Origin of the sequence: Bordetella parapertussis (assembly GCF_020735925.1) — a bacterium.
Taxonomy (GTDB): Bacteria; Pseudomonadota; Gammaproteobacteria; order Burkholderiales; family Burkholderiaceae_B; genus Bordetella; species Bordetella pertussis.
The window spans coordinates 3,804,541-4,029,508 of sequence record NZ_CP085971.1 but is presented as its reverse complement, the minus strand read 5'-3'; the positions used below and the strand labels follow the sequence as shown (position 1 = coordinate 4,029,508).

General features: G+C 68.5%; 199 protein-coding genes, 1 tRNA gene, 11 pseudogenes and 2 riboswitches (2 of these 213 running past the window's edge). Of the genes and pseudogenes, 105 read left to right on the top strand and 106 right to left on the bottom strand.

Going from position 1 to position 224,968, the window contains the following annotated elements:
- From trpE to rpe, 3 genes are all read right to left on the bottom strand, one after another.
- Positions 1-1,320, bottom strand: the 5' portion of a protein-coding gene (gene trpE / locus LK409_RS18985) for an anthranilate synthase component I (protein ID WP_041937314.1). The gene continues 201 nt to the left of window position 1, outside the view; only the first 1,320 of its 1,521 coding nucleotides appear in the window; it begins with the start codon at positions 1,318-1,320; its stop codon lies beyond the left edge, outside the window.
- Positions 1,321-1,583: 263 nt separating this feature from the next.
- The gene (locus LK409_RS18980; protein ID WP_003815386.1) at positions 1,584-2,288 is read right to left on the bottom strand and encodes a phosphoglycolate phosphatase; all 705 of its coding nucleotides are present in this window, start codon (positions 2,286-2,288) and stop codon (positions 1,584-1,586) included.
- 7 nt (positions 2,289-2,295) lie between these two features.
- Positions 2,296-3,024, bottom strand: a complete 729-nt coding sequence (rpe, locus tag LK409_RS18975) for a ribulose-phosphate 3-epimerase (RefSeq protein WP_023852620.1) — start codon at positions 3,022-3,024, stop codon at positions 2,296-2,298.
- Between the two features lie 114 nt (positions 3,025-3,138).
- Between rpe and apaG the strand changes: the two genes are divergently transcribed.
- The 5 genes from apaG to LK409_RS18950 are packed head-to-tail and all read left to right on the top strand — an operon-like array spanning position 3,139 to position 7,843.
- Positions 3,139-3,513, top strand: coding sequence for a Co2+/Mg2+ efflux protein ApaG (gene apaG, locus LK409_RS18970; RefSeq protein ID WP_003815381.1), 375 nt, complete (start codon positions 3,139-3,141; stop codon positions 3,511-3,513).
- A gap of 42 nt (positions 3,514-3,555) precedes the next feature.
- Positions 3,556-4,845 (top strand): murein transglycosylase A, encoded by a 1,290-nt coding sequence (gene mltA, locus LK409_RS18965; RefSeq protein WP_003815379.1) that lies wholly within the window; start codon positions 3,556-3,558, stop codon positions 4,843-4,845.
- A complete protein-coding gene (locus LK409_RS18960) occupies positions 4,842-6,011 on the top strand; it encodes a UbiH/UbiF family hydroxylase (RefSeq protein WP_003815378.1) in 1,170 nt (389 codons plus the stop codon). The genes mltA and LK409_RS18960 overlap by 4 nt, the downstream gene beginning before the upstream one ends.
- Positions 6,008-6,847: a thiol:disulfide interchange protein DsbC gene (dsbC, locus tag LK409_RS18955; RefSeq protein WP_003815375.1), complete on the top strand. Its 840-nt coding sequence runs from the start codon at positions 6,008-6,010 to the stop codon at positions 6,845-6,847. The genes LK409_RS18960 and dsbC overlap by 4 nt, the downstream gene beginning before the upstream one ends.
- A gap of 27 nt (positions 6,848-6,874) precedes the next feature.
- Positions 6,875-7,843 (top strand): D-2-hydroxyacid dehydrogenase family protein, encoded by a 969-nt coding sequence (locus LK409_RS18950; protein WP_003815373.1) that lies wholly within the window; start codon positions 6,875-6,877, stop codon positions 7,841-7,843.
- A gap of 12 nt (positions 7,844-7,855) precedes the next feature.
- Here the strand turns inward: LK409_RS18950 and ttcA are convergent, their stop codons facing one another.
- Complete coding sequence (gene ttcA / locus LK409_RS18945; protein WP_010929410.1) at positions 7,856-8,818, bottom strand: tRNA 2-thiocytidine(32) synthetase TtcA; 963 nt, start codon at positions 8,816-8,818, stop codon at positions 7,856-7,858.
- A gap of 31 nt (positions 8,819-8,849) precedes the next feature.
- Positions 8,850-9,209 (bottom strand): dihydroneopterin aldolase, encoded by a 360-nt coding sequence (gene folB, locus LK409_RS18940; protein WP_003815370.1) that lies wholly within the window; start codon positions 9,207-9,209, stop codon positions 8,850-8,852.
- Between the two features lie 124 nt (positions 9,210-9,333).
- Between folB and LK409_RS18935 the strand changes: the two genes are divergently transcribed.
- Positions 9,334-10,236 (top strand): NAD(P)/FAD-dependent oxidoreductase, encoded by a 903-nt coding sequence (locus LK409_RS18935; RefSeq protein WP_010929409.1) that lies wholly within the window; start codon positions 9,334-9,336, stop codon positions 10,234-10,236.
- A 1-nt stretch (position 10,237) separates the two neighbouring features.
- Here LK409_RS18935 and LK409_RS18930 read toward each other — a convergent pair whose 3' ends face one another.
- Positions 10,238-12,010, bottom strand: a complete 1,773-nt coding sequence (locus LK409_RS18930) for a M61 family metallopeptidase (RefSeq protein ID WP_003815368.1) — start codon at positions 12,008-12,010, stop codon at positions 10,238-10,240.
- Positions 12,011-12,044: 34 nt separating this feature from the next.
- On the opposite strand from LK409_RS18930, the gene LK409_RS18925 reads away from it, so the two are divergent.
- From LK409_RS18925 to LK409_RS18855, 15 genes are all read left to right on the top strand, one after another.
- Entirely contained in the window at positions 12,045-12,821 is a 777-nt protein-coding gene (locus LK409_RS18925) for an enoyl-CoA hydratase (RefSeq protein WP_003815367.1), read from the top strand.
- 296 nt (positions 12,822-13,117) lie between these two features.
- Positions 13,118-14,626 (top strand): DUF1254 domain-containing protein, encoded by a 1,509-nt coding sequence (locus LK409_RS18920; protein ID WP_010929408.1) that lies wholly within the window; start codon positions 13,118-13,120, stop codon positions 14,624-14,626.
- A 359-nt stretch (positions 14,627-14,985) separates the two neighbouring features.
- Positions 14,986-15,282 (top strand): hypothetical protein, encoded by a 297-nt coding sequence (locus tag LK409_RS22895; protein WP_456062024.1) that lies wholly within the window; start codon positions 14,986-14,988, stop codon positions 15,280-15,282.
- Positions 15,283-15,290: 8 nt separating this feature from the next.
- The gene (gene atpB, locus LK409_RS18910) at positions 15,291-16,172 is read left to right on the top strand and encodes a F0F1 ATP synthase subunit A (protein WP_003815364.1); all 882 of its coding nucleotides are present in this window, start codon (positions 15,291-15,293) and stop codon (positions 16,170-16,172) included.
- A gap of 116 nt (positions 16,173-16,288) precedes the next feature.
- Entirely contained in the window at positions 16,289-16,531 is a 243-nt protein-coding gene (gene atpE, locus LK409_RS18905; protein ID WP_003815363.1) for a F0F1 ATP synthase subunit C, read from the top strand.
- A 137-nt stretch (positions 16,532-16,668) separates the two neighbouring features.
- Positions 16,669-17,139 (top strand): F0F1 ATP synthase subunit B, encoded by a 471-nt coding sequence (locus LK409_RS18900; RefSeq protein WP_003815350.1) that lies wholly within the window; start codon positions 16,669-16,671, stop codon positions 17,137-17,139.
- Positions 17,140-17,151: 12 nt separating this feature from the next.
- Positions 17,152-17,691, top strand: coding sequence for a F0F1 ATP synthase subunit delta (locus tag LK409_RS18895; protein ID WP_003815348.1), 540 nt, complete (start codon positions 17,152-17,154; stop codon positions 17,689-17,691).
- Positions 17,692-17,725: 34 nt separating this feature from the next.
- Positions 17,726-19,267 (top strand): F0F1 ATP synthase subunit alpha, encoded by a 1,542-nt coding sequence (gene atpA / locus LK409_RS18890; protein WP_003815346.1) that lies wholly within the window; start codon positions 17,726-17,728, stop codon positions 19,265-19,267.
- Positions 19,268-19,365: 98 nt separating this feature from the next.
- Positions 19,366-20,271, top strand: a complete 906-nt coding sequence (gene atpG, locus LK409_RS18885; RefSeq protein ID WP_010929407.1) for a F0F1 ATP synthase subunit gamma — start codon at positions 19,366-19,368, stop codon at positions 20,269-20,271.
- 42 nt (positions 20,272-20,313) lie between these two features.
- Positions 20,314-21,714 (top strand): F0F1 ATP synthase subunit beta, encoded by a 1,401-nt coding sequence (gene atpD / locus LK409_RS18880; RefSeq protein WP_003815343.1) that lies wholly within the window; start codon positions 20,314-20,316, stop codon positions 21,712-21,714.
- A gap of 9 nt (positions 21,715-21,723) precedes the next feature.
- Positions 21,724-22,146 (top strand): F0F1 ATP synthase subunit epsilon, encoded by a 423-nt coding sequence (locus LK409_RS18875; RefSeq protein ID WP_003815341.1) that lies wholly within the window; start codon positions 21,724-21,726, stop codon positions 22,144-22,146.
- A 182-nt stretch (positions 22,147-22,328) separates the two neighbouring features.
- Positions 22,329-23,210, top strand: coding sequence for a hypothetical protein (locus tag LK409_RS18870; protein WP_041937462.1), 882 nt, complete (start codon positions 22,329-22,331; stop codon positions 23,208-23,210).
- Between the two features lie 75 nt (positions 23,211-23,285).
- The gene (gene hemE, locus LK409_RS18865; protein WP_010929405.1) at positions 23,286-24,362 is read left to right on the top strand and encodes a uroporphyrinogen decarboxylase; all 1,077 of its coding nucleotides are present in this window, start codon (positions 23,286-23,288) and stop codon (positions 24,360-24,362) included.
- Positions 24,363-24,668: 306 nt separating this feature from the next.
- Complete coding sequence (locus LK409_RS18860; RefSeq protein ID WP_010929404.1) at positions 24,669-26,771, top strand: primosomal protein N'; 2,103 nt, start codon at positions 24,669-24,671, stop codon at positions 26,769-26,771.
- Positions 26,772-26,813: 42 nt separating this feature from the next.
- Positions 26,814-28,883 (top strand): UvrD-helicase domain-containing protein, encoded by a 2,070-nt coding sequence (locus tag LK409_RS18855; protein ID WP_041937313.1) that lies wholly within the window; start codon positions 26,814-26,816, stop codon positions 28,881-28,883.
- Between the two features lie 79 nt (positions 28,884-28,962).
- Here LK409_RS18855 and LK409_RS18850 read toward each other — a convergent pair whose 3' ends face one another.
- The 10 genes from LK409_RS18850 to LK409_RS18805 form a co-directional block, all read right to left on the bottom strand.
- Positions 28,963-30,096, bottom strand: coding sequence for a M20 family metallopeptidase (locus LK409_RS18850; protein WP_010929402.1), 1,134 nt, complete (start codon positions 30,094-30,096; stop codon positions 28,963-28,965).
- Positions 30,097-30,139: 43 nt separating this feature from the next.
- Entirely contained in the window at positions 30,140-31,045 is a 906-nt protein-coding gene (locus tag LK409_RS18845; RefSeq protein WP_003815329.1) for a hydrolase, read from the bottom strand.
- A 2-nt stretch (positions 31,046-31,047) separates the two neighbouring features.
- On the bottom strand, positions 31,048-32,058 hold the full coding sequence (locus LK409_RS18840) for an ABC transporter ATP-binding protein (protein ID WP_010929401.1): 1,011 nt from the start codon (positions 32,056-32,058) through the stop codon (positions 31,048-31,050).
- Positions 32,055-33,038: an ABC transporter ATP-binding protein gene (locus tag LK409_RS18835; RefSeq protein ID WP_010929400.1), complete on the bottom strand. Its 984-nt coding sequence runs from the start codon at positions 33,036-33,038 to the stop codon at positions 32,055-32,057. The genes LK409_RS18840 and LK409_RS18835 overlap by 4 nt, the downstream gene beginning before the upstream one ends.
- Complete coding sequence (locus LK409_RS18830; RefSeq protein ID WP_010929399.1) at positions 33,035-33,955, bottom strand: ABC transporter permease; 921 nt, start codon at positions 33,953-33,955, stop codon at positions 33,035-33,037. The genes LK409_RS18835 and LK409_RS18830 overlap by 4 nt, the downstream gene beginning before the upstream one ends.
- A 7-nt stretch (positions 33,956-33,962) precedes the next feature.
- Complete coding sequence (locus LK409_RS18825; protein ID WP_003815321.1) at positions 33,963-34,940, bottom strand: ABC transporter permease; 978 nt, start codon at positions 34,938-34,940, stop codon at positions 33,963-33,965.
- A 58-nt stretch (positions 34,941-34,998) separates the two neighbouring features.
- Positions 34,999-36,042, bottom strand: coding sequence for a M14 family metallopeptidase (locus LK409_RS18820; RefSeq protein ID WP_010929398.1), 1,044 nt, complete (start codon positions 36,040-36,042; stop codon positions 34,999-35,001).
- A gap of 48 nt (positions 36,043-36,090) precedes the next feature.
- The gene (locus tag LK409_RS18815; protein ID WP_003815318.1) at positions 36,091-37,719 is read right to left on the bottom strand and encodes an ABC transporter substrate-binding protein; all 1,629 of its coding nucleotides are present in this window, start codon (positions 37,717-37,719) and stop codon (positions 36,091-36,093) included.
- Positions 37,720-38,015: 296 nt separating this feature from the next.
- Complete coding sequence (locus LK409_RS18810; protein ID WP_003815317.1) at positions 38,016-38,252, bottom strand: hypothetical protein; 237 nt, start codon at positions 38,250-38,252, stop codon at positions 38,016-38,018.
- 127 nt (positions 38,253-38,379) lie between these two features.
- Positions 38,380-39,234: an NAD(P)H-hydrate dehydratase gene (locus tag LK409_RS18805; RefSeq protein WP_010929397.1), complete on the bottom strand. Its 855-nt coding sequence runs from the start codon at positions 39,232-39,234 to the stop codon at positions 38,380-38,382.
- An 88-nt stretch (positions 39,235-39,322) separates the two neighbouring features.
- On the opposite strand from LK409_RS18805, the gene LK409_RS18800 reads away from it, so the two are divergent.
- The gene (locus LK409_RS18800) at positions 39,323-40,144 is read left to right on the top strand and encodes an enoyl-CoA hydratase/isomerase family protein (protein WP_010929396.1); all 822 of its coding nucleotides are present in this window, start codon (positions 39,323-39,325) and stop codon (positions 40,142-40,144) included.
- 79 nt (positions 40,145-40,223) lie between these two features.
- On the opposite strand, the gene LK409_RS18795 is transcribed toward LK409_RS18800, so the two are convergent.
- Together LK409_RS18795 and LK409_RS18790 are read right to left on the bottom strand one after the other, a co-directional pair.
- Positions 40,224-40,961, bottom strand: a complete 738-nt coding sequence (locus tag LK409_RS18795) for an enoyl-CoA hydratase-related protein (protein ID WP_003815313.1) — start codon at positions 40,959-40,961, stop codon at positions 40,224-40,226.
- Complete coding sequence (locus LK409_RS18790) at positions 40,958-41,950, bottom strand: NAD(P)H-dependent flavin oxidoreductase (RefSeq protein ID WP_010929395.1); 993 nt, start codon at positions 41,948-41,950, stop codon at positions 40,958-40,960. Before LK409_RS18790 ends, LK409_RS18795 begins: the two co-directional genes overlap by 4 nt.
- A gap of 113 nt (positions 41,951-42,063) precedes the next feature.
- On the opposite strand from LK409_RS18790, the gene LK409_RS18785 reads away from it, so the two are divergent.
- From LK409_RS18785 to LK409_RS18770, 4 genes and pseudogenes are all read left to right on the top strand, one after another.
- Positions 42,064-42,726 (top strand): TetR/AcrR family transcriptional regulator, encoded by a 663-nt coding sequence (locus LK409_RS18785; RefSeq protein WP_003815309.1) that lies wholly within the window; start codon positions 42,064-42,066, stop codon positions 42,724-42,726.
- 44 nt (positions 42,727-42,770) lie between these two features.
- The gene (locus tag LK409_RS18780) at positions 42,771-43,919 is read left to right on the top strand and encodes an acyl-CoA dehydrogenase family protein (protein WP_010929394.1); all 1,149 of its coding nucleotides are present in this window, start codon (positions 42,771-42,773) and stop codon (positions 43,917-43,919) included.
- Positions 43,920-44,031: 112 nt separating this feature from the next.
- Positions 44,032-45,261, top strand: coding sequence for a CaiB/BaiF CoA transferase family protein (locus LK409_RS18775; RefSeq protein WP_010929393.1), 1,230 nt, complete (start codon positions 44,032-44,034; stop codon positions 45,259-45,261).
- 83 nt (positions 45,262-45,344) lie between these two features.
- Positions 45,345-46,846: pseudogene (locus tag LK409_RS18770) on the top strand (3-hydroxyacyl-CoA dehydrogenase).
- Between the two features lie 188 nt (positions 46,847-47,034).
- On the opposite strand, the gene LK409_RS18765 reads toward LK409_RS18770, so the two are convergent.
- Complete coding sequence (locus LK409_RS18765; protein WP_041937311.1) at positions 47,035-47,937, bottom strand: c-type cytochrome; 903 nt, start codon at positions 47,935-47,937, stop codon at positions 47,035-47,037.
- Positions 47,938-48,138: 201 nt separating this feature from the next.
- Between LK409_RS18765 and LK409_RS18760 the strand changes: the two genes are divergently transcribed.
- The 4 genes from LK409_RS18760 (at position 48,139) to LK409_RS18745 (ending at position 51,744) form a co-directional block, all read left to right on the top strand.
- Positions 48,139-48,213, top strand: a tRNA-Arg gene (locus tag LK409_RS18760).
- A gap of 313 nt (positions 48,214-48,526) precedes the next feature.
- Complete coding sequence (locus LK409_RS18755) at positions 48,527-49,021, top strand: cupredoxin domain-containing protein (RefSeq protein WP_010927148.1); 495 nt, start codon at positions 48,527-48,529, stop codon at positions 49,019-49,021.
- Between the two features lie 43 nt (positions 49,022-49,064).
- Entirely contained in the window at positions 49,065-50,822 is a 1,758-nt protein-coding gene (locus tag LK409_RS18750; protein ID WP_003815301.1) for a copper resistance system multicopper oxidase, read from the top strand.
- A 7-nt stretch (positions 50,823-50,829) separates the two neighbouring features.
- Positions 50,830-51,744 (top strand): copper resistance protein B, encoded by a 915-nt coding sequence (locus tag LK409_RS18745; protein WP_033448268.1) that lies wholly within the window; start codon positions 50,830-50,832, stop codon positions 51,742-51,744.
- Here the strand turns inward: LK409_RS18745 and LK409_RS18740 are convergent.
- The 3 genes from LK409_RS18740 to LK409_RS18730 are packed head-to-tail and all read right to left on the bottom strand — an operon-like array spanning position 51,741 to position 54,452.
- Entirely contained in the window at positions 51,741-52,484 is a 744-nt protein-coding gene (locus LK409_RS18740) for an enoyl-CoA hydratase/isomerase family protein (RefSeq protein ID WP_010929391.1), read from the bottom strand. The two genes, LK409_RS18745 and LK409_RS18740, sit on opposite strands and share 4 nt — an antisense overlap.
- The gene (locus LK409_RS18735; protein ID WP_010929390.1) at positions 52,481-53,641 is read right to left on the bottom strand and encodes a CaiB/BaiF CoA transferase family protein; all 1,161 of its coding nucleotides are present in this window, start codon (positions 53,639-53,641) and stop codon (positions 52,481-52,483) included. Before LK409_RS18735 ends, LK409_RS18740 begins: the two co-directional genes overlap by 4 nt.
- Positions 53,642-53,657: 16 nt before the next feature.
- Positions 53,658-54,452, bottom strand: coding sequence for an IclR family transcriptional regulator (locus tag LK409_RS18730; protein WP_003815297.1), 795 nt, complete (start codon positions 54,450-54,452; stop codon positions 53,658-53,660).
- A gap of 290 nt (positions 54,453-54,742) precedes the next feature.
- Between LK409_RS18730 and LK409_RS18725 the strand changes: the two are divergent.
- Positions 54,743-55,333, top strand: a pseudogene (locus LK409_RS18725) (cysteine dioxygenase).
- Positions 55,334-55,368: 35 nt separating this feature from the next.
- Here the strand turns inward: LK409_RS18725 and LK409_RS18720 are convergent.
- The 6 genes from LK409_RS18720 to LK409_RS18695 form a co-directional block, all read right to left on the bottom strand.
- On the bottom strand, positions 55,369-56,697 hold the full coding sequence (locus LK409_RS18720; RefSeq protein WP_010929389.1) for an amidase: 1,329 nt from the start codon (positions 56,695-56,697) through the stop codon (positions 55,369-55,371).
- Positions 56,698-56,771: 74 nt separating this feature from the next.
- Positions 56,772-57,917, bottom strand: a complete 1,146-nt coding sequence (locus LK409_RS18715) for an ABC transporter substrate-binding protein (protein ID WP_003815289.1) — start codon at positions 57,915-57,917, stop codon at positions 56,772-56,774.
- Positions 57,918-57,977: 60 nt separating this feature from the next.
- A complete protein-coding gene (locus LK409_RS18710) occupies positions 57,978-58,691 on the bottom strand; it encodes an ABC transporter ATP-binding protein (protein ID WP_003815288.1) in 714 nt (237 codons plus the stop codon).
- Positions 58,684-59,448, bottom strand: a complete 765-nt coding sequence (locus LK409_RS18705) for an ABC transporter ATP-binding protein (protein ID WP_010929388.1) — start codon at positions 59,446-59,448, stop codon at positions 58,684-58,686. Before LK409_RS18705 ends, LK409_RS18710 begins: the two co-directional genes overlap by 8 nt.
- A 2-nt stretch (positions 59,449-59,450) precedes the next feature.
- Complete coding sequence (locus LK409_RS18700; protein WP_010929387.1) at positions 59,451-60,359, bottom strand: branched-chain amino acid ABC transporter permease; 909 nt, start codon at positions 60,357-60,359, stop codon at positions 59,451-59,453.
- Positions 60,360-60,387: 28 nt separating this feature from the next.
- The gene (locus tag LK409_RS18695) at positions 60,388-61,260 is read right to left on the bottom strand and encodes a branched-chain amino acid ABC transporter permease (protein ID WP_010929386.1); all 873 of its coding nucleotides are present in this window, start codon (positions 61,258-61,260) and stop codon (positions 60,388-60,390) included.
- Positions 61,261-61,387: 127 nt separating this feature from the next.
- Here LK409_RS18695 and LK409_RS18690 point away from each other — a divergent pair, with 127 nt between their 5' ends.
- The gene (locus tag LK409_RS18690; protein ID WP_003815283.1) at positions 61,388-62,434 is read left to right on the top strand and encodes a LacI family DNA-binding transcriptional regulator; all 1,047 of its coding nucleotides are present in this window, start codon (positions 61,388-61,390) and stop codon (positions 62,432-62,434) included.
- Between the two features lie 132 nt (positions 62,435-62,566).
- Here LK409_RS18690 and LK409_RS18685 read toward each other — a convergent pair whose 3' ends face one another.
- The gene (locus LK409_RS18685; protein WP_033461101.1) at positions 62,567-63,676 is read right to left on the bottom strand and encodes a porin; all 1,110 of its coding nucleotides are present in this window, start codon (positions 63,674-63,676) and stop codon (positions 62,567-62,569) included.
- Between the two features lie 513 nt (positions 63,677-64,189).
- Positions 64,190-65,026 carry a 3-methyl-2-oxobutanoate hydroxymethyltransferase gene (panB, locus tag LK409_RS18680; protein WP_003815281.1) on the bottom strand — a complete coding sequence of 279 codons (837 nt, stop codon included), beginning with the start codon at positions 65,024-65,026 and terminating at the stop codon, positions 64,190-64,192.
- A gap of 126 nt (positions 65,027-65,152) precedes the next feature.
- Between panB and LK409_RS18675 the strand changes: the two genes are divergently transcribed.
- The 3 genes from LK409_RS18675 (at position 65,153) to LK409_RS18665 (ending at position 68,183) form a co-directional block, all read left to right on the top strand.
- Positions 65,153-66,064 (top strand): LysR family transcriptional regulator, encoded by a 912-nt coding sequence (locus LK409_RS18675; protein ID WP_041937461.1) that lies wholly within the window; start codon positions 65,153-65,155, stop codon positions 66,062-66,064.
- A 134-nt stretch (positions 66,065-66,198) separates the two neighbouring features.
- On the top strand, positions 66,199-67,185 hold the full coding sequence (locus LK409_RS18670; RefSeq protein WP_010929384.1) for a Bug family tripartite tricarboxylate transporter substrate binding protein: 987 nt from the start codon (positions 66,199-66,201) through the stop codon (positions 67,183-67,185).
- Positions 67,186-67,214: 29 nt separating this feature from the next.
- A complete protein-coding gene (locus LK409_RS18665) occupies positions 67,215-68,183 on the top strand; it encodes a M14 family metallopeptidase (protein ID WP_003815276.1) in 969 nt (322 codons plus the stop codon).
- Here LK409_RS18665 and LK409_RS18660 read toward each other — a convergent pair.
- The 3 genes from LK409_RS18660 to LK409_RS18650 all read right to left on the bottom strand — a co-directional run bounded on the left by LK409_RS18660 (position 68,180) and on the right by LK409_RS18650 (position 71,214).
- Complete coding sequence (locus tag LK409_RS18660) at positions 68,180-68,698, bottom strand: lipocalin family protein (protein WP_003815273.1); 519 nt, start codon at positions 68,696-68,698, stop codon at positions 68,180-68,182. The genes LK409_RS18665 and LK409_RS18660 overlap by 4 nt on opposite strands.
- 65 nt (positions 68,699-68,763) lie before the next feature.
- A complete protein-coding gene (gene gshA, locus LK409_RS18655; protein ID WP_010929383.1) occupies positions 68,764-70,347 on the bottom strand; it encodes a glutamate--cysteine ligase in 1,584 nt (527 codons plus the stop codon).
- Between the two features lie 33 nt (positions 70,348-70,380).
- Positions 70,381-71,214 (bottom strand): alpha/beta hydrolase, encoded by an 834-nt coding sequence (locus tag LK409_RS18650; RefSeq protein ID WP_003815269.1) that lies wholly within the window; start codon positions 71,212-71,214, stop codon positions 70,381-70,383.
- A 112-nt stretch (positions 71,215-71,326) separates the two neighbouring features.
- Here LK409_RS18650 and LK409_RS18645 point away from each other — a divergent pair, with 112 nt between their 5' ends.
- Positions 71,327-71,875: a hypothetical protein gene (locus LK409_RS18645; RefSeq protein WP_010929589.1), complete on the top strand. Its 549-nt coding sequence runs from the start codon at positions 71,327-71,329 to the stop codon at positions 71,873-71,875.
- Here LK409_RS18645 and LK409_RS18640 read toward each other — a convergent pair.
- A complete protein-coding gene (locus LK409_RS18640; protein WP_003815265.1) occupies positions 71,847-72,083 on the bottom strand; it encodes a helix-turn-helix domain-containing protein in 237 nt (78 codons plus the stop codon). The genes LK409_RS18645 and LK409_RS18640 overlap by 29 nt on opposite strands.
- A 127-nt stretch (positions 72,084-72,210) precedes the next feature.
- Here LK409_RS18640 and LK409_RS18635 point away from each other — a divergent pair, with 127 nt between their 5' ends.
- Positions 72,211-73,101 carry an AEC family transporter gene (locus LK409_RS18635; protein ID WP_010929382.1) on the top strand — a complete coding sequence of 297 codons (891 nt, stop codon included), beginning with the start codon at positions 72,211-72,213 and terminating at the stop codon, positions 73,099-73,101.
- Positions 73,102-73,104: 3 nt separating this feature from the next.
- Here the strand turns inward: LK409_RS18635 and LK409_RS18630 are convergent, their stop codons facing one another.
- The gene (locus LK409_RS18630) at positions 73,105-74,112 is read right to left on the bottom strand and encodes an Ldh family oxidoreductase (RefSeq protein ID WP_010929381.1); all 1,008 of its coding nucleotides are present in this window, start codon (positions 74,110-74,112) and stop codon (positions 73,105-73,107) included.
- A 93-nt stretch (positions 74,113-74,205) separates the two neighbouring features.
- A riboswitch (SAM riboswitch) is annotated at positions 74,206-74,286 on the top strand.
- On the opposite strand from LK409_RS18630, the gene metX reads away from it, so the two are divergent.
- From metX to LK409_RS18610, 4 genes are all read left to right on the top strand, one after another.
- Positions 74,276-75,523 (top strand): homoserine O-succinyltransferase MetX, encoded by a 1,248-nt coding sequence (gene metX, locus LK409_RS18625; RefSeq protein ID WP_010929380.1) that lies wholly within the window; start codon positions 74,276-74,278, stop codon positions 75,521-75,523. It overlaps the preceding riboswitch by 11 nt.
- Positions 75,520-76,134, top strand: a complete 615-nt coding sequence (gene metW / locus LK409_RS18620) for a methionine biosynthesis protein MetW (protein WP_003815252.1) — start codon at positions 75,520-75,522, stop codon at positions 76,132-76,134. Before metX ends, metW begins: the two co-directional genes overlap by 4 nt.
- Positions 76,135-76,213: 79 nt before the next feature.
- Entirely contained in the window at positions 76,214-77,470 is a 1,257-nt protein-coding gene (locus LK409_RS18615) for a muropeptide transporter (RefSeq protein ID WP_041937309.1), read from the top strand.
- 111 nt (positions 77,471-77,581) lie between these two features.
- Positions 77,582-78,646: a porin gene (locus tag LK409_RS18610; protein WP_010929378.1), complete on the top strand. Its 1,065-nt coding sequence runs from the start codon at positions 77,582-77,584 to the stop codon at positions 78,644-78,646.
- A 19-nt stretch (positions 78,647-78,665) separates the two neighbouring features.
- Here the strand turns inward: LK409_RS18610 and cuyB are convergent, their stop codons facing one another.
- The 6 genes from cuyB to cuyA all read right to left on the bottom strand — a co-directional run bounded on the left by cuyB (position 78,666) and on the right by cuyA (position 83,770).
- Positions 78,666-79,400, bottom strand: a complete 735-nt coding sequence (gene cuyB, locus LK409_RS18605; RefSeq protein WP_010929377.1) for a cysteate racemase — start codon at positions 79,398-79,400, stop codon at positions 78,666-78,668.
- A gap of 5 nt (positions 79,401-79,405) precedes the next feature.
- Positions 79,406-80,140 carry an amino acid ABC transporter ATP-binding protein gene (locus LK409_RS18600; protein WP_003815245.1) on the bottom strand — a complete coding sequence of 245 codons (735 nt, stop codon included), beginning with the start codon at positions 80,138-80,140 and terminating at the stop codon, positions 79,406-79,408.
- Between the two features lie 24 nt (positions 80,141-80,164).
- Positions 80,165-80,851, bottom strand: a complete 687-nt coding sequence (locus tag LK409_RS18595; RefSeq protein ID WP_010929376.1) for an amino acid ABC transporter permease — start codon at positions 80,849-80,851, stop codon at positions 80,165-80,167.
- Positions 80,848-81,609 carry an amino acid ABC transporter permease gene (locus LK409_RS18590; protein ID WP_010929375.1) on the bottom strand — a complete coding sequence of 254 codons (762 nt, stop codon included), beginning with the start codon at positions 81,607-81,609 and terminating at the stop codon, positions 80,848-80,850. The genes LK409_RS18595 and LK409_RS18590 overlap by 4 nt, the downstream gene beginning before the upstream one ends.
- Before the next feature lie 142 nt (positions 81,610-81,751).
- Positions 81,752-82,651 carry an amino acid ABC transporter substrate-binding protein gene (locus LK409_RS18585; protein ID WP_003815233.1) on the bottom strand — a complete coding sequence of 300 codons (900 nt, stop codon included), beginning with the start codon at positions 82,649-82,651 and terminating at the stop codon, positions 81,752-81,754.
- A 93-nt stretch (positions 82,652-82,744) separates the two neighbouring features.
- Positions 82,745-83,770, bottom strand: a complete 1,026-nt coding sequence (cuyA, locus tag LK409_RS18580; RefSeq protein WP_003815232.1) for a D-cysteate sulfo-lyase — start codon at positions 83,768-83,770, stop codon at positions 82,745-82,747.
- 139 nt (positions 83,771-83,909) lie between these two features.
- Between cuyA and LK409_RS18575 the strand changes: the two genes are divergently transcribed.
- Entirely contained in the window at positions 83,910-84,866 is a 957-nt protein-coding gene (locus LK409_RS18575; protein ID WP_003815231.1) for a LysR family transcriptional regulator, read from the top strand.
- Here the strand turns inward: LK409_RS18575 and LK409_RS18570 are convergent.
- Positions 84,831-86,246 (bottom strand): annotated as a pseudogene (locus LK409_RS18570) (heavy metal sensor histidine kinase). The gene LK409_RS18575 and the pseudogene LK409_RS18570 overlap by 36 nt on opposite strands.
- A pseudogene (locus tag LK409_RS18565) lies at positions 86,243-86,914 on the bottom strand (heavy metal response regulator transcription factor). Before LK409_RS18565 ends, LK409_RS18570 begins: the two co-directional pseudogenes overlap by 4 nt.
- Positions 86,915-87,089: 175 nt before the next feature.
- Between LK409_RS18565 and LK409_RS18560 the strand changes: the two are divergent.
- Positions 87,090-87,536, top strand: coding sequence for a DUF305 domain-containing protein (locus LK409_RS18560; RefSeq protein ID WP_041937308.1), 447 nt, complete (start codon positions 87,090-87,092; stop codon positions 87,534-87,536).
- Positions 87,537-87,608: 72 nt separating this feature from the next.
- Positions 87,609-88,998 (top strand): annotated as a pseudogene (locus LK409_RS18555) (YncE family protein).
- Positions 88,999-89,040: 42 nt separating this feature from the next.
- On the opposite strand, the gene LK409_RS18550 reads toward LK409_RS18555, so the two are convergent.
- Positions 89,041-90,132 (bottom strand): tartrate dehydrogenase, encoded by a 1,092-nt coding sequence (locus LK409_RS18550; RefSeq protein WP_010929372.1) that lies wholly within the window; start codon positions 90,130-90,132, stop codon positions 89,041-89,043.
- Between the two features lie 96 nt (positions 90,133-90,228).
- Between LK409_RS18550 and LK409_RS18545 the strand changes: the two genes are divergently transcribed.
- Entirely contained in the window at positions 90,229-91,143 is a 915-nt protein-coding gene (locus LK409_RS18545; protein ID WP_003815222.1) for a LysR family transcriptional regulator, read from the top strand.
- Between the two features lie 99 nt (positions 91,144-91,242).
- Here the strand turns inward: LK409_RS18545 and LK409_RS18540 are convergent, their stop codons facing one another.
- Positions 91,243-92,109, bottom strand: coding sequence for a universal stress protein (locus LK409_RS18540; protein WP_010929371.1), 867 nt, complete (start codon positions 92,107-92,109; stop codon positions 91,243-91,245).
- A gap of 190 nt (positions 92,110-92,299) precedes the next feature.
- Here LK409_RS18540 and LK409_RS18535 point away from each other — a divergent pair, with 190 nt between their 5' ends.
- Positions 92,300-92,938, top strand: coding sequence for a trimeric intracellular cation channel family protein (locus tag LK409_RS18535; RefSeq protein ID WP_010929370.1), 639 nt, complete (start codon positions 92,300-92,302; stop codon positions 92,936-92,938).
- 36 nt (positions 92,939-92,974) lie between these two features.
- Here LK409_RS18535 and gdhA read toward each other — a convergent pair.
- A pseudogene (gene gdhA, locus LK409_RS18530) lies at positions 92,975-94,316 on the bottom strand (NADP-specific glutamate dehydrogenase).
- Positions 94,317-94,739: 423 nt separating this feature from the next.
- A complete protein-coding gene (locus tag LK409_RS18525; protein WP_003815212.1) occupies positions 94,740-95,528 on the bottom strand; it encodes an exodeoxyribonuclease III in 789 nt (262 codons plus the stop codon).
- A 137-nt stretch (positions 95,529-95,665) separates the two neighbouring features.
- Between LK409_RS18525 and pyrE the strand changes: the two genes are divergently transcribed.
- Complete coding sequence (gene pyrE, locus LK409_RS18520; protein WP_041937307.1) at positions 95,666-96,340, top strand: orotate phosphoribosyltransferase; 675 nt, start codon at positions 95,666-95,668, stop codon at positions 96,338-96,340.
- Positions 96,341-96,423: 83 nt separating this feature from the next.
- On the opposite strand, the gene gatB is transcribed toward pyrE, so the two are convergent.
- The 3 genes from gatB to gatC are packed head-to-tail and all read right to left on the bottom strand — an operon-like array spanning position 96,424 to position 99,730.
- Positions 96,424-97,878 (bottom strand): Asp-tRNA(Asn)/Glu-tRNA(Gln) amidotransferase subunit GatB, encoded by a 1,455-nt coding sequence (gene gatB / locus LK409_RS18515; RefSeq protein WP_010929368.1) that lies wholly within the window; start codon positions 97,876-97,878, stop codon positions 96,424-96,426.
- Between the two features lie 2 nt (positions 97,879-97,880).
- Positions 97,881-99,419 (bottom strand): Asp-tRNA(Asn)/Glu-tRNA(Gln) amidotransferase subunit GatA, encoded by a 1,539-nt coding sequence (gene gatA / locus LK409_RS18510; protein ID WP_010929367.1) that lies wholly within the window; start codon positions 99,417-99,419, stop codon positions 97,881-97,883.
- Positions 99,420-99,421: 2 nt separating this feature from the next.
- Positions 99,422-99,730: an Asp-tRNA(Asn)/Glu-tRNA(Gln) amidotransferase subunit GatC gene (gene gatC, locus LK409_RS18505; protein WP_010929366.1), complete on the bottom strand. Its 309-nt coding sequence runs from the start codon at positions 99,728-99,730 to the stop codon at positions 99,422-99,424.
- Positions 99,731-99,960: 230 nt separating this feature from the next.
- Here gatC and LK409_RS18500 point away from each other — a divergent pair, with 230 nt between their 5' ends.
- The 5 genes from LK409_RS18500 (at position 99,961) to rodA (ending at position 105,626) form a co-directional block, all read left to right on the top strand.
- Positions 99,961-101,004, top strand: coding sequence for a rod shape-determining protein (locus tag LK409_RS18500; protein ID WP_003815204.1), 1,044 nt, complete (start codon positions 99,961-99,963; stop codon positions 101,002-101,004).
- Positions 101,005-101,092: 88 nt separating this feature from the next.
- Positions 101,093-101,977 (top strand): rod shape-determining protein MreC, encoded by an 885-nt coding sequence (gene mreC, locus LK409_RS18495; protein WP_003815203.1) that lies wholly within the window; start codon positions 101,093-101,095, stop codon positions 101,975-101,977.
- The gene (gene mreD / locus LK409_RS18490) at positions 101,964-102,527 is read left to right on the top strand and encodes a rod shape-determining protein MreD (RefSeq protein ID WP_010929365.1); all 564 of its coding nucleotides are present in this window, start codon (positions 101,964-101,966) and stop codon (positions 102,525-102,527) included. Before mreC ends, mreD begins: the two co-directional genes overlap by 14 nt.
- 13 nt (positions 102,528-102,540) lie before the next feature.
- Entirely contained in the window at positions 102,541-104,493 is a 1,953-nt protein-coding gene (mrdA, locus tag LK409_RS18485; RefSeq protein WP_010929364.1) for a penicillin-binding protein 2, read from the top strand.
- Positions 104,490-105,626 (top strand): rod shape-determining protein RodA, encoded by a 1,137-nt coding sequence (gene rodA / locus LK409_RS18480; RefSeq protein WP_003815198.1) that lies wholly within the window; start codon positions 104,490-104,492, stop codon positions 105,624-105,626. Before mrdA ends, rodA begins: the two co-directional genes overlap by 4 nt.
- A gap of 25 nt (positions 105,627-105,651) precedes the next feature.
- Here the strand turns inward: rodA and LK409_RS18475 are convergent, their stop codons facing one another.
- From LK409_RS18475 to argB, 5 genes and pseudogenes are all read right to left on the bottom strand, one after another.
- Positions 105,652-106,707, bottom strand: coding sequence for an Ldh family oxidoreductase (locus tag LK409_RS18475; protein WP_003815197.1), 1,056 nt, complete (start codon positions 106,705-106,707; stop codon positions 105,652-105,654).
- Positions 106,708-106,717: 10 nt separating this feature from the next.
- Positions 106,718-108,211: a DASS family sodium-coupled anion symporter gene (locus LK409_RS18470; RefSeq protein WP_010929363.1), complete on the bottom strand. Its 1,494-nt coding sequence runs from the start codon at positions 108,209-108,211 to the stop codon at positions 106,718-106,720.
- 212 nt (positions 108,212-108,423) lie between these two features.
- Positions 108,424-108,998 (bottom strand): annotated as a pseudogene (gene slmA / locus LK409_RS18465) (nucleoid occlusion factor SlmA).
- A gap of 49 nt (positions 108,999-109,047) precedes the next feature.
- Complete coding sequence (locus tag LK409_RS18460) at positions 109,048-109,794, bottom strand: pyrimidine 5'-nucleotidase (RefSeq protein WP_003815194.1); 747 nt, start codon at positions 109,792-109,794, stop codon at positions 109,048-109,050.
- On the bottom strand, positions 109,794-110,696 hold the full coding sequence (gene argB / locus LK409_RS18455) for an acetylglutamate kinase (RefSeq protein ID WP_010929361.1): 903 nt from the start codon (positions 110,694-110,696) through the stop codon (positions 109,794-109,796). The genes LK409_RS18460 and argB overlap by 1 nt, the downstream gene beginning before the upstream one ends.
- 261 nt (positions 110,697-110,957) lie before the next feature.
- Here argB and LK409_RS18450 point away from each other — a divergent pair, with 261 nt between their 5' ends.
- Positions 110,958-111,746 carry a MetQ/NlpA family ABC transporter substrate-binding protein gene (locus LK409_RS18450; protein ID WP_010929360.1) on the top strand — a complete coding sequence of 263 codons (789 nt, stop codon included), beginning with the start codon at positions 110,958-110,960 and terminating at the stop codon, positions 111,744-111,746.
- A gap of 95 nt (positions 111,747-111,841) precedes the next feature.
- On the opposite strand, the gene LK409_RS18445 is transcribed toward LK409_RS18450, so the two are convergent.
- Genes LK409_RS18445 through LK409_RS18430 form a run of 4 tightly spaced genes read right to left on the bottom strand, consistent with a single transcriptional unit; the run spans position 111,842 to position 114,205 of the window.
- Positions 111,842-112,333, bottom strand: a complete 492-nt coding sequence (locus tag LK409_RS18445) for a peroxiredoxin family protein (protein ID WP_003815191.1) — start codon at positions 112,331-112,333, stop codon at positions 111,842-111,844.
- Complete coding sequence (locus LK409_RS18440; RefSeq protein ID WP_010929359.1) at positions 112,330-113,073, bottom strand: BON domain-containing protein; 744 nt, start codon at positions 113,071-113,073, stop codon at positions 112,330-112,332. The genes LK409_RS18445 and LK409_RS18440 overlap by 4 nt, the downstream gene beginning before the upstream one ends.
- The gene (locus LK409_RS18435) at positions 113,070-113,663 is read right to left on the bottom strand and encodes a phosphoheptose isomerase (protein ID WP_033446211.1); all 594 of its coding nucleotides are present in this window, start codon (positions 113,661-113,663) and stop codon (positions 113,070-113,072) included. Before LK409_RS18435 ends, LK409_RS18440 begins: the two co-directional genes overlap by 4 nt.
- A gap of 8 nt (positions 113,664-113,671) precedes the next feature.
- Complete coding sequence (locus LK409_RS18430; RefSeq protein WP_010929358.1) at positions 113,672-114,205, bottom strand: YraN family protein; 534 nt, start codon at positions 114,203-114,205, stop codon at positions 113,672-113,674.
- A gap of 66 nt (positions 114,206-114,271) precedes the next feature.
- Between LK409_RS18430 and rsmI the strand changes: the two genes are divergently transcribed.
- On the top strand, positions 114,272-115,210 hold the full coding sequence (rsmI, locus tag LK409_RS18425; protein ID WP_010929357.1) for a 16S rRNA (cytidine(1402)-2'-O)-methyltransferase: 939 nt from the start codon (positions 114,272-114,274) through the stop codon (positions 115,208-115,210).
- Positions 115,207-115,779, top strand: coding sequence for a methylated-DNA--[protein]-cysteine S-methyltransferase (locus LK409_RS18420; RefSeq protein ID WP_010929356.1), 573 nt, complete (start codon positions 115,207-115,209; stop codon positions 115,777-115,779). The genes rsmI and LK409_RS18420 overlap by 4 nt, the downstream gene beginning before the upstream one ends.
- Here LK409_RS18420 and LK409_RS18415 read toward each other — a convergent pair.
- On the bottom strand, positions 115,776-116,726 hold the full coding sequence (locus LK409_RS18415; RefSeq protein WP_003815184.1) for a septal ring lytic transglycosylase RlpA family protein: 951 nt from the start codon (positions 116,724-116,726) through the stop codon (positions 115,776-115,778). The genes LK409_RS18420 and LK409_RS18415 overlap by 4 nt on opposite strands.
- Entirely contained in the window at positions 116,723-117,595 is an 873-nt protein-coding gene (gene rapZ / locus LK409_RS18410) for an RNase adapter RapZ (protein WP_003815183.1), read from the bottom strand. Before rapZ ends, LK409_RS18415 begins: the two co-directional genes overlap by 4 nt.
- Before the next feature lie 171 nt (positions 117,596-117,766).
- Between rapZ and LK409_RS18405 the strand changes: the two genes are divergently transcribed.
- Complete coding sequence (locus LK409_RS18405; RefSeq protein WP_010929355.1) at positions 117,767-118,519, top strand: c-type cytochrome; 753 nt, start codon at positions 117,767-117,769, stop codon at positions 118,517-118,519.
- A gap of 10 nt (positions 118,520-118,529) precedes the next feature.
- Positions 118,530-119,813, top strand: a complete 1,284-nt coding sequence (locus LK409_RS18400; RefSeq protein WP_010929354.1) for a cytochrome c — start codon at positions 118,530-118,532, stop codon at positions 119,811-119,813.
- Positions 119,814-119,916: 103 nt separating this feature from the next.
- Here the strand turns inward: LK409_RS18400 and hprK are convergent, their stop codons facing one another.
- From hprK to LK409_RS18360, 8 genes are all read right to left on the bottom strand, one after another.
- Entirely contained in the window at positions 119,917-120,843 is a 927-nt protein-coding gene (gene hprK, locus LK409_RS18395) for an HPr(Ser) kinase/phosphatase (protein ID WP_003815180.1), read from the bottom strand.
- 18 nt (positions 120,844-120,861) lie between these two features.
- A complete protein-coding gene (locus tag LK409_RS18390; protein WP_010929966.1) occupies positions 120,862-121,317 on the bottom strand; it encodes a PTS sugar transporter subunit IIA in 456 nt (151 codons plus the stop codon).
- A gap of 276 nt (positions 121,318-121,593) precedes the next feature.
- Complete coding sequence (gene hpf, locus LK409_RS18385) at positions 121,594-121,932, bottom strand: ribosome hibernation-promoting factor, HPF/YfiA family (RefSeq protein ID WP_003815178.1); 339 nt, start codon at positions 121,930-121,932, stop codon at positions 121,594-121,596.
- 235 nt (positions 121,933-122,167) lie between these two features.
- Entirely contained in the window at positions 122,168-122,959 is a 792-nt protein-coding gene (gene lptB / locus LK409_RS18380) for an LPS export ABC transporter ATP-binding protein (protein WP_010929353.1), read from the bottom strand.
- Positions 122,960-122,990: 31 nt separating this feature from the next.
- A complete protein-coding gene (gene lptA / locus LK409_RS18375; protein WP_010929352.1) occupies positions 122,991-123,611 on the bottom strand; it encodes a lipopolysaccharide transport periplasmic protein LptA in 621 nt (206 codons plus the stop codon).
- The gene (lptC, locus tag LK409_RS18370; protein WP_003815173.1) at positions 123,608-124,237 is read right to left on the bottom strand and encodes an LPS export ABC transporter periplasmic protein LptC; all 630 of its coding nucleotides are present in this window, start codon (positions 124,235-124,237) and stop codon (positions 123,608-123,610) included. Before lptC ends, lptA begins: the two co-directional genes overlap by 4 nt.
- 12 nt (positions 124,238-124,249) lie before the next feature.
- A complete protein-coding gene (locus LK409_RS18365; RefSeq protein WP_003815172.1) occupies positions 124,250-124,858 on the bottom strand; it encodes a KdsC family phosphatase in 609 nt (202 codons plus the stop codon).
- On the bottom strand, positions 124,855-125,844 hold the full coding sequence (locus LK409_RS18360) for a KpsF/GutQ family sugar-phosphate isomerase (RefSeq protein ID WP_003815171.1): 990 nt from the start codon (positions 125,842-125,844) through the stop codon (positions 124,855-124,857). Before LK409_RS18360 ends, LK409_RS18365 begins: the two co-directional genes overlap by 4 nt.
- 105 nt (positions 125,845-125,949) lie before the next feature.
- Between LK409_RS18360 and purT the strand changes: the two genes are divergently transcribed.
- The 8 genes from purT (at position 125,950) to LK409_RS18320 (ending at position 134,905) form a co-directional block, all read left to right on the top strand.
- Positions 125,950-127,170: a formate-dependent phosphoribosylglycinamide formyltransferase gene (gene purT, locus LK409_RS18355; protein WP_010929351.1), complete on the top strand. Its 1,221-nt coding sequence runs from the start codon at positions 125,950-125,952 to the stop codon at positions 127,168-127,170.
- A 142-nt stretch (positions 127,171-127,312) separates the two neighbouring features.
- A complete protein-coding gene (locus tag LK409_RS18350) occupies positions 127,313-127,858 on the top strand; it encodes a GbsR/MarR family transcriptional regulator (RefSeq protein ID WP_003815169.1) in 546 nt (181 codons plus the stop codon).
- A gap of 83 nt (positions 127,859-127,941) precedes the next feature.
- Entirely contained in the window at positions 127,942-129,561 is a 1,620-nt protein-coding gene (locus tag LK409_RS18345; RefSeq protein WP_010929350.1) for a cytochrome ubiquinol oxidase subunit I, read from the top strand.
- 15 nt (positions 129,562-129,576) lie between these two features.
- Positions 129,577-130,731: a cytochrome d ubiquinol oxidase subunit II gene (cydB, locus tag LK409_RS18340; RefSeq protein WP_003815166.1), complete on the top strand. Its 1,155-nt coding sequence runs from the start codon at positions 129,577-129,579 to the stop codon at positions 130,729-130,731.
- Positions 130,732-130,744: 13 nt separating this feature from the next.
- Positions 130,745-130,870 (top strand): cytochrome bd-I oxidase subunit CydX, encoded by a 126-nt coding sequence (gene cydX, locus LK409_RS18335; protein ID WP_003817696.1) that lies wholly within the window; start codon positions 130,745-130,747, stop codon positions 130,868-130,870.
- Positions 130,867-132,618, top strand: a complete 1,752-nt coding sequence (gene cydD / locus LK409_RS18330) for a thiol reductant ABC exporter subunit CydD (RefSeq protein ID WP_003815161.1) — start codon at positions 130,867-130,869, stop codon at positions 132,616-132,618. Before cydX ends, cydD begins: the two co-directional genes overlap by 4 nt.
- Positions 132,615-134,294, top strand: a complete 1,680-nt coding sequence (cydC, locus tag LK409_RS18325) for a thiol reductant ABC exporter subunit CydC (protein WP_010929349.1) — start codon at positions 132,615-132,617, stop codon at positions 134,292-134,294. The genes cydD and cydC overlap by 4 nt, the downstream gene beginning before the upstream one ends.
- Before the next feature lie 62 nt (positions 134,295-134,356).
- The gene (locus LK409_RS18320) at positions 134,357-134,905 is read left to right on the top strand and encodes an adenine phosphoribosyltransferase (protein ID WP_033446416.1); all 549 of its coding nucleotides are present in this window, start codon (positions 134,357-134,359) and stop codon (positions 134,903-134,905) included.
- Positions 134,906-134,917: 12 nt separating this feature from the next.
- Here the strand turns inward: LK409_RS18320 and LK409_RS18315 are convergent, their stop codons facing one another.
- The gene (locus LK409_RS18315; protein WP_003815158.1) at positions 134,918-135,808 is read right to left on the bottom strand and encodes a LysR family transcriptional regulator; all 891 of its coding nucleotides are present in this window, start codon (positions 135,806-135,808) and stop codon (positions 134,918-134,920) included.
- Between the two features lie 243 nt (positions 135,809-136,051).
- On the opposite strand from LK409_RS18315, the gene LK409_RS18310 reads away from it, so the two are divergent.
- Entirely contained in the window at positions 136,052-136,435 is a 384-nt protein-coding gene (locus LK409_RS18310) for a DUF4148 domain-containing protein (protein WP_010929348.1), read from the top strand.
- Between the two features lie 209 nt (positions 136,436-136,644).
- Complete coding sequence (locus tag LK409_RS18305; protein ID WP_003815156.1) at positions 136,645-137,751, top strand: porin; 1,107 nt, start codon at positions 136,645-136,647, stop codon at positions 137,749-137,751.
- Positions 137,752-137,840: 89 nt separating this feature from the next.
- Here LK409_RS18305 and ilvA read toward each other — a convergent pair whose 3' ends face one another.
- A complete protein-coding gene (gene ilvA / locus LK409_RS18300; RefSeq protein WP_010929347.1) occupies positions 137,841-139,349 on the bottom strand; it encodes a threonine ammonia-lyase, biosynthetic in 1,509 nt (502 codons plus the stop codon).
- Positions 139,350-139,435: 86 nt separating this feature from the next.
- Between ilvA and LK409_RS18295 the strand changes: the two genes are divergently transcribed.
- The 3 genes from LK409_RS18295 (at position 139,436) to LK409_RS18285 (ending at position 144,896) form a co-directional block, all read left to right on the top strand.
- Entirely contained in the window at positions 139,436-139,972 is a 537-nt protein-coding gene (locus LK409_RS18295; protein WP_010929346.1) for a YqaA family protein, read from the top strand.
- A gap of 123 nt (positions 139,973-140,095) precedes the next feature.
- Positions 140,096-144,058 (top strand): DUF3683 domain-containing protein, encoded by a 3,963-nt coding sequence (locus LK409_RS18290; RefSeq protein WP_010929345.1) that lies wholly within the window; start codon positions 140,096-140,098, stop codon positions 144,056-144,058.
- 52 nt (positions 144,059-144,110) lie between these two features.
- Positions 144,111-144,896 carry a GntR family transcriptional regulator gene (locus LK409_RS18285; RefSeq protein ID WP_003815149.1) on the top strand — a complete coding sequence of 262 codons (786 nt, stop codon included), beginning with the start codon at positions 144,111-144,113 and terminating at the stop codon, positions 144,894-144,896.
- A gap of 96 nt (positions 144,897-144,992) precedes the next feature.
- Here the strand turns inward: LK409_RS18285 and LK409_RS18280 are convergent.
- The 5 genes and pseudogenes from LK409_RS18280 to LK409_RS18260 form a co-directional block, all read right to left on the bottom strand.
- Positions 144,993-146,217 (bottom strand): annotated as a pseudogene (locus LK409_RS18280) (CaiB/BaiF CoA transferase family protein).
- On the bottom strand, positions 146,201-147,136 hold the full coding sequence (locus tag LK409_RS18275; protein WP_010929344.1) for an alpha/beta hydrolase fold domain-containing protein: 936 nt from the start codon (positions 147,134-147,136) through the stop codon (positions 146,201-146,203). Before LK409_RS18275 ends, LK409_RS18280 begins: the two are co-directional and overlap by 17 nt.
- 5 nt (positions 147,137-147,141) lie before the next feature.
- The gene (locus LK409_RS18270) at positions 147,142-147,954 is read right to left on the bottom strand and encodes an enoyl-CoA hydratase (RefSeq protein ID WP_010929343.1); all 813 of its coding nucleotides are present in this window, start codon (positions 147,952-147,954) and stop codon (positions 147,142-147,144) included.
- 20 nt (positions 147,955-147,974) lie between these two features.
- Complete coding sequence (locus LK409_RS18265; RefSeq protein WP_010929342.1) at positions 147,975-149,195, bottom strand: FAD-dependent monooxygenase; 1,221 nt, start codon at positions 149,193-149,195, stop codon at positions 147,975-147,977.
- 62 nt (positions 149,196-149,257) lie between these two features.
- Positions 149,258-150,229 carry a tripartite tricarboxylate transporter substrate binding protein gene (locus tag LK409_RS18260; protein WP_049788735.1) on the bottom strand — a complete coding sequence of 324 codons (972 nt, stop codon included), beginning with the start codon at positions 150,227-150,229 and terminating at the stop codon, positions 149,258-149,260.
- A gap of 118 nt (positions 150,230-150,347) precedes the next feature.
- On the opposite strand from LK409_RS18260, the gene LK409_RS18255 reads away from it, so the two are divergent.
- Positions 150,348-151,130: an IclR family transcriptional regulator gene (locus LK409_RS18255; RefSeq protein WP_003815135.1), complete on the top strand. Its 783-nt coding sequence runs from the start codon at positions 150,348-150,350 to the stop codon at positions 151,128-151,130.
- 10 nt (positions 151,131-151,140) lie between these two features.
- Here LK409_RS18255 and LK409_RS18250 read toward each other — a convergent pair whose 3' ends face one another.
- The 4 genes from LK409_RS18250 to LK409_RS18235 are packed head-to-tail and all read right to left on the bottom strand — an operon-like array spanning position 151,141 to position 154,090.
- Positions 151,141-151,899 carry a LamB/YcsF family protein gene (locus LK409_RS18250; RefSeq protein ID WP_003815133.1) on the bottom strand — a complete coding sequence of 253 codons (759 nt, stop codon included), beginning with the start codon at positions 151,897-151,899 and terminating at the stop codon, positions 151,141-151,143.
- On the bottom strand, positions 151,896-152,909 hold the full coding sequence (locus LK409_RS18245) for a 5-oxoprolinase subunit C family protein (protein ID WP_003815130.1): 1,014 nt from the start codon (positions 152,907-152,909) through the stop codon (positions 151,896-151,898). The genes LK409_RS18250 and LK409_RS18245 overlap by 4 nt, the downstream gene beginning before the upstream one ends.
- Positions 152,906-153,640, bottom strand: coding sequence for a 5-oxoprolinase subunit PxpB (pxpB, locus tag LK409_RS18240; protein WP_010929341.1), 735 nt, complete (start codon positions 153,638-153,640; stop codon positions 152,906-152,908). Before pxpB ends, LK409_RS18245 begins: the two co-directional genes overlap by 4 nt.
- An 18-nt stretch (positions 153,641-153,658) precedes the next feature.
- Positions 153,659-154,090, bottom strand: coding sequence for a VOC family protein (locus tag LK409_RS18235; RefSeq protein ID WP_003815126.1), 432 nt, complete (start codon positions 154,088-154,090; stop codon positions 153,659-153,661).
- Positions 154,091-154,191: 101 nt separating this feature from the next.
- Here LK409_RS18235 and LK409_RS18230 point away from each other — a divergent pair, with 101 nt between their 5' ends.
- Positions 154,192-155,067 (top strand): LysR family transcriptional regulator, encoded by an 876-nt coding sequence (locus tag LK409_RS18230; RefSeq protein ID WP_003815123.1) that lies wholly within the window; start codon positions 154,192-154,194, stop codon positions 155,065-155,067.
- Positions 155,068-155,112: 45 nt separating this feature from the next.
- Here LK409_RS18230 and serA read toward each other — a convergent pair whose 3' ends face one another.
- From serA to phoB, 6 genes are all read right to left on the bottom strand, one after another.
- Positions 155,113-156,312 carry a phosphoglycerate dehydrogenase gene (serA, locus tag LK409_RS18225; protein WP_033446413.1) on the bottom strand — a complete coding sequence of 400 codons (1,200 nt, stop codon included), beginning with the start codon at positions 156,310-156,312 and terminating at the stop codon, positions 155,113-155,115.
- A gap of 101 nt (positions 156,313-156,413) precedes the next feature.
- Complete coding sequence (locus LK409_RS18220; RefSeq protein ID WP_003815120.1) at positions 156,414-156,875, bottom strand: DUF411 domain-containing protein; 462 nt, start codon at positions 156,873-156,875, stop codon at positions 156,414-156,416.
- 105 nt (positions 156,876-156,980) lie between these two features.
- A complete protein-coding gene (locus LK409_RS18215) occupies positions 156,981-158,378 on the bottom strand; it encodes a heavy metal sensor histidine kinase (RefSeq protein WP_010929340.1) in 1,398 nt (465 codons plus the stop codon).
- Positions 158,375-159,052 (bottom strand): heavy metal response regulator transcription factor, encoded by a 678-nt coding sequence (locus tag LK409_RS18210; protein WP_003815117.1) that lies wholly within the window; start codon positions 159,050-159,052, stop codon positions 158,375-158,377. Before LK409_RS18210 ends, LK409_RS18215 begins: the two co-directional genes overlap by 4 nt.
- Positions 159,053-159,107: 55 nt before the next feature.
- Positions 159,108-160,418 (bottom strand): phosphate regulon sensor histidine kinase PhoR, encoded by a 1,311-nt coding sequence (phoR, locus tag LK409_RS18205; protein ID WP_003815115.1) that lies wholly within the window; start codon positions 160,416-160,418, stop codon positions 159,108-159,110.
- A gap of 11 nt (positions 160,419-160,429) precedes the next feature.
- The gene (gene phoB / locus LK409_RS18200) at positions 160,430-161,128 is read right to left on the bottom strand and encodes a phosphate regulon transcriptional regulator PhoB (RefSeq protein ID WP_041937304.1); all 699 of its coding nucleotides are present in this window, start codon (positions 161,126-161,128) and stop codon (positions 160,430-160,432) included.
- Positions 161,129-161,294: 166 nt separating this feature from the next.
- On the opposite strand from phoB, the gene ubiE reads away from it, so the two are divergent.
- The 6 genes from ubiE to rfaE2 all read left to right on the top strand — a co-directional run bounded on the left by ubiE (position 161,295) and on the right by rfaE2 (position 167,377).
- A complete protein-coding gene (gene ubiE / locus LK409_RS18195; RefSeq protein WP_003815111.1) occupies positions 161,295-162,071 on the top strand; it encodes a bifunctional demethylmenaquinone methyltransferase/2-methoxy-6-polyprenyl-1,4-benzoquinol methylase UbiE in 777 nt (258 codons plus the stop codon).
- A gap of 165 nt (positions 162,072-162,236) precedes the next feature.
- Entirely contained in the window at positions 162,237-163,259 is a 1,023-nt protein-coding gene (locus LK409_RS18190) for a Tim44 domain-containing protein (RefSeq protein WP_003815109.1), read from the top strand.
- A 228-nt stretch (positions 163,260-163,487) separates the two neighbouring features.
- Positions 163,488-164,123: a ubiquinone biosynthesis accessory factor UbiJ gene (locus LK409_RS18185; RefSeq protein WP_003815107.1), complete on the top strand. Its 636-nt coding sequence runs from the start codon at positions 163,488-163,490 to the stop codon at positions 164,121-164,123.
- On the top strand, positions 164,120-165,682 hold the full coding sequence (ubiB, locus tag LK409_RS18180; RefSeq protein ID WP_003815105.1) for a ubiquinone biosynthesis regulatory protein kinase UbiB: 1,563 nt from the start codon (positions 164,120-164,122) through the stop codon (positions 165,680-165,682). The genes LK409_RS18185 and ubiB overlap by 4 nt, the downstream gene beginning before the upstream one ends.
- 174 nt (positions 165,683-165,856) lie before the next feature.
- Positions 165,857-166,735 carry a ferritin family protein gene (locus LK409_RS18175; protein WP_010929338.1) on the top strand — a complete coding sequence of 293 codons (879 nt, stop codon included), beginning with the start codon at positions 165,857-165,859 and terminating at the stop codon, positions 166,733-166,735.
- Between the two features lie 153 nt (positions 166,736-166,888).
- The gene (gene rfaE2, locus LK409_RS18170) at positions 166,889-167,377 is read left to right on the top strand and encodes a D-glycero-beta-D-manno-heptose 1-phosphate adenylyltransferase (RefSeq protein WP_003815102.1); all 489 of its coding nucleotides are present in this window, start codon (positions 166,889-166,891) and stop codon (positions 167,375-167,377) included.
- Between the two features lie 20 nt (positions 167,378-167,397).
- Here rfaE2 and LK409_RS18165 read toward each other — a convergent pair whose 3' ends face one another.
- The 6 genes from LK409_RS18165 to LK409_RS18140 form a co-directional block, all read right to left on the bottom strand.
- Entirely contained in the window at positions 167,398-168,717 is a 1,320-nt protein-coding gene (locus tag LK409_RS18165) for a TolC family outer membrane protein (RefSeq protein WP_010929337.1), read from the bottom strand.
- Between the two features lie 3 nt (positions 168,718-168,720).
- Complete coding sequence (locus LK409_RS18160; RefSeq protein WP_010929336.1) at positions 168,721-169,401, bottom strand: protein-L-isoaspartate O-methyltransferase family protein; 681 nt, start codon at positions 169,399-169,401, stop codon at positions 168,721-168,723.
- Positions 169,402-169,462: 61 nt separating this feature from the next.
- Positions 169,463-170,314 carry a bifunctional hydroxymethylpyrimidine kinase/phosphomethylpyrimidine kinase gene (thiD, locus tag LK409_RS18155; RefSeq protein WP_010929335.1) on the bottom strand — a complete coding sequence of 284 codons (852 nt, stop codon included), beginning with the start codon at positions 170,312-170,314 and terminating at the stop codon, positions 169,463-169,465.
- The gene (locus LK409_RS18150) at positions 170,311-171,108 is read right to left on the bottom strand and encodes a thiazole synthase (RefSeq protein ID WP_041937303.1); all 798 of its coding nucleotides are present in this window, start codon (positions 171,106-171,108) and stop codon (positions 170,311-170,313) included. Before LK409_RS18150 ends, thiD begins: the two co-directional genes overlap by 4 nt.
- Positions 171,109-171,211: 103 nt before the next feature.
- Positions 171,212-172,036, bottom strand: a complete 825-nt coding sequence (locus LK409_RS18145; protein ID WP_010929333.1) for a cobalamin-binding protein — start codon at positions 172,034-172,036, stop codon at positions 171,212-171,214.
- 11 nt (positions 172,037-172,047) lie between these two features.
- Entirely contained in the window at positions 172,048-173,937 is a 1,890-nt protein-coding gene (locus LK409_RS18140) for a TonB-dependent receptor domain-containing protein (RefSeq protein WP_059565514.1), read from the bottom strand.
- A gap of 72 nt (positions 173,938-174,009) precedes the next feature.
- Positions 174,010-174,168, bottom strand: a riboswitch (cobalamin riboswitch).
- Positions 174,169-174,273: 105 nt separating this feature from the next.
- Here LK409_RS18140 and metH point away from each other — a divergent pair.
- The gene (metH, locus tag LK409_RS18135; RefSeq protein ID WP_010929331.1) at positions 174,274-178,047 is read left to right on the top strand and encodes a methionine synthase; all 3,774 of its coding nucleotides are present in this window, start codon (positions 174,274-174,276) and stop codon (positions 178,045-178,047) included.
- 120 nt (positions 178,048-178,167) lie between these two features.
- Here the strand turns inward: metH and LK409_RS18130 are convergent.
- A pseudogene (locus LK409_RS18130) lies at positions 178,168-178,939 on the bottom strand (class I SAM-dependent methyltransferase).
- An 89-nt stretch (positions 178,940-179,028) separates the two neighbouring features.
- Between LK409_RS18130 and LK409_RS18125 the strand changes: the two are divergent.
- The gene (locus LK409_RS18125; RefSeq protein WP_003815084.1) at positions 179,029-179,838 is read left to right on the top strand and encodes a helix-turn-helix transcriptional regulator; all 810 of its coding nucleotides are present in this window, start codon (positions 179,029-179,031) and stop codon (positions 179,836-179,838) included.
- Positions 179,839-179,848: 10 nt separating this feature from the next.
- On the opposite strand, the gene mutY is transcribed toward LK409_RS18125, so the two are convergent.
- Positions 179,849-180,925, bottom strand: coding sequence for an A/G-specific adenine glycosylase (gene mutY, locus LK409_RS18120; protein ID WP_010929330.1), 1,077 nt, complete (start codon positions 180,923-180,925; stop codon positions 179,849-179,851).
- A 148-nt stretch (positions 180,926-181,073) separates the two neighbouring features.
- Here mutY and LK409_RS18115 point away from each other — a divergent pair, with 148 nt between their 5' ends.
- The gene (locus LK409_RS18115; RefSeq protein WP_003815079.1) at positions 181,074-184,682 is read left to right on the top strand and encodes an indolepyruvate ferredoxin oxidoreductase family protein; all 3,609 of its coding nucleotides are present in this window, start codon (positions 181,074-181,076) and stop codon (positions 184,680-184,682) included.
- A gap of 90 nt (positions 184,683-184,772) precedes the next feature.
- On the opposite strand, the gene cheD is transcribed toward LK409_RS18115, so the two are convergent.
- From cheD to LK409_RS18100, 3 genes are all read right to left on the bottom strand, one after another.
- Positions 184,773-185,453 (bottom strand): chemoreceptor glutamine deamidase CheD, encoded by a 681-nt coding sequence (gene cheD, locus LK409_RS18110; protein ID WP_059565516.1) that lies wholly within the window; start codon positions 185,451-185,453, stop codon positions 184,773-184,775.
- Positions 185,454-185,664: 211 nt separating this feature from the next.
- Positions 185,665-186,573 (bottom strand): cell division protein FtsX, encoded by a 909-nt coding sequence (locus tag LK409_RS18105; protein WP_010927126.1) that lies wholly within the window; start codon positions 186,571-186,573, stop codon positions 185,665-185,667.
- Positions 186,570-187,241, bottom strand: a complete 672-nt coding sequence (locus tag LK409_RS18100) for a cell division ATP-binding protein FtsE (RefSeq protein ID WP_003815073.1) — start codon at positions 187,239-187,241, stop codon at positions 186,570-186,572. Before LK409_RS18100 ends, LK409_RS18105 begins: the two co-directional genes overlap by 4 nt.
- Before the next feature lie 318 nt (positions 187,242-187,559).
- Here LK409_RS18100 and LK409_RS18095 point away from each other — a divergent pair, with 318 nt between their 5' ends.
- From LK409_RS18095 to LK409_RS18070, 6 genes are all read left to right on the top strand, one after another.
- The gene (locus LK409_RS18095; protein WP_003815070.1) at positions 187,560-188,576 is read left to right on the top strand and encodes an amino acid ABC transporter substrate-binding protein; all 1,017 of its coding nucleotides are present in this window, start codon (positions 187,560-187,562) and stop codon (positions 188,574-188,576) included.
- A gap of 119 nt (positions 188,577-188,695) precedes the next feature.
- Positions 188,696-189,886, top strand: a complete 1,191-nt coding sequence (locus tag LK409_RS18090; protein WP_010929327.1) for an amino acid ABC transporter permease — start codon at positions 188,696-188,698, stop codon at positions 189,884-189,886.
- 1 nt (position 189,887) lies between these two features.
- The gene (locus tag LK409_RS18085; protein ID WP_003815066.1) at positions 189,888-190,988 is read left to right on the top strand and encodes an amino acid ABC transporter permease; all 1,101 of its coding nucleotides are present in this window, start codon (positions 189,888-189,890) and stop codon (positions 190,986-190,988) included.
- A 54-nt stretch (positions 190,989-191,042) separates the two neighbouring features.
- A complete protein-coding gene (locus tag LK409_RS18080) occupies positions 191,043-191,783 on the top strand; it encodes an amino acid ABC transporter ATP-binding protein (RefSeq protein ID WP_003815064.1) in 741 nt (246 codons plus the stop codon).
- Positions 191,784-191,903: 120 nt separating this feature from the next.
- Positions 191,904-192,926, top strand: coding sequence for a Bug family tripartite tricarboxylate transporter substrate binding protein (locus LK409_RS18075; protein WP_003815063.1), 1,023 nt, complete (start codon positions 191,904-191,906; stop codon positions 192,924-192,926).
- Positions 192,926-193,393, top strand: coding sequence for a CopD family protein (locus tag LK409_RS18070; protein ID WP_010929326.1), 468 nt, complete (start codon positions 192,926-192,928; stop codon positions 193,391-193,393). Before LK409_RS18075 ends, LK409_RS18070 begins: the two co-directional genes overlap by 1 nt.
- A gap of 18 nt (positions 193,394-193,411) precedes the next feature.
- Here LK409_RS18070 and glpK read toward each other — a convergent pair whose 3' ends face one another.
- Together glpK and LK409_RS18060 are read right to left on the bottom strand one after the other, a co-directional pair.
- The gene (gene glpK / locus LK409_RS18065; protein ID WP_003815059.1) at positions 193,412-194,938 is read right to left on the bottom strand and encodes a glycerol kinase GlpK; all 1,527 of its coding nucleotides are present in this window, start codon (positions 194,936-194,938) and stop codon (positions 193,412-193,414) included.
- A pseudogene (locus LK409_RS18060) lies at positions 194,925-196,383 on the bottom strand (DHA2 family efflux MFS transporter permease subunit). The gene glpK and the pseudogene LK409_RS18060 overlap by 14 nt, the downstream one beginning before the upstream one ends.
- Positions 196,384-196,480: 97 nt before the next feature.
- On the opposite strand from LK409_RS18060, the gene LK409_RS18055 reads away from it, so the two are divergent.
- From LK409_RS18055 to LK409_RS18040, 4 genes are all read left to right on the top strand, one after another.
- Positions 196,481-196,669 carry a DUF3460 family protein gene (locus LK409_RS18055; protein WP_003815055.1) on the top strand — a complete coding sequence of 63 codons (189 nt, stop codon included), beginning with the start codon at positions 196,481-196,483 and terminating at the stop codon, positions 196,667-196,669.
- Between the two features lie 26 nt (positions 196,670-196,695).
- Positions 196,696-197,583 carry a segregation and condensation protein A gene (locus LK409_RS18050; protein ID WP_010929325.1) on the top strand — a complete coding sequence of 296 codons (888 nt, stop codon included), beginning with the start codon at positions 196,696-196,698 and terminating at the stop codon, positions 197,581-197,583.
- A gap of 44 nt (positions 197,584-197,627) precedes the next feature.
- Positions 197,628-198,470: a pantoate--beta-alanine ligase gene (panC, locus tag LK409_RS18045; RefSeq protein WP_003815051.1), complete on the top strand. Its 843-nt coding sequence runs from the start codon at positions 197,628-197,630 to the stop codon at positions 198,468-198,470.
- A 97-nt stretch (positions 198,471-198,567) separates the two neighbouring features.
- A complete protein-coding gene (locus LK409_RS18040) occupies positions 198,568-198,915 on the top strand; it encodes a LuxR C-terminal-related transcriptional regulator (protein WP_003815049.1) in 348 nt (115 codons plus the stop codon).
- An 82-nt stretch (positions 198,916-198,997) separates the two neighbouring features.
- Here the strand turns inward: LK409_RS18040 and LK409_RS18035 are convergent, their stop codons facing one another.
- Entirely contained in the window at positions 198,998-199,741 is a 744-nt protein-coding gene (locus LK409_RS18035; protein WP_010929324.1) for a copper resistance protein NlpE N-terminal domain-containing protein, read from the bottom strand.
- A 240-nt stretch (positions 199,742-199,981) separates the two neighbouring features.
- Here LK409_RS18035 and LK409_RS18030 point away from each other — a divergent pair, with 240 nt between their 5' ends.
- The 7 genes from LK409_RS18030 (at position 199,982) to LK409_RS18000 (ending at position 211,412) form a co-directional block, all read left to right on the top strand.
- Positions 199,982-200,833 (top strand): prepilin peptidase, encoded by an 852-nt coding sequence (locus LK409_RS18030; RefSeq protein WP_041937301.1) that lies wholly within the window; start codon positions 199,982-199,984, stop codon positions 200,831-200,833.
- A gap of 2 nt (positions 200,834-200,835) precedes the next feature.
- On the top strand, positions 200,836-201,486 hold the full coding sequence (coaE, locus tag LK409_RS18025) for a dephospho-CoA kinase (protein ID WP_010927124.1): 651 nt from the start codon (positions 200,836-200,838) through the stop codon (positions 201,484-201,486).
- A 41-nt stretch (positions 201,487-201,527) separates the two neighbouring features.
- Complete coding sequence (gene zapD / locus LK409_RS18020) at positions 201,528-202,280, top strand: cell division protein ZapD (RefSeq protein WP_023853184.1); 753 nt, start codon at positions 201,528-201,530, stop codon at positions 202,278-202,280.
- A gap of 180 nt (positions 202,281-202,460) precedes the next feature.
- Positions 202,461-203,711: an MdtA/MuxA family multidrug efflux RND transporter periplasmic adaptor subunit gene (locus LK409_RS18015; RefSeq protein WP_010929321.1), complete on the top strand. Its 1,251-nt coding sequence runs from the start codon at positions 202,461-202,463 to the stop codon at positions 203,709-203,711.
- On the top strand, positions 203,708-206,809 hold the full coding sequence (locus LK409_RS18010) for an MdtB/MuxB family multidrug efflux RND transporter permease subunit (RefSeq protein ID WP_003815034.1): 3,102 nt from the start codon (positions 203,708-203,710) through the stop codon (positions 206,807-206,809). The genes LK409_RS18015 and LK409_RS18010 overlap by 4 nt, the downstream gene beginning before the upstream one ends.
- Positions 206,806-209,913: a multidrug efflux RND transporter permease subunit gene (locus LK409_RS18005; RefSeq protein WP_003815032.1), complete on the top strand. Its 3,108-nt coding sequence runs from the start codon at positions 206,806-206,808 to the stop codon at positions 209,911-209,913. The genes LK409_RS18010 and LK409_RS18005 overlap by 4 nt, the downstream gene beginning before the upstream one ends.
- Positions 209,910-211,412 carry an efflux transporter outer membrane subunit gene (locus LK409_RS18000; protein ID WP_010929320.1) on the top strand — a complete coding sequence of 501 codons (1,503 nt, stop codon included), beginning with the start codon at positions 209,910-209,912 and terminating at the stop codon, positions 211,410-211,412. Before LK409_RS18005 ends, LK409_RS18000 begins: the two co-directional genes overlap by 4 nt.
- 10 nt (positions 211,413-211,422) lie before the next feature.
- On the opposite strand, the gene LK409_RS17995 is transcribed toward LK409_RS18000, so the two are convergent.
- From LK409_RS17995 to LK409_RS17970, 6 genes are all read right to left on the bottom strand, one after another.
- Complete coding sequence (locus tag LK409_RS17995) at positions 211,423-212,385, bottom strand: Nudix family hydrolase (protein WP_003815027.1); 963 nt, start codon at positions 212,383-212,385, stop codon at positions 211,423-211,425.
- Positions 212,378-213,244 (bottom strand): ATP-binding protein, encoded by an 867-nt coding sequence (locus LK409_RS17990; protein WP_010929319.1) that lies wholly within the window; start codon positions 213,242-213,244, stop codon positions 212,378-212,380. The genes LK409_RS17995 and LK409_RS17990 overlap by 8 nt, the downstream gene beginning before the upstream one ends.
- Positions 213,245-213,443: 199 nt before the next feature.
- Positions 213,444-214,670, bottom strand: a complete 1,227-nt coding sequence (gene argJ, locus LK409_RS17985) for a bifunctional glutamate N-acetyltransferase/amino-acid acetyltransferase ArgJ (RefSeq protein WP_003815023.1) — start codon at positions 214,668-214,670, stop codon at positions 213,444-213,446.
- A 67-nt stretch (positions 214,671-214,737) separates the two neighbouring features.
- Entirely contained in the window at positions 214,738-215,736 is a 999-nt protein-coding gene (locus LK409_RS17980; RefSeq protein WP_003815022.1) for a hypothetical protein, read from the bottom strand.
- Between the two features lie 42 nt (positions 215,737-215,778).
- The gene (locus LK409_RS17975; RefSeq protein WP_003815019.1) at positions 215,779-216,282 is read right to left on the bottom strand and encodes a MarR family winged helix-turn-helix transcriptional regulator; all 504 of its coding nucleotides are present in this window, start codon (positions 216,280-216,282) and stop codon (positions 215,779-215,781) included.
- A 3-nt stretch (positions 216,283-216,285) separates the two neighbouring features.
- Positions 216,286-217,176 carry an alpha/beta hydrolase gene (locus LK409_RS17970; RefSeq protein WP_003815017.1) on the bottom strand — a complete coding sequence of 297 codons (891 nt, stop codon included), beginning with the start codon at positions 217,174-217,176 and terminating at the stop codon, positions 216,286-216,288.
- Between the two features lie 222 nt (positions 217,177-217,398).
- Between LK409_RS17970 and LK409_RS17965 the strand changes: the two genes are divergently transcribed.
- The 7 genes and pseudogenes from LK409_RS17965 to LK409_RS17935 all read left to right on the top strand — a co-directional run.
- The gene (locus LK409_RS17965) at positions 217,399-218,562 is read left to right on the top strand and encodes an ABC transporter substrate-binding protein (RefSeq protein WP_003815015.1); all 1,164 of its coding nucleotides are present in this window, start codon (positions 217,399-217,401) and stop codon (positions 218,560-218,562) included.
- Between the two features lie 96 nt (positions 218,563-218,658).
- A complete protein-coding gene (locus LK409_RS17960; protein ID WP_101613829.1) occupies positions 218,659-219,693 on the top strand; it encodes a branched-chain amino acid ABC transporter permease in 1,035 nt (344 codons plus the stop codon).
- Positions 219,579-220,544: a branched-chain amino acid ABC transporter permease gene (locus LK409_RS17955; RefSeq protein ID WP_010929318.1), complete on the top strand. Its 966-nt coding sequence runs from the start codon at positions 219,579-219,581 to the stop codon at positions 220,542-220,544. The genes LK409_RS17960 and LK409_RS17955 overlap by 115 nt, the downstream gene beginning before the upstream one ends.
- The gene (locus LK409_RS17950) at positions 220,541-221,335 is read left to right on the top strand and encodes an ABC transporter ATP-binding protein (RefSeq protein WP_003815010.1); all 795 of its coding nucleotides are present in this window, start codon (positions 220,541-220,543) and stop codon (positions 221,333-221,335) included. The genes LK409_RS17955 and LK409_RS17950 overlap by 4 nt, the downstream gene beginning before the upstream one ends.
- A pseudogene (locus LK409_RS17945) lies at positions 221,329-222,031 on the top strand (ABC transporter ATP-binding protein). Before LK409_RS17950 ends, LK409_RS17945 begins: the two are co-directional and overlap by 7 nt.
- A 205-nt stretch (positions 222,032-222,236) precedes the next feature.
- Positions 222,237-224,588 carry a bifunctional salicylyl-CoA 5-hydroxylase/oxidoreductase gene (locus LK409_RS17940; RefSeq protein WP_010927122.1) on the top strand — a complete coding sequence of 784 codons (2,352 nt, stop codon included), beginning with the start codon at positions 222,237-222,239 and terminating at the stop codon, positions 224,586-224,588.
- Positions 224,585-224,968: the 5' end (the start) of an SDR family NAD(P)-dependent oxidoreductase gene (locus tag LK409_RS17935; protein WP_003815002.1), read on the top strand. The gene runs 408 nt beyond the window's last position; the window shows 384 of its 792 coding nt (coding positions 1-384); it begins with the start codon at positions 224,585-224,587; its stop codon lies beyond the right edge, outside the window. The genes LK409_RS17940 and LK409_RS17935 overlap by 4 nt, the downstream gene beginning before the upstream one ends.

The following is a 224,968-nucleotide window of genomic DNA, read 5'->3' as shown; positions in this document are numbered from 1 at the left end:
GTAGCCGGCGGCGCCGCCGTAGATGCCGCGGCGCACCGGTTCGAGTTCGTCGATGATTTCCATGGCCCGTACCTTGGGGGCGCCGGTCAGCGTGCCGGCCGGGAAGGCGGCGCGCAGCACATCCATGCTGCTCATGCCGGGCAGCAGCTTGCCTGCCACGTTGGAGACCAGGTGCATGACATGCGAGTAGCGCTCGATGACCATGGTGTCGCTGACGCGCACCGAGCCGATTTCCGCCACCCGGCCTACGTCGTTGCGCGCCAGGTCGATCAGCATCACGTGTTCGGCGCGCTCCTTGGGGTCGGCCTGCAGTTCGGCGGCCAGCGCCAGGTCTTCTTCCGGCGTGCCGCCGCGCTTGCGGGTGCCGGCCAGCGGCCGGATGGTGATCTGCGAGCGGGTTTCGCCCTGGTCGTCGATCTGCTCCTGGCGCACCAGGATTTCCGGCGAGGCGCCGACCACCTGGAAATCGCCGAAGTTCCAGAAATACATATAGGGCGAGGGGTTCAGCGAACGCAGCGCGCGGTACAGCGACAGCGGCGCGTCGCGAAACGGCTTGGCGATGACCTGGCCGACCTGCACCTGCATGACGTCGCCGGCGGCGATGTATTCCTTGGCGCGCGCCACCGCGGCCAGGTAGTCGGCCTTCTGGAAGTCGCGCCGCTCTTCGGTCTGCATGCTGGCGTGGCTGTACGGGATCTCGACCGGGCGGCGCAGCCGCGCGCGCAACTCCAGCAGGCGCTGCTGGGCGCGGCTGTAGGCTTCGGGCTGGGCCGGGTCGGCATACACCATCAGGTAGGTGCGGCCGGCCAGGTTGTCGACGATGACCAGTTCGTCGACGTGCAGCAGCATGATGTCGGGCGTGCCTTCTTCCATGCCGTCGGGAAACGGCTTGACCGCCGGGCCCAGGCGCTGTTCGATGTGGCGCACGGTGTCGTAACCGAAGTACCCGGCCAGGCCGCCGCAAAAGCGCGGCATGCCGGGGCGCAGCGCCACCTTGAAGCGGGCCTGGTACGACTCGATGAACGCCAGCGGGTCGCCTTCGTGGGTTTCGGCGACGTGGCCGTCCTGCAGCACTTCGGTGGTCGAGCCGCTGGCGCGGATGACGGTGCGCGCCGGCAGGCCGATGAACGAGTAGCGGCCAAAGCGCTCGCCGCCCACCACCGACTCCATCAGGCAGCTCATGCGGCCGCCTTGCGGGCCGCTGTGGGCCAGCTTGAGGTAGATCGCCAGCGGCGTGTCGAGGTCGGCGTAGGTTTCCGCGACCAGGGGAATGCGGTTGTAGCCTTGGGCGGCCAGCGCTTTGAATTCAAGTTCAGTCATGTCGGGTCTCGTACGGCGTTTTTCTGGTACGGACCGGGCATGCAGCAAAAAGCCCGGTCCAGTTACGGGTTCCGGGCTTGGCGCTGCACTTCACAGCTTCGGCTCTAGGCGACAGATACGTCCAGGGCCGGGAAGGGAATCATCGCCACCCGGAAGACAAACGCCACCAACGCCACGAGGCGTTGCGCATTTGGTTCGAGGGACGAGCGTTCATGTAGCTGGCAGTGTCTGGTTGGGTGACGACGGGCGTACCGGGCGGGCTTTCAGGCCGCGGTGGTGCGCTGCGGCTTGGCGTTGCGCTGGGAAATCCAGTGGGCCGCATCGACAAGCGTGTCAACTATACCATCGACATCCAGGGAACGCACGTCCATTCCTTCGTTGTAGCCGTAGGGCACCGCCAGCACCGCGGTGCCGGCCCTGCGGCCGGCCAGGGCGTCGTTGACCGAATCGCCGATGGTGACCGCCTGGGCCGGCGCGACGCCGAGCCGGTCGCAGGCATGCAGCACCTGGTCGGGGTCGGGCTTGCGCCGCGCGCAGGTGTCGCCGCACACCACCAGGCGGAAAAACCCCGCCAGGCCGGTGCGCTCGAGCAGCGGCAGGGTGAACTCGGTCGGCTTGTTGGTGACCACCGCCAGCGGCAGGCCCTGTTCGCGCATCGCCGCCAGGCCGGCCTTCACCCCGTCGAACACGGTGGCGTGCGCGCCATTGACCGCGTGGTAGTGCTTGAAGAACGACAGGCGTCCGCGTGCGAACAGCGCTTCGTCGGGCGCTGCGCCGTCCAGGCTGCCGGCCAGGGCGCGGCGCACCAGATTGTCCACGCCCTTGCCGACGAAAGTCGCGACCAGCGCTTCGGGCAACTGGGCCATGCCCAGGTCGCGGCGCATGGCATTGGCGGCGATGGCCAGGTCGGGCACCGAATCGAGCAGGGTGCCGTCGAGGTCGAGCAGTACGGCGTTGATGGTCTGCATGGCGGCCTCACACAGCGATGGTTTCGCCGCGCGCGATCTCGGCGCGCAGCTGGCCGATGACCTGGGCGTAGTCGGGCTTGCCGAAAATGGCCGAGCCCGCCACGAAGGTGTCCGCGCCGGCGGCGCGGATCTCGGCGATATTGTCGACCTTGACCCCGCCGTCCACCTCCAGCAGGATGGGCTGGCCGCCGGCCGCGCGCCAGCGGTCGATGCGGGCGCGCGCATCGCGCAGCTTGGCCAGCGTGGCCGGAATGAACGCCTGCCCGCCGAAGCCGGGGTTCACCGACATCAGCAGCACCACGTCCAGCTTGTCCATCACATAGTCCATGTAGTGCAGCGGCGTGGCCGGGTTGAACACCAGGCCGGCCTTGCAGCCGTGGTCGCGGATCAGCGCCAGCGTGCGGTCGACGTGGCGCGAGGCTTCCGGATGGAAAGTGATGACGTTCGCGCCGGCCTTGGCGAATTGCGGCACGATTTCGTCGACCGGCTCGACCATCAGGTGCACGTCGATCGGCACCTGTACATGGGGACGGATCGCGGCACAGACCATCGGTCCGATGGTCAGGTTGGGCACGTAATGGTTGTCCATCACGTCGAAGTGAATCCAGTCGGCGCCCGCGGCGACGACGTTGCGCACCTCTTCGCCCAGGCGGGCGAAGTCGGCGGATAGAATGCTGGGGGCGATGCGGGTGGAGGCCGGCTGGGTGGACATGGTGTTCGCGATTTCCGGGGGCATAATGTGCAATTATTGCAGCTTGGCGCGGCGAACCGGTTTTTTCGGCGCCGGCCAGCCGCGTCAACCTCGTGCGCGCCTGCGGGCGCCTTCCATGTGTCGAACCGGGAAAGGCCTGTGAAACCCTATGATCTGACCGTATCCGTGACCCCGCGTTATGTGCCGGAGCAGTCCGATCCCAGTCAGCAGCAATACGTGTTTGCCTACACGGTGCGCATCACCAATACCGGTTCGCACCCGGCTCAGGTCATCAGCCGCCACTGGATCATCACCGACGGCGAGGAGCGCGTGCAGGAAGTGCGCGGCCTTGGCGTGGTGGGCCAGCAACCGCTGCTGGCGCCGGGCGAGACCTTCGAATACACCAGCGGCTGTCCGCTTCCGACCCCCATCGGCACGATGCGGGGTACCTACCATTGCGTCGGCGAAAACGGCATTCCGTTCGAGGTGCCGATCGCGGAGTTCCTGCTGGCCATGCCGCGTACACTGCACTGAGCCGGGCTCCTCCCGGCACGGTGATTTTCCGATCCGCATTCCATGAAGCGACTTCTCTGTCTGTCCCTGCTGTCCGTATTGCTGGCGGCGTGCACGACCCCATCGCAGATTCCGCCCGAGACGGCGCCCGGCGGCGTGCCGCCGGCGGCCGAAGGCCCGCTGGTCGTGCCGCCGCTGTCGGCGCTGTCCGACACCCCGCCGCGCGCGCTGGCCGGGCGCTACCAGCGCGTTGCCTGGACCGAGCTGCCCAACTGGGAGAGCGACGACCTGTCGCGCTGGTGGCCGCTGTTCCTGCGCAATTGCAAAGGCCTGATGCGGCCGACCAGCGGTAACCTGGCGGCGCCGGCACGCGCCACGCCGCGCGCCTGGCAGCCCGTGTGCGCGGCGGCGGTCGACCCGTCCAAGGCGCCGGCCGCCGGCGACAGCGCGGCGGTGCGGCGCTTCCTGCAAACCTGGCTGCAGCCCTGGCGCATCGCCGGCGCCGACGGCCGTCCCGCCACCAATACCGTCACCGGCTACTACGAGCCGCTGGTGCGCGGCTCGCGCCGCCAGGGCGGCCGCTACCAGTGGCCGCTGTATGCCGTGCCGGCCGACCTGCTCGTCGTCGACCTGGGCTCGGTCTATCCCGACCTGACCGGCAAGCGCGTGCGCGGCCGGCTCGACGGCCGCCGGGTCGTGCCCTACGACACGCGCGCCGCGATCGAGGCGGGCGACCGCAAGCCGCCGGCCATCGTCTGGGTGGACGATCCGGTCGACAATTTCTTCCTGCAGGTCCAGGGTTCGGGCCGGGTGCAGCTGACCGATGGCCCCGACCGCGGCACCACGATCCGCGTCGCGTACGCCGACCATAACGGCCAGCCCTATGCCTCCATCGGCCGCTGGCTCATCGACAAGGGCGAGCTGCGCGCCGACCAGGCATCGATGCAGAACATCCGCGCCTGGGCGCAACGCAATCCCTCGCGCGTGCAGGAAATGCTCAACGCCAACCCGGCGGTGGTTTTCTTCCGCGAAGAGGCGGTGGTCGATCCCGAGCAAGGGCCCAAGGGGGCCTATGGCATCCCGTTGGCGCCGCAGCGCTCGATCGCGGTCGACGCCGGTTTCGTGCCGTTGGGCACGCCGGTCTACCTGTCGACCACGCTGCCGGCCTCCGACCGGCCCCTGCAGCGCACCGTGTTCGCGCAGGACACCGGCACGGCCATTCGCGGCGCGGCGCGCGCCGACTTCTATTGGGGCTACGGCGAGGAAGCCGGCCAGCAGGCCGGGCGCATGAAGCAGCGCGGCCAGATGTGGCTGCTGTGGCCCAAGCAGGCCGGGGAGCCGTCGGCGCGATGAAACCCCAGATCGTGATTTGCGGCGCCGGCATCGTCGGCCTGGCCAGCGCCTTGGCGCTGGCGCGCCGCGGGCAACGGGTGGCGGTGCTGGCGCCGCGCGCGCCGGTGCCGGCGGCCGAGCCCGATCGCTATCATCCGCGCGTCTATGCGATTTCGCCCGCCAGCCAGCAATTCCTGGCCGGGCTGGGCGTGTGGGACGCCATGCCGGCGGCCCGCCTGACGCCGGTGCAGGCCATGGAAATCCATGGCGACGGCGACGGCCTGGTACGCCTGAACGCCTGGCAGGCGGCGCAGCCGCAATTGGCCTGGATCGTCGAATCCGGCGAGATCGAACGGGTGCTGATGCAGGCGGTGCAGATGTTCGGCATCCCCTGGATCGCCGAGCGCTGCGTCGGCTGGCGTGCCGGCGAGGTCGAGACCGATGGCGGCCAGCGCCTGCGCGCCGAGCTGTTCGTCGGCGCCGACGGCGCCGCCTCGCCGCTGCGCAAGGCCGCCGGCCTGCGCCACGACGCCACCCCGTATGACGACACCGGCCTGGTGACGCACCTGGACGCCGAGCGCGCCCACCACGGCACGGCGTTCCAATGGTTTCGCGACGACGGCGTGCTGGCCTTGCTGCCCATGCCGGATACCGCCGACGGGCCGCAGGTTTCCATGGTGTGGTCGATGCGCACCCCGCAGGCGCAGGCCTTGCAGGCCATGGAGCCGGCCGTCCGCGCGGCCGAGCTGGAGCGCCTGCTGGCTTGCGCCTCGCAGGGGCGGCTGGGGCGGCTGCGCGTACGCAGCCCGGTGCTGGGTTTCCCGCTCACGCTGGAGCGCGCCCAGATGGTGGCGCCGGGCATCGCGCTGGCCGGCGACGCCGCGCACCGGCTGCACCCGCTGGCTGGCCAGGGACTGAACCTGGGCCTGGGCGACGTCGAGGCGCTGGCCCGCGCGGTCGGCGACCGGGAACCCTTTCGCGGTCCCGGCGATCTACGGGTATTGCGGCGCTACCAGCGCGCCCGCGCCGAGCCCGTGCTGGCCATGCGCATGGCCACCGACGGCCTGCATCGCCTGTTCGGGGCGCGCGGCGCGCCGCTGGCCTGGCTGCGCAACGCGGGCATGCAATGGGTGGATGCCGTGCCGTTCATCAAGCGGCAACTCATCGAAGGGGCCTCGCGCAATTGAGCGGGCCGCCGTTTTCAGGAGCAGGTATGAATTTCCGGATCACAGTCTGGTGCGCCGCCGCCGCGGTGTGGAGCTCGGGCGCCCTGGCGCAGGATGGTGCCGGCCAGGCCGCCCCGGGCACGCCGGACAAGGTCTACTCGACCACCGGGACCGCGCCCGCCAAGCCGGGCGACAAGGTGTATTCCACCCGTTCGGCGCAGGCGCCCGATCCGCAGGCCGACGCGGTCAAGGAGCGGTTCGCGCAGCGCTTCGAGGGGTTCGACGTGACGGCGGTGCGACGCACCCCGTACGGACTGTTCGAAGTGCAGATCGGAACGGATCTGCTGTACACCGATGAAAAGGTCACCTGGGTCATGGAAGGGCCGCTCATCGACGCCCTGACCCGGCGCGATGTCACGCGCGAGCGCCAGGAAAAACTGTCCAGCGTCCCGTTCGACGAGTTGCCGCTGGACCTGGCGGTCAAGCAGGTCAAGGGCGATGGTTCGCGCGTGATGGCCGTATTCGAGGATCCGAACTGCGGCTATTGCAAGCAACTGCACCGCACGCTGGAGGACATGGACAACATCACGGTCTACACCTTCCTGTATCCGATCCTCTCGCCGGACTCGACGACTAAGGTGCGCGACATCTGGTGCGCCTCGGATCCCGCCAAGGTCTGGAAAGACTGGATGGTGCGCGGCCAGCGTCCGCCCACCGCCGAGTGCGATGCGCCGGTCGAGCAATGGCTGGCGCTGGGCCGCCAGTTGATGGTGCGCGGCACGCCCGCGATTTTCTTCAAGAGCGGCGGCCGCGTCAGCGGCGCGCTGCCGCGCGACGAACTCGAAGCGCGTCTGTAGCCCGCCGGCGGCCCCAAGGAGGCCGGGATGCATATTGCGATACTGGATGACTATCACGGCGTGGCCGAGCGCTATGCCGACTGGACCACGCTGGGCGCGCAGGCGCGCGTGCAGGTGTTTCGCGACGCGCTGCCTTCGGGGGCCGCGCGCGCCGTGGCCTTGCAGCCTTTCGATGTCATCGTGGCGATGCGCGAGCGCACGCCGTTTCCGGCCGAACTGATCCAGGCGCTGCCCGCGCTGCGGCTGCTGGTGACGACCGGCATGCGCAACAACGCCATCGACATGCAGGCCTGCGCCGCGGGCGGCATCCTGGTGTGCGGCGCGCCCGGCAGCGCCGAGGCCGGCGCCGCCACGGCCGAGCTGGCCTGGGCCCACATCCTGGCGCTGTTCAAGCGCCTGCCGCAGGAAGATGCCGCCATGCGCCGCGGCCTGTGGCAGACCGGCATGCCGCAGCCGTTGGCAGGCAGGCGGCTGGGCGTGCTGGGCCTGGGCAAGCTGGGCAGCGCGGTGGCGCAGGTGGGGCGCGCGTTCGGCATGGAGGTGGTGGCCTGGAGTCCCAACCTCACCGACGAGCGCGCCGCCCAGGCCGGCGTGACGCGGGTGGACAAGCACACCCTGTTTTCCACCGCCGACGTGGTCAGCCTGCATCTGATCCTCGGCGAGAGCACCCGCCACATCGTCGACGCGGCCGCGCTGTCGGCCATGAAGCCCAGCGCCTACCTGGTCAACACCTCGCGCGCCGGCCTGGTCGACCAGGACGCGCTGCTGGACGCGCTGCGCAAGGGCCGGCTGGCCGGCGCCGGGCTGGACGTCTACGAGAGCGAGCCGCTGCCCCCCACCGATGTCTGGCGCACGCTGGACAACGTGCTGCTGACGCCGCACCTGGGTTATGTGAACGCGGAGAACTTCCAGGCGTTCTATGCCAATGCGCTCGAGGCCGTGCGCGCCTGGGCCGCGGGCGCGCCGGTACACGTGCTGGGCGGCGCCCGGGGCTGAGCCCCTGGCGCCCTAGCGGAAGACCACGCGCTGCTCGGCCATGCCGTCGGCCTGGCCGGCCGGCGCGTCGCTGGCGCAGCCCGGGCCCGCCGTATCGGGCTCGGGATCGATCTGGTCGAAAGCGGTATCGCCGCCGGCGTCGGCCACCCCGGTGGGCTTGAGGCCGACAAAGTCGAACAGATCGCGGTCCATCAGGTGCGAGGGCACCACGCGCGAGAGCGCGTTGAAGACATTCCACGAGCGGCCGGGATGCTTGCGGTCCCATTCCTGGATCATCCGCCCGACTTCCTTGCGCTTGAGGTTTTCCTGCGAGCCGCACAGGTTGCAGGGGATGATGGGAAATTGCTTGAATTGCGCATAGGCGATCAGGTCGCTTTCGGGCACGTAGGCCAGCGGCCGGATCACCGTGTGGCGTCCGTCGTCGGAGACCAGCTTGGGCGGCATGCCCTTGGCCTTGCCGCCGTAGAACAGGTTCAGGAAGAAGGTGCCCAGGATGTCGTCGCGGTGATGGCCCAGCGCAATCTTGGTCGCGCCCAGTTCGCTGGCTACCCGGTACAGGATGCCGCGGCGCAGGCGCGAGCACAGCGAGCACATGGTCTTGCCTTCCGGGATGACCCGTGTGACGATCGAATACGTGTCCTGCGTCTCGATATGGAACGGCACGCCCAGCGCGCGCAGGTAACCGGGCAGGATCTCGGGCGGAAAGCCCGGTTGTTTCTGGTCCAGGTTGACCGCGATGATCTCGAAGGCGAAGGGCGCGCGCTTCTGCAGGCTGAGCAGGATGTCGAGCAGCGCGTAAGAGTCCTTGCCGCCGGACAGACAGACCATGACCTTGTCGCCGGCCTCGATCATGTTGTAGTCGGCGATGGCGCGAGTGGTCTCGCGGGCCAGGCGCTTGGCCAGCTTGTTGCCTTCGAAGCGCGCCTTTTCCTCGGCGGGCGTGCGCGCGGCGGTGGGGGATACGGTGAGAGTCATAGCGTAGCGATGTCCGGTGGCCTGCCTGGCCTTAGCGGCTGATCTGTATCTCCACGCCGACCGCCGCGCAATCCGAGAAGGCCATGGGCTTGCTGACGCGCAGGCGCAGCGAGCGGATCTCGTCGAAATCGGCCAGCAGGCGCGCGGCGACCTGTTCGGTCAGCGTCTCGATCAGGTTGACATGGGCCTGCGTGCATTCTTCGACGATGGCCTCGCGCAGCCGCCGGTAGTCGAGCACGCTGTGGATGTCGTGGTCGTCCACGTTGCGCATGATGTCGATGTCGAACTCGGCGTCGATATGCAGCGGCTGGGTGGCGCGGCGTTCGTGTTCAAGAATGCCGATGCGGGCGTCCAGGGCCAGCCCGGAGATGAATATGCGGCGTGTAGGCATGATGGCAGTGGGGAAGACGGATGCGGGATTGTAAGGCGGCGCGCGGGCGGGCGGCCGGGCCTGACTACAATCCGGCCATGGCGACAGGCGCCCGCCAGGCGGGGCGCCGGAGGAAAAACACGGAATGCGGCAGTTCTACGATGCGGTAATTGTAGGCGGTGGGCCGGCCGGCGCGTCCTGCGCGATCTGGCTGGCCCGTCTCGGATTGGCGCCCTTGCTGGTCGAGGCCGGCGAGCGGCTGGGCGGCCTGGGCAACGACAATCCGTTCACCGACGACTGGATCGCCGTGCTGCCCGATGTGACCGGGCAGCAGGTGGCGGCCAATATCGCCGCCAGCGTCGCGGCCGCCGGCGTGCCGGTGCGGCTGCGCGCGCCGGCAACCGCCGTGCGCCCCTGCAAGGGCGGGGTGGAAGTGCGGCTGGGCGGCGCCGGACAGGACGCCGTCTACGGCAAATCGCTGGTGATCGCTTCCGGCGTGCGCGCGCGCGGGCTGCCCGGCCATCCGCAGCAGGCCCGCTGGCCGGGCGTGCTGATCGGGCCGGGCTCGTCCATCGTCGCCCAGGACTATGCCGGCCTGACGGTCGCCGTGCTGGGCGGGGGCGACAATGCCTTCGAGAATTTCGTCTACGTGCGCAACCGCGGGGCGCGCCAGGTCGACCTGTACGCGCGCACCGTGCGCGCCCAGCAGCAGTGGGTGGCGCGGGCCGGCACCGAAGGCGTGCGAGTGGGTCCGTACCGCGTCGATCCGGCCGCGCGCACCGTCGACGGGCGGGCCTATGACCTCATCCTGGTGTTCTATGGCTGGGAGCCGCAGGCCGATTTTGCCGACAGCCTGGGCCTGGAACGCGATTCGCGGGGTTACCTGCGTACCGATTTCGCCACGGCCCAGACCAGCCTGCCCGACGTCTACGCGATTGGCGAGGTGGCCGACCGCATGCATCCCTGCGTGGTCACCTCGCTGGCCGACGGCGTGACGGCGGCCAAGGCGATCCAGCGCCGCTGGGAGCGTCCGGCGCCGCCGCGCTGAGTCAGGCCGCCGCCAGCACGCAGTCCAGCGGCGCCGGCGCGGCCAGGCGCACCTGAAAGCTGCGCAGTTCATCGCGCCGGAACACGTGCACCGTCACCCGGTCGCCGGGGCGGTACTGCGATAGCAGCACGTCCAGGCCGGCCGGCGCATCGACGCGCAGGCCGTCGATGGCCACCAGCACGTCGCCCGCCGACAGGCCACCCTTGTGGGCCGCGCCGCCCTCGTACACGGTGGCCAGCGCCAGGGCCTCGCCCTGTTTGCGCGTGCGCACGTCCATTGTCGGGATATTGGCGCCGGCCTGCCAGGTCAGGCTGATGCCGTGCGGCGCCAGCAGCTCGGCCAGCGGCACGTCGGCCGTGCCATGGGCATGGCGCGCGATGAAGCGCCGCGCGTCCACGCCGGTGGCCTCGCGGATCAGCGCCGGCAGGGCATCCTCGGCCAGGCCCTGCGGGCGGCCGCGGTAGAAATCGCGTCCGTAGCGCCGCCACAGCAGGCGCATCACATCATCGAGCGAATGGACGCCGCCGCTGTCGCGGCGGATCAGCAGGTCCAGGCCCAGCGCGACCAGCGAGCCCTTGGTGTAGTAGCTGACCAGCGCATTGGGGGAGTTCTCGTCCTGCTTGTAATAGCGGGTCCAGGCGTCGAATGAACTTTCCGCGACCGATTGCTTGTGGCGGCCCGGCGCGCGCGCCACGCCCGAAATGGTCTTGCCCAGCAGGCGCAGGTAGTCGTTGCGGGTGATGGTCTGCGAGCGCAGCAGCAGCAGATCGTCGTAGTACGAGGTGAAGCCCTCGAACACCCATAGCAGCCGCGTCAGGTCGGGCCGCTCCAGGTTGTAGGGCGCGAAGGCGGCCGGCTTGATGCGCTTGACGTTCCAGGTATGGAAGTACTCGTGGCTGACCAGGCCGAGAAAGCCGCGATAGCCTTCGCCCTGGCCCTGCTGGCCCAGTACCGGCAGGTCCTTGCGCGAGGCCATCAGGGCGGTGCTCGCGCGATGTTCCAGGCCGCCGTAGCCGTCGCCCGTGACCATGGTCATGAACACGTAGCGGCTGGCGCTGTCCAGGAAGGGCGCCTGCTTGCTGCGCGGCTCGAAGAAGGCGATCTGCGTCTCGCAGATGCGCTGCACGTCGGCGGCGATGCGCGCCAGGTCCAGCCGCGGCGCCACGCCGGTGAACACCAGTTCGTGTTCGGCGCCATGCGCCTGGAAACCGATGACCTGCGGCGTGCCCATCTCGACCGGGTGGTCGATCAGCGCGTCGTAGTCGGGCGCGCGGTAGCGGCCGAAGCCGTGGCGGCGGGCCGCGCCCGGCAGCCCCTGCGCCTCGGGCAGGCTGGTGTAGACCTTCCAGCCTTCGATGCCGCGCGGCGGCGCCAGGTCGAGAATGCAGGGCGCGTTTTCCTGCCCGTCTACGCGCAGGAAAACGCTGGTGCCGTTGAAAAAGCCGTGGCTTTCGTCCAGGTGCGCGCCGCGCACCGAGAGATCCCACGCATACACCGTATAGTCGACCTGCAGCGGGCCGCTGCACGGCGCCACCTGCCAGGTGTGGTTGTCGATCTTGTTTACCGCCACCGGCTTGCCGCCGGCGCGCGCGGCCAGCGTCTCGATCTGGCGGGAGAAATCGCGTATCAGGTAGCTGCCGGGAATCCACGCGGGCAAGGCCAGGCGCTGTCCCTCGGGCGCAGGCTCGGCCACGGTCAGGGTTATCCGGTAGCGGTGGCCGGCCGGGTCGTGGGGTTCCAGGCGGTAAATTACGGGTGTGTCGTTCATGCGCATATCTTACATTTCATACTCTGACAGGAGGCAATCAATGAGCGAGTCGTTTGTGCTGGTCGAAACCCGGGGCCGCGTGGGATGGTTGACGCTGAACCGGCCCAAGGCATTGAATGCGCTGAACGACCAGTTGATGGAGGAGCTGGGCGCGGCGTTGCTGGCGCTCGACGCCGACGACGGCATCGGCGCGATCGTGATCACCGGCAGCGAGAAAGCCTTCGCCGCGGGCGCGGATATCGGCGCCATGAAAGACTGGTCCTACATGGACGTCTACCGCAGCGACTACATCACCCGCAATTGGGAAACCATAAAGCGCGTACGCAAGCCCGTGATCGCCGCGGTGGCCGGCTATGCGCTGGGCGGCGGCTGCGAACTGGCCATGATGTGCGACATCGTCATCGCCGCCGACTCGGCCCGCTTCGGCCAGCCCGAGATCAAGCTGGGCGTGATTCCCGGCGCCGGCGGCACGCAGCGCCTGCCGCGCGCGGTGGGCAAGGCCAAGGCCATGGACCTGGCGCTGACGGCGCGCATGATGGATGCCGCGGAGGCCGAGCGGGCCGGCCTGGTATCGCGCGTGGTGCCGGCCGACAGGCTGGCGGATGAGGCGCTCGAGGCCGCCACCGTCATTGCCTCGATGTCGCTGCCGTCGGTCATGATGGCCAAGGAGTGCATCAACCGCGCGTACGAAGTGCCGCTCAACGATGGGTTGCTGTTCGAGCGCCGCGTGTTCCACTCGCTGTTCGCCACCGAAGACCAGAAAGAGGGCATGGCGGCGTTCACCGAGAAGCGCAAGCCTGACTTCAAGCACAGGTAGGCCCGCGCCGGGCCAGTCGCATCCGGTTACCTCGCGTCACCCGCCCGATTGCCGACGCCGCGCGCATGCGCGGCGTTTCCATTGGCGCGCGCGGCGGGCCTGCGCGCACCGCCGGCGTTACGCGGGTTGCCCGTTGAAACGCTTGCATTGCACTTTGTTGCATTGTGCGGGCCTATCCTGGAGTGACGGCAGGTCCGGAGTGTCGTGTCCGGCAACGTCAGGCGCCTCGCGTCATGCGCGACGTGCCACGGCCGGGGACGGCGGCTCATTGTCCAACAACAAGCAAGGAGCCCTTCATGCGTACATGTGCAAGATTTCCACGGCGGCGTTGGCAACTCGCGCTGGCGGCCGGCGTAGTCGGCGTCGGGCTGGCGGGCGCCGCCCAGGCTCAGGCCCAGTCGCCGGCCCGCGCGCCCACGTCCACGCTCAGGCTGGTTTCCGAAACGCCGTATGCGGCCCAGGGCGCCGCGGTCCAGGCGCCGGCGATGACCGCCGAGCAATTGCGCGACACCGCCATCGACGCCTATGTCTATGCCTATCCGATGGTGCTGATGGAAATGACGCGGCGCGCCTCGACCAACGTGCAGACGCCTATCGCCGGACGCGCGCCGATGAACCAGTTCGGCCACCGCACCGCCTTTCCCGACCCGCGCGCCACGGATGTGGCCTGGCCCAGCACCGACACCCTGTCGTCCAGTCTCTGGTACGACGTGTCGCGCGAGCCGTTGATCGTGCAGGTGCCGGCTGCAGGGGCACGCTATTACCTGCTGTCGCTGCTGGACATGTGGACCGATGCCTACGCCTCGCGCGGAACCCGCACGACCGGCGGCGGCGCGCAGACCTTCGCGATCGTCGGACCGTACTGGCAGGGCACGCTGCCGCTCGGCGTGGACATGGTGCGCAGCCCGACCGGTTCGGGCTGGATGATCGCGCGCGTGCAGACGGGCGGGCCGGATGACTATCAGAACGTCAACCAATTCCAGGCCGCCCTGACGGTCACGCCGCTGGCCCAATGGGGCAAGCCGTTTCGCATGACGGGCAGCGCCGCGGTCAACCCGGCCTGGAGCGCCGGGCAATCGCCGGCCGAACAGGTGGCGGCGATGGACGCGGCCAGCTACTTCAACCTGTTCGCCGATCTGTTGCGCAGCAACCCGCCGCACGCCAACGACTATCCCATGCTCGACCGCCTGCGCAGGCTTGGACTGGGCGACCAGCCCAATGCGTACGCGCGGCTCAGCCCCACGGTGCAGCAGGCGCTGATCGAGGCGCAGCCGCTGGCGGGGCGCCGCATCGCCGACGCGGCCGGCCGCCTGGGCACCCCGGCCAATGGCTGGAACACGGCGCTGCACGGCATCGGCACCTATGGCACGGACTACCTGCGCCGCGCCGCGGTGGCCTATGTGGGGCTGGGCGCCAACCCGCCCGAGGACGTGCTCTACCCGGTGACGGCCGTCGATGCGCGCGGCAAGGCGTTGCGCAGCGACGAAGACTACGTGCTGCACTTCGACAAGGACCAGCTGCCGCCGGCCAATGCCTTCTGGTCGCTGATCCTGTACGACGCACGCCAGGGGCTGGCGGACAACCCGATCGACCGCTATGCACTGCGCAGCACCGACCCGCTGGTCTACAACGCCGACGGCTCGCTGGACATCTACATCCAGCGCGACCCGCCGCGCAAGGCGCGGCAGGCGAACTGGCTGCCGGCGCCGCGGCAGGGCGATTTCATGCTGAACCTGCGCCTGTACTGGCCGCGCGACATCGCGCTCGATGGCAACTGGGCGCCGCCGGCCGTGCGCGAAGACTGAGTTTGTGGCGCCGGCGCCGCGGCGCCGATCGGCCCCCGTTTCCGACTTGGCGGCGGGGGCCGTTTTCATTTGGCGACCCCCAAAAAATCACGCTATACTCTACGGGTTTGACGCTTGCGGGCTAAAAGAGCGTGGCAAAAGCTGCGTCGTAAATTGCTGGCAAGGGCAGGGAAGTTCATGCAAAAGAGTCTGGTTCTTACCGCCGCTGATCGTGCGGCACTCGATGCGCGGGCTTGCCGGGAGCTCTGCCTGGCCATTGCGGCGCAGGGTGTCATGGGGCTCGTGGCAGCGGCAATCGCGGGGGTTGTTGCGGGAACGGCGGCAGGTTTGTCGGCGTTGGCGGGAGCGGGGCGTATTTCTTGCCCAATGCATTGTTTGCATTGCGCTTGCTGGTCAACGTCGTCAGGGCGGCCCGGCCAAACCCATTTGCTTTTCTCTACGGTGAGTTGCTCAAGCTGCTCATGACGGCGCTACTGCTGTGGCTGCTGTCGTGGCTGGCGCAGGGCTGGCTGGTGTGGCCGGCTGTCCTGCTGGGCCTGGTCTTCACACTGAAGGGATATCTCCTGCTATTGATCTGCGCAAGCGCTCGTAGCGATATTAACCATCGTGAAAAAGTCCGGCTCCACAGGGGCACGGGCACACAGCAAACAGGGTAGGGTTCCACATGGCTGCTCCCAGCGGCGCGTCGCCTCAGTCCGAGTACATTCAGCACCACCTGGTGCATTTGAACAATATTGGCGAAAAGCAAAGCGTCATCGCCCAGTTCAACGTCATCAACTATGACTCGCTGTTCTGGTCGATCCTGATGGGCCTGCTGGTCGTATTCTGCCTGTGGCTGGCCGCGCGCCGCGCCACGGCGGGAGTTCCGGGCCGCTTCCAGGGTTTCATCGAAATGATCGTCGACATGGTCGACGACCAGGCCAAGTCCATCGTCACCAACGCCAAGAGCCGCCTGTTCGTGGCGCCGCTGGCCCTGACCGTGTTCCTGTGGATCATCCTCATGAACGCGCTGGACCTGCTGCCGGTCGACCTGCTGCCCTCGATCTGGCGCATGACCGGCCTGGGCGCCGAGCACGGCGACCCGCTGTACTACCACCGCATTCTCCCCACCGCCGACCTGAACGTGCCCATGGGCATGTCGCTGGGCGTGCTGCTGCTGATGTTCTATTACGGCATCAAGATCAAGCACCCGGGTGGCTTCGTCAAGGAGTTGTTCACCGCGCCGTTCCACGCGCACGGCCTGGCCTCGCTCGTGCTGGCCCCGTTCAACCTGCTGCTCAACCTGATCGAATATGCCGCCAAGTCGGTGTCGCTGGGCATGCGGTTGTTCGGCAACATGTTCGCCGGTGAACTGATCTTCATGCTGATCGCGCTGCTGGGCGGCGCCTGGACGGGCTTTAACGGCGCCAGCATCGGTTTGGGCATTGGGCATGTGTTGGCCGGTTCGGTGTGGGCAATTTTCCACATCCTGATCGTGCTGCTGCAGGCTTTCATCTTCATGATGCTGACGCTGGTTTACATCGGCCAGGCGCACGAAGGGCATTGATCCCAAATTTTCGGCGTCCGCCATGGTGGCGGGCGTCCGTTAGCAAGATCTTCTTGCATTGAGCAGTACCTGTTTTTCAATAATTCTGACTTCAGATTTCTAACCAAGGAGTTGTCATGACCAACGTCGCTTTCGTTGCTCTCGCTTGCGGTCTCATCATCGGCCTGGGCGCCATCGGCGCTTGCATCGGTATCGCACTGATGGGCGGCAAGTACCTGGAAGCTTCGGCTCGTCAGCCCGAACTGATGAACGCCCTGCAAACCAAGATGTTCCTGCTGGCGGGCCTGATCGATGCGGCGTTCCTGATCGGTGTGGGTATCGCCATGCTGTTCGCCTTCGCCAATCCGTTCGTCGGCTAATGGCATTGCCCGCCGGCGAAACAGGCGGGCCTGACGCTGGCGGCGGCGCGCAAGCGCGTGTTGCCGACTGGCAAAGTATCGAGTGCCCTGGGTTGTCATTCTGATGGCCGGGGCTGCAAGGTGTTAAAGGAACGACCGTGAATCTGAACGCGACGATCTTCTTCCAGATGCTCGTGTTCTTCGTTCTGGGCTGGTTCACGATGAAATTCGTGTGGCCGCCTCTGACGAAGGCGATCGATGAGCGCCGCCAAAAAATCGCCGACGGCCTGGCCGCCGCCGAGAAGGGGAAAGCCGATCTGGCTCAAGCCCAAGCGCGCGTCAGTCTGATCGAGGCTTCTGCCAAATCCGAAACTCACGCCCGCATCATCGAAGCCGAGAAACAGGCTGCTTCGGTGATTGAGCAGGCCCGCCGTGAAGCGGAAGCCGAACGCGCCCGTATCGTGGCCCAGGCTGCCCAGGACGCCGCGCAGGAAGTTCAACGCGCCCGTGAAGCATTGCGCGACGACGTCGCCGCGCTGGCCGTCAAGGGTGCCGAACAGATCCTCAAGCGCGAGGTTGACGCCCGCGCCCATGCCGAGCTGCTCAACCAGCTCAAGGCGCAGCTTTAATCCGGGAACGTCATGGCTGAACTTTCCACTGTTGCCCGTCCCTACGCCGAAGCCCTCTTCGGCGCAGCGCGCGACGACAAGGCCGGTCTGGCGGTGTGGGCCGACCTGGTCAGCGAGATGGCGCAGGTCGCCGCCAATCCCGACGTGCGCGAGGCGATGGCCGATCCGCGTCTGGACGACAAGCAGCGCAGCGAGGTCTTCACCGGCCTCATCAAGTCGCAGCTGCCTCAGGCCGCCCGCAATTTCATCGAGCTGCTGGTCAAGAACGACCGCTTGCTGCTGCTGCCCGTCATCGCCACGCAGTTCGTCGCGCTGAAGAATCGTCACGAAGGCACGGCGCAGGCGGAAATCACCAGCGCATTCGAACTCAGCGACGCTCAGGTAAAAGAGCTGATTGCCGCGCTCGAACTCAAATTCGGTCTCAAGCTCAAGCCGCACGTGTCGGTCGATCAGGAACTGATCGGCGGTGTGCGCGTGGCTGTCGGGGACCAGGTGCTCGATACTTCCGTAAAAGCCCAACTGGCCCGCTTGCGCGATACGCTGGCCGCATAAGGCAGGCGAGACTAACAGGATTCCAGGAGTCAATATGCAACTCAATCCCTCCGAGATCAGCGAACTGCTCAAAAGCCGCATCGAGGGCCTGGGCGCTTCGACTGATGTTCGTACTCAGGGTACCGTCGTCTCCGTGACCGACGGTATCACCCGCATCCACGGCCTGTCCGACGTGATGCAGGGCGAAATGCTCGAATTCCCGAACAACGTGTTCGGCGTGGCGCTCAACCTCGAGCGCGATTCCGTTGGCGCCGTTGTTCTGGGCGACTACACCGGCGTGTCCGAAGGCGACCAGGTCAAGACGACCGGCCGCATTCTCGAAGTGCCGGTCGGCCCCGAACTGAAGGGCCGCGTGGTCAATACCCTGGGCGACGCGATCGACGGCAAAGGCCCGATCAACACCACCCAGACCGACATCATCGAGAAAGTGGCGCCTGGCGTTATCGCCCGCCGCTCGGTGTCGCAACCGCTGCAGACCGGTATCAAGGCCATCGACTCGATGGTGCCGATCGGCCGTGGCCAGCGCGAACTGATCATTGGCGACCGCCAGACCGGCAAGACCGCCGTGGCCGTCGACACCATCATCAGCCAGAAGGGCAAGGGCGTCACCTGCGTGTACGTCGCCATCGGCCAGAAGGCTTCGACGATCAACAACGTGGTGCGCAAGCTGGAAGAGCACGGCGCGATGGAATACACCATCGTGGTCGCCGCCGCCGCTTCGGACTCGGCCGCCATGCAGTACCTGGCCGCCTACGCCGGCTGCACCATGGGCGAGTACTTCCGCGATCGCGGCGAAGATGCCCTGATCGTCTATGACGACCTGACCAAGCAGGCCTGGGCCTACCGCCAGGTGTCGCTGCTGCTGCGCCGCCCGCCGGGCCGCGAAGCCTATCCGGGCGACGTGTTCTACCTGCACTCGCGCCTGCTCGAACGCGCCGCGCGCGTCAACGAGGAATACGTCGAGAAGTTCACCAACGGCGCCGTCAAGGGCAAGACCGGCTCGCTGACCGCGCTGCCGATCATCGAAACCCAGGCGGGCGACGTGTCGGCCTTCGTTCCGACCAACGTGATCTCGATCACCGACGGCCAGATCTTCCTGGAAACCGACCTGTTCAACGCGGGCGTGCGTCCCGCCATCAACGCCGGTATTTCCGTGTCGCGCGTCGGTGGCGCCGCCCAGACCAAGGTCATCAAGAAGCTGTCCGGCGGTATCCGTACCGACCTGGCCCAGTACCGTGAACTGGCCGCCTTCGCGCAGTTCGCCTCCGACCTGGACGACGCCACCCGTCGCCAGCTCGAGCGCGGCAAGCGCGTGGTGGAACTGCTCAAGCAGCCGCAATACCAGCCGCTGCAAGTGTGGGAGCTGGCCGTCTCGCTGTACGCGGTCAACAACGGTTACCTGGACGACGTCGACGTGGCGCAGATCCTGGCCTTCGAAAAGTCGCTGAAGGATCACCTCAAGGCCAAGCACGCCGCCTTGATCCAGCGCATCGAAGACACCAAGGAACTGTCCAAGGACGACGAAGCCGAACTGGCTGCCGCGGTCCAGGATTTCAAGAAGCACGGTGCTTTTTAAGGCAACTGTCTGGCGTAGCGATGGGCGTGCCGCCCATCCTACGGTAGGGCGGGGACAGCCCGGCTGAACCCGCCAAGCCGTTTCAACAGGAAAGCGCAATGCCCGGAATCAAGGAAATCCGAACCAAGATCAAGAGCGTGCAAAACACGCGCAAGATCACCAAGGCGATGGAAATGGTCGCCGCATCCAAGATGCGCAAGGCGCAGGAGCGGATGCGCGCGGGTCGTCCGTACGCCACCAAGGTGCGCGAGATTGCTGCGCACCTGATGCAGGCCAATCCCGAGTACGGCCACCCGTACCTGGTCGAACGCGAAGTCAAGGCGGTCGGCGTGGTGCTGGTGACGACCGACAAGGGCTTGTGCGGCGGCCTGAACACCAACATCAGCCGCGTGACGCTGTCCAAGCTGAAGGAATTCGAGCAGCGCAGCATCAAGGTGCAGGCGACGGCCTTCGGCAACAAGGGTCTGGGCCTGCTGACGCGTATTGGCGCCAAGCTGGTGTCCCAGGAAGTGCAGCTGGGCGACAAGCCCGACCTCGACCGCCTGCTGGGCGCCATCAAGGTGCAGCTGGACGACTACCTGGAAGGCCGTATCGACGCGCTGTACGTGGCGACCACGCGCTTCGTCAACACGATGAGGCAAGAGCCGGTGTTCCTGCGCTTGCTGCCGTTGTCCAATGGTTTGGACGATCCGTTCCAATCGGGCGTTGAGACCCTGGCCAAGACCGCCGAGATCAAGTCGGACTACAGCTGGGACTACATCTACGAGCCGGATGCCAAGAGCGTGATCGACGATCTGCTGCAGCGTTACGTCGAAGGGCTGTTGTACCAGGCCGTGGCTGAGAACATGGCGTCGGAGCAGTCGGCCCGGATGGTGGCGATGAAGTCCGCGTCGGACAACGCGAAGAAGGTCATCGGTGACTTGCAACTGGTCTACAACAAGACCCGTCAAGCCGCGATCACCAAAGAAATTTCGGAAATCGTAGGGGGCGCTGCCGCGGTGTAACCCGGCAGTACTCCGACAAAAGCTATCAAGCAAGGAATCGACATGAGCAACGGAACCATCGTTCAGTGCATCGGCGCCGTGGTGGATATTCAGTTCCCCCGCGATAACATGCCCAAGATCTACGAAGCGCTCACCCTGGTCGACGAGGGTTCCTCGTTCGCCGAGAAGGGCTTGACGCTGGAAGTGCAACAACAGCTGGGCGACGGCGTGGTGCGTACCATCGCGCTGGGTTCCAGCGACGGGCTGCGCCGCGGCATGCAAGTGGCCGGCACCGGCGCACCGATCTCGGTGCCCGTGGGCCACGGCACCCTGGGCCGCATCATGGACGTGCTGGGCCGTCCCATCGACGAAGCCGGTCCCATCGCGTCCGACGAGAAGCGCGCCATCCACCAGCCCGCGCCCCGTTTCGACGAGCTGTCGCCGTCGGTCGAGCTGCTGGAAACCGGCATCAAGGTTATCGACCTGGTGTGCCCGTTCGCCAAGGGCGGCAAGGTCGGCCTGTTCGGCGGCGCCGGCGTGGGCAAGACCGTCAACATGATGGAACTGATCAACAACATCGCCAAGCAGCACAGCGGCTTGTCGGTGTTCGCCGGCGTGGGTGAGCGTACCCGCGAAGGCAACGACTTCTACCATGAAATGGAAGAGTCGAACGTTCTGGACAAGGTGGCCATGGTGTTCGGCCAGATGAACGAGCCCCCGGGCAACCGCCTGCGCGTGGCGCTGACCGGCCTGACCATGGCCGAGAAGTTCCGCGACGAAGGCCGTGACATCCTGTTCTTCGTCGACAACATCTACCGCTACACCCTGGCCGGTACCGAAGTGTCGGCGCTGCTGGGCCGTATGCCGTCGGCGGTGGGCTACCAGCCTACGCTGGCCGAGGAAATGGGCGTGCTGCAAGAGCGCATCACCTCGACCAAGACCGGTTCGATCACCTCGATCCAGGCCGTGTACGTGCCTGCCGACGACTTGACCGACCCGTCGCCCGCCACGACCTTCCAGCACTTGGACTCGACCGTCGTGCTGTCGCGTGACATCGCTGCGCTGGGTATCTACCCCGCCGTGGACCCGCTGGACTCCTCCAGCCGCCAGCTCGACCCGCAAGTCGTGGGCGAAGAGCACTACCAGGTGGCTCGTGGCGTGCAGCAGACGCTGCAGCGCTACAAGGAACTGCGCGACATCATCGCGATTCTGGGCATGGACGAACTGTCGCCGGAAGACAAGCAGGCCGTGGCCCGCGCGCGCAAGATCCAGCGCTTCCTGTCGCAGCCCTTCCACGTGGCCGAAGTGTTCACCGGCTCGCCGGGCAAGTACGTGTCGCTGGCCGAAACGATCCGTGGCTTCAAGATGATCGTCGACGGCGAGTGCGACGCGCTGCCCGAGCAGGCGTTCTACATGGTCGGCACGATCGACGAGGCCTTCGAGAAGGCCAAGAAACTCCAATAAGGATCCGATATGGCTACCCTGCATGTGGATGTCGTCAGCGCAGAGGAAGCGATCTTCACCGGCGAGGCGAAGTTCGTGGTGCTGCCTGGCGAGGCGGGTGAGCTGGGCATTCTGCCCGGCCACACCCCGCTGATTTCGCGCATACGCCCCGGGACGGTCAAGATCGTCCGTGCCGACGAAGGCGAGGAAAACATCTTCGTCGCCGGGGGCATCCTCGAGGTGCAGCCGGGCAGCGTGACCGTGTTGGCCGATACGGCCATCCGGGCCGCCGACCTGGATGAAGCCCGTGCCGTGGCGGCGCGCGAGAAGGCCGAAGAGGCCTTGCGCAACGCCAAGGACAAGGCCGACATCGCCGTGGTCGAAGCCGAGCTGGCCATGCTGGCCGCCCAGGCCGTGGCCGCGCGCAAGCTGCGCCAAGGCCGTACGCACTGATTGCCGGCGGGCATTGCCCGCCGCGTCAGGCAGACAGAGGCGACTTCGGTCGCCTTTGTCGTTTCTGGCGCATCCCCGGACCCATGCCTGCGCAATCTCCACAGTGTGGCGATTGCGAATGGCCGGGCCGCATCGCGACGCGTTAGGCTATGGCTTCGCTCATCGTGAATGAGGCCCATGCCATGCGTGCACTTCTGGAATGCGCCGTACTTGTCATGCCCGACCAGCCGTCGTGGGTAGGCGCGTGGCTGGCCGCCGTGCGTGGCCCCGAGGCCCGCCTGGCCGACCGCCTGCGCCTGCACGAATACCCGCTGTCGGGCGGGCGCGATGGGCTCGCCCTGGGGCAAGCCGCCATGAGCCTGCGCCGCTTCGACGCCTTGCTGCTGCCCGTGCAGGCCTCCACGCTGGGGTGGGCGCGTCTCGTGCTGGCGCAAGCCAGCCCGGCGCTAAGTACCCCGGTGCTGGTACTGGTGCGCGACCTGACCGCGCCGGCCATCGCCGACCTGCTGCGCCTGGGCGCGCGGGATTTCCTGCGTGTGCCGGCCTGCCTGGAGGAGCTGCGCGTCAGGGCGTCGCGCGCCTGGCGCGCCATCCCGCCGCCGGCGGCAGGCATTCGGGCCGCCGTGCCGGTGCCGGGCGCCGAGCCTGGCGGCGGCCGCGGGCCCGGCGCGCCCACAGATCCGGGCGAAGGCGACGGCTATCGCCTGCCCGGCATGCCGGAAACCGCCGATGCGTCGGCAGCGGCGCCGTGCATGCTTGCACAGACACGCGCGCCCTATGCCGCGAAGCTGGGCGACGCCCGGATGGCGGTACAGCGAGAGCTGCCTTTCCGCCAGGCCAAGGCGCAGGTGGTGGGGCGGTTCGAGCGTGCCTATGTGCGCGGGGCCCTGGCGCGCCACGGCGGCAACGTGGCCCAGGCGGCGCGTGCCGCCTGCAAGCACCGGCGCGCGTTCTGGGCCTTGATGCGCAAGCATGGCATCGATGCCCGGCCCTATCGCGAGGGTGTGGCCGGCGCGTGGCCCTACGAAACGGCTCCGCCCCGGGACCCCGCCGACGAGGCTTGAACGAGCCTTTCCCGTCCCGCGGGCAGGAAATTGCCAGGGCAGTAAAATCACGGCTTCCGATCACCAAGGATAGTCGTGTCTGTTGCCCCTTTGAAGAACGATGTGTTCCTGCGCGCCCTGCTGCGCGAGCCCGTACCATACACGCCGATCTGGCTGATGCGTCAGGCCGGCCGTTACCTGCCGGAATACAACGCCACACGGGCCCGTGCGGGCTCGTTCATGGGGCTCGCGCAAAATCCCGACTACGCCTGCGAAGTCACGCTGCAGCCGCTGGCGCGCTACCCCCTGGATGCCGCCATCCTGTTCTCCGATATCCTGACCGTGCCGCACGCCATGGGCCTGGGCCTGGATTTCGCACCTGGCGAAGGGCCGCGTTTCGCGCATCCGGTGCGCGATGAGTCCGATGTGGCGAAGCTGGCGGTGCCCGACATGGACAGCTTGCGCTATGTGTTCGACGCAGTGCGCACGATACGCCGCGAACTCGACGGCCGCGTGCCGCTGATCGGCTTTGCGGGCAGCCCCTGGACGATCGCCTGTTACATGGTCGAAGGGCGCGGCAGCGACGACTATCGCCTGATCAAATCGATGCTGTATGGCCGGCCCGATTTGCTGCACCGCATCCTGGAGATCAACGCCGAGGCCACGCGCCACTATCTCAATGCGCAGATCGATGCCGGCGCGCAGGCCGTGATGCTGTTCGACAGCTGGGGCGGCGTACTGGCCGACGGCCTGTTCCAGCAGTTTTCGCTGGCCTATACGCGGCGCGTGGTGGAAGGCCTGACGCGCGAGCGCGAAGGCCGCCGCGTGCCGGTCATCGTGTTTAGCAAGGGCGGTGGGCAGTGGCTCGAGGAAATCGCCGCATGCGGTTGCGATGCCGTGGGCCTGGACTGGACGGTCAACCTGGGCACGGCGCGCCGCCGGGTGGCCGACGCGGTGGCGCTGCAGGGCAACCTCGATCCCATGACCTTGTTCGGCGGCGCCCAGGCGGTGCGCGCCGAGGCGCGGCGCACGCTGGACGCGTTCGGTCCGGTCGGCAAGGGCGGCCACGTGTTCAACCTGGGGCACGGCATCTCGCAATACTCTCCGCCCGAGGTGGTCAGCGAGCTGGTCGACGAGGTGCACACCTACAGCCGCGCGCTGCATGCGGGGTAAGTGGGCGCTTCGCTTTCAAACGGCCTGGGAAGGCGCTGCCGTGCCGAGTTGTGCACAGCAGCGCAAAGTTTCGGGAAAACCCCCAATACCTGCCTCGTAGTCTGGAAAATATATATAAGCTCATGAATACAAAAGAAAAATATGAGCTTATTGCAGAAGCGAAACCAAGCCAGGCAGGCACGGCCCTGAAAGCTCGCACCCTTGCCAGCGTTTTTCCCCCAAAGTTATCCACAGCCTGGAAACTTGTGTGGATATCACTATGAGGCGCCGCAGGGTTAGCGCCAGAATCCAGAATTCACTTTAAGTATGAGCGACGCGTCTTCCGCCGATCCCGCCTTGCCCGCCGCCGACGCGGCGGGCGTCTGGGTGCGCGTTGCGCTGGACGTCCCGTTGCCGGGGCCGTTCGATTACCGCAGCGCAGCGCCATTGCCGCTGGGCGCGCGCGTGATCGTGCCGTTCGGGCGGCGCAAGCTGGTCGGGGTGGTGGTCGAACATCCGGCCCAGCCGTCCATCGACCCGGCGCAGGTGCGCGAGGTCGAGCAGCCGCTCGAAGACCTGCCGCCGATGCCGGCCGACTGGATGCGGCTGGCGCGCTTTGCGGCCGATTACTACCAGCGGCCGCTGGGCGAGGTCATGCTGCCGGTGCTGCCGCCGCCGCTGCGCAAACCGTCGGCTTACCAGGGCAAGCGCTCCGGCCTGGGACCCGTGGCGCGCCTGGACGCGCGCAAGCCGCGCGCCGAGGCAGCGGTGGCGGCCGAGCCGGACCAGGCGCCCGAACTGAATGAAGCGCAACGCGAGGCGGTCGACACCATCGGCGCGCTGTCGGCGTTTCAGCCGGTCCTGCTGCACGGCGTGACCGGCAGCGGCAAGACCGAGGTGTACCTGCATGCGGCGGCGCGCGTCTTGCAGGCCGGGCGGCAGGTCCTGCTGATGGTGCCCGAGATCAACCTGACGCCGCAGCTCGAAGGCGCCTTGCGTGCGCGCCTGGAGGCGCTGGTCGGGCCGCAGGGCGTGGCCATCCTGCACAGCGGGCTGGCCGATGGCGAGCGCGTGCAGGCGTGGGCGCGCGCGCAGCGCGGCCAGGCCCGCCTGCTGCTGGGCACCCGCATGGCGATTTTTGCGCCCCTGCCGGAGCTGGGCCTGATCGTGGTCGACGAAGAGCACGATCCTTCCTATAAGCAGCAGGAAGGCCTGCGCTATTCCGCGCGCGACCTGGCCATCTGGCGCGCCCGCGACCTGGATATCCCGGTGGTGTTGGGTTCGGCCACGCCGTCGCTGGAAAGCTGGCAGCATGCCGAGCGCGGCCGCTACCTGCGCCTGACGCTGCCCGGCCGGGCGCGCGCCAGCAGCCTGCCGGAGATCCGCCTGATCGACACGCGCCGGCTGCAACTCAAGCAAGGTCTGGCGCCGCAGTTCATCGAGGCGATCGGCCAGCGGCTCGAACGCGGCGAGCAGTCGCTGGTGTTCCTCAACCGGCGCGGCTACGCGCCCGTGCTGCATTGCGCGTCGTGCGCATGGGTCAGCCACTGCCCGCGCTGCTCGACGTTCACGGTGCTGCACCGCGGCCCGGGCGCGGGCGGCTATCGCCTGCAGTGCCACCACTGCGGCTACCAGGCGCCGGTGCCACGCGCCTGCCCGGAGTGCGGCGACCAGGACCTGGAGCCCATGGGACGCGGCACGCAGCGCATCGAGGAGCAATTGGCCGAGTGGTTTCCGCAGGCGCGCATCGCGCGCATCGACGCCGACAGCACGCGCCGCAAGGGCAGTGCGCAGGCGCTGTTCGCGGCCGTGCATGCCGGCGAAGTGGACATCATGGTTGGCACGCAGATGGTGGCCAAGGGACACGACTTCGCGCGGCTCGGCCTGGTGGGCGTGCTCAACGCCGACTCCATGCTGTTCGCGCACGACTTCCGCGCGCCCGAGCGCCTGTTCGCCCAATTGATGCAGGTGGCCGGGCGGGCGGGCCGCCATGCCGCCGGCGCGCAGGTCCTGATCCAGACCGGCTATCCGGAGCAACCGGTCTATCAGGCCCTGTTGCGCCACGACTACGCCGGCTTTGCGCGCCACGCCCTGCAGGAGCGCGAAGACACAGGGCTGCCCCCGTTTGCCTATCAGGCCTTGTTGACCGCCGAGGCGCGCGAACTGACGGTGGCGCAGGGCTTTCTGCAGCGCGCGCGCGACCTGGCCACGGGCGAGCCATGGCCCGGCGTGGACGCGATTACACTCTACGATCCCGTGCCGCTGCGCGTTGTGCGCGTGGCCCACGTCGAGCGTGCCCAGCTGCTGATAGAAAGCACCAGCCGCCCCGCCCTGCAGGGTTTCCTGACGGCCTGGGCGGCCTGCCTGCCGCAACTGGCCGCCGAGGCGCGCGTACGCTGGCAACTGGAAGTCGATCCGCTGGAGATCTGAGCGGGGCCGGCGCCGGCGCTCGAACCCGTACTCTGACCGAACATGTCCGCAAGCGATACCTCGATAGGCAGTGGCCTGAATCCCTCCCAGAAAGAAGCCGTGCTGTACCTGGACGGGCCGTGCCTGGTGCTGGCCGGCGCGGGCAGCGGCAAGACGCGCGTCATCACGCAGAAGATGGCCTATCTGTTGCGCGAGTGCGGCTACATGGGCCGCAACATCGTGGCGCTGACCTTCACCAACAAGGCCGCGCGCGAAATGGCCGAGCGCGTCAAGACCCTGGTCGATCCGAAGCTGGCCAAGGGGCTGACCATCAGCACCTTCCATGCGCTGGGCGTGCGGCTGCTGCGCGAAGAGGCCGCGCATGCCGGCCTCAAGCCCCAGTTCTCCATCCTGGACGCCGATGACGCCATGAGCATCATCCAGGAGTTGCTGGCGACCACCGACCGCGGCCGGCTGCGCGAGGTGCAGTCCATCATCTCGCTGTGGAAGAACGCCCTGCTCACGCCGGACCAGGCGGCGGCCGCCGCCATCACGCCCACCGAAGTCGAGGCCGTGACCGTCTACCGCGGCTACGCGGCGACGCTGGCGGCATACCAGGCGGTGGATTTCGACGACCTGATCCGCATTCCCGCCGAACTGCTCGAACGCAACGAAGAGGTGCGCACGCGCTGGCAGAACCGGGTGCGCTATCTGCTCGTGGACGAATACCAGGACACCAACGTTTGCCAGTACCGCCTGGTGCAGCTGCTTACCGGTGTACGGGCCATGTTCACGGCAGTGGGCGACGACGACCAGGCCATCTACGCGTGGCGCGGCGCCACCATCGAGAACCTGGCCAAGCTGACCACCGACTATCCCAATCTCAAGCTGATCAAGCTGGAGCAGAACTACCGCTCGGTGCAGCGCATCCTGGCCGCCGCCAACAACGTGATCGAACGCAACCCCAAGCTGTTCGAGAAGAAGCTGTGGTCGGACCTGGGTCATGGCGAGCCCATCATCGTCTCGCCGATGAATGGCGACGAGCACGAGGCCGAGTCCATCGCGATGAAAGTGTCGGCGGCGCGCTTCGAGCGCCAGGCGCAATGGAAAGATTTCGCCATTCTTTATCGCAGCAATCATCAATCGCGCGTGCTGGAGCAGGCGCTGCGCAACCTCAAGATTCCGTACACCATCTCGGGCGGCCAGAGCTTTTTCGACAAGGCCGAGGTGCGCGACATCCTGGCCTACCTGCGCCTGGTCGCCAACGACGAGGACGACCCTGCCTTCATCCGTGCCGCGACCACGCCCAAGCGCGGCATCGGCCAGGGCACCCTGCAGACGCTGGGCCAATACGCCGCGCAACGCCAATGCTCGCTGCTGGCCGCGGTGGACGAGGCCGGGCCCGAGAGCCTGCTGGCGCCGCGCCAGCTGGAGCCGCTGCGCACCTTCGCCGAGTTCGTGCGGCGCATTCAGTGGCGCGCCGGACGGGGCGTCGAAGGCCAGCCCGCGCGCGCGCCGGAGCCGGCCGGCCAGATCCTCGATGACCTGCTCTCGGCCATCCAGTACGAACGCTACCTGTACGACATGCTGGAAGAGCGGCCGGCGCAGACGCGCTGGCAGAACGTGCTGGAGCTGACGGGCTGGCTCAAGCGCAAGGCCGAGGAGGACGGCATGACGTTGTTCGACCTGGTGCAGCACGTCGCGCTGGTGACCATGCTCGAGCGCGGCGAGGAAGAAGAGCCGGACGCGGTCAAGCTGTCCACCCTGCACGCGTCCAAGGGGCTGGAGTACCCGCACGTCTACCTGGCTGGCGTCGAGGAAGGCCTGCTGCCGCACCTGGGCAAGGACGACGAGGACAGCGGCGACCCCGCGCGCGCCGCCGAGACCCTGGCCACGCGCATCCAGGAAGAACGCCGGCTGATGTACGTGGGCATCACGCGAGCGCAGCGCAGCCTGAACCTGAGCTGGTGCAAGAAGCGCCGCCGCGCGCGCGAAGACGTGGTGCGCGAGCCTTCGCGCTTCATCGAGGAGATGGGCCTGGGCGACGCCAAAGTGCAGGAAGACGAAGCCACGCGCGCCATGAGTCCCAAGGAGCGCCTGGGCATGCTGAAGGCGCTGCTGAAGAAGGACTAGCGCCGCGGGGGGGGCTGGCGAGGTGCCTGTCCCCGCGGGGACAGGCACTCACGCCCTTGGTGCTGGGACCGGCGCGCCGTCAGTGGAGTGCTTTCAACAGCAATTCCCAGAACCGCATGCGCGCGGCCAGGGTGGACACCAGGATGTATTCGTTGAGGGTGTGCGCGCCGTCGCCGTCGGCGCCCAGGCCGTCCAGGGTCGGCACGCCCATGGCCGAGGTGAAGTTGGCGTCGCTGCCGCCGCCGGTCATGGGGGCGTCTTCGAGCGCGAAGCCGGCCTGGGCGGCGAAATCCTGCGCCAGTTGCAGCAGCGCGGTAGCGGCTTCTGTCTTGACCATGGGCGGGCGGTTGAGCTCGACGTCGATGTCCAGTTCCATGTCGGGGCCGACGGCGCACAGGTTGCGCATGCGGCGCAGCACGTCTTCGGCCGCGCCCATGTCGGGCACGCGGAAGTCGACCACGCAGCGGCATAGGGCCGGCACGGTATTGGTGACCGTGCCGCCGGCGATCGTCCCCACGCTGACGGTGATGCCGCGCTCGTAGTCGGTCATGCTTTCCAGTTCCAGCACCTGGTGCGCCATTTCGCGGATGGCGCTGCGGCCTTTCTCGTGCTGCATGCCGGCATGCGCCGGACGGCCCTTGACGTTGAGCCGCAGCATCCCGGTGCCCTTGCGCGCGGTCACGCACTTGCCGCCATTGGGGCGCGCCGGCTCGCACACCAGCGCGTACTTGGCGCGCGCGGCGTAGTGCTCGATATGCTCGCGCGAGGCGTGGCTGCCGGTTTCCTCGTCGGGTACCAGCAGGAAATCGATGGGCAGGGCGGTGGCGTGCGGGCTGGGCAGGCCGCGCAGGGCCGACAGCGCCAGGTAGATGCCGGCTTTCATGTCATAGCTGCCCGGTCCGTACAGGCGGTCGCCGTCGATGCGGCAAGGATTGTCCTGCAGCGTGCCGATCGGGTGCACGGTATCGAGGTGGCCGAGGACCAGCACGCCGGGACGCGTATCGCCGGCAGCGCGATTGGTGGCGTAGACCAGCGGGCCGACTTCCGCGTTCAGCGGACGGATCTCCACTGCCAGCCCGACCGCGCGCGCGTATTCGGCGGCCAGGTGCGCCATGGCGGTGACGCCGGCCGGCGAGTTCGAAGGGGATTCGCATTGAATCCAGGACTGGATGCCAGCTACGAGCTGGTCGGTGTCGGGAAGCGTGGTCGTCATGGCGTGGGCGTGTAGTCAGCAGGGAGGATGGAGGGGACGGCGGTCAGGCCGATTGCGAGCCGGCCAGGCGGGCCAGTTCGGCTGCGTCGGGCATGCGGCCGTCGAACCAGAGGCTGGCGCACACCTGCGACATGGCCTGGCCGTCGTGGCCGATGCCCGGCACGACCTGCAACTGCCAGCCGAACGGCAAGCCGCGTTGCGCGGCGGCGCGCTGGCCGGCTTCGTAGTAGTGCCGGGCGCGCGCATAGCGGTGCGGCCCCTGGCGCAGCGCCGCCGGTTCGGACGGCAGGTTGGGGTCGTCGGTGGCGATGTCCTGGTCGCCGGCCAGGATGGTCATGGGGTAGGCCAGCAGCCGGGCCAGGTGGTCCTCGGTCAGGCCCACGCCGTCCAGCCCTTCGGGGAAACGGTGCTCGAAGGTGGGCAGGGTGTACCAGCCCGGGTTGGCGGCCGTCACGGCATGAAACGGCGCATGCGGCTGGCTGCTCATCAGGCGGTGCACGAACTGGCCGCCGGCCGAATGGCCGAACAGGTAGACCTGCTCGCAGTCCGCGATCTCGGCGGCGCGGATGTTGGCCAGCACGCGCGCCACCAGGGCGTAGGTCCAGCCATCGACGTGGCGCGGATTGCCGGCCGCGGTGAAGGCGCGGCCATTGTTGTAGCTTTCGACGCCCGGCCAGATTTCGTCCGAGAAGGTCGGCGCGACGATCAGCAGCTTGTGGCGGTCGGCCGCGGGAATCCAGAAATCGCGGTAGTCGGCGCCGTTGCGCAGCACGCCGTGCTGCACCACCACGACCGGCCGGTCCGGGGTGTAGCCATACGGGCGGTACGTATTCAGCGTGAAGGGACGGTCGGCATTGCGGTCGTCGTCGAGGTAAGGAATGGCGTTGCGGCCCGCATGCCCCAGTTCCAGGGCAATGCGGTCGGCGTTGGTCAGGTCGGCGGGTTTCATGTTCAGCTTGCGGTGTCGTTCAGGTGGCAGGCCGAAACATGGCCTGACGCGATTTCACGCAGCACCGGCGCCTGTTCGCGGCAGCGCGGCATGGCATGCGGGCAGCGCGGATGGAACGTACAGCCCGGCGGCGGGTCCAGCGGCGACGGGATCTCCCCGCGGATCGGCGTGAAGACCCGGCCGCGCCGGCCTACGTCGGGCACTTCGGCCATCAGCGCCTGCGTATAGGGGTGGTTCGGATGGGCGAAGATCTCGGCCGAGCTGGCCTGTTCGACGATCTTGCCCAGGTACATGATAGCGACCCGGTCCGAAATATGGCGCACCACGCCCAGGTCGTGGCTGATGAACAGGTACGTCAGGCCGCGTTGTTCGCGCAGGTCCATGAACAGATTGATGACCTGAGCCTGGATGGAGACATCCAGCGCCGCCACCGGTTCGTCGCATACGAGGAACCGGGGTTCGACCATCAGGGCGCGGGCGATGCCGATGCGCTGGCGCTGGCCGCCCGAGATCTGGTGCGAGTAGCGCTCGCGGTATTCGCGGTCCAGGCCCACCTCCGCCAGCGCGCGGTCCACCCGCGCCGGGATCTCGGCCGGCGGCGCCAGCTTGTGCACCTTGAGCGCTTCGGCCAGGATCTGGCGCAGGCACTGGCGCGGGTTGAGCGAGGCCTGCGGATCCTGGAAGATCATCTGCACGCCCAGGACATAGGCAAGCCGGTCGGCGCCGCGCAGTTGCGCCGCCGGGCGGCCCTGGTACAGCAGCTCGCCGGCGCTCTCGCGGTGCAGGCCGGCGACCACCCGTCCCAGGGTCGATTTGCCGCAGCCGGATTCGCCCACCAGGCCCAGCACTTCGCCGCGGCGCACCGACAGCGATACGCCGTTGACGGCATGTACGGTATGGCGGTCCAGCGGCTTGCCGGTCAGCGCAAGCAGACGCTGGGCCATGTCGGGACGGTGTTCGAAGCGCTTGTGGACATCGCGCAGTTCGATAACGGGCAGGTCGGAGGTCGTCATGCGGTTGCGGTCTCGCTGGCGATGGGCACGTAGCAGCGGTAGCTGCGCGGACCTTCTTGAGTCACGGAGGGCGCCTGTTCGGTGCAGCGCGTCACGGCATTGGGGCAGCGCGGACGGAAGGCGCAGCCCCATGGGCGCGCCGACAGTGTCGGCGCCATGCCGTCGATCTGGCGCAGGCGCGCGCCAGGCTGCGTCTGCGCCGGCATCGATTCGAGCAGGCCGCGCGTATAGGGGTGGCGCGGCGCGTCCAGCACGGCGTCCACCGGCCCCGATTCGACGATGCGGCCCGCATACATGACCGCGACGCGGTCGGCCAGCTCGGCCACCACGCCCAGGTCGTGCGTGATCCAGATCAGCGCCGTGTCGTGCTGGCGGCAGATTTCCTGCATGCGGTAGAGAATCTGCCCCTGGATGGTGACATCCAGGGCCGTGGTGGGTTCGTCGCAGATGATCAGGTCGGGCTTGTTGAGCATGGCGATGGCGATCGCCACGCGCTGGCGCATGCCGCCGGAGAATTCGTGCGGGAAGCTGCGCAGGCGCTTTTCGGGCGACGGAATGCCCACCATCTCCAGCGCCTCGCGGCAACGCTCCATGGCCTGGGCGCGCGGGACGTTCTCATGCGTGAGAATGGCTTCGGCCATCTGTTCGCCGATGCGCAGCACCGGGTTCAGCGTCATCAGCGGATCCTGGAAGATCATGGCGATGCGGTTGCCGCGCAGCTGCCGCATCTGCTCTTCGCCCAGCTTGCGCAGGTCCTTGTCCTTGAAGCGGATCTCGCCTTCGACTACTTCGCCGGGCGGGTCGATCAGCCCCAGCAGCGAAAACCCGGTGACCGATTTGCCCGAGCCGGATTCGCCGACCAGCCCCACGATTTCGCCGCGGCGCACGACCAGGTCGACGCCGTCGACGGCGGGCCAGGCGCCGGCTTCGGTATGGAATGCGGTGCGCAGGCCGCGCACGTCCAGGAGGATGTCTTTCATGCTCGTCGCGGGTCCAGGCTTTCTCGGAGGCGATCGCCCACGATGTTGATGGAGAGGATAAGCAGCAGCAGCGCCAGGCCGGGGAACAGGCTGATCCAGTAGTCGCCCGACAGCAGGTACTGGAAGCCATTGGCGATGAGCAGGCCCAGCGAAGGCTCGGTGACCGGTACGCCCACGCCCAGGAACGACAGCGTGGCTTCCAGCACGATGGCGTTGGCGATCTGGATGGTGGCAAACACCATGACCGGCGCCATGCAATTGGGCAGCAAGTGGAACAGCATGATGCGCCAGGCGGGAAAGCCCAGGTTGGCGGCCGCCTCGACATATTCCTTGCGGCGCTCCTGCAAGGCGCGGCCGCGCATGATGCGCGCATAGTGCGCCCATTGCACCACCACCAGCGCCAGGATCACCTTGTCCACGCCGCGGCCCATCATGGCCAGCAGCACCAGCGCCACCAGGATGGTGGGAAAACCGAGGATGAAATCGACGATGCGCATCAGGACGGCGTCGATCACGCCGCCGGCATAGGCGGCCAGCAGGCCCACCAGGCTGCCGATGGCCGTGGCCAGCACCACCGCGGTCAGGCCCACCAGCAGGCTGATGCGCAGCCCGTACAGAATGGCGCTGAACATATCGCGCCCCTGGTCGTCGGTGCCCAGCCAGTAGAAGCCGCCGTCCATGGTGGGCGAGCGCGGCGGCAGGCGGCCGTCGAGCAGGTTCAGGCTGGCGAGGTCGTAGGGATTCTGCGGCGCGAAGTACGGCGCCAGCAGGATCAGCGCCACCAGCGCCAGCAGCGCGATGACCGAACCGCGCACGGTGGGGCGGCTGTGCAGCTGCTTCAGGATCTGGGCGCGGCGCGGCGTCTCCGACAGGGGGTGGACGGTGCGCGTGCGGCCGTTGCTCGGGGGATTTGCCATGTCTGACCTACTGTGCGGGGGCGACCAGTTGCACGCGCGGATCGAGCGCGGCGTAGAGTATGTCGACCACCAGGTTGATGACGACGAAGATCAGCGTGACCAGCATGACATAGGCCACCACCACGGGGCGGTCGAGCTGGTAGACGCTGTCGATCAGCAGCTTGCCCATGCCGGGCCAGGCGAAGACGGTTTCGGTGATCGTCGAATACGCGATCAGGTGGCCGAATTCCATGCCGATGACGGTAACGACCGGGATGAGGATGTTGCGCAGAATGTGGCGGCGCACGATGCGGCCGGGCTTGATGCCCTTGGCGCGGGCGAACTTCACGTACTCCTGCGATTGCGCCTCGACCACGCCCGAGGCGGTCAGGCGCAGCACCAGCGCCACGTTGGCGACCGCCAGGTTGATGGCCGGCATGATGACGTGCGACCAGCCGTCCAGCGTCAGGATGGACAGCGGCACGCCGAACAGGTTGGCGGTGTCGCCGCGCCCCGAGGCGGGCAGCCAGCCCAGCCAGACCGAGAACAGCAGGATCAGCATCATGCCCTGCCAGAAATTGGGCAGCGAGAATCCCAGCACCGAGGTGGCCATGATGCCGCGGCCCAGCGGCCGGTCGCGATGCAGGCCGGCCACCAGGCCGAGCGGAATGCCGATGGTACAGGTCAGGACGATGGCGACCAGCACCAGCTCGAACGTGGCCGGGATGCGCTGCAGGATCAGCGAGATGGCGGGGATGCCGTGGACGAACGAGTTGCCCAGGTCGCCATGCAGGGCGCGCCAGAGGAAGTTGCCGTACTGCTGCCATACCGGCAGGTCCAGGCCCAGGCGCGCGATCATGGCCTGGCGCGCATCCGCGCTGGCCTCGGGGCTGACCAGCAATTCGATCGGGTCGCCCACGGCGTACACCGCGAAGAACACCACGACCGAGACGGCCAGCAGGACGAACAGGCTTTGTATGAGCCTGCGCAGGATGAACAAGGCCACGTTATGGATTCCTTGGTGGTCTTCGAAAGACCGGTCCGGCCGTCGCCGGTCCGGCCGGTCAGATAGGTTGGGCCAGGCGCACCACGGTCACGCCCGGGCGCAGGTTCGCCAGCGAGGGCATGATCAGTACGCAATCATCGTAAGGCGTGGCGACCGGCTCGCCATCGGACCAGCCGATCACCGTGCCGGCGCGCGCAATCCGTTCCAGTCCCTGCCACGGCTGGGCAAAGCGGAAATCCGCGCTGCGCGCGGCCACCGCATGCGTGACGCGCAGCGCGCGCTGGCGCGGCGCCGCGTCGGCCAGCCAGCCGGGGGGGATATCGTCGGCTGCCAGGGTGCCGGCCTCCAGCAGGAAACGCGCCAGGATGTCCCGCGCAACCGTGCGGCTGGCCGGCGCGCCGTGAAAGCCGCATTCGATCAGCAGCGAGCGCGTGCCGTTCTCGCCTTCGGCGCCGAAGCGGCCGTAGTCGCGCAGGCGCACGCCGGCCGCGTGTCCCGCATCGGCGACCAGATGGGCCGGGTTGCCCAGCTTGAGCGCCAGCTCGATATTGCGCGGTTGGGTGCCGGTCAGCTGCAGCGGCTCGTCGGCATTGCTCATCGAGTGGAAATCCAGCAGCCAGTCGGCCTGTTCCACCCACGGCAGCAGCGCACGCGCGCGGCGGCGCTCCTGCGTGTCGGGCGCCGCCGGCTTGTCGGCGCTCCAGACCCGGTTCATGTCTTCGTCGACGAAGCGCGCCGGCGCGTAGTTCAGCGGATCGAAGCGGTCGAACGCCGCCAGGTTGCAGAATGCCAGCGTCAGCTTGCCGCGGCGCGGCCGCAGGCCGGCTGCCAGCGCGTCCTTCAGCGCCCAGGCGCCGCACAGCTCATTGCCGTGGATCAGCGCTGTCAGCAGCACGTGGCGGCCCGGCAGGCCCGCATCGAAGTGCCAGACCCCGGGCGTGGCGCCGTTGCCCACGCGCTCGGCGTCCAGCCTGGGACAGGCGAGTTCGAACGGGCGGACGGCGGCGACGGCGGGGGGCGGGGACATGGCAACTCCGGAAAACGGCTCAAATTGTATAGGGGTTACAACTACGGCCCGCTGAAATGCGTAGGGGCGCCGCATGGCGGCGCCCCTGTCGCGCGGACGGTACGAACCCGTCCGGCTTCATGCCTACTTCTGGTCGGCAGGCTGGACCGACATGGCCAGCGTGAACTGGTCGCGGCGGCCTTCGTACGTCAGGCCCTTGCGGAAAGCCCAGATGCTGCTTTCGAAGTGCAGCGGGATCAGCGGCACGTTGTCCAGCGCGATCTGGGTCGATTGCTGCAGCAGCTTCTCGCGCTTGGCCACGTCCACCGTCACCAGGGCCTCGGTGAATACCTTGTCGAACTCGGCGTTGGAGAAGCCGCCATAGTTGCTGGTGCCCAGGCTCCTGGGAGAGTCCAGCGACGCGACCCACAGCTGGAACAGCGCCGAGGCTTCGCCGACTTCGGCCGGCCAGCCGCCCATCGAGAAGCTGAATTCGCGCTTGGCGCGCTTGGGGAAGTACAGCGAGGCCGTCATGGCGTCGACATTGGCCTTGATGCCCACGCGCGACAGGTACTGCGCCACGGCCTGGGCGATCTGCCCGTCGTTGACGTAGCGGTCGTTGGGCGTGGAAATCGTCAGCTCGAAACCGTTTGCGTAGCCGGCCTCGGCCAGCAGCTTCTTGGCGCCTTCCGGGTCGTACTTGATCTCGGGAGCGTTGGGCACGCCGCCGAACATGCCGTCGGGCATGTACTGGTAGGCCGGCGTGGCGATGCCGTCCATCAGGCGTGTGACGATGGTCTTGCGGTCGATGGCCATGGAGATGGCCTGGCGCACGCGCAGATCCTGCAGCGGGTTCTTGCCGTCGGCGCTCTTGACCAGCGGGCTGGGGTTGCGGCCCACGTCGGGCTGGAAGAAGATCAGGCGGGTCGAGGGCGTGGCCACGAAGCCGAACTGCGGGTTGCTCTTGATGCGCGGCAGGTCGCGCGCGGCCGGGTTTTCGATGACATCGAAGTCGCCCGACAGCAGGCCGGTCAGGCGCGGGCCCGCGTTGGGCACCGGCACCATTTTCACGTCTTTCCAGTACGGCTTCGGTCCCCAATAGTTGTCATTGCGCTCCAGCTCGATGCCGGTGCCCTTGACGTACGACTTCAGCTTGTACGGGCCGGTGCCGATGGCGTCCTTGCCGTTGTTGAAGTCGGCGACGGTCGGCCACGGGCCGGTCACGCCGCAGCCTTCCTTGGGGTTGAACGTCAGCTTGCCGTGCTCGACGATGCCGTTCCAGACGATGGGCAGCGAGCGCGCCAGCTCGGCCGGCAGCAGCGGCAGCGGCGCGGCCGTCTTGATGATGACGGTATGCGCATCGGGCGTCTGCACGTCCGCGATGCGCTTGGTGGTATCCATGTAGGACTGCGAAACGTTGGTTTCGTTGTTCAGCGTGCGGCAGATCGTGAACAGCACGTCCTCGGACGTGAACGGCTTGCCGTTGGAGAACTTGACGTCGTCGCGCAGCTTGAATTCCCAGGTCAGGTCGTCCAGGTTCTTCCACGAGGTCGCCAGCGCCGGAACCAGCTTCATGTCGGCGTCGCGGCCGATCAGCGAGCTGTAGACGTGCGCCGAGAACGCGTCATTCTGCGTCTGCTTGTGATAGTGGGGGTCGGCGGACGTGGGTTCGGACGACAGGGCGATTTTCAGCGACTGTGCCGATGCGCTGCCGGGCGCGGCTGCGAGGCCGGCGCTGGTGGCCAGCAGGGCCAAAGTGGTGCGCAACTTCATGGTGACAACTCCGGGTGGATACCGGCGCGATTATCGGTAGCCGGATCGCGCATTGTCAACGCGATGCGACAGCCAGTGGGCGCCTTGGCCTGGGATATTGTCAGCGGGGAGGGGGGAAGCGAGGAAAGGGGGCGGAAGAAACGCCGCGTCTGCCAGGCAGGCCAGACGCAGCGCAGCGGCGCCGCGAGGGAGGCAACGGCGTCGCATGCCATCCGCCGGCCGAGGCAGGCCCGGCGGGTGGCAAGACCGGCTCGGGCCGCGTGACTGCGTGCGGGCCCGAACCGGCGGTCAGCCGATTACCACTGCGAGCCGGTGTAGTGGGCGCTTTGGGCGCGGGCGCGGTTCATCGATTCGTTGACTTCGTCGATGAAGGCGAACACGGCGCGCACACCGCGGCCGACGCCGACGGCGGCAGCCTTCACGGCGGCCAGCGGGCGGATGGTGTTCGATTGGTCTTCCATAGCGCCGCGCAGCAGTTCACGCTCCAGCGAGTCGGTCAGGCGGGCGTTGTGGCTAAGGGTCAGGTCGCTCATGGCTTACTCCAGTACGTTTCGTCTAGGTGTAATCCACTATAGGGAAAACCCTAGTCACTTGGCAAGTGAAATTCAGGGTTTACCCTAGGGTGTTGCAAAAAGGCCTTTTTCGAGCGGCTTCAACCACTTAGGCGCGGCTGTTGCGCAGGCGCCGGGCGCTGTCGGCCAGTTCGCCGGCGGTCAGGCCGATGGGGCCGATCCCATGTGTCACCAGGGCGTCGGCCGCGGCGCCGTGCAGCCATACCGCGCCTGGCACAGCCTGTTCGGGCGCGATGCGCTGGGCGAGCAGGGCCCCCAGGATGCCTGCCAGCACGTCGCCGGTGCCCGCGGTGGCCAGGCCCGGGTTGCCGGTGCGGTTGATCCGGCAGGCGCCGGCGGGGTCGCAGACGATGCTGCCCGCTCCCTTGAGCACGACCCAGGCGCCGTAGCGCGCGGCCAGCGTCCGGGCGGCGGCGGGCCGGTCCGCCTGCACGGCCTCGGTGGACAGGCCGAGCAGCCGGCCCGCCTCGGCCGGGTGGGGCGTGAGGACGACCGGGGCATCGCCCCAGCGCGGCTGCACGGCGCCGGCCGCCAGCAGGTTCAGGCCGTCCGCGTCGAGCACCAGCGCGGCGTCGCCACGCAGCTGGAACAGTTCGGACAGGGCGTTGGCGGCCAGCGCGTCCATGCCGCAGCCGCAGCCGGCCGTCCAGGCGTCGATGCCCAGGCCTGCTTCCAGCAGGCCGCGGAAATCGCGCAGCATCAGTTCGGGCTGCATGGGATCGCAGGGCAGCGGCGGGGTTTCGGCGACCAGGCCGACCAGCACCTTGCCGGCCCCCACTTTCAGCCCGGCGCGGGCGGCCAGCAGCGCGGCGCCCACCATGCCGGGCCCGCCGCCGATCACGCCCAGGGTGCCGCAACTGCCTTTGTGGGCGTCGGTGGGCCGGGCGGCGAACAAGGCGGGCAGGTGCTGGCGCTCGATGGCCGGCAGGGAAGAGGTGTCCATGCGATGAAACTCCAGCGGGCGGCGGTGCCGCTTTCCACTATAGTGCCCGAAAGCCGGGCCGGCCGGCCACGCCCGATGGAGACAAAACATGAGCGAAACAGACACCAATCCCGAGCACTATGCCCGCTACCGGGCCTTGCGCATCCGCCGCCATCCGGAGGGCATCCTGGAGCTGGTCATGGGCGCCAAGGACGCCAGCGGCAAGTTGTCCACCGCCGACGAGCGCCTGCACCGCGAGCTGGCCGATGTGTGGCGCGATATCGATACCGACGACCAGACCCGGGTGGTGGTGATCCGTGGCGAAGGCAATGGGTTCTCGGGCGGCGGCGATCTGGGGCTGGTGCAGCAGATGGCCGAGGATTTCGAGGTGCGCACCCGGGTCTGGCGCGAGGCGCGCGACCTGGTCTACAACATCATCAACTGCAACAAGCCCATCGTCTCGGCCATGCATGGCGCGGCGGTCGGCGCGGGGTTGGTGGCGGGGCTGCTGGCCGATATCTCGATCGCGGCCCGCGATGCGCGCATCATCGATGGCCATACCCGGCTGGGGGTGGCCGCCGGCGACCATGCCGCCATCGTCTGGCCGCTGCTGTGCGGCATGGCCAAGGCCAAGTACTACTTGTTGCGGTGCGACGCGGTCAGCGGCGAAGAGGCCGAGCGCATCGGCCTGGTGTCGCTGTGCGTGGATCGCGCCGAACTGCTGTCCAAGGCCTTCGAAGTGGCCGGCCGCCTGGCGGCCGGTTCGCAAACCGCCATTCGCTGGACCAAGTACGCCTTGAACAACTGGCTGCGCATGGCGGGCCCGTCGTTCGATACGTCGCTGGCCCTGGAGTTCATGGGTTTTGCCGGGCCCGACGTGCACGAAGGCATCAAGTCGCTGCGCGAGAAGCGCGCGCCGGACTTCCGGTAAGGAGGCGCCTGTCCCGGTGGGGACAGGCGCCTTCCCGCCGCGCATCGGGACGGGCGCCGGCGCATGGCGTGCGGCCGGGCTACTTGTTGAAAAAGCGGGCGAAAGCCTGCTGGGCTTCGGGGCTGCGCAGGCGCTCGCGAAACTGTTCGGCCTCGTGGTCGAGCGTGGCGTGGATCGCGGCGCGGTCGGCCTGGCGCAGCATGCGCTTGCTTACGCGCAGCGCCTGGCGCGGCTGCGCGGCCAGGTCGGCGGCGACGGCCCGCGCGGCTGCCAGGGCCTGGCCCGGCTCGGTGACGCCGGTGAGCAGCCCGGCGGCATGCGCCTCGGCGGCGTCGAAGGCGCGCCCTTGCAACAGCCATTCGGCGGCCTTGCGCATGCCGGCCAGCCGGGGCAGCAGCAGGCTGGAAGCTCCTTCCGGGCACAGCCCCAGCGCCACGAACGGCATGCGCAGCCGGGCGGTGCCGGCCGCGAAGGCGAAATCGCAGTGCTGCAGCAGCGTGACGCCCACGCCGACCGCATGTCCTTCCACGGCGGCCAGCACCGGCACGTCGGTGTCGACCAGCGCGCGCAGGAAGCGCAGGGCCGGGCTGTCGCCGGCCGCACGCTCGGCCTGGAAGTCGCGCAGGTCGTTGCCGGCGGTGAAATGGTCGCCGGCGCCGGTCAGGATGACCGCGGCCAGGCCGGTGTCGGCGTCGGCGGCGCGCAGCTGCGCCGCCAGCGCGTCGTAGGTGGCGGTATCCAGCGCATTGCGCCGTTCGGGGCGGTTGATGGTCAGGGTGAGCACGGCTGCGTCGCGCTCGGTCAGCAGGCTGTTCATCCCAGGTTGCGCGCGCCCAGCCGCGCCTGTGCCTGGGCATACTCGGCGCGCAGCGACGCGACCAGTTCGCGCGCCGGCAGCACGCTGGCAATGCCGCCTACGCCCTGGCCGGCGCCCCAGATGTCCTTCCAGGGCTTGGCCCGCGTCGTGCCGAAGTTGGACGAGGCCGCCTCGGCCGCCGGCAGGTCGGCCGGGTCCAGGCCGGCGGCCACGATGCTGGCTTTCAGGTAGTTGCCGGGAATGCCGGTGAAAAAAGGCGTGTACAGCACGTCGGACGCGCTCGCGTCGACGATGGCCTGCTTGTAGGCCTCGGAGGCATTGGCCTCGGCGGTCGCGATGAAGCGCGTACCCATATAGGCGAAGTCGGCCCCCATGGCGAGCGCCGCCAGGATGCCCTGGCCCGAGGTGATCGCGCCGGACAGCACCAGCGGCCCGTCGTAGAAGCGCCGTACCTCGGAGACCAGCGCGAACGGGCTGAGCGTGCCGGCGTGGCCGCCCGCGCCGGCGCACACCAGGATCAGGCCGTCGACGCCGGCCTCCAGGGCCTTCTCGGCGTGGCGCACGGTCGTGACGTCGTGGAAGACCTTGCCGCCCCAGGCATGCACGCCGGCAACCAGGTCGCCGGGCGCGCGCAGGCTGGTGATGATGTAGGGCGCCCGGTGGCGGGCGCACACGTCCAGGTCATGTTCGAGCCGGTCGTTCGACTGGTGGATGATCTGGTTGACCGCGTACGGCGCCACGATGCCGTCCGGATGCACGCGGCGGTGTTCGGCCAGGCCGGCCTCGACTTCGTCGAGCCAGTCGCCCAGCAGCGATTGGGGGCGCGCATTGAGCGCGGGAAACGACCCCATGACGCCGCTGACGCATTGCGCGATCGCCAGCTTGGGGTTGGAGACGATAAACATGGGCGAGCAGACCACGGGCAGGGTCATGCTGGCGTACAGCTCGGCAACCACGGGATGGGGCATGGCGGTGTCTCGTGCGTTCATGAGGGACGATTCCGGTTGTTGAGCGCGGGGGAAATCTGTGCCTATAATTACTTACCGGTCGTCCGGTAATTAATTGATGAACCCATTTAACGGCAAGCGGCCAGCCCCTGTCAATGCAGGCAGGGGCGCGCCTTGCCCGCCAGGATAACGCCATGGCCGATGCTCCTGCCCCTGCTCCGAAGCGCGCGCGCGCCGGCCGCCCGCCCACGCTGGCCGCGCCGCGCGAGCGCATTCTCGAGGAGGCCGCGCGCCTGTTCGCCCGCAGCGGCTACGAAAACAGCTCGGTCGCCGATCTGGCCGCGGCCATCGGGGTGTCCAAGGCCGCCCTCTATCACTATTTCCCGACCAAGCAGGACATCTACGACGCCATCATCCTGGAGACGCTGGCCGGCCTGTTGCAGGCCGTGACCCGCGAGGTGGAGCGCCAGCGCGAGGCCTGCGAACGGCTGCGCGCCTTCATGGTGGGGCATGCCCGCTATTTCGCGCGCCATCACGAGCAATTCGTGACCATGCTGATCGGCTATTCCGGCATGGCGCTGCCCGAGCGCGCCGACGCCGCGCAATTGCGCGACCGCTACGAACAACTGCTGCGCGACCTGCTGGAGCAGGGCATGGCCACGGGAACGCTGCGCCGGCTGGACGTGGCAGCCACCGGCCGCGCGGTGCTGTCGATGCTGAACTGGATGGTGCGCTGGTACAAGCCTGGCCAGGGCGACAGCGCCGAGCAGATCGCCGACGGCTACTACGACTTGCTTTTCAACGGCCTGCGCATCTGACGCCGCGCGGGCCCATCCCACTTTATATTCCCTCGAGGTGCATCATGGCGCTGGACAATGAAACCCTGAACCTGTTGCTGGACGCGGTACGCCGCTTCGTCAACGACCGGCTGGTCCCGGCCGAGAACGAGCTGGCCGAAACCGGCAGCATTCCCGACGAGATCGTCCAGGAAATGCGCGACCTGGGCTTGTTCGGCCTGTCGATCGCCGCGGATTATGGCGGGCTGGGCCTGACCATGGAAGAGGAAGTGCGCGTGGTGTTCGAGCTGGGGCAGACCTCGCCGGCTTTCCGGTCGCTGGCCGGCGCCAATATCGGCATCGGTTCGCAATCCATCGTGCTGGCCGGCACCGACGACCAGCGCCAGCGCTATCTGCCCAAGCTGGCCAGCGGCGAGCTGATCGGCTCGTTCGCTCTGACCGAGCCGGACGCCGGCTCGGATGCCATGGCGCTGCGCACCAGCGCGGTCCGCGACGGCGACCACTATGTCCTGAACGGCACCAAGCGCTTCATCACCAATGCGCCCGTCGCCGGGCTGTTCTCGGTCATGGCGCGCACCGCGCCCGAGCGCCGCGCCGATTCGATCTCGTGTTTCCTGGTCGAGGCCGGCACGCCGGGCGTGACGCTGGGCAAGCCGGACAAGAAAATGGGCCAGGCCGGCGCCTTGACCTGCGACGTGGTGTTCGACAATTGCCGGGTGCCGGCCGAGGCGCTGCTGGGCGGCAAGGAGGGCACGGGCTTTCGCACCTCGATGCGCGTGCTGGACAAGGGTCGGCTGCATATCGCGGCGCTGTGCGTGGGCATCGCCGAGCGGCTGGTGCGCGATGCGGTGCGCTACGCGCTGGAGCGCAAGCAGTTCGGCCAGCCGATCGCGGAGTTCCAGCTGGTGCAGGCGATGATCGCCGACAGCCAGACCGAGCTGTACGCGGCGCGTTCGATGGTGCTGGACGCCGCGCGCAAGCGCGACCTGGGCCAGAACGTGACGATGGAGGCGGTCTGCAGCAAGCTGTACGCCACCGAGATGGTCGGGCGCGTGGCCGACCGGGCGGTGCAGATCCACGGCGGCGCGGGCTATATCTCCGAGTACGCGGTCGAGCGTTTCTACCGCGATGTCCGCCTGTTCCGCATTTTCGAGGGCACCAGCCAGATCCAGCAATTGGTCATCGCGCGCGAAACCCTCAAGGCGTACGCGTAGCGCAGCCGCGTCGTTGTGCGCGCCGCGCACAACAACGTGCCGAAAACAAAACTTACCGCCTGGCGCCAGGGGCTAATATGCCTGCTTCCCCTGGCTCTTTCTTTCTACCGACATGTCGCAACGTCCTGCTCCCCTGACCGGCATTCGCGTGCTGGATCTCACCCGCGTGCTGGCGGGCCCCTGGTGTACCCAGAACCTGGCCGACCTGGGTGCGGAAGTCATCAAGATCGAACGGCCCGGCGCGGGCGACGACACGCGCGCCTGGGGGCCGCCCTATCTGAAGGATGCGGCCGGCAACGACACCACCGAGGCGGCCTACTACCTCTCGGCCAACCGCAACAAGCTGTCGGTGGCGCTGGACATCGCCACGCCGCGCGGGGCGGAGCTGGTGCGCGAACTGGCGCAGCAATGCGACATCCTGGTCGAGAACTTCAAGGTCGGCGGCCTGCGCAAGTACGGGCTGGACTACGAAAGCGTCAAGGCCATCAACCCGCGCCTGATCTATTGCTCGATCACGGGCTTCGGCCAGACCGGCCCGTATGCCAGCCGCCCCGGCTACGATTTCATGATCCAGGGCATGGGCGGCCTGATGAGCATCACCGGCGAGCGCGATGACCTGCCCGGCGGCGGCCCGCAGAAGGCGGGCGTGGCGGTGACCGACCTGATGACCGGCATGTATTCCACGGTTGGCATCCTGGCCGCGCTGCACGAGCGCAACCGCAGCGGGCTGGGCCAGCATATCGACATGGCCCTGCTCGATTGCCAGGTGGCCATGCTGGCCAACCAGAATCTCAATTACATGACTTCCGGCAAGGCGCCGCGCCGCGCCGGCAACGCACACCAGAACCTGATGCCCTACCAGGTGTTCGCGGTCAGCGACGGCCACCTGATCGTGGCGGTGGGCAACGACAGCCAGTTCCGCAACTATTGCCGCGTGATCGACCTGCCCGAACTGGCCGACGATCCGCGCTTTGCCACCAATCCGCAGCGGGTGCAGAACCGCGATGAGCTGGTGCCGCTGCTGGCCGAGCGCATGGCCACCGGCGAGCGCGATGCCTGGCTGGCCGCGCTGGAGAGCGCCGGCGTGCCGGCCGGGCCCATCAATACGCTGGACCAGGTCTTCGAAGACCCGCAGGTGGTGGCCCGCCAGATCAGGCGCGAGCTGCCGCACCCGAGCGCCGGCACCGTGCCGACCGCCAGCAGTCCGCTGCGTTTCTCCGACAGCCCCGTCGAGTACCGCCGCGCCCCGCCGCTGCTGGGCGAGCACACCCGCCAGGTGCTCAGCGAGCGTCTCGGGCTGTCCGAGACCGAAATCCAGGCCCTGGCCGCGGGACAGGGCTGACCGATACCTGGGCGCCGTCCGCCGCCGCGCGCAGGCGTGGCGGGCGCGGCGTCCACCATACTTGAACCAGGCAGGAGCAAAGAATGAGCGAGATCCAGACTATCGGCATCGTGGGCGCCGGCGCCATGGGGCGCGGCATTGCCCAGATCGCCGCGCAGGCCGGCGTGCTGGTGCGGCTGTACGACACCAACGCCGCCGCGGTGCAAGCGGCGCGCGACGCGTTGCGTCAAACCTGGGACAAGCTGGCCCAGAAGGGCAAGCTGAGCGAGGCCGACGCCCAGGCTGCGCTGGCGCGCATCGCGCCGGCGGCGGCGCTGGCCGATCTGGCCGATTGCCAGCTGGTCATCGAGGCGGTGATCGAGCGGCTGGACGTCAAGCGCGACCTGTTCGCGGCGCTGGAAGAAATCGTGGCGGCCGACTGCGTGCTGGCCTCGAACACGTCGTCGTTGTCGATCACCGCCATTGCGGCCGCGTGCAAGCGCCCGCAGCGCGTGGTCGGCTATCACTTCTTCAACCCGGTGCCGCTGATGAAGGTGGTCGAGGTGATCGACGGCCTGCGCAGCGATCCCGCCGTGGGCGATGCGCTGGCCGAGCTGGCGCGGCGCATGGGCCATACGCCGGTGCGGGCCAAGGACATGCCCGGCTTCATCGTCAACCACGCCGGCCGGGGCATGAACACCGAAGGCCTGCGGGTGGCGCAGGAGGCCGTGGCGCCGTTCGACCAGATCGACGCCATCATGCGCGAACAGGCCGGTTTCCGCATGGGCCCGTTCGAACTGCTGGACCTGACCGCGCTGGATGTCTCGCATCCGGTGATGGAATCGATCTACCGGCAGTTCTTCGACGAGCCGCGCTTCCGGCCGTCGCCCATCACGACCGTGCGGCTGGCCGGCGGCCTGATCGGCCGCAAGGCCGGCGAAGGTTTCTATGCCTATCCCGACGGACAGAAGCAGGTGCCGGCCGAGCCGGCCGCGCCTGTCCTGCGGCCTGGGTAAGCCCCGCGCATCCGGACGGCCACGCGCGCGCCAGCGCCTTGCTGCGCGGCATGGCGGTCGAGCTGGCCGAGGGGGCAACGCCGCCGCAGGATGCGCTGATCATCGTCACGCCCTACGGCGAGGATGTCTCCACTTGCGTGCAAGGCCAGGGCCTGGACGGCGCGCGCACCGTGGGCCTGGACACGCTGTATGCGTTCGAGGCCGGCCGGCGCCGCACGCTCATGGTCTCGCCGGCCACGGCGTCGAACTGGCGCGACGACGCCCATGCGCTGGTGGCCAGCGACGGTGCGCCGGTCAGCGTCATCGAGGATTCGCCCGGTTTCGTGGCGCAGCGCATCGTCGCCTGCATCGTCAACATTGCCAGCGATATCGCGCAGCAGCGCATCGCCACGCCGCAGGATATCGATCGCGCCGTGACGCTGGGCCTGGGTTACCCGGTCGGGCCGCTGGCGCTGGGCGACAAGCTGGGCGGCGCCCGCCTGCTGGAGATCCTGCACAACATGCAGCGCGTCACCGGTGACCCGCGCTATCGTCCCAGCCTGTGGCTGCAGCGCCGCGTCCAGCTGGGGCTGTCGCTGCTGCACGGCTGAGGCTGCGGTTCGCGGGGAAGAGGTGCCAGTCCCTGCAGAAGATGGCGCATGACGGGGTGCCTGTCCCGGCGGGGACAGGCACCTGAGAAGTTTGCGGGTGCCAGTCCCCGTGCGGGGACAGGCACCCGGGAATGGAAAAAGCCCTTCGGCATTACGCCGAAGGGCTTTTTCCATGGCGCTGCCGCGGCTTACTTGGCGGCGTTGACCATGTATTCGATGGCCGCGCGGATGTCGTCCTCGGACGCGGTGGCCGCGCCGCCCTTGGGCGGCATTGCGCCCTTGCCCTGCATGGCGACCTTGAGCATGGCGTCCATGCCGGTCTGGATGTAGGGCGCCCAGGCGGCCTTGTCGCCGAACTTGGGGGCGTTGGCCACGCCCGTGGCGTGACAGGCGAAACAGGTGGCCTTGTACAGTTTCTCGCCGGCCGGGTTGACGGCGGCCTGCTGTTCGGCCGGGGCTGCCGGCGCAGCGGCAGCGGCAGCCGCGGGGGCGGGCGCGGCGGCCGCCGGGGCGGCAGGGGCCGGAGCCGGCGCGGCGGCAGCAGCGGGGGCCGCGGCTTCCGCGGGCTTGGCGCCTTCTTCGGCGGGGGCCGCGGGTTCGGGCAGCGAGCCGCCCGATTGGTTGGCCATGTAGACCACCGCGCGGGCCACTTCATAGTCGCTCAGGGCCGGGTTGCCGCCCTTGGCGGGCATGCCGCCCTTGCCGTGCAGCGCGACATTGAGCATCGCGTCGTAGCCGGCCTTGATGAACGGCGCCCAGGCCGCGTTGTCGCCCATCTTGGGCGCGCCGGCGACGCCGGCGGTGTGGCAGGCGGTACAGACCGCCGTGAAGACTTGTTCGCCGGTCTTGTGGACCTTCGGGGCGTTGGCGTCGACCAGCTCGAAACCGGCGACGGGAGCGATGCGCTTGGCGACCGCTTCCTCACCCAGCGTATCCGAACCGGCACCGACCTTGGTGCCGGAGGTGACCACATTCACCAGCATGATGATGATGATGGGGACGACGAAAGCCAGCACGACCGTGGTGATCAGTTGCTTGGGCGTTTTGATGGGCGAGACGTGTTCTTCGATGTGTTCCTGCTCGTTGCTCATGACCAAATCCTGCGAATCGGGGTACCGGGGGACGCCTAGAAGGCGGCAAGAGACAATCCAATCACTACAGAGCAAGGCGCACCGAAGCCGGGCTCCCCGCATGCAAACGCTGGATTATATAACGCTCATGCGATGAGAGAATTGTCGCTGCCCGTACGGGGCGTGCGCGAATCGCAAAGTTCGGTACAATGTCGCCTCTTCGCGCCCGTAGTTCAATGGATAGAATGAGAGTTTCCGAAGCTCTTGATACAGGTTCGATTCCTGTCGGGCGCGCCAGTTTCCCAAGGCCCTAGCGGCCATCGCGGCGCCACGGTCCGCAGCAGGCGGACGGCGTGGCGCAACGCGCAAGCGTCGCGCCACCGCGTCGCGTCCGCACCGCAATCCCAGAAGCGTCACTTCCGGCCATTCGTCCGGACCGCACTGGCCATGCGCCGTGGCGGCGTCGGCCGGCGTGCGCCTTGCTCCCCGGTTGCCGCGATGGATGCGCGCGGCGCCTGCATGACAGAAAAGTAATGTTCCCGACAGCTTGCGGACGGTCGCGGCTCACTACAGTGGCCGCTTGACCCAGTCTGACCAGCGAGGATCGAACATGAAAGCAAGGGTGTACGCAGTGCGCATGGCCGCGGCCGCGGCCGCGTGCGGGATTTCGTTCGGCGCGGCCGCCTCCGGCGCGCACGGCGGCGGCCATGGCGGCGGGCACGGGGCCGCCGCCACCGCGATCGGCAAGCCCGGCGTGGCGTCCAAGGCCAGCCGGACGGTCAATGTCGACATGACCGACGCCATGCGTTTCACGCCCGACCAGATCGAGGTCAAGGCTGGCGAAACCGTGCGCTTCAAGGTGACCAATTCCGGCAAGATCCGCCACGAGATGGTGCTGGGTACCGATGCCGACCTGGGCGCGCATTACCAGATGATGCTCAAGGATCCTGGCATGCGCCACAAGGAGCCCAATTCGGTGTCGCTCGATGCCGGCAAGCGCGGCGAGATCGTCTGGCAGTTCGACAAGGCGGGGCGCGTGGCTTTCGGCTGCCTCGAACCCGGGCACTATCCGGCCGGCATGAAGGGCGCGGTTTCCGTCAAGTAACCACGAGCCGGGGCGCCGCGGCGTTTCCGGGGAGAAAGCACGAATGAGCAGAGCAGTTTCGAATCAGCGCCGCCGCTTCGTCCAGGGCCTGGCGGGCGGAGGCGTGCTGGCGGGCCTGGGGCTGTGGCGCCAGGCCGCCTGGGCCCGGCCCGGCGCGGCGCAGCCCGAAGTGTTGTCGGGCACCGAGTTCAACCTGGAGATCGGCCGCACGCCGGCCAACTTCACCGGCGCGGCGCGCATGGCCACGACGGTCAACGGCAGCATCCCGGCGCCCATCCTGCGCTGGCGCGAGGGCGATACGGTGACGCTGCGCGTGACCAATCGGCTGGACGAAGACACGTCGATCCACTGGCATGGCATCCTGCTGCCGACCGGGATGGACGGCGTGCCCGGCCTGAGCTTTCCGGGCATCCGCCCGGGCGAGACCTTCACCTACCGCTTCCAGGTACGGCAAAGCGGCACGTACTGGTATCACAGCCACTCGGGGTTCCAGGAACAGACGGGCCTGTACGGCGCCATCGTCATCGAGCCCAGGCGCGCCGATCCGGTGCGAGCCGAGCGCGACCACGTGGTGCTGCTGTCCGACTGGACCGATGAAGACCCCATGAGCGTATTCCGCAAGCTCAAGGTCATGCCCGATTACTACAACTACATCCAGCCCACCGTTGACAACCTGGTCGACGATGCGCGCAAGCAGGGCTGGGCAAGCGCGTTGGGCGAGCGCCTGATGTGGCAGCAGATGCGCATGAACCAGACCGACCTGGCGGACGTCTCGGGCGCGACCTATACCTATCTGGCCAACGGCAAGTCGCCGGCCGGCAACTGGACCGGGCTGTTCAAGCCGGGCGAGCGGGTGCGGCTGCGCTTCATCAACGGTTCGGCCATGACGTACTTCGATGTGCGCATTCCCGGCCTGAAGATGACGGTCGTGGCGGCGGACGGGCTGCCGGTGAGGCCGGTGGAGGTCGACGAGTTCCGCATCGCCGTGGCCGAGACCTACGACGTGATCGTCGAGCCGGCCGAGGATCGCGCCTATACGATCTTCTCGCAGTCGATGGACCGCTCGGGCTACGCGCGCGCCACGCTGGCGCCGCGCGAGGGCATGCACGCCGAAGTGCCGGCGCTGGATCCGGTGCAGATGCTCACGATGATGGACATGGGCATGGCGCACGACATGCCCGGCATGGACCACGGCGCGGCCATGGACCACGGCGCCATGGGCGGGATGGACCATGCCGCCATGGGGCATGGCTCGGGCGAGGCGAGCGGGGGCATGGTGGAAGTCAGGCACCCCTATCCCGCCGAGCACGGCCCGGCCAATTCCATGCTGCCCGATATCGTGACCACGCGGCTGGACGATCCGGGCGTCGGCCTGCGTGACAACGGACGCAAGGTCCTGACTTACGCCGACCTGCGCTCCATGGTCGAACCCGAGGACAACCGCGCGCCGACACGCGAGATCGAGTTGCACCTGACGGGCAATATGGATCGCTACATGTGGTCGTTCAATGGCCTGAAGTTTTCGCAGGCCAAGCCCATCGTGCTGAAGTACGGCGAGCGCGTGCGCTTCGTGCTGGTCAACGACACCATGATGACCCACCCCATCCACTTGCATGGGTTATGGAGCGATCTCGAGTCGCCCGACGGCAACTTCCAGGTGCGCAAGCACACGATCAGCCTGAATCCGGCCCAGCGGATCAGCTACCGCGTGAGCGCGGACGCCAGGGGGAACTGGGCCTACCACTGCCATCTGCTGTATCACATGGAAGCGGGCATGTTCCGCGCCGTCGTCGTGGAGTGAACGGAACATGGCGAATTTCAGTATCGACAGGAAGCGATTGGCCGGCATGGCGGCCAGCCTGGGCCTGGCCGCCGCGGCCGCGAGCGCCTGGGCGCAGGCGCCGGCGATGGACCACGGCTCCATGCCGGGGATGGACCATGGCGCGGCGCCTGCGTCGGCGATGGACCATGGCTCCATGCCGGGCATGGATCACGGCGCGGCGCCTGCGCCGGCGATCGGCGCCTTGCCGAGCAGCGATGGCGCGGGTGATCAGTCGTACGCGGCCTACGGCATCCATTCGCACATGATGGACGACATGGCGACCAGCCAGCTGCTGTTCGACAAGCTGGGCATGACCTATGACCGCGACCGTCGCACGGGCCTGCAATGGGATGGCCAGTTCTGGGTCGGGCGCGACCTGGACAAGCTGTGGATCAAGAGCGAGGGCGAGCGCGTCGGCGGCCGCTCCGACGGCAAGGTGGAAGCCTTCTGGAATCGCACGATCTCGCCGTTCTGGGATCTGCAGGTGGGCGCGCGGCGCGATTTCGGCACCGGACCCAAGCGCAACTGGGGCGCCATCGGCCTGCAGGGCGTGGCGCCGTACAACATCGAGACCGAGGTGACGGCCTACGTGGGCGGCTCGGGGCGGACCGCGCTGGCGCTGAAAGCCGAGTACGACCTGCTGCTGACCCAGCGGCTCGTCCTGACGCCGGAGATCGAGGCCAGCGTGTACGGCAAGGACGACAAGGCGCGCGGCATCGGCGCCGGCCTGTCCGACGCGTCGTTCTCGCTGCGTCTGCGCTACGAGATCACGCGCGAAGTGGCGCCCTATGTCGGCGTTTCGTTCGGCCGCAAGTTCGGCAGGACCGCCAGCTACGCCAGCGAGGAGGGCGAGAGCCGCTCGGAACGGGCCATCATGGCGGGCGTGCGGATCTGGTTCTAGGCGGCCGGCTGGGCCAGATAGTCGCGGATGCGCGCCTTGAACCCAGGCTGCGCGGCCGAGCGCGCCAGCGCGGCCAGGTCGGCGTCGTCGTGGTCGTCCCGCAGTACCCGGTGCAGCGTGGCGCGGGTGGCCGGATCGAGCGCGGTGGCCGCTTCGGCGGCCGCGTCGATCAGCGCGGGCCACTGCGCCTGGGCGGCGCAGTCGCGCACGAAGCCGATGCGCCGCGCTTCGTCGGCGTCGAATGCACGGGCGCTGCCCAGGATGGAGAGGGCCTGGTCGGCGCCGACGATATCGCGAAAGCGGCGTGTGCCCAGCACCAGGCCGAACTTCAGCCCGGGCATGCGAAAGCCGGCCTCCGGGGTGCAATAACGCCACTTGCAGGCCGCGAACAGATCCACGCCCGCGCCGAAGTTGCGGCCGTGCGCCAGCGCCAGCGTCAGGCTGGGAGAGCCGGCCACGCGCTGCAGCAGCATTTCGATGCGCACCATGCGCAGCAACAGATCGCCTTCGCTTTGCGTCTCGTAGTCGGTGAAGTCGAATCCGGCGCTGAAGTTCCTGCCAGCGCCGGCGAACACCAGCAGCGGCACCTGTTCGCGGTGGGCGGCATCCACGCCGTCGATGAGCGCCTCGACCAGTTCGGCCGACAGCGCGTTGCGTTTTTCGGGGCGAGACAGCGTGAAGGTCCAGGCTGCCGGGCGCCGCTCGATGGCCAGGGGAAGGGAGGCGGACATGGCGCTCAACCCGCCGGCCGGGCCGCCAGGGCCGACAGGATCTCATCATTGTGCTCGTCCAGGGCGGGCGGGCGGCGCATGACGCCGGCCGTGCGCGCGTCAAAACGCACCGGCGAGACGAACGTCCGGGTGCGCACGCCGTTGGGCAATTCGAGGTCCTGCACCCAATCCATGTGTTCGACCTGCGGGTCGGCCAGCACTTCGGAGTAGTCGTTGATGGGGGCGCACGGCACGCCGGCCTGGCGGAAGCGCTCCAGCCAGGCATGGGAGTCGTGTTCGGCGAAGATGGCCTCCAGGATGTCGCGCAGGGCGACCTGGTGTTCGGCGCGGTCGGTGGGATTGGCAAAGCGCGGGTCGGCGTGGAGGTCGTCGCGCTCGACGACCTTGCAGACCGCTTTCCATAGCGAGTTGTTGCCGGCGGCCATGCCGAAGTAGCCGTTCTTGCAGCGGAATACCTGGTACGGCGCGTTGCGGGGGTGCGCCGAGCCCAGCTTGACCGGGTCCGCGCCGGTCCCGAAGTACTGGGAGGTCTGCAGGGCGGCGATGCCCAGCGTGGCCCCGAGCATGGAGACGTCGATGTGCGTGCCCTGGCCGTCGGCCTGCACGCGGCGCAGGGCGGCGGCGATGGCGAAGGCGGCATACAGGCCGGCGGTGAAGTCGCAGACGGGCACGCCGCATTTCACGGGGGCGCCGCCTTCTTCGCCGGTGACGCTCATCAGCCCGCTCATGGCCTGCAGCGTCAGGTCGAAGCCGCCTTCCTGGCTGCGCGGGCCGCTTTGGCCGTACGCCGATACCGAACAATAGACCAGGCGCGGGTTGCGCGCGCGCATGGCCTGCTGCCCCAGCCCCAGGCGGTCCATGACGCCGGGGCGGTTGTTTTCGATCAGTACGTCGGCGCCGGCGATCAGCTCGATGGCTGCGTCGCGCTCGGCCTCGTTCTTCAGGTTTAGGGTGACCGAGCGCTTGTTGCGGTTCAGGGAGGCGAAGTTCTCGCTGTAGCCATCGGTGATGGGCGCCCAGCTGCGCAAGGTGTCGCCCGTGCCGGGCGGCTCGATCTTGATGACGTCGGCGCCCATGTCGGCCAGCAGCATGCCGCAGAACGGGCCGGCGGCCACGTTGCAGATTTCGATGACGCGTACGCCTGCGAGGGTGGATTCCTGGTTCATTTTTTCTCCTGGTGCTTCAGGCGGCGCCGCCGAAATAGCCGCCGCGATAACCCATGTGCGCCGACAACTGCCGCGCCGCCTGTTGCACCAGCGGCGCGTATTCACGCATTTTCTGGTTTGTCAGCCGTTCGAGCGGGCCGGAGATGCCCAGCGCCGCCACGGCCTTGTCCAGCCCGTTGAAAATCGGCGCGGCAATGCCTCCGATGCCCTGGCGCCACTCGCCGCGGTTGATGGCGTAGCCGATGCGGTTGACGTCGGCCAGCTCCTGCTTGAGGGCGAGCAACGACACGTGCGTGTCTTCGGTGTGCCGCTTGATGGCGGCGCCATAGTGGTCGAGGTAGTCGGCCGTCTGGCAAGCCAGCAGGGCCTTGCCGGTGGCCACCGCGTAGGCCGGCGCCCGGCCGCCCACGGTCGAATAGGCCAGCAGGGGCTGCGGGCTGTCCAGCTTGTCGACATAGACCACGTCCAGCCCGTCGAGCACGGACAGGTGCACGGTTTCGTTGGTCAGCCTGGCCAGTTCGCCCATGAACGGCGGGGCCAGTTTGCGGGCGTCCAGGCTGGCCAGCTGGCGCGCGCCCAGCTCGAACAGCTTCAGCGTGCATTGGTACGAGCCCGTGGCGGGGTCGCGCCGGACATAGCCGGCGTGGGCCAGCGTCTGCAGGGTGCGATGCGTATTGCTGCGGGTGAGGCCGATTTCCTCGGCGATCTGGTCCAGCGTGGGCGTGGCGCCGTCGAGCCGGCTGATGGCTTCGAGGACCGTGAGGCCCTTGAGCAGGGTTTTGTCCATATGTCGTATGCCTTTGCAGCGCAAGCGCCGGCCTGGCGCTCATGCGTATGCCAGGGTGGTCGCGCACAGAATACAGATAGCGCGTTTATAAATCAAATAATGAAATATTAATCCTAAATATTGGGAAGTTATCGAACCCATCCTCTACCCGGTAAATACGCTTGATATTGGCTATATTGATTGACGTCCATCCAGGGTGTTCTTTATTATTTTCCACATATATAGAATTCGTATCCTATATTTTGGTATTTCTCCGGGCATGATGACGCCGCATGGGCGATGTGCTCGAATGAAGGGACCGACAGGAGGGGGTCATGTCCGAGAGATTGCTCAATACCGTGGTGGCGCTGGGCCAGCTGGTCGAACGCACCGGCCTGCAGGAGGCCGCCATCCTGGCGCAGGCGCGGCAGCTGATCGCCGGCCTGGTGGCCCATGACGACTGGCTGCCCGACGAAATGGCGCAGCCGCATCCCGAGTACTACCGGCAGTATCTGCTGTACGGCGACCCGCGTGACCGCTACTCGCTGGTCAGTTTCGTGTGGGGGCCGGGCCAGAAGACGCCGGTGCATGACCACACGGTATAGGGCGTCATCGGCATGCTGCGAGGCGCCGAGACCGACCAGCCGTTTCGGCGCGCCGCCGACGGCCGGCTGGCGCCGGAGGGCCCGGGCAAGGTGCTGCGCTCCGGCGACGTGGCCTGTGTGTCGCCGTCGATCGGCGATATCCACCAGGTCAGCAATGCCTACGACGACCGGGTGTCGATCAGCATCCACTTGTACGGCGGCAATATCGGCCGCATACGGCGCAGCGTCTACGACCCGCAAACCGGGGCGAGCAAGGCGTTCGTGTCGGGCTATTCGAACGCCATGACGCCCAATCTCTGGGCCGCGCCCAACGCCGGCTGAGCAGCACGGCGTTGCGGGCTGGCGGCCGCCGCGCTTCAGGCGGCGTCTTCGAGCGCCTGGCCGAACTGGTACAGCACGGCCTCGTCCAGATGCCGGCCGATCAACTGCATGCTGATGGGCAGCCCCTGGCTGTCGGCGCCGAACGGCACCGACAGGCTGGGGTGGCCGGACAGATTGGTCGGCGCGGTCAGGCGGGTCAACAGCCAGGTGGTGGAGTACTCCTGGCCATCGAGCGCGGTGGTGCGCTGGTCGCGCAGCGGGGCGGTGAGGCCGCAGGTGGGGCATAGCAGCACATCGACCTGTGCCAGCGTCTCGTCGAAGGCCCGGCGCGCCACGGCGCGCATCGCCATGGCCTGCAGGTAATCGACCGCCAGCACGTCGGCGCCGGTCAGCAGGCGCGCGCGCACTTCGTCCTGGTACGGCGCATTGGTCGTCAGCGCCCGCAGGTGGCGCGCATAGGCTTCGGTCTTGAGCACCAGTTGCTGGGCTTCGTAGATGGCCTGCACCTGGGCGATTTCGATGGGCACCACCTGCGCGCCCGCCTGGCGGAAGGCTTCCTGCGCCTGTTCCAGCGCCTGGCGCACCGGCGCATCCAGATAGTCGAGGTAGAAACCGGTGGCCAGGCCCACGGTGCGGCCACGCACGGATTGGCCGGCCAGGCGCGCGTAGCTGTGCGCCGGCTGGCCGGCGAGCGCGTCCAGCAGCACGGCGTTGTCGCGCACGGTGGCGCTCATCGGGCCGATGTGATCGAGCGTCTGGCTCAGGTCGAAGGCGCCGGCGCGCGGCAGCAGGTCATAGGTGGGCTTGAGGCCCACCACGCCGCACAGCGCGGCGGGCAGGCGGATGGAGGCGCTGGTGTCGGTGCCCAGGGCGGCGGCGCACAGCCCGGCCCCCAGCGCCGCGGCCGAGCCGCTGCTGGAGCCGCCCGTCATGCGGGCCGGGTCGCGCGGGTTGCATGCCGCGCCGAAGTACGAGCGATCGCCGGTGGGGCCGTAGGCGAACTCGTGGGTGTTGGTCTTGCCCACGATGATGGCGCCCTCGGCGCGCAGCCGGGCGACGACCTGCGCGTCGCGTTCGGCGCTCGCCTGGTTCGCGTACTGCTGCGAGCCCATGGTGGTGCGCATGCCGGCGACGTCGATCAAGTCTTTGACGGCCACGGGGATGCCATGCAGCGCGCCCACCGGGGCGCCGCCGGCGAAGGCGGCGTCGGCGTTCGCGGCCTGCCGCATGACGGTTTCAGGGTCGACGCTGATGAAACTGTTCAGCGGCGAGGCGGCTATCCGGTCCAGCAGGTCGCGCAGGGTGGCGGAAGGGGTGGTCTGGCGCGTGCGGTAGGCAGACGCGAGGGCAGCAATGGTCAGCATTTTGATGAAAGACGGGTAAGGCGCAAGGCAAGGCGTGGACAGCGTCCGCCGGCGAAGCCGGCGGACGCCGCGGTTTACTGCAGCGGTTCGATCTTGCCGTTGTTGAAGCGGGCCAGGCGGATCGAGCCGTCGTTCTGGTTCTTCTTATCGAAGCGCACCGGCCCCAGCAGGGTCTCGAAGCCTTGCAGCTGGGCCAGCCCGGCCTGGATCTGCTCGGGCTTGGTGCCGCCGCCCTTGCGCGCGGCTTCCACCACGGTGTAGACGGCTTCGTATGAACCGGCGTCGAACGCGCCGGGCAGGCTGTTGTAGCGTGCCTGGTAGGCGGTCTCGAACTGCTTGGAGCGCGCGTCGCTCAGGCCCGGCAGCCAGGTGGTGGGGAACACGGCGCCCTCGGCCGCGGCGCCAGCCAGCTCCTGGAACTTGGGCACGCCCTGGCCCTCGTTGACGATGAGCTGCGTCTTCAGCCCCAGTTCGCGGATCTGGCGCGCGATGATCGAGCCTTCCGTGTAGTAGCCGTGCACGAACAGCACGTCGGGCGCGCGGTCGCGGATGTTGGTCAGCTGGGCCTTGAAGTCGGTCTCGCCGCGGTTGTATTCCTCGTAGGCCACGACTTCGGCGCCCAGTTCCCGGGCGCGGTCGGCGGCCGCCTTGGTGGGCGGCTTGCCGTAGTCGGAGTTCTCGGCCAGGAAGGCCACCTTGCGCGCGTTCTTGTTCTGCACATAGTGCTCGATCGCCTTGGTATCGAGCTGGTTGTCGGTAATCTTGATGCGCCAGGTGTACTGGAAGCCCTGCTCGGTGATGGTGGGCGAGCCGGCCATGCCATTGACCAGCGGCACCTTGTATTTCTCGTTTTCCTTCGAGAAGGCGATGGTGACCAGGCTGGCAGCCGAGCCGACGATGGCGTCGACCTTGCGCTGGGTGATCAGCTTCTTGGCGGCGTTGATGCCGGTGGCCGGGTCGCTCTTGTCGTCTTCGCCGTGCACTTCGAGCGGTACGCCGTTGAAGCCGCCGGCCTTGTTGATTTCCTCGACGGCCAGGCGGGTGCCCTTGTTGTGGGCGTCGCCGTACGAGGCGGCCGGGCCGGTCACGGATTCGATGATGCCGATGCGCAGCGGCGTGGCGCCGGCCGCGGCCTGTTCTTCCTTCTGGCCGCAACCGGCCAGGGCGACGGTCGCCGCGATCGACGCGACGGCCAGGGTGCGGGGAGCGAATGCAATCATGATGTCTCTCTAGTCGGGAGGGGGGGATGCCGTGCATCGGCGAAAGTGGCGTGGCGCGTATCAGCCGTCCATGCCGAGATAGGTCTTGCGCACGAGGTCGCTGTGCAGCAGGGCTTGGGTATCGTCCGAGCCGACGATCTGGCCGGTCTCCAGCAGGTAGCCGCGCTGGGCCGTCTGCAGCGCCAGCGTGACGTTCTGCTCGACCAGCAGGATGGTGGCGCCGGCGGCGTGGATCTCGCGCAGCTTGTCCATCAGTTCGGCCACCACCAGCGGCGCCAGGCCCAGCGACGGTTCGTCCAGCAGCAGCAGCTTGGGGCGGCCCATCAGCGCCCGGCCGATCGCCACCATCTGCTGCTCGCCGCCGCTCATGGTGCCGGCCTTCTGCCGGTAGCGCTCCTTCAGGCGGGGGAACTGCGCCAGGATGCGTTCGATGTCCTGCTGGATTTCGTGGTGGGTGGAGCGGCGCGCCCGCGCGCCGATGACCAGGTTCTCGGCCACCGTGAATTCGGGGAACACGCGCCGTCCCTCCGGGACGATGCTGATGCCCTTGCGGATGATGGCGTCGGGCGCCTGGCGGTCGATGCGCTCGCCCATGAATTCGATGGCGCCGCCGCGTATCGGCTGCAGGCCGAGGATGGACTTGAGCAGGGTGCTCTTGCCCGCGCCGTTGGCGCCCAGCAGGGTGACGAACTCGCCGGCGGCGACGTCCAGGCTGCACTGCTTGAGCGCCTGCACGCGGCCGTAATAGGTGTCGATGCGGTCGATCTTAAGCATGCTGCGCTCCCGCGCCCAGATAGGCGGCTATCACTTTTTCGTCGCGCTGCACCTCCTGCGGCGTGCCGTCGGCGATCTTGTGTCCGTATTCCAGCACCACGATGTGCTCGCACAGGCCCATGACCAGCTTGATGTCGTGTTCGATGAGCACGATGGTGTAGCCCAGCTCGTGCAGCTTGAGGATCAGCTTGCGCAGGGCGATGCGCTCCTGCAGGTTCAGGCCCGCGGCCGGTTCGTCCAGCAGCAGGATCCTGGGGTCGGTGGCCAGCGCGCGCGCGATGTCCAGCTGGCGCTGTTCGCTGTAGGGCAGGTTGGAGGCCAGTTCGTCGGCCTTGCCTGCCAGCCCGACGTACGACAGCAGCTCGATCGCCCGTTCGCGGGTGGCGCGGCGTTCGGCGCGCTCGCCCGGGGTGCGCAGGATGGAGGCCAGCACCCCGGCGCGGGTGCGGTCCTGGCGGCCGATCATCACGTTCTCGGCCAGTGTCAGGTCGGGGAACACCATGATGTTCTGGAACGTGCGCGCCACGCCCAGGCGGTTGATCTGATGCAGCTTCAGGCGGCTGATTTCCTTGCCGTCGAAGCGGATCGAGCCCGCGGTCGGCGTGTAGATGCCGCTGACCACGTTGAACAGCGAGGTCTTGCCCGCGCCGTTGGGGCCGATCAGGCCATGGATGACATTGGCCTGCATGGTGAACGATACGTCGGAGAGCGCCTGGACGCCGCCGAACGAAAGGGTCACGTTGTTGACGGAAAGCATGCTTACCTCGCGCGCAGGGATTTGAGCTTGTTGGGCAGATCCACCAGTCCTTTGGGCAGGAACAGGATCACCAGCGCCAGCAGCAGGCCGTAGACCAGGATGTTGTATTGGCCGAATTCCTGGGCGTACTCCTCGATGATGGTCAGCGCGAAGGCGCCGATCACCGAGCCGTAGATGTTGCCGATGCCGCCCACGAAGGTCATGATCAGGAACAGCACGGAGACGTGGATGCCCAGCCTGTCCGGGTCGATGAAGCCGTCGTAGTGCACGAACAGGGTGCCGGCGAACGCCGCGAACAGGGTGCTGATGGTGAATGACAGCACCTTGTAGCGGAACACCGGGATGCCCAGCGACTGGGCGGCCAGTTCGTTGTTGGCGATGGCTTGCAGGGCGTCGCCGGTGCGCGAGTCGATGACCCGGCGCAGGATGACGAAGCCGGCGAACATGCACAGCAGCACGTAGTAGTAGTAGCCCAGGTCGCTGGTGAGCGACCAGCCGAAGAAATCCGGCGCGGGCACGGCCGTCAACCCGGAAGGGCCGCCGGTGATCGTGCTGTTCTTGATGATGACCTGCACGATGACCGCGACGGCGATGCTGGCCAGCGCCAGGTAGTGGCCGCTGGTGCGCAGCACCAGCACGCCGACTGCGGCCGTGGCGACCGGCACCGATACCAGGTAGGGCACGCCGGCCTTGGCCATCATGCCCGACAGATAGGCGGCCAGCCCGAAGAAGGCGGCGTGCCCCAGCGAGATCTGGCCGGTGTAGCCGGCGAACAGCGTCAGGCCCATGACTACGATGGCGTAGGTGGCCGCCCGCACGCCCAGGTGGGTGATGAACGGGTCGTTGAGCAGGGCCGGCAATGCGATGAGGACCAGCGCGCAAAGCGCGGTTCCATATTTGCGACGAAACATGATGCGGTGTCCTTCTGGCTTGGTCTGCTTAGACTTTCTTGATCTGCTTCTTGCCCAGGATGCCGTTGGGCTTGACCAGGATGATGAGCAGCAGGATCGAGAACGAGACCAGATCCTTGTAGGCGGAGTTGATCAACAGCGTGCCGAACTGCTCGATGACGCCCAGCATGATTCCGCCCAGCACCGCGCCCGAGAGCAGGCCCAGCCCGCCCAGCAGCGCGGCGGTGAAGCCCTTGAGCATGATCAGGTTGCCCATGTCGAACGACAGCACCGCTATCGGCGCGTAGACGATGCCGGCTGCAGCGCCCAGCGCCGAGCACAGCGCCACGGTGAAGTTGTTGATGCGTGAAACGTTGATGCCCATCATGCGCGCGGTGGTCTTGTCCTGCGCGACCGCCCGCACCGACAGGCCCAGCGGCGTGCGGGTGAACAGCAGGTACAGCAGCAGCATGATGAGCAGCGTCATGCCGATGACGATCAGGTACTGGTCGCTGATGCGCACCGAGCCGATCGAGGCCGCATGTTCGCTCAGCGGCGGAAAGCGGTACGCGGACGAGCCGAAGACCAGTTGCGCGGCGCTGCGCAGCAGGATGAACAGCGCCACGGTCATCATGAACAGCGAGAGCTGGTTGCTGTTTTCCAGCCGCCGCATGAACACCCGTTCGAGGAACGAGCCGAACACCAGCGCCGAGGCGATGGCCAGCGGAAAGGCCAGCCACATCGACAGCCCCAGGTCCACGTGGAAGACGTAGCCCAGGAATGCCCCCACCATGAAGATTTCGCCTTGCGCGAAGTTGATGATGTCCATGCCCCGGAACACCAGCGTGATCGCCAGGGCGATCATGGCATAGGTGCTGCCCACGGACAGGCCGTAGATCAGTTGCTGCAGAAAATGGTTCATACGGATCTCTACCCAAACGTTTGGGTAGCAACTGTAGGGGCGCGCGCGGCCGCTGGCAATTTAGTATTTACCCGAACGTTTGGGTAAAACGGGAATGTTGCTATGATGCGCGCAAAAGGAAGGCCACATGAAAGGTAAGCAGTCTCCGGTCACTTTGCGTTCGCTGGCGCAGCAGCTGAAGGTGCATGTGTCGACCGTCTCGCGCGTGCTCAATGGCACCGACGACGACGCGCGCAACGCCGCCGCGCCCGAGACGGTCGAGCGCATCCGCGAACTGGCGCAGCAGCTCAATTACCGACCCAATCCGCACGCCATCGGCCTGCGTACCCAGAAAACGCGCACGGTCAGCGTACTGGTGCCGCAGCTGTCCGACCTGGTCGTGGCCACGATCTACGAGGGTATCGACGCGGCGGCCGCCGACTCGCGCTACCTGACGTTCGTGGCCAATACCGGCGACGCGCCGCCGCGCCAGCGGCAATTGGGCGAGATGGCGCTGGATCGCCGGGTCGAGGGGCTGATCTTCGCCGATGCGCGCCGCGACGATACCCGGTTCCTGGACGAAATCGCCCGGCGCGGCGTGCCCATGGTGCTGGTCAGCCGCCATCTCGGCACGCATTGCGCCGTGACCTGCGACGACGTGGCCGGCGGCCGCATGGCGGCCGAACATCTGCTGGCGCTGGGCCATCGCGACATCGCCGTGCTGGCCGGCGAGCAGTACGCCAGCACCGGCTGCGACCGCAGCGCGGGGTTCATCGCCTATTGCCGCGAGCAAGGGGTGGATATCCCGGCCAAATGGATACTGCATGGGCCGTTCGATACCCGCGCCGGCCGGCTGGCCGGCGAGAAACTGTTTCGCAGCGCCCGCAAGCCCTCGGCGGTGTTCGCGGTCAACGACTTCCTGGCCATCGGCCTGATGGGCGCGGTGCGCGATCGCGGCCTGCGCGCGGGGCACGATGTGGCCATCGTGGGCTTCAACGACACGCCGCTGGCCGCGGAACTGCCGATCAGCCTGACCACGATCCGCTCGCCCATGCACGCCATGGGCTACCGCAGCATGGAGCTGCTGCTCGAGCGTATCAAGGGGGGGCGCCCGGCGTCCGAGCGGCTGGCGCCGCAGCTGATGGTGCGGGCCAGCACCTGTCCGCGCCCTGGCGAGCCCAGCGGGCTCGCCTAGCGGGGCAGGGCGGGCGGCAGCGGGTCCAGGCCGTCGCGGATGGATAACGGAGAGGAAAAACCACCCGCTAGGACGCTGGACTCGCATGCCTCGCAGGGCCGGCCCCGGGGGGGCGGCCCATCATGCAACGGCTCAGAAGCGGTGGCGCAGGCCCACGGCCACGGCGGTGTTGCGCACTTCGTCATGGAACGCGTAGTTGTCGCCGTAGGCGGCATAGGCGTACAGGTTGGTGCGCTTGCTCAGGTCGTAGGTGGCGCCCAGGGCGAAGATGTTGTAGGTCTTGTCGCCGCCGGTCAGCTTGTCGTTCTTCGGATCGGCGCGCTGCCACGAGCCGAATACCTTGGTTTTGCCCAGCGGCACGGTCGCGCCCAGCATCAGGGAATCGACCTTGGCTCCGTCCTTGTAGGCCAGCGAAGGCAGCTTGCTGTAGCCGGCGAAGCTGGGGTTGGTGCCCATCGAGTAGCCGGAGAACCAGCCGTCGAACGTCTGGCCCCAGGCCGCGTGCAGCTTGACGACCTCGAAATCGTACATGCCGCCCAGGGCGTATTCCTGCACGCTTTGCGATTCGCCGTTGGCGGCGGCGTGGTTGGGGCTGAGGCGGTCGTAGGTGGCGACCAGGGTCAGCGGGCCGGAAGCGTACTTCGCGCCGGCGGTCACGACGCGCGGATTGTCGCTGGTGCTGAAGTTGTCGCCCTTGGTGGTGTCGGCGTTGAACGAATAGCCCAGCCCGAACCGGAAGCCGCTGAAGTCGGGCGACTGGTACATCACCATGTTGTCCAGGCGCAGCGACTTGGCCGAGCCGAACGTGCTGCCGATGCCGGCCATGCCGTAGTCGGTGCCGAACGGGCTGATGTCGCCCAGGTACTTGGACGCCATATTGGTCTGGCGGCCGAACTCCAGCTTGCCCCAGGCACTGCTGGACAGGCCGACGGTGGCCTGGCGGCCGAACAGGCGGCCGCTTTGTTCGGAGTTGCCGGTCTGGTTGTTGAAGCCGGCCTCGAGGGTGAACACGGCCTGCAGGCCGTCACCCAGGTCTTCGGCGCCTTTCAGGCCCCAACGCGAGCCGCTGCTGACGCCGCTGGTCGCGCCGACATGGCTTTGCTTGAAGCCGTTGGGTCCCTTGACCTGTTCATAGCCGATGCCCGAGTCGATCAGGCCATACAGCGTGACGCTGGTGGCGGCGGCTTGCGCCGTGCCCGCGAATCCGCTGGCCAGGGCGACGGCAAGCAAGGTTTTCTTCATTGTGATGCTCCCAAATTTCTGCAGAAGGTCCGACATACGTCCTGCACGGTTCGTGCTGGAACGTGGACCCGGCGAAGTCTAGGGGCGCCATATGTGCCGGAGTGTTACACGGCGCGCGAATTGACATTTCCATGCACTGAGGCAATGCGTGCGTGGTGCTGTCATATTGCCTTGCTATCGCGGGCGCGCCGCGCCTGCGCGTAGCACGCGGGATGGCGCCATGGGCGCGGCGCGGGGCAGCCCCGTGGCCGGGTTTGCCCGTGGCGAAAACCCTACGGCGCGCGGGAGCGGGTTTGCAGGATCCGCGCACATCATTGGCAATTGTTGACAATCATGGCACGGCATAGCGGCTATGCTCGGCCCATCTATAGCAAGGGATTGAGCAATGACCGATCAACCTCCCGCCACGCCTCCCGTCAGGCCGCAGCGCTGGCCGTTTGGCCGTGCGCAGGAGTCCGAGCGGCCCGAGGAGCCGGCCAGCCGCGTGGCGGCGGCCGCTTCCTGTGCCCGGTTTCAGGCCGGGCGGCCGTCGGGCGCCGGCATGCCGGTGCAGTGTTCCGGCGCCGGGAACGTGCGCGCGCGGACCTCGCTGGCGTAGGCCGCGGCGGCCTGTTCGATGATGGGGCCCAGCTGCGCGTAGCGCTTGACAAAGCGCGGCGTGAAATCCGAGAACAGGCCCAGCACGTCGTCCGACACCAGGATCTGTCCGCCGCAGGCGGGCGAGGCGCCGATGCCGATGGTGGGAACGGGCAAGGCCTCGGTGATGGCGCGCGCCACGGGTTCCAGCGTGCCTTCGATGACCACCGTAAAGGCGCCCGCCGCGGCGATGGCCTGTGCGTCGGCCATGACCTGCTCGGCCTCGGCGCCGCGGCCGACGGTACGGAAGCCGCCATGGCCGTGCACCGATTGGGGCTTGAGCCCGACGTGGCCCATCACGGGAATGCCGCGCTCGACCAGGAACGCCACGGTCGAGGCCATTTCCGCGCCGCCCTCCAGCTTGACGCAGCTTGCGCCGGTCTCGGCCATGATGCGGGCGGCGTTGCGATAGGCCTGGCGCTCGTCTTCCTGGTAGCTGCCGAACGGCATGTCCACCGCCACGCAGGCACGCTGCGAACCGCGCATCACGGCGCGGCCGTGCTGGATCATCATGTCCACGGTAACCGGCAGGGTGGTTTCCATGCCGTAGATGACCATGCCCAGCGAGTCGCCCACCAGCAGCAGGTCGCAGTGCGCATCCAGCAGGCCGGCGATGGGAGCCGTGTAGGCGGTCAGCGCCACGATGGGCTCGTCCGGCGTGCGCATGCGCAATTGGCGGGTGGTGATGCGTTTGGCGGCGGTGGGCACGCTCATGATGTCTCCGTAAGGGGTTGACGCGCGCGTCGCATGCTACAAGAGCACTCTGCTGCGCGATGGCCCGGCATGGTGCCGGATCAGAAGCCGATTGTATCGGCGCAGCGACTTGTGCGGCGGTTTTCCATGTCCGACCTGAAACTCTTCGAAGACCTGATCGCGTTGGCGCAGACCGGCAGCTTCGTGCGCGCGGCCGAGTTGCGCCACGTCACGCATCCGGCCTTCGGGCGGCGCATCCGCGCGCTGGAGACCTGGGCCGGCGCGCCGCTGGTCGAGCGCGGCCGCACGCCGGTCGTGCTGACGGCGCAGGGCGAAGCCTTGCTGCAGGCGGCCGGCCAGGTCGTCGAGCAGGTCGATCGGGTGCGCGAACAGCTGCGCAGCGCTGGCCGCCAGGAAGAGCGCATCTTGCGCATCGGCACCGGCCGCAGCCTGGCGCGTACCCTGGTGGCCGACTGGATAGCGCGGCTGCGCCAGCGCCCCGCGCGCCTGCTGGGCGACGGCGCGCAGGTGGAACTGTCCACCGGCGTGATGCAGGAGATGGCGGCGTTGCTGGAGCAGGGCCGTGTCGACCTGGTGTGCTGCTATGAGCATCTGGCGCTGTCGGTGCAATTGACGCCGGGACGGTTTCGCTACATGACCCTGGGCATCGACAAACTGGTGCCGGTATGCCAGGCCGACGCGCGCGGCCGCCCGCGCCATGCCCTGAGCGAAGGCGGGCCGGCAGCGCCGCTGATCACGTATTCGGGCGGACTGGCCATGGCGCGCATCGCCGGCGACCGGCTCGAAACCTTTCCCTATGCGCTGGCGCCGTTCGTGCGCTGCGACTCCCTCGATGCCGCGCACGGCATGGCGCAGAAGGGGCTGGGCATCGCCTGGCTGCCGTGGTCGATGGTGGCCGGGGATTGCCGGCGCGGCGCGCTGGCCGCGCTGGGCGGACGGGCCGAGGAAATCGCTTTCGAGGTGCGCCTGTACCGGCCGCGTACCCGCCTGTCGGCGCTGGCCGAGGCGGTCTGGGAGTGCACCCAGCGCGGCCGCTAGCCCGGCAAACCGTATTGGCACGGCGATGTGCCGGTTCGGCACATCGGCCGATATGCCGGCCCCGCAGAATGATGGCGCGCAGTCATTCATAACAAGCGGCGGGCCACGGTCTGTCGATACCTCGAGGGAAAAACATGAAATCGCATGCATTGCGCGGCGCGCTGGCCGCCCTGTGTATCGGCGCGGCCCTGGCCGCGCCCCTGCCGGCGGCTGCCGCCGGCTATCCGGACCGTCCCATCTCGCTGATCGTCGGCTATCCGGCCGGAGGCAGCGTCGACCTGACCGCCCGCCTGTTCGGCGAGGCGCTGGCGCGCCAGACCGGCCAGAGCGTGGTGGTCGAGAATGTCGGCGGCGCCGGCGGCACCATCGGCGCGCAACGCGTGGCGCGCGCCCAGGCCGACGGCTACACCCTCCTGCTGGGCTCGACCAACGAGATGGTGATCGCCGGCATGATCAACAAGGCGGTCAAGTACGACGGCGCCGAGGATTTCACCGCGTTGGGCGTGATTGCCTCGCAGCCCATGCTGCTGGCCGCCTCGAAGAGCGCCGGCGTGAAAAATGCCGCCGAGTACCTGCACAAGCTGCGCGGCGTGGCGCCCGGTTCGTTCAACTATGGTTCGTCCGGCGTGGGTACCGCGCTGCACCTGGCCGGCGAAATGGTCAACCAGTCGACGCAGACCCGCGCCGAGCACGTGCCGTACCGCGGCGTGGCGCCGCTGGTCACCGACCTGATGAGCGGCCAGCTCGATTACGGCGTGCTGGTGCTGTCCTCCGGGCTGCCGCAGGTGCGTTCGGACAAGGTCGTGGCGTTGGGCGTGACCGAGAAGAAGCGTTCGCCGGCCGCGCCCGATATCCCCGCGCTGGCCGAGACCCCGGGTTTCGAGGGCGTGGACATCAGCGTCTGGTTCGCCCTCTACGGGCCGGCCGATTTGCCGGCGCCGGTGGCCGAAGCATTGCGCGCGTCCCTGGCCGACGTGCTGAAGTCGGAGGAATTCCGCCGCAAGGTGCAGGAAGCCGGCGGCGAACTCGCCCAGCCCGGCCTGGATCCGGTGCAGTTCCAGCAGGCCGAGACCCGCAAGTACGGCGCCCTGGTGCAGGCCGCCAGGATCGAAGCCCAATAATCCAACCGTTTATTTCGCAGCCGCCGTCCATGCATTTCCAGCTTCCCGTTCCCGATCTTTCCGCCGAGCGCCTCGGCAACACCGGTACGCCCGGCGTCTGGCACTTCGATTCCGGCCGGACGGGCCGCGCCGTCATGGTGTCGGCCCTGGTCCATGGCAATGAGTTGTGCGGCGCCTGGGCGCTGAAGGACGCGCTGGCGGCGGGGCTGCGGCCGCGCCGCGGCAGCCTGACGCTGGCGTTGTGCAACCTGGACGCCTTCGATACCTTCGATGCGTCTCGCCATGACGCGGCGCGCTTCGTCGACGAAGACATGAACCGCGTCTGGAGCGAGGCGCGCCTGGCGCAGCCGCGCACGCGCGAGCGCCAGCGCGCGCTGGCACTGCGGCCCTGGGTGGAGCGGGCCGACTGGCTGCTGGACCTGCACTCGATGCACGAGCCGGGCGAGCCCTTGCTGCTGACCGGCGTTCTGCCGCGCAATATCGCGCTGGCGCGCCGGTTGGGCGCGCCGCGCCATGTCGTGGTCGACGCCGGCCACAAGGACGGCGTGCGCATGCGCGATTTCGGCCGCTTCGGCGATCCCGGCGCCGACGCCTGCGCGCTGTTGATCGAATGCGGCTTTCACGGCGAACCGGCGGCACGCGAGGTGGCGCGCGACATGATGGGCCGCCTGCTGCTGGCGGCGGACGTGGTCGACGCCGGCGACCTGCCGGCCGGGTGGCTGTTGCCGCCCGCGCCGGGCCAGCGCGTGCTCGAGGTGACCGACGCCGTGGTCGCGCCGTCGATGGACCTGCGCTTCGCGCAAGCCTGGCAGGGCCTCGAAACGCTGGAGCGAGCGGGAACGCCGATAGGCTGGGCCGATGGCCAGCCCATCGTCACGCCCTATGACCGCTGTACGTTGATCATGCCGTCGCTGCGCCAGCTCCAGCCAGGCGTGACGGTGGTGCGGCTGGCCCGCGACTACGCGGCGGACCCGCGCGAGGACGGCCGGCTGGCCTAGCGCTGTTGCGGGGTGTAGCGCAGCTCGTCGAGCGCGTAGCCCTGCGCCTTGGCTACCGCCAGGGCATTCTGCAGGTCGGCCGGCGCGAGCTGCGTCCTGCGCGACAGGATCCACAGGTTGTCGCGATCGGGCGAGCCGACCACCGCCCAGCGGTAGTCCGGATCCAGCCCGATGATCCAGTATGCGCCCTTGAAGGGCTTGAAGAACGAGACTTCCAGCTTGGCGTTGCCGCTGCCTTCGACCACGGTGGCGGTGCCCGAGGCGGCGTCGATACTGCCGTCCTTGGTGCGGCAGCGGTTGTTCACCGCCAGCGAGCCATCGGTGTTCTGCGTGTATTCGGCGGTGGTGTCGCCCACGCACTGGCGCTGGAAGAACATGGGCAGATGGGCGATCTCGTACCACTTGCCGGCATAGCGGGCCAGGTCGACCGACTCGACCGTGCGGACCGCCGGTCCGGCCGCGACGGCGCCGGTCGCCAGCGCGGCGGCCGCGAACAGGAATGCAAGGCGAAACATAGTGCCTCCGGTAGGAAGGTGCCGGACCGGCGCGCGGCGCCGGCCCAGCCATAACGATACGCCTGTCAGGACGCCGTCGAAGGCAGCGGGTTTTTCAGGGCCGCGTGGTAGTGCGCCACGTAGGTGTCGAAATCGACCGCGTCGGACTGCTCCAGGCGCAATTGCTCGGCGACGGACTGGCGCGCCGCCTCGGCGTAGGCCTGCGTCCGTTCGGCCGGCAGCGGCTGGGCGCGCAGCGCGTCGGCGTGGCGGCGGCTGAGGTCCAGCGAATAATCGTGAAACGATACGTTGCCCTCGCGCAGGGCGGCCAGCACCCGCGCCGACGGGGTCAGGTCGGGCTGGTCCAGCTTGGCGCGCTGGGCGGCCAGCGCCGCGGCGTAGGCATCGCCGCCCAGCGCCTGGTCGTACAGGGCGGCGTAGGGCGCGATCTGGTCGAGCAGCTCGTGGCCCCACTGCGGCACGCTGACGGCCTGGCCTTCGCGGTCCAGCATCAGGCCCGGCTTGCGGCCTTCCTTGACGACGACGGCGAAGTTGTCGGCGCTGCGCTGGCAGTAGCCGTTGTCCGGGAAGAACGGGCTGTCCGAGGTGGCGCAGAACAGCAGGAAGGCATCGACGAAGCGCGCGGTTTCGGCGGAAATGCCTTCGGGCGTCAGCGGGTCGATGTCCAGGCAGCGTACTTCGACATACTGCACGCCGCGTTCGGCCAGGGCCGTGATGGGGCGTTCGCAGCGGCCGGTGGCGCGCTTGGGACGGATGCTGGAGTAGTACTCGTTCTCGATCTGCAGCACGTTGGTATTGAGCTGGATCCACTGGCCGTCGCGCCGCGTGCCGATGGCCTGGTAGGCCGGCCAGGGTTCGGTGACCGCTTCGTAGAGGCGGCCCAGGAACGTGTCGAGGTCGTTGTAGCACAGCTTCAGGCGCGACTGCGCCTTGTTCTGGTAGCCCAGGTCGCTCATGCGCAGGCTGGTGGCGTAGGGCAGGTACAGCGTGGACGGGTCGAGCGTCTCGAGCAGGTGGTCGCGCCCACGCATGAACTCGCGCGCCAGGGCCGGCGCCGACCCGAACAGGTACATCAGCAGCCAGGAATAGCGGGTGAAGTTGCGGATCAGCGAGATATAGCCGCGCGAGCGGCGCGCCTGCGGCGTCGGGGCATCGGGCACGAGCACGTCCCACAGCGCGTCGGGCAGCGAGAAGTTGTAGTGCACCCCGGCGATGCATTGCATGGTCTTGCCGTAGCGTTCGGCCAGGCCGCGCCGGTACACGTGCTTGAGCATGCCGGTATTCGAGGTGCCGTACCAGGCGATGGGGATGTCGGCCTCGGGCGGCAGCGTGGCCGGCATCGACTGGTTCCAGATGTATTCGCCCTCGAGCACGCCATAAACGTAGCGATGCGTGTCGCGCAGTTCGCCCAGCAGGCTGTCGACTTCGGTATGGGTGCCGGTGATGAGTTCGAGCAGCGCTTCCGAGTAGTCGGTGGTGACATGTGCGTTGGTCAGCGCGGCGCCCAGCCCGGCAGGGTGGGCGGTGCGGGCCAGCACGCCCTGGTGGTCCACGCGCAGGCCTTCCTTTTCGATGCCGCGCAGGGTCTGCGTCAGCAGGTCGGCATGGGCTTGCAGGCGGTGGTGGCGTTGGGCAGCGGTATCGGTCACGGGCGTATCTTTTTTCCGGGTGGATCGCGGATTTTACGGGGTGATGGCCGTCCGTGCCGAGGTAGCCCTGATCGGCTCCCGGGATAAAGATGTCGCGGCGCCGGCCAGCCAGCCGTCCAGGTCGGCATAGACCGGGGCGGCGATGGCCGGCGTTTCGTTGAAAATCTCGTGCCAGGCGTCCGGATACCAGCGCAGCGTCAGCAGGGCGGGCGGCGCCGCCTCGGCGAAGGCGCGGCTGCCCTGGGGCGCGACGATCCGGTCGGCGCCGGCCACCTGCAGCAGGGTGCGGCATGGCAGCAGCGGCGCGTCGCGCAGGGCGGCCTGGCTGGCCTGGTCGATGAACAGCGCCAGCCGCCCGGTAATGCAGCGCCGCACCAGCGGGTCGGCCCGGTAGGCGGCCACGACCGCGCGGTCATGCGAAATGCAGGCCGGCGCCAGGCCGTGCGGCACGCGCAGCTCGGGCTGGCGGCGCGCCAGCCAGGTCAGCGCCGGGCGCGACCAGGCCGGGATGCGCAGGCGAAACGGCGGCGAACTGAGCACCAGGCCGGCCAGCGGCGCCCATTGCCGCTGCGCCACCCGCACCGCCACCAGCGCGCCCAGGCTGTGGCCCAGCAGGATGGGCGGACGTCCGCAGTCGCGGCTCCAGTCCAGCAGCCGCTGCGTGGCGTCGCGCACCAGGTCGTCGGGGCGGGCCAGGCCGGCCGGGGGGCCGCCCGAGCGGCCGTGGCCGCGGTGATCGTGCGCGCCCACCCGCCAGCCGCGCGCGGCCAGCCAGCCGGCCAGGCGCTCGTAGCGGCCGGCGTGCTCGCTCAGCCCATGCAGCAGGTATATGCTGGGCGTGCCCGGGCCGGGCAGCGGCGCGGGCACGTCCGGGGCCGCCGGCCAGGCGTAATTGGCCAGGCTGACGCCGTCCGCGGCGGGAGTAAATGAAATCGGCGACAATTTCAGGCCTCTGCAGGTCGATAGCGAACCCATACCCATGATTTCAACGCTGTTTCGTTTCATGCTCAAGAAACGCGTGCGGATCCTGTGGCAGGCCGGCTGCGCCGCGCTGCTGCTGGCCGCCTGTTCGCCCAGTTACAACTGGCGCGAGATCGACGTGGCCGATGGCCGCGTGCGCGCGGCGTTCCCCGGCCGGGTGCAGACCGACACCCGCGACCTGGCCCTGGCCGAGGTGCCGCTGCGGTTTTCGCTGACCTCCGCGCGGGTCGAGCAGGCGGTATTCGCCATCGGCCATGCGCCGCTGCCGCCCGAGGTGGCGGCCGATCCGGCGCGCCGGCGCGCGCTGGGCGAGGCGCTGGCGCGCTCGCTGTACGCCAACCTGGGCGTCCAGCCGCCCGACCCGCTGCCCGCGCCGGGCGCCGACATCGAGATCCATGCCCCGCCGGGCGAGCGCGACGACTGGCTGCTGGCGCGGGTGTGGGCGACCGACGACATGCTGATCGAGGCCGTGGCCGCCGGCACCCGCCAGACCTTGCCCGCCGAGCGGGCGCGCGAATTCATCGATGCGGTGGAGCTGCGGCGGTGAGCGCCGGCAGCAGCCCGCATTGCACGGCGCGGGCCACCGCGGCGCGCCGGTTGGCCACACCCAGCTTGGCGCAGGCATTGGCCAGGTGGAAATCGACCGTGCGCGCGGCGATGCCCAGGATGCGGGCGGTTTCCCAGCTGGTCTTGCCCAGCGCCGACCAGTGCAGGCAGTCCAGCTCGCGCGGGGTGAGGGTGGTGCGTTGCGGCATGGCGGACCCCGTCCTTGCCCATGAGGGGCGGCCGGCCATCATGCGGCGCGCCGCGCCGGCATGCCAAGTCTCGATTCGTGGCGGCATCGAGCCGTTTATCCATTTCTGAATAGGCCCAGCCTCGTTCATGCTTGCCGTCGTACAGTTCTACTGGTCTGCCGTCGTGCTGCTGCCCCTGCTGGCATGCGCGGGAATCGGCGCCTATTGGGCCAAGCGCGATTACCCCTTCGGCGGCACGTTCATCACCATGCTGGTCACCACGGTGACCACCCCGGCGCTGGTGTTCCACACTTTCGTCACCACGCAACTGGACGACCGCGCGCTGCTGGCCATCGCCGGCGCCTCGCTGCTGGCGCTGCTGGCCTGCGCGCTGGCGTGCGCCGGCCTGCTGCGGCTGTTCGGCCTGCCGGTGCGCACGCTGCTGCCCACCGCCTTCGTGCCCAACGCCGGCAATCTCGGCCTGCCGGTTTCGCAACTGGCGTTCGGCGACGCCGGGCTGTCGGCGGCGGTGGCATTCTTCGCGGTCAACTCCTTCGTGACGCACACGATCGCCGTGCGCATGCTGCCCGGCGCCAACACGCCCGGCAGCTGGAAGAGCCCGGTCCTGCTGGCCTCGGTGGCCGCGGTGACCCTGCGCGCGCTGGACATCCCGGTGCCGGACTGGCTGGTCGCGACCAGCCGCATGCTGGGGGCGGTGACGGTGCCGCTGATGCTGCTGAGCCTGGGCCACGCGCTGGCGCTGATTCCCGCCAATGGCATGCGCGCCGGCGCGGTGGTGGCCGCGCTGCGGCTGGCAGTCGGGCTGGCCGCGGGCTACGCGGTGGTGTGGCTGCTCGGCCTGCCCGACTTGCTGGCCGGGGCGCTGGCCCTGCAGATGGCCATGCCCTGTGCCGTGGTCAGCTACATGTATGCGCGCCGCTATACCGACGTCGGCGATATCGCCGCGGGCGCGGTGCTGGTGTCGACCGTGGTGTTCCTGCTGCTGGCGCCGGCCCTGCTGTGGTTCACGCGCCAGTAGGCCTCAGCCCGCGCCGCACATGCCGCGCAATTGCGCCAGCAGCGTGTCGGGGATGTCCACGCCATGCTGCAGCGCCTGCTTGCGCAGCGCGATGCGACGCTCGCCGGGCAGGCGCACGCCATCGTCGTGGAGCATGGCCTCGATGAGGGTTTCCACGCGTTCGAGGTAGGTGTCGGTGCCGGCCAGCGCGGCCGGGTCGACGGCCAGGAAGGCCTGGCCCAGCCGCGCCGGCTCGCCGTCGTCGTCGAACAGCGATTCGGTCTCGAAGCCGAACCGCGCGCCGGAGAGGCTGCACACCAGCAGTTCGACGATCAGCGCCAGCATGGTTCCCTTGGCGCCCGCGGCGGGCAGTATGGTGCCGGCCAGGCCGGCGCGCGGGTCGGTGGTGGGCCGGCCTTCGGCATCCAGCGCCCAGCCTTCCGGAATGGACTCGCCGTCGCGCGCCGCGATCATCAGCTGGCCGCGCGTTGCCTCGCCCGGTGCCAGGTCGATTTCCAGCGGCGCGGCGCGGCGGCGCGGGAAGGCCGCCGCGACCGGGTTGGTGCCCAGCAGCGCCCGCCGGCCGCCCCAGGCCGGCATGGCCGCCGGGGAGTTGCCGAAGGCCAGGCCCACCAGGCCGGCCGCGGCGACGGCCTCCAGGTGGTAGGCGGCGGCGCCGAAATGATGGCTGTTGGCCACTGCCACGAATGCCACGCCGTGCTGGCGCGCCCGTTCGATGGCCAGCGCGGCCGCCAGGGCGCAGGCCGGGTAGGCCAGGCCCGAACCCGCGTCGACCAGCGCCGTGCCGCTGTGCTCGCGCGCCAGCCTGGGCCGGGCGGCGCCCTTGGCGCGCCCTACGCGCAGGTGGGCGGCGTAGCCGGGCACGCGCGCCACGCCTTGCGGCACCAGGCCCTGGCTGTCGGCGTGCACCAGGGCGCGCGCCGTGCTCTCGGCCATGTCGGGGTTGGCGCCCGCCGCCGCCAGCGCGGCGGCGGCCAGGTGCTGCAGTTCGTCCAGGTAGATATGGGCCATCGGAAGGTCCCGGAAACGCGCTGCGTCGCGGCAGGCATCGCAGATATCGATGCTGCCACGAACATCGGATTCCGGCCAGTGCTAGAATTGCGCACATTGTTCGGCGCCGATTTGCCTGATCCGCTTGCGGGCGCCTCTTATAAATCCAGCTAAAGAGGTCTGAATGACCAGTCCTGTCCTGAATCCGGCGTTGCCTGCCACGGCCGCCGCCCCTGTCGCCGCCACGCCTTCGGCCGTGGGTTCCGCCGGCATCGTTGCCCCTGTATTCCTGCGTTTCGACGAACCGCTGCCGCTGGCCAGCGGCCAGACCCTCAATGGCTACGAACTGGCCATCGAGACCTACGGCACGCTCAATGCGCAGCGCACCAACGCGGTTCTGGTCTGCCACGCGCTCAATGCCTCGCACCATGTGGCCGGCGTGTCCGCCGACAATCCCAAGGATGTCGGCTGGTGGGACAACATGGTGGGGCCCGGCAAGCCGGTAGACACCAATCGTTACTTCGTCATCGGCGTCAACAACCTGGGCTCGTGCTTCGGCTCGACCGGGCCGGCCAGCATCAATCCGGCCACCGGCCGCCCCTGGGGCGCCGCGTTCCCGGTCCTGACCGTGGAAGATTGGGTGCGCGCCCAGGCGCGCGTGGCGGATCATTTCGGCATCGAGCGCTTCGCCGCGGTCATGGGCGGTTCGCTGGGCGGCATGCAGGCCCTGAGCTGGGCCATCACCTGCCCGCAGCGGGTGGCTAATTGCGTGGTCGTCGCCAGCACGCCGCGCCTGTCGGCGCAGAACATCGGCTTCAACGAGGTGGCGCGGCGCGCCATCATCACCGACCCCGATTTCCATGGCGGCGACTACTACGCGCACGGGACGGTGCCGGGGCGCGGCCTGTCGGTGGCCCGCATGATCGGCCATATCACCTACCTGTCCGACGACGACATGGCCGAGAAATTCGGCCGCACGCGCCGCGAGCCGGCCGCCGACGGCGCCTATCGCTATGGCTATGATGTCGAATTCGAGGTCGAGTCCTACCTGCGCTACCAGGGCGAGAAATTCTCGCGCTATTTCGACGCCAATACCTATTTGCTGATCACCCGCGCGCTGGATTATTTCGACCCGGCGCGCGCCACCGGTGGCGACCTGGCGCGCGCGCTGGCGCCGGCCACGGCCGATTTCCTGCTGGTTTCGTTCTCGACCGACTGGCGTTTTCCGCCCGAGCGTTCGCGCGAAATGGTGCGCGCGCTGCTCAAGAACGGCAGCCCGGTCACCTATGCCGAGATCGACGCGCCGCACGGCCACGACGCCTTCCTGCTGGATGACGCGCGCTATCACGCGGTAGTGCGCGGCTACTACGAACGGATTGCGCGCGAACTGGGCCTCAATGGCGCCGTCGCGCCGGAGGGAAATCCCGCATGAGCCCCGTTTCGGCCCGTTTCGAACCCGCCGCCCTGCGGCCCGACCTGGCGCGCATCGCCGGCTGGATCGAGCCCGGCTCGCGCGTGCTGGACCTGGGGTGTGGCGACGGCGCGCTGCTGGCGTACCTGCGCGACCATCGCCAGGTGCGCGGCGCCGGCGTCGAGATCGACGACAACTACGTGATCGCCTGCGTGCAGCGCGGCGTCGAGGTCATCCAGCAGAACCTGGAAGATGGCCTGGCGCTGTTCGACGACCAGCAGTTCGACACCGTGGTGCTGTCGCAGACCCTGCAGTCCATGCACCGTACCGAGCACATCCTGCGCGAAATGGCGCGGGTGGCGCGCCATGGCGTGGTGTCGTTTCCCAACTTCGGCTACTGGCCGCATGGCTGGTCGATCCTGCGCGGCCGCATGCCCGTGACCGGCCAGATGCCGTACCAGTGGTACAACACGCCCAACATCCACCTTTGCACGCTGCGCGATTTCGAGGATCTGGCCGGCACCCTGGGCCTGCGCATCCTGCAGCGCGCCACGTTCAACGAGGGCAGGGAAATCCGCGTATTCCCCAGTTGGCGCAGTACATTGGCGCTGTATCGTTTCGCTGCGTCCTGACATCCGCAAGCCGGCGCGGATTGCTACTATCCGCTAGCAGGACCGGCGCGCCTACCGGTCGTTCCACGGGAGATCCGCCATTACCGCCGCGACCGAAACCACCAAGGTCTATACCAACCGCCGCGTGGCGCCGCTGCTGGTGCTGGGCTTTGCCAGCGGCCTGCCGCTGGCTTTGAGCAGCGGCACGCTGCAGGCCTGGGCCACGGTCGAGAACGTCTCGTTGCAGAGCATAGGCTTCCTGACGCTGGCCGGCACCGCCTATACGCTGAAATTCCTCTGGGCCCCGCTCATCGACCGCTACGTGCCGCCGTTCCTGGGGCGCCGCCGCGGCTGGATGCTGCTGACCCAGGTGCTGCTGGCCGCCGCCATCATGGTGATGGGCATGCTGTCGCCGGGCTCGGCCCTGCTGCCGCTGGCCCTGATGGCGGTGCTGGTGGCCTTCCTGTTGGCGTCGCAGGACATCGCCTTCGACGCGTACAGCACCGATGTGCTGCGCCAGGAAGAGCGCGGCGCCGGGGCCGCGATGCGGGTCATGGGCTACCGGCTGGCCATGATCGTCTCCGGCGGCCTGGCGCTCATCGTGGCCGATCGCTGGCTGGGCTGGGGCAACACCTATGTGCTGATGGGCGGCCTGATGCTGGCGTGCGCGCTGGGCACGCTATGGGCGCCCGAGCCCGAGCGGCCGGCCAACCCGCCGCGCGATCTCGGCGCGGCGGTGGTCGAACCCTTTCGCGAGTTCTTCAGCCGCCGCGGCGCCATCGACATGCTGCTGCTGATCGTCCTGTACAAGCTGGGCGACGCCTTCGCCGGCGCGCTGTCCACCACCTTCCTGCTGCGCGGCGCCGGGTTCAGCGCCACCGAGGTCGGCACCGTCAACAAGGTGCTGGGCCTGGCCGCCACCATCATCGGCGCGCTGGCCGGCGGCTCCATCATGACGCGCTGGGGCCTGTACCGCTCGCTGATGGCGTTCGGCCTGCTGCAGGCCGTCTCCAACCTGGGCTACTGGCTGATCGCGGTCAGCCCCAAGAACCTCTACCTGATGGGGCTGGCGGTCGGCGTCGAGAACCTGTGCGGCGGCCTGGGCACGGCCTCCTTCGTGGCGCTGCTGATGGCGATGTGCCGCCAGCAGTTCTCGGCCACGCAGTTCGCGCTGCTGTCGGCGCTGGCCGCGGTGGGCCGCACCTACCTGGCCGGGCCGCTGACGCCGGTGCTGGTCGAGTGGCTCGACTGGCCGGGCTTTTTCATCGTCACCGTCCTCATCGCGCTGCCCGGATTATGGCTGTTGCGGCTGCGGCGCAACGTTATCGACGAACTGGACGCCCAAACCGCGCGCTGAGCGTGGCGATGGTGCTAAGGTTACGGCCTGCGCTACCCGCGCAAGCCGCCCGCAGTGGCGGTATTGATAACAATTCGGGCAACTCACGTCCGAAAAAGAGGAGACTGGAAAATGAAGCGACTGATCCCAGCCGTCGCGCTGGCAGGCATGTTCGTGGGTACGGTCCACGCCGAAACCAGTGTCACGCTGTACGGAATCGCCGATGTCAGCGTCCGCTACCTGAGCACCGGCAACGACAACGGCAACAGCCGCGTGTCGATGGAAAACGGCGCCATCTCCAACAGCCGCTGGGGCCTGCGCGGCGTGGAAGACCTGGGCGATGGCATGAAGGCCTTCTTCCGCCTGGAAAGCGGGTTCAATGTCCAGAACGGCGAGCGCTCCGATCCCGACAGCTTCTTCAACCGCCATGCCTACGTCGGCCTGGACGGCGGCGAGATCGGCGCGATCTCGCTGGGCCGCCAGGACACGCCCCTGTTCACGATCCTGGCCGATTCGTACGACCCGCTGACCGTCGGCAACTATGCGCAGAACTCGTGGCTGCCGGTGGCGATGTCGCGCGCGCGCAGCTCCAACTCGGTGCGCTATCGCAACGACAAGCTGGCCGGTTTCGACGTGATCCTGTCGTATGCGTTCAGCGACAGCTTCGAGGACCACAAGCTGGGCGAACAGTATGGCGGCACGCTGTCCTATACGACCGGCCCGTTCTCGATCGGCGGCGGCTACATGCTGACGCACTCGGCCAGCAACTCCGACTACCAGCAGCGCGTCTGGAACCTCAACGCCTCGTACAAGTTCGAGACCGCCAAGGTGTTCATCGGTTACTTCAATGGCCGCGATGAGACCGGTTTCGTCAATGCCGTGATGGGCAATACCAGCCTGCCGGACAACGGCCTGGAGCGCAAGGACAACGGCTATTTCGCCGGCGTCACCTGGCAGGCCACGCCGCGTTGGGCGTTGACGGGCGCCGCGTACTACGACACCAGCAAGAACCTGGTCGAGGAAGGCGACAAGGGCAAGCGCTACGCGCTGGTCGGCGTGGCCGAGTACGCGCTCTCCAAGCGCACGCAGGTTTACGGCACCATCGACTACAACAAGGTCAAGGACGCCGCCACCGGCGAAATCCAGGGCGACGACAAGCAGATCGGCGCCGCGGTGGGAATCCGCCACATCTTCTGATGCGGCGGCGGCCGGACCTTCAGCCGCCGCGGCGATACCAGGCCAGCCCGGCCAGCGCCAGCGCGTCGATCGAGTCGGTCATCGCGACGCCCAGTTCCGCGCGCAACGCGTGCGGCAGCGCCAGCGGCAACTCCGTACACCCCAGCACGATGGCGTCCACGCCCATGGCGCGCAGGCTGTCGATGCACGCCAGCGCCGGCGGCAATGCCTGCGGCAGCAGGTTCTGCTTGACCAGGCGTATCGATTGCGCGCACAGGCCATCTATCAGGTCGACGGGCGGCACGACCGGTTCGTAGCCTTGCGCCAGCATTTCATGCTGGTACAGGCCCAGCCGCAACGTCGTGGCGGTAGCCAGCAGGCCGACGCGGCCCGCATGGATGCCCTGGCGCCGCAGGTCGTCCAGCACCGCCTCCACGATATGCAGGACGGGCACGCTCGCCGATTGCGCCAGTTGCGGATACCAGACGTGAGCGGTATTGCAGGGGATGGCGATCGCGGCGGCGCCGGCCTGCTCCAGCCGCCGTATGCCGTGGCGCATCCACGGCAGCGGATCGGCGCCCTGTCCGGATTGCCCGGCGGGCCGGTCCGGCACGCGCGGGTCGTTCCACAGGATGGCCGGTACATGCTGCTGGTCGCAGGCGGCTTCGGTCAGCGCCACCAGCCGTTGCATGAAACTGGCGCCGGCCATCGGCCCCATGCTGCCCAGCACGCCCAGGAAGCGGCCCTCGAATTGTGTGTCGTCGTCGCTAGGCATGGCGGTCAGTGGGAAATGATCTTGGACAGGAAATGCCGCGCCCGCGGGGAGCGCTGATCCATGTTCTGGAAGAAGTCGTCGTTGCGACAGTCTTCGACGATACTGCCGGCGTCCATGAAGATGACGCGATCGGCGACCTTGCGGGCAAAGCCCATCTCGTGCGTCACCACCATCATGGTCATGCCCTCGCGCGCCAGGTCGATCATCACGTCGAGCACTTCGTTGACCATTTCCGGGTCCAGGGCCGAGGTAGGCTCGTCGAACAGCATGGCGATGGGCTGCATGGCCAGCGCGCGGGCGATGGCGACCCGCTGCTGCTGCCCGCCGGACAACTGGCCGGGAAACTTGTGCTGGTGCGCCTGCAGGCCGACCCGTTCGAGCAGGGCGACGGCGTGCGCGCGCGCCTCTTCCTCGGAACGCTTGAGCACTTTCACCTGGGCCAGCACCAGATTCCGCATGACCGACAGGTGGGGAAACAGCTCGAACCCCTGGAACACCATACCGATGCGGGTGCGCAAGCGGGGCAGGTCGGTATCGCGCGCGCCCACCGAAACGCCGTCGACGATGATTTCGCCCTTCTGGAAGGCCTCCAGCCCGTTGACGGTTTTGATGAGCGTGGACTTGCCCGAGCCCGACGGGCCGCAGACGACCACGACTTCGCCGCTGGCCACGCTGGTCACGCAGTCATTGAGCACCTGCGTCGTGCCATACCACTTGCTGACATTCTTGATTTCTATCATGTGACGTCCTGTTCTTCGCCGCGCTTACGCGGCCATGGTGTTGCGTTGCTGCAGGTAGTGCACGAATCGCGATGCCGCGAAGCTCATGACGAAGTACACCGCCGCGACGAAGAGATACATTTCCACCAGCCGGTTGTCGCGCTGGGCGACGTTGATGCCCGCTCCCAGGAAGTCGGTTAGCGACAGCACGTAGACCAGCGAGGTGTCCTGGAACAGGACGATGGTCTGGGTGAGCAGGACCGGCGCCATGTTGCGCAGCGCCTGGGGCAGGACCACATAAGCCATCGTCTGCCAGTAATTGAGCCCGATGGCGTAGGCGGCCGAGGTCTGGCCGCGCGGAATGGACTGGATGCCGGCGCGCATGATCTCGCAGAAGTAGGCGGCCTCGAACAGGGTGAAGGTGATCAGCGCCGAGGTGAAGCCGCCCACCTGCAGCGGCCTGCCGGCGCCGGTCAGCCAGCCGCCTATGTAGGGCACCAGGAAGTAGAACCAGAAGATGACCAGGATCAGCGGCAAGGCGCGCAGCCCGTTCACGTACGCGGCGGCCGCGCTCAGCGGCCTGATGCCCGACAGGCGGCACATCGCCAGCAGGGTTCCCAGCGCCAGCCCCATGGCCGTGGACAGGAACGTCAGCTTGAGCGTGAACACCATGCCGTCGCGGAACAGGTATCCCAGGGAGCGTCCTATGACGTCGAAGTCGAATTCGTTCATGTCGGAGCCAGTTTGGTGGTGGCGGAGACGGGGCCGATGAAGCCCGGCACCGCCAGCCGCGTTTCAATGTATCGCATTGCGCGCAGCACGATCAGGTTGAGCAGGAAGTAGCAAAGCGTCGCGCCGGCGAAGGCTTCGAAGACCTGGAAGCTGAATTCCTGCATCGAGCGGGCCGCGCCGACCAGTTCGAGCAGGTCGATGGTGAATGCCACCGAGGTGTTCTTGATGAGGTTGAGCAGTTCCGAGGTCAGCGGCGGGAGGATGATGCGAAACGAGGTCGGCAGCAGCACGTACCGGTACACCTGGCTGGGCCGCATGCCCAGCGCGGTGGCCGCCATGCGCTGCCCGGCCGGACGCGACTCGATGCCGGCGCGCACCTGTTCGGCCACCCGCGACGAGGTGTAGAAGCCCAGGCACAGGACCGCCGGGATGAAGATGCCCCATGGCGGCGGGATGCTCTTGATCGCGTCGCCAAGCTGCACCGGCAGGATTTCGGGCACGACGAAGTACCAGAGGAACATCTGCACCAGCAGCGGAATGTTGCGGAAGAACTCGACGTACGTGGCGCCCATGATGCGCGCCCATTTCGACTGCGTGGTGCGGGCCACGCCCACCACGATGCCGATGCCCAGCGCCAGGATCCAGGCCAGCGCCGCGGTGCCGAGCGTCCACGCCATGCCGGTCAGCAGCGTGCCCAGATAGATGCCGCCGGTCGGCGACATCTCAAGAAAAATATGCCAATTCCAGTTGTAGTTCATGGTTGTATCCAGGCTGCGCAGGCGGGACGGCACGGCGGACGCGGCGAGCGCGGCATTTGCCGCGTTCGCCGCGTCCGGGGACGCGGGGCGCGGGGCGCGGGGCTGGCCCCGGCCCGCGCTCCCGCCGTGCGGGGGTCCGCGCTCAACGATAGGTGGCAGGGTCCGCCGAATCGGTCGGATTCGCGATGACGCGCTGCAGCGCCGCGCTCATCGGCAGGTGCAGGTTGACGTTGCGCGGCGGAATCGGCGATTCGAACCATTTCTTGTACAGCTTGGCCAGGCTGCCATCGCGCATCATGCCGGTCACGGTGTCGTCGACCACCTTCTTGAATGCGGGATCATCCTTGGGCAGGATCAGCGCGTAGGGCTCCACCGTGTAGGTGTCCTCGCTGATCATCCACTCGTCCGGCTTGCGCTCGGTCGCGACCAGCCCTGCCAGCAGCACATCGTCCATGAAGAACGCGGCGGCCCGGCCGTTGGCGACCGTCAGCATGGCGGCGGGGTGGTCCTTGGTGGGGATGATGCGCATGTCCAGGCCATCTTTTTCGTTGGCCTGCGTCAGCCAGCGGATATTGCTGGTGCCGGCCGTGGAGACCACGGTCTTGCCCTTCATGTCATCCAGCTTCTTGAGGTTGGAGGACTTCTTGGCCGCGAAGCGCGTCGCGGTCACGAAGGTGGTCGGCGCGAACGCGACCTGCTGCTGGCGCTCCACGGTATTGGTGGCGGAGCCGCAGACCAGGTCCACGGTGCCGTTGGCCACCAGCGGGATGCGCGTCGACGAGGTCACCGGCACCAGGTTGACCTTGATCTGCGCCATGCCCAGCTTGGCCTTGATGGCCTCGACCGCCTTCTCGCAGATTTCCATCGAGTAGCCGATCGGTTTCTGCTTGTCGTCCAGGTACGAAAACGGGATGGAGGCGTCGCGATGCCCGATGGTGATGGTGCCCGAGGACTTGATCTTGTCGAGCCGGCCCTCGGCATGGGCGGGCGCGCTTGCCGCGACGCCGACGAGCGCGGCAAAAAATACCGTACTTATCTTCATTCTCTTGTCTCCTGTGGGGCGCCTGCGGCTCTGCCGGCCGCGATCAGGAGATGGCGCCCCTGTGTTGAATGCCAGGCTGTCCGGATGGACAGCCTAGGCGGCCAATGGAGGCAGGCCTTCGAATGCGCGGCGGTAACCGAACAGGCCTACTGCGCCTCCCGTGTGAACGAACACTACGTTCTCGCCCTGCTTGAAATGACCCGAACGGATCAATCCGATCAGGCCGGCCATGCCTTTGCCCGAGTAGACGGGGTCCAGCAGGATGGCTTCCAGTGCGGCGGTCATGTGCACCGCCTCGATCATCGCGTCGGTGGAGATGCCATATCCCTCGCCGACGTAGTCGGAATTGGCCACCACGTCGGCGCGCTCCACCGCGCTGGCGGGCAGGCCCATGTAATCGACCGTGGACTGCACCAGCTTCCAGACGTTTTCTTCCTGCCTGGGCTTGGGCGCCCGCACGCTGATGCCGTAGACCGGAATGCCGCTGTTGCCGGCGCGCAGCCCGACCACCAGCCCGGCCTGCGTGCCGGCGCTGCCGGTCGCGTGCACGACATGATCGATGCGCAGCCCGGTTTCGAACGATTGGTGCAGCAGCTCCTGCGCGCAGGCCACGTATCCCAGCGCGCCGACCGGGGTCGAGCCGCCGCCGGCGATGACGTAGGGCTTGCTGCCGCGCCCGGCCAGTTCGCGGGCCAGGTCTTCCATGGCCTGCTGCATGTCGGTGCCGGCGGGCAGGCGCGCGACGATCTCGCCGTCCATCAGGCCGTCGAGCATGACGTTGCCGGAGTGGGAGTAGTCATCGTCCGGATGCGGGACACGCTCTTCCAGGAGGATCTTGCACTTCATGCCGACGCGCGCGGCGGCCGCGGCGGTCTGGCGCGCGTGGTTGGACTGGACGGCGCCCTGGGTGATCAGCGTATCCGCCCCTTGCGCAACGGCCTGGGCCACCAGAAACTCCAGTTTGCGCGTCTTGTTGCCGCCGGTGGCCAGGCCGGTGCAGTCGTCGCGCTTGATGTAGAGGTTCGGTCCGCCCAGGTGGCGGGTCAGGTTGGGCATGAATTCGAGCGGGGTGGGGAAGTGCCCGAGTTTTATGCGGGGAAACTTGGCAAGATGTAGCATCTTCGGCTCCGGGATGGACAGTGCGGGATGGACAGTGCTGGTCATCTTAGGCATGGGCCCGCCGCGCTGCCCAATGCTATGTTCTTAGCGCCGCATACTTTTTTTGCATAACGGGTCTGCGCACAAGAAAGGCCATGCGATGAAACAACTGTGGATAGAAGACTTCCTGACCCTGGTCGACGCGGGGACGTTCTCCCGGGCCGCGGCATTGCGCAACGTCACGCAGCCGGCCTTCTCGCGCCGCATACAGCAGCTGGAAGGGTGGCTGGGCCTGGAGCTGATCGACCGGCGCAGCCCCACGCTGCGCCTGACGCCTGTCGCGCAGCGCCATATCCCGGGTTTCCGCATGCTGCTGCGCGACATGGCGCAGCTGCGCACGCGCATGCAGTCCGAGCAGAACGGCCTGGCGCGCCTCGTGCTGGCGACCCAGCATTCCCTGACCATGTCGCGGCTGCCCGCCTTGTTGACGCTGCTCGGCGAGCAGGACAGCCCGCGCATCGAGTTCAGCGTGCGCTCGGAGAACCGCGACGATTGCGTGGCGCTGTTCCTGCGCGGCGAGGCCGACCTGCTGCTGTGCATGGAGGAGAGGAACGACGCCTTGTACCGGCTGGTCCCGGCGCACTTGCGCCTGCCGGTAGGGCAGGAGGTCCTGGTGCCGTTGAGCGCGCCGGCCAGGAACGGCCGCGCCTTGCATGCGCCGCGGCGCGGCAAGCCGCTGAGCCTGCTGGCGTTTCCGCCCGACAGCTTCCTGGGACGCGTCATGTACGAGCAGTCGTTCACGGCGCTGCTGCAGCACTGCAAGGTCGAGATCGTCCACGAATCGGTGTTTCTCGCCGGGGTCAAGGAGATGGTCCTGGCGGGGCTGGGCATGGCCTGGCTGCCGCTGAGCCTGATCGAGCGGGAGGTGAAGGCCGGCGCGCTGGTCATGCTCGATGCGCGCGAGGAGTACCTGCAGCCCGTGACGCTGCAGCTGGGCCTGTACCGCAATACGCATTCGAATTATCCCGAGGCCATAGACCGCCTCTGGACCTTGCTGCGGGAGTCCGAGGCGCCGCCGGCTTCAGGCGGGGGCGGCCGGGCCCGGCGGAAAACGTAGCGTAAAGCGGATGCGCCCATCGTCGAGCGCGGTGGCGCTGGCGCTGCCGCCGTGCATGCGCATGATGGCGCTGACGATCGCCAGGCCCAGGCCGTTCGATTCCGTGCTGGCGGTGCGGGATTTGTCGCTGCGGTAGAAGCGGCCGAACATCCGGTCGGCCTCCTCCTGCGAGACCGGCGCGCCCATGTTCTCCACCACGATCGTCGCGCCGTTGGCGTCGGTGCCGGCCCGAAGCAGAATGCAGCTGTCCGGGTGCCCGTAGCGCACGGCGTTGACCACCAGATTGTTGACGGCGCGCCGTCACATGATGGGGTTGGCCCGGCATTGGCCGCTGGCCTCGATGGCAAAGCGCATGCCGCGCTCCTGCGCCGGTCCTTCGAAGTATTCGGCGATCTTCGCCAGTTCGGCCGATTGCGCCAGCCACGCGTACTCGACGGCCGCGCCGTCGTGGTTGGCGCGCGACAGGAACAGGATGTTCTCGACGATATGCGCCAGGCGGGCCAGCTCTTCCAGATTGGACTCCAGCAACAGCTCGTACTCGTCGGCGCCGCGCGGCTGGCGCAAGGCGACCTGGGTCTGCCCCATGAGCACATTGACCGGCGTGCGGATCTCGTGCGCGAGGTCGGCCGAGAATTGCGACAGGTGCTCGTAGCCCGCCTGCAGGCGGTCCAGCATGGCGTTGAACTGGCGCGCAAGCCCGCGCAGCTCCGACGGCGCGTCGCGTTCCGGCAGGCGCGCCGCCAGGTTGGCCGGCGAGATCTCGGTGGCGCGCGCGCTCATCGCCGCCAGCGGCCTGAACCCGCGCACCAGCAGCGCGTAGCCGATCAGCGCCGTCAGCAGGGTGGTCAGGACGATGGCGACGACCACGCGCAGCAGGTATGCCGACAGCATGTTCGACTCCTGCTTCATGACGTAGGCGGCCGTGACTTCGACCGTGCCGCCGTCCTCGCCGATCTCGGCCAGGGCGGACACCCATCGCACCCGCACGCCATCGGGGCGTTCCCCGCTGTGCAGCGATTCGATGGTGATGTCCCGGCCCACCGGCACCGGCGTCATCGGCGGCGGCGCCATGCCGTCGGGATTGACGGCAATGAAGGGCGCTTCGCCCAGGCGGCGGAAGATGCGCACGTCCCGCTCGTTGCCGAGCATGCTTTCGAACAGCGCGGGACGCTGCTCCATCTGCCGGATGTTGTACAGGTCGTGCAGCATGTTGCGAAAGCGCTCGACCCGGCCCACCAGGGTGTAGTCGGCGCGCGTCTCCAGCGCCTGCCTGGCGGAGGAGTACAGGTATAGGCCCAGCCCCGACACGACCAGGCAGGACACCACGGCGAACGACAGCGCGGTGCGTACCGTGAGCGAATCCAGCGTCCAGCGCCTCAAGGCTGCTCCGCCAGGGCGTAGCCGATGCCGCGCACGGTCTGGATCAGCTTGAGGGGGAACGGGGCGTCGACCTTGGCGCGCAGGCGCTTGATGGCCACGTCCACCACGTTGGTGTCGCTGTCGAAGTTCATGTCCTAGACTTCGGAGGCGATGATGGTGCGCGACAGGGCTTCGCCCTGCCTTCTGATGAGCAGGTGCAGGAGCATGAACTCCTTGTTGGTGAGGACGATGCTGGCGCCGCCGCGGGTGACCTTGCGCCGCACCGGGTCGAGCCGCAGGTCGGCGACCTGCAGCGTTTCGGCCGCGCGCGCCGCGCCGCGCCGCAGCATCGTCTGGATGCGCAGCACCAGCTCGGCGAAGGAGAACGGCTTGACCAGGTAGTCGTCGGCGCCCAGCCGCAGGCCCCGGATGCGGTCGGCGACATGGTCGCGCGCCGTCAGGAAGATGACCGGCACGTCGGAGTCCTGGCGTACCTCTTCGATGACCTGCCAGCCGTCCTTGCCCGGCAGCATGACATCGAGCACCAGCACGTCGTAGCGCTGCTCGCGCAGGCGGTGCAGGCCGTCGATGCCATTGCGGGCGAGATCCACGGAATAGCCGGATTCCAGCAAGCCTTTCTTCAGGTAGTCGCCAGTCTTGAGGTCGTCTTCGATGACGAGGATAGCCATAGCACGCTCCGCCGATGAGCGTTCATGTTAGCAATTCGATGCTCGCGGTTCATGACGCAAATGTCATGCAAAAGCCATGCTGCCGATAGCGCCCCGTCCCTACGATGGACTGGGATCGCGGGCCTTCGGCGCGCGATCGCAGGCCTGATCCTTCGTTTTTTTCTGGAGCACGTTCATGCAACTCTTGTTGAAAGGCCCGTTTCACGCGGGCGCGGGGCGTAGCGTCGCCGCGCTGCTGCTATGCCTGGCCGGCGGATACGCCAGCGCGCACGGCGGCCATCATGGCGCGGACCCATCCGCGCCGGCCGCCGGCGCGGCCAAGGCCCCGCCGGTCTTCGTCGCCAGCACCGCCAAGCCGTTCTCTGCGCTGATGGACGACGCCATGGCGGTCATGGACGAGGGCATGCTGCGCGCGCCCATGAATGGCCAGTCCAACCATGACTTCATGACCATGATGATGCCGCACCACCAGGGCGCGGTCGACATGGCCAAGGCGGTCCTGCTCTACACCGAGGACCCCGAGGTGCGCAACCTGGCGCTGGGCATCATCACGGAGCAGCAGAACGAAATCCGTGTCATGCAGGCATGGCTGGACCGCCACGCCGTGGCGGCCGGCAAATAGGGTTTGCGGCTCGACGGGGTTTGCCGGCCCCGGGGCTTTCCATTCCGCATTACACAAACAGGTGAGATCCGCATGAAAAAAACCTCTTCCCTCTGCGCCCTGGCGGCGCTGGCCCTGCACGCGGGCGCCGCCTGGTCGCTGCCCAGCGCGCACGATCGCGTCTATACCGCCGACCAGAACAGCAACACGGTTTCGGTGGTCGATCCTTCGACCAATACGCTGCTTGGTCAGATCCGGCTTGGCAACGCGCGGCCGGACCTGCTCTCGCCGCTGTACAAGGGCCAGATCAATGTGCACGGCATGGGCTTTTCGCCCGACCACAAGACCTTGCTGGTCGTCTCCAACGGCTCCAACTCGGCGACCTTCATCGACACGGCCACCAACAAGGTCAAGGGCATCACCTATCTGGGGCGTTCGCCGCACGAAGGGTTCTTCACCATGGACGGCAAGCAGGCCTGGGTCGTGGTGCGCGGCGAAGACTACATCTCCGTCATCGACCCCCAGACCTTCAAGGAGACCGACCGCATCCAGACCAACCTCGGGCCGGGAATGGTGATCTTCCATCCGGACGGCAAGCTGGCTTTCGTCGTGTCCAGCTTCACGCCTTCGGTAGACGTGATCGACGTCAAGTCGCACAAGATCGTCAAGAAGATCGACGTCGTCAGCCCGTTTTCACCGTTCCTGCAGATCACGCCGGACAACAGCGAGATCTGGATGACGCACAAGGACGTGGGCAAGGTCACGCGCATCGACACGAAGTCGCTGCAGGTCACGGGCGTCATGGACACCGGTTTCATTACCAACCACATCGCCTTCGCGCCGGTGGCCGGCAAGACTTATGCGTATGTCACGATCGGCGGGGAAAACGCGGTCAAGGTGTACACCACCGACAAGCCCGCGAAGCTGGTCGCCACCATCCCCACCGGCGCGTTGCCGCATGGCATCTGGACCTCCGATGACGGCAGCCGCGTCTACGTCGGCCTGGAGAACGGCGACGCGCTCGACGTCATCGATACGGCCAGCAACAAGGTCGTCGCGCGTACCCGTGGGCCAGGCGCCGCAGGCCCTGGCTTTCGTGTCGGGCGTCGTCGAGCAAGGGCGAGGCGACCAGAATCTCGTGCCGCGCGTCAATGGCGATCCGGTCAACATCGCGCTCAAGCCGGTCGGCAAGCAGGGACGCGGGTTCGTCGTGTTGCGCAACCTGGGCGTGGTCGACGCGCTGGAGGTCAACCTGTTCGGCCTGAAGGCCGAGACCGTCTACAACGTCTATCTGAACGGGGTGAAGGCGCCGGTGGCCAGTTTCCGGACCAGCGCGGACGGCAAGGCCGCCGGCACCATGATCGCGCCGCTGCGCCAGCCGGCGGGGCCGCACGCCACGGCCGCGGCCGGCCAGGGCGGCATCGTCATCATGGAAGGCGATGCCCCCGTCGATGCCGCGCGGGCGGTGCTGGTGGGCGCCTAGCGTCCAGGCGGGCCCGGCCAGCCGGCGACGGCCGGCCAGGCCTCAGGCCGCCAGCCGGGCGGCGATGGCCTCGCCCATGGCATCGGTCGAGGCCGTGCCCCCCAGGTCGCGCGTGCGCGGGCCGTGGGCCAGCACCTGTTCGATGGCCGCCACGATGGCGTCGTGCGCGGCGCGTCCGGCGCCGGCGCCTTCGGTCAGGAAATCCAGCATCAGGGCGCCGGACCAGATCATGGCGACCGGGTTGGCAATGTTCTGGCCGTAGATGTCCGGCGCCGAGCCGTGCACCGGCTCGAACAGCGACGGAAACTTCCGTTCGGGATTGAGGTTGGCCGAGGGCGCCAGGCCGATGGTGCCCGTGGTGGCCGGGCCCAGGTCCGAGAGAATGTCGCCGAACAGGTTGGAGGCCACCACCACGTCGAAGCGGTCCGGCTGCAGCACGAAGCGCGCCGACAGGATGTCGATGTGCTGTTTGTCCACCGCCACGCCGGGATACTGCTGGCCGACGGCGTCGGCGCGCTTGTCCCACCACGGCATGCTGATGGCGATGCCGTTGGACTTGGTGGCCACCGTCAGGCGCCGCCGCGGGCGGCTGTCGGCCAGCGCATAGGCGTAGTGCAGCACGCGGTCGGCGCCGTAGCGCGAGTACACCGACTCCTGGATGACGATTTCGCGCTCGGTGCCTTCGTAGATGACGCCGCCCGCCGAGGTGTACTCGCCCTCGGTGTTCTCGCGCACGACCAGATAGTCGATATCGCCGGGCTGGCGGCCCGCCAGGGGGCAGGGCACGCCCTCGAACAGGCGCACCGGCCGCAGATTGATGTATTGGTCGAATTCGCGGCGGAACTTCAGCAGCGAGCCCCACAGCGACACGTGGTCGGGCACGGTTGCGGGCCAGCCCACCGCGCCGAAGTAAATCGCGTCCATGCCGGCCAGTTGCGCTTTCCAGTCGTCGGGCATCATCTGCCCGTGCTCGCGGTAATAGTCGCAATGGGCCCAGTCGAAGGTGACGATATCGAGGTCCAGGCCGAAGCGGCGGGCGGCGGCGCGCACCACGCGCAGTCCTTCGGGCATGACTTCGCGTCCGATGCCGTCCCCGGCGATGGCTGCGATGCGATAAGTACGTGGGGAAGACATGAGCGGGCTCCGGACGGGAAAAGACGATGCCGGCCATTTTCCAGTGTTGACGTAATGACTACAATGAGTCAATTGTGAATTGATCATCAACGAATCGTGAGTAATATCCCGGCCAACGAAGACCTGCGCGTATTCCTGCACGTGGCGCGCCTGTCCAGCTTTGCCGCGGCGGCCGAGGAACTGCGCGTGTCCACCGCTTATGTCAGCAAGCGCCTGCGGGTGCTGGAAGGGGTGCTGGGCGTGCGGCTGCTGCATCGCACCACCCGCAGGGTCAGCGTCACCCGCGAAGGCGAGCGGGTCTTCCTGTGGGCGCAGCGGGTGCTCGACAACGTGGACCAGCTCATGCAGGAGGTGGCCGCCACCCGCGCGGTGCCGCGCGGCCTGCTGCGCGTGAGCTGCAGCTTCGGCTTCGGGCGCAACGTGGTGGGTCCGATGCTGTCGCGCCTGGTCGAGCGCTTTCCCGCGCTGCAGGTGCGGCTGGAAGTGTTCGACCGCCTGGTCGACGTGGCCAGCGAGGGGTTCGACCTGGATGTGCGGGTGGGCGACGATATCGCCCCGCACCTGATCGCGCGGCGGCTGGCGGACAATCACCGCCTGCTGTGCGCCGCGCCGGACTACCTGGCGCGCCGGGGAACGCCCCGCACGCCCGAGGAACTGGCCGGCCACGACTGCCTGGTCATCAAGGAGCGCGATCACCCGTTCGGGGTCTGGACGCTGCGCGCCGGCGCCGAAAACCGCACCATCAAGGTAACCGGGCCGCTATCGGCCAACAACGGCGAGATCGCCGTGCGCTGGGCGGTGGACGGGCGCGGCATCGTGCTGCGCTCGCACTGGGACGTCGCGCCGCTGTTGCGCGACGGACTGCTCGTGCCGTTGCTGGCGCCGTGGCGCCAGGATGCCAACATCTGGGCCGTCTATCCGTCGCGGCTGGAGAATTCCGCCAAGGTGCGCGTCGCCGTGGAGTTCCTGCAGGAGGAGTTCCGGCGCTTCGCGGCGCAGGCCGGCGGATAGGCGCCTGTCCCCGCGGGGACGGATACCGTCTTGGCGTATGACAGGGTGCCTGTCCCAGCGGGGACAGGCACCCCTGCGGCACAGGCACCCCTGCGCGGATCAGTCGCCGGCCGTGCCGGTCTGCCGCACGATCAGCACGTCGCAGGGCAGGGCTTCCAGCAGTTTCTCGGCCACGCTCCCGATGGCGGTGCGCAGGATGCCGGTCAAGCCGTGGGTGCCGGTCACCGCCAGGTCGCAGCGGCGGTTGAATACGTACTCCGACAGCAGCGTCTCGGGCTGGCCGCTTTCCAGCACCAGCTCGGGCGCGGGGCGTCCGGCCAGCTCCGGCGTGCCGTCCAGGAAGGCGCGCGCCTTCTGGGCCGCGCCGTTGTAGAAACGGCGCACCACCGCGTCTTCGGGCGCGTCCTTGCCGAACGGGACGTCATAGGCGTGGAACAGGGTCAGCGGGGCGTCGCCGGCCACCCGCAGGGCGGCCACCAGGGCCTGGCGCGAGCCCTCGGAGAAGTCGGTGGCCACGACCACGTCGCGGTATGGCTTGCGCGGCCGCGCCTTGACCACCAGCACGGGCTGGCTGGCCTGGCGCGCCAGGCGCTCGACCGTGGTGCCCAGCAGCAGGCGGCTGAGGGTGGATTCGCGCGCGATGCCGGTCACGATCAGCGAGCAGCCGAAGTGCTCGGCCGTCTCGCGGATCAGCGGCACGGTTTCGCCGCTGCGCACCACCGCCGAGGTGGGAACGGGGGCGTCGGCCAGGTCCTCGGCCAGCCGGCGTTCGGCCAGTTGCTTGTGGTCGGCGCTCAGCCGGCGCCACACCGGCGTGGTCAGCGGCGCATTGGTGGGTTCCATGATGTGCAGCGCGACCAGGCTGGTCTGCGCCTGCGCGGCGAGCATCAGGGCCCGGTCCAGCGCGCGGTCGCTGCGCGCGCTCAGGTCGGTGGCAAGCAGGATGGGGGCGGTCTGGGCTTGCATGCGGCGTCTCCTGGTAGTGGTCGCGGCCTGGTTCCCGCACGGGGCTTGCCGGCAGGATGGAGCGTCCATTGTCCCGCACAGGCGGGCCAGGCGTCTTGATCGCGGTCAAGCGGGCGGTACGGCCCAGCCGGGCCGGCGGCGTTGTCAATACAATGCCAGCGTTGTCCATCTTTTCGTCCGCGCCGCCGCCATGCCGCCAGATCCGTCCGTCCTGCTGTTGTACACGCTCTACCTGGTGGCCATCGTGGCCGAGGCCATGACGGCGGCGCTGGCCGCCGGGCGGCGCGACATGGATTGGGTCGGCGTGTGCGTGATCGCCTGTGTCACGGCATTGGGCGGCGGGTCGCTGCGCGACGTGCTGCTGGGCCATTATCCGCTGAGCTGGGTGGCCCATCCCGAATACCTGTGGATGACGGCCGGCGCCGCGCTGCTGACGGCGCTGGGGGCGCGCGCGCTGCGGCGCCTGTGCAGCCTGTTCCTGCTGCTGGACGCCATCGGCCTGGTGGCGTTCACCATCATCGGCTGCCAGGTGGCCCAACAAATGGAAATGCCGCTGACCATCGTGCTGGTCAGCGGCATGATCACCGGGTGCGCCGGCGGCGTATTGCGCGACGTGCTGTGCAACGACATTCCGCTGCTGTTTCGCAGCGAACTCTACGCCAGCGTTTCGGCAGTGACCGGCGGCCTGTACCTGGCCATGTACGGCCAGGGCGTGTCCGCCAGCGTGTCGGTGCCCGTCGCGCTGGCCGTCGGGCTGGCGTTTCGCCTGCTGGCGTTGCGCTTCAACTGGCAGATGCCGAAGTTCGTCTACCGCGGCGACTGGCATTGACGCCGCCGCGCCAGGGCGCGGCGGCGCGGTCCTGCATCAGTACAGGCCTTGCTGGCGCATGGCGTCGGCGACCTTGACGAAGCCGGCGATGTTGGCGCCATCCACGTAGTTGACGTAGTTGCCCGCGCCGTGGCCGTGGCGCACGCAGTTTTCGTGGATATCGCGCATGATGGCATGCAGCCGCGCGTCCACCTGTTCGCGCGTCCAGGGCAGGCGGGCCGAGTTCTGGCTCATTTCCAGGCCCGACACCGCCACGCCGCCGGCGTTGCTGGCCTTGCCCGGCGCGTACAGCACTTCGGCCGCGATGAAAGCCTTGGCGGCGTCCAGGGTGGCGGGCATGTTGGCGCCTTCGGCCACGCACTTCACGCCGTTGCGGATCAGCGTGCGGGCGTCGTTTTCGTCCAGCTCGTTCTGGGTGGCGCACGGCAGGGCGACATCCACCGGCACGTGCCAGGGGCGCACGCCGGCCTCGTAGCGCAGGCCGAACTGGCTGGCGTACGTGTCCAGGCGGCCGCGCAGGTCGTTCTTGATGTGCATCAGGGCCAGCAGCTTCTCGTGCGTGAAGCCGGCCTCGTCGATGACCGTGCCGCACGAGTCCGAGATCGTGACGACCTTGGCGCCCAGCGCCATGGCTTTCTCGATCGCGTACTGGGCCACGTTGCCCGAGCCCGACACCGACACGCGCATGCCGTCGAAAGACAGGCCGGCGCGTTGCAGCATTTCCTGCGCGAAATAGACCGTGCCGTAGCCGGTGGCTTCGGGGCGGATCAGGCTGCCGCCGAAGCACAGGCCCTTGCCGGTGAATACGCTGGCCGCCGAGTTCGACAGCTTTTTCATCATGCTGGCCATGAAGCCGACCTCGCGCGCCCACGCCGATATCGCCGGCGGGCACGTCGGTGTCCGGGCCCAGGTGGCGGTGCAGTTCCAGCATCAGCGCCTGGCAGAAACGCATCACCTCGGCGTCCGATTTGCCCTTGGGGTCGAAGTCGGAGCCGCCCTTGCCGCCGCCCATGGGCAGGGTGGTCAGCGCGTTCTTCAGGGTTTGTTCGAAAGCCAGGAACTTCAGCACCGACAGATTGACCGTCGGGTGGAAGCGCATGCCGCCCTTGAAGGGGCCGATGGCCGAGCTGTGCTGGATGCGGAAGGCGCGGTTGACCTGGGCCTGGCCCTGGTCATCGGTCCAGCAGACGCGGAACTGGATCACGCGTTCGGGCTCGACCAGGCGTTCCAGCAGGGCGTGCTCGGCGTAATGCGGGTGCTTCTCGATGAAGGGCCAGAGGCTCAGCATGACCTCTTGGACTGCCTGCATGAATTCGGCTTGTTGCGGATCGCGCGCGGCAACCCGGCGCAGGAAGCCGTCCAGACTCTGCAATTTCAAGATACTGCCTCCTGGCAATGCGATGGTGCAGCGCGTTGTGTTGCGGTGCAAAAGCGTAGAGAAGTGGTGCGCGGTTGCACACTTTTGGTGCGCAATTGTGGGCCAAAATTCGTCGGACGAAAAGCCGGAATCGGCCGCAAAGCCTGTGCTGGCGCGGCTTGCCGGAAGGAGTGATTATTGGGGGCGCATTAATGCGAGCGGTGATTCGCCTGCCGGCCATGACAGGCGAATATTTTCCGAGAAGCGCATGAAATGGGGCTATACAGCTATGTCCCCATTTGTTTGGCGCGCCTTCCCGTGGGGCGTAATCATAATTTGCGGCGTTGCGCCATCTTCGTGGCAGGCCCCGCCTGGGTCGGCGAAGAAATTTTCGCCTTTATGTGTCCCTATTATTTTTTGAGGCCTTTACGCATCACAACCGTGTTACAGGGCGATGTCGTAGTCCACCGTCAGCGGCGCATGGTCGGAAAACCGCTCGTCCTTGTAGATGGAAGTGGCGCGCGCGCGTTCGGCGATACCCGGGGTGGCGATCTGGTAGTCGATGCGCCACCCTACGTTCTTGGCCCAGGCCTGGCCGCGATTGCTCCACCAGGTGTACTGGTCGGCGCGCTCGTCCAGCTTGCGGAAGACGTCGACGAAGCCGCGCCGGTCGAACACCTCGGTCAGCCAGGCGCGCTCCTCGGGCAGGAAGCCCGAGTTCTTCTGGTTGCCCTTCCAGTTCTTCAGGTCGATTTCCTTGTGGGCGATGTTCCAGTCGCCGCAGATGACGAATTCGCGTCCGGTCTTCCTGTGCTCGGCCATCAGGCCGTCCAGCCATGGGCCGAACTGGTCCAGGAAGCGGTACTTGGCCTGCTGGCGCTCGTCGCCGCTTGAACCCGAGGGCAGGTAGGCGCTGATGACCGACAGATCCTTCCAGTCGGCGCGCAGGATGCGGCCTTCCGCGTCGAACTCCTCGCAATCGAAGCCGGCCACCACGCGTTCGGCGCCGGCGCGCAGGTACATGCCCACGCCGCTGTAGCCCTTTTTCTCGGCGTGGTGGAAGTGACCCGTATAGCCAGGCGGGTGGCGCAGCTCGTCGGTCAGGTCGTCATGCGAGACCTTGATCTCCTGCAGGCACAGCACATCGGCGTTGTGGGCGGTCATCCAGGGCTGCAGGCCCTTGCGGAAGGCGGAACGGATACCGTTGAGGTTGAGCGAGGTGATACGCAGCAAGGCTGGCTCCTGAATCGGTCATCGCGGCCCCTTGCGGGCCGGCGCAAGAATGAAACTTTAACCGAGGCGCGCCGCCGCTGCGCCGCCAGGCCGATTCGCGGATAATGGCGGGGTTTGCCATTTCGCCCATCGCACGTATGTCCGCCTCCGCCTCTACCGCCGCTGATTTTGTCCGTTTTGCCCTCGACGAGGGCGTGCTGCGTTTCGGCAGCTTCAAGGTCAAGTCCGGCCGTATCAGTCCCTATTTCTTCAACGCCGGCCTGTTCAATTCGGGCCGCTCGGTCGGCGCGCTGGCCGGCTTCTACGCGCAGGCGTTGGTCGATTCCGGCGTGGCGTTCGATATGCTGTTCGGCCCGGCCTACAAGGGCATCCCGCTGGCCACCGCTACGTCGGTGGCGCTGGCCGGGCACGCCGCCATGGCCGGGCGCGACGTGCCGTTCGCCTTCAACCGCAAGGAAGCCAAGGACCACGGCGAAGGCGGCACCCTGGTGGGCGCGCCGCTGACGGGCAAGGTCGTCATCATCGACGACGTCATCACCGCCGGCACCTCGGTGCGCGAATCGGTCGAGATCATCCGCGCCGCCGGCGCCGAGCCCGCCGCGGTGCTGATCGCCCTGGACCGCATGGAACGCGCCGGTCCCGACGACGCCCTGTCGCCGCATTCCGCCGTGCAGGACGTGGCGCGCACCTACGGCATCCCGGTGGTCAGCATCGCCTCCCTGGCCGACATCATGACCCTGCTGCAAGACGACGCCCAGTTCGCCGAGCACCGCGCGGCGGTGCAGGCGTACCGGAGCAAGTACGGGGTGTAGGCGCGGATCATGGGCCTGTCCCTGCAGGGGCGGGCATTCCAGTCAGCGGGAGCCTGTCCCCGCGGGGACAGGCTCCCGAGGGATCAGCCTAGCTTTTCCTTCAGCAGCTCGTTGACCTGCTGGGGGTTGGCCTTGCCCTTGGCGGCCTTCATGATCTGGCCGACCAGCGAGTTGAAGGCTTTCTGCTTGCCGGCCCGGTATTCCTCGACGATGGCGGGGTTGGCCGCCAGGACTTCGTCGATCATGGCGCCGATGGCGCCGCTGTCGCTGATCTGCTTGAGGCCGCGCGCCGCGATGATGGCGTCCGCGTCGCCGCCGTTTTCGCCCGCCCACATGGCGGCGAACACGTCGCGGGCGATCTTGTTGGAAATCGTGCCGTCGATGATGCGGTTGATCAGGGTCGCCAGGGCGGCTGCCGATACGGGCGCGGCGTCGATGTCCTTCTCTTCGCGGTTCAGGGTGGCCGCGACTTCGCCCATGATCCAGTTGGCGGCCAGTTTGGCCTGGCCGGCCGGCAGGGCGCGCGCCACCGCCTCGAAGTAGTCGGCCATGGCGCGGCTGACGGTCAGTTGCGCGGCATCGTAGGCGGGCAGGCCGTAGTCGGCCTCGAAGCGGGCGCGCTGGGCGGTCGGCAGTTCGGGCATGCCGGCGCGCACCGCGTCGACCCAGTCCTGGCCGATGACCAGCGGCGGCAGGTCGGGGTCCGGGAAGTAGCGGTAGTCGTGCGCGTCTTCCTTGCTGCGCATGCTGCGGGTTTCGTCGCGGTCGGCGTCGTACAGGCGGGTTTCCTGCACCACGGTGCCGCCATCCTCGATCAGTTCGATCTGGCGGCGCGCCTCGAACAGGATGGCGCGTTCCAGGAAGCGGAACGAGTTGACGTTCTTGATTTCCGTGCGGGTGCCGAATTCCTTCTGGCCCACCGGGCGTACCGAGACGTTGGCGTCGCAGCGGAACGAGCCTTCCTGCATGTTGCCGTCGCAGATGCCCAGCCAGACCACCAGGCTGTGTAGGGCGCGCGCATAGGCTACGGCCTCGGCGGCCGAGCGCATTTCGGGCTCGGTGACGATTTCCAGCAAGGGGGTGCCGGCACGGTTGAGGTCGATCCCGCTGGCCGGCGCGCCGCTGGCCAGGCTGAATTCGTCGTGCAGCGACTTGCCGGCGTCTTCTTCCAGGTGGGCGCGCGTCAGGTTGACGGTTTTTTCTTCCTCGCCGACGAAGAACGAGAGCGTGCCGCCTTCGACCACCGGCAGCTCGTACTGGCTGATCTGGTAGCCCTTGGGCAGGTCGGGGTAGAAGTAGTTCTTGCGGGCGAACACCGAGCGCGGCGCGACCTTGCCGCCCACGGCCAGGCCGAACAGGATGGCGCGTTCGGCGGCGCCGCGGTTCATGACCGGCAGGCTGCCGGGCAGCGCCAGGTCGACCGCGTTGGCCTGCGTGTTGGGGGCGGCGCCAAAGCGCGTGCTGCTACCCGAAAAGATCTTGGAGTCGGTGGAAAGCTGGGTGTGCGTTTCCAGGCCGATGACGATTTCCCAGTTCATGGTCAGGCGTCCTGCGAAACCGGCGCGCGCTGGTGCCAGTCGGTGACTTGTTGATAGCGGTCGGCCAAGGCCAGCAAGCGGCCTTCGTCGAAGTAATTGCCGATGATCTGCAGCCCCACGGGGCGGCGGCCGTCCTGGCCGCCGAAGCCGCAGGGCACGGACATGGCCGGCAGGCCGGCCAGGCTGACGCCCAGCGTGTAGACGTCGGCCAGCCAGTCGGCGGTCGGGTCGTCGCGGTTGTCGCCGATGTTCTTGGCGACGGTGGGCGACACCGGCCCCATGATGACATCGCACTGGTCGGCGAAGGCGCGCTGGAAGTCCTGGGCGATCAGGCGGCGCAGGCGCTGCGCCTGCAGGTAGTAGGCATCGTAGTAGCCGTGCGACAGGACGTAGGTGCCGATCAGGATGCGGCGCTTGACTTCGTCGCCGAAGCCTTCGGCGCGCGAGCGGCTGATCATCTCGTTGAGATCGCCGTACTGGGCGGCGCGGTGGCCGTAGCGCACGCCGTCGTAGCGCGCCAGGTTGCTCGAGGCCTCGGCGGGCGCGATGACGTAATAGGCGGGGATGGCCAGTTCGGTGCGCGGCAGCGACACGGGCACGCGTACCGCGCCCAGCTGTTCGAACTGCGCCAGGGCGGCGTCGACCGCGGCGGCCACGTCGGGGGCCAGGCCCGCGCCGAAGTATTCCTGCGGCACGCCGATGCGCAGGCCCTTGAGCGGCTGGCTGCCGGCCGCGTCGTAGCCGGCCTGGGCGGCGTCGTGGCCGCGGCGCACCCGGCCGCTTTCGTTGGCCTGGCCGTCGCAGGCCTGCAGGCTGGTGGCGTCGCGCGGGTCGAAGCCGGTCATGACGTCCAGCAGTTCGAGCAGGTCGCGGCTGCTGGGCGCCAGCGGGCCGGCCTGGTCCAGGCTGGAGCCGAAGGCGATCATTCCGTAGCGCGACACCGTGCCGTAGGTGGGCTTGATGCCGCTGACGCCGCACAGGGCGGCGGGCTGGCGCACCGAGCCGCCGGTGTCGGTGCCGGTGGCCGCGGCCACCAGGCGGGCGGCCACCGCGGCGGCCGAGCCGCCCGACGAGCCGCCGGGCACCGCCCGGGTGTCCCAGGGGTTGCGCACCGGGCCGTAGGCCGAGTTCTCGTTGCCCGAGCCCATGGCGAACTCATCGCAGTTCAGCTTGCCCAGCGATACCGCGCCGGCCTCGGCCAGGCGCTCGACCACGGTGGCGTCGAACGGGCTGGCATAGCCGGCCAGCATCTTGCTGCCGGCGGTGGTGCGCCAGCCGCGGGTGACGAAGGCGTCCTTGTGGGCGATGGGGATGCCCGCCAGCGGGCCGGCCGTGCCGGCGGCCAGGGCGGCGTCGGCGGCGCGGGCCTGCGCCAGCGTGAGATCGGGGTCGATGTGCAGGAAGGCGTTCAGGCCGCTGGCGGCCTGGGCGGCGTCCAGGCCGCTTTGCGCCAGCTCGACCGCGCTGACCTGGCGTCGGGCCAGGGCGTCGCGCAAGGCGGCAATGCCGCCGAATTCGGTATGCAGGGCGGATTGGGTCATGACTATTCGATTACTTTCGGGACCAGGAACAGGCCGTCGGCCGATTCGGGGGCGTTGGCCAGCAGTTCGGCGCGGCGCGCCTCGGTGGCCTGCTCGCTGACGGCGTCCTCGCGCAGGCGCAGGGTGATGTCCTCGTGGGCCGACAGGGGATGCGCGAGCGGCTCGACGCCCTGCGTATCGACGGCCTGCAAGCGCTCGATGAGGTGCAGGATGCCGTTGAGTTCGGCCTGGGCCCGGCCACGCTGGTCGGGGGGCAGTTCGATGAGGGCCAGCCGGGCGATGCGGGCCACGTCTTGTTCGTTGAGCGCCATGAAATACCGGAAAAAAATCGAGGGCGTAGCGGAGGAAGGGAACCTGGCAGTATGCACAGGCCGAAGGCGTTACAAAGCTTGAATAGGCCGCATTTATGCGCTATTTCCGGGGAAATTATAAGTTATAATTCACGGTTTAATCGTTGCGGTCGGGCCAGCCTCCTGTCAGTCGAGGCGGCGTCGGCGTTCCCGCAGCATGCCTCCCCACTCCTGAATCTAGCTGAGCTCCCATGTTCGGATTCCTGCGCAGTTACTTTTCCAGCGATATGGCGATCGACCTTGGTACCGCCAATACGCTGATCTACGTCCGCGGCAAGGGCATCGTGCTGGATGAACCCTCGGTCGTCGCCATCCGCCACGAAGGCGGTCCCAATGGCAAGAAAATCATCCAGGCCGTCGGCCACGAGGCCAAGCAGATGCTGGGCCGCGTTCCCGGCAACATCGAAGCCATCCGCCCCATGAAGGATGGCGTGATCGCCGACTTCACCGTCACCGAGCAGATGCTCAAGCAGTTCATCCGCATGGTGCACCCGCGCAATATGCTGGCCCCCAGCCCGCGCATCATCGTCTGCGTGCCGTGCGGCTCGACCCAGGTCGAGCGGCGCGCCATCCGCGAGTCGGCGCTGGGCGCCGGCGCTTCCCACGTCTACCTGATCGAAGAGCCCATGGCCGCGGCCATCGGCGCCGGCCTGGCCGTCTCGGACGCCAGCGGCTCCATGGTGGTCGACATCGGCGGGGGCACCACCGAAGTGGCCGTCATCTCGCTGGGCGGCATGGTGTACAAGGGCTCGGTCCGCGTCGGCGGCGACAAGTTCGACGAGGCCATCGTCAACTACATCCGCCGCAACTACGGCATGCTGATCGGCGAGCCCACCGCCGAACTCATCAAGAAGGAAATCGGCTCGGCGTTCCCCGGCTCCGAAGTGCGCGAAATCGAGGTCAAGGGCCGCAACCTGGCCGAAGGCGTGCCGCGCAGCTTCACGGTTTCGTCCAACGAGATCCTCGAATCGCTTACCGATCCGCTCAACCAGATCGTCTCGGCCGTCAAGATCGCGCTCGAACAGACGCCGCCCGAGCTGGGCGCCGACATCACCGACAAGGGCATTGCCCTGACCGGCGGCGGCGCGCTGCTGCGCGACCTGGATCGCTTGCTGCAGGAAGAAACCGGCCTGCCGGTGGTGGTGGCAGACGATCCCTTGACCTGCGTGGTGCGCGGCTGCGGCGAAGCGCTTGAGCATCTTGAGAAACTCGGCGCCATCTTCATCAACGACTGAGCCTGTCTCGCGGCCCGGCGGCCTGCACGCAGCAGGCCGGCGCGGCCCGCGAAGCAGCTGCGGGCAGGCAGGCCCGGGCTGATTATCCATGCAACGACAAGCGACCCCTCCGCTGTTTCGGCGCGGCCCGCCGGCCGAGGTGCGGCTGGCCGTGCTGGTCATCCTGGCGCTGGCCCTGTTGATCGTGGATTCCCAGCTGCGCGTGCTCGAACCGGTGCGGCGCGCCGTGTCGGTGGCGCTGTATCCCTTCCAGCGCGCCGTCATGGCGCCGCGCGACCTGGTGCAGCAGGTCGACGAATGGATCAACGCCGCCAGCCTCATCCGCAGCGAGAACGAAGCCTTGCAGCGCCAGCGCATCGAGCTGGCCCAGGTGGCCACGCACGCGGCGCAGCTGGCCGCCGAGAATGCCCAGCTGCGGCGTCTGCTGGGCGTGACCGACACGGTGGCGCAGTCTGCGGTGGTGGTCGAAGTGCTGTACGAGCCGCCCAACGCCTTTCACCAGCGCCTGGTTTTCAACAAGGGCGCCAAATCGGGCCTGGCGCCCGGCATGCCGGTCATCGACGAGGGCGGCGTGGTCGGCCAGATCGTGCGCGTCACCCCCATGACCGCCGAAGCCGCCCTGGTCACCGACGAGCGCGTGTCCATCCCGGTGCAGGTGCTGCGCAACGGCCTGCGGCTGATCGCCTTCGGCGCCAACACCCCCGGCGTGATCGAGGTGCGCTACCTGGCGGCCAACGCCGACATCAAGGTCGGCGATACCATAGTCACCAGCGGCGTGGGCGGCCTGTTCCCGGCCGGGCTGCCGGTGGCCAAGGTCGCCTCGGTCGAACGCGACACCGCTTCGGGTTTCGCGCGCGCCCTGGGCGAGCCATTGGCGCATCCCGAGCGCTACCGCCATTTCCTGGTCCTGCAGGTCGATGTGGACCAGGCCGAATCCAACCGCCAGGAGGCCGATGTCGATGGAGCGGACTAAGGTTTCCGTCCCGGTTCGACGCAAGCTGGGTACGCCCAGCAACGTCGAGCCCGAACGCCTGGCGCGCCCCGCGCATGGCGTCTTCGTGTGGGGCACGGTGCTGCTGGTCTGGCTGCTGTCGCTGCTGCCCTGGCGGCAATGGCCGGGCTCGCCCGACGTGCTGGTGCTGGTCATCGCATTCTGGTGCGTGCACGAACCGCGCCGCGTCGGCCTGCTGACGGCCTTCGTGTTCGGGCTGCTGCTCGACGTCCACGACGCCGGCCTGCTGGGCGGCCATGCGCTGTCCTACACCTTGACGGCCTACGGGGCGATCGCGCTGCATCGCCGCCTGCAGCGCTTCGACCTCTGGAGCCAGGCCATGCACATGCTGCCCGTGTTCTTCCTGGCCCAACTGGTCACGCAGATCATCCTGGCCTGGCTGGCGGGCAAGTGGCCGGGCTGGCAATGGGCCGTGAGCGTCGGCCTGACCGTCGCCATCTGGCCGCTGGCCGGCTGGGTGCTGCACATGCCGCAGCGACGCTACGACGACGTCGAATCTTCCGCCGTCTGATCCGGGCGGACGCATGTTCGAATTCAAGAAAACCGGCCAGCAGCAGAAGCAGCGCTTTCGCCTGCGCGCCTGGGTGGGCGGCCTGTTCGCGCTGGCCTGCTTCGGCGTGCTGGCGGGCCGGTTCTGGTACCTGCAGGTCGACCGCTACGAGGGGTTTTCCGAGCGGGCGGACAGGAACCGTATCGCCGTCGTGCCCATCCCGCCGCGGCGAGGCGAGATCCTGGACCGCAACGGCGAAGTCCTGGCGCGCAACTATCGCACCTATACCTTGGAGGTCGTGCCGGCCCAGGCCGGCAACCTGGACCAGCTGTTCGATCGCCTGGCGCGGGTCGTGTACATCAGCCCGTCCGACCAACGCCGCTTCAAGCGCCGGGTGGGCGAATCCAGCCGCTATGCCAGCCTGCAGCTGCGCAACAACCTCAACGACACCGAGGCCGCCTGGTTCTCGGCGCATTCGTTCGAGTTCCCGGGCGTCGAGCTGCGTGCGCGCTGGGTGCGCGAATATCCGCAGGGCGAGGCCGCGGCGCACGTGGTCGGCTTCATCGGCCGGATCGCCGAGAACGACATCGAAGAGCTGGACAAGGCCGGCCAGCTGGGCAACTACCGCGGCACCGACGTCATCGGCAAGAAGGGCATCGAGAAAACCTGGGAAGCCGCCCTGCATGGCCGCACCGGCCTGGAAGAGGTCGAGGTCACGGCCGGCGGACGCCCCATGCGCACCTTGCGCCGCATCGACCCGGTGCCGGGCTCGGACATCATGCTGTCGATCGACCTGGAGCTGCAGAAGCTGGCGGAACAGGCCTTCGAGGGGCGGCGCGGCGCGCTGGTGGCGCTCGATCCCGATACCGGCGAAGTCCTGGCGTTCGTTTCGCAACCCTCGTTCGATCCCAACCTGTTCGTCGACGGCATCGACGTCGAGAATTGGCGCCGCCTGAACGAGTCGCCCGACCATCCGCTGATCAACCGGCCGCTGTACGGCACCTATCCCATCGGCTCGACCTACAAGCCGTTCGTGGCCCTGGCCGCGCTGGAGCTGGGCAAGCGGCGCGCCACCGACCGCATGCCCGATCCGGGCTATTTCGAGTTCGGCGGCCAGAAATTCCGCAACGCCGGCGGCGCCGCCTATGGCATGACGGACATGCACCGCGCCATCGTGGTGTCGTCCGATACCTATTTCTATTCGCTCGGCCCCGAGATCGGCGTGAACGCGCTGCACGATTTTTCCAAGCAGTTCGGTTTCGGACAGATCACCGGCATCGACCTGGAGGGCGAGAAGGCCGGGGTGCTGCCGTCCACCGAATGGAAGCGCAAGGCCTACAAGGATCGCGATCGCCAGCGCTGGTATGCCGGCGAAACGATTTCCGTGGCGGTCGGGCAGGGCTACAACTCGTTCACGCTGCTGCAATTGGCGCAGGCCACCTCGACCCTGGCCAACAGCGGCCTGTATCGGCGTCCGCACCTGGTGCACGCGATTCGCGACTCGCGCTCGGGCTCGGTCAACCCGACCGAGATCGCGCCCGACTACCGCATCCCGCTCAAGCAGGAGAACGTCGACGTGATCAAGCGCGCCATGGCGGACGTGGTGCGCGCCGGCACGGCGCGGCGCGCCTTCGCCGGCGCGCCCTACCAGGCCGCCGGCAAGACCGGCACCGCGCAGGTGTTCAGCCTGCGCGGCGGCCAGTATCGCGCCAGCGCCATCGACGAGCGCTTGCGGGACCACGCCTTGTTCATGGGGTTCGCGCCGGTCGAGCAGCCGCGCATCGCCGTGGCCCTGATCGTGGAGAACGCCGGCTGGGGGGCCAGCGCCGCGGCGCCCATCGCGCGCACCCTGTTCGATAATTGGCTCGGCCGGGCCGACGCGCCGTCGGTGGTGCGGGCCGGCGCCAAGCCGGTCGCCGCCGAGCCCGAGGCCGCCACCCTGGAACTGGGCGCCACCGATGGCCCCATGCAGGAGCGCCGCCAATGAAACGCCTGGGCCTGATCCTGCTGCGCGTGTTCACCGCTTTCGACTGGCCGCTGCTGCTGATACTGATCCTGTTCACCCTGTTGGGGCTGACCGTCATGCATTCGGCGGTAGGCAGCACCGATTGGCGCTTCGCCGAGCAGTCGCGCAATTTCCTGATCGCCTTCGCGGCCATGTGGGCGATGGCGCTGGTGCCGCCCAATACGCTGATGAAGCTGGCGTTGCCCTTCTATGTGCTGGGCGTGATCCTGCTGCTGGGAGTGGAGTTCTTCGGCGAGACCAGCAAGGGCGCGACGCGCTGGCTCAACCTGGGCGTCACGCGCATCCAGCCGTCCGAGATGATGAAGATCGCCGTGCCCATGATGCTGGCCTGGTACTTCCAGCGCCACGACGGGGCAGTGCGGATCCGCGACTTCTTCGTGGCCGCCGCGATGCTGGCCGCGCCTTTCGTGCTGATCGTGCTGCAGCCCGACCTGGGCACCGCGCTGCTGGTGTTCGGCGCGGGATTCTTCGTCATCTATTTCGCGGGCCTGTCGTTCAAGCTGCTGGTGCCCTGCCTGCTGGCCGGCATCATCGCCATCGGCACGCTGATCTACTACGAAGACCAGCTGTGCGAGCCGGAGGTCGACTGGGTGGTGCTGCACGACTACCAGAAGCACCGCGTCTGCACCCTGCTCAATCCCAGCTCGGATCCGCTGGGCAAGGGCTTCCATACGATCCAGTCCATGATCGCGGTGGGGTCGGGCGGCCTGTACGGCAAGGGCTACATGCAGGGCACGCAGACACACCTGGACTTCATCCCCGAGCGCACCACCGACTTCATCTTCGCCGTGTACGCCGAGGAGTTCGGCCTGTATGGCGGAGTGGCGCTGCTGGTGCTGTACGGCCTGTTCATGGCGCGCGGCCTGGCGATCGCCTCGCGGGCCTCGTCGCAGTTCGGCCGCCTGCTGGCCGGCGCCATCACGATGATGATGTTCATCTACGTGTTCGTGAACGTCGGCATGGTGACCGGCATCCTGCCGGTGGTGGGGGTGCCGCTGCCTTTCATGAGCTATGGCGGCACCGCCTTGCTGACCATGGGCATTGCCTGCGGCATCCTCATGAGCATCAGCCGCCGCCGCCCCGCGCCGGCCTGAGGCGGCGGCCGGGGAAGGGGCGGCTTCAGGCGCGCGGCAGGGCGTCGGCCGCGCCCAGGTCCTGCGCCAGCTTGGCCAGGCTGTCCCAGATGGCGCCTTCGAACTCGATGGCCTCGGCATGGCGCGCGCGGTTCATCGCCTCGTATTCGCCCGGATACTGCACGCGGTCCACGCCGGGTTGCGGCGGACACGCATGCAGGTAGTCGATGAAGGCGCCGACTTCCTGGGTGCGCCAATCGGCGTTGAAATCCACTTGCGGGTCCAGCAGGATGGCGAACATGTTGTTGGTCGCCACGCCATTGCGGGGATGTTCCGGCTGGATGGTGCCGCCGCCCGACAGCACGCCCGCCAGCAGCTCGGCGACCAGGCCCATGGCGTAGCCCTTGTGGCCGCCGAACGGCAGCAGCGCGCCGGGCGGGTCGGCGAACAGCGCGTTCGGGTCGTTGGTCGGGTTGCCCTGCGCGTCGATCAGCGCGCCGTCGGGGGCCGGCTCGCCCCTGGCCGCCAGCACGCGCGCCTTGTTGACCGCGATCGAGCTGGTGGCCATGTCCACCAGGAAGGGCGGGCGGCCGCCCGGCAGCGGGCCGGCGAAGCACAGCGGGTTGGTGGTCAGGCAGGCCTGCGCGCCGCCGTAGGGCGCCACCGTGGGCGGGCGGTTGACGACGTTGGTGAACGCCAGCAGGATCAGTCCGGCTTCGGCGGCCATTTCGCCGTAGTAGCCCATGCGCCCCAGGTGGTGCGTGCGGCGCAGCGTGACGATGCACTGGCCGTACTGGCGGGCCCGCTCGATGGCCTGCTGCATGACCGCCTTGCCGACGTGCTGGCCGAAGCCGTTGTCGCCGTCGAAGGCCAGCATGGCGCCGCGGTCGTTGAGCAGCCTGGCGCGGCCGTCGGCCTTGACGAAGCCTTCGGCCAGCACGCGGCGGTAATTGGGCAGGATGGACAGGCCGTGGCTGGTGTAGCCGACGCGGTCCGACTCGACCAGGTGCTCGGCGACGTCGCGGGCGATGTCGTCCGGCACCCCCTGGGCGGCCAGCAGGCGCTGGCCGAACGCGATGGCCTGGGCAATCGAGAGTTTCATGGCGCGCTCCTTACATCCAGCCCAGCCAGCGCCAGTACGTGACGCTCATCAGCAGCATGAGCAGGTAGCCCACGATAGTCAGCACGATGCCGACCTTGGCGAACTGCTTGGCGGTGAAGGTTTCGGTGCCCAGGGCCATCATGTTCTGCGGCGCGTTGATCGGCAGGATGAAACCGTAGCTCACCACGAAGCCGAGCAGCATGGTCATGCCCAGGCGGTTGAAATCGCCCGGCAGCGTCTGCAGCACCGCGATGAGGATGGGCAGCATCGCCGAGGTCAGCGCGGTGGCGCTGGCAAAGCCGAGGTGGATGAGGATCAGGAAGGCCGACAGGATGGCGAAGATGCCGAGCGGGCCGAGATGGTCCAGGCCGGTATGCGCCACGACCTGGGCGCCCAGCCATTGGCCGGCCTGGGTGGTCAGCAGGGCCGTGCCCAGGCTGATGCCCACGCCGAACACGATCACCGTGCCCCACGGAATGCGCGTCTGCACGTCTTTCCAGGTCATGACGCCAAAGCGCGGCAGCATCAGCAGCACCAGGCCGAAGTAGGTGGTGGAGGTCGTGTCGAACTTGTGCAGCTTGCCCTTGGTGGACCAGAACAGCAGCAGCATGATCGAGACCAGCATCAGGCGTTTTTGCGCCGAGGTCATGGGGCCGAGTTCGCGCAGCGAGGCTTCGACGGCCTCCTTGCCGCCGGCGATGGCATCGCTTTCGGGCGGCAGCAGCCTGAGCACCACGAAGATCAGCACCGCGGACATCAGCAACGACCAGGGCACGCCGGCGATCAGCCAGTCGGACCACGCCACGCGTTCGCCCAGCATCTTGTCCATGAAGCCGACGGTCAGCAGGTTCTGCGCGGCGGCGGTCTGGATGCCGACGTTCCAGATACTGGTGGCCTGGGCCACGATGATCATGATGCCGGCGGCGATGTTGGAGCGCTTGTCCACGCCGAAGGCGGCGATCACGCCCAGCATGATGGGCACGACGGCGGCGCTGCGCGCGGTGGCGCTGGGCACGACCAGGCTGAGCACGATGGTGACCGCGATGGCGCCGAGCAGGATGCGCCGCGTGCTGGTGCCCACCCGGGCCAGCGTCACCAGGGCGATGCGCTTGTCCAGCCCGGTGAAGGTCATGGCGGCGGCGATGAACAGGGCGCCGGTGACCAGCGCCAGCGCCGAGTTGGAGAACCCGGTCAGCGCCATGCTGATGGCGGCCGAGGTGCCATAGAGCACGTCGGGGTTCTTGACGTTGGGCGCCGTGCCCAGCAGGAACGCCATCAGGGTGGTGATCATGATGGCGCTGGCTTCGTACGAGACGGCCTCCGTGATCCACACCACCACCGCGAAGGCCAGGATGGCAAGCATGCGGTGGCCGGCCGGCGGCAGCTCGGCCGGCAGCGGCAGCAGCAGCACCACCACCATGGCGATGATGCCGGCGATCAGACCTATCGGTATCTTGACTTTCGGGGGGGATTGCGGGGCAGGGACAGCGGCTGGCGCAGTCATTTGCTTCTCCGGTTGAGGTCAGATTTACGCAACAATCGTGACAGAACTGCGGAAAACCCGTATTGATGTGCATCAAGGCAACGTTTTGTTGCGCTTGTGGCGAAGGGGCGTTGGCATTATGCTGGCCGCCCTCTGCCCGCGGCAAGCCAGTACGCCTCGGGCCATGGCCGGCGTCATCGCGCGATTGCGCCGAACGCCGTGTAAGCCGCGACTCAGCCCAGCGCCAGCCGCAGATGCTCCTCCAGGTGGGTTGTGGGGGCGACGCGCCAGCCGCTTTGCGCATAGCGCAGCCAGCGGCCCAGCACCAGGTGCGTCGCAGGCTGGCATGGGCCGCGATATTGGCGTCGGCCGGCAGTGCGCCGTCGGACACCGCCACCCGCAGGCACTGCTTGAGCGAGGCCTCGATGCGGTCGTTGATGTGGTTGATGCGCTCCTGCAGCCGGTTGTCCTCGGTCACCAGCGCGTCGCCGGTCAGTACGCGGGTGATGCCGCGATTGCGCTCGGCGAACGCCAGCAGCATGGCGACGGTCTTGCGCGCCTGGCCCATGCCATAGGGCTCGGAGACGGCGATCTGGTTGACCACCGTGAAGATGCTGGTTTCGATGAACTCGATCAGCCCTTCGAACATCTGCGCCTTGCTGGCGAAATGGCGGTACAGGGCGGCCTCGGACACCTGCATGCGCGCGGCCAGGGCCGAGGTGGTGATGCGTGCGGCGTGCGGTTGTTCGAGCATCTCCGCAAGCGTATGCAGGATCTGGGTCTTTCTCTCGCCGGGTTTGCTCGCCATGGAAGGGCCTAGGGGCAGGCTGACAGGAGGTGGAGTAGGGAACCCGTCGTCAGCCGCGCAGCGGGCGACGACGCAACAGCAAATCACTGACCGAGTTTACCCGCAAGTCCACATAGCCAGGGCGTTGGCGATGGCCGCGGGCGAACGGGGTGCCCGGATGGAATACGTGCACGGTGCGCAGGCCGACGCGCCGCGCGCTGCGCAGGTTGTCCAGCGTGTCTTCGATCAGCACGGCGCGCGCCGCCGGCACGCCCTCGCGCGCCAGCACGTAGCGCAGCAAGGCATCCGATGGCTTGGGCCGGAACTGGCCATGCATGCGCATCTGTTCGATGGCCCATATGCTGTCGAATTGCCGCAGCAGCCCCAGGTGGCGCAGCACCGCGCGGGCATAGTGCAGCGGCGCGTTGGTCAGCAGCACCTTGCGGCCCGGCAGCCGGCGCAGCTTGTCGGCCAGGGCGGTTTCGGCGCGCACCAGCGGCGCGACCTCGAAGTTGTGGCTGCGATGCAGGAACGCGTCGGCGTCCACGCCATGATGGCGCACCAGGCCGATGACGGTGGCGCCATAGCGCCGCCAGTACTCGGCGCGCAGCCGGTTGGCGGTGGCTTCGTCCACGGCCAGCGTCTCGGCCACCGCCTCGGTCATGCCGCGGTCGATGAGCGGGAAGATGGCGTGCGAGGTGTCGTGCAGCGTGTTGTCGAGGTCGAACAGCCACAGGCGCTCGGGCGCGGCCGTGGCGATGCGGCGCGAGCGGCGCAGGCGCGCCGCCGGCCGCAGCAGATACCGGCGCGCCTGCATCAATGCGAGCTGATCATCGTGCCCACGCCCTGGTCGGTGAGGATTTCCAGCAGCAGGCAGTGCGGCACGCGGCCGTCGACGATGTGCACCGAATTCACGCCATTCTTGGCCGCGTCCAGCGACGACGAGATCTTGGGCAGCATGCCGCCCGAGATCGTGCCGTCGGCGAACAGTTCATCGATGGTCTGGGCCGACAGGCTGCGCAGCAGCTTGCCGCCCTTGTCCAGCACGCCCGGCGTGTTGGTCATCATCAGCAGCTTCTCGGCGCCCAGCACCTCGGCCATCTTGCCGGCGACCACGTCGGCGTTGATGTTGTACGCGGTGCCGTCCTCGCCGTAGCCGATCGGGGAGATCACCGGGATGAACTGGTCATCCTGCAGCGCCTTGACCACCGCCGGCTCGACGCGCGTGATGTCGCCGACGAACCCGATATCCAGCGGCTGGCTGGGGTCGTCCTTGTTGACCATCAGCTTCTTGGTGGCCTGGATGAGCATGCCATCCTTGCCGGTCAGGCCGACGGCCTTGCCGCCGACCTCGTTGATCATCATGACGATGTCCTGCTGGACCTGTCCGCCCAGCACCCATTCGACCACTTCCATGGTTTCGGCGTCGGTCACCCGTATGCCTTGCACGAAGGTGCCCTGCTTGCCGATGCGGCGCAGCGCGTCGTCGATCTGCGGTCCGCCGCCGTGCACCACCACCGGGTTCAGGCCGACCAGCTTGAGCAGCACCACGTCGTGGGCGAAGCTGCGCTGCAACCGTTCTTCCGTCATCGCGTTGCCGCCGTACTTCACCACGATGGTCTTGCCGTGGAATCGTCGGATATACGGCAGGGCTTCGGACAGCACGGCCGCTTTGACAGCGGGAGACAGGACGGCGGCAGGGTCGGGGGTGTCGGTCATGGCAACAAATATACGGACTGAATATAAAAGTAGGATGAAAGGACAGCCAGGCGCCGGGCCACGGAGGGCAGCGCCAAGCCTACGGCCGATTGTAGTATTCGCTGCGGCCTTATGCGGCCAACCCATGTCCATATGCCCGACAAATAGGCTTCATTCAGGTACATTTGGGGGCGTTTTTGCAACGGCGGCGCCATTTTCCGCGCGCCAGGCCGGCATCCGGCCGGGGCCGAGGCCCGCGAACCACCCATCAAGAGGCTACATATGCGTATGAACTTTGTCCGGTCGGCCCTGCTGGCGTCGGCCTTCCTGCTGGCCGGCGGCGCCGCCCAGGCGGAAAAACTGGTCGTTGGCGCCACCCAGGTGCCGCACGCCGAGATCCTCGAGGTCGTCAAGCTGGCCCTGGCCAAGGAAGGCGTGGAGCTGGACATCAAGGTGTTCACCGACTACGTCCAGCCCAACCTGCAGCTGGCCGACAAGCAGCTCGACGCCAATTTCTTCCAGCACCAGCCGTACCTGGACACCTTCAACAAGGACCGCAAGACCAACCTCGTGTCGGTGGGCCTGGTCCATGTCGAGCCCTTTGGCGGTTATTCGAAGAAAATCAAGAGTTTGGCTGAGCTCAAGGACGGCGCCACCATCGCCATCCCGAACGATCCCTCCAACAGCGGGCGCGCCTTGCTGCTGCTGCAGAAGCAGGGGCTGCTCAAGCTGAAGGACCCGTCCAACATCGTCGCCACCCCGATCGACATCGCCGAGAACCCCAAGAAGCTGAAGTTCCGCGAACTGGAAGCCGCCATGCTGCCGCGTTCGCTCGATGACCTGGACCTCGCGCTGATCAACACCAACTACGCGCTGGAAGCGGGCCTGGTGCCCACGCGCGACGCCCTGTTCATCGAAGGCGCCGACTCGCCCTACGCCAACCTGGTGGCCGCCCGTCCCGACAACAAGGACGCCCCGGCGGTGAAGAAGCTGGTCAACGCCCTGCATTCGGAAGCGGTGCGCAAGTTCATCATCGAGAAGTACAAGGGCGCGGTCGTCCCGGCCTTCTGATCCTTTGGGTGCCTGTCCCTGCATGGGGACTGGCACCCGCGGAATTCTGGGTGCCTGTCCCCGCGGGGACAGGCACCAGTACCCGGCCCCGCCGCTTACCCTGCCAGCGCCTTTTGCACCGTGGCCTGGAATTCGGCCTTGTCGTACTCGCCCAGGTAGCGCTTGATGATCTGGCCTTGCTTGTCGATGAGGAAGGCCGTGGGCGTGAGGCGGACGTTGCCGAACGCCTGGGCCAGCTCGCCGCTGGTGTCCAGCGCCACGGGGAACGGCAGCTTGCGCGTTTGCGCGAAGTTCAGCACGTAATTGGGCGGGTCGTAGTTCATCGCGACCGCGATGGTCTCGTAGCCTTGCGGGTGGTACTGGTTGTAGTTGGCGATGTTGTCGGGCATCTGCTTGACGCAGGTGACGCAACTGGTGGCCCAGAACTTCACCAGCACGACCTTGCCGCGCAGGTCCTGCATGGTGATTTTCTGGCCCTCGAGCGTGGTGAAGGCGACATCCGGCGCGGTCTGGGCCGGACGCCACATGAACCAGCCGCCAATGCCGGCGGCCACCGCAATGATCAGGACAAGCGCGATTTTCTTCATTTGATGGGTATGGCTTCGACGCCGTTGCTACCGCTGCCCGCCGGTGTGGCGCCGGATTCGATCGGCGCCTTCTGCGCGGCCGTACCATCAGACGAGCCCTCGCCGGATTTGGTTCCCGAACCCGACAGGCGGATGGCCTCTTCGCGGCTGATGGTCTCGAACAGCTTGACGACCCGGGCCACGCCGCCCACGCCCGCGGCCGCGTTGGCGGCGTAGTCGCCCTCGGCCTGGGTGACCTTGCCCATCAGGTAGACCACGCCGCGCGAGGTCGTCACCGAAATGGTGCCGGAAGGTACGTACTTGGTGTTGATCAGGGCCGTCTTGACCTTCGAGGTCAGCCAGGTGTCGTTGGAGCGGGTGCTGAAATCGGCCGCCGGGCCGACCGTCAGCTGGTTGGTGACCGCCTTGACGTTCTCGATCGACTGGGCGATGGCGGTGGCCTGCGCCTTGGCCTCTTCGGTCGGGGCGTCGCCCGTCAGCAGCACGTGGCCGCCGTACACCATGGCATTGACGCGGGCGGTGTTGCCCAGCTTCTGCGCGATCTGGCTTTCGGCCTTGAAGGCGATGTTCTGGTCTTCGAGCTGGACGCCGGAGGTGCGCCGGTCGGTGACGACGACCGCGGTGGTGGCTGCCGCGCCGCCGATGACCAGCGGGGCGCAGGCCGACAGCGTGAGCGCCGCGGCCGAGAGGGCGGCGGCCAGCAGCAGGGGACGGGCGGCGGTTTTGGCGTCGGGCATCATTCGGTGTCTCCTAGTAGAAGGGCGTCTATGCCGTCGCACAGGGCGTGCAGCAAGATGATATGGACTTCCTGGATACGCATGGTGCGATCGTGCGGCACACAGAGATGGACGTCGTGCGGGGTGATGAGTTCCCCCATGACCCCGCCGCCCTTGCCGGTCAGCGCGATGACATGCATTTCGCGTTCGCGCGCGGTTTCCATGGCGCGCACCACATTGGGCGAATTGCCGCTGGTCGAGATCGCCACCAGCACGTCGCCGGGCTGGCCCAGCGCATGGACCTGCCGCTCGAAGATCTCGTCGAATCCGTAGTCGTTGCCCACCGCCGTCATGATGGAGGTGTCGGTATTGAGGGCGATGCCGGCCAGGGGCAGGCGTTCGCGCTCGAAGCGGCCCACCAGTTCGGCGATGAAATGCTGGGCATCGGCGGCCGAGCCGCCGTTGCCGCATGCCAGAATCCTGCCGTTGTTGGCCAGGGCTGCGAAAAGCAGGTCTACCGCGGCTGCCAGGGGGGCGGCCAGCGCGTCCGCGCTTTGTTCGCAGAGCGCCATCGCATCGCGAAAGTGCGACGTCATGCGAGAGGTCATATCCATGGCGCGCATTATCTCACGCGCCAGCCCTGCGCATCCTGTCCGCGGCGCCCCTGCGCGGGGGCATGCTCGGCCAGCCAGAAGGCGCCGCGCAGCCAGTGCGGCCGGCCGGCCTCGAAGGCCACGACGTCGAAGCGCACCGGCGGCGGCGCGCCGGGCCAGTGGCGGCGCAGCAGCACGGGCAGCAGCAAGGCCGCCGCGCGCGCCAGGCGGCCCTGCTTGGACGCGCCGATGCTGGCCGCCGCGCCGCCGTAGCCGGCGTGGGCGCGCGCCCGCACTTCGACCAGTACCAGTACTTCGCCGTCGCGCATGGCGAGGTCGATTTCGCCGGCGCGGCAGCGCAGGTTGCGCGCCAGCGGCCGCAGGCCCTGCCTTGCCAGCCAGCGCAGGGCGGCACTTTCGTAAGCCTGTCCGCAGCGCTGCGTGGGCGAGCCGCCGTCGCGGGCGCCGGGGCTTGCGCGCGGCGAGGCCGGCGGGCGGCGATGCAGGCGGCGCTGGGCCTGGGCGGCGCGGGCGAAGGCCAGGCGGGTGGCGGTGTCGGTCATGGCGGTCGTCGCGAGGGGCGGTGCAGGGCTACACTGGCACAGTTTTCACCGTCGCAGCACCATGCAATGAATCAAGATGTCCTATCGCCGGCCCCGGGCGACGCCTGGAGCCGGGTGGCCGACCGGGTGGCCGCGCAGCACTGGCCGGCGGCCACCTTGTACGTGATCGCCACGCCCATCGGCAACCTCGGCGACCTGGGCCTGCGCGCGTGGCAGGCGCTGGTGCGCGCCGACGTGATCGCAGCCGAAGATACGCGCGCCAGCCGCACGCTGCTGGACGCCTGGGGCGTGAGCACGCCGCTGATGGCGGCGCACCGCCACAACGAGGCCAGCGCTGCCCAGGCGATCTGCGAACGGTTGGCCCAGGGCCAGCGCGTGGCGCTGGTGTCCGACGCCGGCGCGCCGGCGGTCAGCGATCCGGGCGCGCGCATCGTGCGCGTGGTGCGCGAGGCGGGCTACGCCGTGGTGCCGGTGCCCGGCCCCAGCGCCGTGATTGCGGCGCTGATGGGCAGCGGAGCGACCTCGGACGAGAATCCGGCGTTCGCGTTCGCCGGCTTCCCGCCCGCCAAGGCGGTGGCGCGCCAGCGCTGGCTGCGCCAGTGGTGCGCGCTGCCGGCGCCGGTGGTGATGTTCGAGTCGCCGCATCGGCTGGCCGCCACGCTGGCCGACCTGCGCGAGGCCGGCGGCCCGGCCCGGCTGTTGACCGTGGCCCGCGAGCTGACCAAGCGCTTCGAGGAAATCGCCACGATGCCGCTGGGCGAGGCGGCGGACTGGCTGGCCGCCGACGCGCACCGCGGCCAGGGCGAATTCGTGCTGATCGTGCACCAGGCGCCGGGCGCCCAGGACGACGAGGCCGATCCGGCCGACCCGCGTACCGATGCGCTGCTCGACGCGCTGCTGGAGTCGCTGTCGGTGCGCGATGCCGCGCGGGTGGCCGCCAAGGTGACCGGCCTGGCGCGCGATGTGCTGTATGCACGGGCGCTGGCGCGCAAGGAGCAGCCATGAATCCGCCCAGCGCCCAGGCCACGGATATCCTCTATTGCGACACCGATACGCCGCTGGGGCCGATGCGGCTGGCCGCGCGCGGGCAGGCGCTGTGCGGCGCCTGGTTCGTCGACCAGCGCGATTGCCCTGCCGCCGCGGGCTGGACGCCGGACGCCGCGCACCCGGCGTTGCGGCAGGCGGCCGCCGAGCTGGAGCAATGGTTCGCGGGCCGGCGGCGCGCTTTCGAGGTGGACATGCAGCCCGAGGGCACGCCATTCCAGCGCCAGGTCTGGCAGGCGCTGCTGGAACTGCCTTTCGGCGCGACCATCAGCTATGGCGAGCTGGCGCGGCGCGTCGGCCGGCCCAAGGCGGCCCGCGCCGTGGCCGGCGCGGTGGGCAGGAATCCGATTTCCATCCTGATCCCCTGCCACCGCATCATCGGCCATGACACATCGCTGACGGGGTTTGGCGGCGGGCTGCCGCGCAAGCAGGCGCTGCTGGCCCACGAGGGACACCGCTACCTGAGCCGCGCCGCCCGTGCGCGCCGGGTTTCCACCACGCAGATGGAACTGCCTTTCGGCGCGGCCTAGGGCGTGGCGCTGAGGCTGGGCAGGATGCCGGTGCGGTCGGCCACCGGCTGCACCGCGCCCAGCGCCGCTTCGCGCGTGGCGTAGGGGCCGATGCGTACGCGATACAGGTTGTTGGCCTGCTCGACCACCGCCGGCGGAATGCCGCTGGCCGGATCCAGTTGCCCGTTGATGCGGCTGACCAGCGATTCGGCGTTGGCCGGCTGGCTGAAGGCGCCCAGTTGCAGGTAGATGCCGCTGCCCGCGCCCGTGGCCGGGCGCGGCGGCGTCGGCGCGTTCGAGGCGAGCTGGGTCGCGGGGTGCAGCTCGACGGCGGCGGCCGCGCTGGGCGCGGCAACGGGCAGCGGTCCGGTGGCCGAGGCGGGCCCGGGCCGTGGCGCTGCCGCGCCGCCATTCATGGCGAGGATCTCGGCAGGCAGGATGCGCTCGACCGTGACGGGCCCGCTGCCCGGGCCGATGATGCCCAGCTTGTGGGCCGCCACATAGGACAGGTCCATGATGCGGTCGCTGTGGAACGGTCCGCGGTCATTGACCCGCACGATGACCGTGCGCCCGTTGATCTTGCTGGTGACGCGCGCGTAGCTGGGAATCGGCATCGTCGGATGCGCCGCCGTCATGGCGTACATGTCGTACGACTCGCCGTTGGAGGTCGAGTTGCCATGGAACTTCTTGCCGTACCAGGAGGCCAGGCCCTGCTGGCGGAACGGGCGTTCGCTGGTGTCGGGCACATAGCGCTTGCCGAACACCACATAGGGCCGGTTCGGGCCGCTGGCCAGCGGTTCGAGGCGCGGCGTCGCGTCGGGCACGTTGTCGAGGTTGGACGGCGGGTTGGCGTCGGGGCCGTCGTCCTTGTAGTAGCCGCCGCGTTTCTTGCCTGGCGTGGAGCAGCCTGCGATGGCCAGCGCCAGCAGCAGTGTCGACAGGAGGGCAAGCGGACGCGAACGGATCATGCGGGGTCGTCGGGCAGTTGGGTGCGGTGGCGCACCAGTAGCGGGTCGTGGTCGGAGAAGCGCCGCGCCAGTTGCTCGACCACGTATACCGAGCGGTGCTGCCCGCCCGTGCAGCCGATGGCGACGGTGAGGTAGTTGCGCGTGTCCTGCGTGTACTGGGGCAGCCAGCGGCGGATGAACGCGGCGATATCGTCGATCATCTGGGTCACGATATCGAAGCCGCCCAGCCAGGTGGCCACCGGTTCGTCGCGGCCGGTCAGGGGGCGCAGGGTGCGGTCGTAGTAGGGGTTGGGCAGGCAGCGCACGTCGAACATCAGGTCCGCGTCGCTGGGCACGCCGCGCTTGTAGGCGAACGATTCGAAAGTCAGCACCAGCGGCGGCCGGTCGGCCTGGATCAGGTCGCGGATCCAGGCGCGCAACTGGCCCGGCGTGAGATCCGAGGTGTCGATGACGTGTTCCTGGTCGCGCAGCGGCGCCATCAGCTCGCGTTCCAGCGCGATGCACTCGGCCAGCGACGGGGTCTTGCCGCCGCGCGCCAGGCGGTCGGTCAGCGGGTGGCGGCGCCGCGACTCGGAATAGCGCTGCACCAGCGTGTCGGTGTTGGCGTCGAGGAAGATCACGCTCAGGCTGGTGCCCATGGCGCGCGAGGCGGTGATGACATCGGGCAGTTCGGCCAGCTCGCCGGGTGAGCGCACGTCGATGGCGACGGCGACCCGTTCCATGGCGTCATCGCGGGCATTGGCGATGAATTCGGCCAGAAAGCGCACCGGCAGGTTGTCGATGCAGGTGAACCCCGCATCTTCGAGCAGGCGCAGGGCGACCGACTTGCCGGAGCCGGAAATGCCGGTAATAAGGACGACTCTCAACATGGCTGTGATTGTGGCATGGAATTCGATCGCCCGTGCGCGCCGGCCGGCATCTGCTATGGTCTCGGCTGCCGGATCTGCGCCTGTCCCGATGGCGGGCAGGCGGGTATCCTGGCAGTCGGCCAAGCGGCCGACGTTCCGGCGGGCCGGGCCCGCGTCAACTTCGACAGTCCGATGTTAGCCTTCAAATCCGATTTGCGTATTGCAATGCGAGCCTGGCGCGCCGCGTGTGGCGTGCTGGCCGCAGCCGCGGGCATGCTGGCGATGTCCCAGGCCGTGGCCCAGGGCGAGGCCGCGCTGCGGCCCGACACCATGGCCGCCCGGGTCGCCGCCTGTACGGCCTGCCATGGCGAACAGGGCCGCGCCGGCCCCGACGGCTACTATCCGCGCCTGGCGGGCAAGCCGCAGGATTATCTGTACCACCAGTTGCTGAATTTTCGCGATGCCCGGCGCCAGTATCCGCCCATGGCGCATCTGCTCAACGGCCTGCCCGATGCGTATCTGCGCGAGATGGCGGCATACTTCGCCGGCCAGGACGTGCCCTATCCGCCGCCGGCGCGCGTCGAAGCCTCGGCCGCCCTGGTCGAGCGCGGCCGCTTGCTGGTGCGCGAGGGCGACCCGGCCCGCGCTATCCCTTCCTGTGCGTCCTGCCATGGCGCATCGCTGGCCGGCGTCGCGCCGGCCATCCCGGGCCTGCGCGGCCTGCCGCGCGATTACCTCGTGGCGCAGATCGGCAGCTGGCAGAACGGCCTGCGGCGCGCCGCCGAGCCCGACTGCATGGCGCAGGTCTCGCTCAAGCTGACGCCCGAGGATATCGGCGCGGTGTCGGCCTGGCTGGCTGGCCAGCCGGTGGGACATCCGTACACGCCGCAACCGGCCGGCTCGCTGACGCTGCCGCTGGAGTGCGGCAGCCAGGCGGGGCATTGAGGAGGCGGCCATGAAGATCATCAAGCGCGTCCTCGTCGTCGCCATCCTGGCCCTGCTGGCCGCCGTCGCCACCCTGTATTGGCTGGGCACCCGCGACCACGTGCCCGCCGGCCCGCAAGCCGCGCCGGCCACCGGATCGGCCGACGAGCTGGTCGAGCAAGGGCGCTACCTGGCGCGGGCCGGCAATTGCATGGCCTGCCACACTGCGCGCGGCGGACAGGCCTACGCGGGCGGCACGCCCATTCCCACGCCGTTCGGCACCCTGTATGGACCGAACATCACGCCCGACGCCGAAACCGGCATCGGCGGCTGGAGCGCCGACGACTTTTGGCAGGCATTGCACAACGGCAAAGGCCCCGGCGGACGGCTGCTGTACCCGGCCTTTCCGTACACCGAATACACCCGCATGACGCGCGCCGACGCCGATGCGCTGTACGCCTTCCTGCGCACGGTCGAGCCGGTGCGCCAGGCCAGTCGCCCGCACGAGCTGGCGTCGCCGTACGACCAGCGCCTGCTGCTGGCGGCGTGGCGGGCGCTGTATTTCGAGCCGGGCGGGCCGCAGGCCGATCCCGGACAGTCGTTGCAGTGGAATCGCGGGCGCTACCTGACCGAAGGGCTGGGCCACTGCGCGGCCTGCCATACGCCGCGCAACAGCCTGGGGGCCACCCGCGCCGCCGAGGCGCTGGGCGGAGGCATGATCGACGGGCTGGGCTGGTACGCGCCGTCGCTGACCGGCCAGCCGGGCACCGGCCTGGGCGACTGGAGCGCGCAGGACATCGCCGCGCTGCTGACGACCGGCATCGCGCCGCACTCGACCGTGGCCGGCCCCATGGCCGAAGTGGTGCTGGGCAGCACGCAGTATCTCAGCGGCGACGACGCGCTGGCCATCGGCACCTACCTCAAGTCCTTGCCGGCGGCGCCGCCGCCCGCCAGGCGCGGCGCCCCGTCCGCGACGGTGATGGAGCTGGGCGGCAAGCTGTACGGCCAGCATTGTGCGCAGTGCCACCAGGCCGACGGCAAGGGCAGCTTCCCCGCCTGGCCCGCGCTGGCCGGCAACCCGAGCGTCATCGCGGCCGAACCGGCCAACGTGATACGCATGGTGCTCGATGGCGGCTTCGCGCCAGCGACCGCGGCCAACCCGCGCCCGCATGGCATGCCGCCGTTCGCGCAGGCGCTGCCGGACAACGACATCGCCATGCTGGTTTCGTACGTGCGCAACAGCTGGGGCAACCAGGCCGGCGCGGTCACGCCGCTGGACGTGAAACGCACGCGGGAGAGCGGAGCGGGGCGGTAGGGCGGGGCTCGATGCCCTGGGTTGGGTGCCATGCCCCGCAAGGGGGACAGGCACATGGAGATTTGCGGTGCCTGTCCCCCTTGCGGGGACTGGCACCGTGGTGTTACTTGCTGCTTTGCAGGATCGCCATGGCCTGGCGTTCCATGAATTCGCCCAGCGTGTCGATGCCGCGCAGCTTGAGGATGGTATTGCGTACGGCGGCTTCGACCAGTACGGCGAGATTGCGGCCGGCGGCCACTTGCAGCATGACTTTGCGGATCGGCAGGCCGAGCATGTCCTGGGTGATGTCCTGCAGCGGCAGGCGCTCGAACTTGTCCTGCGCGGTCGCCCGCACCAGGTGCACGATCAGTTTCAGGCGCATCTTGCGGCGCACCGAGGTCTCGCCGAAGATGGTGCGGATATCGAGCAGGCCCAGGCCGCGCACTTCCAGCAGGTTCTGCAGCAGTTGCGGGCAATGGCCCTCGATCACGCCGGGGGCGGTGCGCGAGAGTTCGACCGCGTCGTCGGCCACCAGGCCGTGGCCGCGCGAGATCAGTTCCAGCGCCAGTTCGCTCTTGCCCAGGCCCGATTCGCCGGTGATCAGCACGCCCAGGCCCAGCACGTCGAGGAAGACGCCGTGCACGGTCGTGGTGGGCGCCAGTTTCTTGCCCAGGTAGATGCGCAGCAGGTCGATCAGCTGGGCGGCCGCCACGGGCGTGGACAGCAGCGGTACCTGGTGCTGCGCGCATTGGTCGATCAGGTCTTGCGGCGGCGTCAGGCCGTCTGCCAGCAGGATGGCCGGCACGCCGCCGATCAGCAGCTCGTCCATGTGGTGCATGCGGCGGCGCAGGTCGAAGCGCGTGTAGTACGCCAGTTCTTCCTGGCCGAACACCTGGATGCGGGACGGGTGGATCAGGTTCAGGTGGCCTACCAGGTCGGCGGCGGCCATGCCGTCGTCGGGGATGGCCCGGTCGGCGGCGTCATGGCCGGCGATCCAGCTGAAGGGGATTTTGTCGGCGTTGTCGTCGACCAGTTCCTGGACCGTAAGCATGGCAAGTTTCGCGTGGCGTCAGAGTTGGCCGGTGGTCAGCATGCGGTGCACCGCGGCCGGGTCGGTTTCGCTGGCCAGCGCTTCGCGCAGCGGCTTGTTGGACATGAGCTGGGCCAGTTCGGCCAGGATGTCCAGGTGCTGTTGCGTGGCGGCTTCGGGAACGAGCAGACAGAGCAGCATGGAGACCGGCTGGCCGTCGGGCGCGTCGAAGGGGATGGGCTGGGCCAGGCGGATGAACGCGGCCAGCGCCTGGTCCAGGCCCTTGACCCGGCCATGCGGCACGGCGACGCCCTGGCCCAGCGCTGTCGAGCCCAGCCGCTCACGCGAGAACAGGCTATCGAACACGACCGAGCGGGCCAATCCGTGATGGTTTTCAAAAAGTAGGCCGGCCTGTTCGAACGCCCGTTTCTTGCTCGTGGCGAGCATGTCGAGCACGACATTGCCGGCGGGTAGGATGCGCGACAAGTGATTCATGCGGGTCATTATATGGTTATATGTCGCAGTGCAAAAAATCGTTGCCTTTCCTGCCCTGCCGGGACTGCGCAAGCATAGTCCGAACCGGGCAATTATGGGAGGGCGGACGCATGCATGCAACGCGGCATGACGAAGGCCAATTGAGGGACAGGTGGGGGAGTTTGCTTGCCGATGTCCCGCGGAGTACTTCCTGGGACATCGGTCGCGATAACGGATCCGGTGGTCCGGATCACGATGGGGGCAGGCTCACGCTACGAGCGTTCGCAAGGCGCGGGACTACGGTTGCTGCGCGGCCAGCGCAGCGGCTTGTCGCTTTGCGGACTCGGCGGAGTGGCTCTGAACCTTGTCTTTGTGCTTGATGACCTGACGGTCTATTTTGTCGACCAGTAGATCGATGGCTGCATAGAGGTTCTCGTCGACGGCTTCGCAATGGATATCCTTGCCGCGCAGACGCATGGTGATTTCGGCCTTGTGCCGCAGGGGCTCTACCGAAAGCATGACCTGGGTATCGATAACATGATCGAAATGCCGCAGCACTCGCGCCAGCTTGTTCATGACATATTCCCGGATTGCCGGGGTGACGTCGAGGTGACGACCGCAGATGCTCAGGTTCATAGTCTGCTCTCCTTCCGAAAAGAGAAAAAAGGGTGCGCATGAGCGCGGGTAAATGGGGGGGCGTCCTCCTGTAGGGCAGGTGGATCCGCGTGCGGGATCCTTGAGTACTAGTGTATAGACTCTATTGGCCAATACAAGCTGCGCTAGCGCAAGATTGTGTACGTTTGATGGCGGCCCCAGAGGGGCGCGCGCAGGGCTTAGGGCTTTCCCCGAGAGGACGCGGCGCAGCCCCCGCTTACATGCGGAAATGCTCGCCCAGATAGACGCGGCGCACGGCCGGGTCGCCGACGATCTCGTCGGGGTGCCCATCGGTGAGGACCTTGCCTTCGCTGATGATGTAGGCGCGGTCGCAGATGCCCAGGGTTTCGCGCACGTTGTGGTCGGTGATCAGCACGCCGATGCCGCGGCCCTTCAGGAAGCGCACGATGCGCTGGATCTCGATCACGGCGATCGGGTCGACCCCGGCGAAGGGTTCGTCAAGCAGGATGAAGCGCGGGCTGGTGGCCAGGGCGCGCGCGATCTCGACCCGGCGACGTTCGCCGCCGGACAGCGAAATGGCGGTGTTGGCGCGGATATGGCCGATCTGCAGTTCTTCCAGCAGGGCTTCGAGGTTGTCGCGGATCCTGGCCTCGGGCAGCGGCTTGCCGTTGGGGCCGAGCTGCAGCTCCAGCACGGCGCGGATGTTCTGCTCCACCGTCAGACGGCGGAACACCGAGGCGTCCTGGGGCAGGTACGACAGGCCCATGCGCGCCCGCTTGTGGATGGGCATGGACGTGATGTTCGAGCCGTCGATCTCGATGCGCCCGGAGTCGGCCGGAACCAGGCCGACGATCATGTAGAAGCTGGTGGTCTTGCCCGCGCCGTTGGGCCCGAGCAGGCCCACCACCTCGCCGCTGACCACCGACAGCGAGACATCCTGCACCACGGTGCGGCCGTTGTAGGTCTTGCGCAGCCCGGTGGCGCGCAGGCTGCTGGCGGCGGCGCCGGCAGCGGTGGCGGTGGACAGAGTGGCGTGGGAGTCGGTCATCGTGCAACGTGATAGGAGAGGGAGGCGCGGTTCACTGCGGCTTCTTGGGCGCTTGCTTCTTGGCGCGGCATTCCGCGATCGCGGCGTCGGCCTTGGCGCGCGGCTCGGCCAGCGAGCGTACGCGCCCGCCTGCGGCCGATGAGTTCGGGCCGCCCTGCGCCTGGTAGATGCCGGTCTTCTCGTTGTAGCGCACCCGGTCGCCGCGAATCGTGTCGAACGGTTTGCCGCAGATGTAGCGGGTGACGATGGCCTGGCCGATCAGGTCGAACTGGCTCTTGCTGCTTTCGTATTCGGCGCGCAGGCCCTTGCCCTCGATCAGCTCGAAGGTCTCGGGACGGCCCTGGCGGATGGTGACGATCTTGCCCTTGTCGGCCGTGGCGACCCCGAACTGGTTGCCCGCCGCGTCCTCGTTGACTTCCAGCTTGTCCGAGGTCAGCGTCATCAGCCCGCGCGTGAGGATGACGTTGCCCGTGAAGATGCTCTGGCGCTTGATGTCGTCGTAGTGCAGCGTGTCCGAGAGGATCAGCGTGCTCGGCTCTTCGGCCGGCGCGGCCTGGCCGGATTGCGCCTGCGCCTGCGCAGCGCCGGCAGCGGCTAGCAGCAGGATGCTGCACAACCGCAGCGGGGCAAGGGAAAGCCTCAGGTGGGTCATGGTTTGTTCTGGTTGGAGTTGGCGGGCGTCTCGGTGGATTGCCGCTTGCGCCCCTCGGTTCCTGCAATTTCGACGTCGGCAGCCGCCGACACGCGCAATTGCCGGGTCTTGTTGTTGTAATGCATGCCGGTGCCGTTCATGCGGGAGTTGCCCTTGTTGACCTGGGCGGGCAAGTCGGTGAACACCACGTCGTCGTCGGGCAGCAGGATCAGCTGCTGGCTGCGTACGTCCAGCGTCTCGTTGCGGGCGTCGGGCTGCCGGTGCACGTGCGCGTCGCCGTTCATGACGATGCGCTGGCCGCCCTGTTCCATGATGGCGGTTTTCGATACCCCGATGGTGATCGGGTTGCCGGCCTGTTGGCCGATGGCGCGCGGCGTGGTCACGTGGTAGGAGTCGTCGTCGGGGAAGTGCTCGACATAGACGCCTTCCAGGCGGTTGATCGGGCGGCCCTGGACGTCGGTGCGCAGCATCACGAAATTGCGCGCCCACGAGTCCATCTCGTGCGTCAGCCGGCGCGGCGGATCGACCTGGACGGCGCGTTGCGCATAGTCGGCCGCCCACCACGTGCCGACGACCAGCGCCAGCAGCAGGAACAAGGCGATCAGCGAGGGAAAGCGTTCTTTCATGCCTGATAACGGTTACTGGATGGCGCCAGGCCCGAGCAGGGCCGGCGTGCCCAGGAAGGTGCCCAGGCGGCCCTGGGCGGCAAGCAGCAGGTCGCAGCATTCGCGCACCGCGCCCTGGCCGCCCGGCTGGCTGGATACCCAGTGGGCGGCTTGCGCCACGTAGCCCGGCGCATTGGCGACGCTGGCGGCGAAGCCGGCGCGCTGCATGGCAGGCAGGTCGATGATGTCGTCGCCCATATAGCCGGTCTGGTTGAGTTGGACGCCCACGCGCTGGGCAAGTTCACTCAGGGCGCCGCCCTTGTCGCGCACGCCTTGCAGGACTTCGGCGATGCCCAGCTCGGCGGCGCGCCGGTCGGCGATGGGACCGGAGCGGCCGGTGATCAGGGCGACTTTCAGGCCGCCTTCCATCAGCAGCCGCAGGCCATGGCCGTCCAGCGCATGGAAACGCTTGAACATTTCGCCGTGCTCGCCATAGTACAGGCCGCCATCGGTCAGCACGCCGTCGACGTCGAAAACCATCAGGCGCACCGCGGCGGCGCGTTCGCGCACCGAGGCGGGGATGCGGGCGAGCACCAGGGCTTCGGCGGGGTGCGGCACGGAAACAGGAGAGTTCTTGGTCATACTACTTTGGCTGCCATCAAGTCGTGAGTATGCAGGGCGCCGATCAGCACGCCGGCGGTGTCCACCACCAGCATCTGGTTGAGGCGGCGGTCGTCCATTTGCTGGGCGGCCTCGGCGGCCAGCGCGTCGGGCCCGATGGTACGCGGAGCCCGGGTCATGCCGTCGGCTACCGTCAGGCTGCGGATATCGCCGACGCGCTCGATCAGGCGGCGCAGGTCGCCGTCGGTGAAGATGCCCACGGGCTTGCGCTGTGCGTCGACGACCGCCGTCATGCCCATGCCCTTGGCCGAGATTTCCTCGAGCGCGCGGGGCAGGGGGGCGTCTTCGGCGACGATGGGCAGCGCGGGTCCGTGCCGCATCACGTCGCGCACATGGGTGAGCAGGCGGCGGCCCAGGGCGCCGCCGGGGTGGGAACGCGCGAAATCCTCGCGGCCGAAGCCGCGCGCCTCCAGGCAGGCGACCGCCAGGGCGTCGCCCAGGGCCAGCGCCGCCGTGGTGCTGGCGGTGGGCGCCAGATTCAGCGGGCAGGCCTCCTGGGACACGCTGGCGTCCAGGTGCACGTCGGCCAGGCGGGCCAGCTCGGATTCGGCGTTGCCGGTAATGGCGATCAGTCCCGCGCCCATGCGGCGCACCACCGGCAGAATGGTCAGCAGCTCCTGTCCGGTGCCGGAATAGGAAATCGCGATCAGGACATCGTCGCGGGTGACCATCCCCAGGTCGCCGTGGATGGCTTCGGCGGCGTGCACGAAAAAGGCCGGCGTGCCGGTGGAGGCCAGGGTGGCGGCCAGCTTGCGGGCAATGTGCCCGGTCTTGCCTATGCCGCTGACCACGACGCGGCCGCGGCAGGCCAGCAGCATGCCGACGACCTGCACGAAGCTGTCGTCGAGCCGGGCGGCGAGGTCGGCAATGGCTTGCGCCTCGGTCTGCAGCGTGCGGCGTGCCGAGGCGAGAATGGCCTCGGGCGTGGGGTCGGGATGAGCGCTCATGGAGCGGATTTTAATCGCAGTGCGCCAAGTTGCCGGGTCCGGGCCCCTATGGCATGCTGGCGGCTCCTTTTTGCGCCCTTTTTCTTTTCAGGCAGGTCCGTCGTCATGTCCACCTTTCCCGCGCCGGTTCTCGGCACCCCGCTGTCTCCAACGGCTACCCGCGTCATGTTGCTGGGCGCAGGCGAGCTTGGCAAGGAGGTGGTGATCGCCCTGCAGCGCCTGGGGGTGGAGGTCATCGCGGTCGACCGCTATGCCGACGCGCCGGGCCACCAGGTGGCGCATCGCGCCCACGTGGTCTCCATGACCGATCCGCAGGCGCTGCGGCAGGTCATCGAGCAGGAGCGCCCGCATGTGGTCGTGCCCGAAATCGAGGCCATTGCCACCGACCTGCTGGTCGCGCTGGAGGACGAAGGCGCCGTGCGCGTCACGCCCACCGCCCGCGCCGCCCACCTGACCATGAACCGCGAAGGCATCCACCGGCTGGCCGCCGAGACCCTGGGCCTGCCCACCTCGCCCTACCGCTTCGTCGATACCGAGCAGGCGCTGCGCGAGGCCATCGACGGCGGCATCGGCTATCCGTGCGTGATCAAGCCGGTCATGTCCTCCTCGGGCAAGGGCCAGTCGATCATCCGCTCGGCCGATGACATCGCCGCCGCGTGGCGCTACGCCCAGGAGGGCGGGCGCGTGGGCGCCGGACGCGTGATCGTCGAGGGTTTCATCGAGTTCGACTACGAGATCACCCTGCTGACGGTGCGCGCCCGCGGCGCCGACGGGCAGATCGTGACGCAGTTCTGCGAGCCCATCGGGCATCGCCAGGTCGATGGCGACTATGTCGAGAGCTGGCAGCCCCATCCCATGTCGCCGGCCGCGCTGCAGCGCTCGCGCGAGATCGCCCTGGCCGTGACCGGCGACCTGGGCGGCCTGGGCATATTCGGGGTGGAGCTGTTCGTGGCCGGCGACCAGGTCTGGTTCTCCGAAGTCAGCCCGCGTCCGCACGACACCGGCATGGTTACCCTGATTTCCCAGGTGCAGAACGAATTCGAGCTGCACGCGCGCGCGCTGCTGGGCCTGCCGGTCGATACGCGCCTGCGCCAGCCGGGCGCAAGCAGCGTCATCTACGGCGGCGTGGAGGCCCGTGGCGTGGCCTTCGAGGGCGTGGCGCAGGCATTGGCCGAGCCCGGCACGGACATCCGCCTGTTCGGCAAGCCCGAGTCTTTCGCCAAGCGCCGCATGGGCGTGGGGCTGGCCGTGGCCGACGACGTCGACCAGGCCCGGGCCAAGGCGGCGCGCGTGTCGCAGGCCGTGCGCGTGCGCGCCGGCGCCTGAACACAGCCAGCGCGGGCAAGCGCCCCCGTCAGGGGGCGTTTTCATTTGCGCGCCGGGCCGGCAAGGCGCCGACGCCTTGTCTTTTTTTTCACGACGTTCGATAATTTCAGGAATTTCTGAAATCAACGTAACAAATATTGTCGTGGCGCTTTCTCCCCAAACCGAACGGTTCGTGCTGCATTTTGGCGAAATGGGTAGCCGCTGGGGCGTGAACCGCACCGTGGGGCAGATCTATGCCCTGCTGTTCCTGTCGCCCAAGGCCCTGCACGCCGACGACATCGCCGAGGCGCTGGGCTTTTCGCGTTCCAACGTCAGCATGGGCCTGAAGGAGCTGCAGTCGTGGCGGCTGGTCAAGCTGATGCACCAGGTCGGCGACCGGCGCGATTATTTCGAGACGCCCAAGGATGTTTGGGAAATTTTCCGCATCCTGATGGAAGAGAAGCGCAAGCGCGAAATCGATCCCACCCTTACGCTGTTGCGCGACACCTTGCTGGAGCGGCCGGCCGACGAGGCGCAAGCCTATGCCCAGCAGCGCATGCACGAGATGCTGGAGCTGATCGAGCTGTCCACGGGATGGTTCGACGAGGTGCAGCGCCTGCCGCCCGAAACGCTGCAAAATCTCATGAAACTCGGTTCAAAAGTGCAGAAAGTGCTGGGTTTTGCCGGCAAGCTGCGCGGCAAGGATTGAATCTGGCTGTTGTTTGTTGAGGATCATCCCTATGAAGTTGCACGTAACGCCCTTATCATGGCCTGCGAGCGAGCCGGGAGGCCATGTCGGCTGTCCGGGCCGGTCTACCGTCTGGGAGCGTCTCCATGATTGACCTCGATGTCGTCAACCTGTCGCGATTCCAGTTTGCCGCGACCGCGCTGTACCACTTCCTGTTCGTTCCCCTCACGCTCGGCCTGTCGTTCATCCTGGCCATCATGGAAAGCGTGTACGTCATGACCGGCCGCCAGATCTGGAAGCGGATGACGATGTTCTGGGGCACGCTGTTCGGCATCAACTTCGCCCTGGGCGTGGCCACCGGCGTGGTCATGGAATTCCAGTTCGGCATGAACTGGTCCTACTACAGCCACTACGTCGGCGATATCTTCGGCGCGCCGCTGGCGCTCGAGGGGCTGATGGCGTTCTTCCTCGAGGCCACCTTCGTCGGCCTGTTCTTCTTCGGCTGGAACCGCCTTTCCAAGGTCGGCCACCTGGTGGTGACCTGGCTGGTGGCGTTCGGCACCAACTTCTCGGCGCTCTGGATCCTGATCGCCAACGGCTGGATGCAGAACCCGGTGGGCGCGATGTTCAATCCGGACACCATGCGCATGGAAATGACCGACTTCGCCGCCGTGCTGCTCAACCCGGTGGCGCAGGCCAAGTTCGTGCATACGGTCAGCGCCGGCTACGTGGCGGGCGCGATGTTCGTGATGTCGATCAGCGCCTGGTACCTGCTCAAGGGCCGCCACATCGACCTGGCCAAGCGTTCGATGGCGGTGGCGGCCAGCTTCGGCCTGGCTTCGGCGCTGTCGGTGGTGGTGCTGGGCGACGAAAGCGGTTATCTCACCACCGAACACCAGAAAATGAAGATCGCGGCCATCGAGGCCATGTGGCATACCGAGCCGGCGCCGGCCTCGTTCAACCTGATCGCCATTCCCAACCAGGAAGAGCGCAGGAACGAGTTCGCGATTTCCATTCCGTACGTCATGGGGCTGATCGGTACGCGTTCGCTGACCACGCCGCTGCTGGGCATCGACGACCTGGTGCGGCGCGCGGAGGTGCGCATCCGCGAGGGCATTACCGCCTACGAGGCGCTGCAGCGCGTTCGCGCCAATCCCAAGGATGTCGACGCGCGCATGCTGTTCGAGCGCACCTGGCCGGATCTGGGCTACGCCCTGCTGGTCAAGCGCTACCAGCCCGACCTGTCCAAGGCCACCGACGAACAGATCGCGCAGGCGGCGCTCGACACGGTGCCGAACGTGGCGCCGCTGTTCTGGGCGTTCCGCGTCATGGTGGCGGTGGGCTTCTACCTGATCCTGTTCTTCGGCGTGGCGTTCTGGCTGGCTTCGCGCGGGCGCCTGGACAGCCGGCCCGGCCTGCTCAAGGTGGCGTTGTGGAGCCTGCCGCTGCCATGGGTGGCGATCGAGAGCGGCTGGTTCGTGGCCGAGGATGGCCGCCAGCCCTGGGTGATCGAGGGCGTGCTGCCGACCTACTATGCGGCATCCGGCCTGACCATCACCGACCTGGCGATCAGCCTGGCCATCTTCCTGGTGCTCTATACGGTGCTGCTGGTGATCGGCGTCAAGGTGATGCTGCATGCCGTCAAGGCCGGGCCGAAAGGCGAGGCGAGCGAGCCGGCCGGCCGGCGCGCCGATCCGGTCCAGGCGGCCGTCGATGCGTATTGATGGGGGAGAACGCACATGGATAGCTTGATTCCTTTCGACTACGCCACCCTGCGCGTGCTCTGGTGGCTGTTGCTGGGCGCGCTGCTGATCGGCTTCGCCGTGATGGACGGTTTCGACCTGGGCGTGGCGGCGCTCCTGCCGCTGGTCGCCAAGACCGATGTCGAGCGGCGCGTGGTGCTCAACGTGGTCGGCCCGGTATGGGAAGGCAACCAGGTCTGGCTGATCACCGCCGGCGGGGCCATCTTCGCGGCCTGGCCGCTGCTGTATGCGGCCTCGTTCTCGGGTTTTTACCTGGCCATGATGCTGGTGCTCATCGCCCTGATCCTGCGGCCGGTGGGCTTCAAGTACCGCAGCAAGATGGAGGGCACGCGCTGGCGCAGCCGCTGGGACGCGGTGCTGTGCTTTTGCGGCGTGGTGGCCGCGCTGGTGTTCGGCGTGGCGATGGGCAATATCATCCTCGGCGTGCCGTTCGGCTTCGACGCGGCGACGCTGCGGCCCGAATACGAAGGCCACTTCTACCAGCTCTTCAAGCCTTTCGCGCTGCTGGCCGGCCTGGTCAGCGTGGCGATGATGGTGATGCATGGCGGCGTGCTGCTGGCCTGGCGCACGCATGACCCGGTGTCCTCGCGGGCGCGCAACTGGGGCCGCCTGGCGGCGCTGGTCACGGCCGCGCTGTTCGTGGCGGGCGGTTTCTGGGTGGCCTATGGCCTGGACGGGCACGTGATCACCAGCGCGGTGGACATGCATGCGCCGTCCAACCCCATGCTCAAGACCGTGGAGTTGCAGGCCGGCGGCTGGATGGCCAACTACGAGAAATGGCCGCTGACCTGGATCGCCCCGGCGCTGGGCGTGGGCGGCGCGCTGCTTGCCTTCGTGCTGCTCAGCGCGCGCGCCAACGTACTCGCATTTCTCGCTTCGTCAGTGTCGATCGCCGGCATCATCCTCACGGTCGGCTTCGCGCTGTTTCCGTTCATCATGCCGTCGTCGAGCCGGCCCGGTGCCGGGCTGACGGTCTGGGACGGGTCGTCCAGCCTGCTGACGCTGTGGATCATGCTGCTGGCGGTGGCGTTCTTCCTGCCGATCATCACGGTCTACACGGCCTGGGTATATCGCGTCATGCGCGGCAAGGTCACCGAAGACTCGGTGGACGGCACGCCCAACTCGTACTGATCAGGAGCCAGTCATGTGGTATTTCTCTTGGATTCTTGGCCTGAGCCTGGCGTGTGCGTTCGGCATCCTGAATGCGATGTGGTTCGAGTTGCGCGAAGGCCATGCGCACGATCCCTACAAGAAGCCGGCTGACGAGTGAGCGGCGCTTCCGGTATCGAGCATGATCCCGCCGCCGCGCTGAACAAACCGCCTCGCGAGCATTCGCGCTGGCTGGCGATGCGGGCGCGCGCGGCGCGCGCGCCGCTGGCGGTTGCCGGCGCCGCGCCGCTGATCGGCGGCGTGCTGTTGGTCATCCAGGCCTGGCTGCTGGCCCGCGTGCTGGACCAGGCCATCGTGCAGGGCGCGGCACGCGCCGAGCTGGCCACCTCCATTGTCGCGATCGCGGCCCTCATGCTGGCGCGCGCCGCGCTGGCCTGGCTGGGCGAGCGCGCCGGCGCCGCGGCGGCCGAGCGCATCAAGCGCCAGGTGCGCGAGGCGTTGTTCGCGCGCTTGCTGGCCCTGGGCCCTCAATGGTCGCGCCAGCGCGCCTCGGGCGAACTGGCCAGCGCCATGGTCGAGCAGGTCGAGGCGCTGGACGCCTTCTTCGCCAAGTACCTGCCCGCCATGGGCGCGGCGGCGGTGCTGCCGGTCGCCTTCGCGGTCGTGGTGCTGCCGGTCGATGTGATCGCCGGCCTGCTGCTGCTGGTGACCGCGCCGCTGATCCCCCTGTTCATGGCGCTGGTGGGGTGGGGGGCGGAAGCGGCCAGCCGCCGCCACCTGCAGGCGTTTGCGCGGCTGTCGGGTTTCTTCGCCGACCGCTTGCGCGGCCTGGCCACGCTGAAGCTGTATGGCCGCGCCGAGGCCGAGGCGCAGTCGGTCGTGGCGGCTAGCGACGCCCTGCGCCAGCGCACGATGGCGGTGCTGCGCATCGCTTTCCTGTCCTCGGCCGTGCTGGAGTTCTTCGCGGCGCTGGGCGTGGCCGGCGTGGCGGTCTACATCGGCCTGACCTACCTGGGCTTTCTCGATGTGCGGGCATCGGTGCTGACCTTGCAGGGCGGGTTCTTCTGCCTGTTGCTGGCCCCCGAGGTATATGGGCCGTTGCGCCAGTTCGCCGCTCATTACCACGACCGGGCGGCCGCGCGCGCCGCGGTGGCGCAGATCGCGCGCACCTTCGACGGCCTGCCCTCGCCCGGGGTTGAGCCCGCGCCGCCGGCCCCGGCGCCGGCCTTGGCGCGCGGCGCGGCGCGCCTGGCCGCGAGCGGCCTGACCGTGACGCAGCCGGGCCGCCGCGCGCCGGTGCTGCGCGAAGCCGCCCTGCAGCTGGACGCCGGCGCGCACGTCGCATTGCGCGGCGCCAGCGGCGCCGGCAAGACGACCTTGCTGGAGTTGCTGGCGCGCTTGCGCGACGGCGCCGGCGCCATCGCGCTGGACGGCGTGCCGTTGGCCGACTGGGACGAAGCCGCGCTGCGCGAACGCGTGGTGCTGATCGGTCAACGGCCTTATCTGTACGCCGGTTCGATCGCCGACAACATTCGCCTGGCGCGGCCTGGCGCCAGTGCCGCGCTGGTCGAGGAGGCGGCGCGGCGCGCCTGCGTCATGGAGTTCGCGCAGGCTTTGCCGCGCGGCCTGGACACGCCGCTGGGCAGCCGCGGCCATGGCCTGTCAGGAGGGCAGGCACAGCGTGTGGCGCTGGCGCGCCTGTTCCTGCGCGACCCCGGGCTGATCCTGCTGGACGAGCCTGCCGCCCACCTGGATGCGGCGACACAGGCGCGCGTGCTCGACGAGGTCCTGGCCTTCGCGCAGGGACGCACCTTGCTGCTGGCCACGCATGCCGACGCGGTGGCGCGGCGCCTGCCGCGGCAATGGATGCTGGAGCAGGGCCGCCTGCGGGAGTTGCAGCCGGCATGAGCCTGTGGCGCTTACTGTTCCGCTTGTACGCGCGCCGCAAAGGCGCGCTGGCGCTGGCCCTGGCGCTGTCGCTGCTGACCGTGGCGGCGGGCGTGGGCCTGCTCGGGGTGTCGGGCTGGTTCCTGACCGGGGCGGCGCTGGCCGGCGCGGGCGCGGTGTTCAATCTGTTCGTGCCGTCGTCGCTGGTGCGCGGCCTGTCGTTCATCCGCATCGCCTCGCGCTACGGTGAACGGCTGGCCGGCCACGCCGCCACGCTGCGCCTGCTGGCCGATCTGCGGGCCTCGGTATTCCGCTCGCTGGTGCGCCTGACGCCGCGCCAACTGGCGCGCTACCGCGGCGGCGACCTGGTGGCGCGGCTGACCAGCGACGTCGACGCGCTGGATACGGTGTTCCTGTTCGTGCTGGCGCCGGTTGCGGTGGCGCTGGCGGGCGGCGCCATTCTGACCGCGGTCATGGGGGCCTGGATTCCGGCCGCCGCGCTGGTGGTGGCCGCGGCCTTGCTGCTGTGCTGTGGCGTGGCGCCCTGGTGGCTGGCGCGCGCGGGCCGCCGGCCCGGCGCGGCGGTGCAGGAAAGCGCGGCGGCCCTGCGCGCGGCGACGCTGGATGCGGTCGAAGGCCATGCCGACATCGCGGCCCTGCATGCCGGCGCCCAGGCGCGCGCGCAGTTCGCCGACGCGTGCGAGCAGTCGGCCCGCGCGCGCGCGGCGCAGGTGCGCATCGCCGCGCGCGGGCAGTGGCTGGCGCAGTTGGCCGCCGGCGCGGCGGTGCTGGCCGTGCTGTGGTTCGGGCTGGACGGCCTGGCCGCGGGCGAGCTGAGCGGTCCCTTGCTGGCGGGCTTGTTGCTGGCGACGATCGGCATCTTCGAAGTGGCCGGCCCGGTCATGCGCGGCGTTTCGCGCCTGGGCGCTGCGGTCGCCGCCGCCGCGCGCATCGGCGAGATCGCCGCGCGCGAACCCGACCTGCGCGATCCGGCCGCGCCGCGCGCCTTGCCGCCCGCGGGCGAACTGGCGCTGGAGGACGTGACGTTTGCCTATCCCGTGCCCGACGCCGCGGCGCGTCCGGTGCTCGACGGCGCCAGCCTGCGCGTCGCGCCCGGGCAGCGCGTGGCCATCGTCGGCGCCAGCGGCGCCGGCAAGTCGACCGTGCTGCAGCTGCTGCTGCGCCTGGAGGACCCGCAGCGCGGCGCGGTGCGCTACGCCGGCTGCGATGTGCGCGAGTGCGCGCAGGCCGAGCTGCATCGCCGCGTGGCCTTGCTGTCGCAGGACGCGCCATTGCTTCTCGGCACCGTGCGCACCAACCTGCTGATCGGCGACGCGCAGGCCGACGATGCGGCGCTGTGGCGCGCGCTGGATGCGGCGCGCCTGGGCGAGGTGGTGCGCGGCCTGCCGCACGGCCTCGATACGTGGATAGGCGAGACCGGTGCGGGACTGTCGGCCGGCCAGGCGCGCCGCCTTTGCCTGGCGCGCGCGTTGCTGACCGGCGCATCGGCCATCCTGCTCGACGAGCCCACCGCGGGCCTGGACGCGGCCACCGAGGCCGAGCTGCTGGCGGATCTGGCGCGCGCCACGCAGGGGCGTACCGTGGTGCTCGCCACGCATGCCCGCCTGCTGCCGGGTACGGTCGATACGGTGTACACGCTGCAAGCGGGCCGGCTGCACCGCGCCGCGCCCATGTGACTGGCCTAAGCATCGGCGCGCGGTTATAGTTCGCCTTGCTTTTGTTTCCAGGGACGTTCACCATGCAGACCGATTACGCCGAACTGGTCCGGCGCACCATCCGCAGCGTCCCCGATTGGCCCACGCCCGGCGTGACGTTTCGCGACATCACGCCCGTGCTGCAGGACCCGCGCACGTTCCGCGTCCTGATCGACCTGTTCGTCTATCGCTACATGCGCCAGCGCCTCGACCTGGTGGCCGGCGTCGATGCGCGCGGCTTCATCGTGGGCGCGGTGCTGGCGCACGAACTGAACCTCGGCTTCGTGCCGGTGCGCAAGAAGGGCAAGCTGCCGTACCGTACCGTGGCCGAGGAATATTCGCTGGAATATGGCAATGCCGCGGTCGAGATGCATACCGATTCGGTGCGCACCGGCCAGCGCGTGCTGCTGGTCGACGACCTGATCGCCACCGGCGGCACCATGCTGGCGGCCATCAAGCTGCTGCAGCGGCTGGGCGCCAACGTGGTCGAGGCCGCGGCCATCATCGACCTGCCTTACCTGGGCGGCTCGGCCCAGATCACGGCCACGGGCACGCCGCTGTACACCGTGTGCCAGTACCAGGAAGGCGACTGAGCGCGCGCCGCCTCAGCCCGCGTTCAGGCGCGGCTGGATGAAATCGAGGAAGGCCCGCGTCTTGGCGGGCACCATGCGCGAGGGCATCAGCGCGAACAACGGGATCGGCGTCAGCGCCCAATCGGGCAGCACGCGCACCAGGCCCGCCTGCCTGATGGCGCGTGTCATGCTGTCGCTCATGACCAGCGGCGTGATGCCCAGGCCCTGGCTGGCCAGCCGGCCCAGCATGCCGATGTTGTTGGCCGCCAGCCGGCCCGACACCTGGACCCGCTCGACCTTGTCGCCCGATTGCAGTACCCAGTACGAGAACGCGTCGCTCATGGAGGGGCGCAGGCATTCGTGATGCCCCAGGTCGGCCGGCACGCGCGGTTCGCCATGCAGGGCCAGGTATTGCGGGGCGGCGTACAGGTGCTGGGTCATCAGCACGATCTGGCGCGCGACCAGGCTGGAGTCGGGCTGCTGCCCGAAGCGCAGCACCAGGTCGAACGGATTGCTGATGGGATCGACCGGGCGCATGCTGAGGTCGAAGTCGCATTCGATATCGGGATACAGGCTACGGAACTCCGGTATCACGTCGGTCAGGAACAGCTGCGCCAGGCTGGTGGGCAGCGAAATGCGCAGCCGCCCCTTGGGCTGGGCGGCCATGTCCTGCAATTGCTCGTGCGCCACGCGCGCTTCCTCGACGATATGGCGGCAGCGCTCGAAATACAGGGCGCCGGCTTCGGTCAGGTCGATGCGGCGGGTGCTGCGGTTGAGCAGGCGCATGCCCAGGCCGCGCTCCAGCTCGCTGACACGGCGCGACAGCGTGGAGGTGGGGATGTTGAGGGCTTCGGCCGCGTGGCTGAAATTCTTGCGCTTGGCCACTTCAACGAAGAGCGCGATATCGTTGAGCTGGATATCCATCTTGGACCTCTGTTCTTATGCCGCCGGCGGGTGGGCGCGCCCGCCGCATGTGCGCGGTGCGAGTCCCGCCATGATAAATGGCGGGAACATACATCTTGCTTAATCATTATCCCGCTCATGGAATGAAGTTCGCCAAAATAAGGGTTTTTACTTAGGTTCGAAGCGCTGATACTTCTCCGGTCGTCATTGCGTTGACACATTGCCCCCCGCGGCACTGAACAACATTTAAGATTGGAGAAGTCGATGAAACGCCACGCCCTGGCCACTGCCCTCATGGTTTCCGTTACGCTGGCGGGCATGTCCGCCGCCCACGCCGATGGCAAGACCCGCGAACAGGTTCGCGCCGAACTGGTCGCCGCCAAGGCCGCCGGGCAGGTGACGTTCGGCGAGCTGGACTACCCGCCCGCCGCCGCGCCCGCCGCCGGTAAGAGCCGCGCCGATGTCGCGGCCGAACTGCAAGAGGCCAAGGCCGCCGGACAGGTCACGTTCGGCGAGCTGGACTATCCCGCTCCCGCCGCCGCGCCCGCCGCCGGCAAGACGCGCGAACAGGTGCGCGCCGAACTGGCTGCCGCCAAGGCCGCCGGCGAAGTCACCTTCGGCGAACTGGACTACCCGCCCGCCAAGTAAGGCGCGCCGTCCCGCCTAGCCCGCGCGGGCAGGGCGCCGGACCTGGCGGCCGCAGCCGCCGTGCCCGTCCATTCTTCCATTGATGGGAAAGTGTTCCCCGAAATAGGGGTTTCTCCGTGCGGGCGCCGGCCGGACACTGTGGACAGTGCTTCGCGCGCAGCGTGGCTGCGCCAGGCGCATGTCTTTCTTGCCATCCGTAGGGAACTGCTATGAAAAAAACACTACTGGCCGTGGCGCTGGCGACGGGTTTCGCCGGTGCCGCGCAGGCTGCCGACTCGGTGACGCTGTATGGCCTCATCGATGCCGGCCTCGGTTATGAACAGGTCAAGTTCAAGGGCCAGTCGCAAAGCCGCATCGGCACGGTGCAAGGCGTCAGCAGCGGCTCGCGCTTCGGCCTGCGCGGCAGCGAAGACCTGGGCGACGGCCTGCGCGCCGTGTTCAACCTGGAGGCCGGCTTCGGCCCGCTCAACGGCAACTCGCTGCAAAGCGGCCGCCTGTTCGGCCGCCAGGCCACGGTGGGCCTGGACAGCGATGCGTGGGGCCGCCTGGAATTCGGCCGCCAGACCAACCTGGCGTCGAAGTTCTTCGGCTCGATCGACCCGTTCTCGGTGAGCTACAACTCGGCGAACATGGGCACGACATTCAGCGCCGCCAACACCATGCGCCTGGACAACATGGTGCTGTACCAGACGCCCAGCCTGGATGGTTTCAAGTTCGGCGTCGGTTATTCGTTCAGCGCGGACGACACGCTGGACGACGACAGCAACTTCGCCACCGCCGGGAACAACCGCGTGCTGACCACCGGCCTGCAGTACCTGAACGGACCGGTCAACCTGGCCCTGACGTACGATCGCTTCAACCCCAACGACGATCGCGCCGGCGGCAAATCCGATGCGCGGGTGCAGCAGTACGCCATCGGCGGCACTTACGATTTCGAGGTGGTCAAGCTGGCCGCGGCTTTCGGCCAGACGCGCGATGGCTGGTTCGTGGGCCAGAACATGGGCACTACGCCCGATGGCTTCAACAAGCTGAGTTCGTTCATGCTGGCCGACGGTTTTCGCGCCAATTCGTACATGATCGGCGCCACCGTTCCGCTGGGCCGCTCGTCGGTGTTCGGCTCATGGCAACGCGCCACGCCCAGCAACGACAAGCTGACCGGCGACGACGCCACGTTCAACGTCTACAGCCTGGGCTACACGTACGACTTCACCAAGCGCACCAACCTGTACGCCTACGCCTCGTACGGCAAGAACTATGCATTCCAGCGCGACGCCAAGGACACGGCCGTGGCGATGGGGATCAGACACAGATTCTGATACTCGGGTGCCTGTCCCCGAAGGGGGACAGGCACCCGCTGAATTTTTGGTGCCTGTCCCTGCGGGGACAGGCACCTCCTCCCCCCGGCCTACAGGAACAGCCTGTACGCCGGGTTGTCCGTTTCGTTCCAGTGCGGGTAGCCCAGTTCGGCGACGAAGGTCTTGAACAGTTTCTTGTCGGTGGGCGGAACCTGGATGCCGATCAGGATGTTGCCGTAGTCGGCGCCCTGGTTGCGGTAGTGGAACAGGCTGATGTTCCAGTCGGGGTTCATGGCGTTGAGAAAGCGCATCAACGCGCCCGGGCGCTCGGGGAACTCGAAGCGGTAGAGCAGTTCGTTGCGCGCCAGCGCCGAATGGCCGCCGACCATGTGGCGCAGGTGCGTCTTGGCCAGTTCGTCGTGCGTCAGGTCCAGGGTGTCGAAGCCGTGCCGGCGGAAGTTGGCGGCGATCTTTTCCGGCTCGGCCGGCGTGGAGACCTGCACGCCCACGAAGACGTGCGCACGCTCGGCATCGGAGATGCGGTAGTTGAACTCGGTGACGCTGCGGTTGCCGACCAGCTCGCAGAAGCGGCGGAAGCTGCCGCGCTGCTCGGGCATGGTGACGGCGAACACCGCCTCGCGCATTTCGCCCACTTCGGCGCGCTCGGCCACGAAGCGCAGCCGGTCGAAATTCATGTTGGCGCCGCATGCCACCGCCACCAGGGTCTTGCCCTTGAGCTTGTGCTCGGCCGCGTACTGCTTGGCGCCGGCCACCGCCATGGCGCCGGCGGGCTCCAGCACGCTGCGGGTGTCCTGGAACACGTCCTTGATGGCCGCGCAGATCGCGTCGGTATTGACCACCACGAAGTCGTCCACGTACTGGCGCGCCAGCCGGAACGTTTCGGCGCCCACCAGCTTGACGGCCGTGCCGTCCGAGAACAGGCCGACATCGCTGAGCTGCACGCGCCGGCCGGCGCGTACGCTGCGGACCATGGCGTCGGAGTCTTCGGTCTGCACGCCGATGATCTTGATTTCCGGCCGCAACTGCTTGATGTAGGCGGCCACGCCGGCGATCAGGCCGCCGCCGCCGATGGCCACGAAGGTCGCTTCGATCTCGCCCGGGTGCTGGCGCAGGATTTCCATGCCGATCGTACCCTGGCCGGCGATCACGTCGGGATCGTCGAAGGGATGCACGAAGGTCAGCTTTTCGCTCTTTTCCAGCTGCTGCGCGTGTTCGTAGGCGTCGGTGAAGCTGTCGCCGGCCAGTACGACCTCGCCGCCGAGCCGGCGCACGGCGTCGACCTTGACCTGCGGGCTGGTGGTGGGCATGACGATGACGGCGCGGCAGCCCAGCCGGGTGGCTGCCAGGGCCACGCCCTGGGCATGGTTGCCCGCCGAGGCGGCGATCACGCCGCGGCTGCGCGCCGCCGGCGTCAGGTTGGCCATCTTGTTGTAGGCGCCGCGCAGCTTGAAGCTGAATACCGCCTGGGTGTCCTCGCGCTTGAGCAGCACGTTGTTCGCGATGCGCTGCGACAGCAGCGGCGCGCGCTCCAGCGGCGATTCGACGGCGACGTCGTAGACCTTGGAGGTCAGGATGCGTTTGAGGTAGTCGGTGGACATGGCGGGAGGGCGGCGCGGGGAAAAAAGGCGTCGGGCAGATTACCACAGGGACATCCCGGCCGACTGGCCCTACACTACCGGCCATCATGGAACAAAGCCTGCTCGATGCCGTCCATTGGCTGCTTGCTGTCCTGGCCCTGCCCAAGGTGGGCCTGAGCGCGGTTTTCCTCGTCAGCCTGCTGTCGGCCACCCTGTTGCCGCTGGGGTCGGAGGCGGCGGTGTACGGATTCGTCAAGCTGGTGCCCGATATGTTCTGGCCCACCGTGCTGGTGGCGACCGTCGGCAATACGGCCGGCGGGGCCATCAGCTACTACATGGGGCTGTGGGCCCACCGCGCCGTCGAGCGCTGGCGCGCCCGCCACCCCCACGAACGGCAGGACGGCTTCCAGTCGCGCCTGGGCGGGCGCTGGAACGCGCGCGCGCGCATCTGGCTGCACCGGATGGGGCCGCCGGCGCTGCTGCTGTCCTGGCTGCCGGCGGTGGGCGACCCGCTGTGCGCGGTGGCCGGCTGGCTGCGGCTCAGCTTCTGGCCTTGCCTGGCCTACATGGCCATCGGCAAGTTTCTGCGCTACGCGCTGCTGACCGGCGCCCTGCTATGGGCGCTGCCGGAGCTCCATATGTAACAATGCTCCGTCTGCCTTCCGACCCATATCTGGCGCGGTTTTGCGCGCAGATGTGGGGGTATTCGGGAGATTGGGTTGCCAATGTCTTAAAATGGCTCTTTAAGGGCCCCTCTTGTTGCTTCCATGAACGCCCCCCTCGCCAGCCAAATCCTGACCGCGGCGATACCGCCCGCACCCGGCGCGCGTTTGCGCGAAATCCCGTACAACTACACGTCGTTCTCCGACCGTGAGATCGTCAGCCGCCTGTTGGGCGAAGACGCCTGGCAGCTGGTCAGCGACCTGCGCGGCGAGCGCCGCACCGGCCGTTCGGCGCGCATGCTGTACGAGGTGCTGGGCGATATCTGGGTGGTACGGCGCAATCCCTACCTGCAGGACGACCTGCTCGACAACCCCAAGCGGCGCAAGCTGCTGATCGAGGCGCTGCACCACCGCCTGGGCGAGATCGACAAGCGCCGCGAGCCGGCCGCCGTGACCGAGGCCGGCCATGATCCGCGCCGCGACGCCAAGGTGGTCGAGCTGCTGGCGCGCGCCCGCTCGGCGGTGGCCGCGTTCGAGGGCCAGTTCGACCAGACCGCGCAGTTGCGCCGCCAGGCGCAGCGGGTGCTGGGCCGCATCACCGCGCGCGACAACATCAAGTTCGACGGCCTGTCGCGCGTATCGCACGTTACCGACGCCACCGACTGGCGGGTCGAATACCCGTTCGTGGTGCTCACGCCCGACTCCGAGGACGAGATCGCCGCGCTGGTGCGCGCCTGTATCGAGCTGGGCCTGACCATCGTGCCGCGCGGCGGCGGCACGGGCTACACGGGCGGCGCGATCCCGCTGACCTGGAAGTTGGCCGTCATCAATACCGAGAAATTCGAGGCCCTGGGCGAGGTCGAGTCCTGTGTGCTGCCGGGCATGACCGAGCCGGCCGCCGTGATCCGCGCCGGCGCCGGCGTGGTCACCAAGCGGGTGGCCGAGGCCGCCGAGCGCGCCGGCTTCGTGTTCGCCGTCGATCCGACCTCGGCCGAGGCATCCTGCGTGGGCGGCAACATCGCCATGAACGCGGGCGGCAAGAAGGCCGTGCTGTGGGGCACCGCGCTGGACAACCTGGCCTGGTGGCGCATGGTGGATCCGGACGGCAACTGGCTGGAAGTGACGCGGCTGGCGCACAACCTGGGCAAGATCCACGACGTCGACGTGGCCAGCTTCGAACTGAAATGGTTCGACGGCGCCGGCAAGCCCGGCGAGAAGCTGCTGCGCACCGAGCGTCTGGATATCGAGGGGCGCAAGTTCCGCAAGGCCGGCCTGGGCAAGGACGTGACCGACAAATTCCTGGCCGGCCTGCCGGGCGTGCAGAAGGAAGGCTGTGACGGCCTGATCACGTCGGCGCGCTGGGTGCTGCACCGCATGCCGCGCCACACCCGCACGGTCTGCATGGAATTCTTCGGGCAGGCGCGCGACGCCATCCCGTCCATCGTCGAGGTCAAGGGCTACCTGGACGGCGAGGGCAAGGCGCGCGGCGCCATCCTGGCCGGCCTGGAGCACCTGGACGAGCGCTACCTGCGCGCGGTGGGCTATGCCACCAAGAGCAAGCGTGGCATGCTGCCCAAGATGGTGCTGATCGGCGACATCGTCGGCGACGACGAGGATGCCGTGGCCACCGCCGCCAGCGAAGTGGTGCGCCTGGCCAATACGCGCCACGGCGAGGGCTTCGTGGCCGTCAGCGCCGAGGCGCGCAAGAAATTCTGGCTGGACCGTTCGCGCACGGCCGCCATCGCCCGCCACACCAACGCCTTCAAGATCAACGAGGACGTGGTGATTCCGCTGGATCGGATGGGCGAGTACACCGATCACATCGAACGCATCAACATCGAGCTGTCTACGCGCAACAAGCTGCGCCTGCTCGACGAACTGGATGCCTATCTGGCCGAGCCGCTGCCCATGGGCAAGGTGGAGGACGCCGAGGATGTCGCGCTGACGCGCGCCGAGGTGCTGGCCGAGCGCACGCGCCAGGCCATCGAACACCTGGCGCGCACGCGCCGGCGCTGGCAGTGGCTGCTGGACAACCTGGACCTGCCGCTGGCCCAGGCGCTGCCTGAGCTCGACGGCCTGGACATGGCCGCCCAGCGCGAGGCGCTGGCCGGGCGCGTGCAGGCACAGCCGCAGGCCCGCGTCTTCGACGTGGTGCAGGACCATACGGTACGCATCTCGTGGAAGACCGAAGTGCTGCCGGCGCTGCAGGGGGTGTTCTCGGGCAACGCCGGCAAGCTGATCCTCGAGGGGCTGGTCGCCGTCCACGCCCGCGTGCTCAAGAGCCGCGTGTTCGTGGCGCTGCACATGCACGCCGGCGATGGCAACGTGCACACCAACATTCCGGTCAACTCGGACGACTACGGCATGCTGCGCGAAGCCAACCAGGCGGTCGAGCGCATCATGCAGATCGCCCGCGACCTGGACGGGGTGATCTCCGGCGAGCACGGCATCGGCCTGACCAAGTACGAGTTCCTGACCGAGGCCGAGCTGGCGCCGTTCCAGGAATACAAGCGGCGCGTCGACCCCAACGGCCACTTCAACGCCGGCAAGCTGATGCCGGGCGCCGACCTGCGCCATGCCTGGACGCCCAGCTTCAACCTGATGGGGCACGAGTCGCTGATCATGCAGCAAAGCGACATCGGCGCGATCGCCGATTCGGTCAAGGACTGCCTGCGCTGCGGCAAGTGCAAGCCGGTGTGCTCGACCCACGTGCCGCGCGCCAACCTGCTGTATTCGCCGCGCAACAAGATCCTCGCCACCTCGCTGCTGGTCGAAGCCTTCCTGTACGAAGAGCAGACCCGCCGCGGCATCAGCCTGAAGCATTGGGAAGAGTTCGAGGACGTGGCGGACTACTGCACGGTGTGCCACAAGTGCTATACGCCCTGTCCGGTGGACATCGATTTCGGCGACGTGTCGATGAACATGCGCGCGCTTTTGCGCCGCATGGGCCGCAAATCGTTCAATCCGGGCACGGCCGCGGCCATGTTCTTCCTGAACGCCAAGGATCCGGCTGCGATCAATGCGACGCGCAAGGCCATGGTGGGCGTGGGCTACAAGGTGCAGCGCGCCGCGCACGACCTGCTGGCCAGCGTCTCGCGCAAGCAGGCCGCCCATCCGCCGGCCACGGTCGGGCGCGCGCCGCTGCGCGAACAGGTGGTGCACTTCGTCAACCGCAAGATGCCGGGCGGACTGCCCAAGCAGACCGCGCGCAAGCTGCTGGACATCGAGGACGCCAACTACGTCCCGATTATCCGCGACCCCAAGACGACCACGGCCGATACCGAGGCGGTGTTCTACTTCCCGGGCTGCGGCTCGGAGCGGCTGTTCTCGCAGGTGGGCCTGGCCACCCAGGCCATGCTGTGGCATGCCGGCGTGCAGACCGTGCTGCCCCCGGGCTACCTGTGCTGCGGCTATCCGCAGCGCGGCAACGGCATGACGGACAAGGCCGAGCAGATCATCACCGACAACCGGGTGCTGTTCCACCGGGTCTCCAATACGCTGAACTACCTGGATATCAAGACGGTGGTGGTCAGCTGCGGCACCTGTTACGACCAATTGGCCGGCTATGAATTCGAGAAGATATTCCCCGGCTGCCGCCTGATCGACATCCACGAGTATCTGCTGGAGAAGGGCATCAAGCTGGACGGCGTGCAGGGCGTGCGCTACATGTACCACGACCCCTGCCACACCCCCATGAAGCTGCAGGATCCGATGAAGACCGTGCGTTCGCTGGTGGGCGAGGGCGCCCAGAAGAGCGACCGCTGTTGCGGCGAGTCGGGCACCCTGGCGGTGAGCCGTCCCGACGTGTCGACCCAGGTGCGTTTCCGCAAGCAGGAAGAACTGGACCAAGGCCAGGCCGCGATGCGCGCCGACGGCTTCAGCGGCGACGTCAAGGTCCTGACTTCGTGTCCGTCGTGCCTGCAAGGCCTGTCGCGCTATGAAGGCGAGACCGGCATGGACGCCGACTACATCGTGGTCGAGATGGCGCGCCACATCCTGGGTGAAACCTGGATGGAGGATTACGTGCGCCGCGCCAACACGGGCGGTATCGAGCGCGTGCTGGTCTGAGGCCGCGATCCCGCGGGGCCGCGGCCCCGCGGGACGGATCCAGGGCGCCGGATTGCGCTATTTATGTTTCAATGTTTATCTAGTATTCTCTTATATTTGCAAACTCCGGCGCCCTGCGGCCAAGGAATTCATATTGGACGTCAAAGCGCCCGCCACGATCCCGTACTTCCTGAAAGAGCAGATACGGGAACTCATCGTCGACGGCACCTTCAGGCCGGGGCAGCCCCTGCGCGAACAGGACCTCGAACAGCGCTTCGGCACCAGCCGCAGCCCGATTCGCGAGGCCTTGCGCCTGCTCGAGCGGGGCGGGCTGGTGGTGCACCTGCAGCGCAAGGGTTTCCGCATCCGCCGCTACAGCCAGACTGAAATCCGGCAGGTCTACATGCTGTACGCCGAACTGGAGGCCTACAGCATCATGCAATTGTCGGAGGCCGCCGACCTTTCGCCCCTGCTCGATGATCTGCGCCGGCACGAGGCGCGCATCGCGCAGGCGCAGGCCGATGCCGACGTGCGCGGCTATATCGGCGCGCTGCGCGACTTCTACCTGGCCAGCGCGCGCTTTACCGGCAACGTTCCGCTTGCCGATACCTTGAGCCGCCTGTACGAGCAGGTCGAGCCGCTGCGCTATAACCTGGTGCGGCGCACGCTGGCGGCCACGCCCGCCGACCAGTACCACCGCGGCATCGTCCCGGCCCTGGCACAGCGCGATCTGGCCGGCGCGGCGCGCCAGGCGCACGTCCTGGTGCGCGAAATGCTGCCGCGCATCCTCAGCGCCTACGAACAATGGGCGGGCGACGCCGGCGACGAGCCGGGCGACGACCGCCTGCGCGTCGCGTAGGCCTTTCTCCTCACGACATCCCCGGACCGCCCGGACCGCCCGGGACATGCGCAACCTGCCGGCGCGAGGGAGCGCACGCGACGGCCAGACTGGGCCTCAGACGATGCCGCGCGCGCGCAGCGCGCCGATCGCCGCCGGCGCCATGCCGAGCTCCGATTGCAGTACGTCGTCCGTATGCTCTCCCAGGCAGGGCGCGGCCCTGCCATAGGCGATGGGCGTGGCCGAGTAGCGGATCGGGCTGGCGACGCCTGGCGCGTCCACGCCCGAGCCATGCGGCAGCGACAGCTTGAGTCCACGATGCTGCACCTGCGCGTCCTCGAACACCTGCTGCAGATTGTTGATGGGCCCGCACGGCACGTTGGCGGCCTCGAGCAGGGACACCCATTCCTGCATGGTGCGCGCCTGCATGGCCTGGGCGATGATGGGAATCAGCGTTTCGCGGTTGCGGCTGCGTTGCGCCATGGTCGAGAAGCGGCTGTCTGTGGCCAGCTGCGGCATGCCGATCAATCCGGCGAACGTCACGAACTGGGTGTCGTTGCCGACCGCCACGATCACGTCGCCTTCCTTGCAATGGAACACCTGGTACGGAACCATGTTGGAGTGCGTGTTGCTGCAGCCGCTGCGGTATCTTGCCCGACAGGAAGTAGTTCATGACGGCGCAGCCGGTGACGTTGACCAGGCAATCGAGCAGCGAGATGTCGATGGCCTGTCCTTCGCCGCTGAGGTTGCGGTGCTCCAGCGCGCCCAGGATCGCCGTCGAGGCGTAGATGCCCGTGACCACATCGGTGATAGGGATGCCGGTCTTGAGCGGGCCGCCGCCGGGCTCGGCGTCCGGCAAGCCGGTGATGCTCATCAGTCCGCCCATGCCCTGGAATATGTAGTCGTAGCCGGGCAGGTGGGCGTGCGGGCCGGTCTGGCCGAATCCGGTGACCGAGCAATACACGAGCCGCGGATTGATCTTGCGCAGCGACTCATAGTCCAGGCCGAAGCGCGCCAGCGTGCCGACCTTGTAGTTCTCGACCAGCACGTCCGCGTCCTTGGCGAGCTGGCGGACGATTTCCTGGCCTTCGGCGCTGGAGATGTCCAGCGTCACCGACTCCTTGCCTCGGTTGGTGCTGAGGAAGTAGGCGGCATCGGTGGTTTCCTCGCCGTGCGCGTTCTTCAGGAACGGCGGCCCCCAGCCGCGCAGGTCGTCGCCTGCGCCGGGGCGCTCGATCTTGATGACCCGGGCGCCCATGTCGGCCAGGATCTGCGTGGCCCAGGGTCCGGCCAGGACGCGGGTGAGGTCCACGACCTTGATGTGCTCAAGTGCTTGTTTCATGGTGGGGCTCGGCGCCGGTGCGGGCGGCGCGCAATGGGTGATTGATGAAATCCGCGAGTTCCGCGATGGCGGCATCGGCGGCATCCAGGCGTGCGGCGAAAAGCTGGAACACATGCGGCATGTCCTGCCACACGCTCAGGCGCACCGCGACGCCGCTTGCGGCGGCGCGCGCGGCCAGCGCGCGCGCGTCGTCGAGCAGCGCCTCGGCCGAGCCGGCCTGCACGAGCAGCGGCGGCAACCCGCGCAGGTCGGCGTGCTGCGCCGAGACGGCGGGCGCTTCGGGGTCGCCGTCTCGGCCGAGGTAGGCGCGCGCCATGCGCAGCACGGTGGCGCGGTTGGCGATGGGGTCGGACGCGGCATTGGCGGTGTAGCTCTCGCCCCGGGCCTGCAGGTCGATCCAGGGCGACATCACGGCGCATGCGGCCGGCAATGCGGCGCCGCGCGCGCGCAGCCGCGCAAGCAGCAGCACGGCCAGCGCGCCGCCGGCGGAGTCGCCGCACAGGGCCGTCTGCCGCGCCGCCCAGCCCTGGCCGGCCAGCCAGGCATGGGCCGCGTCGACGTCCTCGAGCGCGGCCGGACAGCGTGCCTGCGGCGCCAGGCGGTATCCGATGCTCAGCACCGCCCGGCCGGAACAGGCGGACAGCCGCGCCATCAGGTTGTGGTGCGAACGATGCGAGCCGATCTGGTAGCCCCCGCCATGGATGAAGACGACCACGCGGTCGCGGGTCGATGCCGGGGCTTCGATCCAATGGCACGGGACGCCGCCGGCATCGACCGGCGTGACGCGCGCGGGCAGGCGCACGGCGCCAAAGAAAGCGTCCCAGTCGCGCCGTATCCGCGCGATGTCCGGGTTCTGGTCCCAGCCGGCGTACAGTTGCCGGACCTGGGCCGAGAGCGTCGCCAGCTGTGCCGATGCCATGGCCGTCAGCGGCTGCCGGCGGCGGCCGCCTGGATGGCGTTGCCCAGGCCCTGGGCGCGCGCGCGGTTGAAGCCTTCCGACAGATGGCTGAGCTGGTGCGTGTCGAAGTGCGCGTCGATCGCGCTGCGCAAGCCCTGCATTTCCAGGCCGCGGTTGATCGAGCGCTTGACCAGGCGCAGCGCGAACGGGTCGCACGCGGCGATGCGTTGCGCCATGCGCTCGGTCTCGGCCTGCAGCTCGGCGCGCGCGACGACCTTGTTCACCATGCCGATGGCCAGCGCCTCCCGGGCGCTCATGCGTTCGCCCAGGAACAGGAATTCCTTGGCCTTGCGGGCTCCCATGACCCAGGGGTGGATCATGACCTCGACCGCCGCGGTGGCGAGCGTCTGGCAGACCGGGTCGGAGAAGAACGCGTCATCGGAGGCGACGATGAGGTCGCACATGTTGGCCACCATGAATCCGCCCGCGATGCACGCGCCGCTGACCTGCGCGATCGTCGGCTTGGGGCAGTCGTAGATGTGCATCGCGTAGCCGAGGTAGTAGCGCTCCTCGAATTCCCAGCGCTGTTCCACCGTGAAGTTGCTGCGCTTGGCCGCGGCCTCCTTGAGGTCGTGGCCTGCCGAGAAATGGTCGCCGTTGCCGGAGATGACGATGGCCTTGACCGAGGCGTCGCGCACGGCCATGCCGAGCGCGCGGTCCAGTTCCTCGAGCAGTCCCTGGCTTTCCGCGTTGCGCGCCTGCGGGCGGTTATGGGCGATGCGCGCGATGCCGTCGGCTGCCTGGTACTCGATGAGTTCGAAAGAGTCGGATTTGTTCATGGTTGCTCTCGTGTGTCGGGTTACCAGGCGCGCAGGGCGCGCCAGGCGTCGTCGGTGCCCAGGGGCGCCTTGTCGGCGTCGTATCCGAACAGCCATTCCTGCTGCGGCAGGAAGGTGCCCCGATACTGGGCGTCGTAGTGGAGGAACTTCTGGTTGCGCCGCGCGACCTGCTCGGGGTCGCTCATGTGAAAGCGCTTTTCCGCCAGTTGCGATTGGGCCTGCACGCGGGCGGTGCGGTCCTTGCGCAGGGACTGGTAGCGTTCGAGCGCGGGCGGGATGTCGCCGCCGGACTGCTGAAGCGTGCGGGCCAGCACCCAGGCGTCCTCCATGCTCTGCACCGCCCCTTGGGCGTGATACGGCAGCATGGCGTGGGCGGAGTCGCCCAGCAGCGCGATGCGGCCGTTGATCCACGAGTCCAGCGGCGCGCGGTCGTACAGCGCGGTGACGAAGGGCTTGTCGGTCAACCGGATGAGCCCGGTTACCTGCTCGTTCCAGCCGGCATACTCGCGCAGCACCTCATCCACGGTGGTGGTCGCCGACCACGATTCCTTGCGGTCGCCCGGACGGCTGCCGATGCAGATCCAGTTGATCTTCCGGCCGCCCGAGACGTAGTAGATGACGGCGCTGCGCTCGGGCCCGAGCCAGAGATGGGCGCTGGGCGAGATGTCCAGGTGCCGGGCGGCGTCCGCGTCGACGATGCCCCGCCAGGCGATGCAGCCGGAGGCCTGGGGCTGGTCGGCCTGGAAAAAGCGGCTGCGCACCAGGGAGTGGATGCTGTCGGCGCCGACCAGGATGTCGCCCTGTATCCGGGTGCCGTCGGCGAGCGTGGCCGTGACCTGCCGCGCGTCCTGTTCGATGTCGACGATCCGGCTGCCCAGCCGCAGCTTGGCCGGATCCAGGCGCTCGGTCAGCACGCCCAGCAGGTCGGCCCGGTGCGCGTGGTAGTAGGGCGCGCCGAAGTGCTCCTTGATCGTCGGCATCAACGGGTTGCGCATCAGCACCTGGCCCGACTGCCAGTCTCGGTAGAGCAGGTCCCGGGGCTCGAAGGCGACCTTGCTCAAGGCCTCGTGCACGCCCAGGTGCTGCAGCACGGCCACGCCGTTGGGGCTGAGCTGTACGCCAGCGCCGACCTCTTCGAGGCGGGGGGCCTGTTCCAGCACGACGTGATCGATCTTGAACTTTTCCAGGGCGACGGCCAGCGCGGCGCCGCCAATACCGCATCCTGCGATGATGACTCGCATAGTCTTGTCCTGTGGTGTGTGGGGGGACGGCCCGGCCGGGCCGCCGCGCGGGCGCAGTCGCCCTATTGGGGCTGCAGGCCGATTTCCTGGATGATGGGCCCGGAGCGGTTCAGCTGATCCTGGATGAAGCGCATCAGGTCCTGGTTCGACGGATTCCAGGGCTCCACGCCGTTGTTGTGCAGGAATTCCACGAACGCGGGCGCGGAGCTGGCCGAGCGCGTGGCGCTTTCCAGTTTGCGCATGACGGCGTCGGGCGTGCCGGGCGGGGCGAAGAAGGCGATCCAGACCGGCATGCCCGAGTTCTTCGAGCCGACTTCGACGGTGGTCTGGATGTCGGGAAAGGCGGTGAGGCGGTCGTTCTGCAGCACGCCCAGCGCCTTGAATTCGCCGGCCCGGATGCGCGCCTGGGCCGAGAACAGCGTGATATAGGCGATGTCCACTTCCTTGGCCTTCAGGGCCAGCAGGCCCTGCGCATCGCCGCGGTAGGGGATGTGCATGATGTTCAGGCCCAGGTCGCTCTTCATGATCTCCATGCCCAGATGCGCGCTGGTGCCGATGCCGAACGAGCCATAGTTCAGCTTGCCGGGGTTGTCCTTGATGTACTGGATCAGCTCGGTCAGGTTGTTGGCGGGGAAGTCGGGCCTGGCCAGCAGCACCGTGGGCGCCGTGTTGATCGGCGCGATCGGCTGCAGCGTGTCGATCCGGAAGGGCAGGTTCTTGTACATGTGCGGGGCGACCGTAAAGCCGGTGTTCGAACCCAGCAGGATCGTGTAGCCGTCGGGCGTGGCCTGGGCCACTGTCTGCATGGCCACGATGTGGCCGGCGCTGGGCTTGTTCTCGATGATGACCGGCTGCCCCAGTTTCTCCGCCATGCCCAGCGCGGCCTGGCGCGCGATGAGGTCCGTGATGCCGCCCGGGCCGAATGGCACGATCAGCCGGATCGGCCGGCTGGGGAAGGTATCGGCGTGCGCCGACGAGGCCGCCATGAGCAGTGCAATCGTGGCGATACGGCGCAGCAAGCTGAATGGTTTCATGGTTTGTCTCCTCGAAGGCCCGAATGCTAATCCGGCCTGTTTAGAATGGGAGACAAACCTTGCTATGCTGCACACTGTTTTGACATGCAAAACACCCAGGGCGGCACTGGAGACAAGAATGAGCGCACCGAAAGCAAGCCGCCCAGCGCGGGACAGGCAGTTCGCCAGCACGCTGGCCCATGGCCTGCAGTTGCTCAGATGCTTCACGCCGGAGGCGGCGGTCCTGAGCAACCGCCAGTTGTCCGAGTTGTCGGGGCTGTCCAAGCCGACGGTGTCGCGCTACACCTACACGCTGATCGAACTGGGCTATCTCAAGGTCGACCCGGTTTCCGGCAAGTTCCAGCTGGGCAATGCCGTGCTCACGCTGTCCTATCCGCTGCTGGCCAACATCGCGCTGCGGCAGGTCGTGCGCTCGCCGATGCGCGAACTGGCCGAACGGCTGGGCTGCTCGGTGTCGCTGTGCATGCGGGAACGCCTGAGCATGGTGTACGTGGAGACCAGCCGGTCGCGCTCGCTGCGCGCGCAGCGCTACTCCGACATCGGCATGTCGCACCCCATCATCGCCACGTCCAATGGCCGCGCCTATCTCGCCGCGTGCAGCGCGGACGAGCGCAATACGCTGTTCAACCAGATCCGTGTGAAGACCCCCGAGCACTGGGAGCGCTGGGGCGAATCGGCGCTGGACATGATCCAGTTCTGGGGGCGGCACGGGTTCTGCTATTCGCACGGCGAATACCGGCCGGACGTCGCGACGGTCGGCGTGCCGTACCGGCCGTCGTCCGGCGGCGAGCTCTATGTATTCAACTGCGTGCTCGGCTCGCAGTTCGTCAAGCCCGGCCAATTGGAAAACGAGGTGGGACCCGCCCTGCTGGAGATGACCTCGGTCCTGCCGTACGCGTGACGGCGCGGCCCTACGCCGCCTGGATGGCGATGCCGTTGCGTTCGAGCGCCAGGCGGATGCCGCGGGCGAATACCAGCGCATCGGGCTGGTCGCCGTGGATGCACAGCGTATCGGCCTGCAAGGCCACGGTCTGCCCGTCGGGCGTGCGCACGCTGCCGTCGCGCACCATGCCCAGCACCTGGGCGATGGCCTGGTCCAGGTCGGTGATCATGGCGTCGGGCTGGCTGCGCGGCGTCAATTGGCCGTCGGCCTGGTAGGTCCGGTCGGCGAAGACTTCCTGCGCCGCGCGCAGGCCGATGGCGCGGGCGGCGTCGATCAAGGCGCTGCCGGCCAGCCCGTACAGCACCAGGTCGCTGTCGACGTCGCGCACCGCCTGGCAGATCGCGCGCGCCAGCGCCGCATCCTTGGCCGCCATGTTGTAGAGCGCGCCGTGCGCCTTGACGTGATGCAGGCGCGCGCCTTGCGAGGCAGCCACGCCGGCCAGCGCGCCGACCTGGTAGACCACCAGGTCGTAGGCTTCCTGCGGGGTGATCTGCATGGCGCGGCGCCCGAAGCCGGCCAGGTCCGGCAGGCTGGGGTGAGCGCCCAGCGCCACCCCATGGGCCAGCGCCGCGGCGACGGTCTGGCGCATGGTGGATGGGTCGCCGCCGTGAAAGCCACAGGCGATATTGGCCGACGTGACGAACTGCAGCACGGCTTCGTCGTTGCCCATGCGCCAGGCGCCGTAGCTTTCGCCCATGTCGCAATTCAGGTCGATGGCGGGATTCATGGCGTGGGCTCCTGGAAGTTGCGCAGCAGGCCGCGCAAGGCGTCGAGCTGGCCGGTCAATTGGGCGAAGGCGGCTTCGCGGGCCGCGTCCAGCCGTTGCGCCTGCTCAAGCTCGATGAGGGCAAAGCGCAGCGCCTGCCCCGGCATGGCTTGCGCCAACGAAGGCAGGTCCACCGTGGCGACCTGCGCCAGCTTGGGATAGCCGCCGGTGGTCTGGCGGTCGGCCATCAGCACGATGGGCGCGCCGTCGGCCGGCACCTGCACGGTGCCGAAGCAGGTGGCCTCCGACAGCATCTCGCGCCGTTCGGACAGCCGCAGCCGCGGCCCTTCCAGACGATAGCCCATGCGGTCGGATTGCGCACCGATACGGAAGGCCTGGTCCAGCAAGGCCTGGCGCGAGGCGGCGTCGAAAGCCTCCCAGTGGGGCCCGGGCAGTATGCGCAGCACGTCGCGCGGCGGGCTGCTCAGGGTGGCCGCAAGATAGAAGCGCAGTTGCCACAGCTGCTGCGCCAGCGCGTCCAGGCGCGCCGCGTCGTCGGCCAGGGGCCGGCGCAGGCCGACCTGGTCGCCCTTGGCCAGGGCGCGTCCGTGGTAGCCGCCGAAGGCGCTGCGCAGGTAGGTGCTCTGGCTGCCCATGACCATGGGCAGGTCGTAGCCGCCGTGCACCGCCAGATAGGCGCGCGCGCCCTGGCCGGGGCGGGCGAAGGACAGCACGTCGCCGGCGCGCGCCACCAGCGGGCGCAGCACGGGCGCGGGCAGGCCGCCGAGCGTGGCGCCCAGGTCGGCGCCGCCCAGCGCCACGCAGGCCGGCGCCTCGAAGCGCAGCGTGGGGCCGGCCACGGTGATCTCCAGCGTGGCGGTGTCGGCGGCGTTGCCGGCCAGCAGGTTGGCCAGCCGGTGCGCGCGGGGGTCCATGGCGCCGGCCACCGGAATGCCCTGGTGCTGGTAGCCGTGGCGGCCGCCGTCCTGGAAGGTGGACAGCATGCCGGGTTTGATGACGGCCAGGCTCATTGCGCCTCCCGCAGGCGATCGAACTCGGCGGCGTCGATCGGCACGAAGCGGATGCGGTCGCCGGGTTGCAGCAGCGCGGCGGGTTCGCGCCCCGGGTCGAACAGGTTCAGCGGCGTGGCGCCGATGATGTTCCAGCCGCCGGGCAGGCGCGCGGGATAGATGACGGTCTGCCGGTTGGCGATGGCGACCGAGCCGGCTGGCACCGCCGTGCGCGGCGTGGCGCGGCGCGGCAGGTCCAGGCGCGCGTCGTGCACGCCGATATAGGAATGGCCGGGCGCGAAGCCCAGCATGTAGACCATGCTGCCGGGCGCGCCATGCAGCGCGACCAGCGCCTCGGGCGTCAGGCCCGCGGCGCGCGTGGCTTCTTCGAGGTCGGGGCCATGCTCGCCGCCGTAGCACACGGGGATTTCCATTTCCCGTCCGGCGCTGTCGTCGACCGGGATGCCGCCGGCCAGCAGGCGTTCGACTTGCGCCGCCAGCATGGAGTAGCCGGGCGCGCCGTCCGGGCCGGGGCGATAGTGCACCGCCACCGCCGCGAACGAGGGCACCACGTCGGTCACGCCCGCCAGGCCGGCGGCGCGCAGCAGGCCGGCCGCCGCCAGGCAGGCGCGGCCGACGCCGGCGTCGATCCGGTCGCCGAACCACACGATCAGGCAGCGGTCGCCCTGCGGCAGGATGCGCCAGCCGGCGGGCGCCGATGAAGGAGGCGGGGGCGATACGGTCAACGGCAATACCTGCTGCGAAGAAAGTTACTTGGCAAACAGGGATTCTATGTTCTTGAAGGCCTTGAACTCCAGTGCGTTGCCCGACGGATCGAGGAAGAACATGGTGGCCTGCTCGCCCACCTCGCCCTTGAAGCGGATATAGGGTTCGATCACGAACTCGGTGCCGGCGTCGGTCAGCTTGCCGGCCAGGGCTTCCCACTGGTCCATGGACAGCACCGCGCCGAAATGGCGCACCGGCACGTTGTGCGCATCCACCGCGTTGGTGGCGGCCGAGCCGCATGCCTGGGGCGCCAGGTGGGCCACGATCTGGTGGCCATAGAAATTGAAATCGATCCACTCGGGCGAGCTGCGCCCTTCCGGACAGCCCAGCAAGGCGCCGTAGAAATCACGGGCTTCGGCCAGGTCGCGGACCGGGAAGGCCAGGTGGAACGGAGGAATGGGGGACGGGGTAGACATGCAAGCTCCTGACGGCATTGAAGATTCAAGGCATAGTGTATTAGTTGTTTTTGTGATAGAAAAACGATAAATATTCGGGCTGACCATCAATAAAATCGATTGTGATCCGGGAATTCAAAACCTTTATCGCCGTGGCGCGCGGCGGCACCTTCACGGGAGCCGGGCGCCGGCTCGGCCTGACGCAGTCGGCCGTCAGCGCACAGATCAAGCGCCTGGAAGAACACCTGGGCGTGGCGCTGTTCGAGCGGACCGGCAAGTCGGCCGCCTTGAACCATCATGGCCGCAGCCTGCTGCCGCAGGCCGAGGCGCTGGTCGCCATGGCCGACCGCGTGGTGGGCATGGCCGGCGCCGGCCGGGTCAGCGGCCTGTTGCGCGTGGGCGCGATTGCGTCGGTGCAGCAGGATCTGCTGGTGCGGGCCCTGGCGGCCCTGCGCGCCGAGCACCCGGATGTGCGCGTGCGCATCGTGCCGGGCGTGTCGCTCACGCTGCTGGGCCATGTCGATGCCGGCGAAGTCGACCTGGCGGTGCTGATCCGCCCGCCGTTCGCGCTGCCGCCGGAGCTGGAATGGCAGCCCCTGCTGCGCGAGCCCATGGTGCTGGCCGTGCCCGAGGCGGCGCCGGAGGCACCCTGGCGCGAGCTGTTGGCCGGCCAGCCCTTCATCCGCTACGACCGCGCCTCGTTCGGCGGCCGGCTGGTGGACATGTTCCTGAAGCGGCACCGGCTGGATGTGCGCGAAGCCATCGAGCTCGACGAAATCGACGCCATCGCCAATCTGGTGCGCCACGGCCTGGGCGTGGCCCTGCTGCCGCATACGCGGCACCTGGATGCGCGCGGCCTGCGCCTGCTCGAATTGGACGACCAGGTCCGCTTCGCCCGCGAGATCGGCCTCATCGTGCGCCAGCCGCTGGGGCAGTCGCCGCTGGCGCAACGGCTGGCGCAATGCCTGCGGGCGGCGGTGAGTTTCGGGGAAGCGTGAGGGGGGATTGGTGCCAGTCCCCCTTCGGGGACAGGCACCCAGGGGTTACAGCTTTTCGCACCTCACGGTGACCGGGTGGCTGCGCAGGTCGGCCAGGACGGTGTCGCTGACTTCGCCGTCGACGTCGGTGACGGCGTAGCCGATCTGGCCCTTGGTCTGCAGGCTCTGGCTGACGATGTTCAGTCCATGCTGGGCCATCAGGTTGTCCAGCGCGCCCAGCGCGCCGGGGGCGTTGCGGTGCACGTGGATGATGCGCGAGCCGCCCACGGGCGCCTGGTACGACAGCTCGGGGAAATTGACGGCGCTCTTGGTGGTGCCTGCTTGCAGGAAGCGCACCAGTTTCTCGGCCACTTCGCGGCCGATGTTTTCCTGGGATTCCTGGGTGCTGCCGCCGATGTGCGGCGTGAGCAGGACGTTGGGCATGCCGATCAGCGGGCTGGCCAGCGGTTCGTCGGCGCTCTTGGGCTCGGTCGGAAACACGTCCAGCGCCGCGCCGGCCAGGTGGCCGCTGGCCAGGGCGTCGTGCAGCGCCTGGATGTCCACCACCGTGCCGCGCGAGGCGTTGATGAGAATCGCGCCGCGCTTCATGCGCGCCAGGGTGTCGGCGTTGACGATGTTCTGGGTGGACTTGCCGCCGGGCACGTGCAGGGTGACGACATCGGCCTGCTCCAGCAGCTCGGCCAGCGAGCCGGCGGCGCGCGCGTTGCCCAGCGGCAGCTTGGCCTCCACGTCGAAGAACACCACGCGCATGCCGATGGCCTCGGCCAGGGTGCTGATCTGCGAGCCGATGTTGCCGTAGCCGACGATCCCCAGCGTCTTGCCGCGGGCCTCGTAGGCGCCGGCGGCGCTCTTGTCCCAATGCCCCAGGTGGACGCGGGCGTTCTTCTCGGGGATCCGGCGCAGCAGCAAGATGGCTTCGCCCAGCACCAGTTCGGCCACCGAGCGGGTATTGGAGAACGGTGCGTTGAAGACCGGTACCCCGCGCATCATGGCGGCGTCCAGGTCGACCTGGTTGGTGCCGATGCAAAAGCACCCCACCACGCGCAGGTCGGGGTTGGCCGCCAGCAGGTCGGCGTCCAGATGGGTCCGCGAGCGGATACCCACCACCTCGGCCCCGCGCAGGGCCTCGCGCAGCTCACCCGAAGGCAGCGCCGCCGCGTGGGCGACGATGTCGGTATAGCCGGCCGCGCTGAAGACGGCGCGGGCGCTGGGGTGGATATTCTCGAACAGAACAATCTGGGCCATGTTGGGTTGCCTGTACAACAAGGGTTGAAAACCCCCCCATTGTGGACCAGATCGGGCGGCGCCCGGGCAGTGCCCATAGCGCCGTTGTGGCGAAATGCGCGTCAGCGGTACGCCTGGAACACCCGGGCCGAGCCGTCGGGCTGCACCAGCAGCACATCGTAGGCATCGCGCCGCCCGCCGTAGGCCGGGCCGTCCATGCCGGGCGAGCCGATGGGCATGCCGGGCGCGGTCAGTCCCACGGCGCGCGGCTTGTCGCGCAGCAGGCGACGGATGTCGGCCGCCGGCACATGGCCTTCGACGGTATAGCCCTGCACGCGCGCGGTGTGGCACGAGCCGTACCGGGCCGGCATGCCGGCCTGGCTGCGCACCGGCGCGGTGTCTTCGACCATGTGGGCGCGGACTTCGAAGCCGTTGCTGCGCAAGTGCTGCAGCCAGTCTTCGCAGCAGCCGCAGGTGGGCGTACGCCAGACGTCGATGGGGATCGGCGTGTTGGCCAGGGCCGCGGCCGGCGCCAGGAGCAAGGCCCCCAGCAGGGCGCGGCGAAGCGTGGATACGTGCGACATGAAAGCCTGTATAGCGGAGGTTCAAGGGGGACAGCGCGCCGGCCAAGCGTAGCACGCGTGCGGGGGCGCGAAAGTCCGGCCGACGATAGCAGGGCGGGACTGACCTCAGTCTGTCGCCCGGATTACGCGTTTGTCATCTTGCGCGGGCCGCGCTCCGAGGGAAAAGCCGATCTCGGTGCCTGCCGGGCCGCTGGCCGCCGTCACGCCGCCGTTGTGCATGCGCGCGATGGCGCGCACGATGGCCAGGCCCAGGCCGTGGCCTTCGCCGCGCGGCGGCCGGGCGCCGCCGCTGCGGAAGAAGCGATCGAAGATGCGCGGCAGGTCCGCGGCCGGGATGGGCGGGCCCGGGTTGTGCACCGTCAGGCGCGCCGCGCCGTCGGGCAGGGCGGCGCAGCGCACGGTAATGGTGGCGCCGCGCGGCGTGGCGCGTATCGCGTTGGCCAGCAGGTTGGCCAGGGCGCGGCGCACCAGCCCAGGGTTGGCGGCGCACGTGGCGCTGCCTTGCACCGCCACGTGCAGCGCCTGCGCCTCCAGCGTGGCTTCGAAATACTCCGCCACGCGCAGGGCTTCCTGTTCGAGCCGCGCGGGCGCCAGGTCGGCGGCCTGCTCGCCGCGGTCGGCGCGCGCCAGGAACAGCATGTCGTTGACCAGCGTCTTGAGGTCTTCGAGCTCCTCGAGGTTGGAGACCAGCGCTTCGCGCAGCTCTTCGGCCGAGCGCGGCGACGACAGCGTGACCTGGGCGCCGTTGATCAGGGTGGCCAGGGGCGTGCGCAGCTCGTGCGCGACGTCGGCGTTGAAGCCCTCCATCTGCTGGTACGCCTCCTGCAGGCGGTCCAGGGTGCGGTTGAACGAGGCCACCAGGTCGCTCAGTTCCCGGTCGATGCCCACCACCGGCAGGCGCACGTCCAGGTGCTCGGGCTGGATGCTGGCCGCCTGGCCGGAGAGCCGCCGCACCGGCGCCAGCGTGCGGCGCACGGCCCAGGCGGCCAGCACCACGGTGGCGCCGATCCACAGCGCGCAGATCAGCAGCAACGCGGTGCCATAGGCATAGAGAAAGCGTGCGTTGGCCAGCGTATTGACCGCCACGGTCAGCGTGGCGCCGGCCTCGGGCGGGCCCGGCAGCGTCAGCCGCACGCCGCGCATGCGGGTGTCATCGGCGTTGCGCAGCAGCACTTCGCCGCCGTCCGTGACGCTGAGCACCTCGGGCGTGGCGTTGCCATAGCGCAGCGTGCCGTCCGGGCTGGTGATCCAGATGCCCAGGTGGCCATGGCCGGCCTGGATGCCGTCGAGCATGTCGCTGAGCGCCTGCGGCGTATGGGACTGCATGCCCACCAGGTGCTCGATGAGTTCGGCCTTGCCGCGCGCCTCGGTGATTTCCTGGCGCTGCACTTCCTGTTTCAGCGTCCAGAACAGCAGCGCTCCGGCCAGGCTGGACGCCAGCAGGGCGATGACGCCCAGCCACAGCGTCAGCCGCCGTTGCATCGACGGCGTGCGCAGCCTCATGACGGGCGCGATTCCAGCACGTAGCCCATGCCGCGCACGGTATGCAGCAGCTTGGCGTCGTAGGGGTCGTCCAGCTTGCCGCGCAACCGGCGGATGGCGACGTCGATGACGTTGGTGTCGCTGTCGAAGTTCATGTCCCAGACCTGCTCGGCCAGCGTGGTGCGCGACAGGATCTGGCCCTGGCGGCGCAGCAGCAGCGCCAGCAGCGAGAACTCCTTGGCCGTCAGGTCCAGGCGGCGTCCGCCGCGCTGCGCCTTGCGGCTGGCCAGGTCCAGCTCCAGGTCGGCCAGGCGCAGCAGGGTGGATTCCTGGCTGCGCCCGCGCCGCTGCAGCGCATGCACGCGCGCCAGGAGCTCGGAGAACGCGAACGGCTTGACCAGGTAGTCGTCGGCGCCGCCTTCCAGCCCGCGCACGCGGTCCTCGACCCGGTCGCGCGCCGTCAGCATCAGCACCGGCGTGTTGCGCGCGGCCGCGCGCAGCGCCGCCAGGACGGCGAAGCCGTCGATGTCGGGCAGCATCACGTCGAGGATGACCAGTTCGTAGTCGCCCTCGAGCGCCAGGTGGCGGCCGTTGACGCCGTCGCGCGCGACGTCGACGATATGGCTTTGCTCGGACAGGCCCTTGTGCAGATAGTCGGCCAGCTTGGGCTCGTCTTCGATAACGAGGATGCGCATGGGGGCGGATGCAGAATGTCGGGATCCTGCATTATGCGCTGGATCGCCCGCCGCCTCAGCGGTCCGGATCTTCGCCGGTCACGCGCTCGGCGGGAAAGCGCAGCGTGAAGGTGCTGCCCTTGCCGGGCTCGCTGTCGATCAGCAGGTCGGCGTCGTGGCGCATGGCGATGTGCTTGGTGATGGCCAGGCCCAGGCCGGTGCCGCCGGCCGCGCGCGAGCGGCCCCGGTCGACCCGGTAGAAGCGTTCGGTCAGGCGCGGCAGGTGGCGCGCCGGAATGCCGATGCCGGTGTCCTGCACGCTGTAGAGCGCCTCGCCGTCGGCGCCGCGCCGCCAGCGCACGGTGATGCGCCCGCCGTCGGGGGTGTAGCGCACCGCGTTGGTCAGCAGGTTGGACAGGGCCGAAGCCAGCTCGGTGCCGCTGCCCAGCACATCCAGCCCCTCCTCGATCTGCCACTCGAACACATGCCGGCCGTTCGATAGCGCCTCGACCTGCTGGCGGGCGGTGCGCAGCAGCGCGCCGACATCGACGGCCAGCGGGTCGGCCTCGGGCGAGGATTCGAGCGTGGACAGGGTCAGCAGGTCTTCGACGATGGCCTGCATGCGCCGCGCCTGCTCGTGCATCATGGCCATGTACTGGTCGCGCTGTTCGGCGGGCAGCGCCTCGGCCGGCAGCTCGCGCAGCGTCTCCAGGAAGCCGGCCAGCACTGTCAGCGGCGTGCGCAGCTCGTGCGAGACGTTGGCGACGAAATCGCGCCGGGTGGTTTCCAGGCGCTCGATCTGGGTGACATCGCGGGAAATCAGCAGGCGCTGGTTGCTGGCGTAGCCGGCCAGATGGATCATCATGACCCGCTCCTGGCCGTTCAGGCTCAGGCGCACCAGGATGGGTTCGGGCCAGTGCCCGCGATGCGCATAGGCGACGAACTCGGGGGCGCGCAGCAGGTTCAGCAGGTTGTGGCCGCGGTCGGCCGGCAGGCGCAGGCCCAGGTGGCGCCGCGCCATGCGGTTGGCCCAGTCGATCTGGAAATCTTCGTTGAGCGTGACCACGCCGTCGGGCAGCGCCTGGGCGGCGGCCAGCATGCTTTGCATGGTTTCGCGCGTTTCGGCCAGTTCGCGCGCGCGCGCCCGCGTGTAGCGATACAGCGGCGCCAGGATGTCGTCCCAGGGGCCGACGGCCGCCGGCGGCGCCGATTCGGGGTCATGGGCCCAGCGCGACACCAGGTGCAGGCGCCAGCTGCGCCACAGCAGCATGGCCGCCATGGCCGCGCCGAACAGCAGCCAGCCGGCCGGGTTGCCGATCAGCCATTGGGCAAGCAGGGCCATGACCGCCCAGAAGGCGATCATGAAAAGGGTGCGCAGCCAGATCATCGTGCGGTTTTTTAGCGCGCCGGCACCTGTGCTGTAAACCGGTAGCCGTTGCCGCGCACCGTCTCGACGTGCGCGTCGTGGCCGCTGGGTTCCAGCGCCTTGCGCAGGCGGCGGATATGTACGTCCACCGTACGCTCTTCCACGAAGACGTGGTCGCCCCACACCTGGTCGAGCAGCTGCGAGCGGGAAAACACCCGCTCCGGGTGGGTCATGAAGAAGTGCAGCAGGCGGAACTCGGTGGGCCCGATGGACAGCGACTGGCTGTGGCCCGACAGGCGGTGGGTGACCGGGTCCAGCTTCAGCCCAGCGACGTCGATGATGTCGTCGGTCAGCTGCGGGGCGCGGCGGCGCAGCACGGCCTTGATGCGCGCCATCAGCTCCTTGGGCGAGAAGGGCTTGGTGATGTAGTCGTCGGCGCCCGCCTCCAGGCCGTCGACCTTGTCTTGTTCGGCGCCCTTGGCCGTCAGCATGATGACCGGGACGGCGCGGGTGCGCTCTTCGTCGCGCAGCTTGCGGGCCAGCGACAGGCCGGAGGCCCCCGGCAGCATCCAGTCGAGCAGGATGAGGTCGGGCAGCTCGGCGCGGATCAGGGTCTGGGCCTGTTCGGCATCGAACGCGCGCAGGACCTTGTGGCCCGCGAACGAAAGGTTCACGGCGATCAGTTCCTGGATGGCGGGTTCGTCTTCAACGACAAGAATGGTGCTGGACATGGTAGGCAATGGATACGCAGCATGCGCCGGCGCGGCGCGAACATTGCGATAGTATGGCCGCAATATTTCACGTATGTGACCGTAGCCATATCCGGGCCAGGCCGTCCACGGCGGCGGCGGGCCGCCGCCGATCGGCTACCATTGGACCATATACCGGGACTTCACCATGCAAACTCCTCATTCCCAGCCCGAATCGGCGCCGCAGGGCGAGCAATCCACGCATTTCGGCTTCCAGTCCGTGCCCGAAGCCGACAAGGCCCGCAAGGTCGCCGAGGTCTTCCATTCGGTCGCCTCGCGCTACGACGTCATGAACGATCTCATGTCGGCCGGCCTGCACCGCGTCTGGAAGGCTTTCACGATCGGGCGCGCCGCGGTCCGGCCGGGCATGAAGGTGCTGGATATTGCCGGCGGCACGGGCGACCTGGCGCGCGCCTTCGCCAAGCGCGCCGGCCCCAGCGGCGAAGTGTGGCTGACCGATATCAACGAATCCATGCTGCGCGTCGGCCGCGATCGCCTGACCGACAGCGGCCTGCTGGTGCCCACCGCGGTCTGCGACGCCGAGCGCCTGCCGTTCCCGTCGCAGTATTTCGACCGCGTCAGCGTGGCCTTCGGCCTGCGCAACATGACCCACAAGGACCGCGCCCTGGCCGAAATGACCCGCGTGCTCAAGCCGGGCGGCAAGCTGCTGGTGCTGGAATTCTCCCGCGTGGCCAAGCCGCTGGCGCCGGCCTACGACTGGTATTCCTTCAATGTGCTGCCCTGGATGGGCAAGAAGGTCGCCAACGACGAGGCCAGCTATCGTTACCTGGCCGAATCGATCCGCATGCACCCCGACCAGGAAACCCTGGCCGGCATGCTGCGCGACGCCGGCCTGGACCGCGTCCAGTACTTCAATCTGACCGCCGGCGTGGCGGCCCTGCACGAAGGCGTGCGGCTGGGCTGAAACGCACGTCCTGCGCGGCGCCACGGGGAACTTGTGGCGTGCCGGCTTGTCCGTTATGCTTAGATTGTTCAGTTTTCTGTAAGGTTTGCCGCGCTGGCCCCAACCGGGGCCTTTCCAGCCGCTCCCGCGGGGGAGCGGCGGCGCGTACGCGAGGAGCACAAAAGCATGTCCCGATCCCGTTTTTCCCGATTTTGCGCCATGGCGCTGGTCGCCGTCGCCGGCACGGCGATGGTGGGCGCGTCGTTTGACGCGGAGGCCCGCCGCATGGGCGGTGGCTCCAGCTTTGGCCGCCAATCCACCAATATCACCCAGCAGCGCCAGGCCGTGACGCCGCCGGCCGCCGGGGCGGGCACCACCGCCGGCGCCACCAGCGCCGCGCGTCCGGCTACCGCCGCCGCAGGCACGGCCGCCGCCGGCACCGCCGCCAAGAGCGGCATGTCGCGCTGGCTCGGCCCCATCGCCGGCATCGCCGCCGGCCTGGGCCTGGCCGCGCTGCTGTCGCACCTGGGCCTGTCCGGCGCGTTTGCCGAGTTCATGGCCAGCATGCTGCTGATCGCCCTGGTGGTGTTCGCCGTCATCTTCATCGTGCGCCGGCTGCGCGGCGGCGCGCCGCGCCAGGCCATGCAGGGCGCGTACGGCGCGGCGGGCGGCAACCGTCCCGGCCAGCCGTCGCAGCAGCCCATGTGGCGCGAAAGCCTGAACCCGGCGCCTGCCCAGCAGCCCGCCGCGGCGCCGGTCGCTGCCGCGGCGCCCGCCGCAGCGGCAGCCGCGCTGCCCAAGGCCGGCGACGACGGCAACTGGTTCATCCCGGGTGATTTCGACACGCCGCGTTTCCTGCAGCAAGCCAAGGACCAGTTCGTGCGCATCCAGGGCATCTGGGACAGCGGCGAGGTCGAAAGCCTGCGCGACTTCCTGACCGACGACCTGATCAGCGAACTCAAGCCGCAACTGGAAGCGCGCGGCGCCGCCGCCAACAAGACCGAAGTGGTGCTGCTCAACGCCGAGCTGCTCGGCATCGAGACGGTTTCCGATGGCCACCTCGCCAGCGTGCGCTTCTCCGGCATGCTGCGCGAAGCCCCGGGCACCGAGGCGTTCCGCTTCGAGGAAGTCTGGAATCTGTTCAAGCCGGCCGACGGCGGCTGGCTGCTGGCAGGCATCCAGCAGATTCCGGTCGAACACGCCAGCTGACCGCCACGGCGGGATGGCCAGGGCCCGTTCCCGCGTGAACCGGCCCCGCGGTCCCGGCCCGACGGCCGGGCTGCACCGTGAACCGGCCCGCCAGGGCCGGTTCGCTTATGGGCCGGTCTTGCGCGGCATCAATGGCCAGCCGGCACACGGTGCTTTTGAACCCGTTACACTGCGCTTTTGTCTTTGTTGCTGCGGACACCCCGCGGGTGGTCCGCGCCTGTCGATTCCATGCTGCCTTTTGCTGCCCTGCCCACCTTGCCGAGGATCGCCGCGCGCGCGCTGAACGCGCTGCTCGAGCGCGAATCCTGGGCGCGCGACCGGCTGGCGCGCCACGCCGGCAAGACCGTGCGGTTCGCGTTGGGCGGGCTCGCGCTGTCGCTGACCATCGATAGCGAGGGGCGGGTGCAGGAGGCCGATTCGGCGGTGGTGCCGAACGTCACGCTGTCGGCGGCCGAATCCTTCAGCCTGGCGCGCCTGCTGCCCGGCGACGGCCGCGCCGATTTCGCCGACCTGACGCATATCTCGGGCGACGCGGCGCTGGCGCAGGTGGTGGCCGACCTGGCGCGCGACCTGCGCTGGGACGCCGAGGACGAGCTGGCCCGTGTGGTCGGCGACATTCCGGCGGCGCGCCTGCTGGGCGGCGTGCGTGCGCTGGCCGGCGGCGCCCGCGAGGCCGGCGGCCGGCTGGCCCGCAACGTTTCCGAATACCTGGCCGAGGAAAGCGCGGTGCTGGTGGGCCGGCCGCAATGGGAGCAATGGCGCCTGGACCTGGCCCGGTTCGGCGCCGACAGCGACGCGCTGGCGCGCTCGGCGGCGGCGCTGGAAGCGCGCCTGGCCCGCCTGGACGCAAGGCGGGGCGCATGAATGCCATGCTGACGTTCCTGCGGCTGCTGCGCATCCTGCTGGTTTCCCTGCGGTATGGACTCGACGAGCTGGTGCTGTCGAGCCTGAACCACCCGCTGGCCACGTGCCTGCTGCGGGTCATGCGGCTGGGTACCCGGCCGCGCGCGCCGCGCGGCGTGCGGCTGCGCATGGCGCTGGAGTCGCTCGGGCCGATCTTCGTCAAGTTCGGACAGGTGCTGTCGACGCGTCGCGACCTGATTCCGGCCGATATCGCCAACGAGCTGGCGCTGCTGCAGGATCGCGTGCCGCCATTTCCGTCGGCGCAGGCGGCTGCCAGCATCGAGGCGGCGCTGGGCGCGCCGCCGGCGCAACTGTTCGCCCAGTTCGACGTCGATCCGGTGGCTTCGGCCTCGATCGCCCAGGTGCACTTCGCCGTGCTGCACGACGGCCGCGAGGTGGCGGTCAAGGTGCTGCGTCCGGGCATGCTCAACGTCATCGAAAAGGACCTGGCGCTGCTGCGCGTGGTGGCCGGCGTGATCGAGCGCCTGGGCGCCGACGGCCGGCGGCTGAAGCCGCGCGAGGTAGTGGCCGAGTTCGACAAATACCTGCACGACGAACTCGACCTGGTGCGCGAGGCGTCCAATTGCAGCCAGTTGCGGCGCAATTTCGGTCCGGAGTCGGGCCGCGGCGAGATGCTGATCGTTCCCGAGGTGGTATGGGAGTACACCGCCAGCACGGTGTTCACCATGCAGCGCATGTACGGTATCCCGGTCGGCCAGGTCGACCGCCTGCGCGCCGCCGGTATCGATATCCCGACGCTGGCGCGCAGCGGGGTGGAAATCTTCTTCACCCAGGTCTTCACCGACGGCTTTTTCCACGCCGACATGCACCCGGGCAATATCTACGTGTCCGATGCGCCGCAGACGCTGGGCCGCTATATCGCGCTGGACTTCGGCATCGTCGGCTCGTTGTCCGAGTTCGACAAGAATTACCTGGCGCAGAATTTCCTGGCCTTTTTCCACCGCGACTATCGCCGCGTGGCCCAGCTGCATATCGAGTCGGGCTGGGTGCCGCCCGAAACCCGCGAGGAAGAGCTCGAAGGCGCGGTGCGCGCGGTGTGCGAACCCTATTTCGACCGTCCGCTGGCCGAGATCTCGCTGGGCCAGGTGCTGCTGCGGCTGTTCCAGACCTCGCGCCGCTTCAATGTCGAGATCCAGCCGCAGCTGGTGCTGCTGCAGAAAACCCTGCTCAACGTCGAAGGCCTGGGGCGCCAGCTCGATCCCAACCTGGATCTCTGGAAAACCGCCAAGCCCTATCTCGAGCACTGGATGCGGCAGCGCATCGGCCTGACGGGGCTGCGCCAGAGCCTGGCCAAGGAGGCCGGCCAATGGTCGCAGATGTTGCCATCGTTGCCGCGCCTGGTGCACGAGCATTTCAGCCGTCCCAACCTGACGCCGCACCTGCTGGCCGAGATGAACCGCCTGCGCCGCGCCCAGGAGCAGGGCAATCGGCTGACGGCCGCCCTGACCGCGGTGCTGGCCGTGGCGGTGGCCGTGGCCCTGTGGGCCTTGAACCGGTAGCGAATCATGATTTGAGTCCTCCTGTCATGGTTTCGTCACCGAACTGTCATTACAGCTTCGCGGTAACCGGCGATAACTACTAGAACTCGCCCGGTCCGTGTTCGACGCGGCCGACCCGAACCGATTTTCACCATCCTATGAGCCCCAAGCGGGAATTCTGAACAAGGGCCGACTATGCTTTACCCTGAACTCTTCAAAACCATGGAAGCGGTGCGCTGGAATATGGCGTCCGATATCCCATGGGACTACTTCGACGGCAGCAAGCTGTCGGACGAGCAAGCCCACACCATCAAGATGAACGCGATCACCGAGTGGGCGGCCCTGCCGGCCACCGAGATGTTCCTGCGCGACAACCGCGGCGACAGCGATTTCTGCGCGTTCATGTCGGTCTGGTTTTTCGAAGAGCAGAAGCATTCGCTGGTCCTGATCGAATACCTGCGCCGCTTTCGGCCGGAACTGATGCCGACCGAAGAGGAGCTGCACAAGGTCCGTTTCGAGTTCGACCCGGCCCCGGAGCTGGAGACGCTGATGCTGCATTTCTGCGGCGAGATCCGGTTGAACCACTGGTACCGCTGCGCCGCCGACTGGCACACCGAGCCGGTGATCAAGGCGATCTACCGCACGGTCGCCAAGGACGAGGCGCGCCATGCCGGCGCCTACCTGCAGTACATGCGCCGCGCGCTGCACGATCGCGGCGACCAGACCAGCCTGCAAGCCCGCCAGTCGTTCGCCAAGATCGGCGTGCTGATGGCTTCGGCCAGCCGCACCGCGCAGGCCATGCATCCGACCAATCTGCACGTCAACAAGGCCCTGTTCCCCAACGACACGGTGCAGTCGCGCCTGCCCGAGCCGGGTTGGCTGGAGCACTGGCTCGACACCCAGATCCGTTTCGACGGCACCTGGGAGGGCAAGGTCGCCACCCGCATCCTGCACATCCTGTCCAAGCTGCTCGATCGCCAGTTCGACAGCGTCAAGGACCTGAACCGCTACCGCAAGGAGCAGACCGGCCGCGTGCTGGCGCCCCAGGAAGGCTTGGTGCTGGCCGGGGCCTAGGGGCGGCGTCCTGCCAGGATGGCGCATGGCGGGGTGCCTGTCCCGGCGGGGACAGGCACCTGAGCGCGAGCCAGTCCCCATCCGGGGCAGGCTCCCGTGGAAGTTTGCGCGAGCCAGTCCCCATCCGGGGACAGGCTCCCGTAAAATCAGCTTATGTCTTCTGCCCGTTTCGAATCCAAGATCCTGTCGCGCGCCGAGCTGGTTGCCGCGGTGGCCGCTGGCCGTTTGCCGCGTCCGCTGGTGTTCACCAATGGCGTGTTCGATATCCTGCACCGTGGCCACGTCACTTATCTGGACCAGGCCGCCCAGCTGGGCGCGACCCTGGTGGTGGCGGTCAATACGGATGAGTCCGTGCGGCGCCTGGGCAAGGGCAGCGACAGGCCGCTCAATCAGGTGCAAGACCGCGCCGCGCTGCTGGCGGCCCTGGGCTGCGTCGACGCGGTGACTTCTTTTCACGAGGACACGCCGCAGGAACTCATCGGCGAGCTGCGTCCCGACCTGATCGTCAAGGGCGGCGACTACGATATGGACACCCTGCCGGAGACGGCCCTGGTCAAGAGCTGGGGCGGCCGCGCGGTGGCGATTCCGTTCGATTTCGAGCGCTCCACCACCGCGCTGCTGGGCAAGATCCGCCAGGGCTGAGCGCCTGCGGGCGCGCCGGTTCAGTTGCGCGGCAGCCGCAGCAGGCGATTGACCGCGTCCAGGTCGGCCTCGGAGAGGATGCCGCTTACCGCTTTCAGGCGCAGGCTGTCGAGCAGGGCGCCGTAGCGCGCCTGAGCCAGGTCGCGCTGGGTGGCGTACAGCTGCTGCTGTGCGTTGAGCACGTCCAGGTTGATGCGCACCCCCAGCTCGTAGCCGGTCTGGTTGGCCTGGACGGCGGCCCGGCTGGATTTCTCGCCCGCCTCCAGCGCGCGTACGCGCGCCAATCCGGTCAGGACACCGTTGTAGTACAGGCGCGCCGATTGCACGGCCTGGCGCCGCGCGTCCTCGAAGTCGTGGCGGGCCTTTTGTTCCAGTTGGACTTTTTCTGTTACCTGGGAGGAGATGCCGCCGCCGGCATACAGCGGGATGGACAATGTCACGCCGACGGTGTTCTCGATCGGGCGGCCCGGCCCGGTGCCCTGCAATACGCCGTCGGTCGCGCTGCCGCTGCTGGCGCGCAGGTTGAGGGTAGGCATGTGGCCGCTGCGGGCGATCTGGATCTCGTGGCTGGCGATGCGGGTTTGCAACTGCGCGCGCAGCACGTCCAGCCCCGAGGCCTCGGCCTGGGTGGACCAGTTATTCAGGCGCGCTGGCTGCGGCGCCGGCAGCGGTATGCCGGGCGGCAGTTCGGCCAGCGCGCCGGGCGCCTCGCCCATGATGCGCGACAACGCGTCGCGCTGGGTCTGCAGGTCGTTCTGTTGCCGCAGCTCCTCGGCCACGACCAGGTCGTAGCGCGCCTGGGCTTCGTAGGTGTCGGTGATGGTCGCGTTGCCCAGTTCGAACGTGCGCTTGGCGGCGGCCAGCTGTTCGGCGACGGCGGCTTTCTCGGCCTCGGTGGCCGCCAGCGCGTCCTGGGCGGTGAGGATGCCGAAATAGGCATTGGCCACGCGCAACATCAGGTCCTGGAAGGCCTGCTGCAACTGCACTTCGACGTCGGCCACGACCAGCTTGGATTGCTCGAAGCGCTGCCAGCGCGACCAATCGAACAGCGGCTGGGTCAGGACCAGATTCCAGGTGCCGCGTCCGCCGCTGTGCGAGACGCCCAGGCCGTGGGTGGTGCGGCTTTCGTTATACAGGCCGCCGGCTTCGCCCGACAGGGCCGGCAGCAGCCCGGCGCGGGCCTGCGGCAGTTTTTCCTGGCCCGCCCGGTAGGCGGCGCGCGCCGCGGCGAATTGCGGATCGTTGGACAGGCCGGCCCGCCAGGCCTGCATCAGGTCCTGCGCGCTGGCGTTCGCGGCGCAGGCCAAGGTAAGCAACGCCGCAACCCGCCCGATACGCATGGTTCAGAATTTGAACTGGGATACGGTGGTGCCGCGCAGCGGCTTGATGACGGTCTCGAACAGCGAGACGGTCTCGAAGCTGGCGGCCGTGGTGCGCGTGATGCGGTAGGCGGTCATGATGGGCGCCTGTCCGACGATGACGACCAGCCGGCCGCCCACGCGCAACTGGTACTTCAGGGCGTCGGGCACCACCGGCACCGAACCGGTGACCAGGATCGCGTCGTATTCGGTCGAGCCCCAGCCATTGCGGCCGTCGCCCGTTTCGACCTTGACGTCGGCCACATTGTTCACCTGCAGGTTCTGCTGGGCGAAGGTGGCCAGGCGGCTGTCGATTTCGACCGTGGTCACCTGTTGCGCCAGGTGTGCCAGCAGGGCGGCCTGGTAGCCCGAGCCGGTGCCGATCTCCAGCACACAGTCGGTCGGCTGCAGCAGCAGTTCCTGGGCCAGGCGCGCCTCGATTTTGGGGGCCAGCATGTTCTGGCGCGTGTTGACCGCGTTGATTTCAAGCGGGATTTCGAGGTCGGAGAAGGCCAGGGCGCGTAGCGCCGGCGGCACGAACAATTCCCGGCGCACGGCGAACAGGGCGTCCAGCACCTTGGGGTCCAGCACGTCCCAGGGGCGGATTTGCTGTTCCATCATGTTGAATCGGGCTTGTTCTACGTCGGGCAGGGTCGAGGTATTCATGACGGAAAATCGGAAACCAATATAGAGGAGTCAACAGGCCATTGTACCGATTCGGGCGGCACTACCACCAAGCATGGAAATGATGCACCGGCCCGTGGCCGCTGCCGACCTGCAGGCGGTCGGCCTGCCGGATGGCTTCGGTCAGGTAGGCCTTGGCCCGGCGGGCAGCCTCGGGTACGTCCGGGCTCTGCGGCAGCAGGGCCGCCAGGGCGGCCGACAGGGTGCAGCCCGTGCCGTGCGTATTGGGCGTTTCGATGCGATGGCCCGGCAGTTCGATCATGCGGTCGCCGTCGTGCAGCAGGTCTATGGTTTCGTTGCCGGGCAGGTGGCCGCCCTTGACCATGACCCAGCGCTGGCCCGCGTGGGTCATGCGGTTGCGCAGCCGTTCGGCGACGCGGCGCATTTCCTTCAGGGTCTCGACCGGCCGTTCGTCCAGCAGCACGCCGGCCTCGGGCAGGTTGGGCGTGAGCAGCGTGGCCAGCGGCAGCAGCGTCTCGCGCAGCGCGCCCACGGCGCCGCGCTCCAGCAGCAGGTCGCCGCTCTTGGCCACCATGACCGGGTCGAGCACGATGTGCGCCGGCTGCCAGCGCGCCAGCTTTTCGGCCACCACCAGGGTGACGGCTTCCTGGCCCAGCATGCCCAGCTTGACGGCGTCGATGGGCACATCGGCGAACAGCGTGTCGATCTGCAGGCCGACGAACTCGGCCGGCACCGGCGAGATGCCGGTCACGCCCTGGGTGTTCTGCGCGGTCATGGCTGCGATGACCGCGCAGCCGTAGGCGCCCAGGGCGCTCATGGCCTTGACGTCGGCCAGCACGCCGGCGCCGCCGGATGGATCGACGCCGGCGATGCTCAGCGCGTTGGGGATCCGGCGCTCGCCACGGGGCGTCGCCGAAGAGGCAGGGTGGTTCATTTGACTGCGGCGATCAGGCCTTCGGTGGGCGAGCTGGGGGCCGCGCTGTACAGCTTGCGCGGCACGCGGCCGGCCAGGTAGGCCTCGCGGCCGCCCTCGACCGCCTTGCGCATCGCGCTGGCCATCAGGATCGGATCGCGCGCGCCGGCGATGGCGGTGTTCATGAGCACGCCGTCGCAGCCCAGCTCCATGGCGATGGCGGCGTCCGAGGCGGTGCCCACGCCGGCGTCGACCAGCACCGGCACGCTGCTCTGGTCGATGATCAGGCGCAGGTTCCAGGGGTTCAGGATGCCCATGCCCGAGCCGATCAGCGAGGCCAGCGGCATCACCGCGACCGAGCCCAGGTCTTCCAGCATGCGGCACTGGATCGGGTCGTCGGTGCAATACACCATGACCTTGAAGCCTTCGTCGACCAGCGTCCTGGTGGCTTTCAGGGTTTCCGGCATGTTGGGAAACAGGTTCTGCGGGTCGCCCAGCACCTCCAGCTTGACCAGGTCATGGCCGTCGAGCAGTTCGCGCGCCAGGCGCAGCGTGCGCACCGCATCGTCGGCGCTGTAGCAGCCGGCGGTGTTGGGCAGCAGCGTGAACTGCGACGGCGGCACGAAGTCGAGCAGGCTCGGCTCATCCGGATTCTGGCCGATATTGGTGCGGCGGATGGCGACGGTGACGATCTGGGTGCCGCTGGCGTCCAGCGCGGCGCGCGTCTGCGCGAAATCCTGGTATTTGCCGGTGCCGACCAGCAGGCGCGATTGGTAGCTGCGGCCGGCGATGGTGAGGGTATCTTCAGTGGTCATGGCGATGCTTCGGTAGGCGCGACGCGCAGGCGCGCGTGCGCAAGAGTGTTTGCGGCGGTAGGGCCAATGATAAAGCACGCCGGGGCTGGCCGGCGGCGCGGGCTCAGCCGCGCGCCTCGTCCAGGCGCGCGCACAACTGCTCGGCGGCGTCGATCAGGCGGCCGGTGGGGCGGTACAGGCTGTCGGCGTCGATGCCATAGACATGGCCGCGCAGGGCGGCCGGCACGCCGGCGGCCTGCCAGGCCCGCAGGGTGGCGGCCGCGTCGGCGGTCCCGTCTACGCCGGCCACGATGGCGTCCGGACGCGCGGCCAGCACGCCTTCCAGGGTGACCTGGAGCGCCAGGATGGGGGCCTGGCCGTAGACGTTCACCCCGCCGCACAGGCGCAGCACGTCGCCGACGATGCTGTGGTCGTTGAGCGTGAACAGCGGATCGGTGCCCGCCTGCACGAATACCCGCACCGGCGCCTTGCCGGCATAGCGCGCGGCCAGGGCCGCCAGGCGCGCGCGCAGGGCGGCCGCGCCGGCGTCGGCCTGCGCTTCGGTGCCGAACAGGCGTCCCAGTTGCTCGATGGCGGCCGGGATATCGGCCAGGGTGCGCGGGTCGCTGTAGTACAGCGCCGCGCCCAGCCGGGCCGCGATCGGGGCCAGCGGCGCGCCGGCGGCGGGTTGCCAGCCGATCAGCAGGTCGGGGCACAGGACGGCGATGCGTTCGGGGTCGGGCTGCATGGCGTCGCCTACGCTGGGCAACTGGCGCGCCGCGGGCGGGTAGTCGGTGCCGCGCACCGCGCCGACCAGCCGGTCGCCGGCGCCGGCCGCGTAGACCAGTTCCGCGGCGTGCGGCGCCAGCGCGATGGCGCGGCGCGCCGGCTGGGCCAGCGCGGCCACGGTCAGGGCGATCAGGCGCGGGGCGAGGCGGGCGGCGGACATGGCGGGCCTGCCTACATGCGCCACGACAGGTTGACGAAGGCGTTCGAGCCGGCCGTGTTGTAGCCGTCGGCCAAGGTGTAGCGCTGGCCGAGCACGTTGTTCCAGCGCACCTGCACCTGCATGTTGCGGCTCAGGTCGTAGGCCGCGGTCAGGTTGACCAGGCCGTAGCCGCCCAGGCGCTTTTCCTCGGGGAAGCCGTAGTCGTAGCGCTCGTCCGAGGCGTACCATTCGGCGCCCACCAGCAGGCGGTCGAAGCGATGGTCGATGCCGGCGCGCAGCACCGTGCGGGCGCGGCGCAGCAATTGCTTGCCGGTGTCTTCGTTGCGCGGGTTGCTCAGGTCCAGGCTGGCGCGCAGGCGCGTGTTGCCGAAGCGGTGCGCGCCGCTGATGGTGAAGCCTTGCAGGCGGGCGCGCCCGACGTTCTCGACCGTGCTGCAGTCCTCGGTCACCTGGATCAGGTTCTTGATGCGGGTCTGGTAATACACCACGCCCAGCTCGCTGTCCTCGTCCTGGTACTTCAGGCCGATCTTGGCGTTGCGCGACTCTTCCGGCTTGAGGTCGGGGTTGCCGCGATAGCCGAACGCGCTGGTCGGCGTGTACAGGTCGTTGAACGACGGCGCCCGAAAGCCCGTGTTGGCGGCCACGGTGGCGCGCAGGTTGGGCGTCAGGTCGAACCCGTAGGCCAGGCCGCCGGTGGTGTGGCTGCCGAACTGCGAGTTGTCGTCGTTGCGCAGGCTGGCCTGCACATGGTGGCGGCCGAAATCGCCCAGGTAGACGCCGGTGTACGAATTCACGTGGCGGCGCGTCTCGGTGTAGTTGCCGATGCCGGTGGGGGTGCTCATCTGGCCGTCGGCGCGCTGGTCCAGGTGCTCGTAGGCCAGCGTCAGCGTCTGGCCGGCGGCCAGGGTGAAGTCGTTCTGCCACAGGTACTGCATCTGGCGGGTCCGGAAGCGCGTGTTGTTGTCTTCGAACATGCCTTCGGCGCGCGAATCGTTCTTGTCTTCCACATAGCCGGCGCGCAGCGTGCTCTTCCAGTAGCGGGTCAGGCGGTTCTCGCTGGCCAGCGAATAGGCCTGCAGGTCCTGGATGTAGCGGTCGTTGTAGTCGTACGAGGCCGAGGCGTCGTAGCCGCCGTTGATGCGGCTGCGGTAGACCTGCGCCACCACTTTCTGCTCGGGCCGCCATTCGTAGCCCAGCGTGCCGGTGGCGTAGTTCTGGTAGTAGCTGTCCTTGTCCGGGTTGTACGAGAACGAGCGGCGGTTGGTGGCGTTGAAGCCATGGCTCTGGCCATAGCCGGTGGACAGGCTGTAGCTGAAGCCGTCGGCCGCGCCCGATACGCCGGCGTCGTAGCGGCTGGTGCCGTAGGTGCCGTAACCGGCGTTGGCATAGGCCGACAGCGCCTTGTCGCCCGGCTCGCGGGTAATGATGTTGATCACGCCGCCGATCGCGTCGGCCCCGTACAGGCTGCTGGCCGCGCCACGCACGATCTCGATGCGTTCGATGGCTTGCGGCGGCAGCGCGTTGAGCGCAATGCCGCCGCCGTTGGCGTTGTTGATGCGCTGGCCGTTGAGCAGGACCAGGGTCTGGTTGCTGTTGGCGCCGCGCATGAACAGGCTGGTGACGCTTTGCGGGCCGCCGCTGTCGGCGAATTCGATGCCGTGCTGCTGCGCCAGCACTTCGGCCAGGCTGGACTGGCCGGCGCGCGCCAGCGTATCGCGCTCGATCACGCTGGCGTCGGCCAGCACATTCCTGAGCAGCTGGGGCGAGCGCGCGGCGGTGACGACGACCGGATCGAGTTCGGGGATGGGTTGGCCGGCGGCGGCGCCGGCCTGGGCGTGGCCGGCCAACGGAGCGGCACAGGCCAGGACACCGGCGCAGCGCCGGAGTGAGCGGGATTTCATAACGGATGGTTCTCAGTGTGACGCGCGACCCCGCACGTCGTTCACGAAAATGAGCATGGCCGCGGGCGGCGCATCCTCGCTGTCGAACCGGCCGGTATCGGGCTGCCACGGCGCGTCGCGCGCCATGGGGACCGTTGCGGGGGCAGCACAGGCTGGGCAGGGCCTTCCTGTTTCCCGTTTACCTTCCGCGCAAGCGTACTTGCCGAAAGCACCGGTTCGGGGCCAGAACTGTATCACCGCGGGGCAGGGAAATGCCCATTTTGTTACCATGTCAGCTTGATTTTTGGGTCGTTTCTTGCCTTTTTGCCACACCGCGCGCCCATCTCAGGACAAACCGTGCCTTATCCCCGCATCCCCTTCCCGCTGTCCGCCTACACGCATGGCGGCGAGTTTGTCCGCCAACTGGACAAGCGCATCCTGATCCTGGATGGTGCCATGGGCACGATGATTCAGCGCTACAAGCTGGGCGAGGCCGATTTCCGCGGCGAGCGCTTCGCCGAGCACCACAAGGATCTCAAGGGCGACAACGAGCTGCTGTCGCTGGTGCGCCCGGACGTGATCTCGGAAATCCACCGGCAGTACCTCGAGGCCGGCGCCGACGTGATCGAGACCAACACCTTCGGCGCCACGTCGATCGCCCAGGGCGATTACGACCTGCCGGAGCTGGCCTACGAGATGAACCTGGAGTCGGCCCGCCTGGCGCGCGCCGCCTGCGACGCCTACAGCACCCCCGAGCATCCGCGCTTCGTGGCCGGGGCGCTGGGGCCGCAGCCCAAGACCGCGTCCATCTCGCCCGACGTCAACGACCCGGGGGCGCGCAACGTCACCTTCGACGAGCTGCGTGCGGCCTATGTCGAGCAGCTCAATGGCCTGCTCGACGGCGGCATCGATATCGTCCTGATCGAAACCATCTTCGATACGCTCAACGCCAAGGCGGCCATCTTCGCCGTCGAGGAAACGTTCGAGGCGCGCGGCGTGCGCCTGCCGGTGATGATTTCGGGCACCGTGACCGATGCGTCGGGCCGCATCCTGTCCGGCCAGACCGTCGAGGCGTTCTGGAACTCGGTGCGCCATGCGCGGCCGGTCACTATCGGCCTGAACTGCGCGCTGGGCGCGGCGCTGATGCGTCCGTATGTGGCCGAGCTGTCCAAGATCTGCGACACCTATGTGTGCGTCTATCCCAACGCCGGCCTGCCCAATCCCATGGCCGAGACGGGCTTTGACGAAACGCCGGCCGATACCTCGGCCCTGCTGGAAGAGTTCGCCCAGGCCGGGCTGGTCAACATGGCCGGCGGCTGCTGCGGCACCACGCCCGAACACATCCGCGCCATCGCCGGCAAGGTGGCCTCGCTGACGCCGCGCGCGGTGCCCGAGGTGCCGGTCAAGACCCGCCTGTCGGGCCTGGAGGCGCTCAACATCGACGACGAGACCCTGTTCGTCAACGTGGGCGAGCGCACCAACGTGACGGGCAGCAAGATGTTCGCCCGCCTGGTCCGCGAGGAGAAATACGACGAGGCGCTGGCCGTGGCGCGCCAGCAGGTCGAGAACGGGGCCCAGATCATCGACGTCAACATGGACGAGGCGATGCTGGACTCGGTGGCCTGTATGCACCGCTTCCTCAACCTGATCGCGTCCGAGCCCGACATCGCGCGGGTGCCGGTGATGATCGACAGTTCCAAGTGGGAAGTGATCGAGACCGGCCTGAAGTGCGTGCAGGGCAAGGCCGTGGTCAACTCGATCTCCATGAAGGAAGGCGAGGAGCCATTCCGCCATCATGCGCGCCTGTGCCGCCGCTATGGCGCGGCCATGGTGGTCATGGCCTTCGACGAACAGGGGCAGGCCGACTCGCTGGAGCGCCGCAAGGAAATCTGCGGCCGCGCCTACCGCATCCTGGTCGAGGAAGAGGGCTTCCCGCCCGAGGACATCATCTTCGATCCCAACGTGTTCGCGGTGGCCACCGGCATCGACGAACACAATCACTACGCCGTCGATTTCATCGAAGGCGCGCGCTGGATCCGCGCGAACCTGCCGCATGCCCGCATTTCGGGCGGCATCTCGAACGTCAGCTTCTCGTTCCGCGGCAACGAGCCGATGCGCGAGGCGATCCATACCGTCTTCCTGTACTACGCCATCGAGGCCGGCCTGACGATGGGCATCGTCAACGCGGGCCAGCTGGGCGTATATGCCGACCTGGCGCCGCACCTGCGCGACCTGGTCGAGGACGTCATCCTGGACCGCCCCGAGCCGGTGGGCCGCAGCGATTCGGCCGACGAGCGCTCGCCCACCGAACGGCTGGTGCAGTTTGCCGAGACCGTCAAGGGCTCGGGCGCGAAGAAGGAAGAAGACCTGACCTGGCGCACCGGCTCGGTCGAGCAGCGCCTGGCGCATGCCCTGGTGCACGGCATCACCACCTTCATCGTCGAGGACACCGAGGAAGTGCGCCAGCAGGTCGCCGCGCGCGGCGGGCGCACCATCGAAGTGATCGAAGGTCCGCTGATGGACGGCATGAACGTGGTCGGCGACCTGTTCGGCGCGGGCAAGATGTTCCTGCCGCAAGTGGTGAAGTCGGCGCGCGTGATGAAGCAGGCGGTGGCGCACCTGATTCCCTTCATCGAGGAGGAAAAGCGCCAGATCGCGGCCGCGGGCGGCGATGTGCGCGCCAAGGGCAAGATCGTGATCGCCACCGTCAAGGGCGACGTGCACGACATCGGCAAGAACATCGTGTCGGTGGTCTTGCAGTGCAATAACTTCGAAGTCGTGAACATGGGCGTGATGGTGCCGTGCGCCCAGATCCTGCAGAAGGCCAAGGACGAGAACGCCGACATGATCGGCCTGTCCGGCCTGATCACGCCCAGCCTCGAAGAGATGGCCTACGTGGCTTCAGAAATGCAGCGCGACCCCTATTTCCGCGAGCGCGCCATGCCGCTGATGATAGGCGGGGCGACCACCAGCCGGGTCCATACGGCGGTCAAGATCGCGCCCAACTACGACGGTTCGGTGATCTACGTGCCCGATGCCAGCCGTTCGGTCGGCGTGGCGACCAGTCTCATGTCCGACCAGGCCCCGGCCTATTTGGCGGAGCTGGCGCAGGAGTACGAGGATGTGCGCCGCCGCCATGCCAACCGCAAGGCGGTGCCGCTGGTGTCGCTGGCCGAGGCGCGCGCGGCGCGCCCGCAGATCGACTGGTCCGGCTACCAGCCGCCGCGCCCCAAGTTCCTGGGCCGGCGCGCCTTCAAGAGCTACGACCTGGCCGAGATCGCGCGCTATATCGACTGGGGGCCGTTCTTCCAGACGTGGAGCCTGTTCGGCCCGTTCCCCGCCATCCTGGACGACAAGGTGGTGGGCGAGCAGGCGCGCAAGGTCTACGAGGAAGGCCAGGCCATGCTCAAGCGCATCATCGACGGGCGCTGGCTGACCGCCAGCGGCGTGGTCGGCTTCTATCCGGCCAACCGCGTCAATGACGAAGACATCGAGGTCTACGCGGACGAGACGCGCAGCGAGGTGCTGTTTACCTACCGCAACCTGCGCCAGCAGGGCGTCAAGCGCGAAGGCGTCAGCAACAAGTGCCTGGCCGACTACATCGCGCCGCGCGACAGCGGCCTGCTCGACTACATCGGCATGTTCGCCGTGACCGCGGGCCTGGGCATCGAGAAGAAAGAGGCCGAGTTCCAGGCGGCGCTGGACGACTACTCCAGCATCATGCTGAAGTCGCTGGCCGACCGGCTGGCCGAGGCGTTCGCCGAATGCATGCACGCGCGCGTGCGCCGCGACCTGTGGGGCTACGCGGCGGACGAGGCGCTGTCCAACGATGAGCTGATCGCCGAGAAGTACAGCGGCATCCGGCCGGCGCCCGGCTATCCGGCCTGCCCGGAGCACGTGGTCAAGACGGACCTGTTCCGCGTGCTGGACGCCGCCGACGTCGGCATGGAGCTGACCGACAGCTACGCCATGTTCCCGGCCTCCAGCGTCTCGGGGTTCTATTTCAGCCACCCCGAGTCGCAGTATTTCAACGTGGGCAACATCGGCGCCGACCAGCTGGCCGACTACGTGGCGCGCAGCGGCCGCGCCGAAGAGGACGTGCGCCGCACCCTGGCGCCGAACCTGGGCTAGCGGGGCCGGCGCGGCCTGTGCCCGGGAATCCGGGTGCCTGTCCCCGCCGGGACAGGCCCCCCCGTCACGCAGTGTGCCTGTCCCCGCGGGGACAGGCACACGCACGGGCAGACGCCATGACTAGGCCGGACGCACCGCCACCAGCGTCAACGTGTCGCTGGTGAACGAACCGTCGGGCTGGATGGCGAAGTGCCGGCGCACCGGCGCGGGCGCGATGTCCGTCATGGCGCGCAGCGCCGTCACCAGCTCGGGCGGCGTGCGCATGCGCTCGACCCACGAGGTGAATTCCAGCGGCAGCCGGCGCGGTCATGCCCTGCGTGACCAACCCGGCCTCGGCCGCCATGCGCAGCCATTCGGCGGCCGAATAATCGCGCACGTGCGACGTGTCGCGCAGGACTTCGATGGTCTGCAGCCAGGTGTCCAGCAGGGCTTCGCCCGGGCTGACGACATCGGCGAATACCGCGATGCCGCCGGGCTTGAGCACGCGGCAGGCCTCGCGCAGGGCCTGGCCCGGATCTTCCCAGTGATGGGTGGAATAGCGGCTCATTACCAGGTCGAACTCGCCATCGCCGAACGGCAGCGCCTCGGCCTTGCCGCGACAGGTGCGCAGGTTGGCCAGGCCGCGGCGCGCGGCTTCGCCGGCCACCACGTCCAGCATGGACTGCGACAGGTCATAGGCCACGACTTCGGCCACATGGGGCGCCACATGGAAGCTGACGTGCCCGTCGCCGGTGCCCAGGTCCAGCAGCCGCGCGCCGGGGTGTTTGCGGGCGATGGCGGCCATCTGCAGCAGGTCTTCGCCCTGGGCATGGACGGCGCTGGTCAGGTAGGCGCTGGCGCGGGGGCTGAATTGGCGTTCGACGGCGGCGTCGTGGGTGGGTGTGGCTGACATGGAAATCCTTGGTAGGCAGGGGCCGCGGGTGCGGCACGAGTAAGATAGAAGGCTTCCGATACGCGTACAAGCCTATTGCTCATCCTGGTATGAACAGTGCTACCCATTTGGCCGCCCATGAAGGCTCGGCCCGGCGCCGGCAGGCGCTGGGCGAATTCGTGCGCACGGCGCGCGCCCGCATCACGCCGCAGATGGCCGGGCTGCCGGCCGGCTCGCGGCGCCGCACGCCGGGCCTGCGGCGCGAAGAAGTGGCGCAGCTCTCCGACATCAGCGTCACCTGGTACACCTGGATCGAGCAGGGCCGCGAAGTCACCGTATCGCCCGCGGTATGGGCGCGTATCGCCAATGTCCTGCACCTGGCGCGCGCCGAGCGCGCCTATCTGTTCGAGCTGGCCGAATGCGCCGACCCGCAGCAGCCGCGCGACGAGGGCGGCGATGCGCCCGTGTCGCTGCAGGCCTGTGTCGATGCCATCGACGCGCCAGCCTACGCACTGGACCGCGCCTGGAACCTGCTGGCCAGCAACGCCGCCATGCGCGAGCTGTTCGACGACTGGCCGCTGCGCGACGCGCAGCCCAACCTGTTGCGCTACATCTTCCTGGACCCGGCCGCGCGCGAGCTGGTGGTCGATTGGGACCAGCGCGCCCGCCGCGTGGTGGCCGAATTTCGCGCCGACGCGGGGGCCCACCTCGACGAGGCCGACGTGGTCGCGCTGCTCGACGAACTCAACCGCGCCAGCCCGGTCTTCGCGCATTGGTGGACGCGCCACGCCGTGGTCGAGCGCGAGGGCGGCCTGCGCGAGTTCCAGCACCCGCGCAGCGGGCGGCAGAACCTGCAGCAGATCACCTTCAGGCTGGCCACGCACCCGGAACTCAAGCTGGTGATGCTGTTGCCCTCGTAGGGCGTCGGCGCTATGCCTGGCGCGGCGGCGCGGGCAGGGCGGCTAGCAGGCCGTCGAGCAGCTTGCGCACCGGGGCGGGCAGCGCGGTGGCGGGCAGTTCGGCGGGGCTGACCCAGCGTTCCGGCGTGGCCGCCTGGCGCAGCGCCGCGCCGCGCACCGCGAGATACCAGGGCCGCACATGCAGCCGGTAGTGGGTGAACGTGTGGGCGAAGGCGGCCAGTTCGACCGGCGCCTCGGCCTGCAGGCCCAGCTCGCGGGCCGCCGCGCCCGGGTCGTGGGCGGGGTCGCATTCGGGCAGGCTCCACAGGCCGCCCCAGATGCCCGGCGCGGGGCGCAGATGCAGCAGGATGCCGTCGGGGCCGTGCAGCACCAGCATGGCCGTGCTGCGTTCGGGGATGGCCTTGCGCGCCTTGGGCGTGGGCAGTTCGGCCTGGCGTCCGTCGCGGCGCGCGATACAGGACTGCGCTACCGGACAGCGTTCGCAGGCCGGCTTGCCGCGCGTGCACAGCGTGGCGCCCAGGTCCATCAATCCCTGTGTATAGCCGGGCATGTCGAGATCCGGCGCGGCCTGCACCTGGGCCGCGGCCAGCGCCCATAGCTGCTGTTCCACCGCGCGGCGGGCAGGGTCGCCCTCGATGCCGAAGTGGCGCGTGAACACCCGCTTGACGTTGCCGTCCATGATGGGGCTGCGCTCGCCGTAGGCGAAGGCGGCGATGGCCGCGGCCGTGGAGCGGCCGATGCCGGGCAGGGTGGCGATCTCTTCGGCGCGCGGGGGAAGGCGGCCGCCGCAGCGCTGCATGATTTCCTGCGCGCAGCGGTGCAGGTTGCGGGCGCGCGCGTAGTAGCCCAGGCCGGCCCAGTAGGGCATGACATCTTCCTGGCGCGCCGCCGCCAGGGCGGCCACATCGGGAAAACGTTCCAGGAAGCGCTGGTAATACGGAATGACCGTCGCCACCTGCGTCTGCTGCAGCATGATTTCCGAGAGCCAGATGCGATAGGGGTCGCGGGTGTTCTGCCAGGGCAGATCGTGGCGGCCGTGGCGGGCCTGCCAGGCCGTGATGCGGGAGGCGAAGTCCATGGGCGCCATTATCGCATTGCCCTATTGCGGGGACGGGTCGGGCCGGGTACAAAGAAGGAAAAGAAGAAAGGCGTAGACGCGCCCGGATCTGTTGCCGTTGCCTCACAAGGGCTTGAGCGCGTGGCTGGTTCGGACACCCCTTACAAATGGAGTAGACATGAATGCCCCTCTGACGCCCGCGCAGCGCGCGGCGCTTGAGTCCGTACATCTGGACGACAAATACACCCTGACTGCCGGCCGCGCCTGGATGAGCGGCATCCATGCGCTGGTGCGCCTGCCCATGATGCAGCGCGTGCGCGACGAGCGCGCCGGGCTGAACACGGCCGGCTTCGTGTCCGGCTACCGGGGGTCGCCGCTGGGCGGGGTCGACCAGAACATGTGGAAGGCCGCCAAGTACCTGAAGCAGCATCACATCGAATTCCAGCCCGGCATCAACGAGGACCTGGCCGCCACCGCCGTGTGGGGCTCGCAGCAGGTCAACCTGTTCCCGGGCGCCAAGTACGACGGCGTGTTCGGCATGTGGTACGGCAAGGGGCCGGGCGTGGACCGCTGCGGCGACGTCTTCAAGCACGCCAATGCGGCCGGCACCTCGCGCCACGGCGGCGTGCTGGTGGTGGCCGGCGACGACCATCCGGCCAAGTCGTCGACGCTGCCGCACCAGAGCGACCACATTCTCAAGGCCTGCATGATCCCGGCGCTGTTTCCCGCCAGCGTGCAGGAAGTGCTGGACTACGGCCTGCATGGCTGGGCCATGAGCCGCTATGCCGGGGTGTGGGTCGGCATGAAATGCATCACCGACATCGTCGAGGTGTCCGCCTCGGTGGAGGTCGACCCCGAGCGCACGCGCATCGTGCTGCCCGAGGATTTCCAGCTGCCGCCCGACGGGCTGAACATCCGCCTGCCGGATACGCCGCTGCAGCAGGAGGCGCGGCTGCTGGACTACAAGCTGTACGCCGCGCTCGCCTACGCCCGCGCCAACCGGCTGAATCGCGAAATGTGGCAGGTGCCCAACGCGCAGGCGCGTTTCGGCATCATGACCTCGGGCAAGGCCTACCTGGACACGCGCCAGGCGCTGGCCGACCTGGGCCTGAGCGAGGAAATCTGCAAGCGCATCGGGCTACGGCTGTTCAAGGTGGGCATGGTGTGGCCGCTGGAGGCCACCGGCATGCAGCGGTTCGCCGAGGATCTCGACGAGATCCTGGTGGTCGAGGAAAAGCGCCAGGTGCTCGAATACCAGCTCAAGGAAGAGCTGTTCAGCTGGATCGGCACCGGCAAGAAGATCCCGCGCGTGGTCGGCAAGTTCGACGACAAGGACGGCGGCGAGTGGTCGGTGCCGCAGGGCAACTGGCTGCTGCCGGCGCACTACGAGTTCTCGCCCGCCATGGTGGCCAAGGCCATCGGCGCGCGCCTGCTGCGCTTCGAGCTGCCCGAGGACGTGCGCGCCGGCATCCAGGCGCGCCTGGATTTCATCGCCGAGCGCGAGCAGGCGCTGGCCCGGCCGCGCCTGGTGGTGGACCGCAAGCCGTGGTTCTGTTCGGGCTGTCCGCACAATACCTCGACCCGCGTGCCCGAGGGCTCGCGCGGCATGGCCGGCATCGGCTGCCACTACATGGTGACCTGGATGGGCCGCAACACCCAGGTGTTCACCCAGATGGGCGGCGAGGGCGTGCCGTGGGTGGGCCAGGCGCCGTTCACCGAGGAAAAGCATGTATTCGCCAACCTGGGCGACGGCACCTATTACCACTCGGGCCTGCTGGCGATCCGCGCCGCCGTGGCGGCCAAGGTGCCCATCACCTACAAGATCCTGTTCAACGACGCCGTCGCCATGACCGGCGGCCAGCCGGTCGACGGTCCGATCAGCGTGCCCATGATCACGCGCCAGATGGCCGCCGAAGGGATCGAGAAGATCGTCGTCGTCACCGACGAGCCGGAGAAATACCGCCACGTTACCGACCTGGCGCCGGGCGTGCCGGTCAAGCACCGCGACGAGCTGGACGCGGTCATGAAGGAGCTGCGCGCCTATCCCGACGTGTCGGTGCTGGTCTACGACCAGACCTGCGCCACCGAGAAGCGCCGCCGCCGCAAGCGCAACGCCTATCCGGACCCGGCCTTGCGCGTGGTGATCAACGAACGCGTCTGCGAAGGCTGCGGCGATTGTTCCGAGAAGTCGCATTGCCTGTCGGTCGAACCGCTGGAAACCGAGTTCGGACGCAAGCGCACCATCAACCAGTCCAGCTGCAACAAGGATTATTCCTGCCTGAAGGGCTTCTGCCCCAGTTTCGTCACGGTCGAGGGCGGACGCCTGCGCAAGCCGCGCGCGCTGGCGCAGCAGGACGCCATCGACCAGGGCCTGCCGGCGCCGCGCGCCGACGCGCTGGCCGGCCACTACGGCGTGTTCATCGCCGGCGTGGGCGGCACCGGCGTGGTCACCATCGGCCAGTTGCTGGGCATGGCCGCGCACCTGGAAGGCAAGGGCTGTTCGGTGCTGGACATGGCGGGCCTGGCCCAGAAAGGGGGCGCCGTGTACTCGCACGTCGTGCTGGCCCCCACGCCGGGCGAACTGCTCAATACGCGAGTGGCCATGGGCGAAGCCGACCTGGTGCTGGCCGGCGACCTGGTCGTGGGCACCAGCCCCGAGGCCATCGCCCGCATGCGCCCGGGCCGCACGCATACGCTGCTCAACAGCGACGTCGCGCCCACGGCCGCCTTCGTCCACGATCCCGACTGGACCCTGCCCGGCTCCAACCTGCAGGCCGACCTGGCCAAGGCGTGCGGGGCGGACAACGTGGCCACCATCGACGCGGCCGAGCTGGCGGTCGGCCTGCTGGGCGACGCGATCTACGCCAATCCGCTGATGATGGGCTATGCCTACCAGAAGGGCTGGCTGCCGCTGGGCGAGGCCGCGATGCAGCGCGCCATCGAACTCAACGGCCAGCAGGTCGAGAACAACCTGGCCGCGTTCGCCTGGGGGCGGCGCGCCGCCCACGACCTGGCGCAGGTGCAGGCGCTGATCGGCAAGGGCCAGCCGGCGGCGGGCGACGAAGGCATCGTCGAAGTCAAGCGCGGGCAGGGCGCCGTGGTGGACTTCAAGCGTCCGGCCGGCGAGCTGGGCGCGCTGGCGCGGATCCGCCGCGCGTTCCTGGCGCAGTATCAGAACGAAGCCTATGCGCGGCGCTACCAGGATCTGGTCGACCAGGTGGCCGCGGCCGAGCAGGCCGCCACCGGCACCACGCGGCTGGCCGAGGCGGTGGCGCGCTATTACTTCAAGCTGATGGCCTACAAGGACGAGTACGAAGTGGCGCGCCTGTACTCGGACGGCGAGTTCCTCAAGCGCATCGACGCGCAGTTCGAAGGCGACTGGAAACTGAACTTCCACCTCGCGCCGCCGTTGTTTTCCAAGCGCGACAGCGAAGGGCACCTGGTCAAGCGCCGCTATGGGCCGGCCACGCTGCGCCTGTTCGGCGCGCTGGCGCGCCTGCGCTTTCTGCGCGGCACGGCCTTCGATGTGTTCGGGTACACGGCCGAGCGGCGCGCCGAGCGCGCGCTGATCGAGCAATACCGCGAGCAGCTGGGCGCGATCCTGCCCAAGCTGAACCGCGGCAACCTGGAGCACGCCGTCGCGCTGGCCAGCCTGCCCGAGGAGATCCGCGGCTATGGCCACATCAAGGAGGCCGCCATGGCGCGCGCCGATGTCCGCCGCGCCGAACTGATGCGCGAATTCAGCGCCTCGGTGGTGCCGATCGGCGGCGGGGTGCGCGCCGCCTGACCGTGGCCGGCGCGGAGCCGGGTGCCTGTCCCCGCCGGGACAGGCACCCCGTCATGCGCCATGAATGGCGGGGACAGGCCCCCTGGGGAACTACGCGCCCACCGGATCGCGGCGACTGGGCGTGTCGAAGCGCTCGACGGGCATGCCGCCGGGGCGCGCGAAGCGCTCCACGCGCGGCGCGGCGCGGGTTTCGGCCTGGACCGTCTGGGCGGCCGCGGCTTCGCGCTGTGCGATCAGCGCCTCGGCCTTCTGGTGGTGCGGCGCCATCTTGCGCACCATGACGCGGCCGTCGCGCGGGAAGTAATTGATGCGCCGGGCGTGGACGTCGCCCAGGTCCTGGGCGCGCACCGGGATGCCTTCGGTCTTGAGGTAATTCAGCACGAACTGGCCGTTGCGCTCGCCGATATTCATCAGCTGCATGGCGCTGAGCACCGCGCCGCCGCCGAACACCTTGGCTTCGAGGCGCTCGCGGACCGCGCCGGCCTTGAGCAGTTCGTTGATCAGCACTTCCATGGCGAAGGCGCCATAGCGCATGGTGGCCGAGGCCGGCGAATGGATGTCGCCTTCGGGCAGCATGAAGTGGTTCATGCCGCCTACCCCGATCACCGGGTCGTGGATGCAGGCCGCCACGCAGGAACCCAGCACGGTCGACAGCATGACGTCCTCGCCGTTCGTGACGTAATACTCGTTCGGCAGGATCTTGACGGCCGGACTGTTGAAGGCGCTATCGAAATAGCGGCGCGTGGCGCGGGCATCAAGTCGGGCAGGCATGGCAGGGCAGGGGCTCGGCCGGCGGGCACGAAGCCGGGCGCGCCGAAGTTTTATTCAAATTGTGATTATTCCTTGCAAAAAATCGACATACAAGTGAATTTTTGCGTTCGCGCGGACAGGGGTGCGTCCCTTTTTCGGCGCGAGCCCGGTTTCCCGGGCAAGTCTGGACTTTACCCGGGAATGCGCGCCTGCTTTCGGCGGAACAAGGGGCTTAAAAGCGCGTACTGCGGGTCACTGACCAGCGCGCCGACAGCGCGCCCAGCACGCCGGCGGCGATGACGGCCACGGCCAGCACCGGCAGGCCGGGCAGGTGCAGGGCGAATTCGGCCCCATAGCTGCGCGCCAGCCCCAGCAGCGCATCGTTGAGCGGGGTCAGCGCCATGGCCGCCGCGCCGATGGCGATCAGGGCCGATACGGCGCCGGTCAGGGCGCCCTGGTACAGGAACGGGCGGCGCACGAAGGACTCGGTCGCTCCCACCAGGCGCGCCACGGCGATTTCCTCGCGCTGGGTCATGGCCTGCATGCGCACGGTATTGAACACGGTGGCCAGCACCACCACCGCCACGCAGGCCGCCAGGAACGCCAGCCCGATGCGGGCAAAGCGCAGCAGCGCTTCCAGCCGCTGCACCCAGGCGCTGTCCAGTTGCACCTGGTCCACGCCGTCCCATTTGCCCCAGTCCTGCGCCAGCGCGCCGGCGCGCCCGGCCAGGTTCTCGCCGTCGGCCAGCGTCACCACCACCGCGTCGGGCAGCGGATTGCCGGGCAGCACGGCCAGGGCCTGCTCCCAGGCGGGGTTGTCGCGCAGCGCCGCCAGCGCCTGGTCGCGCGGCACCACCCGCACCGCGGCGATCTGGCTGGCGTAGTCGCGGCCGATGCGCTCGGCCACCGCGCCGGCCGCCGTGGCGGGGGCCTGGGTCTGCATGAACACGGTCAGCTCGGGGGTGACCGATACCTGGCGCGCCAGGGGCTGGACCGAAACCAGGATGGCGCTGCCCAGCAGCGGCAGGGCCAGCGCCAGCGCCATGACCAGCAGGTTGGCCAGCGACGAGAACGGCTGGGCCGCCAGCCGGCGCAGGGTGATCGCCAGCGCGTAGCGGTGTTGTCGCAACCAGGCCTTCATGCTTGGCCTCCGTGCGTGTCGTGGAAGCGCCCGTGCTCGATGCTGAGCGTGCGTGTGGCGTAGCGGGCCATCAGGTCCTGGTCGTGCGAGGCGATCAGCGTGGTCACGCCGACGCGGTTGAAGTCGCGGAACACATTCATGATGCGCTGCGCGTTGTCATGGTCGAGGTTGGCGGTCGGCTCGTCGGCGATCAGGATGGCCGGCCGGTTGACGATGGCGCGGGCGATCGCCAGGCGCTGCTGTTCGCCGCCCGACAGTTCGATGGGGTTGAGGTCTTCCTTGCCGGCCAGGCCGACCTTGTCCAGGGCGGCGCGGGCGCGCGCGGCGGCCGAGTCCGGGGCCTGGCCGGTCACCGCCAGGGGCAGCATGACGTTCTGGAAGGCGCTGCGGTCGTACAGCAGGTGCGTGTCCTGCAGGATCACCCCCACGGCGCGCCGCAGATACGGCCGTGCCCGGCTGGGCAGTCTGTCCAGCCGCTGGTTGTTGACCTGGATGGATCCGCGGCTTGGCGGCTCCAGGCCGCCGATCAGCTTGAGCAATGTCGACTTGCCGGCGCCCGACGGCCCGGACACGAAGACGAACTCTCCAGCGCTGATGCGAAAGTTGATGTCGGCCAGGATATTTCGGCCGCGCCCGTAAGATTTGAAGACGTGCTGGAATTCAATCATGGCGAGGTATAGGAAGAAGTCGCAATAGTAACCCCGCGCGCCCGCCCGGCGATGACAATTCGCGACAGGCGGCCGGCATGCCGGCGCGCCGGCGCCCGTGCCGTCCTGCAAGATAGCCGCCGCAAATGGCGCGCCGCCGCATGACGCGTACCCCGGCGCGTGGGACGCGCATCTCAAACAGATGTCCCCGTTTTCGTGAATTACCCTAAAAGGGATTTCCCCCATGTCCCCAAATTAATCCGAACGCTACCATCCGCCCAAGCGCGTTGGTCTACGAGGCCTCGCGTATTCGATGTTGTCCTAACAGGAGATCAACACATGAAGATGCTCAAGCTGGCCGCTGCCGGCGCTGCCCTGTTTGCCGCGGGGTCGGTCGCGCACGCGGGCGCCACGTTCGACAACGTGAAGAAGAAGGGCTTTGTGCAATGCGGCGTATCGACCGGGATCCCGGGTTTCTCGATCGCCGACAGCAAGGGTGAATGGAAGGGGCTGGACGTGGACATGTGCCGCGCCATCGCCGCCACCATGTTCGGCGATGCGTCGAAGTTCAAGGTCACGCCGCTCAATACGCAACAACGCTTCACCGCGCTGCAGTCCGGCGAGGTCGACGTGCTGACCCGCAACACCACCGTCACGCTGACGCGCGACACGACGCTGGGCCTGATCGGGGTGGGTGTCAACTACTATGACAGCCAGGGCGTCATGGTGTCCAAGGAGCTGGGCGTCAAGAGCGCCAAAGAGCTCAACGGCGCCACCGTCTGCGTGCAGCCGGGCACGACCACCGAGCTCAACCTGGCCGACTGGTTCCGCGGCAACAAGATCGAGTTCAAGCCTGTCGTGATCGACAAGTACGACGAGATCGTGCGCGCCTTCTCGGCGGGCCGTTGCGATGCCTTCACGACCGACAAGTCGCAGCTGGCCTCGACGCGCACCACGCTCGAAAAGCCCGATAACTACGTCATCCTGCCGGAGGACTTCTCGAAAGAGCCGCTCGGGCCGATGGTGCGCCAGGGCGACGAGCAGTGGTTCAACGTCGTGCGCTGGTCGCTCAACGCCATGCTGGAGGCCGAGGAATACGGAATCACGTCCAAGAACGTCGACGAAATGGCCAAGAGTTCCAACCCCAACATCCAGCGCATTCTCGGCGTGACGCCGGGCATGGGCAAGAACCTGGGCGTGGACGACAAGTGGGCCTTCAACATCATCAAGCAGGTCGGCAACTATGGCGAGAGCTTCGAGGCCACGCTCGGCAAGAGCAGCGCCATGAAGCTGGAGCGTGGACTGAATGCCTCGTACAAGCAGGGTGGCCTGATGTACGGCTGGCCGGTGCGCTGATCCGCTCCTGAAGCGGGCAAGGGCGGCCATGCGGCAGCCCTGGCCCGGTCCGTGCGAGCGGGCGCAAAGCAGGCCGGCGCGTCCGCGCCGGCCGAACGTCCGACTCTGTAGATTGATTTATGACGACTACCAATCGAAACGCCCCGATTCCGGCACCGCGACGTCGTCTCAACTGGAATGATCCCGGCCTGCGCGCCGTGGTCTACCAGTTCGTCGCGCTGGTCGTGGTTGCGCTGGTGGCGTGGTTTCTGGTTTCCAATACGCTGCACAACCTGTCGGTGCGCAATATCGCCACGGGTTTCGGATTCCTCGACCGCGAGGCCGGTTTCGCGATAGGCGAAACGCCCATCGCCTATTCCCCTTCGGACACGTATGGCCGCGCAATCCTGGTCGGCGTGCTCAACACACTGCGCGTCGCCGTCATCGGCATCGTGCTCGCCACCCTGCTGGGAACCCTCATCGGCATCGGCCGGTTGTCCAAGAACTGGCTGGTCACGCGCCTGACCTCGATCTATGTCGAAGTCATGCGCAACGTGCCGCTGCTGCTGCAGCTGTTCTTCTGGTACGCGCTGATCACCGAGAACATGCCGGGGCCGCGCCAGGCGCACAACCCCTTGCCGGGCGTGTTCATCTCCAATCGCGGCGTGCGCGTTCCCAGCCTGGAAGGCAACGCGCTGGACTGGATGCTGGGCGGGCTGGCGCTGGCCATCGTGGCCATCATCGTGCTGGGCCACTGGGGCCGCAAGCGCCAGGAAGCCACCGGCCGGATATTCCCGCTGGGCCGCGCCGCCATCGCCCTGCTGATCGGGCTGCCCATCGTGGGCTGGCTGGCCAGCGGCGCCTCGCTGGCGCTGGACATGCCGGCGCTCAAGGGCTTCAACTTCCAGGGCGGCCTGAACATGTCGCCCGAGTTCGCGGCCCTGCTGGCCGGGCTGGCGATCTACACCTCGGCTTTCGTCGCGGAAGTGGTGCGCTCGGGCATCCAGGCGGTCAACCAGGGGCAATGGGAAGCCGCCGGCTCGCTGGGGCTGCGCCGCGCCCAGGTGCTGCGCCTGGTGGTGCTGCCGCAGGCGCTGCGCGTCATCATCCCGCCGATGACCAGCCAGTACCTCAACCTGACCAAGAACAGTTCGCTGGCCGTGGCCATCGGCTATCCGGACATCGTCTCGGTGGTCAACACCACGCTCAACCAGACCGGCCAGGCCATCGAGGGCATCCTGATCATCATGGGGGCCTACCTCACGGTCAGCCTGACGATCTCGATATTCATGAACTGGTACAACAAGCGCATCGCGCTGGTGGAGCGTTGACATGAGCAGTGCTACGCATACCCCCGGCGAGGCGCTGCCTCCCCCGTCCGGCCATGTCGGCGTCTGGCATTGGCTGCGTACCCGCCTGTTCTCCTCGCCGCTGAGCATCCTGGCCACCGTGCTGCTGGCATGGCTGGTGCTGATGGCCGTGCCTGCGCTGGTCGAATGGGCGCTGATCGGCGCCAATTTCACCGCCACCTCGGCGCAGGAATGCCGCCAGTCGGAGGGGGCCTGCTGGGCCTTCATCGTCGAGAAGCATCGGCTGATCCTGTTCGGCACCTATCCGTACGACGAGCAGTGGCGGCCGCTGCTGGCCACCATCATCCTGATCGCCGTGATCGTGTGCAGCGGCATGCGCCGTTTCTGGAAGCCCAGCCTGGCGCTGGTCTGGATCGTGGGCCTGAGCGCGGTCGCGGTGCTGATGTGGGGCGGCGTGCTGGGCCTGACCTACGTCGAGAACGCGCGCTGGGGCGGCCTGCCGCTGACCCTGATCCTGGCCACCTTCGGCATCGCCCTGGCGTTTCCGTTCGGCGTGCTGCTGGCCCTGGGCCGGCGCTCGCGCATGCCGGCCATCAAGGCGCTGTGCGTCGTGTACATCGAGCTGATCCGCGGCGTGCCGCTGATCAGCCTGCTGTTCATGTCGTCGGTGATGCTGCCGCTGTTCCTGCCCGAGGGTTTTTCCATCGACAAGCTGCTGCGGGCGCAGATCGCCATCATCATGTTCGCGGCGGCCTATATCGCCGAGACCGTGCGCGGCGGCCTGCAGGCCATTCCCAAGGGGCAGTACGAAGGGGCGGACTCGCTGGGGCTGACCTACTGGCAGCAGATGCGCAAGGTAATCCTGCCGCAGGCGCTGAAGATCGTCATCCCGCCGCTGGTCAGCATCTTCATTGCGTTGTTCAAGGATACGTCGCTGGTCGTGATCATCGGCATCTTCGACCTGACGCTGGCCGCCAAGGCCGCGCTGTCGGACGCCGCGTGGCGCGGCTTCGGGGTCGAGGCCTATGTGTTCATCGCCCTGATCTACTTCGTGTTCTGCTTCTCGATGTCCAAGTACAGCCAGGCGCTGGAGCACCGCCTGGCGACCGGCCATCAACGCTAGCAACTTGCCGGCGCCCCGACGCACGGGCGCCGGCGCCATTGAGGGAGTACATCCGTGACGGATGCCATCATTCGCATGCAGGACGTGAACAAGTGGTACGGCCAGTTCCACGTGCTGCGCAATATCAACCTGGACGTCGCGCCAGGCGAACGCATCGTGGTATGCGGCCCGTCGGGTTCGGGCAAGTCCACCATGATCCGCTGCATCAACCGGCTGGAGGAACACCAGCAAGGGCACATCATCGTCGACGGCACCGAGCTGACCAACGATCTCAAGCACATCGAGGCGATCCGCCGCGATGTCGGCATGGTGTTCCAGCACTTCAACCTGTTCCCGCACCTGACCGTGCTGGAGAACCTGACGCTGGGCCCGACCTGGGTGCTGAAGAAGTCGCGCGCCGAGGCCGAGGCCACCGCCATGAAGTACCTGGAGCGGGTGCGCATCCCGGAGCAGGCCACCAAGTATCCGGGGCAGCTGTCCGGCGGCCAGCAGCAGCGGGTGGCCATCGCGCGCTCGCTGTGCATGAACCCCAAGATCATGCTGTTCGACGAGCCCACCTCGGCGCTGGACCCGGAGATGGTCAAGGAAGTGCTGGACGTGATGGTGCGGCTGGCCCAGGAAAGCGGCATGACCATGCTGTGCGTCACGCACGAGATGGGTTTTGCCCGCAAGGTGGCCAACCGCGTGATCTTCATGGACCGTGGCGAGATCATCGAGCAGAACACGCCCGACGAGTTCTTCGACAATCCGCAGAACGAGCGCACCAAGCTGTTCCTGAGCCAGATCCTGCACTGAGGCGGCGGGCCGGGGCGGCGGGAAACGGCGCTGGCGCCGGGCTTTCCGGCGGATCCCCCGGCGGGACACTGGAGTATGCTACGGGCCGCACAGACGCCAAAAAGCACAGGAGACCCGCTTATGTCCCGCTCCCATTCCTTCGTTTCCGCCACGCGGCGCGCCCTGCTGGGCGGGGCCCTGGCCGTGGCGGCAGGCCTGTCGTGGACGGCCCCGGCCGTTGCGCAGGGCGACGCTTTCCCCGCCAAGCCGCTGCGCTTCGTGGTGCCTTACCCGCCCGGCGGCCCGCTCGATTCCATGGCCCGCCTGCTGGCCGAGAAGGTGCGCGAATCGCTGGGCCAGCCCATCATCGTCGAAAACCGCTCGGGCGCGGGCGGCAACATCGGCGCCGACCTGGTGGCCAAGGCCGCGCCGGACGGCTACACCCTGGTGATGGGCGCGGTCGCCACGCATGCCATCAACCCGTGGCTGTTCGCCAACCTGCCCTATGATCCGGTCAAGGACTTCGCCCCGGTCACCATCGTGGCGTCGGTGCCCAACGTGCTGGTCATGAACCTCGAGTTCGCCGAGAAGAACAACATCCAGAACCTGGGCGACCTGCTGGCCTATGCCAAAAAGAACCCCGGCCGCCTGAACTACGGCTCGGGCGGCAACGGCAGCGCCGGCCACTTGTCGGGCGAGCTGCTCAAGGCGCGCGCCGGCATCGCCGCCGAGCACATTCCCTACCAGGGCGCCGCGCCGGCCCAGCTGGCCCTGCTGTCGGGCCAGTCGGACTTCATGTTCGACAACCTGGCCGCCGCCGCGCCCCTGATCAAGGACGGCAAGGTCAAGGCGCTGGCCGTGACCACCGCCAAGCGCTCCTCGCTGCTGGCCGACGTGCCCACCGTGGAAGAAGCCGGCGTCAAGGGCTTCGACCTGGGGACCTGGTTCGGCGTGTTCACCACCGGCGGCACGCCCGCGGACGTGGTGGCCAAGCTGAACAAGGCCTATGCCGACGCGATGCGTCTGCCCGACGTGCGCCAGCGCCTGCTGACCATGGGGTCGGAGGCCGAGCCGATGACGGCCGACGCCTTCGCCGCATTCGTGAAGCAGGAAATGGCCAAGTACCAGGAAATCGTCAAGATCTCGGGCGCCAGCCTGAACTGATGCCGGAAGGCCGGCCGGGCGCCCGCGGGCCCCGGCCGTCGTACCCAATGTTGTATTCCTGGATCAAGATCGTGCACGTGGCGGCGATGGCCGCCTGGACGCTGGGGCTGCTGGTGCTCAGCTCGGTGACCGCGTTTCCGGCCCGCCAGGGCCAGGGACCCGGCCGTCTCGCGCAGCGCCTGGCGCGCTGCAACCGGTGGCTGATCTCGCCCGCCATGCTGCTGGGGGTGGGTTGCGGCCTTTATCTGGCTTCGATGGCCGGGTGGTTCGGACAACCCTGGCTGGACGTCAAGCTGGCCCTGGTGGGCCTGCTGGTCGTGTTGCATGGCGCGCAAAGCCTGGTGCTGCGCCGCCAGCTGGCCAGCCCCGCGGCCGGCGCGCCGGCGTGGCTGGCCGCGGGCGGCGCGGCGGTGTTCTTCGCCAGCGCCGCGATCGTGCTGCTGGCCGTGGTCAAGCCGTCTTTGTGACGCGCCGGCGCCGCGCCTTCACGCGTGGCCGGCGGCAGGGCGCGACCAGCCCTTCGATAGCTCCACCGCTTGGCGCCAGCGTTGCATGCGGGCTTCGCGCACATCGGCCGGCCAGGCCGGCTCGAAAGTGCGTTCGGCCTGCCACTGCGCGCCGAACTCGTCCAGGCTCGACCAGAACCCGACCGCCAGGCCCGCCAGCCCGGCCGCGCCCAGCGCGGTCGACTCGGGCACGCGCGGGCGCACCACCGGCACGCCCAGCAGGTCGGCCTGCATCTGCATCAGCAGGTCGTTGCGCGCCGCGCCGCCGTCGACGCGCAGCTCGGACAGCGGGATGCCGCTGTCGGCATTCATGCACGACAGCAGTTCGGCGCTTTGCAGCGCGATCGATTCGAGCGTGGCGCGCGCGATGTGGGCGCGCGTGGTGCCGCGCGTCATGCCCACCAGCGTGCCGCGCGCGTAGGGATCCCAGTGCGGCGCGCCCAGGCCGGCGAAGGCCGGCACCATGAATACGTCGTCCGTGTCGGCCACGCTGGCCGCCAGGGCCTCGATGTCGGCCGAGCGCTGGATGATGCCCAGGCCGTCGCGCAGCCATTGCACCGCTGCGCCGGCCATGAACACGCCGCCTTCCACCATGTAGGTGGCGTGCGTGGCGTTGCCCGCCGGCAGGCTCCAGCCCACGGTGGACAGCAGGTTGTGGCGCGAGGCCACCGGCGCGTCGCCCACGTTCATCAGCATGAAGCAACCGGTGCCGTAGGTGTTCTTGGCCATGCCCGGCGTGAAGCAGGCCTGCCCGAACGTGGCGGCCTGCTGGTCGCCGGCCACGCCGGCGATGGGGATCGAGCCGCCCAGCCACTCGGGCAGGGTTTCGCCGATGCGCGCGCTGCTGGGGGCGATGCGCGGCAATATGCCGCGCGGAATGTTCAAGAGGGCCAGGATATCGTCCGACCAGTCCTGGGCGTGCAGGTCGAACAGCATGGTGCGCGAGGCGTTGCTCGGGTCGGTGCTGTGCACGGCGCCGCCGGTCAGCTGCCAGACCAGCCAGGTGTCCACCGTGCCGAAGGCCAGCTCGCCGCGCTCGGCCATCTTGCGCGCGCCCGGCACGTGATCGAGCAGCCAGGCCAGCTTGGTGCCGGAAAAGTACGCGTCGACGACCAGGCCGGTGCGCTCCTGCAGCATCCGGCCGTGGCCGTCGTGCAGCAGTTTTTCGCACATCGCCGCGGTGCGGCGGTCCTGCCAGACGATGGCGCGGGCCAGCGGGCGGCCGGTGGCGCGCTCCCAGATCAGGGTGGTTTCGCGCTGGTTGGTGATGCCCAGCGCGGCGAGGTCGGCGGCGCTGGCGCCGGCGTTGCGCAGCGCCTCGCGCGCGACCTCGAGCTGGCTTTGCCAGATTTCGCCGGCATCGTGTTCGACCCAGCCCGGCCGCGGGTAGTGCTGGCGGAATTCGCGCTGCCCCATGCCGCGCACCGTGCCGGCGCGGTCGAACACGATGGCGCGGGAGCTGGTCGTGCCCTGGTCCAGCGCCAGGATGAATTCATTTGCCGTCACGGGGAACCTTGACGTTCTGAAGTTGGGCGCCGGCCGATGGCGCCAGACGGCGGAACGACAGCACCGAAAGCATGCACAGCGCGCCGACCACCATGAAGCCGACCACCACGTCGCCGATGGCCAGCGAGGCGGCGCCGCGCGCCGCCATGCTGACGTTGAGCGTGACGGCCGCCACGCCGACCCCCAGGCTGATGCCGAGCTGCTGCGCCATGGCGGCGAAGCTGCTGGCGCGGCTCATGCGTTCGGGGCCGATATCGGCATAGGTTAGCGTATTTACCGCCGTGAATTGCAGCGAACGGAAGAAACCGCCGGCCAGCAGCACGGCGATCATTGCCCAGGCCGGCGTCACGGGGGTGAAGGCGGCGCAGGCGACGATGAACAGGCCGGTGAGGATGGCGTTGATCGTCAGGACGCGGCGAAACCCGTAGCGGGTGACGATGGGCGTGGCCACGAATTTCATCAGCAGCGCGCCGGCGGCGCTGGCGAAGGTGATCATGCCGGCGGCAAACGGCGACAGGCCGAAGCCGACCTGCCAGCAGCATGGCCAGCAGGAAAGGCACGGCGCCCACCGCGAAGCGGCACAGGTTGCCGCCCAGCACCGAAATGGCGAAGGTCGGCGTGCGCAGCAGCGACAGGTCCAGGATGGGGTGTTCGACGCGCCGCGAATGCCATACGTACAGCACGCCGCACAGCAGACCGGCGGCGATCAGCGCGCCCAGCTCCAGCGGCGGCAGCAGCCCGTGGCCCAGCGCCTCGAAGGCGCTGACCAGCGCCGCCAGGCAGATGCCGCTCAGCAGGAAGCCGGGCAGGTCCAGGCGCGGGGCGTTTTCCTCGCGAATCTCGCTGACGAAGCGCAGCACCAGCGCGATGCCCAATATGCCGATCGGGATGTTGATCAGGAAAATCCAGTGCCACGACATGTACGTGACCATGAAGCCGCCCACCGGCGGGCCGATCACGGGGCCGAGCAGCGCCGGTATGGACAGGAACGACATGGCCTTGAGCAAGTCCTGCTTGGGCACGGTGCGCAGCAGGATGATGCGGCCCACCGGCACCATCATCGCGCCGGCCATGCCTTGGACGATGCGCGCGACCACCAGCTGGCCGAGGTTCTGCGACAGCGCGCAACCCACGGAGCTGAGGGTGAACAGGGCGATGGCGGCGATGAGGACGCGGCGCGCGCCGAAGCGGTCGGCGGCCCAGCCGCTGATGGGCACGAATACCGCCACCGCCAGCAGGTACGAGGTGATCGCCACGTTCAGGCGCACCGGCGTGGAGCCCAGCGCCGCGGCCATGGCCGGCAGGGCGGTGGCCACCACCGTGGAGTCCAGCATCTGCATGAACAGCGCGCACCCCACGATGAAGGGAATCATGCGGGCGGCGCGGGCGGCGTCCGGGTTGGCGAGAGGAGGGGGCGCGGCGGCTGTGGCGGGGTCTGCGGACATGTCTGGGGGACGCAAGAGGCGTCAATCGATTGTAACGCCGGCCCGGGGCCCGCCTGAAGTAAACTCCCCCTATCTGAAACCTGCTGAAGCTGTTGTCATGGCCAAAAACTACGAATCCGAGATCACCCGCTTCCTCAAGGAATACAAGACCGCGCATCCGGACACCGAGCAGCGCCAGCGCGAAGGCCGCGCCCGCCTGTGGGACAAGGCGCAGAACACCGAGCTGCTCGAAGGCTTTCGCGCCGCCCGCGTGCCGCAGAAGCCCTATGTGTATCAGGCCGACTGATACCCACGGGCCCGTGCGCGGCGCATATGGCACATAACGCCTCGATTTCCGGCGACGACCTGGCGGCGCTCGTGGAGCCACAGGTCGACAGCACGCCCGACGTGGTCGACAGCGTGGCGTTCGCGCGCCTGTACGGCGAGCCGCTGTTCCAGCTGCCCACCGACCTCTACATTCCGCCCGACGCGCTGGAAGTGTTCCTGGAGGCGTTCGAGGGGCCGCTCGACCTGCTGCTCTACCTGATCCGCAAGCAGAACTTCAACGTGCTCGACATCCCGATGGCCGATGTCACGCGGCAATACCTGTCGTATGTCGAGCAGATCCGTGTCCACAACCTCGAACTGGCGGCCGAATACCTGCTGATGGCCGCCATGCTGATCGAGATCAAGTCGCGCATGCTGCTGCCGGTCAAGAAGTCGGACACCGGCGAAGAGCCCGAGGACCCGCGCGCCGAACTGGTGCGTCGCCTGCTCGAGTACGAGCAGATGAAGCTGGCGGCGCAGAAGCTGGACGCGCTGCCCCAGCTGGGGCGCGATTTCGTGCGCAGCCAGGCGGTGGCCGAGATCAGCGTCGAGCGCATGCTGCCCGAGGTCAGCGTCGACGACCTGCGCGCCGCGTGGGCCGACATCATGAAGCGGGCGCGCCTGAACCAGCACCACCACATCACGCGCGAACAGCTGTCGGTGCGCGACCACATGACCCACATCCTGCGGCGCCTGAACGACGTGCGCTTCATGGAGTTCGGCGAGCTCTTCCTCGAACGCATCAACGAGGGCGCTCCGGTGGCCGTGGTGGTCGTGCACTTCATCGCCATGCTCGAACTGGCGCGCGAATCCCTGCTCGACATCACCCAGGCCGAGTCCTACGCGCCCATCTACGTGCGCCTGGCCTACGCCAGCGTGGCCGCCGCCGCGTAAGGCGGCCGGCCCCATCCCCGACCCGGCCCTTCCGGAGAACCCCCTTGAAAGTCGTACACACCATCCAGGACCTGCGGGACCACCTGCGCGGCCAGAACCGCGTGGCGTTCGTGCCCACCATGGGCAACCTGCACGAAGGACACCTGGCGCTCATGAAGCTGGCGCGCCAGCATGGCGACCCGGTGGTGACCAGTATTTTCGTCAACCGGCTGCAGTTCGGCCCCAACGAGGATTTCGACCGCTATCCCCGCACGCTGCCCGACGATGTCGCGAAGATGGAGCGCGACCGCGACGTCTATCTGGTGTTCGCGCCCGACGAGCGCGAGATGTACCCGGAGCCGCAGAACTACCGCGTGCTGCCGCCCGACGACCTGGGCGATATCCTCGAGGGCGAGTTCCGCCCGGGTTTTTTCACGGGCGTGTGCACCGTGGTGATGAAGCTGCTGGCCTGTGTGCAGCCGCGCGTGGCGGTGTTTGGCAAGAAGGACTACCAGCAGCTGATGGTGGTGCGCAACATGTGCCGGCAATTGCAGCTGCCGGTGGAAATCCTGGCGCACGAAACCGTGCGCGCCGATGACGGCCTGGCGCTGTCTTCGCGCAACCGCTACCTGTCGGAGGCCGAGCGCGCCGAGGCGCCGGTGCTGTACGAGACGCTGCGCGGCATCGCGCAGCGCCGCGCCGGCGGCGAGCAGGACCCGGCCGCGCTCGAACGGGTGGCCGCGCAGGCCCTGGCCGATCGTGGCTGGAAGGTCGACTACGTGGCGGTGCGCCGCCAGCGCGACCTGAAGGCTCCCGATGTGGCCGAGATGAGCGCCGGCGAGCCCCTGGTGGCGCTGGCCGCCGCGAAGCTGGGCGCCACGCGGCTGATCGACAACCTGGAGTTCTGAGCCGCGGCCGCGGCAGATCCTGTCAAATTTGACAGCTTCTCGGCGCAGGCCGGGCGTGGCAGACTGCATTGCAATCGTAGTTTGCAAAGGAGGTCCCATGCTTCCCACGCCTGGCAACGCCTCATCCGCGCAGCCGGCCCTGCCTGTCGTATCCATCTGCCATCCGATCGCGCCTTCCGTTGGCGGCCGCGCCGAGGCTCGGCCGCCGGCCGCCTTGACGGCACGCGAGCGCCAGGTGGCCGCCTATCTGGCGGCAGGCAAGGCAAACAAGGTCATTGCCATCGATCTGGGTATTTCCCGGCGTACCGCCGAAGCGCATCGCGCGCGCATCTTCCGCAAGCTGGGCGTGCGCAACGCGTTCGAGCTGGCCTGCCGCATGTGTCCGCATCGGCGCGCGGCCACGTCCATGGCGGGGCAGGGGGCGACCCCGGCCGGCGAGTCTTGAGTCCTCGGGTTTCGGTGCCTCTGCGTCGCGGGCGGGCGGCCTGCGCGCAGGGCAGGCCTGCCCGCGGCGCGTCAGCGCCGCATCAGGGGCACTTGGGCGCGGCCTGCTTGTCGAGCTCGGCGATGGCGTCCAGATCGGGCTGGCGGGTGAGGTTGTAGTTCAGGTTGGGGGTACGGCCGCCCACCGAACGTACGCGCAGCACGTTGTTGGCGGTCATGACCAGCTCGGCGCGCATGTTGCCGCTGCCGTCGAGCAGCAGCACGCGGGGCGGGCGTTCCTGGGTGGCGTCCCAGCAGCCTTGCTCGGCCACGGGGGCGCTGGCCTGGGGTTGCTTGTTCAGGTAGTTGGTGCGGCTGCGCCAGCGGCCGTTGGGCGCCAGGGTCAGCGTGACGCGCTGGGCTTCGCAAGCCAGGCCGGCGGCAAAGCACGGGAAAGTGCCCTGGTAGGTTTGCGCCTGCGGGATGATGGCTTGCGCGCCGGGGCTGGCCGTCTCGGGCTGCGGCTGCGGGGCTGCCTGGCCTTCGGGCACGGCCGTGCCGTCCTCGGTGGATTGCTGGCCGGCCTGGGCCTGGGCGTTTTGCTGGCGCGCGGGCTGGTTGGGCTTGAGCTCGATCTGCAGTTGCGACGGCGCGTGCACCACCGTACGGTAGCCGGCCGCCTGGCCCTGGTATTGGGCGTCGGTGATGGTGCTGGCGCCGGGCGGGTCGTAATAGCCGGCGCTGCGCTGTTGCGCGCAGCCGGCCAGGGCCAGGGTGCCTGCCAGTACGATTCCGGTCGCAAAACGGGTATTGAGACGAAGCGCGGGCGTATCGAGTGGGGCAGACATGGCAGCGTGTCCGGTTGGTTGTTCTGTAACTGCGATTCTACGCACTTATGAGAAGATCCGATACATTGTCGCGGCTTTGCGTGCGCAAGTGCGGCGTTTGTGCAAATCGGGGCGCGCCGCAATAATGCCGCCTGCGGCATCGCGCTGCCGCCCGGCCCTGGCGGACCTTCCGGTCCGGTACGCGCCGGGTGTCCGGCGCTTCCTCTTCTTGTCCTCCCTTTCCGTGTACCTCCTGGCGCCATGTGGCATGTCTTCCCGCTCGATCCGGCGTTGAATGTGGTGCTGGCCGCTCTGCTGGGGCTCGTGGCCGGCAGCTGGCTCAGCGTGGTGGCGCATCGGCTGCCGCGCATGATGGAGCGCGAATGGCGCACGGCCATGCGCGAGGACGACGGCGGCGCCGAGTCGGACTATGGCCTGTGGCGGCCGGCCTGGCATTGCCCGTCGTGCCAGGCCGCCTTGCGTGGCTGGCGCGCCGTTCCGCTGGCCGGCTGGTTGCTGCAGCGCGGCCGCTGCGGGCATTGCCGGCAGCCCATCGGATTGCGCTACCCCATGCTCGAGCTGGCCGCGGCCGTGCTGTTTGCCGCCTGCGCCTGGCGCTTCGGGCCCACGCCGATGGCGCTGGCCGCCATGGGCCTGACCGGCGCGCTGCTGGCGCTGGCCTGGATCGATCTCGAACACAGCCTGCTGCCCGACGCGGTGACCCTGCCGCTGATCTGGGCCGGCCTGCTGGTCAACCTGGACGGCGCGCTGGCGCCGCTGCCGCTGGCCGTGCTGGGCGCGGTCGCGGGCTATCTGTTCCTGTGGGTGATCTTTCATTTCTTCCGCCTGCTGACCGGGCGCGACGGCATGGGTCATGGCGACTTCAAGCTGATGGCGGCGCTGGGCGCCTGGCTGGGGCTGGGGGCATTGCCGTGGTTGCTGCTGGGGGCCTCGCTGGCGGGCGTGCTGGTGGGCGTGCTGGTGGGCTGGAGCCTGCGGCTGGCCGGACGGGTCGGCAGGGGGCAGCCGCTGCCTTTCGGTCCTTACCTGGCGCTCGGCGGTATCCTGATGCTGCTGGCGGCGGGCCGGCCCGCCTGGCTGCAGTTCTATTGAGGATGGGCATGTACAAGATCGGATTGACCGGCGGCATCGGTTCGGGCAAGTCCCGGGTGGCCGACATGCTGGCCGAATGGGGCGCCAGCGTCATCGATGCCGACGAGATTTCGCATGCGCTGACCGCGCCCGGCGGCGCGGCCATGCCGGCCATCGCGCGCGAATTCGGCCCGCAGGCGGTGGCCGCCGACGGCGCGCTGGATCGCGCCTGGATGCGCGACCTGGTGTTTCGCGAACCCGCGGCGCGCGGCCGCCTCGAAGCCCTGCTGCACCCGCTGATCGGCCTGCACACCGAGCAGGCCGCCGCACAGGCGCGCGGCCTGTACCTGGTTTTCGTCGTGCCCTTGCTGGTCGAATCCGGCCGCTGGCGCGGCCGGGTCGACCGCATCTGCGTGGTCGATTGCGACCCGGCCACGCAGATCGCCCGGGTGCAGAAACGCAGCGGGCTGACGGAGCCGGCCATCAGGCGTATCATGGCGGCACAGGCTGCGCGGGCAACCCGGCTGGAGGCCGCGGACGACGTCATCGTCAACGATGGCGCCACCTCGCCCGATACCTTGCGCGCGCGGGCAAGAACTCTGCACGACCGCTGGCTCGCGCTGGCGGGCGCGGCCAGCCAGCCAGGCGGCAAGGCGGCCGGTACCCCTGAATAACCCCGGCCCGCGGGCCGATCACCGACGGGCCTGTGGCAAGCGTGATTCTGTACGAATACCCTTTCAACGAACGTATCCGGGCCTATCTGCGTCTGGAGTACCTGTTCGACAGGTTGTTCTTTTTCGCGCGCGAGGGCGACGCCCGGCTGCACCAGATCGCGGTTTCCTCCCTGTTCGATCTGCTCGATGCCAGCGAGCGCACCGACATCAAGGGCGCGGTGCTGCAGGACCTGGAGCGCCAGCGCATGGCCCTGGTGGGGCTGCGCGACCATCCCGGCGTGGCCCAGGATGCACTGGAGGCCATGCTGCGCGACATGGAGCGCGTGGTGGCGGCGCTGGCGGCGCAGGGCAAGACCGGCCAGGCATTGCGCGAGAACGAATGGCTGGTCAGCCTGCGCGGCAGGCTGGCGGTGCCGGGCGGCGCCACGCAGGTGGACATGCCGTCCTATCATGCCTGGCAGAACAAGCCCGAGTCGGTGCGCTGCGCCGACCTGCAAAGCTGGCTGGCCCCCTTGCTGCCCCTGCATGAAGGCCTGTCCATGGCGTTGCGGCTGCTGCGCGAATCCGGGCGGCGCGCCGATATCGCGGCCGAGCAGGGCGGCTACCAGCAGATGCTGGCCGGCAAGATCTACCATTTGCTGCGCGTCTGGGTCGATCCCAGCCTCGGCGTCTTTCCCGAGATCAGCGCCAACAAGTACATGGTCTGGATACGCTTCTCGACCCAGGACGGCGAGGTCAAGCCGCAGCAGGTGTCGCGCGACGTGGCGTTCCAGATGTCGCTCTGCAGCTCCTGACGGCGCGCCGGCGCCGGCCGGCATCGCCCGCGTTGCCCCTGTCCGGGCCGAACGACCCGTGATCGCGGGCGTGTGGGGGCCGAATCCTGTTGCGGTCTATTTCAGCAGCGCCCGGCAAACTGCCAGTTTGGGCCGGTCTGGTGGAAAATAGCGGCTCCTTGCCGTCTTGCCGGATACCTCATGCCTGAAAGCCGTTCCGTTGCGCCGCCTGCCCGCCAGGGGCGCCGCCGCCTGATCGCAGCCGCGATCGCCGTCCTGGCCGTCCTGGCCCTGGCCTGGTGGCTGTGGCCGAAGGACACGGGCGGGCAGCAGGGCCGGCCCGGCGGCCGCGGCGCCATGCGCGGCGGCCCGGCCTCGATGATGAACATGGCGGTGCCGGTGCGCGTGGGCGAGGCCCGCACCCAGGATATCCAGATCGTCCTGCGGGCGCTGGGCACGGTGACCGCCTACAACACCGTGACGGTGCGCAGCCGCGTCGATGGCGAACTGGTCAAGGTGGCGTTCCAGGAAGGCCAGCACGTCAAGGCCGGCGATCTGCTGGCGCAGGTCGACCCGCGGCCCTTCGAGGTGGCGCTGGCGCAGGCGCAGGGCCAGCAGCAGCAGAACCTGGCGCAACTGGAAAACGCGCGCCGCGACTTGCAGCGCTACCAGACGCTCTACAAGCAGGATTCGATCGCCCGCCAGCAGCTCGACACGCAGGCGGCGCTGGTGCGCCAGTACGAGGGCACCATCAAGAGCGACCGGGCGGCCGTGGACAGCGCCCGGCTGCAACTGGATTTCTCGCGCATCACCGCGCCCATCGCCGGCCGGCTCGGCCTGCGCCAGGTGGACCAGGGCAACCTGATTTCCAGCGGCGACGCCAATGGCCTGGTGGTGATTACCCAGACCCAGCCCATCGCGGTGGTGTTCACGCTGCCCGAAACCCAGCTGCCCGAGGTGCTGGCGCAGTTGCGCGCCGGGCGGCAGCTGCCGGTGGAAGCCTATGACCGCGCCGACACGCGCCGCATCGCCAGCGGCCAGCTCGAGACCGTCGACAACCAGATCGACGTGGCCACCGGCACGGTCAAGCTGAAGGCGCGTTTCGACAACGCCGAGGAGGCGCTGTTTCCCAACCAGTTCGTCAACGTGCGCCTGTATGTCGAGACGCGCAGCGGCATGACCGCGATACCCAACGCGGCGGTGCAGCAGGGTTCGGCCGGCGCCTTCGTGTTCCTGGCCCAGCCCGATGACACGGTGTCGGTGCGGCAGGTCAAGCTGGGCGCCATCAACGGCGACTGGGTGGCGGTCAACGAGGGCCTGCAGCCCGGCGACAAGGTCGTGGTCGAAGGCATGGACCGGCTGCGCGCCGGCGCCAGGATAGAGATCGTGACCGGCACCACGCCGGAAGCGGCCGCGCCGGTCAATACCGGGGCGCCCAGGCGGACGCCGTGAGCCCGTCGCGCCTGTTCATCCTGCGGCCGGTCGCCACCGCCTTGTCGATGGTGGCGATCCTGATCGCCGGCCTGATCGCCTATCGGCTGCTGCCCGTGTCGGCGCTGCCCGAAGTCGACTATCCGACCATCCAGGTGGTCACGCTGTATCCCGGCGCCAGCCCCGATGTGATGACCTCGCTGGTGACCTCGCCGCTGGAGCGCCAGTTCGGCCAGATGCCGGGCCTGAACCAGATGTCGTCCACCAGCTCCGGCGGCGCGTCGGTCATCACGCTGCAGTTCAGCCTCGACCTGTCGCTGGACGTGGCCGAGCAGCAGGTGCAGGCGGCCATCAACGCGGCCTCCAACCTGCTGCCCAACGATCTGCCGGTGCCGCCCACCTACAACAAGGTCAACCCGGCCGACGCGGCCGTGCTGACCCTGGCGGTGACCTCGCCCACCATGCCGCTGCCGCAGGTGCGCGACCTGGTCGATACGCGCATGGCCCAGCGGCTGTCGCAGATTCCCGGCGTGGGCCTGGTCAGCGTGGCGGGCGGGCAGCGCCCGGCGGTGCGGGTACAGGTCAATCCGCAGGCCCTGGCCTCGGCCGGCCTGAGCCTGGCGGACCTGCGCACGGCGGTGGTCGGCGCCAACGTCAATCAGCCCAAGGGCAACCTGGACGGGCCGATCCGCTCCACCACCATCAACGCCAACGACCAGCTGAAGTCGCCCACCGACTACAACGACCTGATCATCGCCTACCGCAACGACGCGCCGCTGCGCCTGTCCGACGTGGCGCGCGCGGTGCAGGGCGCCGAGGACATCCGCCAGGCGGCCTGGGTGGGCGACAAGCCCGCCATCCTGCTGAACGTGCAGCGCCAGCCCGGCGCCAACGTGATCGACGTGGTGGACCGCATCCATGCCTTGCTGCCGCAGCTGCGCGCCGCGATGCCGGCCACGCTGGACCTGGTGGTGGTGGCCGACCGCACCCAGACCATCCGCGACTCGGTGGCCGACGTGCAGTTCGAGATGCTGCTGGCGGTGGGGCTGGTGGTGCTGGTCACGTTCCTGTTCCTGCGTAGCCTCACGGCTACCGTGATCCCCAGCGTGGTGGTGCCGCTGTCGCTGATCGGCACGTTCGGCATCATGTACCTGGCCGGCTTCAGCATCAACAACCTGACCCTGATGGCGCTGACCATCGCGACCGGCTTCGTGGTCGACGACGCCATCGTCATGATCGAGAACATCGCGCGCCACCTGGAAGAGGGCGAGACGCCCCTGCAGGCGGCGCTCAAGGGCGCCGCGCAGATCGGCTTCACGCTGATTTCGCTGACCTTCTCGCTGATCGCCGTGCTGATTCCGCTGCTGTTCATGACCGAGGTGGTGGGGCGGCTGTTCCGCGAGTTCGCGGTGACGCTGGCCGTGGCGATCCTGATCTCGCTGGTGGTGTCGCTGACGCTTACGCCGATGATGTGCGCGCGCCTGCTGCGGCCCGAGTCCGAGCAGCGCCATGGGCGCTTTCACCAGGCCACCGGCGCGCTGATCGACCGCGTGATCGCCGGCTACGACCGCATGCTGCAGGTGGTGCTGCGCCACCAGCCGCTGACGCTGCTGGTGGCGCTGGGCACCTTCGCGCTGACGGTGCTGCTGTACATCGTCGTGCCCAAGGGCTTCTTTCCGCAGCAGGACAGCGGGCTGATCCAGGCCATCACGCAGGCGCCGCAGACCATCTCGTTCGCCGCCATGTCGCAGCGCCAGCAGGAGGCCGCGCGCATCATCGTGCAGGATCCCGACGTGGCCGCCGTGTCCTCGTTCATCGGCGTCGACGGCAGCAACCCCACGCTGAACAACGGCCGCATGCAGATCGCCCTCAAGCCGCAGAGCGAGCGCAGCGGCGATCTCAAGACCGTGATGGCGCGCCTGCAGGACGCGCTGCATGGCGGGACCGACCTGGGCCTGACGGTGTACATGCAGCCGGTGCAGGACCTGACCATCGAGGACCGCGTCAGCCGCACGCAATACCAGATGACGCTGTCCAACCCCGACCTGGCCGTGCTCAGCGAGTGGGCGCCCAGGCTGGTCGAGCGGCTGCGCCAGGTGCCGCAGCTTGCCGACGTCACCTACGACCTGCAGGACCAGGGCCTGCAGACCTGGGTCGAGATCGATCGCGACGCCGCCTCGCGGCTGGGGATCACCGCCGCGGTGATCGACGAGGCGCTTTATGACGCATTCGGCCAGCGGCTGATTTCCACCGTCTTCACGCAGTCCAACCAGTACCGGGTGGTGCTGGAGGTGCTGCCGCAGTTCCGCCAGTCGCCCCAGTCGCTGGACCATATCCATGTGCCGACGGCTTCCGGCGCGCAGGTGCCGCTGTCGTCGGTCGCGCGCATTTCCGAGGGGCGCACGGTGCTGGCGGTCAACCGGCTCGACCAGTTCCCCATGACCACGGTGTCGTTCAACCTGGCGCCCGGGGCCTCGCTGTCGGGCGCGGTCGAGGCGATTTCGGCCGTGCAGGCCGAAATCGGGCTGCCGCTGGCGATCGACACGCGCTTCCAGGGGGCGGCGCTGGCGTTCCAGAATTCGCTCGACAGCACGCTGTGGCTGATCCTGGCCGCGGTGGTCACCATGTACATCGTGCTGGGCATCCTGTATGAAAGCTACATCCACCCGATCACGATCCTGTCCACCCTGCCTTCGGCCGGGGTGGGGGCGCTGCTGGCCCTGCTGATCAGCGGCACCGACCTGGACATGATAGGCATCATCGGCATCATCCTGCTGATCGGCATCGTCAAGAAGAACGCCATCATGATGATCGACTTCGCCCTGGAGGCCGAGCGCAAGCGCGGGCTGGCGCCGCGCGAAGCCATCCACGAGGCGGCGCTGCTGCGCTTTCGGCCCATCCTGATGACGACGCTGGCGGCCCTGTTCGGCGCGCTGCCGCTGATGCTCTCGACCGGCACCGGGGCCGAGCTGCGCCAGCCCCTGGGGCTGGTGATGGTGGGCGGGCTGCTCGTCAGCCAGGTGCTGACGCTGTTCACCACGCCGGTGATCTACCTCATGTTTGACCGGCTGGCGCGCCGTCGCGGCGGCGCCGGCGCGGCCGCGCGGCAGGCGCCATGATTCTGTCGGCGCCGTTCATCGTCCGTCCGGTGGCCACCACGCTGCTGTGCCTGGGCGTGGTGCTGGCCGGGCTGCTGGCGTACCGCCTGTTGCCGGTCGCGCCCCTGCCGCAAGTGGACATCCCGACCATTTCGGTATCGGCCAGCCTGCCCGGCGCCAGCCCCGAGACCATGGCCTCCAGCGTGGCCACGCCGCTGGAGCGCTCGCTGGGCAGCATCGCCGGCGTGACCGAGATGACCTCGCGCAGCTCGCAGGGGTCGACCCGCATCACCCTGCAGTTCGATCTCAGCCGCGACGTCGATGGCGCGGCGCGCGACGTGCAGGCCGCCATCAACGCGGCGCGCTCGCTGCTGCCCACCAGCCTGCGCAGCAACCCCACGTACCACAAGGCCAATCCGTCGGCGGCGCCCATCATGACGCTGGCCATGACCTCGGCCACGCTGGGCCAGGGCAAGCTGTACGACCTGGCCTCGACCATCGTCGCGCAGAAGCTGGCCCAGGTGAACGGCGTGGGCGAGGTGACGGTGGGCGGCAGCTCGCTGCCGGCGGTGCGCGTCAACCTCATCCCGGGCGCGCTGGCCAATCGCGGCGTGTCGCTCGACGAGGTGCGCCAGGCGCTGTCCAGCGCCAACGCCAACCGCCCCAAGGGCATGGTGGAGAACGACCAGTACCACTGGCAGGTCATGGCCAGCGACCAGCTCGACCGCGCCGAGCAGTACCGGCCGCTGATCGTGGCCTGGCGCGACGGCGCGGCCGTGCGGCTGTCCGACGTGGCCAGCGTGGAAGACTCGGTCGAGGACCTGTACCAGACCGGCTTCTACAACGACCGCAAGGCCATCCTGATGATCGTGCGGCGCCAGGCCGACGCCAACATCATCGAGACCGTCGACGCGGTGCGCGCCCAGCTGCCCCAGCTGGCGGCCCTGCTGCCGGGCGACGTGGACCTGACCGTGGCGCAGGATCGCACGCCCAGCATCCGCGCCTCGCTGCACGAGGCCGAGCTGACGCTGGTCATCGCGGTGGGCCTGGTGGTGCTGGTGGTGCTGCTGTTCCTGCGCCGGCTGCGCGCCGCCTTCATTCCCAGCGTGGCGGTGCCGGTATCGCTGATCGGCACCTTCTGTGTGATGTACTTGTGCGGCTACACGCTGAACACCATTTCGCTCATGGCCCTGATCGTGGCCACCGGGTTCGTGGTCGACGACGCCATCGTGGTGCTGGAAAACATCATGCGGCATATCGAGCGCGGCGCCACGCCCATGCGCGCGGCGCTGCGCGGCTCGCGCGAGGTGGGCTTCACCGTGCTGTCGATGAGCCTGTCGCTGGTGGCGGTGTTCATCCCCATCCTGCTGATGGGCGGCGTGGCGGGGCGGCTGTTTCGCGAGTTCGCCGTGACCCTGTCGGCCTCCATCCTGGTTTCGCTGGTGGTGTCGCTGACGCTCACGCCCATGATGTGCGCGCGGCTGCTGCGCGCCGAGCCGGCCGCGCCGCGCCCGCCGGGGCGGATCGGGCGCCTCTGGACGCGCCTGTACGGCGGCATGCAGGGCGGCTACGAGCGCAGCCTGGGCTGGGCGCTGGCGCATGCGCGGCTGATGATGCTGATCCTGGCCGCCACCATCGGGCTCAACGTGTATCTGTACATGGTGGTGCCCAAGGGCTTTTTCCCGCAGCAGGACACCGGCCAGCTGCTGGGCTTTTTCCGCGGCGACCAGGGCACCTCGTTCCAGGCCACGGTGCCCAAGCTGGAGTACTTCCGCAAGGTCATCCTGGCCGACCCGGCGGTGCAGAGCGTGACGGCCTACGCGGGCGGTCGCGGCGGCAGCAATTCCAGCTTCATGCAGATCCAGCTCAAGCCGCTCGAAGAGCGCGGCGTGAGCGCCGACACGGTCATCAACCGGTTGCGCGGGCGCCTGCAGAACGAACCCGGCGCGCGCATGTTCCTGGTGGCGCAGCAGGATATCCATATCGGCGGGCGCCAGAGTTCCGGCTCGTACGACTACACGCTGATGTCCGGCGACCTGGCGCTGCTGCGCGAATGGATGCCCAGGGTGCAGCGGGCCATGGCGGCATTGCCCGAAATCACCGATGTGGACGCCGATGTCGAGGACAAGGGGCGCCAGATCGATCTGGTGATCGACCGCGATGCCGCCACGCGGCTGGGCGTGAGCATGGCCACCATTTCGGCGGTGCTGAACAATTCATTCAGCCAGCGCCAGGTTTCGGTCATCTACGGGCCGCTGAACCAGTACCACGTGGTCATGGGCGTGGATCCGCGCTTCGCGCAGGATATCGAGTCGCTCAAGCAGGTGCATGTGATCGCGGCCGACGGCCAGCGCGTGCCGCTGGCGGCTTTCGCGCAGCTGAAGGTGGCCAACGCGCCGCTGTCGGTCAGCCACCAGGGGCTGTTCGTGGCCGATACGATTTCGTTCAGCCTGTCGCCCGGCGTATCGCTGGACCAGGCCACCGGCGCCATCGACGCGGCCGTGGCCCGGATCGGCCTGCCGTCGGACCAGATCCAGGCGGGTTTCCAGGGCACGGCGGCCGAGCTGCAGAAGACGCTGGCGCGCCAGCCATGGCTGATCCTGGCGGCGCTGGTGACGATGTATATCGTGCTGGGCATTCTGTACGAAAGCCTGGTGCACCCGCTGACCATCCTGTCCACGCTGCCGTCGGCCGGCATCGGCGCGCTGCTGGCCCTGATGCTGCTCGGCCACGAGTTCACCCTGATCGCGCTGATCGGCGTGTTCCTGCTGATCGGCATCGTCAAGAAGAACGCCATCATGATGGTCGACTTCGCGCTGGAGGCCGAGCGGCGCGATGGCCTGGACGCGCGCGCGGCGATCCTGCGCGCCTGCCTGACGCGTTTCCGTCCCATCATGATGACGACCATGGCGGCCATTTTCGGCGCCTTGCCGCTGATGCTGGCCAGCGGGCCTGGCGTGGAGATGCGCCGTCCGCTGGGCATCACCATCGTGGGCGGCCTGGTGCTCAGCCAGATCCTTACCCTGTACACCACGCCGGTGGTGTACCTGTACCTGGACCGCTTCCGCCTGTGGGCCGCGCGCCGGCGCGCGGCGCGGTCCGCTCCTGATCCCACCCGCCCATGATCCGTATGCCTGGTTTCCGATTCTCCGTTCCGCCGCGCCGCCGGCTGGCCGTCGCGGCGCTGTGCGCGGCGCTGGGCGGCTGTGCAGTCGGGCCCGACTACCAGCGACCCGCCATCGACGTGGGGGCCGCCTACAAGGAGGCCGCCGCGCCGCAGCCCGGCTGGACGCCCGCGCAGCCCAGCGACGAGAGCGCGCGCGGGCAATGGTGGCAGGTGTATGGCGACCCGGTGCTCGACGGCCTGGTGCAGCAATTGAACCAGGGCAACTACTCCGTGGCGCAGGCCGAGGCCAATTATCGCCAGGCCCAGGCGCTGGTGCGCAATGCGCGCGCCGGCTTCTTCCCCACCATAGGCGCGGGCGCCGACGTGACGCGGTCCGGCTCGGGCGGCGGCAGCGGCGCTGGCTCGAACGGCAGCTCGGTCGGCAACCAGTACTCGCTCAGTGGGTCGGTCAGCTGGGAAGTCGATGTGTGGGGCCGGGTGCGCCGCGAGGTCGAGTCCAGCCGCGCCGAGGCGCAGGCCAGCGCGGCGGACCTGGCCGCCACCCGCCTGAGCGCGCAGGCCGCCCTGGTGCAGAACTACCTGCAATTGCGCGTGCTCGACGAGCAGAAGCGCCTGCTCGACGCCACGGTGCTGGCCTACGAGCGCTCGCTGCGCCTGACGCAGAACCGCTACGAAGCCGGCGTGGTGGGCAAGTCCGACGTGGCGGTGGCGCGCACCCAGCTGGAGAACACGCGGGCCCAGTCCATCGACCTGGACTGGCAGCGCGGCCAGTTCGAGCACGCCATCGCGGTGCTGATGGGGCAGGCGCCTTCGCGCTTCGCCCTGCCGGCGCAGCCGTTCGCGCAGCAACTGCCGGACATCCCGGCGGGCCTGCCCTCGCAACTGCTGGAGCGCCGGCCCGACGTGGCGGCCGCCGAGCGGCGCGCGGCCGCCGCCAATGCGCAGATCGGCGTGGCGCAGGCGGCCTGGTTCCCGGACCTGACCTTGTCGGCCAGCGGCGGTTTTCGCAGCGGCCAGTTCGCCGAGTGGCTGACCGCGCCGGCGCGCTTCTGGACCCTCGGCCCGGCGCTGGCCATGACGCTGTTCGACGGCGGCGCGCGTTCGGCGCGCGTCGAGCAGGCCCGCGCCGCCTATGACGCGCAGGCGGCCGCCTACCGCCAGAGCGTGCTGACGGCGCTGCGCGAGGTGGAGGATTACCTGGTGCAGCTGCGCGTGATGGAGCACGAGCAGCAGGTGCAGCGCAATGCGCTCGAGTCCGCGCGCGAATCGCTGCGCCTGGCGCGCAACCAGTACGAGCAGGGGCTGATCGACTACCTGAGCGTGGCGGTGCTGGAAACCACCGCGCTGAACACCGAGCGCAACGCCATCAGCCTGCTGGGCAGCCGGCTCAACGCCAGCGTGCAGCTGATCGCGGCGCTGGGCGGCGGGTGGCAGGGCTTGCCGGCCGAGGCGGCGGCCAGCGCGGCGGCCGAGCCGTCCGCGCCGTCCGCGCCCTAGCGCCGTTGCGTCAGAGCAGCCCGCGGATCCCGGCGATGCCGTGCGCGCCGTGCAGGCGCGCCTCGGCCAGGGTGGCGGGCGACTGGCCGCCCAGCGCGTAGACCGGCATGCCGGCGTCGCGGATGCCGGCCGCGAAGCCGGGCCAGCCCAGCGGCGCCTGCTCCGGGTGGCTGGCGGTGGCGAGCACCGGGCCCAGCACCGCGAAATCCGCGCCCAGGTCGCGTGCATGCACGATCTCGGCATGGCCGTGGGCCGAGACGCCCACCAGCGCGCCCTCGGGCAGCGCCGGACGCTGCTTGAGCGCCTGCGCGTCGCGCGCCGTCAGATGTACGCCGTCGGCTTCGCGCCACCAGGCCTGCGGATGGCGGCTGCTGACCAACAGGCGCGCGCCGGCGGCGCGGCATTGCGCCAGGATGGCCTGCATGGCGTCGCGCAGCGAAGCGGCGTCGGCGCCGCCGGGCCAGTCGGGCTCGCGCAGCAGCACCAGTTTCAGGCCCCCGTCCAGGGCTTGCCGCAGCCGCGCGGTGAAATCGGCCAGTGCGGCGGGCGCGCCGATGGCGCTGATGGCGTAAGCGGTGGGCAGCTGCAGCCAGCGCAGCGGCGGCAGGGCCGCCGGCAGCAGGTCGCCGACCTCGTGCGCGCGCGCCGGGTCGACCCATTCCAGGCGCTGGTTTTCCAGCCCGCGGGGTTCGCCTTCCCAGCCGGTGACGTGGCAGAACGCCAGCCGCACGGTGGTGTGCGGGTAGACGTGCACATAGGTCACCCAGGGGTGCGCCTCGGTCACGCGGATGCCCAGCTCTTCATGCAGTTCGCGCGCCAGGGCCTGCAGCACGGTTTCGCCCGGCTCCAGCTTGCCGCCGGGCAGCTCCCACCAGCCGGCCCAGGGCTTGCCCTCGGGGCGCTGCCCCAGCAGCAGCTGGCCATCCGGGCGCAGGATCAGGCCCGCGGCGACATCGACGATTTTTTCAGACATGGCGGGCGGCCCAGTCGCGTGCGAATTGATAGGCGACCCGGCCCGAGCGCGAGCCGCGTTCGAGCGTCCACTGCAGGGCCTCGGTGCGCGAGGCCTCGATCTGGTCGGCCGGGCAGTTCAGCTCGCGCAGCCAGTGGTAGACGATGTCCAGGTAGTCGTCCTGCTTGAACGGGTAGAACGACAGCCACAGGCCGAAGCGCTCGGACAGCGAGATCTTTTCCTCGACGGTTTCGCCGGGGTGGATCTCGCCGTCGGGCTGGTGCTTGGCGGCCAGGTTCTCGCTCATGTATTCGGGCATCAAGTGGCGGCGGTTCGAGGTGGCGTAGATCAGCACGTTGTCGCCCGAGGCCGCGACCGAGCCGTCGAGCACGGATTTCAGCGCCTTGTAGCCGGCCTCGCCTTCCTCGAACGACAGGTCGTCGCAGAACACGATGTAGCGCTCGGGCCGCGCCGCCACGAGCTCGACGATGTCGGCCAGGTCGCCCAGGTCGGACTTGTCCACTTCGATCAGGCGCAGGCCCCGGTCGCCGTAGGCGGCCAGCATGGCCTTGACCAGCGAGCTCTTGCCGGTGCCGCGCGCGCCGGTCATCAGCACATTGTTGGCCGGCTTGGATTCGAGGAACTGGCGCGTGTTGCGGTCGATGATGTCTTTCTGGCGCTCGATGTGCTGCAGATCGTCCAGCTCGATGCGCGCCACGTGGCGCACGGCGTCCAGCCAGCCGCGCGAACCGCGCTTGCGCCAGCGGTAGGCGTGGGCGGACCAGTCGATGTCGGGCGGCGCCGGCGGCAGCCAGGCTTCCAGTTGCGCCAGCACGCGCTTGGCGCGGGCGAGGAGGGGGGTGAGGTCTGTTGCGGTCACTGCGGTTCCTTGGCGGCGGCGCCCGGCGGGACGCCGCGTTTACGGTTGCTCGATGACGCCGGCGCCGCGCCGCGGGATAGGGCGCGGTGGGCCGGCAGGCGCGCGGACGGGGATGGCGCCGCGCGCTGCAGACGGGGCTTGCGGGCGCGCGGCGGCCGGGCGGCGTGCGCCGCGGCCATGCGCGCCGGGGTGTTCCGGTTCAGGAACGGTAATCGGCGTTGATGGTGACATACTCGTGCGAGAAGTCGCAGGTATAGACCGTGTCGGCCACCTGGCCGCGGCCCAGCGCGATGCGCACCAGGATCTCGGCCTGCTTCATGACGCGCTGGCCGTCGGCTTCCTGGTAGTCGGGGTTGCGGCCGCCGTCGACGGCCACCAGCACGTCGCCCAGCCACAGGCGCAGGCGCGAGACGTCCAGGTCGTCGATGCCGGCATAGCCGATCGCCGCCAGGATGCGGCCCAGGTTGGGGTCGGAGGCGAAGAAGGCGGTCTTGACCAGCGGCGAGTGCGCGACCGCGTAGGCCACCTTGAGGGCCTCTTCGGTATTGCCGGCTTCCTCGACGCGGATGGTCATGAACTTGGTGGCGCCCTCGGCGTCGCGCACGATCTTCTGCGCCAGGTCGGTGGCGGCGGCGGCCAGCGCATCGCGCAGGGCCGCATAGGCCGCGTCGCCGGCGCTGTCGACCGTCACGCCGGCCTGGCCGGTGGCGATCAGGATGAACGAGTCGTTGGTCGAGGTGTCGCCGTCGACCGTGATGCGGTTGAACGAGACGTCGGCCAGCTCGATGGCCAGCTGGCGCAGCAGCGGCTGGGCGATGCCGGCGTCGGTGGCCAGAAAGCCCAGCATGGTGGCCATGTTGGGCCGGATCATGCCGGCGCCCTTGCTGATGCCGGTGATGGTGACGGTCTTGCCGCCGATGTCCACGCGGCGCGAATGGATCTTCGGCAGCGTATCGGTGGTCATGATGCCGTGGGCCGCGCCGTACCAGCCGTCGGCCCGCAGGTCCGCCACCGCGGCCGGCAGGCCGGCGGTCAGGCGGTCCATCGGCAGCGGCTCGAGGATCACGCCGGTGGAAAACGGCAGGATCTGTTCGGCGGGGACGTCCAGCAGCTTGCCCAGCGCCGCGCAGGTGTCCTGGGCGTTCTTCAGGCCGGGCGCGCCGGTGCCGGCGTTAGCGTTGCCGGTGTTGACGACCAGGGCGCGGATCGGGCCGCCCTGGGCCAGGTGCGCTTCGCACACCTGCACCGGCGCGGCGCGGAAGCGGTTGCGCGTGAACACGCCGGCCACCGCGCTGCCCGGCGCCAGGCGGAACACCGTGAGGTCGCGCCGGCCGGCCTTGCGGATGCCGGCTTCGGCCACGCCGATTTCGACACCGGCGACGGGAAGGATTTCGGATTCGGAGGGAATCTGCAGATTAACGGCCATGACTTCGTCTCATAGGGCAGGGCGGCGCCTTGGGCGGCGTCTGAAGCTGGCTATTATCCCACTACTGCTAGGGGGCCATGCGCACGGCGGCGAAATCCAGCACGCCGGCGTCGCGGTTGGCCAGCACCGCGCGCACCGTGCCGTCGGGCGCCTGCAGCACCGACTTGCCGGCCACGATCTCGGTGCCCGCGCCGCGCCGGGCGGCCCGCCCGCGCGAGGGGCTGAACAGCAGGTCGCCCGCCTGGGCCTGCGCCAGGCCGGCCGGCGCGCTGGCCACCCGGGTGCCGGTGGGGTAGGTCATCTCGCCCAGGGTCAGCTCGCGCGCCAGCAGGCCCTCGAAACCGGCGACCTGGCGCCGGTCGTCGAGCGTCATGTCCACCTTGAGCAGCGGCAGCCGGCCCACGTCCAGCGGGTCGCTGCCTTCGGTGCGCAGCAGCCACGGGCCGGGCTGGCGCGCCGCCACCCAGGCGCCGGGCGGCACGGCCGCGCCGCCGATCTCGTTGCCGGCGGCCAGGTGGCAGCCGGCGAAAGCGGGCGTGCCATCCCGCACGGCCAATTCGACCTGGTGGCCGCGCGAGCACAGCCAGCCGTCGATGCGCTGGTTGCCGTCAAGCGTGACCGACCAGCCTTGCCGGCCGCCCGGCGCGGCGCCGTGGCGGACCAGGCGCGTGACGCGCAGCCCGGCCACGTGCGCGGGCACCGGGAAGTCCGCGCCCTGGAAACTGTCCAGCCGGCCAGGTTCGGCCAGCCGCAGTTCGGTGCCGGCCGGCATGTCGATGCCGTCGACGCGGCGGGCGGCCTCCAGCACGGCGCGCCGGGCGGCCTGTTCGCGCGCCTCGCGCTGCGCCTGGCGCCACTGGCTGAAATGCTGGTAGGGGAAGATGGCGCCGGCCACCGCCAGCAGCACCATCAGCGCCGGGCCCAGGCGGCGGTGCGCCGCCAGCCAGCGGCGCGCCCCGCGGTTGGCGGCCAGCGTGACCGCCCAGGTCAGCAGGGTGCTCAGGCAGAACAGCGACAGCGCCATTGCCAGGTAGAAATTGCCGCCAGGAACGGACAGGGAAATCATGGTGGAATTATGCGCCGGGCCGGCGCCGGCGTGGCCGGCCTGTCACGAGGCGCCGTCGCGCTGGGCCAGCGCGCGATGGGCCACCACCTGCAGCTTCAGCTCGCCCAGCGCCTTGTACATGGCGTGGCGGCTGGCCTCGGGCAGGTCGTCGAGCATGCCGGTGACCCAGCTTTCGTGCGCGCGCGCCATGCGGGCGAAGGTGCGCTTGCCCTGCGGCGTCAGTTTCAGCACCGAGCTGCGCCGGTCGCTCTCCACCTTGGTGCGCACCACCAGCCCTTCCTTTTCGAGCTGGTCGGTGATGCCGGTGATATTGCCGTTGGTGACCATCATGTGGCGCGACAGCTCGCCCATCTTCATGCCCTTGGGCGCGCGCTGCAGCTGCGCCATCAGGTCGAAGCGCGGCAGCGTGGTGTCGAACTCGGTGCGCAGCCGGCTGCGGATCTCCGATTCGATCAGGTTGCAGCAGGTCAGCATGCGCAGCCACAGGCGCAGCGCGTGATGGTCCTCGGGCGCGGCGCGCGTTTCCAGGTCGGGAGTGTCGATCATGGCTCAGCGGATAGAGGGAGTGGGCGGGGGCGCAAGGCCCATCAGCGCGAAGATCGCCTGCGTCAGCGCGCCGGCGGGCTCGTTCAGGGTCAGCACGATGTCGTAATGATTGGTGCCGGGCATGGGGATGTAGCGGCCCGGGTAGCCGAGCGCCTGCCAGTCGCGCAGGAAGTCGTCGCTCTGGCGCTTGAATTCGTCGGTTTCGGTTTCGCCGTAGCTGACCACGATGGGGCAGCCGCGCCGCGGCATGTGCAGGGCGGGGCTGTTGCGCTCGGCGTCGGCCGGGCTCATGCGCATCCATTCGTTGATGTGGGTGTGCACCAGCGGGCGCAGGTCGAACAGCCCCGACAGCGGGGCGGCGCTGTGCACGATGTCCTCGGGCGCGCCGTACTGCCCGTGCCAGCCGCCGGCCAGCAGCGCGCCCACCAGGTGCCCGCCGGCCGAACTGCCGCAGATCGTGATGCGGGCCGGGTCGCCGCCGTACTCGGCGATATGGCGGTGTATCCAGGCCAGCGCGCGGCGGTTCTGGTCGACGATGCGGTCCAGCGTGACCGCCGGCGCTAGCGAGTAGTTGACCGCCACCACCAGCGCGCCGGCGCGGGTGAAGGCCGGCGCCATGTTGCACGAATCGCTCTTGTTGAGCGCGCGCCAGTAGCCGCCATGGATGTAGACCAGCACCGGGGCGGCGCGCACGCCGTCGGCCGGGAAGATGTCGAGCAATTCGTCGGGGTGATCGCCATAGGGGACGTCCAGCGTGCACGGCAGCGCGTCGCGCGCCTGCTGGCTGGCCTCGGCATAGCGCTTGAGAATCGGCTGGATGTCGGGTACTGTCGCGCGTGCGTTGTATTGCACATCGAGCGCAGCGCGATCGTAATGACGGTAGATAGCGGCCATGGCGTGGTTTATTGGGAAAAACCCTAGACTTGTTTTGCGGAATACTTTAAACCTAAACTATGACGCACGCCAGTTCCTTGCCGCAAATTCTTGCGGCGGCCTCGGGCGCGCGGGGCTGTGGGTCCGCGCGCCGCGCCGGCGGCGGGCTGCGCACTGAAGCATCCGAATCGAACGTCTCATAAGAACACACCTGCCGCGCGCCAAGCGCAAGGAGCTTCCACCATGCGTCTCATCCCTTCCCTGCTGGCCGCCCTGGCGCTTGCGCCCGGCCTGGCCAACGCCGATCCGATCAAGGTCGGCATCGCCAACGACATTTCCGGACCGTTCGCGGCGCTGGGCGCCGAGGCGCGTGATGGATTCAACCTGGCCATCAAGGAACTGGGCGGCAAGCTGGGCGGCCAGCAGGCCGAATTCCTGCAGACCGACATGGGCGGCAATCCGGACCAGGCGCGCCAGCTGGTGACGCGCTACATCCAGCGCGAGAAGGTCGATTTCTTCACCGGTCCGATCGGCTCGAACGTGGCGCTGGCCGTAGGGCCCGCGCTGTTCGCCGCCAAGATCCCCTACCTGTCTAACAACCCCGGCCCCAGCCAGTACGCGGGCGCGCAGTGCAACAAGTTCTGGTTCGGCAACTCGTACCAGAACGACGCCTTCCACGAGGCCGCCGGCAAGGTGGCCGCGGACCGCGGCTACAAGAAGGTGTTCATCATGGCGCCGGACTATCCGGCCGGCAAGGACGCCCTGACCGGCTTCAAGCGCGGCTACAAGACCGCCGTGGCCGAGGAGCTCTACACCAAGCTGGGCCAGATCGACTACGCGGCCGAGCTGGCGCAGATCCGCGCCGCCAAGCCCGATGCGGTGTACATCTTCCTGCCGGGCGGCATGGGCATCAATTTCGTCAAGCAGTTCGTCTCGACCGGCCTGGCGCAGGGCACCGCGCTGGTGGGCCCGGGCTTCTCGGCCGACGAGGACGTGATCCAGGCCGTGGGCGAACCGATGCTGGGCATGGTCAACACGGCGCAGTGGGCGCATGACCTGGACGTGCCGCAGAACAAGAAGTTCGTCGAGGCCTTCCGCAAGGAATACAACGGCCGCTATCCGTCGGTGTACGCCGCCCAGGCGTACGACGTGATCATGTCGATCGACGCGGCGGTCAAGCAGGCCGGCGGCAAGGCCTCCGACCGCGACGCCATCGTCAAGGCGCTCGAGCAGGCCGACTATCCGTCGGTGCGCGGCAGCTTCACCTACGGCAAGAATCACTACCCGATCCAGGCCTACTACGCACGCGTGGTCGAGAAGGACGGCAGCGGCCGCATCACCAACAAGCTGACCGGCAAGGTGTTCGACAAGTACCAGGACGTCTACGTCGGCGACTGCAAACTCTAGGACAGGCCCCGGCGGCGGCCGCGCGGGCGGCGGCCGCCGGCCAAACAGGCTCGCGGGCGGCCCGTCCGGGCGTGAGCGACGCGGGGGTAGTGTTTCATGACGTTTACGTTGATCGTCGAGCAGTTGCTGAACGGTCTGCAGTTCGGGTTGATGCTGTTTCTGATTGCCGCCGGCCTGACCCTGGTGTTCGGCATCATGGACATCATGAATCTGGCGCACGGCTCGCTTTACATGGCCGGCGTCTATGTCGCGGCCGAAACCATGCAGCGCACCGGGTCCTTCACGGCGGCGGTGCTGGTGGCCGCGCTGGCCACCGGCCTGGTGGGCGCGGTGCTCGAGCTCACGCTGATCCGCAAGCTGGCGGTGCGCGACCACCTGGCCCAGGTGCTGGGCACCTACGCCGTCATCCTGATCGCCAATGACCTGGTCAAGATGATCTGGGGGCCGGCGCCCGTCATGCTCAACATGCCGGCCGCCCTGTCCGGCCCGGTGCGCCTGCTGCCCGATCTGCTGTATCCGGCCTACCGGCTGATGATCATCGTGTTCGGGCTGGCGGCCGCCGCCGGCCTGTACTGGTTCGTGACGCGCACGCGCGCCGGCGTGCTGGTGCGCGCCGGCGCCTCCAATCGCCAGATGGCGACCCTGATGGGCGTGCGCGTGCCCTTGCTGTTCCTGGGCGTGTTCGTGCTGGGCGCGATGCTGGCCGCGGTGGCCGGCGCGTTGCTGGGGCCGGTGACCGCCGTGCAGATCGGCATGGGCGAGGGAATCCTGATCCTGGTGCTGGTGTGCATCGTCATCGGCGGCATCGGCTCGATTCGCGGGGCCTTCGTGGGCGCGCTGCTGGTCGGCATGGTCGACACCGCCGGCCGGGCCTTCCTGCCCATGCTGCTGCGCCAGGTGTTTCCGCCCGCCGTGGCTTCCAGCGTCGGGCCGACGCTGGCGGCCATCGCGATCTATGTCCTGATGGCGGGGGTGCTGGTGTTCCGGCCGGCCTGTTTCCGGCGCGCGGGTGAGCCATGCATAGATCGACTCTGTGGACGCTGGCCCTGCTGGCCGCGCTGGCGCTTTTCCCCCTGGTTGCGCCGGCGCTGGGCCTGGACTTCTATATCTCGTTCGTGCGGCGCGTACTGATCTACGCGCTGGCGGCCACCAGCCTCAACCTGATCCTGGGCTACGGCGGCATGGTGGCGCTGGGGCATGCCGCCTTCTTCGGCGCCGGTGCCTACGCCGTCGGCATCCTGGGGGCGGCCGGCATCACTTCGGCGCTGCTGGCCTGGCCGGCGGCGATCGCGCTGGCCGGCGCGCTGGCCTGGATCACCGGCGCGATCTCGCTGCGCACGCGCGGCGTGTACTTCATCATGATTACCCTGGCGTTCGCCCAGATGGTCTATTACGTGTTCATTTCGCTGCGCCAGTATGGCGGCGAGGACGGCCTGAACCTGTCGGGCTATTCCACGCTTCCCGGGCTGGACCTGGCCAATGACCTGACTTTCTATTATCTGGTGCTGGTCCTGTTCGCCGTGCTCATGGGCGTGTTCGGCCGCGTGGTCGATTCGCGCTTCGGCGCCGCCCTGCAGGGCATACGCGAGAACGAGTCGCGCATGGAGTCGCTGGGCTATCCGGTGTACCGGCTGAAGCTGACGGCTTTCGTCATCAGCGGCGCCGCGGCCGGGCTGGCCGGCGCCCTGCTGGCCAACCACAACCTGTTCATCTCGCCCAGCCTCATGCACTGGACGCAATCGGCCAACCTGCTGATCATGGTGCTGGTCGGCGGCATCGGCCTGCGCTATGGCGGAGTGGCCGGCGCCGTGGTCATGCTGGTGCTGGAAGAAGTGCTGCGGCAATGGACCGAGTATTGGCACCTGCCACTGGGCGTGCTGCTGCTGTGCGTGGTGCTGGACGCGCCGCGCGGGCTGGTGGGCCTGGTGGGCCCCTGGTTCGCCGGCCGCGCCGGCGCCGATTCGACGAGGGCCGGAACATGAACGCGCCTGCTGCTTCCCCCGCGCTGCGGGCCGACGGACTGGTGCGGCGCTTTGGCGCGCTGGTGGCCACCGACCGGGTCTCGCTCACGCTGGCGCCGGGCGAGATCCACGCCCTGATCGGCCCCAACGGCGCGGGCAAGTCCACGCTGATCCACCTGCTGTCGGGCACGCTGCCGGCCGATGCCGGCAGCCTGAAGATGGGCGAGCGCGACATCACCGCGCTCAATGCGCACCAGCGCGTGGCCGCCGGGCTGTCGCGCTCGTACCAGATCACCAATATCTTCAAATCGTTCAGCGTGCTGGACAACCTGCTGCTGGCCGTGCAGGCACGCGCCGGCAGCAGCTTCCGTTTCTGGCGCCGGCGCGCCGCCGAACGCGAACTCTACGATGCCGCCCACGAGCTGGCGCGCCAGTGCGCCATCGATGCCGGCATGCTGCAACGTCCGGCCGGCACGCTGCCGCACGGCGAGCAGCGCAAGGTCGAGTTCGCCCTGGCGCTGGCGGCCCGTCCCAGCGTGCTGCTGCTGGACGAGCCCATGGCGGGCATGGGGCCGGACGAAACCCTGCGGCTGACCGAGCTGATCGAAACGCTGCGCGGCCGGGCCGCCATGCTGCTGGTCGAGCATGACATGCAGGCCGTGTTCCGGCTGGCCGACCGCATCTCGGTGCTGGTGTACGGCCGGGTGATCGCCACCGGCACGCCCGAGCAGATCCGCGCCAATCCGGAGGTGCGCCAGGCCTACCTGGGCGACGAGGAACAGACCGCCGCGCTGGAGGGCGCCCGATGCTGAATGTGAACGCCGTGGAAAGCGGGTATGGCGCCAGCCAGGTGCTGTTCGGCGTGGACCTGGAGATCGGCGCCGGCCAGGTGGTGACTGCTGGGCCGCAACGGCATGGGCAAGACCACGCTGCTGCGCACCTTGTTCGGGCAGTTGCCGCTGCGCGCCGGCTCGGTGCGGTTCGCCGGCCAGGAGATCGGCGGCTGGAGCCCGGACCGCATCGCGCGCGCCGGCCTGGCCATCGTGCCGGAAGGACGCCAGTGTTTTCCCAACCTGACGGTGCGCGAGCACCTGACGGCCTTCGTGGCGGCGCGCAATCCGTCCATCGGCCAACCCTGGACGCCGCAGCGCGTGTTCGAACTGTTCCCGCGCCTGGGCGAGCGCGCCGGCAACATGGGCAACCAGCTCTCCGGCGGCGAGCAGCAGATGCTGGCCATCGGCCGCGCCCTGGTGACCAATCCGCGCCTGCTGATCCTGGACGAGGCGACCGAGGGGCTGGCCCCCAAGATCCGTGAGGAAATCTGGACCTGCCTGGCGCGGCTGCGCGAAGCCGGCCAGACCATCCTGGTCATCGACAAATACGTCGAACGCCTGCTCGGCCTGGCCGACCGCCATGTCATCCTGGAGCGCGGCAAGGTGGTCTGGAAGGGCGATTCCGCGGCGCTGGACGCCGATCGCGGCCTGTGGGAGCGCTATCTGGGGGTGTGAGCGCGGCGCCCGCCTTCCCGAAGTCTTCCTTCCTGCGCCGGCCTGTCCGGCGCAGCGCTTTTGGGGACGGCACGTTCCTGCGGGAAACCCGTCTTGCGAAGCCCGTCCCTAGGGTATATATTTCAAGCCTAAACTATCAAGGGTTGAACATATCAGGCGCGTCCGCGCGGGACAGGGCGGCGCCTGCCACGGAGCGTGTAACGCGATGAAGATAGTCTGCCTGGGCGGTGGCCCCGCCGGCCTGTATTTCGGCCTGCTGATGAAGTTGCAGGATCCGGCCAACGAAGTGACCGTCATCGAGCGCAACCGCCCTTACGACACCTTCGGCTGGGGCGTGGTGTTCTCCGACGCCACCATGGACAACCTGCGCCAGGCCGACCCCGTATCGGCCAAGACCATCGGCGACGCGTTCAACCACTGGGACGACATCGAGATCCACTACAGGGACCGCAGCATCCGCACCAGTGGCCACGGCTTCATCGGCATCGGCCGCAAGCACCTGCTCAACATCCTGCAGGCCCGCTGCGAGGAGGTCGGCGTCAAGCTGGTGTTCGAGACCTTCGTGCAGGACGACCAGGCCCTGGCGCGCGACTACGACGCCGACCTGGTCATCGCCGCCGACGGTATCAACAGCGTGGTGCGCACCCGCTACGCCGACACCTTCACCCCCGATATCGACCAGCGCCGCTGCCGCTTCGTCTGGCTGGGCACGACCAAGGTATTCGACGCCTTCACGTTCGCCTTCGTGCAGAATGAACACGGCTGGTTCCAGGCCCATGCCTATCGCTTCGAGGACGGGCTGTCCACGTTCATCGTCGAGACGCCCGAGGAAACCTGGCAATCCGCCGGCATCGAGGGCATGAGCCAGGAAGACGGCATCGCCTATTGCGAGCGGCTGTTCGCGCCCTGGCTGGACGGCCACCGCCTGATCAGCAACGCCAAGCACATACGCGGCGCGGCCATCTGGATCCGCTTCCCGCGCGTGATCTGTCCGCATTGGGTGCGCTGGAACCGCCTGCAGACGCCGCGCGGCGAGCGCGACGTGCCGGTGGTGCTGATGGGCGACGCGGCCCACACGGCGCACTTTTCCATCGGCTCGGGCACCAAGCTGGCCCTGGAAGACGCCATCGAGCTGGCGCGCTGCCTGGACGGCCGGCGCGGCGACCTGCGCGGCGCGCTGCAGCACTACGAAGACGTGCGCAGCGTGGAAGTGCTGAAAATACAGAACGCGGCGCGCAACTCGACGGAATGGTTCGAGAACGTGCGGCGCTACGCCAACCTGGAGCCCGAGCAATTCGCCTATTCGCTGCTGACCCGTTCGCAGCGCATCTCGCACGAGAACCTGCGGCTGCGCGATGCCGCATGGCTGCAAGGATACGAGGCCTGGATCGCCGAGCGCGCCGGGGCCGGGCCCGCGCCGGGCGCGCAGGCGCCGCTGCCCATGCTCACGCCGTTCCAGGCGCGCAGCGTGCGGCTGGCCAACCGTATCGTGGTCTCGCCCATGGCCATGTACTCCTGCGTCGACGGCGTGCCCGGCGAATTCCATCTGGTGCACCTGGGGGCGCGCGCGCTGGGCGGCGCGGGGCTGGTCATGGTGGAGATGACCTGCACCTCGCCCGACGCGCGCATCACCCCGGGCTGCCCCGGCCTGTGGAACGACGAGCAGGCCGGCGCCTTCGGCCGCATCGTCGACTTCGTGCACGGCAACAGCGCCGCGCGCATCGGCATCCAGCTCGGCCATGCCGGCCGCAAGGGCTCGACCCAGCTGGGCTGGCAGCAGATGGATCATCCGCTGCCCGAGGGCAACTGGCCGCTGCTGTCGGCCTCGGCGCTGCCGTACCTGCCGGGCGTGTCGCAGACGCCGCGCGCCATGACGCGCGCCGACATGGACCGCGTGCGCGAGGACTTCGCCGCCGCCGCCCGGCGCGCCGCCCGGGCCGGCTTCGACTGGCTGGAACTGCATTGCGCCCACGGCTATCTGCTGTCGTCGTTCATCTCGCCGCTGACCAACCAGCGCGACGACGAGTATGGCGGCAGCCTGGAGAACCGCCTGCGCTATCCGCTCGAAGTGTTCCGCGCGGTGCGCCAGGCCTGGCCGGCCGAGCTGCCCATGTCGGTGCGGATTTCGGCGCACGACTGGGTCGAGGGCGGCATCACCGCCGACGACGCGGTCGAGATCGCCCGCCATTTCAAGGCGGCGGGCGCGGACATGATCGATTGCTCGTCGGGACAGGTCAGCCCCGACCAGCAGCCGGTATATGGCCGCATGTACCAGACGCCGTTCGCCGACCGGGTGCGCAACGAGGCCGGCATCGCCACCATCGCGGTGGGCGCGATCTTCGAGGCCGACCACGCCAACGGCATCATCGCCTCGGGCCGCGCCGACCTGTGCGCGCTGGCGCGCCCGCACCTGGCCGATGCCGCCTGGACGTTGCGCGAGGCGGCCCGCGTGGGCTATCGCGATGTGCACTGGCCCGACCAGTACGTGGCCGGCAAGCGGCAACTGGAAACCAATTTCGAACGCGCCGCCATGCTGGCGCAACTGGACATCAAATGAGCACATCCACACAGGCCTTGGCCGGGCGCCACGCCCTGGTTACGGGCGGTGCGCGCGGCATCGGGCTGGCGTGCGCGCGCGCGCTGCTGGCGCGCGGCGCCAGCGTCACCTTGCTGGGCCGTGACGGCGGCGCCCTGGATGCCGCCGCCGACCAGCTGGCGCGCGCCGGCCGGGTGCAGACCGCCAGCGCCGACGTGGCCGACGCCGCCTCGGTGCGCGCGGCATTCGAGCAGGCCGCGCGCGCGCTCGGGCCGGTCGCGATCCTGGTCAACAACGCCGGCCAGGCGGTCAGCCAGCGCTTCGACCGCACCGACGAGGCGCTGTGGCAGCGCATGCTGGCGGTCAACCTGACCGGCACGTTCCACTGCATCCAGGCGGCC

Excerpts from the sequence above, each read along its gene's own strand:
- cuyB (WP_010929377.1), bottom strand. The coding sequence starts at position 79,400 with ATGCCTAGCGACGACGACACACAATTCGAGGGCCGCTTCCTGGGCGTG.
- LK409_RS18735 (WP_010929390.1), bottom strand. The coding sequence starts at position 53,641 with ATGAACCAGGAATCCACCCTCGCAGGCGTACGCGTCATCGAAATCTGC.
- atpG (WP_010929407.1), top strand. The coding sequence starts at position 19,366 with ATGCCCGGAATCAAGGAAATCCGAACCAAGATCAAGAGCGTGCAAAAC.
- LK409_RS18720 (WP_010929389.1), bottom strand. The coding sequence starts at position 56,697 with ATGCTGACCATTGCTGCCCTCGCGTCTGCCTACCGCACGCGCCAGACC.
- LK409_RS18420 (WP_010929356.1), top strand. The coding sequence starts at position 115,207 with ATGAATCCGCCCAGCGCCCAGGCCACGGATATCCTCTATTGCGACACC.
- mutY (WP_010929330.1), bottom strand. The coding sequence starts at position 180,925 with ATGGCGCCCATGGACTTCGCCTCCCGCATCACGGCCTGGCAGGCCCGC.
- cuyA (WP_003815232.1), bottom strand. The coding sequence starts at position 83,770 with ATGCTACATCTTGCCAAGTTTCCCCGCATAAAACTCGGGCACTTCCCC.
- LK409_RS18165 (WP_010929337.1), bottom strand. The coding sequence starts at position 168,717 with ATGCGTATCGGGCGGGTTGCGGCGTTGCTTACCTTGGCCTGCGCCGCG.
- pyrE (WP_041937307.1), top strand. The coding sequence starts at position 95,666 with ATGTCCGCCTCCGCCTCTACCGCCGCTGATTTTGTCCGTTTTGCCCTC.
- LK409_RS18095 (WP_003815070.1), top strand. The coding sequence starts at position 187,560 with ATGAAGATGCTCAAGCTGGCCGCTGCCGGCGCTGCCCTGTTTGCCGCG.
- thiD (WP_010929335.1), bottom strand. The coding sequence starts at position 170,314 with ATGAACCACCCTGCCTCTTCGGCGACGCCCCGTGGCGAGCGCCGGATC.
- metX (WP_010929380.1), top strand. The coding sequence starts at position 74,276 with ATGACCAGTCCTGTCCTGAATCCGGCGTTGCCTGCCACGGCCGCCGCC.
- LK409_RS17965 (WP_003815015.1), top strand. The coding sequence starts at position 217,399 with ATGCGTCTCATCCCTTCCCTGCTGGCCGCCCTGGCGCTTGCGCCCGGC.
- mltA (WP_003815379.1), top strand. The coding sequence starts at position 3,556 with ATGAAGCGACTTCTCTGTCTGTCCCTGCTGTCCGTATTGCTGGCGGCG.
- LK409_RS18190 (WP_003815109.1), top strand. The coding sequence starts at position 162,237 with ATGTCCCGATCCCGTTTTTCCCGATTTTGCGCCATGGCGCTGGTCGCC.
- LK409_RS18700 (WP_010929387.1), bottom strand. The coding sequence starts at position 60,359 with ATGTTTCGTCGCAAATATGGAACCGCGCTTTGCGCGCTGGTCCTCATC.
- LK409_RS18860 (WP_010929404.1), top strand. The coding sequence starts at position 24,669 with ATGAGCGACGCGTCTTCCGCCGATCCCGCCTTGCCCGCCGCCGACGCG.
- LK409_RS18690 (WP_003815283.1), top strand. The coding sequence starts at position 61,388 with ATGAAAGGTAAGCAGTCTCCGGTCACTTTGCGTTCGCTGGCGCAGCAG.
- LK409_RS18815 (WP_003815318.1), bottom strand. The coding sequence starts at position 37,719 with ATGAAGTTGCGCACCACTTTGGCCCTGCTGGCCACCAGCGCCGGCCTC.
- LK409_RS18600 (WP_003815245.1), bottom strand. The coding sequence starts at position 80,140 with ATGATAGAAATCAAGAATGTCAGCAAGTGGTATGGCACGACGCAGGTG.
- LK409_RS18310 (WP_010929348.1), top strand. The coding sequence starts at position 136,052 with ATGAAACGCCACGCCCTGGCCACTGCCCTCATGGTTTCCGTTACGCTG.
- LK409_RS18450 (WP_010929360.1), top strand. The coding sequence starts at position 110,958 with ATGCGTATGAACTTTGTCCGGTCGGCCCTGCTGGCGTCGGCCTTCCTG.
- LK409_RS18445 (WP_003815191.1), bottom strand. The coding sequence starts at position 112,333 with ATGAAGAAAATCGCGCTTGTCCTGATCATTGCGGTGGCCGCCGGCATT.
- LK409_RS18820 (WP_010929398.1), bottom strand. The coding sequence starts at position 36,042 with ATGCGGCGCCCCTACGCATTTCAGCGGGCCGTAGTTGTAACCCCTATA.
- LK409_RS18950 (WP_003815373.1), top strand. The coding sequence starts at position 6,875 with ATGCATATTGCGATACTGGATGACTATCACGGCGTGGCCGAGCGCTAT.
- LK409_RS18035 (WP_010929324.1), bottom strand. The coding sequence starts at position 199,741 with ATGTCTGCCCCACTCGATACGCCCGCGCTTCGTCTCAATACCCGTTTT.
- LK409_RS18015 (WP_010929321.1), top strand. The coding sequence starts at position 202,461 with ATGCCTGAAAGCCGTTCCGTTGCGCCGCCTGCCCGCCAGGGGCGCCGC.
- panB (WP_003815281.1), bottom strand. The coding sequence starts at position 65,026 with ATGAGCGTGCCCACCGCCGCCAAACGCATCACCACCCGCCAATTGCGC.
- LK409_RS18115 (WP_003815079.1), top strand. The coding sequence starts at position 181,074 with ATGAATGCCCCTCTGACGCCCGCGCAGCGCGCGGCGCTTGAGTCCGTA.
- LK409_RS18585 (WP_003815233.1), bottom strand. The coding sequence starts at position 82,651 with ATGAAGATAAGTACGGTATTTTTTGCCGCGCTCGTCGGCGTCGCGGCA.
- hpf (WP_003815178.1), bottom strand. The coding sequence starts at position 121,932 with ATGAACCTGAGCATCTGCGGTCGTCACCTCGACGTCACCCCGGCAATC.
- LK409_RS18125 (WP_003815084.1), top strand. The coding sequence starts at position 179,029 with ATGAACAGTGCTACCCATTTGGCCGCCCATGAAGGCTCGGCCCGGCGC.
- LK409_RS18780 (WP_010929394.1), top strand. The coding sequence starts at position 42,771 with ATGGCGCTGGACAATGAAACCCTGAACCTGTTGCTGGACGCGGTACGC.
- LK409_RS18055 (WP_003815055.1), top strand. The coding sequence starts at position 196,481 with ATGGCCAAAAACTACGAATCCGAGATCACCCGCTTCCTCAAGGAATAC.
- LK409_RS18795 (WP_003815313.1), bottom strand. The coding sequence starts at position 40,961 with ATGAACAGCCTGCTGACCGAGCGCGACGCAGCCGTGCTCACCCTGACC.
- LK409_RS17940 (WP_010927122.1), top strand. The coding sequence starts at position 222,237 with ATGAAGATAGTCTGCCTGGGCGGTGGCCCCGCCGGCCTGTATTTCGGC.
- LK409_RS18765 (WP_041937311.1), bottom strand. The coding sequence starts at position 47,937 with ATGAGCAACGAGCAGGAACACATCGAAGAACACGTCTCGCCCATCAAA.
- LK409_RS17975 (WP_003815019.1), bottom strand. The coding sequence starts at position 216,282 with ATGATCGACACTCCCGACCTGGAAACGCGCGCCGCGCCCGAGGACCAT.
- LK409_RS18435 (WP_033446211.1), bottom strand. The coding sequence starts at position 113,663 with ATGGATATGACCTCTCGCATGACGTCGCACTTTCGCGATGCGATGGCG.
- LK409_RS18270 (WP_010929343.1), bottom strand. The coding sequence starts at position 147,954 with ATGAACAAATCCGACTCTTTCGAACTCATCGAGTACCAGGCAGCCGAC.
- LK409_RS18925 (WP_003815367.1), top strand. The coding sequence starts at position 12,045 with ATGAGCGAGTCGTTTGTGCTGGTCGAAACCCGGGGCCGCGTGGGATGG.
- mrdA (WP_010929364.1), top strand. The coding sequence starts at position 102,541 with ATGTTCGAATTCAAGAAAACCGGCCAGCAGCAGAAGCAGCGCTTTCGC.
- LK409_RS18245 (WP_003815130.1), bottom strand. The coding sequence starts at position 152,909 with ATGAGCCTGGCCGTCATCAAACCCGGCATGCTGTCCACCTTCCAGGAC.
- atpD (WP_003815343.1), top strand. The coding sequence starts at position 20,314 with ATGAGCAACGGAACCATCGTTCAGTGCATCGGCGCCGTGGTGGATATT.
- LK409_RS18145 (WP_010929333.1), bottom strand. The coding sequence starts at position 172,036 with ATGTCCGCCGCCCGCCTCGCCCCGCGCCTGATCGCCCTGACCGTGGCC.
- LK409_RS18210 (WP_003815117.1), bottom strand. The coding sequence starts at position 159,052 with ATGCGCATCCTCGTTATCGAAGACGAGCCCAAGCTGGCCGACTATCTG.
- LK409_RS18560 (WP_041937308.1), top strand. The coding sequence starts at position 87,090 with ATGCAACTCTTGTTGAAAGGCCCGTTTCACGCGGGCGCGGGGCGTAGC.
- cheD (WP_059565516.1), bottom strand. The coding sequence starts at position 185,453 with ATGCCTGCCCGACTTGATGCCCGCGCCACGCGCCGCTATTTCGATAGC.
- LK409_RS17980 (WP_003815022.1), bottom strand. The coding sequence starts at position 215,736 with ATGATTTCCCTGTCCGTTCCTGGCGGCAATTTCTACCTGGCAATGGCG.
- LK409_RS18220 (WP_003815120.1), bottom strand. The coding sequence starts at position 156,875 with ATGTCGCACGTATCCACGCTTCGCCGCGCCCTGCTGGGGGCCTTGCTC.
- LK409_RS18360 (WP_003815171.1), bottom strand. The coding sequence starts at position 125,844 with ATGAGCGCTCATCCCGACCCCACGCCCGAGGCCATTCTCGCCTCGGCA.
- LK409_RS18320 (WP_033446416.1), top strand. The coding sequence starts at position 134,357 with ATGCAGACCGATTACGCCGAACTGGTCCGGCGCACCATCCGCAGCGTC.
- rsmI (WP_010929357.1), top strand. The coding sequence starts at position 114,272 with ATGAATCAAGATGTCCTATCGCCGGCCCCGGGCGACGCCTGGAGCCGG.
- LK409_RS18260 (WP_049788735.1), bottom strand. The coding sequence starts at position 150,229 with ATGAAACCATTCAGCTTGCTGCGCCGTATCGCCACGATTGCACTGCTC.
- LK409_RS18405 (WP_010929355.1), top strand. The coding sequence starts at position 117,767 with ATGTTAGCCTTCAAATCCGATTTGCGTATTGCAATGCGAGCCTGGCGC.
- LK409_RS18835 (WP_010929400.1), bottom strand. The coding sequence starts at position 33,038 with ATGAAAGACATCCTCCTGGACGTGCGCGGCCTGCGCACCGCATTCCAT.
- gatC (WP_010929366.1), bottom strand. The coding sequence starts at position 99,730 with ATGGCGCTCAACGAACAAGACGTGGCCCGCATCGCCCGGCTGGCCCTC.
- LK409_RS18500 (WP_003815204.1), top strand. The coding sequence starts at position 99,961 with ATGTTCGGATTCCTGCGCAGTTACTTTTCCAGCGATATGGCGATCGAC.
- LK409_RS18920 (WP_010929408.1), top strand. The coding sequence starts at position 13,118 with ATGCGTACATGTGCAAGATTTCCACGGCGGCGTTGGCAACTCGCGCTG.
- LK409_RS18535 (WP_010929370.1), top strand. The coding sequence starts at position 92,300 with ATGCCGCCAGATCCGTCCGTCCTGCTGTTGTACACGCTCTACCTGGTG.
- LK409_RS18935 (WP_010929409.1), top strand. The coding sequence starts at position 9,334 with ATGCGGCAGTTCTACGATGCGGTAATTGTAGGCGGTGGGCCGGCCGGC.
- mreD (WP_010929365.1), top strand. The coding sequence starts at position 101,964 with ATGGAGCGGACTAAGGTTTCCGTCCCGGTTCGACGCAAGCTGGGTACG.
- LK409_RS18440 (WP_010929359.1), bottom strand. The coding sequence starts at position 113,073 with ATGATGCCCGACGCCAAAACCGCCGCCCGTCCCCTGCTGCTGGCCGCC.
- rapZ (WP_003815183.1), bottom strand. The coding sequence starts at position 117,595 with ATGTTGAGAGTCGTCCTTATTACCGGCATTTCCGGCTCCGGCAAGTCG.
- cydB (WP_003815166.1), top strand. The coding sequence starts at position 129,577 with ATGGATAGCTTGATTCCTTTCGACTACGCCACCCTGCGCGTGCTCTGG.
- cydX (WP_003817696.1), top strand. The coding sequence starts at position 130,745 with ATGTGGTATTTCTCTTGGATTCTTGGCCTGAGCCTGGCGTGTGCGTTC.
- phoR (WP_003815115.1), bottom strand. The coding sequence starts at position 160,418 with ATGATCTGGCTGCGCACCCTTTTCATGATCGCCTTCTGGGCGGTCATG.
- LK409_RS18775 (WP_010929393.1), top strand. The coding sequence starts at position 44,032 with ATGTCGCAACGTCCTGCTCCCCTGACCGGCATTCGCGTGCTGGATCTC.
- LK409_RS18265 (WP_010929342.1), bottom strand. The coding sequence starts at position 149,195 with ATGCGAGTCATCATCGCAGGATGCGGTATTGGCGGCGCCGCGCTGGCC.
- LK409_RS18005 (WP_003815032.1), top strand. The coding sequence starts at position 206,806 with ATGATTCTGTCGGCGCCGTTCATCGTCCGTCCGGTGGCCACCACGCTG.
- LK409_RS18390 (WP_010929966.1), bottom strand. The coding sequence starts at position 121,317 with ATGAATCACTTGTCGCGCATCCTACCCGCCGGCAATGTCGTGCTCGAC.
- atpB (WP_003815364.1), top strand. The coding sequence starts at position 15,291 with ATGGCTGCTCCCAGCGGCGCGTCGCCTCAGTCCGAGTACATTCAGCAC.
- LK409_RS18745 (WP_033448268.1), top strand. The coding sequence starts at position 50,830 with ATGGCGAATTTCAGTATCGACAGGAAGCGATTGGCCGGCATGGCGGCC.
- LK409_RS18855 (WP_041937313.1), top strand. The coding sequence starts at position 26,814 with ATGTCCGCAAGCGATACCTCGATAGGCAGTGGCCTGAATCCCTCCCAG.
- LK409_RS18150 (WP_041937303.1), bottom strand. The coding sequence starts at position 171,108 with ATGACCACTGAAGATACCCTCACCATCGCCGGCCGCAGCTACCAATCG.
- LK409_RS18875 (WP_003815341.1), top strand. The coding sequence starts at position 21,724 with ATGGCTACCCTGCATGTGGATGTCGTCAGCGCAGAGGAAGCGATCTTC.
- LK409_RS18715 (WP_003815289.1), bottom strand. The coding sequence starts at position 57,917 with ATGATTGCATTCGCTCCCCGCACCCTGGCCGTCGCGTCGATCGCGGCG.
- LK409_RS18695 (WP_010929386.1), bottom strand. The coding sequence starts at position 61,260 with ATGAACCATTTTCTGCAGCAACTGATCTACGGCCTGTCCGTGGGCAGC.
- LK409_RS18800 (WP_010929396.1), top strand. The coding sequence starts at position 39,323 with ATGAGCGAAACAGACACCAATCCCGAGCACTATGCCCGCTACCGGGCC.
- LK409_RS18805 (WP_010929397.1), bottom strand. The coding sequence starts at position 39,234 with ATGGACACCTCTTCCCTGCCGGCCATCGAGCGCCAGCACCTGCCCGCC.
- LK409_RS18540 (WP_010929371.1), bottom strand. The coding sequence starts at position 92,109 with ATGCAAGCCCAGACCGCCCCCATCCTGCTTGCCACCGACCTGAGCGCG.
- LK409_RS18645 (WP_010929589.1), top strand. The coding sequence starts at position 71,327 with ATGATTTCAACGCTGTTTCGTTTCATGCTCAAGAAACGCGTGCGGATC.
- LK409_RS18895 (WP_003815348.1), top strand. The coding sequence starts at position 17,152 with ATGGCTGAACTTTCCACTGTTGCCCGTCCCTACGCCGAAGCCCTCTTC.
- LK409_RS17970 (WP_003815017.1), bottom strand. The coding sequence starts at position 217,176 with ATGGCCGCTATCTACCGTCATTACGATCGCGCTGCGCTCGATGTGCAA.
- LK409_RS18075 (WP_003815063.1), top strand. The coding sequence starts at position 191,904 with ATGTCCCGCTCCCATTCCTTCGTTTCCGCCACGCGGCGCGCCCTGCTG.
- LK409_RS18070 (WP_010929326.1), top strand. The coding sequence starts at position 192,926 with ATGCCGGAAGGCCGGCCGGGCGCCCGCGGGCCCCGGCCGTCGTACCCA.
- LK409_RS18365 (WP_003815172.1), bottom strand. The coding sequence starts at position 124,858 with ATGACCAAGAACTCTCCTGTTTCCGTGCCGCACCCCGCCGAAGCCCTG.
- LK409_RS18185 (WP_003815107.1), top strand. The coding sequence starts at position 163,488 with ATGCTGCCTTTTGCTGCCCTGCCCACCTTGCCGAGGATCGCCGCGCGC.
- LK409_RS18470 (WP_010929363.1), bottom strand. The coding sequence starts at position 108,211 with ATGACTGCGCCAGCCGCTGTCCCTGCCCCGCAATCCCCCCCGAAAGTC.
- LK409_RS18705 (WP_010929388.1), bottom strand. The coding sequence starts at position 59,448 with ATGCTTTCCGTCAACAACGTGACCCTTTCGTTCGGCGGCGTCCAGGCG.
- LK409_RS17995 (WP_003815027.1), bottom strand. The coding sequence starts at position 212,385 with ATGTCTGAAAAAATCGTCGATGTCGCCGCGGGCCTGATCCTGCGCCCG.
- cydC (WP_010929349.1), top strand. The coding sequence starts at position 132,615 with ATGAGCCTGTGGCGCTTACTGTTCCGCTTGTACGCGCGCCGCAAAGGC.
- LK409_RS18460 (WP_003815194.1), bottom strand. The coding sequence starts at position 109,794 with ATGCAGGCGCGCCGGTATCTGCTGCGGCCGGCGGCGCGCCTGCGCCGC.
- mreC (WP_003815203.1), top strand. The coding sequence starts at position 101,093 with ATGCAACGACAAGCGACCCCTCCGCTGTTTCGGCGCGGCCCGCCGGCC.
- phoB (WP_041937304.1), bottom strand. The coding sequence starts at position 161,128 with ATGTCCAGCACCATTCTTGTCGTTGAAGACGAACCCGCCATCCAGGAA.
- gatB (WP_010929368.1), bottom strand. The coding sequence starts at position 97,878 with ATGAACTGGGAAATCGTCATCGGCCTGGAAACGCACACCCAGCTTTCC.
- LK409_RS18930 (WP_003815368.1), bottom strand. The coding sequence starts at position 12,010 with ATGCGCATGAACGACACACCCGTAATTTACCGCCTGGAACCCCACGAC.
- serA (WP_033446413.1), bottom strand. The coding sequence starts at position 156,312 with ATGGCCCAGATTGTTCTGTTCGAGAATATCCACCCCAGCGCCCGCGCC.
- ubiE (WP_003815111.1), top strand. The coding sequence starts at position 161,295 with ATGCAAACTCCTCATTCCCAGCCCGAATCGGCGCCGCAGGGCGAGCAA.
- LK409_RS18000 (WP_010929320.1), top strand. The coding sequence starts at position 209,910 with ATGATCCGTATGCCTGGTTTCCGATTCTCCGTTCCGCCGCGCCGCCGG.
- LK409_RS18290 (WP_010929345.1), top strand. The coding sequence starts at position 140,096 with ATGAACGCCCCCCTCGCCAGCCAAATCCTGACCGCGGCGATACCGCCC.
- LK409_RS18630 (WP_010929381.1), bottom strand. The coding sequence starts at position 74,112 with ATGGCCCATATCTACCTGGACGAACTGCAGCACCTGGCCGCCGCCGCG.
- argJ (WP_003815023.1), bottom strand. The coding sequence starts at position 214,670 with ATGGCCGTTAATCTGCAGATTCCCTCCGAATCCGAAATCCTTCCCGTC.
- LK409_RS18275 (WP_010929344.1), bottom strand. The coding sequence starts at position 147,136 with ATGGCATCGGCACAGCTGGCGACGCTCTCGGCCCAGGTCCGGCAACTG.
- LK409_RS18550 (WP_010929372.1), bottom strand. The coding sequence starts at position 90,132 with ATGTCTTCCCCACGTACTTATCGCATCGCAGCCATCGCCGGGGACGGC.
- coaE (WP_010927124.1), top strand. The coding sequence starts at position 200,836 with ATGGGCATGTACAAGATCGGATTGACCGGCGGCATCGGTTCGGGCAAG.
- LK409_RS18030 (WP_041937301.1), top strand. The coding sequence starts at position 199,982 with ATGTGGCATGTCTTCCCGCTCGATCCGGCGTTGAATGTGGTGCTGGCC.
- LK409_RS18830 (WP_010929399.1), bottom strand. The coding sequence starts at position 33,955 with ATGGCAAATCCCCCGAGCAACGGCCGCACGCGCACCGTCCACCCCCTG.
- LK409_RS18085 (WP_003815066.1), top strand. The coding sequence starts at position 189,888 with ATGAGCAGTGCTACGCATACCCCCGGCGAGGCGCTGCCTCCCCCGTCC.
- LK409_RS18215 (WP_010929340.1), bottom strand. The coding sequence starts at position 158,378 with ATGAGGCTGCGCACGCCGTCGATGCAACGGCGGCTGACGCTGTGGCTG.
- LK409_RS18430 (WP_010929358.1), bottom strand. The coding sequence starts at position 114,205 with ATGACCGACACCGCCACCCGCCTGGCCTTCGCCCGCGCCGCCCAGGCC.
- LK409_RS18755 (WP_010927148.1), top strand. The coding sequence starts at position 48,527 with ATGAAAGCAAGGGTGTACGCAGTGCGCATGGCCGCGGCCGCGGCCGCG.
- gatA (WP_010929367.1), bottom strand. The coding sequence starts at position 99,419 with ATGACCCAATCCGCCCTGCATACCGAATTCGGCGGCATTGCCGCCTTG.
- LK409_RS18400 (WP_010929354.1), top strand. The coding sequence starts at position 118,530 with ATGAAGATCATCAAGCGCGTCCTCGTCGTCGCCATCCTGGCCCTGCTG.
- LK409_RS18250 (WP_003815133.1), bottom strand. The coding sequence starts at position 151,899 with ATGAATCCCGCCATCGACCTGAATTGCGACATGGGCGAAAGCTACGGC.
- atpA (WP_003815346.1), top strand. The coding sequence starts at position 17,726 with ATGCAACTCAATCCCTCCGAGATCAGCGAACTGCTCAAAAGCCGCATC.
- LK409_RS18850 (WP_010929402.1), bottom strand. The coding sequence starts at position 30,096 with ATGACGACCACGCTTCCCGACACCGACCAGCTCGTAGCTGGCATCCAG.
- LK409_RS18665 (WP_003815276.1), top strand. The coding sequence starts at position 67,215 with ATGCATTTCCAGCTTCCCGTTCCCGATCTTTCCGCCGAGCGCCTCGGC.
- LK409_RS18790 (WP_010929395.1), bottom strand. The coding sequence starts at position 41,950 with ATGAACGCACGAGACACCGCCATGCCCCATCCCGTGGTTGCCGAGCTG.
- LK409_RS18255 (WP_003815135.1), top strand. The coding sequence starts at position 150,348 with ATGAGCGCACCGAAAGCAAGCCGCCCAGCGCGGGACAGGCAGTTCGCC.
- rfaE2 (WP_003815102.1), top strand. The coding sequence starts at position 166,889 with ATGTCTTCTGCCCGTTTCGAATCCAAGATCCTGTCGCGCGCCGAGCTG.
- LK409_RS18785 (WP_003815309.1), top strand. The coding sequence starts at position 42,064 with ATGCAGGCAGGGGCGCGCCTTGCCCGCCAGGATAACGCCATGGCCGAT.
- LK409_RS18315 (WP_003815158.1), bottom strand. The coding sequence starts at position 135,808 with ATGGATATCCAGCTCAACGATATCGCGCTCTTCGTTGAAGTGGCCAAG.
- atpE (WP_003815363.1), top strand. The coding sequence starts at position 16,289 with ATGACCAACGTCGCTTTCGTTGCTCTCGCTTGCGGTCTCATCATCGGC.
- argB (WP_010929361.1), bottom strand. The coding sequence starts at position 110,696 with ATGACCGACACCCCCGACCCTGCCGCCGTCCTGTCTCCCGCTGTCAAA.
- folB (WP_003815370.1), bottom strand. The coding sequence starts at position 9,209 with ATGCCTACACGCCGCATATTCATCTCCGGGCTGGCCCTGGACGCCCGC.
- LK409_RS18640 (WP_003815265.1), bottom strand. The coding sequence starts at position 72,083 with ATGCCGCAACGCACCACCCTCACCCCGCGCGAGCTGGACTGCCTGCAC.
- LK409_RS18175 (WP_010929338.1), top strand. The coding sequence starts at position 165,857 with ATGCTTTACCCTGAACTCTTCAAAACCATGGAAGCGGTGCGCTGGAAT.
- LK409_RS18660 (WP_003815273.1), bottom strand. The coding sequence starts at position 68,698 with ATGTTTCGCCTTGCATTCCTGTTCGCGGCCGCCGCGCTGGCGACCGGC.
- LK409_RS18870 (WP_041937462.1), top strand. The coding sequence starts at position 22,329 with ATGCGTGCACTTCTGGAATGCGCCGTACTTGTCATGCCCGACCAGCCG.
- LK409_RS18105 (WP_010927126.1), bottom strand. The coding sequence starts at position 186,573 with ATGAAGGCCTGGTTGCGACAACACCGCTACGCGCTGGCGATCACCCTG.
- LK409_RS18345 (WP_010929350.1), top strand. The coding sequence starts at position 127,942 with ATGTCGGCTGTCCGGGCCGGTCTACCGTCTGGGAGCGTCTCCATGATT.
- LK409_RS18845 (WP_003815329.1), bottom strand. The coding sequence starts at position 31,045 with ATGAAACCCGCCGACCTGACCAACGCCGACCGCATTGCCCTGGAACTG.
- LK409_RS18050 (WP_010929325.1), top strand. The coding sequence starts at position 196,696 with ATGGCACATAACGCCTCGATTTCCGGCGACGACCTGGCGGCGCTCGTG.
- ilvA (WP_010929347.1), bottom strand. The coding sequence starts at position 139,349 with ATGTCCACCGACTACCTCAAACGCATCCTGACCTCCAAGGTCTACGAC.
- lptC (WP_003815173.1), bottom strand. The coding sequence starts at position 124,237 with ATGAAAGAACGCTTTCCCTCGCTGATCGCCTTGTTCCTGCTGCTGGCG.
- LK409_RS18810 (WP_003815317.1), bottom strand. The coding sequence starts at position 38,252 with ATGAGCGACCTGACCCTTAGCCACAACGCCCGCCTGACCGACTCGCTG.
- LK409_RS18750 (WP_003815301.1), top strand. The coding sequence starts at position 49,065 with ATGAGCAGAGCAGTTTCGAATCAGCGCCGCCGCTTCGTCCAGGGCCTG.
- LK409_RS18415 (WP_003815184.1), bottom strand. The coding sequence starts at position 116,726 with ATGATCCGTTCGCGTCCGCTTGCCCTCCTGTCGACACTGCTGCTGGCG.
- LK409_RS18675 (WP_041937461.1), top strand. The coding sequence starts at position 65,153 with ATGTCCGACCTGAAACTCTTCGAAGACCTGATCGCGTTGGCGCAGACC.
- LK409_RS18710 (WP_003815288.1), bottom strand. The coding sequence starts at position 58,691 with ATGCTTAAGATCGACCGCATCGACACCTATTACGGCCGCGTGCAGGCG.
- purT (WP_010929351.1), top strand. The coding sequence starts at position 125,950 with ATGTCCACCTTTCCCGCGCCGGTTCTCGGCACCCCGCTGTCTCCAACG.
- LK409_RS17955 (WP_010929318.1), top strand. The coding sequence starts at position 219,579 with ATGCATAGATCGACTCTGTGGACGCTGGCCCTGCTGGCCGCGCTGGCG.
- lptB (WP_010929353.1), bottom strand. The coding sequence starts at position 122,959 with ATGACCGACTCCCACGCCACTCTGTCCACCGCCACCGCTGCCGGCGCC.
- rodA (WP_003815198.1), top strand. The coding sequence starts at position 104,490 with ATGAAACGCCTGGGCCTGATCCTGCTGCGCGTGTTCACCGCTTTCGAC.
- LK409_RS18960 (WP_003815378.1), top strand. The coding sequence starts at position 4,842 with ATGAAACCCCAGATCGTGATTTGCGGCGCCGGCATCGTCGGCCTGGCC.
- LK409_RS18685 (WP_033461101.1), bottom strand. The coding sequence starts at position 63,676 with ATGAAGAAAACCTTGCTTGCCGTCGCCCTGGCCAGCGGATTCGCGGGC.
- hprK (WP_003815180.1), bottom strand. The coding sequence starts at position 120,843 with ATGCTTACGGTCCAGGAACTGGTCGACGACAACGCCGACAAAATCCCC.
- LK409_RS18040 (WP_003815049.1), top strand. The coding sequence starts at position 198,568 with ATGCTTCCCACGCCTGGCAACGCCTCATCCGCGCAGCCGGCCCTGCCT.
- LK409_RS18980 (WP_003815386.1), bottom strand. The coding sequence starts at position 2,288 with ATGCAGACCATCAACGCCGTACTGCTCGACCTCGACGGCACCCTGCTC.
- LK409_RS18670 (WP_010929384.1), top strand. The coding sequence starts at position 66,199 with ATGAAATCGCATGCATTGCGCGGCGCGCTGGCCGCCCTGTGTATCGGC.
- rpe (WP_023852620.1), bottom strand. The coding sequence starts at position 3,024 with ATGCCCCCGGAAATCGCGAACACCATGTCCACCCAGCCGGCCTCCACC.
- LK409_RS18235 (WP_003815126.1), bottom strand. The coding sequence starts at position 154,090 with ATGTCTACCCCGTCCCCCATTCCTCCGTTCCACCTGGCCTTCCCGGTC.
- LK409_RS18475 (WP_003815197.1), bottom strand. The coding sequence starts at position 106,707 with ATGAAACTCTCGATTGCCCAGGCCATCGCGTTCGGCCAGCGCCTGCTG.
- LK409_RS18635 (WP_010929382.1), top strand. The coding sequence starts at position 72,211 with ATGCTTGCCGTCGTACAGTTCTACTGGTCTGCCGTCGTGCTGCTGCCC.
- LK409_RS18305 (WP_003815156.1), top strand. The coding sequence starts at position 136,645 with ATGAAAAAAACACTACTGGCCGTGGCGCTGGCGACGGGTTTCGCCGGT.
- LK409_RS18140 (WP_059565514.1), bottom strand. The coding sequence starts at position 173,937 with ATGAAATCCCGCTCACTCCGGCGCTGCGCCGGTGTCCTGGCCTGTGCC.
- LK409_RS18160 (WP_010929336.1), bottom strand. The coding sequence starts at position 169,401 with ATGAATACCTCGACCCTGCCCGACGTAGAACAAGCCCGATTCAACATG.
- LK409_RS18090 (WP_010929327.1), top strand. The coding sequence starts at position 188,696 with ATGACGACTACCAATCGAAACGCCCCGATTCCGGCACCGCGACGTCGT.
- LK409_RS17960 (WP_101613829.1), top strand. The coding sequence starts at position 218,659 with ATGACGTTTACGTTGATCGTCGAGCAGTTGCTGAACGGTCTGCAGTTC.
- LK409_RS18575 (WP_003815231.1), top strand. The coding sequence starts at position 83,910 with ATGAAACAACTGTGGATAGAAGACTTCCTGACCCTGGTCGACGCGGGG.
- ttcA (WP_010929410.1), bottom strand. The coding sequence starts at position 8,818 with ATGACTCTCACCGTATCCCCCACCGCCGCGCGCACGCCCGCCGAGGAA.
- lptA (WP_010929352.1), bottom strand. The coding sequence starts at position 123,611 with ATGACCCACCTGAGGCTTTCCCTTGCCCCGCTGCGGTTGTGCAGCATC.
- LK409_RS17950 (WP_003815010.1), top strand. The coding sequence starts at position 220,541 with ATGAACGCGCCTGCTGCTTCCCCCGCGCTGCGGGCCGACGGACTGGTG.
- LK409_RS18595 (WP_010929376.1), bottom strand. The coding sequence starts at position 80,851 with ATGAACGAATTCGACTTCGACGTCATAGGACGCTCCCTGGGATACCTG.
- metW (WP_003815252.1), top strand. The coding sequence starts at position 75,520 with ATGAGCCCCGTTTCGGCCCGTTTCGAACCCGCCGCCCTGCGGCCCGAC.
- LK409_RS18100 (WP_003815073.1), bottom strand. The coding sequence starts at position 187,241 with ATGATTGAATTCCAGCACGTCTTCAAATCTTACGGGCGCGGCCGAAAT.
- LK409_RS18590 (WP_010929375.1), bottom strand. The coding sequence starts at position 81,609 with ATGAACTACAACTGGAATTGGCATATTTTTCTTGAGATGTCGCCGACC.
- ubiB (WP_003815105.1), top strand. The coding sequence starts at position 164,120 with ATGAATGCCATGCTGACGTTCCTGCGGCTGCTGCGCATCCTGCTGGTT.
- LK409_RS18840 (WP_010929401.1), bottom strand. The coding sequence starts at position 32,058 with ATGACGACCTCCGACCTGCCCGTTATCGAACTGCGCGATGTCCACAAG.
- LK409_RS18610 (WP_010929378.1), top strand. The coding sequence starts at position 77,582 with ATGAAGCGACTGATCCCAGCCGTCGCGCTGGCAGGCATGTTCGTGGGT.
- LK409_RS18295 (WP_010929346.1), top strand. The coding sequence starts at position 139,436 with ATGGAACAAAGCCTGCTCGATGCCGTCCATTGGCTGCTTGCTGTCCTG.